The sequence below is a fragment of the Puia sp. genome (assembly GCF_035546395.1).
Taxonomy (GTDB): Bacteria; Bacteroidota; Bacteroidia; order Chitinophagales; family Chitinophagaceae; genus Puia.
In genome coordinates this window covers 56,416-284,942 of record NZ_DASZXR010000019.1, presented here as the reverse complement: position 1 = coordinate 284,942, position 228,527 = coordinate 56,416, and the positions used below count along the sequence as shown (strand labels likewise).

The following is a 228,527-nucleotide window of genomic DNA, read 5'->3' as shown; positions in this document are numbered from 1 at the left end:
GTATCCTCTTTTTTGCCGGGAGAGAATTGATCACGCCTTCGGCTCATTCCGTCGTTGTCCGTAAGCCTACCTTTACGACGGCTGCCGAGGCCCCAAAACCCTGGCTTGCCGCTCACATCCCTCACACTGCGTTGTCGACCTATCGTTCTTCCAATTCTTCTTCGGGCGCGAAGCATAACAATATTGCGGAGAACGATGCCGAAGACGGGCAGGACCCTGAATATAAAGAGATATCCATCACGCTCAGTCATCCGGTGATCGATCCTTCCGATCTGTCCGGGTGGTTAAGCCGTGTCCAGCTGCCCGATCATGCTCCGGAGATCGCCGTCATTGCCGCGCGGACCGTTGCGGGGGAAGGCGGCCGGCCGGCGGAAGACGGACTCAGGACCGGTGTCAGACCGGGACCGGAGAATGCTTTGCTGCGTGAGGCGGGCGATCTTGCCGATGCCGATGGGCTTTCTGCGCGGCAGGTGCTGGAGAGTTTGAGTGGGAGAGAGGCCAATGATGGCGCTGATGGATCCCGGCATTTGCGGACAGGCGGCCGGCTTGCCAAGAGCCGATCCAACGGCAATGGCGTTGCTGGCGAGGGGCTGTTACCCGATTCCGTCTTTTACGGGAACAAGGCTTCGGCTGCCGCTATTGCAGAGGCACAGGACCGGCAGCGGATCAACTGGCTGCATGACTATGCGATGAACACTCTCCCGATGCCTTCCAGGCGGGGGCGGACCTTTTTCCAGCTGACCTTGTCGCCGACGGTCAATTACCGCAGCCTTAACAACGTCGACCCTTCGTATGAAAAATACGGAAACTTCTCCGTCAACCCGTCACTGCTTCTGAACCATTCCGCAGCCTTTGGATTCGAGTTCGGTGGCAGCATCCTCTACCGGCTGACGAGGAATCTCACCGTAAAGGGCGGGCTGCAGTTCAACTTCGCGCGGTATAAGATCACGGCCTTTGCCGATTCCAATGCCCCGCAGAATCCAGTCCTCGATTCCTATATCGGCTATATGCAGGGTTTAGCCAGTAATCAGGGATCGGGCACCCAACAGCGAAATAATGCCCCACCCCCTCCTCCCATGAACAAACTGACCCTGAACAACGACTACTACCAATTGTCCGCGCCGATCGGCTTCGAGCTGCGGGTACTGGGTAACGAGCGTTTGCAGTTCAACCTGGGGGCGACGGTACAACCCAGCTATCTTCTTGGCGCCAACTGGTATATGCTATCGCAGGACCTGACACAGGTAGGCAAGGAGCCGGCGGGGTACCGGAAATGGAATGTCAGCGGCGGACTCGAAGCCTTCCTCTCCTATCGCGTTGGAGGTGTCCGCTGGCAGATCGGTCCTGAGTTCCGCTACCAGTTCCTGTCCACCTATACTTCCCAGTCGGTCTACAGCGAGAATCTGAAGACTTACGGGCTGAAGATCGGGCTTGTCAAGTCGCTGCCCTAGGGCGAGGGGCCCGGCCGAAGGCCAATTTCAGACGTTCGCGCCAAGTTCCGATTTTGGCTAAGACGGGCCTCAGGCGCGAAACTAGCTGTATCTTTGCGGAATGAAGTTTTTCATTGTCCTTTGTCTTGCCGGCGCCGCACTGCTCGGCGCCTGTTCCAATCATCAACAACCCGCTACTGCTGCAAGCGACACCCCGGCCAGGGCCGACTCCGGCGCCACCAGGAACGCCTTCTTCCCCGTCGCCGACTACCTGGAGGCGGAGATCCGTTCGGTGGACTCCGCCCCGTTGGCGAAGAAGATGTTCACCGTCCGCAACGGTCATACCGACTCCGTCTTTCTCGAGCTTCCGGAGTTCAACCAACTGGCTTTTCAGTTCGTGCCGCGAGAGCTGGCCGATAGCGAATTCGAAAAGAATTTTACCGAGACTTCTTTCGAGGATAAGGCAACCCGATCGATCACCTTTACCTACTCCCCTATCGGCGCCAATACCGAGCTGCAACGCGTGGATGTGCTAACCGTTCCGGGGACGCGGTCCATGGAGGTGAAAAGTGTGTACCTGGAAAAACTCCGTAAGAGCGGGGACAGCGTGATCCTGCAGAAAATGTTCTGGCGGGCGCAGCGCAATTTCAGCATCGCGACCCTTGTCCATGTGAAAGGAATTCAGGCCGGCGAAGACCAGATACGGGTAGTGTGGGACGATTCGCCGGAAGAGGAATAACCAGTTTATGACAGCCGAACAATTCAGCCAGATCGCTTCGACGATACCCCTGAATCCGGGTATCTATAAATATTTTGACGCACAGGACGAGCTTATTTATGTTGGCAAGGCGAAGAGCCTGCGTAAGCGCGTGAGTTCGTACTTTACCAAGACCTTCACCACCTATAAGACGCATGAGCTGGTGCAGCGTATCCGCCGGATCGAATTCACCATCGTCGGCTCCGAGCAGGATGCGTTCCTGCTCGAGAATTCGCTGATCAAGCAATTTCAGCCAAAGTTCAATATCAACCTCAAGGACGATAAAAGCTATCCTTATATCGTCATCAAGAACGAGCCTTTTCCACGGGTGTTTCTTACAAGGCGGAAGATAAACGACGGATCGGAATATCTTGGGCCCTTCACGTCGGTAGGCCGGGTGCGCGAGCTGCTCGACTTTGTCAAGAGCAATGTCCAGCTGCGCACCTGCCAGCTGAATCTTGCGGAATCACAGATCAAGAAGGGAAAGTATAAGGTTTGTCTCGAGTATCACCTGGGGAATTGCAAGGGTCCCTGTGAGGGACTGCAGACCGCCGAAGACTATGCCGAAGGGCTGGTGCAGCTGCGCAACATCCTGAAGGGTAACCTCGGGCCACTGATGCAGCAGTTCAAAAAAGAGATGCGGGAGCGCGCGGCGAACATGGAGTTCGAGAAGGCCGAGATGATCCGCAAGAAGATCGAGCACCTCGAGAACTATGAGGCGCGATCGGTGATCGTCAGCAAGCATCTGAGCAATGCCGATGTGTTCTCGATCGCCCGCGACGGCGATCTTGCCTATATCAATTACCTGATGGTGGAGACGGGCACGATCGTCCAGACGCATACTGCCGAGGTGGAAACGCACCTCGAAGAATCCGACGAGGAGGTGCTGGCCTTCACTGCGGCGCAGCTGCGGCAAACATTCAACAGCGCGGCGAAGGAACTGATCCTTCCTTTCCCCATCGAATTTCCGGAGGAGGGGGTCACGCAGACCATTCCGAAGGGCGGCGATAAGAAGCAGCTGCTGGAGCTTTCGGAGAAGAACGTACACTATTTCCGCGAAGAGCTGCGGCGCAAACAGATGTTGCAGCTGCAGGGTAAGACGGCCGATCAGCGCCGGCAGGTGCTGGTACAGCTGATGGAAGATCTGCAGCTGCCCGCACTACCGGTGCATATCGAGTGCTTCGACAACTCCAACTTCCAGGGAAGCTATCCCGTGTCTGCGATGGTCTGCTTCCGCGATGGAGTAGAAAGCAAGAAGGACTACCGGCATTTCAATGTCAAGACGGTGCAGGGGATCAACGATTTTGCGACGATGAAGGAGGTGGTCCACCGGCGCTATAAGCGGCTGATGGATGAACAACAGTCTTTGCCGCAGCTGGTCATCATTGACGGCGGCAAGGGGCAGCTTGGGGCTGCGATGGAGAGCATTGCCGAGCTGGGGCTTTCGGGGATGATGACGGTTGTGGGGTTGGCGAAGAATGAGGAAGAGATCTTCTTTCCGGGGGATACCGAATCGGTCAAACTTCCTTATAATAGCGATAGCCTGCACCTGGTGCGGCGCATTCGGGATGAAGTGCATCGGTTTGGCATAACTTTCCACCGCAAGCAGCGGAGCCGGGGGACGTTTACGAACGAGCTGGAGCATATCGAGGGGATCGGGAAGAAAACAGCAGATCTGTTGTTGAAGCGGTTCCGGAGTGTCAATAAGGTACGGCAGGCGCCGGAGGGTGAGTTGGCGGAGGTGGTGGGGGCGGCGAAGGCCAAACTCATTCGCGCCCATTTTGGGGGGACCGGGCCGGGGGATGGGGCTGAGACGGGAAATGGGGGATGAGGCGCTAAAACCGGCCTGAAATGGCTGTAAGGGGGCAGTGTAATGACGGTAGGGGATAAAAAAAGGGGCCCGGATAGACATCCAGCCCCGTTTTTAAAATCCAATATCCTATGAAAAACCGTTGTAAAAGTAGTAAAAGGAATTGATTCGACAATACCCGATATTGGGTATTTTTAAAAAAAAGTTATTGAATTAACTAATTAATTTATAGTTATTTAACAAGGTGATGCAAGACTGTTGCAGGCCTGTTGCAGAGCTAAAACGATTGAGGCCCCACCATCAGGTAGGGCCTCAATTTTTTGAATATTTTGAGCTTTTAATACGACCAGAGGTCCTGTTCGTAGTTGAAGATCTTCTCTTTGATGTTGTCTCCTTCGAGCAGACGGAGGATGGGGTCCTTGATATAGTTCTCGATGTACTGGTCGCCGGGGTTGTCGATGGTCGACTTTACGATCCGGGGAGCGAACATGCGGGCCTCGAACAGCTCTTCCCAGCTCATGCGGGCGCCATAGTTCTTGCCGTTGTAGGCTTCGTATTTGGCGAGCAGGGGGCGGCAGTCGGGGTAATACACCCAGAAAATGGGGAGAACGGCGCGGAAGGAACCGTCGGGGTTCTTGATGGTCTTTTCGGGGGCGATGCCGAGGATGCGAACGTGCAGGCGGCTGGACTCCTTATCGAAAACCCATTCTTCCTTTATCTGGTAGCGTTCGATGTCTTCGGGGTTGAACTCTTCCTGTATCATGGAGTCCTTCATGAGGCCTTTGGAACCGTCCGGGTCATTGACATAGTCAGGAATCTGCACGGAGTGGGGCTTTCCGACGACATTGTTGGCGATGTCCTTAAATGTGGTGGGAGTAGAGAACCGGTCGTCGGCGAAGGCCGTGACCTGCCCGTTTTTGATGGCCTGGAGCAGGATTTTGATAAACATCTGGCTTCCATTGTCTTCCACCGCTTTGTAAACAAACGGAAGGTTCATTTTTTCGTGAACGTCGATCTCTTCCCAAACCCGTTGGCGGTAGACGGCATCGTCCTCGCGGATGTGCTCGTAGGGCAGGGGATTACGATCTTTTACCAGATTGCGCTCGATGATCGCGTCGTTGCGGAGCGACCGGCGGGGAGTATCCAGTTTAATATCCGCGTCCAATACGGCAACGGGCTTCGCTGTGGTGTCCTTGACGGGAGCCACGGTAGCGTCGGCCGGCTTGTTCCTGGCGACGTTGGTCTTTTTTGCGGGCGCCTTCTTCTTTACGACACGCTTCCTGGTTTGAGCGTCCACACTACCAGCCAGGAGGAAGATCGCCAGGGCCAGCATACTAAATCTGATAAGATACTTTTTCATCGCTCTGTATTTGTGTTCATTTAGAAAGACCTGTCTGCTGAGCAGACAGGTCTGGAAAGTTTATTTCAGGCTGAATACCATGGCGGGCAGCTCGCGGATGCGACCGTCCTTACCCTGTACCCGAACATTATCAAAGAATACGTTGGTCCCGGGTCCGGCCTGGTTGATCAGCGCCGCGGCGGCACCCGTCCAACGGTTGCCTTCGTTCTGGGCTTCGCGGTACTGGGAGACCGGGCCACCGACGGCGGCTACCTTATATCCTACAACCTTGAAGGAGGAGGCGAATTCGGAGTTTTCCAGCTTGGCGATGACACCGCCCATGGCCTTGAACTCGGCGGAGGGCATAGCGCCACCCATCTTGGTTCCTACGAAACCGGTGGGGTTCGGCAGGTATTTAACGCGCATTTCGAATTCGGTCTTTTTGCCGTCGGCGTCGACAATGATCTTGCCCATGCCGGGGGTCTTGGGGATCGCTACCCAGGAGTCGCCGTCGGTGTGGTTGATCTCGCCGTTGGTGAAGGTAACGTGAACTTTTTCACGGCCTACGCTACCGCCGGAGATCTTGATCGGGTTTTCTTCCGCAACGTACAGTACGTTCATCTTCTCGAGGAAGACGGAGGCGCCGGAGGGCTGACCAACGGTGTATTTTACGTCCTTTTCAACGGGAACGATGGTGCCATCGGGTTTTGCGTATTCGATCTTGACGTGGACATTACCGGTAGAGGAGACCTTACTTTTCCATTCTGCAACGCCATCCGCATTCACGGGGACTTCGGCGCCGTTGATCGAGATCCTGGGCTTGGCAGCGGAGCTAAAGGCGCCGATACCTGCCTTAACCGAAAGCTCGTCGCCGGGCATCAGATAGGTAGCGCTGGGGGATACGATGGCGTCGAACTTATCGAATACGATCTTCACTTCGCCGATCTGTTTGTGCAGGTAGTCTACAACCTGCGACTCGGAGTTCTTCACATCGCTCTGGAATTTGCTGAGGATGGTAAGAGCGGCGACGGTGGGAGTCATGTGGAAATAGCGGACGGTCCAGTTCTTGGCGCTGTCGCTGCCGATGGTCGTGTTGCCGGACTCGGACGGCGGGATGCGCGTATCGAGGGGCAGGCTATGGGAAAACTCTTTCTGTTGTTTTACGAGGTCTTCCTTGACTTTATCGCCTTCTTCCGGGTATTTAGCCGGGTCGAGCAGCGCGAGCAGGTCGAGGCGGTATTGTTTCAACTTTGCGTACAGCTTGGGGCCTTCGCCGCCTTTGTCCATGATCCGCGTAGCGGCGTCAAGGTTTCCTTCGGTGTATTCTCTGCGGCCTTCCTTGTTCACCTTGGGATTAGACTCGGTGATGAGCTTTTCCTTGAGTTGATCCAGGTAAGCCGAGAGGTCTTTCGACAGCTTTTGGACCTGTTGTGCGGGGGGCGCCCAGACCTTGGCCTTGGCCATGGTTTGCGGGTCGGTTATCTCCTTCGCAAATGCTGCGTAGGTGAGATTGTTCTTCTCGTCGATGACCTGATTGGATTTTTCAATACTGTGATTGACGGTCTTGAAGGCGTTCAACACCTCTACCGATACGTTCAGCGCCAGCAGCGCGGTGAGTACCAGGTACATCATGTTGATCATCTTCTGCCTCGGTTCTTTAGGTAGAGACATGGGTCAGTAATTATTTTGTGTGTGCTGGATGTTTAGTTTTTCATAAAGATTTCATGCGGGCCGGAAAAAACGGGCTCAGGCACAATGGCTTTTATGCCTGGCGGCCTTGCATGGCACTCAGCATGTTACCATATACATGGTTGAGGTTACCCAGGTTCTTGGCCAGCAGTGCGATCTGCTCTTGCGTTTTCTTCGCATCGGCGACGCTACCCTGCATGGTTTCGGAAGCCTTCACCAGGTTACCATAGAAGTTGTTCATGGCTTTCAGGTGGTTGTTGGTATCCTGCAGTTCCAGTTCGTAGATGGCGTTCAGAGAACCGAGGTTCTTGGTGAGCACCTGTACCTGCGAATGGAATTGTTTGGTGCTGTCGGCAGCGGCGTTGAAGCTGGTGATGGTGTTGGTAGCACTCTGGTAGGCGCCTTTCATGCTATCCAGGGCCAGAGCGGCTTCCTTCGTCTTGTTCGTGTAATCCGTAGTGGCAGACAGGGCGCCGGAGACGTCGCTGATCTTTTCCACGGTGGTGCCGAACTTCTTGAAGCCTTCGCTCAGCTTGGTGAGGTTAGCCGGGGTGATGTCGGCTTCCTGCAGCATTTTGTCCATCTTTTCCAGGGCCGGGTTACCGGGGGTACCGCCGCTGGCCAGTTTGGGGAGCGCTTCGACCAGGGCATGCATTTCACCTCCGGGAGGCGGCAGGAATGCGTACACGAGGAAGATAAGGGCTTCCGTCAACAGGCCGGCAGTCAGGAAGAAGTCGGCCAATGCGGTGTGCAGGATCTTCTGAAGGGCGCCGAAGATAACGACGGCCGCGCCAACGCACACGATGATATTGATAAGTCTTTCGGTAGATTTTGATACTCCAGCGCTCATAGTGATTAATTTTTAATTGTTTGTAAAGGATTTTAAAGGGTTTTGGAAAAAGAGTTCCGAATTGATTTTTGGTTAGTTTTTACAAAATCAAAAACGAGTTTTCTACGTGAATATTTTAGTGCCCTCGAAAGATAATCCAAGGATTATCGACGGTTACCCGTGACGGTCGGAGACAGGTCGATCACACAACGGAAGCCGATGTATGACTTGGCCGTATCCTGGTATTCGTAGGATCTGGCGCTGGTTTGCAGGTAGAGGCCTACGTCCTTCCAGCTGCCGCCGCGAACGACCTTACGTTTCATACGGGGGGGATCGGAGTCATTGGCATTCCAGCGGATGTCGGGGTTCATATCGTGCTGGAAGTTATAGGCACCTTCATAATAGAAGGAGGAAGTCCATTCCGCCACGTTCCCGGCCATGCAATACAGGCCGAAATCGTTGGGCCAGTAGGCGTCAGCGCGGACGGTGTAGAAGCCGCCGTCCTCGGGGTAGTTACCGCGGCCGGGTTTGAAGTTGGCGAGCAGACAGCCGCGTTTGTTCCGCAGGTAGTAGTTACCCCAGGGATACATCGACTGGGAGCGGCCGCCGCGGGCTGCGTATTCCCATTCCGCTTCGGTGGGCAGGCGGAAGCTGGACTCGGTGGCCATTTTCTTGGCTTCGAGGTGAGCGTTGAGGTAGTTGGTGCGCCATTCGCAGAACACGGTAGCCTGGTTCCAGTTGACCCCTACGACCGGGTAGTTACCGAAGGCGGGGTGGGAATAGTACCGTTTGGTCATCGGTTCGTTGTAGGCGTAGGAGAAGTCGCGGATCCACACCAGGGTGTCGGGGTAGACCTTGACGTTCTTCTTCCGGATATAGAGGCTGCGGGGCTTGCCTTCGTTGCCTTTGGCAGCCGCCTCTTTGAGGTCGAAAGTTTCGGAGTGATATTCCAGCTTGGCGGGATCGATCTCTTTCCTGCCGAAAACGCGGTTCTCGGGAGTGACGATCATGGCATTCAGCTTTTCGACGGTGGCCTTGTCGCCCCACTTGATCGTGGCGGCCCTTTTCCAGTCGATCTGGAAGCGACCGTCTACGTCTTTGCCATACTGCAGCTGGGTGGCGGCGATGGAGTCGCGTACCCAGTTTGTAAACTGCCGGTATTCGTTGTTGGTAATCTCAGTTGCATCCATCCAGAAACCGCTGATCGAGATCTGCCTGTTACGGGCAGTGTAGGAATAGTTCATATCCTCGTCGCTGGGACCCATGTGGAAGGTGCCCGGTGGGATATAGACCATGCCTGGGGGTTTGGAGAGATTGTAAGCACTTGCGGGAGCTACGCCATGTAGCTGTCCGTCGTCTGCGATGCCTTTTCCGGATTTTCCACCTAGTTTACAGCCTGCCATCGTAAAGAGGGCGAAAAAGGCCGTTAAAACGGATAGGTTTTTCATTTTCATAATTTTGAAGGGTATTGGGCAAAAAAAGTCTTTTGACAACATCTCGCTACAAGTTTAAAATTATTTTTTCGAAAGTCAAAGCATCGCTCCGACCATTTCCCTTGTCTGATCGGGTGACGACGCGCTTTGAACTGGTTTCCAGATGCTAAAGTCATAAACGCCACCCAGGCCGGATTATTGTACATTCGGAACGCTAATCTTATACACATTTTCCACGAGACGGATTGCCGTAGCAACTTCATTAACAGGGAGTTGGCATGCGTAGTTTTGGCACACGAAGATCAGGGGATCCTGCCCTGCCGGCTTGTCCCTCAGCAAGGGAAATTGGGTATTTTCCTCCTGTGAAGACTGGAAAACCCGGTAAGGAATCAAGTGCGATAAGAACTCCTTCCGGGCATTTTCCGGCCGGTGGCCGGTGATAACTACCTCCGGTATAGTATACGCAAGGGCTTGAAATATGGTTGCCCAAACGCCAAAAGAGCCGGGGTAGCTGATGACGGGCCGATGCAGCGCTGCTGCCATCCGGCTGGCGCGCTTGGTCCACTCCCTTTCATCGAAGACTATTCCCAGGTATAACAAATTGCTTGCCATCATGGAATTTCCAGAGGGCGTAGCTCCGTCGTAAATCTCTCTTTTTCGCAGAAGGATGTCTTTCTGTCCTTCGTGGGTATACAGGAAGAACCCGGTGTCCGGCTCGCTGAAGTGCCGGATCACGAACTGGAGGAGGTGTTTTGCCTCGATGAGGTAGTCCCCGTTGCCCGTTATTTCCTGCAGGTGGAGGAGGGCGCTGATGAGTGCGGCGTAGTCGTCGAGAAAGGCCGGCACGCGGGCTTCTCCTTTGAACGCGTGATGGTAGTGATAGACGCCTTCACCCTTGAACCGGCTGCGGAGGAAGTCCATGTTGGCGATGGCCATCTGCCGGTAGCGGTCGTTGCCCAGTGCGGCATAAGCCTTTGAAAGGCCGATGTTAAGGAGGGCGTTCCACCCCAGAAGGATCTTGTCGTCCAGGGCGGGGCGGACCCGGGTGTTCCGGCGCTCGAGCAGCCGTTGCCGGGCGGTTTGGAGGATCCCCCGCGCGACCGGCTCGGAGGGAGTCTCCGCGGTCCGGGTAAGGATATTCTTTCCTTCCCAGTTGCCTTCGGATGTGACTCCATAATATGTATTGAAGAGAGCCGCATCCTGGCCCAGAAGCAGGTCGATCTCGGCTTTATCCCATACATAATATTTTCCTTCAATTCCTTCGCTGTCGGCGTCCAGCGAGGAATAATAGCCATGTTCTTTATTACCCAATTCCCTTTCGATGAACTCAATGCTACGTTCAATCGCCTCCCTGTACACCAGCTTGCGGGTCAACTGGTAGGCCTCGCTAAGCGTAGTGATCAGCAAGGCATTGTCATATAGCATTTTCTCGAAATGGGGAACCAGCCACTCCCGGTCGGTCGAGTAGCGGGCGAATCCGCCGCCGAGCTGGTCGTAGAGGCCGCCGCGGATGATTTTATCCAGGCTGAGGCAGGCCTGGTCGAGGACCGACTTGTCCCGGGTGAAATAATACTGATTGAGGAGGAAGCGGATGGAGAAGGTCTGGGGGAATTTGGGTGCTGCGCCAAAGCCGCCTTCTTCTTTGTCGGCGGCGGCCATCAGCTGGTCGGTGGCTTGTTGCAGGGTGGCGGGCTGGAAGATGTTGCCGGGGTCCTCGCCGGGGCCTGGCTCTTTTCCGGAGCCGGCCTTTTTGCCGGAACCGGGTTCTTCCTTGCCGGCGCCGATATCGAAGCTGCCGAGGGTTGCGACGTGCCGGGTGAGGTTTTCGGCCTGTTGTTCCACCTCCTTGCGGCGGTCGCGAAAGGCGTTGGAGACCCCTGCAAGGACTTCGCGCCAGCTGTTGCGGTGGTGTACGGGGCGGGGTGGGAAATAGGTCCCGCCGTAAAAAGGTTTGCCTTCGGGAGTCAAAAAGACGTTGAGCGGCCAGCCTCCGCTGCCGGTCATCGCCTGGACGGCATCCATATAAATATGGTCGAGATCGGGGCGTTCTTCGCGGTCGATCTTGATGTTGACGAAATGCTCATTCATGAATTGGGCCGTCTCTGTGTCCTCGAAGCTTTCCCGTTCCATAACGTGGCACCAGTGGCAGGCGGCGTAGCCGATGCTGACCAGGATGGGCTTATCCTCCCGGCGTGCGGTGTCGAGGGCTTCATCGCCCCAGGCATACCAGTCGACCGGGTTATGCGCGTGTTGTAATAAATACGGACTTGTCTCCTTTGCGAGACGGTTCGGACGATTCATATTTTTGGGCCTTCGCCTTCTTTGAAAATTTAGCCTTCGGCCAGCGAACCTGTGGTCCGCCAGATGATTGTTGCAAACTTCAGGCCCGTCCGATCCGGAGGTGAGTCAGCAGGGCTATTTTTTCTTGACGGTAACGGAAAGATACTTCTCCAGCGCCGAGACCATGGAGGGGGCCTGCGGCAGCGGGGCTTTGATGTCGAGGGTCAGACCGGCTTCTTCGACGGCGCGGGAGGTATTGCTACCGAAGGCGCCGATCTTGGTGCCGTTTTGTTTGAATTTGGGAAGATTATCAAAAAGGCTCCTGACCCCGCTAGGAGTAAAGAAGCAGATGATATCGTATTCGCTTTCGTTGAGAAGGTCCTTCACATCATTGCTGATGGTGCGGTACATGAACGGAGTGGCGAAACCACAATTGTTGTGTTTCAGCCAGTTGATGATCTCGTTATCTTGTTGGTTCTCGCTGCAGGGGTAGAGGAACTTCTCGTTCTCCTTATGCTTGTTGATCACGTCGAACATGCTCTTGTTCAGGCCGTCCGCGCCGTAGAAGACCTTCCGCTTGCGATAGAGGATGAATTTTTGAAGATAGAGGGCTACGGCTTCCGTGATACAAAAGTATTTTGTGTCCTGCGAAACACTGACCTTCATTTCTTCACAAATCCTGAAGAAATGGTCGATGGCGTTCCGGCTGGTGAAGATGACGGCGGTGAATTGGGCAATATCTATCTTCTGCTTGCGGAATTCTTTTGCAGAGATAGGTTCCAGGCGGATGAAAGGATGAAACGCAAGTTCGACCTCGTATTTTTTGGCAAGCTCAAAATACGGCGACTTGTCTGTTTCAGGTCTGGGTTGTGTGATTAAAATTCTCTTTTTTTCCCCGTTTTTAACCATGAATGCCCCCTCTGGATTAGCAAAGTTAATACACTTTTGGATATGGTCGGCTAGAACACTTTTTCCAAATATGTCAACAACACCTTGTAAATCAATAAAAGTGGTGCTATTTCGAAGGCGCAAAGATACAAAAAAAAGTAAAATGGCGTTAGTTTTATTTCGTTCCGGACGGGGCGATACCCTGCCAGTGCCCGATATGCCCAAAGCATGAACACCATTGCCAATGAAATAGTTATGAGAATTTCACGAAGCTGCGGGCCGGAAAAAGTGATCAAGATCAAGAAGGGCAGCAAAAAAATCCCCAGCATTTTATTCACTAAAAAGACGACAAAGATATAGATGTCGGTCGCGCGGGAAATGGAGAATACCCAGCCCACGAATTTCAGGACGACGAATTTGACCAGGTAGATGGTGGCGATCGCTGCCATGCAATAGAGATAAAGGACCCAGAAGGGAACAGCCTCGCCGAACCGCGAATAATGCAACAGATAGCAGGCGAAGAGTCCGCCGCTGATGACGAAAAGGATGTTCAGTAGCAGGGAGGGCAGCGGAGTTTGCAGGACTTGTTCGCGGATCTGTTGTTGGCGGAGGGAGACGCGGAAGAAAAGCGTCATCAGGTTGTTGAAATATTTTTCGAAGAAGATGCGGGTCAGGGCAAAATAGAAGAGGATGGCGACCAGCAGGTAGAAGAGGCTGTCTTTGGAGTTGGCGTGATGGATCTCGTAGATCTCGACGACGGGTGTACCGGTGAAGTTGATATAGGGGTTGATGATCAGTACGTGTTGCCAGAAGGCCAGGGCGGGCAGGCCTTCTTTGACCGCGGGCGGAGGAGGGGTGGGTCTGGCCGCGACGGGGGATGTGACAGCAGAATCTTTTTTTGGAGCGGCGGCGTTCGCCGGGTTGGGGGCATTACCGGCGAGGCGGGCGATGGAATCCTTTTGGGCGGCGGCACTGGAATCCCTTTGTGCGGCGAGGCGGATCTGCCGGAGGGAGTCGCGGCGGGCCCTGCGGATGCGGGCCAGGGAATCGCGGCGAACCGAGTCGGCGTGGCTGAGCCGGACGACGACCGGGGAGTCCGCTTGCGTGGAAGGGTTTTTAGCCGTATCCGTTTGCGCCGAAGCGCGGGTAAGCATCAACAAACAGAAGACCAGATAGAGGATTCTATGCATAGGCGCGACAAAAATAGAGGATATGCGCTTAAAAGATGCTGACATACCCCAGGTGAATTTTCGCGTCGTGGAAATTGAAATTCGTGTCGTCCCGCTTTCCCAACGCGTATGAAATATTGAAGATCCCCGCCTTTGTCTCGAAGGCCATGCCCAACCCGGCGCCGATAAAGGTGTTGTTCAGATGGTACCCCGGCACGTCGTTCTTTGCCCACCCGGCGTCGACGAAGGTGAACAGAAAGGAGTTGAGGCCGACCAGGTACCGGTATTCCAGGGTACCGACGGTGTATTGCGATGCGAGGATGCTTTGCTCGTCGAATCCTCTCAGCAGCCGGTAGCCGCCGATAAGGAACAGTTCGTTGCGATAGGTCTTGGGGCTGCTGAAAACGCCGCCGTTGAATCCCAGCTTCAGGGTAGACGCGTGGCTCAGGGGGAAATAGTGGGCGGCGGCGAGCTTCGCGAGAAATTCATAGGAATGCCGTTGTACGGTGTCGTAGAGCGAGCCGAAGTTAAAGCCCGAGTCGTTGGGGTCCTTTAGCTGGGCGATCAAGGCATTTTCCTTGATGGTCTTTGTCCCGACCGAGCCGAGGAAGCTCAGCTCACTGCCTTTTAGCGGGTTGAACCGGTAGTTCGTGTTGTTGAGATCATAGGTGACGCCGAGGCTTACGGCATTGATATCCGCGGTGGCGGGAAGGGTATGAGAAGCGATGATCTCGAGGGTATCTACGTTCAGCAGGCTCGAGCTGGCTTCCTGGATGAACACCGAGCCGCTTTGATTGGCCGACAGCGAATACTGGGCGCCGACCACGAGGTTGACGTTGATATAGGAGGAATCCTGTTTATACAGATCGAAGGTGGTGTTCAATCCAAAGGGTGAATGGAAAAGATAGGGCTGGTTGAAAAGGAGGTTGAGTCTTGGCGAACCGGCCTGGAGCTGTTGCCAGTTGAGCCCGATCGATTCCCCGTTGCCGAGGGCGTTCTTCAATGCGACGGTCGCTTCGCCGGTGACGAGGATCTTGTTACCAAGGATAGGATCGCTGCTGGGGAGGAAGCCCACGAGGGCGTTGATCTCGCTGCTCTTCTTCGGCTTCAGGTAAAGGTTGACGATGGAGCCGGCACCCAGCATGGTGAGGTTCCAGGGCTGCTGTTCCTGCACATAGGGCAGCTCCAGGATCTTTTTACTGATGGCCTGCAGCCTGTCCTTCCGGTAGATGCTTCCGTTGGGGATATTGAGATAGCGCTGGAGAAAGGCATTCGAGATCTTTGCGTTGCCGTATATCCGGATGCTATCGATCTTATAGATCGGTCCCTTGTCCACTTTGAGGACGGCCGATACCTCACCCGAGTCGCGGAGCGAGACGCTGTCGAGGCTGATCCGCGCGAAGGGATAGCCGTTGTTCTCGAGGTAGTCGAGCATTCCCTGCTGACGGGCCTGGAACTGGCGGTAGTCGAGCGGCCGGTGTGCAAAGTTCCGGGGATTCCAGTTGACGGCCGCCAGCAGGGCGGGGTCTACGTGCCGGGTATCGATCGACGCCCAGCGCCAGGCGCGGCCCAGGTAGAGGCGGAGCCTGGCGGCGGTCGAGTCATAGCTGACGGTGTCCACCGAAGCCGTGAAATAGCCCTTTGCCTGGAGCATCGGGATGAGGTTGTAGACGTATTCGGTACAGGCTTCGCGGTTGCGGAAGCTGGTAATGAGGCCGAGTTTCTTTTTTAGAAAGGTGGAGTCCTGGTCGACAGATTCGATCCGCAGGGCATATTGCGCCCAGCCGCTGAGCGGCAGAGTCAACAATACCCATAAGATCATTCGCCGTACCTTTGTCATTTTTTATGGCAGGTATCTATCTTCATATTCCGTTTTGCAGGCAGGCCTGTCACTACTGCAATTTCCACTTTTCCACCTCTCTAGCCCGTAAAAACGATTTTATTTCCGCTTTATTGAAAGAGATCCCGCTTAGAAGGGATTATCTCGCAGGCGAATCCGTGGAAACGGTGTATCTCGGCGGCGGCACTCCTTCCCTGCTGGCGGCGGAGGAGATCGAGAGTATCCTGGATGCGTTGCGATCCCAATTTCCCCTTTCAGACGGGGCGGAGATAACCCTGGAGGCGAATCCGGATGATATCACGACGATGCGGCTGGGAGCCTGGCGGCAGGCGGGGGTCAACCGCCTGAGCATTGGGGTCCAGTCCTTTTTTGAAGAGGATCTCCGGTGGATGAACCGCGCGCATACTGCCCCCCAGGCGTTGGACTGCATCCGGCAGGCGAGAGAAGCGGGTTTCGACAATCTCAGCATCGATCTGATCTATGGCGGCCCTACCCTTCCGGACGCGCGCTGGCAGGAGAATGTGGAGCGGGCGATCGGGCTTGGGATCCCGCATCTGTCCTGCTATGCGTTGACGGTGGAGCCGAAAACCGCGCTCGATACGCTGATCCGGCGGCATGCGATGGCCGATGTGAGCCCCGAGGACCAGGCGCGGCAGTTTCTGTTGCTGATGGACTGGATGGCAGGGGCAGGATACGATCACTATGAGATCTCCAATTTCGCGCTACCGGGCCACCGGAGCCGGCATAATTCCGCCTACTGGCAGGGTAAGAAGTACCTGGGGCTTGGGCCCTCGGCACATTCTTACGACGGCGTATCGCGCGAATGGAATATTGCGAATAATGCGCGGTATATCGCGGAGCCGGGCTTGATCGGCGAGAAGGAGGTGTTGACGGCGGAGCAGCGGTTGAATGAGTATATTATGATCGCGCTGCGGACGGTTGAGGGGATCGATCTGCGGGTGATGGCGGAGCGGTTTGGGGTGCAGCGGGCGGAGGAGTTGCGGCGGCGCGCGGAGAAGTATGTTCAGGGCGGGGCGATCCGGGTTGAGGCCGGGCGGTTGCGGTTGACAAGAGAAGGGAAGTTGTTGGCGGATGGAATAGCGAGCGATCTATTCGTTTAGTGGTGATGCCGCCGGGACTTTAAATACTCGATCCCCTGGGCCGCCGCCAGTATGAGCACCATCGCAATGATGGCCATAGCACCGAAACCTTGGAACGAGAAAGGCATATATTTAAATTTTATCCGACCTTATTATGCGCCTTTGGCGCATCGTTTATGAAGCTTTAATATCGGGCCTTCGGCCGGAAGGCCTGTGGCCTTCCTTCCTTAGACAAGATACGGCTCAATTTGTTTAAATCCACTACCGGCCTTAACATTTTCCCATAATATCCGGTAAACCATCTCAGCTATTGGCATTTCCGCTTTTACATCCTTGTTTATCAAGAAGATACATTTACTTGCGTTATATCCTTCGGCAACCATATTCAGCTCCAGCTGGGCTGCCTTAACGGAGTATCCCTTACCGATCATATTCCCGAAGGTGCGGTTCCGGCTATACAGCGAATAGCAGGTGACCAGCAGGTCGCCGAGGTAGACGGATGCGGCGTAATTCGCCTGCCGCCGGTGCGAGACCGGGTCTTCCGGCCCCTCATGGACCCCTACCACCCCCGCATGGCGGATACCCACTTTTTGCAGGAACCCGGCCATTTCATCGGCACAATTGGCGATCAGCACGCTGAGGAAGTTATCCCCGTATTCGAGCCCGTGCGCGATCCCCGCGCCGAGGGCGTAGATGTTCTTGAGGATCGCCGCGTATTGCACTCCGTACACATCCTGGTTGATGATGGTATTGAGGTAATCCGTCGTAAAATAAGACGCGAGCTCGCGGGTGGAGGTTTCATCCTGACCCGAAAAAGTAAGGTAGGAGAGCTTTTCCGCGGCCACTTCTTCGGCATGGCAGGGGCCCATCACCGTATAGTAGTCCGCGAGGGGGAAGCCGAATTCGCGGGCCAGCCATTCGTTCAGCAGGAGATTGGACTCGGGAAGGATCCCTTTGATGGCCGAGAGGACTTTCTTGCCCGCGAGCGCCTTGCGGTCGAGTCCTTCCAGCGTAGCGGCGGTGTAGGCCGAGGGCACGGCCATGACGATACAGTCGGCGGCGGCGATGATGTCGGCGGGTTGGCCGCTCATCGTCAGCAGGCTGGTATCGAAGTAGACCGACGGAAGATATTGCGGGTTATGATGTCTTGCCTGGATATGGCGGATACTCGCCTCATTCCGGACCCACCAGCCGACCGGCTGGCGGTTGTCCGTCAAAATCTTGGTCAGCGCCGTTGCCCAGCTGCCGCTGCCTATCACTCCAAAACGCATTCCTATAAATTAGTTTTTCTTTGCTTCGAACAATTTATCCTTGGGAACCACCTTTATGCGCGTCCCGGTCTTCAATGACTTGCTGACGAGGCTGTAAGGGCCGGTGATGACTTCATCGCCTTCTTTGACCCCGTCCACCACTTCGATATAGTTGATGTCCTGGATATCCGTACGGACCTTCACCTTGCGGACGGTATCGCCCGGCTGGCGAAGGAATACGACCTCGTCGAGGTCCTGCGAGTTCCCGGTGTTGACACGGGTCTCGTTCTTGTTGTCGCTGCCTGCATCATCGGAATTGCCCAGCACGGCGTTGTCGGTACCCTTTTCCCGAACCGCGACGGCGTTGATAGGAACGGCCAGCACATTGCTATGCGTGTTCGTCTGGATATCCGCGCTGGCGCTCATCCCTGGCCGGAAGGGGAAATTCCTGGGATGGGCGGGGTCGATGAGGTCCTTATAGGAGTCTGGCGAGAGGCGGATATGCACTTTATAATTGGTCACGTCGTTGGTGGACACGGTCGTGGTGGCGGTGCCGGCGGCCGTGGTCACACTGCTGGCGATCTGGGTAACGAGGCCTTTGAACTTCCGGTTGTTGTAGGCATCCACCGTGATCAGGGCGGTGTCCCCGAGACGCACCTTGGGGATATCGTTCTCGCCGACGTCGACGATCGCTTCTATCCTGCTCATATCGGCGACCCGCATCATTTCGGTGCCGGCCATCATCGAGTTGCCGACGACCCTTTCGCCCTTCTTGATGCTCAGCAAGGAGACGACGCCATCGATGGGGGATACGACGGTGCTGCGGCTGAGGTTTTTGGCGGCGACGTCGAGGTTATACCGGGCGCTGGTCTCGCCGGCGGCATTCCCGCGAACGCTTTGCTGTGCGGCCATATAGCTCGCCTGCGCCGTCCGGTAGTTATTTTCCGCGGTTTCATATTCCTGCTGGGAAACCACTTTCTCATCGAGCAGCTGCTTGGTACGGTCGAGGGTCCGTTTTGCGGTCTCCATCGAGGCTTTCAGGCCCGGCAGCTGTTCCTGCATATTGGAGACGAGGGCAGCCTGCTGGTTCACCAGTGCGGCGGCTTGGTCGCGCTGGTTGGTGAGAATGTCTGCGTATACCCTCGCCAGCATCTGTCCCTTGTGGACGCTGTCGCCTTCCTGCACCACTCCCAGCTCCACCACTTCTCCCGATACATCGGGGCTGATCTTCACCTCTTTCTCGGGATAGATCTTTCCGCTGGCCGGGACGATCTCCGTGATATTCCGGCGAATGATCTTCTCTGAGGAGACCTTTGTTCCTTCGTCCTTCCCGAAGGCGCCTGTGGCCTTCAGCACGACGATCAGCAGGATTATCGCGACGAGGATTATAATGATGCGCAGCAGTTGTTTATTCATCGGTTATCTTGTTTTGAGAGTTTTATTCCCAGTCCCTTGTAAAATTCCAGCACCTTCATTTTGAAGACGTAGTCAAACTGACTGCTGAGAAGGTTGATCTGGGCGTTGAAATAGTTATTTTGATTGGTGAGGAGGTCGATGGGATTGAGCATGCCGACATGATAGCGCTTATCCGCAAAATCGGCGCTCTTTTGGGTGGCGGTGACCGTGATCTTATTGGCCTCGAATTTCTGCAGGGCCGTGACCGCGGCGGTATAGGCCTGGTAAATATTTTGTTTGAGCGTGAGATTATCCTGGTCCCGCTGCAATTCCTGGTTGCGGAGGTTGAGCTTCGACTTATCGTACGCCGTGCGCAGCGTTCGGTTGTTTAGGATAGGGATGTTGACGTTGAGGCCAATGAACTGGTTAAAGGTGGTGTTCAATTGCCGGAAGTACCCGATGTTCTTGAGTGGGATATTGAACATATCCTGGGTAATCAAGCTGTTCGATCCGGTGATGTGGAGGGTGGGGAGGGTATCCCTCCCGGTATAGGTGGGCTGCTTCGAGAAGTCCTGTTGCTGGAAGGTGCTGATCCAGCTGGCGCCCAGCTGTCCGACGATCGAAAACGTGGGATACATGGCCCCTTTGTTGGCATCGACGGTCTTGCGCAGCGAGGCGATGTTAAGGGCATCCATTTTTTGCAGGGGTTGGTTGACCAGCGCCAGGGAATAGACCGACTCAGGCTGGAGATCCGCGATATTTTCGATGGGGATGTCTTCCACCGGCGGCGTATAGATATCAAAAGGGGAAGAGGCGTCGAGGTCCATATAGGCCTTCAGCTGCAGGAGGTTCTGGGTGACCGTCCCGTTGGCGCTGATGTAGGTCGCGCTGTCCTGGGCCACCTGGGATTCCAGCTCGGCGGCATTCAACTCGGGTAAGGTGCCGGCCCGAACCTGCTTTTGGGTGACCTCGAGCTGGTTTTGGGACAGCTGCAGCTTCGCCTTTGCGATGGCCGTCTGTTGGATAGACAGCAGGGCCTGCAGATAGGCATTGGCGACATTGAGCGAGATATCGTTCTTTGTTTTTTCCGTATTGGCGAGGGCCGCCTGCCAGGCCAGGCGGTTGGCAACGATGGCATTGCGAATGCTGAAGAAATTGAAGGCGGTGACGCTGGATTGGGCCTGAAAGTTATTGAGGGTATAGGTTTGCGTGCTAAGCGCATAGGTGTTTGGGTTCTGGGTATTCCCTGACTTGACACCCAGCTGGGTTCCCAATCCGAGAGTCGGCACCTGGTTCCATTGGCTTTGTTCGAGGGTGAGCCTGGCCAGCCGCGCCTGGACGTCCGCCTGCTTTACGGAGATGTTGTTGGCTATCGCGTAGTCTACGCACCGCCGCAGGTCCCATTTATCCTGGGCAAGGCCGGCAAGGGGCGGGTAGAGGGCGGACAGGGTTAAGGTCAGCAGCAGTAGTTTTTTCATGCTCATAGCCCCAAATTTATGGATTGCGCCAAAAATTCTTCCAAATATAATTTTTGGACGCAATTCCGCATAATGTCTGTCCACTGTGTGGACGAACCGGGCTCCGCCACGGTTCCGCGAATTTTCTTGTCGGGCTTTGCCGCTTGTCACCACGCCGTCAGGAAAGCCTGTTCGAGGTCGCGAATCAGGTAGTCCGGGTCTTCCAGCCCGGTGTATAGCCGGAGCATGCGGTGTTCCTTCACCGAGGCGTCGAACTCCGAATCCCTGATGGAGGCGCATTTCGGCATGATCAGGGATTCGTGACCGCCCCAGCTCACGGCCATCATAATATGTTTCAGGGACTCGCAAAATGTTACGATCTCGCTTCTTTCCCGGGCATGGACATAGAAGCTGAGCAGTCCACAGGCCCCCTGCATCTGTTGCCGGGCGAGCGCATATTGGGGGAAGGATTCGTCGAAGGGGAAGAGGATGGCCTCTACCCGGGGATGGGCTTTCAGCCAGGCGGCTACTTTCCGGGTCGTCCGGGAGATCTGGTCCAGCCGGGCGGGGAGGGTCCGCAGGCCCCGGAGGAGCAGCCAGGCGTTGAAGGGCATGACTCCGCTGCCGGTATTGAGGAATTCGCTGCGGAAGATCCTGCCGATCATTTCTTCGGAGCCGGAGAGGACCCCGCCGACGGTATCGCTATGGCCGCCGATGTATTTTGTTGCGGTCTGCATGGCCAGGTCGATGCCCATGGCGATGGGCCGTTGGTACAGCGGGGTGCAATAGCTGTTATCGATCATCGTTACGATCCCTTCGCTTCGGGCCAATTCGGCCACTGCTTTTATATCCTGCAGCTTGTAATCCCAGGAATTGGGGGATTCCAGGTAAATGAGGGAGGTATTGGGGAGAATGGCCCGTTCGAAGTTCTCGATCTGCGTGCCATCGATATAGGTTGTCGTTACGCCGAACCTTGGAAGGATCACCTCGAACATCCGCTGGGCCCAGGTGTAGGGTTTGTCAACGGACACGATATGGTCGCCCGCCTTGACATTGGCGAGGATGCCGGAGAAGATGGCCGAGGCGCCGCTGTTGAAGACGAGGGTTTCTTCGGCGCCGTCGAGGGCGGCCAACTTTTTCCGGAGGATGTCGACGGTGGGGTTGATGCCACGGGTGTACAGGTAGCCGCTGTGCTCGTCCTCGAAGAGGTCCCTCAGTTCGTCGACTTTATCGACCTTGAAATTGCTGGTCTGAATGATCGGCGGCGCGACTGCGTTAAAATAGAGGTCACGGTGTTCGCCTAGTTCGTTGATGATGTACGAGATGTCCATTTTAAGATAAAATATAAAACAAAAAAGCAGAGGAAGATCAGGAGACAGTACCCGGCGGCCGCCGGATCGTTGACGGCGATGCTGACCGTCACGCAGCTATAGGCCAGCATAAAAAATGCGGGCATCCAGGGATAGCCTTTCATTTTGTAGATGTCCCGATCCTCCCCCATGCGCCGGCGGCGCAGGATGAAGATGGTCGCCGATGAAAAGACGAAGGCGATGCTATCGAGGAAGATGGTATAGTTGATCATCTTTTCGACGGCCGTGGTGAAGACCAGGCTAAGGATAATCGTCGCCGAAAAGGCGGTCAGGCTCCAGATGATGACCCCGTGCTTTGGCGTTGTTTTTTTGAAGACGGCCGGGAGGATACCCTCGGTGCTCATAGCATACATCACCCGGGGGTTGCTCATCACGCTCACGTTGACATAGGCGAGGACCGAGAGGAACATGAGACAGCGAAGGATCGTGTCGCCGATGGGACCGAAGAGATGCCACATCAGCTGGGCGGCAATGGAGTCGGCTCCCCTTAAGTTCTCAAACCCGATCACTTTCACATAGACGAAATTGAGTGAGAGGTAGACCGTAATGATGATGAAGATGCCGATGCCGATACCCCGGGGAATGATCCGGCCGGGCCGTTCCACCTCGCCGCCGAAGTTGATGGTCTGCTGATAGCCGCCGTAGCTAAAGGATACGGCAACGAGAGCATAGCCGAGCAATTTCCAGAATCCGACGGAGGGATCGGGGGCTGCCGCCATTTTTGCGGGGGCAGGTATCGGGTGCGATCCAAAGACGGAAGCCAATAGCGTCAGGATAAGGAGGAGCTTGATCATGGTCAGCACATTCTGTACGCGGCTGCTCATCTTGAGGCCGAGCAGATTGACAATATAGAAGACGACGACCGCGGCGGCGGTGATCCCGCCTCGGAACAGGGGCGGCACGGCGCCGGAGTAGAAGAAATGCCCGATGTATTCCGCGCCGACGACGCCGACCGCAGCGATGGAACCGGCGTTGGAAACCAGTTCGATACAATTGATGGAAAAAGCGAGGGACGGGTGATAGCCGAGGGAGAAAATTTTGTAATAGCCGCCGGTGACGGGGTAACGGGAACCGATCTCCGCGTAGGTCAGCGCACCGCACAAGGCGACGACACCGCCGATGATCCAGGCCAGGAAGAACACCGACGGCGTACCGGCCCTTTCGGCGGCGACTGCGGGAGTACGGAAGATGCCCATGCCGATGACCAGGCTTACGACGATCATACTGAGATCGAAGAGATTCAGCTGCTTTTTACTCATAAACCATTTGAAGATAGCTTAATTTTGGGCCAGATGAAAAAAAACTACGCGCTGCTGCTTATCCTTTCCTGCTGCTATTTGGCCTTATCAGCGCAGGGAATCCATCCACCTGGATTCCTGGCCGATTCGTCCGATACCCGTCCGCTGGCGGAGATCATGGTAAAGGCCTATGAGCAACACCGGAAGCTGGCCGAGGTGGGCGCACCGGTCCATATCATCAATAAATCCAGCCTCAACCGGTTTGGGAATGTGAACATCCTGCCGGCGCTGAACATGGCCCCGGGTGTCCGAATGGAAGAACGGTCGCCGGGCAGCTATCGGCTGAATATCCGGGGCAGCAGTCTTCGGTCGCCGTTTGGGGTCCGGGACGTCAAAATCTACTGGAACGAGATCCCGCTCACCGATCCCGGCGGCAACACCTATCTTAACCAACTGGGCTTTTACGATATCCAGTCGCTGGAGATAATTAAGGGGACGGCGGGAAGTCTCTATGGAGCGGGGATCGGCGGGGCGGTGTTGATCAGCGGCATGCCCGCGGTTTGGGAGAAGGGGGTGAGCGCGGATTATACGGCGGGCAATTATGCCAACGACTTCAAGCATCTTGCGACCAACAGCTTCAACGTGGATGTCCGCGTGGGGGATGCCGATCACCGGAATCATTTTTCCTACTCCCATCAAACCAACGACGGCTATCGCCAGCAGACCCGGATGCGGCGGGACATCGCGACCTGGGAGACCCTGATCAAATCGAGTGAGAGGCAAACGATCCATGCATACCTGTTGTATGGAGATTTGCATTACCAGACGCCGGGGGGGCTGAACAAGGCGGAATACGATTCGAACGCCCGGATGGCGCGGCCGGCTGCGGGTACGTCGCCCAGTGCGATCCAGGCGCAGGCGGCGATATATCAAAAGAATTTCACGGCGGGGTTCGCCAATGAATACCGATTCAACGCGCACTGGCAGAACACCAGCTCGGTCTATGGCGCCTATACGGATTTCACCAACCCGGGCATCCGGGTCTATGAATACCGGCAGGAGCCGCATTTCGGCGGGAGGACCGCGTTCCAGTATAAGACTGCGCTGGGATTCGGGACCCTGCAGTTGAACTTCGGCGCGGAAGCGCAGAAGGGGTTCTTCGAAACGAGAGACTATGCGAACAAGCTGGGTGTGCAAGGTGCGCTGCAAACCGACGACAAGCTTAATAATTGGACCTGGTTCAGTTTTGTGCAGGCGGATCTCCGGATGCAAAACGGGTGGACGATAACGGCGGGGGGCAGCTTCAATAAGTCGGCGCTGGATATCACCCGCGTTTCGGTCCTTCCGCCGGCGATGGTTCCCGTTCGGTTTGACAGCAAGTTGGCTCCGCGTATCGCAGTGCTGAAGCGGATCACGCCGGATATTTCCGCCTATGCCAGCGCTTCGCGCGGTTTCTCTACGCCGACGGTGTCCGAGATAGAAAAAAGCAACGGCGTCGTCGGGCCGCCCCTGCAGCCGGAGGATGGCGTGGACTATGAGCTTGGGGCCCGCGGCAGTCTGCTTCATGGCCGGCTGTTCTTCGATGTCGACGCCTTCCTCTTTCATATCCACAATGCCATCGTGCAGCGGATCGACTCGGGCGGCGTGGCGTATTCCATCAATGCCGGCAGCACCGATCAACACGGGTTGGAAACCTTTGTCTCTTACCGCGTCATCGACGCGCCGCAGGCCTTCGTAAGCGATATGCGCATCTTTGTCAGCGATACCTGGCATGACTTCCACTATAACAGCTTTATCCAGGACACGTCCAATTTCAACGGGCACCGACTGCCGAGCGTACCGCAGCAGCTGTTCGTAACGGGGATTGACCTTGTGCAGCGGGACGGTTTCTATCTGAACATGACGTATACCTATTCCGACAAGGTGGCCCTGAACGACGCGAATACCGCTTATGCCGGGTCCTATAACTTGTTGGGCGGGAGATTGGGTTATCGGCGGATGATCCGGAAATTACGCTTCGATATCTATACTTCCGTCGACAATGCCGGCAATGTGAAGTACAGCCTGGGGAACGATTTCAATGCGGCTGCCGGCCGGTATTACAATGTCGCGCCGGGGAGGAATTATTTTGCCGGGGCGTCCCTCAACTATGCACTATAGATCAGGTGTTTGAACTGCTCGCGCCGGGCAGGAGGAATAAAGTAATTGTTTTGCGAGATGACATTGCCTTCGGCATAGGCGTCCACCGGATGCCAATTCCCGCCTTCGAGCTTGAACAGTTGGTAGCCCATCGGCTGGAGAAGTTCGAGTAGCCGGATGCGTTCGGCCCGGTCGAAGAATTCGTTGAGCAGGATCGGCTGATGGGTCCGGATGATACCGATCATCGAGGACATGACCTTGAACTCGAGGCCTTCGACATCGCATTTTACAAAATCCAACCGCCTGACGTCTTTGAACAGCTCGTCGCCCCGCCAGTTCTTCACTTTTTCCGATTCTACATATTGCAGGCCCGGACTCGATTCCATCACGCGGGCATAGGCGAATTTCTTGTTCTGGCTCACTTCGGGGATGCCCATCTCCACATATTCGGAATCTCCGCCGAGTGCGACGGGATAGAGGGTTACGTTGTTGGCTTTGTGTGCAACGATGAGCTTGCCGAGAACGCGGTTGAATTTGCTCATGGGCTCTACGGCGTAGACCTTTCCTTGCGGTCCTACGAGCCGGCTCAGCTGGATGGTGAAATAGCCGAGATGGGCGCCGATGTCGATGCAGCCATCGCCGGGCCGGATGAATTTTTTGAGGAAGTACACGTCCTGATAGTCCTTTCCGAGCATTCCCGTGGGGTACAGCCATTGGAAGGTGTTGGACAGAAGGGAGAGGTATCTTTTTTCACCCAGGGTCGACAGCAATATTTTTCGGATACTCATTTTATTCGATCAGGCTTGCAAGCTACGCAAAAATTGGCGCTTGTCGCGAGTTAGTCTTACCTTCACCGCGGGTTTTGGTGCCGCCTGCGGCGGCTTAAAAGGGAAGACCGGTGGAAGACCGGCGCTATACCCGTAGCTGTAAGTGCCATTATAATGATCTCGTCAACTTCTGACCACTATCTCAGGTTTTTGAGATGGGAAGGTATAACGGATCGGGCACGAGCCAGAAGACCTGCCAGGATCATCCATCAGCCGGCTTTCGGGTAAGAGGCGGGCTGGGTATCTGTAACAAAAGCAACGATATTTATGTACAAGATTTTAGTCGTGAGCCTATTCGCGCTGGCCTGCGGCCAATCGCGAAAAAGCGATGTGTCAGGAGCCCCGACCGGCGGATCGGGCATTGTGAAATTTGCGCATGGATTTCGCATCGACCATCGGGCAGGCTATCGCGAGCTCAGCATTTTGAATCGCGCCGCGGGCCGGAGCGACACCCTGCACTATCTGTTGGTGGACTCGGGGCAGGCGCCGCCGACAGACCGGCCGGGAGTACCGGTGATCCATACCCCAATAAGGACGATGGTGGTACTGGCGTCGTCCCATATCGGGCTGGCGGAATTTGCCGGCGTGGCCGACAGGATCGCGGGGCTGGGCAACTTTCAATATGTCAGTTCGCCGACGGTTCGCGAGGGGATCCGCTCGGGCAGGGTTAAACAGGTAGGCATCGACGGCAGCACGAATAACGAGCTGGTGATCGCGATGCATCCCGGCGTGATGATCACTTCGACGAATCCCGATGCGGCCTTTGGCCAGTACAAAACGATCAGTGACGCCGGTATTCCCGTCGTACCGGATGCGGAGTGGCTGGAGACGACCCCACTGGGCCGTGCCGAATGGGTAAAACTCATTGGCGCGCTGACGGACAAGGAAGACGAGGTCGGTAAAAAATTCGACAGTGTAGCGAGGGCCTACCAGGCCCTGGCGGCTATCGGCAGCGGCGCCGCGACAAAGCCTTCTGTTGTCGTCGACATGCCGTGGAAGGGGACCTGGTATACGCCTGCGGGGGAGAGTTACAGGGCGCAGTTGCTTCGTGATGCGGGGGCCAGCTACCAATGGTCGGATACCAAGGGCATCGGAAGTCTGGCGTTGAATATTGAAGCCGTCATCCCGGTGGCCTTAAAGGCCGACTTTTGGCTCGACGCCGGATCCGTGAACAGCCGTAAGGATATCGAGGCCAGTGATGCGCGGTTCGCGGGATTCCGAGCGTTCCAAACGGATTCCGTCTATAACTTCAACAAGCGGGTGAATGATATCGGGTCGAATGATTATTGGGAGTCGGGACTGGTGAATCCGCAGCTGGTCCTTGCCGATCTTATCCGCATTCTGCATCCCGGCCTGTTACCGGCCGACACCTTGTACTATTATAAACAACTTAAATGAGTTTTGCATCTCAATGGCGTTGGACCGGGCTTTTCCTGTTGCTGGTGGGGGCCTTGTTGCTCGATCTGTCGGCCGGCGCCGTGCGTATTCCTTTGCGCGAGGTGTTCCATATCCTCTTCACTTCTTCGGCCGGAGATGAGACCTGGCTTTTCATCGTGGAGAAGATCCGCATTCCCAAGGCCTGTGTGGCTGTGCTGGCGGGTTGTGGGCTTTCGATCGGCGGGCTGCAGATGCAGACCCTGTTCCGGAACCCGCTCGCGGAACCCGGTGTTCTCGGTATCACGGCCGGGGCGAGCCTGGGGGTTGCTGCGGTGATGCTGGCGGGGGGGAGCATGGCTACCCTTTACGCGATAAAAGAGCTGGGGGGCGGCGGAAGCTGGCTGGTCACGGGAGCCGCGTGCATCGGCGCTGCAGGAGTGATGTTCTTTGTATTGATGCTCTCGCGCCGCGTACGGGACAACGTTACGATGCTGATCATCGGGCTTATGATCAGCAGTATCACCATTGCCATCACCAGTATCTGGCAATACTTCAGCGATCCCGAGGAGGTAAAGGAATACCTGCTTTGGACCTTCGGTTCGTTGGGGGGCGTGTCGGGCGGTCAGCTGCTGATACTCGCCATTACCGTCGTTGCCGGGCTGGTCGTCGCCTTTTTCTCTTCCAAGATGCTCGATGCGCTGCTGTTGGGCGAGAACTATGCGCGAAGCATGGGCCTGACGGTAGAACGCGCCCGGCTCGTCATTATCTGCAGCACCAGTCTGCTGGTGGGCAGCATCACCGCGTTCTGCGGGCCGATCGGGTTCCTCGGTATCGCTGTCCCCCACCTGGCCAGGGGCGCGTTCAACACCGCTAATCATCGCATTCTGATACCCGCCTGTTGTGTGATCGGATCGATCCTGTTGTTACTATGTGACAGTATCGCTCAATGGCCTGGGAGCCAGACGGTACTGCCGATCAATATCGTGACGTCGCTGGTCGGCGCGCCGATGGTCATCTTCCTTTTGCTTCGGACCCGAAAATTAAAACCCTTCTGATGAACAGCACGCCACTACTCGTCACCAGGGGCCTTCAAACGGGTTATAGAAGCGGGGGGAAAAAGATCCTCGTCTCGGGGCAGCTGCCGGAGCTGACGATCAAGGCCGGGCGGCTGATCTGCCTGTTGGGGCCGAATGGATCGGGGAAGTCGACCTTGCTGAGAACGCTTGCGGGGCTTCAGCCGGCGCTGGGTGGCGAGGTTGCCATCGGCGGGAAGACCGGGCTATCCCCTGCCGAGCGCGCCCGGCAGATCAGTCTTGTGCTGACGGACCGCGTGGGCGGCAGCAATCTCAACGTATCGTCGCTGGTGGCGCTCGGGCGGTATCCCTGGTCGGGTTGGCTTGGCGGACTCAACGATGCGGACCGGGACATCATCCGGCGAGGGGTCGCTGCCGCGGATATCGGTGAGCTGCTGGAGCGGAAGGTGCACACCCTGAGCGACGGCGAGAGTCAGAAGGTGATGCTTGCGCGGGCGCTGATACAGGACACGCCGATACTCCTGCTCGACGAGCCGACGGCGCATCTCGATCTCCCCAGCCGTATCCGGCTGATGCGCCTGCTGCACCAGCTGGCGCGGGAGATGAACAAGGGCATCCTGCTTTCTACGCATGAGCTGGACCTGGCCTTGCAGGTAGCCGACGAGGTTTGGCTGTTGCAAAATGCGGGGCCGCTGCATAAGGGGGCGCCGGAAGACCTTGTCCTCGGTGGTGTTTTTGAAGCGGCATTTGAGAAGGAAGATGTCGATTTCGACCGTGCGACCGGTGTTTTTCGCATCCATCGGGAAGGGAGCCGGCGGATCCGGCTGATCGTGACCGCAACAGCGGGCGGCGCTTTGGCGGCATTTTGGACCCGCCGCGCTTTGCAACGCGAAGGGTTTGCCGTGGAGGAGGAGGAAGGAGCGAATACGATCGTCATCGGGGAACAGGGTGGCCGGGCTATCTGGGTGCTGGATGCCGGCGGCGGGGGAAGGCAATATCATTCCGTTGCGGACTTAATAGAAGCGCTGAACCATCTCCGCCTCGCGTAATTTTTGGACGTGAGTGTGGTAATAATTCAACATATACCACGCCGAAATCTCATCGCTTGTGGTAAACCAGACGTCTTTTTGGCGGCTGAGATAGGTCAGGGCCTGCTCGAAGTACTTGAAGCGGTAGGGCTGGCCGATGATAAAAGGATTGATGCCGATGGCCATGACCCGGGAGATGCGGCGTGCATCCCGCTGGAGGACGTCGAACTGGTCGGTGATCATCTGCCCAAATTCAGGGCCGGTGACGCCGCGGTTTAGAAAAAGCGAAAGATCATTGATCTCCAATGAATAAGGAACCGAGATGATCTCCCCGTGAAAGGTCTTAAGGGGAAAGGGCTGATCGTCGGCCGACCAGTCCAGCACGTAGGTGACGCCTTCTTCGGCCAGCAGATCGATGGTATCGTAGGTCTGATTCAGGCCCAGTGGGCTGAGCCAGCCTTTGCAGGCCTTGCCTGTGGCCGCCTGGATCGTCGCAAGGACGTCGTGAATATAGTGGCGTTCCTCTTCCATTCTCAGCTGGGGAGCCTTGCTTCCCGGCATCACGTTGTTGCGGCCGTGGGCCACCCAGGACCAGTTGCGGCGGACGCCTTCTTCGATGATCCGCGGGTAGTATTTACAGACGTCGGAGTTGAGGAGGACGGAGGGCCGGATGCCGAAACGGTCGAACAGCTCGGTGATGCGCCAGAGCCCTACCCGGTTGCCATAGTCCCGCCAGCCTTCGTTTATGGGGTCGGGGTCCCTGCCCGCGGCCTTGTCCAGGATGCCGACTGAAGGTTTGCCGGTCTCGTAGTGTTCGATATTCAGGCCAATGTAGACGGCGAGGCGTTTCCCGCCCGGCCATTCGACGTCGGGCCGGTCGATGATTGGCCAGTATTCATAAAAGTGATCGATCCTCATACGTTTTTCGGGTTGCAATTTTTATACCCCGCCGGTGCGGGTATCAAAAAAGCCCGTACTTTCGCGCCGATTCGTGGTTGGCGCGTTTGCGCCATTAAAAGGGAAGACCGGTGAAAATCCGGCGCTATCCCCGTAGCTGTAAATGTCTTTCCGTCCCGGCGGCTGCCGGCGGCGGAGAATCACCCGATCCTCTTCACACCACTGTCCGCAGGCCTGCGGACGGGAAGGTAAGCCGGTGAGGACATAAGCCAGAAGACCTGCCAGGGATCATTCTATTATTCACGGCTTTCGGCGGAAAAGCACAAACACAAATCAATGAGCCAAAAACATCTTTTCGTTTTGGCGCTGCTGGCTGGCAGCCAGGCGGCGTTTGCACAGAATTCCCAGGACACTATTGGAAAATCGCTTGACCAGGTGGTAGTCACCGCCACTAAATTTCCGGTGAAACAATCGCAGTTAGGAAAAGTACTCGACGTCATTACCCATGACCAGATCGAGAAAAGCGGCGGTAAGCAATTGACGGAGGTTTTAAACACCCAGGCCGGCATCGTCGTCGCGGGCGCCCAGAACAACCTGGGTACCGGGCAAAGCATCTACATCCAGGGCGCCGAGGCGGGCAAGACCCTGATCCTGATCGATGGCATCCCGGCCTACGATCCATCGGGAACCAGCACCAATTTCGACATCAACCTGATCAATCCCGACGAGGTCGAACGCATCGAGATCCTAAAGGGCAGTCAGTCGACGTTGTATGGCAGCGATGCGGTTGCCGGCGTCATCAATATCATCACCAAAAAAGGCAATGGCAGCCCCTTCAATGCGTCGGCTGCCGTTGCCGGCGGCAGCTTTGGGACGTTCAAGGGATCGGCCGGCATCGATGGGGTCATCGGCGGTACGGCGTACAATGTCCAGTATACGCATCTGCAAAGCGATGGCCGAAGTTCCGCGTACGACACGACGGGGAAGGGCAATTTCGATAATGACGGGTTCAACGAGAACCTGGTCATGGCCAATGTCAGTCAGAAAGTGACGGACAGGTTCGGGCTTCGCGGCAATTTTATGTACAGCCGTTATTCGACCGATCTGGACGCCGGCACTTATACCGATGACAAGCGGTACACCACCTGGAACAAGAACATCCAGGCGGGTATCGGCGGCGACTACAAGCTTGGCCCGGCCCTGCTGCACTTCAACTATAATTACAACGATGTAAAGCGGCACTATCTCGACGACACGTTGAAGACAGCCTCGCAGGGAGCATCCTATTACCGGGCCGACTATACCGGCCGATCGCATTATGCCGATCTCTACAGCAGCATCGCCGTCGATCCCCATGTTGATATCCTTGCGGGCGTCGACTATCGCAACCAGCAGATCAACCAGAACGATATCAGCGTTTACCCGGGTTATGGCAGCTTTACCGACACGCTCAACTCCGACAGCGCCCGCGTCCGCCAGTTCGCCGCTTATGCTTCGGTATTGGTGAAGAACCTCGGCGGTTTCAACATCGGTTTTGGCGGCCGGTACAACAGCTTCAACCACTATGGCAATGTCTTTACGTATTCCGTGAATCCTTCCTTTGTGGTCAACGATCGCCTCAAGCTGTTTGCCGATCTTTCCTCGGGTTTTTCGGCGCCGACCCTTTATCAGCTGTATTCCCCTTATCGCAATCCCGACGGTCTCGTTCCCGAACGTTCGCTTACGGGCGAAGGCGGCATCCAGTACAATGAGTCGGGTTTGAACCTGCGGGCTTTGTATTTCCGCCGGCATACGAAGAACGAGATCGTCTTTGCGAGCAACAACTTTGTCAACCTCGACAAAGAAGACGCCCATGGTTTTGAGGTGGAGGCCGCCTATAAGTATGATAACTGGAGCTTTGTGGGTAACTACACCTACACCAGCGGGACGGTGACGACGGCGGGTAGCGGAGCCAAGGACACGACCTATAACAATTTGTACCAGCGGCCGAAGAACCTTGTCAATGCGTCGATTGGAGTGCAGGCGACGAAGGGGCTTTTTCTGAGTATTGCTTTGAGGACCGTTGGTCAGCGGATCTCTTCGATCTATGGCGGAACGAGCGCTCAGGCCGACGGGTTTGCGTATTACACGCTGAACGGGTATGCGGAGTATCGGTTTGGGAAGCGGCTGAAGCTATTTGCCGACTTCAAGAATATTACCGATCAGAAGTTTTTCGATCTACCTGGTTATACCAGCTTTGGGTTCAACTTCATGACGGGAATCAGCGTAAATTTATAATATGGCCAAAATGACTTTTATTACCGGTGGCGCGCGTAGCGGCAAGAGCCGCTACGCGCAGCAACTGGCTTTGAGCCGGAACCGGAACCCGGTGTATGTCGCCACAGCGCGCATCTGGGATGCTGAATTCGGCCAGCGGGTGGACCGTCACCGGAAGGACCGGGATGAACGATGGACCGTTTTAGAGGAGGAGAAATGGCTTTCGCGGTTGTCGTTGGAGGGGCGGGTTGCGGTCATCGACTGCGTAACCCTTTGGATCACTAACTTTTTTGCGGATCTGAAATACGATGTGGAGGCCTGCCTGGAGGCTTGCGACCGCGAGATCGAGAGTCTGCTGCGGCAGGATGCGGAGCTGATCGTGATCAGCAATGAGATTGGGATGGGCCTGCATGCGGATACCGAATCCGGCAGGAAGTTCACCGATCTGCAGGGTTGGATCAATCAATCGCTTGCCGCAAAGGCCGATGAAGCTATCTTTATGGTCAGCGGGCTGCCGCTCCACGTAAAATAAATCAACATGAAAACGAGCACACAATCTACCTCCACGCTGCGGGCAGCGCTGAAACAGCTGATCGACAATAAGACCAAGCCGCTTGGTGCGCTTGGCCGGCTGGAAGAGATCGCGATGCAGATCGGGCTTACCCAGGGCACGACGCATCCCCAGCTGAACCGGCCCTATATCGTCGTCTTTGCCGGCGACCATGGCATCGCCGCAACAGGGCTTGTCAATCCCTATCCCCAGGCCGTGACGGCACAGATGGTGCTCAACTTTATCACCGGCGGTGCGGCGATCAACGTCTTCTGCCGGCAACATCACCTGGGGCTGGCTGTCGTCGACGCCGGCGTGAAATTCGATTTCGAGCCCGGGCTCTTCCCCGGAAAGCTGATCACCCGGAAGATCGGCTATGGCACCCGCAATTACCTCGAGACGGAGGCCATGACCGCCGAAGAAGTGCAGCAGGCGATGGAGGCGGGAAAACAGGTGGTCACCGAGTTGTATGCCGGCGGTACGAACTGCATGGGGTTTGGCGAGATGGGCATCGGGAATACTTCCTCCGCTGCCCTGATCATGAGCTGTATCACCGGTATTCCCGTGGAGGAGTGCGTGGGGCGGGGAACGGGTGTGAATGACGAGCAGCTGCTTTTGAAAAAAGAGACCCTGCGTAAGGTTTACGAACTCCACTTGCCGGCTATAGCGGCCCAGCGCGATGCTTTCACTCTGCTGCGCTGTGTCGGCGGTTTTGAGATCGCGATGATGGCCGGCGCGTATCTGCGGGCCGCAGAACTGAAAATGATCGTGCTGGTCGACGGTTTTATCACCACGGCGGCGTTGTTGGTCGCGCGGCAGCTGGATCCTTCTGTCGCCGATAATTGTTTCTTCTCCCATGCCAGCGGCGAGAGCGGGCATGCCGCGATGCTCGAATATCTTGGCGCCCGTCCGCTGTTGAACCTGGGGATGCGGCTTGGCGAAGGCACGGGTGCGGCCATGGCCTATCCCCTGCTGCAGTCGGCCATCCATTTCCTCCGCGAGATGGCTTCTTTCCAATCGGCGGGGGTCAGCAAAGCGGTGTCGGATGAATAAGGAATGGCGGGTGTTTTTGACGGCGGTCCAGTTCCTGACGAGGATACGGGTCCCTGCGAGTATTCACCATGAGCCATCGTTGATGCAACAGGCGCCAAGGTACTTTCCGTTGGTGGGTTGGATCGTGGCGGCCTTCAGCATGCTTTTCTTTCTTGTTTTTGCGCGGTTCATTTCTTCCGATCTCGGTATTCTCGCCGCGATGGTTACAGGGGTATTGATCACCGGCGCCTTTCATGAGGACGGCTTTGCCGATGTCTGCGATGGTTTTGGGGGCGGATGGACGAAGGAGAAGATCCTGCTGATCATGAAGGATAGCCGGATCGGCGCTTTTGGTGCAATTGGCCTGATCTTGCTATTTGGTGCGAAGTATTTGGTATTGCGGGAATTACCGGATCACCGGCACCTTATCCTCGCGCTTTTTGCGGCGCATGGCGTCAGCCGGCTGATGGCCGTGCTGGTGCTGCAGGCGGGAGTGTATGCGGGCGCCGCCGATCAAAGCAAATCGATCTCTATGACCGGCGGCCGGCTTTCGGTGGGTGCGCTGATCATTGCGGTCCTTTTTGCGCTGGCGCCTTTTGCGCTGCTGCCGTGGCCGTTCGTGCTGACGGTGTTGCCGGCGCTTTATGCGACCTATGAGTTGTACCGATACTTTGCGAAATGGATCGGCGGTTATACGGGGGATTGCCTTGGGGCGATCCAACAGGTGGCGGAAATCGTTATTTACCTCGGATTTGTGGTGGTTTGGAGGTATTTTTAGAGTGTTTTATGCTTATGCTTTATGGCGGATATCTTTCTTATACGACATACTACGCCGGCGGTTGACAAGGGAATTTGCTACGGTCAGACCGATCTCGACGTTACGGAAAGCTTCGAAGAAGAAGCGGCTGTGATTGCGGGGTGTCTGCCTGCGGCCTTTGGCGCGGTGTACAGCAGTCCGCTGCGGCGATGTTCGATGCTGGCCGGGCGGCTGTTCCCGGCTGCGCCGGTATTGCTTCGGGGGGAGTTGATGGAGGTGCATTGCGGGGAGTGGGAGATGCGGAAATGGGATGAATTGCCGAGGGAGGAGATGGATCCGTGGATGGCCGATTTTGTGAATATCCGGATACCCGGAGGGGAGAGCTATATTGATCTGCATGAGCGGGTGAATAGGTGTTGGGGGGAGATTGTTTCCGCTGCGGGAGATGACCCCGTCGCGGTTGTTGCGCACGGCGGGGTGATCCGCAGCATCCTGGCGGAGCTGACGGGAACGCCGCTGATCGACAGTTTTAAAGCCTTTTCGCTGCACTATGGCTGTGTGATCCGTTTGCAGGTTACGGCCGATGGCTGGGAGCGGACGGTGCTGAGCAACCGGGCGCCGGCCGAAAAGGAACAGCACAAGCCCAGCAGCTTCTATAAAACAAGTCAGCCATGAAGTTCGATCTTAACCAGCTGCTCACGGTGACCTTTACCCTCTTTGCCGTCATCGATATCGTCGGGAGCATCCCGCTATTGCATGCGTTGAAGAAGAAGATCGGCGGATTGCATGAGGGGAAGGCGACCCTTATCTCGGGTGCGCTGATGGTCCTCTTCCTCTTTGGCGGCGAGCAGTTCCTCCACATCCTTGGGGTCGATCAGCGATCCTTTGCCGTCGGCGGCTCTATCGTCATCTTTATCCTGGGGCTGGAGATGGTATTGGGCGTGGAGTTCTTCAAGAGCGAGCCGGACGCGAAGGCCAGCGTTGTCGTGCCGATCGCGTTCCCGCTGATCGCGGGATCGGGCACCCTGACGACCATCATGTCGCTGAAGGCCAACTATGAGACCACGACGGTGTTGCTGGGCATCCTGGTCAACCTGATCTTTATCTTCATTGTCCTTAAATCCATGGACTTCATCGAACGCATCCTGGGGCAGGCGGGGATGATCGCCATCCGCAAGTTCTTTGGGGTCGTGCTGCTGGCGATCGCGGTCAAAATATTCAGTACTAACCTGCGGGGATTGTTAAAATAGTTCCTTAGCTTTGCCGTCCCAAAAGAGGGCGCTTTTGCCTTTGTTGGCGGGGTGCGACTTTTTTCTAAGGTCCTGTAGTACAATGGATAGTATAAGGGTCTCCGAAGCCCTGGATTCAGGTTCGATTCCTGACGGGACCACATCTTCGGGCGATACGGGCGGGGTTTTATCCCGCCCTTTATTTTTGCATCTCTTTTATTTTTGCATCGGACCGATCAGTTGAGCACCGAGCGAAGTTCTTTTTCGAGGTCGTCTCCGCGGAGGCCCTGTGCGATGATCTTGCCCTGGGGATCGATCAGTACATTGAAGGGGATTCCATTGAATTTAAAGGTCTCGACGGCCTTGCTGCTCCAGAACTTCAGGTCGCTGACATGCGTCCAGTCGAGGTGATCGGCGCGGATGGCCTCCTGCCAGGCGTCGCGTTCGCGGTCGAGGGAGACGCCGAGGATTGCGAAGTTCTTTCCTTTGAATTGATTGTATATGCTGACGACGTTGGGGTTTTCGGCGCGGCAGGGTCCGCACCAGCTGGCCCAGAAGTCGACGAGCAGGTATTTGCCTTTGTAGGAGTCGAGCGATACGGGCTTGCCGTTGACGTCGGGGAGGGAGAGCTCGGGTGCCTGTTTGCCGACCCAGCTGTTCATCTCGTTATCCTGGCCTTGCATGGCTGCGATCTGTTTGTCGTAGCTTTTCTTAATGCCCGCCAGCAGGGTGTTGTCCGGGAATTTGCTCACCATGTCGTTCAGCGATGTTTCGAATTCCGACCGGCTGAAGGAACGGGACGCCCAGCTCAGGGCCAGGCCGCTGATGGTGCCATTGGTATTGGTGTTGAGGAATTGCTTCAGGTAGCTGTTGAGATCGCGGATGGCATCATTCTTTCTATTGGTGCCGGCGATGAGCAGGCTGTCGGCGGCGTTGGCCCCTTTGAGGCTGTCCAGGTCGGCCATCGTTTTTTCCACCTCGTAATTCTTCTTTCCGAAGGCGGTGATGAGATCTTTCAGCTGGCTGCTGGCGTCCGAGCCTTTCACCTCGTAGAAATCATCCTTTTTGCCCAGGTCGACATTGACGCGCACGTCCGATACGTCGTTGATCAGCGGGACCGTGATGATGTTCTCGCCAAATACCAGCTCATACAGGGCTTCGCCACGGGTGAGACCGGAAACGCTGAAGGTGCCGCTGCCGTGAGGAAGCTTTGCGGAGTCGAGTACGACCGGGTTCTGATCTTTGCTGCTTACTTCGATCAGGTAAACTTTGGAGATCGGTCCTTCTACGGAAGCGAGCTTATCCCCATTTTTGAAGGTGCCGGATACGGAGAAGGCTCCTTTCTTTTTTTGCTGGCAGCCCCAGGTGAGGATCAGGCAGGCGACACATACGGAGCCTGCAATTTTTTTGATCATATCCTATTTTCAGTTTTTCGAGTTCTTAATTTTCGAGTTTTTCGAGTAACAATTGATTGGTCAGCTTGGGATCGGCCTTTCCCCTGGACAGCTTCTTCACTTCTCCCACGAAGAGCCCGATGAGTCCTTTCTTCCCTTTTTTATACTCCTTTACTTTATCCGGCATACCGGCCAGCGCCTGTTCGATCCAGGCGTTGATCTCCGAGGTGTCGGAGCTCTGGATGAGATTGAGGGCCGTAGCGATCTCCAGGGGATCGCGTTGCGGCTCGTCCATTAGCGCAGGGTAGACCCGTTCGGCGGCGATGGAAAAGCTCAGCTTTCCTTCTTCCACGAGGCGGATCAGGGCGGCCAGGGATGCGGGTGTGAATGGGAGGTCTTTCCAGTCGAGGCTTTTCTCATTGAGACTGGAGCGGACCGGCCCGAGCAACCAGTTGGCGGCGGCCTTGTAGTTGGTTGTAAAGTGGATCAGCCGTTCGAACCAGGTGGCGCTGTCGCGGTCGTCGCAGAGGATGCGGGCATCGTATTCCGGCAGCTGCAGCTCCTGGGTATACTTCTGGACCAGCTGTTCCGGCAGGGCCGGTATCGAGGTCTTTATCGAATTTAAAAATTCGTCCGTTACCAGGAAGGGCGGGAGATCGGGGTCGGTGAAATACCGGTAGTCGTTCGCCTCCTCCTTTGTACGGAGCGCAAAAGTGGCGCCTTTGTCCGCGTCGAAACTTCGGGTCTGCTGGATGATCGGCTCGCCGGCCTCGAGCAGGTCGATGAGCCGACGGGATTCGAATTCGATCGCCCGTTTTACGTTGCGGATAGAGTTCAGGTTCTTCACTTCCACCTTGGTGCCCAGTTTTGTCTCCCCTTTTAGCCGGACGGAGATGTTGGCGTCGCAGCGCATGCTGCCTTCTTCCATGTTGCCGTCGCAGATCTCGAGATAGCGGAGCATCTTCCGAAGTTCCGTAAGATAGGCATAGGCTTCGTCACCGCTGCGAAGGTCGGGTTCGGTCACGATCTCGATGAGCGGGACGCCTGCGCGGTTGAAATCCAGCGCCGTCGCGTCGGGGCGGATGTCATGCAGGCTTTTGCCCGCATCTTCTTCGAGATGGATGCGGTTAAGCTGGATATCGCGTTCGCCTGCGGCGGTCCGAATGTGGACCCGGCCGCCTATGCAGACGGGGGTGGTATGTTGGGAGGTTTGGTAGCCTTTTGGCAGGTCGGGGTAGAAATAGTTCTTGCGGGCGAAATAGTTGGTGCGTTGGATCCCGGAATGGCAGGCCAGTCCCATGCGGATGGCATACTCAACTGCTTTCCGGTTTATCTTCGGCAGGGTGCCGGGAAGCGCCAGGGTGATGGGGCTGATATGCGTGTTGGGGTCACCGCCGAAGGCGGCGGAGTCGCCGCAAAACAGTTTGGTCTGGGTAAGCAGCTGTGCATGCACTTCCAGCCCGATCACTGTCTCGTATGAATCATAATTGATATTCATTAAAATACACTGGCCCCAGGCGTTGCCAGGGGCCAGTGAAGGTACGATAAAAATCAGAGATCGGCAGTCCGGAGCTTCCGGGGGATCTTTACTTCGACCTCCATGGGTTTGCCATTGCGGAGGAGATTGATCTTGATGGTGGATTTTGTCTTATCCTCGCGTCTTGTGCGGGCCAGCTCGGCCAGTTGGGTGGCGCTGTTGACTTCCTGCCCGTCGAACCGGGTGATGATATCGCCTTCCTTGATGCCGGCCTTGTCTGCGGCTGTCTCATCATCGACATCGAGGACCTTAACGCCCTTGCCGTCCTCGGTATCCTGTGCGTGGATGCCCAGGCGGAGGGAGTTATCGCCGAAGGAGAAGCCATAACCGCCACGGGGCATGGTAAAGGCCTTGGGCGCATTGTATTTGAAATCGCGGAGAATATCCTCACTGTTCCCATCCCAGCTCCAGTTGCCGTCGTTGTTGAAACCGTAGACGCGGGTGCTGCTTTTGGATTTGCCCAGCTCGGCAGTGGCCTTTTGCTCTTTGCCTGCCCGTTTGAAGGTGATGGTCACCTTGTCGCCGGGTTTGTAGCTGCGAACGACCCTGGCCAGTGATTCGGGGCCGTCGATGGGTTTATCGTCGATCTTTGTGATGAGATCGCCTTCTTTCAGTCCGGCTTTTTCGGCTGCGCTGTTCCCCGACACTTCGCCAACCTTGGCTCCTTCGGGACCATTCTCTTCCCGCACCGAGGTCACGCCCAGGAACGCGCCTGTGGTCGTTGCTTTGCGCGGTCTTACTTCATAATTCCAGGCGCCGCCATTGTAGTTGCGGAAAGGGGTGAGGACCATCGCGTCCCCGTCGGCGTACATGCCGCCGTTGAGGCTTTTGAACCTTCGTTTGGAAATGGAGAGGTTGTCGTCCTTGTATTCCGAAGCCGGTTTGCCGTTGACGAAGATCTCGCCATTCTTGATCTCGATGGTCACTTTGGCGTCCTTATCCCCCTTGTGCCGGATAATGATCTCGTCCATGGAATGGGTTTTTACGGGGCCGGTGGTGTCGTCGTCCGGACCGGCGGTTACGGCGTCCTGGGCGCGGCCAGAGGTATGAAGGCAGAGGACCAGGGAGGCGAGTCCCGCCATTTTCAGGAGTGGATGGTTCATCACGTCAGTTTTTGAATTAAATGAATTTATGATCTACGTTGGTTTTCGTAGATCAAATATAGGGGGAATTTCCGGATTACGAAAGATTTCGGATGTTTTCTGAAATGTTAAAATTTCCGGTGGGTTCTCAGGATCTTTTCAGGGGGTCCAGCAGTTTTTCGAGCCCGTTGATCTTGATCTCGTAGATGGTGGCGAGCAGCATGCCGAGCTTGCCTTTCGGCCAGCCCTCGCGGTGAAACCATTCGAGGTAGGATACGGGGAGGTTGCAGAGGAGGGTGTCCTTGTATTTGCCGAAGGGCATTTTCATGGTCACGAGGGTTGTCAGCAGTTCGGGGTCGGGTTGTTGGGATTCCACTGATAATTGATTAGGGCAAAGCTACGAACAATGGTGCCAAAGTCTTATCTTGTCCGGGAATTCAATATTCCGAGATGTCAAAAAAGGCGTTTAACCTAAATCTGGAAGGCTTACGGGGTTTCGCAGCGATTGGAGTCATGGTGGGTCATATATTCTATCATGATAAATATTTCGACGACAGATATTGTCCAACCATTCTAAAATCCCTTGTGCCCAACGCTCATCTGGAAGTATTGATCTTCTTTGTACTGTCAGGTTTTGTAATAGGCATCAGCCACCCTACCCGGATGCAGGGAGCCAGTATCCGGGAATATCTTAAAAAGCGGCTGCTGAGGATCTATCCAATCTACCTCATAGGAATGCTCCTCAGCCTTTTCGTGGCCGGGTTCCACTATGATGCGAGAACGATAGCAGCGAATCTTACTATTACCCAGAATATTTCCAGGCCTGTTATTTGGGAGGATAACCCAGCATGGTCTATCAACTATGAAATGCTATATTATCTCCTTTTTATTCCGATCTCTTTTTTCCGGATACGGCCGGTAATCGCCTTTGTCGTCGCTTTGGCATTAGGGATAATAAGCATTTATATCACCCCGGTACCGCAGCTGATTACCGGCTACTTTATCGGCTTTAGCTTTTGGTTGATAGGGCTCATATTGGCTAAGAATCTGCAAGGCAACCTTCAGGTCCGCCTCCTGCCGCTTCTCTTTTATATCCTTGCGATCCAAAATCTTTTTGTCCATTACAGAATAACCTCATTTTTCAACCGGATCCGGCCCATTCCGGACAAACCTGGCTTTTGGTATCAGACGATCGTCAACATCAATGACCTTGCGCTCATGCCATTCTGTTTTATGATTGTTCTTTACTTTTCCGGGAGGACCTTCAAAGGCAAAAACCTGGTCTTCATTTTGCTGACCTTACTCCCCCTCCGACTCATGCGTGGATCGTGGCTCCTTCATGAGAGGGATAGTGTGTTAATTTTTGGCATTGTTTATTTTGCCTTGTTCCTGGTCACATCCGCAATACCCTTCTTCAACAAGACCGTCGGCATGGGATTGGCCAAAATTGGAGGTATCTCATATGCCATTTATATACTTCACTTTCCGTTGCTTTGTCTTTTTGGCAAGATTGTGCTCCTTGACCAGCCCGTCGTGAACTATTGGGTTAAACTTGCACTATATGTGCCCTTGGTCGGTATAGTAAGTTGGGCGCTTGAAAAGAAATTTCAACCCTTGTTGAAGCATCGGATCCTGGCAAAAAAACTAGCCGTCCCTGAAGGCTTGTGACCCAAATGGATGGCTGCAGGCTGCGTTTGTAACTTGCGTGAATTCCTTTAGTTTACCAATGAATCAATAGCCTTTTTCCAGATTTCATACCCCTTGTCCGTGAGATGTAATCCATCATAGGTCAGGGTAGAATCCAGGTAACCTTTGTTGGCTAAAAGAGGAAAGATGTTGAGGTATCGAATCTTTCCTTCATTACAATAGGCTGCAAGCCATATATTAAAGGAATCAACCTGAGGACCCAATTCATTAAAGGGATCGCCAACCGGAAACACGGATTGAACGTAGAGGGTGGTTTGGGGTGAAGTGGTACGGATTTCGGCTACGATCTTCTTGTAGTTCGCCTTGAGAGTGTCGAGTGACGCATGATCCCAAATATCGTTAACGCCGGCTTCCAGGAATAACTTACGGGGATGCATCTGGACTATTTCCCTTAACCGGCCGAGGATATGTTTCGTTCTATTGCCGCCGATACCCCGGTTCTTGACATGAAGACCGGGGAACATTTCCTGAAGGGGAAATCCTTCCGTTATACTATTGCCCACGAAGACGATATCCGTGCTGTCTACCGGTAATAAGTCAAGACACTTTCCCGGTATTTGTTCCAGACATCCACCGAAGAAGGGGGATTGGAAGAAGGTTTCCCGGCGGGGTTGGTGTAATAAATTCGTTTGCCGACAAAGGCTGAAACAAATATCACATTGAGGGCCAAAGAAAGGATTGCTAGTTTTCTACTGGTCATTAACATTGTGTTAAGCTAACAATTAATTCCTGGTCAACAAGGCTCGTACGGTAACTATCACCTGGTGTAATTGGCTTGCATCCTGGCCGCCGGCCGTCGCGAGGGTCTTCTGGCCACCGCCGCCGCCTTTGACGAGCGGGGCAACATGCTCCTTGATGATCGCGGGGGCCTGGAGATTCTTTTCTTCAACGAGCTTCTCGTCGACCAGTACGGCCACGGCAGGCTTGCCGTCGATTTTGGCTGCCAGCACGGCGAGGTAAGGTGCTGCAAGTGCTGTGAGTCCTGCCTTGAGATCGAACGTTAATTTCTTCACCGCATCGGCGCTGCCAACCTCGACGATCTCGCCGATGAAAGCGATGCCGCCGATGGTCTGTACCTTCTGCAACAACTGTTGTCTCAGATCAGCCAACTGTTTGGCTTCGGTCTTTTCCAGTTTCTTTTTCAGCTCGCTGTTCTCTATGACCATGGTCTCGGCGGCCTTTGCCAGCTGGGGTGGGTGCTTCAGGGCTTCGCGGACGGCGCGCAGCTCGGCGAGTTGCCCGGCGAGGAAGGCGTCGGCGGCGGGTCCGCTAACGGCTTCGATCCGCCGAACGCCGGCGGCGACGGCGGTCTCATGTTTGATCTTGAAGAAGCCCAGCTCGCCGGTGGCGCCGACATGGGTGCCGCCGCAGAGTTCCACCGAATAAGCGGGGTCGATCATGACCACGCGTACCACATCTCCGTATTTTTCGCCGAAGAGGGCCATGGCGCCGAGCTTCAGCGCCTCGTCCTTCGGCATTTGCCGGATGATGACGGGGATATTCTCCCTGATCTTTTCGTTGACGAGGGCTTCGACGGCGGTTATCTCTTCGTCGGTCATTTTGGCAAAATGGGAGAAATCGAAGCGGAGCTGGCCGTCGTTGACGAGCGATCCCTTCTGGGCCACATGGGTACCCAGCACCTTGCGGAGCGCTGCGTGCAGCAGGTGGGTGGCCGAGTGATGCACCTCCGTGGCCTTCCGCTTTGGCCGGTTGACCGTGGCGATCACCGGGGCTTCGACATCCGCGGGCAGCTTATCGGTAAAATGGACGATCAGGTCATTCTCCTTTTTTGTATCGAGCACGGCGATCTCCTCGCCTTTGGAGAGCAGGGTACCGGTGTCGCCCACCTGCCCGCCGCTTTCGGCATAGAAAGGCGTGGCTTCCAGCACCAGCTGCCAGGACTCTTTGCCCCTGGCCTTTATCTTCCGGTATTTGACGATCTGGGTATTCGTCTCGAGCGAGTCATAGCCTACGAACTCCACCAGCGGGTTGTCGACGAGCACCACCCAGTCTTCGGTGTCGATGGCGGTAGCTGCGCGGGAGCGGCTCTTTTGCTGCTGCATCTCGGTTTCGAAACCTTTTTTGTCCACGTCCAGGCCGTTCTCCCGGCCGATGAGGGCCGTCAGATCTTCCGGGAAGCCATAGGTGTCGTAGAGCTCGAAGGCCGCCGAGCCGTCGATGACTGTCGAGCCTGCTTTTTTGCGGTTCTGAACGATATCGTCGATCTTCTTCAGTCCTTTCTCGAGGGTCCTGAGGAATCCTTCTTCCTCTTCCTTTACGACCTTCGACAACAATTCGGTTTGTTGCTTCAGTTCGGGGAAGACGCCGGCGAACTGGTCGGCCAGCACCGGCACCAGTTGGAAGAGCAGGGGCTGCTTATAATCCAGATAAGAATAATAATAACGGACGGCCCGGCGCAGGATGCGGCGAATGACATAGCCGGATTCGGTGTTGGAAGGCAATTGCCCGTCGGCAATTGCAAAGCAGATGGCCCGGATGTGGTCGGCAATAACGCGGAAAGCGATATCGGCTTTGCTGTCACCGAAGGTGTAGGTCTTTTTAACGATAACTTCCACCTTGTGGATGGTGCCGGTGAACAGATCGGTATCGTAGTTGGAATGTTTGCCCTGCAGTACCCGGACCAGGCGTTCGAGGCCCATCCCGGTGTCGACATGCTTTGCCGGCAAGGGTTGGAGACTGCCGTCCTTCAGCTGGTTGAACTGCATGAATACGTTGTTCCAGATCTCGATCACCTGGGGATGATCGTTATTGACGAGGGTCGCCCCGTCGACTTTTGCGCGTTCGTCGTCGGTGCGGCAATCAACATGGATCTCGGTACAGGGTCCGCAGGGACCCGTATCGCCCATCTGCCAGAAATTGTCCTTTTTGCTGCCGAGCAGGATGCGTTCGGGGGCGATCCATTTTTCCCATTCCCCGGCGGCTTCCGTGTCCTGGGGAAGATTGTCGGCCGGGGCGCCTTCGAAGACGGTGACGTATAACCGGTCCTTCGGGATGCCATAGACCTCCGTCAGGAGTTCCCAACTCCAGGCGATGGCCTCTTTTTTAAAATAGCCCGCGGTGGGATCGGCGGGATCGCCAAAGCTCCAGTTACCGAGCATTTCGAACATGGTATGATGATAGGTATCGACGCCCACCTCTTCGAGGTCGTTGTGCTTGCCGCTTACCCGAAGGCATTTCTGCGTATCGGCTACCCGGGAGTAAGGGGATCTGCGGTTACCGAGAAAGTAGTCTTTGAATTGATTCATTCCCGCATTCGTGAATTTTAATGTCGGGTCATTCTTCACGACAATGGGGGCGGAAGGCACGATCGTATGCCCTTTCGACACGAAAAAGTCCAGGAATTTCCTTCTTATTTCGGCACTGGTCATCATAAACGGAACAATCTTTGGTTGTTATTTGGCTTGCACCTATTATATTTGTGCGCACGGCTTTCCTTGAAAAGCCGTGCAAAGGTACACCAAATCAGGCTGTTTTACCGTTCTACCGTTTTGAACGGTTGGACCTTGTTGCCCGATGAAGAAGATCAAGTACTATTATAATACCAATACCCTCCGCTATGAAAAGCTGGAGACTCCCCTGCGGGTGACCCTGTTGCGCGTCCTGGGATTCCTTTCTGCCGCCGTCGTAACCGCCCTGATCCTCGTTTCCATCGCCTATAAATATTTTCCTTCGGCCAATGAAAAAAGGCTGATGCAGCGGAATGAAGCCTTGCAGGACAATTATTATACCCTTAACGATAAGGTGAAGAAGCTGCAGGAGCAGATGACGGAGCTGGAGAAAAGGGACAACAATGTCTACCGCGCCATATTCGAGGCGGCGCCCATCCCCGACAGTGCGCGGGCGCGGCAAAACCAGCAGGAGCAGGAGCTGAAGCTGGTACAGGGCATGGACCAGGAGAATCTTTACCTGTCGGTGGCCGCCACGCTGAACCAGCTCACAGCCCGGATCGCCAACCAGGCCAGGTCCTATGTCCAGATCGACGGTTTTATCAAGAACAAGGAGCAGCTGTTGTCGTGTACCCCGGCCATTCAGCCGGTGAGCAACCATGATCTGAGCCGGATCGCCTCCGGGTTTGGATATAGGATCGACCCGGTCTATAAGACGACGAAGTTCCACGCCGGGCTCGATTTCGCCGCGCCGCAGGGTACGCCCATTTATGCCACGGCCAACGGAACGGTTGAAGTGGCGGGTAATACGGGCAATGGATATGGCAACCATGTCGTTATCAACCATGGGTATGGATACGGCACCCTTTATGGGCACATGTTCCGGGTGAAGGTCAAGCCGGGACAAAAAGTCAAACGCGGGGAGATCATCGGTTGGGTGGGGAGCACGGGTAAGAGTACCGGGCCACACTGTCATTATGAGGTGCATCGAAACGGCGATCCCGTGGACCCGGTCTTCTACTTTTATAATGATATCACTCCCGAGCAATATGACCGGCTGCTGAAGCTGGCTGCGTCGAGCAACCAAAGTTTTGATTAATCCTGTGTATCTTAGGGCAAATTCGCCGGGCAACGGTCCTCCGGACGTTAGGCTCGATTTTTGAGCCGACTTTTGTTTTTCGCGTATGAGCAGCAACCTGACCCAAATAGCGCTGGATTTCGGTTCCGAGCCGCAGCCTGTGCCGCCTTCGGCGGAGGAGGCGGCGCGCCCGTATCTGGCGGCGGATGGGGTTGGGGTGCGGGTCAAGTCGTTTAAGCAGCCGGCTGTGCCGGCGGTAGCGCCGGAGATCGCCGTTCGACCGATCGAGAAGGTGGTCAATGGCGATCTTTTTGCGGTGGAAGAGGCTGCGCCGGTGGTGGTCAAAGAGCCCGTGGCGGTCAGAGAGCCGGTGGTGGTCGAAGCGCCGGTGGCGGCGGTGGAAGAACCCGTTGCGCAGGTCCCGGAGGTCCTGCCGAAGACCCGGCGCAGGACCCCTGCAGGGCGGACGAGCGCCGCCAAGCCGGGAACCTCGAAGCGCGGCCGGAAATCACTTAAGGAAGTGGCGGCGGAGGCCCAGCTGATCGAGATCCCTGCCGACGAGGTGCTGTTCAGCAAACAATATTATACCATGGGGGAGGTTTCGGAGATGTTCCGGGTGAATCAATCCTTGCTGCGATTCTGGGAGACGGAGTTCGATATCCTTCAGCCGAAGAAGAATAAGAAGGGGGACCGGTATTTCCGCCCGGTAGATATCAAGAATCTCCATCTCATCTATCACCTGCTGCGCCAAAAGAAATACACTATCGAGGGTGCGAAGGAATTCCTGAAAAAGAATAAAAAGGCGGAAGATGGTTTCGAGGTAATCCAGCGACTGCAGAAAATCAAGGCCTTTCTCGTGGAATGGAAGGCGCAACTCTGACCTAATTTCCCCTTATATGAAGCATCTCCTTCTCGTCGTCCTCATCATCGGTGTCGGCATTTTCACTTACGCTCAATCGGATTATATGGTCGGAACGGATGGCGGCACCTGGTGCGGCGATACCCAGGCCTTGTTGCCTAAGTTCTACCTGCTGATGGATGCGGCAGGCATTGGCGGCGATCAACTGACCTTTGTCGCGGTCGACCGGCAGAAGCATGCGCTCAACCCACTGCCCGAGGAAATGCACCTCGCGCATACCCCAACGTTTATCATCCTGAAGGGTGGGAAAGAGGTCGGGCGGGTGGTGGAATGGGGGAAGAATGGGCAGTGGGAGACCGAGCTCGGGGATATCGTCTCTAAGAATTTTTAGTTGCGGCTATCGAGGCTTCGCAGGCCTACTCTAAAGGGACATCTTTATACAACTACCTTGGCAACCTGCCGTTTCTTCTCGTAGGCGAAGAATCTTTTTAAATCGTTAAACGGCAGCTCGAATGAATACCAGGAGATGGTTGCAATAAGGATCGTTGCCGGTAAATAATAAATTTGGGGGTGCTCGAGGTGAAAATGACCGAAGGCCCAGGGCATGAAGTAATGGTAAACATAAAGGCCATAGGATATTTTCCCAAGGTAAACGACCGGCTTCCATTGAATAAACCTTCCAAAACCGGCTTTGAACTTCCCCAGGCCGGCCATTCCAACCAGCCAAAAGAAGAAAATTGCCATCATAGTTCGCCCGAAAACCATAGTCAGCAGATTATTGGGACGATAAGCCACCAGAACATATAAAGCGATCGACGTCAGGGCTGCAACATAGACGATCAACCGCTGCCCTAAAAGCCGCTGTAGTTTCGCGGGATCGTTCAATTTATAATAGGCCAGAATAGCCCCTAAAGCAAAACAGTCAAAGCATCCAGGTGTGAATGAATAAGAAACCCATTGGGCAACCCCAGGATGTTCGAACATTAGGGAGCAAAGAACTCTGAAAGCCATGGATATAAGGATCAGGAGATAGAAGAAACGCAACTGCAGTTTTTCCGGAATAAGCAATATGACGAAGGGAAAAAAGATATAAAATTGCTCCTCAACGGAAAGAGACCATAGATGAGCCATGTTCCCCGTTGCCGCGCGTAAGAGACCGGTGGGATAGTTGAACGTATACTTTACCAGGTATGGAAAGAAAAGGCGTGCTTTAGGGATATGCAATAGCGCCGACAGTCCAATTACAAGGTAATAAAGAGGGAAAATTCTCAGAAATCTCCGGGCATAGAAATTTTTCAGCACTTCGCCCAGGCTGCGGTTCTCGCTTTTGTTAACCATTAGTATCTGAGAAATAAGGAACCCGCTAAGAACAAAAAAAAGGTTGACTCCCGCGGTTCCAGCAATAAAATCCAGACCTGCAAGGGCGGGGACGTCTCCCGTCCAATGACCGAACATAACGGCAACTACGGCAAGGAATCGCAGGCCATCCAGTTGGATCATGTACTTTTCGTTGGTTCCCATAACCTAAAGGCAGTTATTACCTGCCAATATAACGGAAAATGGAACGATTTATTTTCGGGTCATCGTGCGGTTTAAACTCTAAGGCTTAAGGGGTTCAGGCGGCCCAGGATTCGACACGGTGATCGTCGTACTCGACCCGGCAATGCTGAGGCCCATCATCTGCATCAACTGCAACACTTCGAGATTGACCTGCTGTTTGACGGTATTGAACTCTTCGATGGCCACCGGCGCGGTGAAATAATCCACGTTTACGAGGAAGGCGCTGCCGGTGACGTTGTCCAGGAAGACGGTGCTGTTCTGAACCTTGTCGCGGACGAGGATCCGGCGGATACCGGTGATGAAGGCGTCCAGCTGAGCGGCGGGGGTGGACAGGCTTAGTTCCAACCGGAGTTCGCCTTTTCGCTGGGTCCTTAGCGTGAGATTGTCGACGACGCTGTCGACCATCTGCTTGTTGGGGACGGTGACGAATGTTTTCTGATCGGTCCGGATACGGGTACTCCGGAGACCGATCTTTTCCACGGTACCGGAGATATTGTTTACTTTCAGGACATCGCCGGCCTTGAAGGGCTTGTCGAAGAAGATGACGAAGGAGGCGATCAGGTTCTCGATGCTCTCCTTGGCGGCCAGGGCGATGGCGGCGCCGGCCAGACCGAGGCCGCCGACGACGTTCGAGACGTCCACTTCGAAGGCCTTGTGCAGGATCACGAGGATGCCGATGATGCCCAGCACCGCCTTCAGGAAGTCGCGGATGAACACGATCATCTGCATATCGCGGGGACCGCCGCCGCTTTTCGCCTTGCTGCGGAGCACCAGCGCGATAAAATCCACCAGACGACCCAGGAGCCAGAAAAAGCTGCCGATGAGGATGATCACGGCAACGGCCTGGGTGATGGCCTTTGACCGGACCTCGTAGATATCGAATTCGAGCTCGCCGGGGAAATGCAGCTTTTCGATGGAGGTGATCGAAACGAACAGGACAAGGAAGATGCCGATAGGGCCGACAACCAGGTCGAGAAAAGCGCTCTTATCGAGCCCCGAGCCCATCCGCCGGACGAACCGGAAGATCAGCCGGGCGATGAGGCGGGAGATGACCCGTTTGAGGAGGATGACGAAGAGGATCGTTGCGGCAACGATAATGTAGGCTTTCAGCGGGTTGCCGAAGACGATGCTATTCCAGAAAGAGTGCATGGTGCAAAGATAAGGACCTGCGGGGTGTGATTATTTTCGGCTATAGATCTCGAGCCCTGTCTTCTTCAGGACATAGATGACCGAGGGGGTTATCCGGATGCGGCTGGCCCCGGCATAGGCCGCGGGAATGGGCTCTTCCTGCATATTCAGCGTACCGGGCTGATAGCGGAAGAAGCTGTGGTCGTCGCGGCCGAGGAGGGATCTATCGATGACGTCGAAGTCGCGCCAACCGCGCAGATCGAGATGCGTTTTCAGGGTACCGTAGTGGTCGAAGATATAAACGCCTTTTGCGGGATCGTAGAGGTAGACGAAGCCGGCCTGGTCGCGGATGACGATGGGATCAGGGACGGTGTCGAACAACTGCCGGAAGTCGGTGGTCCGATCCACGAGGGACCCGTCATCGCCGACCCGCTTGAGGATGGCATCCAGCTCATCGAAGACCCATACATTGTTATCATATGCGAGCCCGATGGCCTTTACCTGCAGGATATTCAGCTTGCGGAGATCGATGGTGTTGACGATGTTGAGGAACCGATCCAACTCGAGGATGGTGGAGAATTCGCGGTAGAAGACGAGGATCTTCAGGGGGTTGGTGACGTCGATGGAGGCGATGTTTCCAAAGCGGCGGACGTCGTTGAAGACGGCCAGTGAGTCGCCCTGGGGACTGAGCTTGCGGAGCTGATTGTCCTTCCGCAGGATATAGATGTTTCCGAGGTTGTCGACGGTGAAGTCGGCAATGTCGGGACCGATCGTCCGGGTGAGGCGGAAGAGCGCGCCTGTATCCGCCGGGTTTTGTTGTGACCGGGCGGCTGTGCAGGCCACAATTGCCAGCGGCAGCAGAAAGAAAAGGCGGAAGCGGCGGTTCATTTTCGGACGATTTTATCGGCCGTTTCGGGGGTCTCGCTTTGAAGGGTCAGCTGTTGCCCGTCGAGCACGGCATACGTATAATAACGGATCCAGTCCCCCAGATTGATATACCGGCTGCCGGTATCGTTCAATAAAAAGTCGATGGGCAGGTGACGATGGCCGAAGATGAAATAATCAAAATGCCCGCGTTTGAGCACATCCCGGCAGAAAAGGATCAGCCATTCCTTGTCCTCGCCGAGGAAGATGGCGTCGTCGGCGCCGGTGACGGCCCGGCTGCGGCGGCTGAGCCAGCCCGCCAGCCCCACCCCGACGGCCGGAGGCAGAATGCCGAAAAGGGCCTGGCAGACGGGATTGCGGAATATCTTTTTCATCAACTTATACCCGCGGTCACCGGGTCCCAGGCCGTCGCCATGCCCGATGAGGAATTTCAGTCCGTTGAACTCGAATTCCTTTGGTTCGTGATAGACGGGGATATTCAGCTCGGTCTCGAAATATCCCTTCATCCACATATCGTGGTTGCCGATAAAGAAGTGGATGGGGATGCCCGAGTCCGTAATTTCCGCCATCTTGCCGAGGATGCGAACATAGCCCTTGGGCACGACCGTCCGGTATTCGTACCAGAAGTCGAAGAGATCGCCGACGATAAAGATCACCGCGGCGTCCTTGCGGATGCGTTCGAGGAAATCGACGATCCGTCGTTCGCGCACCAGGCTGGTGGCGTGGTCGGGCGCGCCTAAATGAAAATCCGAGAGGAAATATATTTTTTTTCCGGGAGGAACTTGCATTTTGCAAAAGTAATCTGTGCCTTCGGCACTTATCGCTAATGTTTGGCCTTCGGCCGACGGGCTTCCAGCCCGTCAGGAATCTACGAGAAACAAGTATACTTCTTTGGGACCATGAACTCCGACTACGAGGGTCTTTTCGATATCGGCGGTCCGGCTGGGTCCTGTGGCGAAGCTGATCAGCGACGGGAGCTGTTGCGGGTACTTCTCCTTCATGCCGACGAGCCCGTCGCGGACATCGTAAACCAGCTGGTCGGTATACGCGACGCAGATGTGGACCGGGGCATAGACGCTGACGGTGCGGCCGCTGCGGCCGGCACTGCTGAGGATGATGCTGCCGGTGCGCGCCACCAGCCCTTCGCAGGTAGTGACGGCGGCGTCGCAGTCTGCCAGCCCGACATCGGCGAATCCGTCAAAGGCCTGGGCCTTTAGCGTTTCGCGCAGCTTTTCTTCGCGACAGTACAGCTTTTTCAGGCCCTGCGTGGCGATCAGCGCATTCAGCTGGCTCACCAGTTCGGCATGATCGACGCAAAAGATGAACTTGCCCTGTAGTTTGGCAAACTGCTCGGCGAATTCCACTTCGAGGTCTTGCCGCGAAGGATGGAAGACGGAGGCGTTGCCTTCGCTTTGTGGAAAAGGAATAGGCGTTGATTCACTCAACGCCTGCCTTATCTTTTTCAGAATATTCTCTTTTGCGGAGGATACCTTCACTTCCTATTTTATTTTACTTCTTCAGTGGCCGGGGGAACGATGACGGCCGGCGGCACTCCATTGTCGGAGACATCCAGCAGTCTTTTCTCTTCATAAGGACGTTTGCCGATGAGGGTCTCCACGTCGCTTTGGAAGAGGACTTCCCGCTCGAGCAGGGCTTCCGCCAGCGTCCGCACTTCCCTCGATTTTTCGGTCAGCAGCTGCTTGGTGGCTTCATAGGCCCGGTCGATCAGCTTGCGGACTTCCTCATCGATGATCCGCGAGGTCTCTTCGGAATACGGTTTGGTGAACGAATTCTCCACCTGGGGATCGTAGAAGCTGATATTACCCACTTTGTCGTTCATCCCATAGACCGTAACCATCGAATAGGCGATCTTGGTGATCTGCTGCAGATCGTTCTGCGCGCCTGTCGATATCTTGCCGAAATTCAGCTCTTCACTGGCGCGGCCGCCGAGGGTCATGCAGATCTGGTCGAACAGCTGGTCCGTATTGTAGAGATACTGTTCCTTCGGGGTGTATTGCGCGTAACCGAGCGCTGCCGTTCCGCGGGGAACGATGGTTACCTTCAGGAGAGGGTAGGCATGTTCCAGGAACCAGCCGCAGATGGCGTGACCGGCTTCGTGGTAGGCGATGATCTTCTTCTCGTCGGGGGAGATGATCTTGTTCTTTTTCTCGAGACCGCCGATGACCCGGTCCACGGCATCCTGGAAGTCTTCCATTTCCACGGTCTCTTTCCCTTTACGGGCGGCGATCAATGCGGCTTCGTTACAAACGTTGGCGATGTCGGCGCCGGCAAAACCGGGCGTTTGTTCTGCCAGTTTATGGATATCCAGCTTGCTGGAGATCTTTATCGGTTTGAGGTGGACCTTGAAGATCGCCTCGCGGCCCTTCAGGTCGGGCTTGTCGATGGAGATCTGCCGGTCGAAGCGGCCGGGGCGCAGCAGGGCGCTGTCGAGTACGTCGGGCCGGTTGGTGGCTGCCAGCACGATGATGCCGCTGTCGCCGCCGAAGCCGTCCATTTCCACGAGGAGCTGGTTGAGCGTGCTCTCGCGCTCGTCGTTGGACATGATAGCGTTCTTCCCGCGGGCGCGGCCGATGGCATCGATCTCATCGATAAAGATGACGCAGGGAGCTTTTTCGCGGGCTTGTTTGAACAGGTCGCGGACACGGCTGGCGCCAACGCCTACGAACAGTTCGACGAAGTCGGAACCGCTCATCGAGAAGAAGGGGACCTGGGCCTCGCCGGCCATGGCCTTTGCGAGCAGCGTCTTGCCGGTCCCGGGAGGGCCTACCAGCAGGGCGCCCTTGGGGATCTTGCCTCCCAGTGCCGTATATTTTTTGGGGTTCTTCAGGAAATCGACGATTTCCATCACTTCGACCTTGGCTTCGTCCAATCCTGCGACGTCGCTGAAGGTGATGGACACCTTTGTACCCTTATCGAAGAGGGTGGCCTTGGACTTTCCGATGTTGAAGATGCCGCCCGGACCGCCGGTGCCGGCCTGTCCGCCCATCTTTCGCATCAGCATGACCCAGATGAGCACGATGATCAGCAGGGGCAGCAGGAAGTTCAGCAAGGGGCCGAACCATTCGCCTTCCTGCTTGGAGTTGATCGCCACTTCCTGGTTGGGATGGGCAGCAAAATATTCCCGGAGCATCTTCTCATAGTCCTTCACATCGGTGACCCTGAATTCGAACTGCGGGCCATCCTTGCTCATTCCGCCGGACCAGGAATTCTGCTTGTTGTATTTGGAATAAAAAGGCTTGTTCAGGCTGTCCTTCTTGATATAGACCCGGACAATGTTCTTGTTGGAGATAAGGTCTATCTTTTCGACGTCGCCGTTGGCCAGCATGGTCTTGCGGAAATCCAGCTCGTCGGCGGGGTGAGCGTCCGGCGAGAAGGAGCCGAATAAGTTAAAACCGATGAGCACGGCGGCGATGATCCCCCAGATCCAGTAGATGCTGAACTTCGGTCCTTTTCTCTGACCATTGTCATCATCTCCCCTTGGGCGGAACCTTGGAAAGTTGTTTTTATCGTTTTGTTTCAGATCGTCTTGTGGCATTTTTGTATGTATCCGTGTTGTTTAGCGGTATTAATAATAAAAACTATACGGTGAAAAGGTTCAAAAAAAACCATGAAACGGCAAAATAACCTGTTAAATTGTCGGTCCCAACCGGTTTCTGTCCCTGGGTCATCCTCATTGGTGCTTCTCCTGGGGAGCATCACTCCACATGTCCTCCAATTTATAAAAACGGCGATTTTCCGGCAGCATCACGTGGACCACGACATTCACATAATCGATCAAAACCCACTGATAGGTTTGTCTGCCTTCGTGTTTATAGGGGAGTTCATCGCAATTCTTCTTCACTTCTTCTTCCACCGAATCGGCTATGGCCTTCACCTGGGTGGTGCTGGCGGCCTCGCAAATGATAAAAAAATCGGCTACCGCTTCGGGGATCTTGCGTAAATCAAGGGAAATGATCTCTTCACCCTTTTTCTCCTGTATTGCTTTTATGATGGATTTGAAAATCTTTGAATTCCTCGTCAATCTCGCCGCGCTACTGCGCTTACGGGTAGCTAGTATAGAAAGCTGTTCCAATAATCAATACTTTTTTTATGATACTTTTGAATCCGAGCCGCCCCCGGCGGCTCATCCAAAAATAGGAATCTTTTGGCGATCGGTCACGCTTTTATTGAATTAGAGTCGGTGGACAGCACCAACAACTATGCCATGGCCGGGGCCGTTTCAGGCGCCCTTCCGCACGGCACCCTTGTTTTCGCGCATGATCAGTGGGCGGGCAAAGGTCAGCGGGGTCGCCAATGGACGAGCCAGCCTGGTGAGAACATCATCCTCAGCGCTGTCTTAGAGCCAGTTGTGCTGCCCTTTACGGCCGGTTTCGCCCTCAGTGTGGCAGTGGCTCTTGCCTGCCATGATCTGTACAGTCATTATGCCGGCTCCGAGGCGACGTCGATCAAATGGCCCAACGATCTGTATTGGAATGACAGAAAGGCAGGGGGCATCCTCATCGAGAATCATTTCAAGGGAGATCAGTGGCTTTATGCGATCGCGGGGATGGGGATCAATATCAACCAGGTCGAGTTTCCGCCGACGGCCAGGAATCCCGTTTCCCTGCGTCAAATAACGGGCAAGACCTTCAATTCGTTGCAGCTGGCGCGGGAGCTGGGCGCGTTTTTGGACAAGCGGTATGCTGAGCTGGTCGCCGGCGAAGCCGGGTTGCAGCTGCGGCAATACAACGAGCGGCTGTATGGCCGCGGGCGGGAGGTGCGGCTGAAGAAGGAGAATGCCGTGTTCCGGACGGTGGTGGAGGGGGTTTCGGCGCGGGGCGAACTATTGACGAAAGACGTATTGGAACGGCGATTCACCTTTGGGGAGGTGGAGTGGATCATTGAAGGGCCGACCAGGCCTTGACAATTTCTTCTGCATGCTGTTTACTCCTCGGCTTTAAGAATATTTTGCGGATCACGCCTTTTTCGTCGATCACGAAGGTAGTCCGATGGAGTCCCATATACCGGCGGCCATAGAGCTGCTTCTCGCCCCACACGCCGTACTTGTCGATGATCTTATGATCGGGGTCGGCGACCAGCGGGAACGGAAGCCCGAACTTCTTTTCGAATTTCCCATGGCTCTTCTCATCATCCGGACTCACGCCGATGACTGAAAACCCTTCCTTCTTCAGCAGGGAATAATTGTCCCGGAGGTTACAGGCTTGCACCGTGCAGGTGGGGGTGTCATCCTGCGGATAGAAATACAGGACTACTTTTTTTCCTTTATAGTCGGCCAGCGAAACCTTGTTGCCTGCTGCGTCCCTTCCCGTAAATGCGGGGGCCTTGTCGCCTTCCTGCAGATGAGTCATGTGTCGTAGGTTATCTTGTAAAATGAAGTTCTTTTACCGATCGGTTCCCGGCCATGTCCTCGACGCTTATTCGAAGCGTATGGCGGCCGGGAGGACAATGTTCGTCGAACTTGTAAATATAGGCCAGTCCCTTGTCATTGGTGAAACAGAGCCACTGGCCGCCTGCCGGGCCCTCGGGATCGAGTACGGCGCTGAATCCTTTTGTCGCGCCGAGATTATCTTTTACGGTCACCGCGATGCGGCCGGCTTTGGACAGATAAGCGCCTTCGGCGATGCCGGGGATGGAGATCACCGGCGGTTCGAGATCTTCCACTAACTGAAAGTTACCGAATTCCCGGAAGCGGGCGGAGGCCCAGCCGTTCTGCCATTCGGGCCGCTGTACGTCTTTGGATGGACCGTTGAAACAGACCAGCACAACTTTACCGGGAGTTGGGGCGGGTGTCACCGGGCGCAGCCGGACGAGGACCGGATCGAGCAGCGGGATGCCTTTGTCGCCGATGGCTTGCACTGCCGAAACCCCGCCGGGCAGGGAGAGGCCGGCGCCGGGATTGCCTACCGTGCCGAAGTGGATGGTCACCGAATCATACAGGCTTTTCTCACCGAGGAAGAAGGCATAGTCGGGGGCTTCGACGCCGTCGACCATTCCCGCATAGAATTTCTTCCCCGGTTGCAGCGCCTCGAGCGGCGGAAGAGCGGGATCCGGCCGGTATTGAACGCGGAACCGCAGGTCGGATGCATTTCCGTACGTATCCTTTACGACGATGCGGACCGCATGGACGAGACCGTCTTCGAGTCGGATCACGCCATCGCTTTGCCGGCCGACCGGCCAGGTATAGATGGAAGGGGAAGGATTACCCGATAAAAAAAACAGCTGCTGGAGAAACGGTCCGCCTGTTTCTCTTGTCTTATAGTCGATGTGTGCGTTTATGTTGCGGGTATCGTTGTAGCTGATGTTGTTCATCTGGAAGCCGAGCACCGGCGCATCGTCGACGTAGAGGGCGGCTTCATAGATGCCGTTGGGATTGGCTGAACCGTCTTGTGTATCGAAGGCCGAGAGGGCAAAGCTGATGCGGGTGGTGGGAACCAGCAAGAGAGAGGGTGCGGGCGACCAGGCGGCTGGGCCGGAGGAGGAGGGGCTGCGGCGAATGGGTAGAATGTGGGGCTTCTGTTCGTAGATGCCGAGGTTGCGATCGTACCACGCGAGGCGCTGGAGAGTTGGCGGCGTATTGTCGGGCACCGGCAGTCCGAAGAGCAATGGGTTTTGGTTGACGTCGTCGGCGGTTCGACGGATCTCGAAATGCAGGTGAGGGCCCTGTGAGCCGCCGGTGTTGCCGCTGTAGGCGATGAAGTCGCCTTTCTTCACGGGGAACTGGCCGGGTTGAGGGGACAGGTGAACGGACCAGGACTGCCGGCGGTATTGCTGGTCGTGTACGTAGGCTGCCAATGCGGGGAAGAACCGGTTGAGATGCCCGTATACCGTGGTGTATCCGTTGGGATGGTTGATGTAGATCGCCTGGCCAAAACCGCCGGGCTCGACGGAGACCCGCGCCACGTATCCATCCGCCGCAGCGTAGACGGGGAGGTTCTCCCGGTGCTGCGTCCGGATATCGAGGCCCATGTGGTAGTGGTTGGGGCGCAGCTCGCCGAAGTTGGCGGCGAGGTGGATCGGGATGGCCAGTGGGTCGCGGAAGTAGCCGTGCGGAACTTCTGCGGAGGGGAAGAGCTGGGAGAATGCCTGGGACGTACAACAACAAATGAGCGCGAGAACGAGATATCTCATGATCGGATTAATGCAGGATTAAAAATACAAGAGGAAACAAAGATACCCAATCACCGGTTAGTTATTCCCATTGTGAGCCTCAAACCTCCGAAATTGACACGTCAAAAAGCGATATATCGGCATCTGTTGGGGCATTTTTCCCGTATATACTGTGGCGAAAAGTGAAGTGATTGTTAATAAGCCCCTACCAATCAACCTTGAAACGGGACGCCAAAAAAATACTACGATCAGGGTACGTTTTTTTTAAAGTTTGGTACAGCTTTTGGCTAACGAAAGTTGTCTATAATAGAAGAAGGCTTCACCATCAAATTGGAAGAGTATGAAAGGATTTAAACACAGAATGGTCGTTTTTCTGGCAGTGACTGTCGGAGGCATGATTGGCGTTATCAAAGGCGAAGAAGCGAAGCAGAAGTATGTATTCCGCTTGAGAAGTAAATTCGAGAACCGGAGGCTGATGGCCGAGCGGAAATCGATTGCCCGCAGGGGCGGGGTGCTGCTCGACGACATCGAGCTCGCAGCGTATCACAACAATTGATGCTTCGCGTCGATTGCATGGTAATAACTGAAACTGAAAGTTAGTAGCGCACCTTGTAAATTGTTAGTTATACGAGGCCCGGCGAATCTGATGATGATGCCGGGCCTTTTTCGTCTTCAGGTGTAGCATTTTTTGGAGGGGACCCTTCGCTGACGTACCTTTGCGCAATTTATTTTTTCTAAGACATGCCCAAAGACACCTCCATCAAATCCGTCCTGATCATTGGATCGGGTCCCATTATCATCGGTCAAGCCTGCGAATTCGACTATTCCGGCACCCAGGCTGCCCGCAGCCTGCGGGAAGAGGGGGTCGAAGTGATCCTCATCAACAGCAATCCGGCCACTATTATGACGGACCCCATGATGGCGGACAAGGTGTACCTGTTACCGCTGACGGTGGAGAGTATCGAACAGATATTGGAAGAGAACAAAATAGATGCCGTGTTGCCGACCATGGGCGGTCAGACGGCATTGAATCTGGCAAAGGAAGCCGAGGATCTCGGCATCTGGGAAAAATATGGAGTCCGCCTGATCGGCGTGGACATCAAGGCTATCGACAAAGCCGAGGACCGCGAGAAGTTCCGGAAGTGGATGATCGAGTTGGGTGTGCCCGTCGCGACGGCCAAGACCGCCAATTCCTTCCTCGAAGGGAAGGAATTCGCCCAGGAGATCGGCTTCCCGCTGGTGATCCGGCCCTCTTTTACCCTTGGCGGTACGGGGGGCGGATTCGTGCACGACAAAGAAGACCTGGACGAAGCGTTAAATCGTGGTCTGCAGGCCTCCCCCATTCACGAGGTGCTGGTCGAAAAAGCGGTCCTGGGTTGGAAGGAATTCGAGCTGGAGCTGTTGCGGGACGCCAATAACAATGTCGTCATCATCTGTACCGTGGAGAATTTCGATCCGATGGGCGTCCACACGGGGGATTCCATCACGGTGGCTCCGGCGATGACCCTCAGCGACACGGCTTTTCAGCTGATGCGGAACACGGCGATCCGGATGATGCGCGACCTGGGGAATTTCGCCGGCGGCTGTAATGTGCAATTCGCGCTTAATCCCAAGACGGAAGAGATCATCGCCATCGAGATAAACCCGCGCGTGAGCCGGAGTTCGGCTTTGGCATCCAAAGCGACCGGGTACCCGATCGCAAAGATCGCGGCCAAGCTGGCCATCGGGTATTCCCTCGACGAGCTCAAGAACCAGATCACAAAAACGACGTCGGCCTACTTCGAGCCGGTGCAGGATTATGTCATCGTCAAGATCCCGCGGTGGAATTTCGACAAGTTCAAGGGCGCCAACGACACCCTTGGCCTTCAGATGAAGAGTGTGGGTGAGGTGATGGCCATCGGGCGCAGCTTTACCGAAGCCGTTCAGAAGGCCTGTCAGAGCCTCGAGAACAATGCGGTTGGTTTGGGATATTATGGGAAGAGCCTCATGCATGCCGAAGAGCTGCTGGAATATATCAAAACCCCGAAGTGGGATCGCATCTTCCGCATCAAGGATGCGCTGATGGCGGGCATTTCGGTGGGCACGATCTCCAAGGCTACGAACGGCATCGACCGGTGGTTCCTTTATGAGATCCAGAAGATCTGCAACATGGAGAAGGACATTGCGAAATACAGCAAGGTCGAGACGTTGCCGCTGGAGCTGCTGCGCGAAGCCAAGAAGCTCGGGTTCAGCGATGCGCAGATCGTCAAGATCATGGGTTCCGGCAACGAAGAGGCGCTGTATGAGCGGCGGAAGGCGGCCGGCATCACCCGCGTCTATAAAATGGTGGACACCTGCTCGGCCGAGTTCGAGGCAAAGACCCCTTATTTCTACTCCACGTTCGAGGGCGGCCATGCCAATGAGAGCAAGGTCAGCGAACGGAAGAAGATCATCGTGCTCGGCAGCGGTCCCAACCGCATCGGGCAGGGTATCGAATTCGACTATTGCTGCGTCCACGGCCTGATGGCCATCCGGGAATGCGGTTATGAGGCCATTATGGTCAACTGTAACCCCGAGACGGTATCGACGGATTTCGACATCGCCGACAAGCTGTACTTCGAGCCGGTATACTGGGAACATCTCTGGGAGATCATCGAACACGAGAAGCCTTCGGGCGTCATCGTGCAGCTGGGCGGCCAGACGGCCCTCAAGCTTGCCGAGAAGCTGAATGAGAAGGGCATTCCCATCATCGGGACGTCCTTCGACAGCATGGACATCGCGGAAGACCGGGGCCGGTTCAGCGATATGCTAAAAGAACTGAACATCCCCTACCCCGACTACGGCACGGCCTATGACGTCGACGAGGCGATCCAGGTGGCCAACCGGGTGGGATATCCCGTGCTGGTGCGGCCGAGCTATGTATTGGGGGGGCAGCGGATGCGGATAGTGATCAACGATGAAGAAGTGGAAAAGGCCGTCGTCAGCCTGCTGAAGCATATCCCGGGCAACAAGATCCTGGTCGACCATTTCCTCGATCGCTGCCAGGAGGCCGAGGTTGACGCCATCTTCGACGGCGAGACCTTCCATGTGATGGGAGTGATGGAACATATCGAGCCCGCGGGCATCCACAGCGGCGACAGCCATGCGGTGCTGCCGGCCTTCAACCTCAGTCCCATGGAGGTCACGACGATGGAGTACTATGCGGAAAAGATCGCCCGCGCCCTCAATATCAAGGGGCTTATCAATATCCAGTTCGCCATCAAGAGCGGGAAGGTGTATGTTATCGAAGCCAACCCGCGGGCCTCGCGTACGACGCCTTTTATTGCGAAGGCCTACCAGATACCTTACCTGAATATCGCCACCAAGATCATGCTCGGCGATCACAAACTGGGTGATTTTACCTTTGAGAAGAAGTTGAGCGGCTTTGCGATCAAGGAACCGGTATTCAGCTTCAACAAGTTCCCGGGCGTCAACAAGGAGCTGGGGCCGGAAATGAAGTCCACCGGGGAGGCGATCCGCTTCATCAAGGACCTGCGCGATCCCAATTTCCGGCAGCTGTATAAGGACCGGAGCATGTACCTGAGCAAGTAGGGGCGCCGATGGGAAAAATTCCCGGGAAGAGAAAAAATTAGCAAGGAATTTGCAATAGAAGATTGTTACCTAAAATCTCTATAGCTTATGAAGCGACTCTTTTCCCTACTATTGTGCATGGGCCTTGTGACCGTAGGCATGGGACAATTAAAGGCCAAGGTGGCATGCCCCGATTTCTATGTGGATGTGCTCGACGGGACCGTCAATGGGCTCAAGCCATCCAATACGCAAAATGAGATCAAGGAAAAATTCCCGTGTTTTACCAGCGCCGTGGAGGAATCCCAGGAAGCAAAATGCGGTGGCGGCATCTTCTTCAAGACGAAGGACCTTTACTTTTACACCAAACGGAAATACGTGGAGGTAGGGCCGAAGTTCATCGGTAAGACGAGCATCCCGATACTGGGGACCAGGCGTGGCAGTCATTTCAGCCGCCTGGGGAACCCGACGATCAAGGATGACACCTGGGAAGCGTATGAGATGCAGTATGGCACGCTTGTCCTGCATTTCGACGTGGCCGGGCCGAATGGGAAAGTGAAGTATTTCCAGTTCAGCACGCTGGGTTCGGACGGTCTTAACCTTTGCGAGTAGCGTCGCCATCGACGCCGGTTGCCATCCGTTGCGTCACTAACGGGAAGGCCAGGTGGAACCAGCTGGTAAATCGATCCGGCCGGGCCTCCAGGCCTTCTTTTATTTTATCCAGGGATTGATAGCAATAGTCGCTGACTTCGGCGGCATTGGGCCTGATCTCCCGATCATAGTGCCCGACGAACACATGATCGAATTCGAATTCGGTCAGTCCGTTGTCAAATTCGGACCGGTAGGTAAAGTCGAAAAGCTTTTCCAGCCCGGTGGTGAATCCCAGCTCTTCTTCGAGCCGGCGGCCGGCAGCCGCCATCGTGTCCTCGCCGGGCCGGGGATGACTGCAGCAGGCATTGGTCCATAGGCCGGGGGAGTGGTATTTGCCCGGGGCGCGCCGCTGCAGGAGCATCTCCCCTTTCGAGTTGAATATGAAAACGCTAAAAGCCCTGTGTAAGAGGGCTTTGCGATGAGCTTCTATCTTTTCCATGGTCCCCTGCGGGACATCTTCTTCATTCACCAGGATCACTTCTTCCCTTTCTTGCATAGTTATGTGCCGAACTAAAATCGCTCGATCTGATTTTTTAACAGCTTGCGGGCAAAGTGGATGCGGCTCTTGATGGTACCCAGCGGTTCCTGCAGCATCTCGGCGATCTCGTGGTACTTGAACCCGTCGAAGTAGAGCAGGAAGGGGTTGCGGAAGATCTCCGGCAGCTTGTGGATGGCGGCCTGGATATCCTTCACCCGAAGATTGCTCTCGACCGTTCCTGCCACCGCCACCTGGGAGGAGTTCAGGAGAAACTCGTTTGGTGTGCTGTCAAAAATGGTATTCTGCTTGGCTTTACGGCGGTAATTATTGATAAAGATATTCCGCATGATCGTGTAAAGCCATGCTTTGATATTCGTACCTACGTTGTATTTATCCTTATTTGCTAAGGCGCGGAACAGGGTTTCCTGGAAAAGGTCTTTGGCTGCTTCAGAATCACGGGTAAGCGTGATAGCGAACGGCTTTAAGAACTCTGCATTGTTGACCAAAAGCTGGTTGAATTCTACTGTAGCCATGAGTTAAAATTGTTTAATGATCTTCTGTTCAAAATTAGACATTAAAGAACGGCGGAGTTTAGTTTTGTGACCTATGGTCTTGTTAAAAGACAATAAGCTGACAATCATTCCGCCGGGTCTTTGGTTTTGTTGATTCGTGTGCCATGCTATTGTTTCGTTTCCATATATTATGCAAAAAAGGGGCCTGTGTGCCAGAGGTGCCAGAAAGACAGCAAAAAGTACAAGAGAATTGGCAGTTGGGGCGGGAATTTTGGCAGGAAGGGGGGTGTTTTGGCGGGAAAATGGTGCTACGGAGGCAGCGGGGAGATGAGGAAGAGTCGAAGATCGGCGAGATGACACGTCATTCAGCGAAATATCGCCACTATTTGTGAGGAGCTTGTGTCTGAGCCGTTTACAACTCCACATTGCGGATCATCCCGCTGTCAAGGAGCTTTGCCACGGTGTCATGGATCACCGGTGAGCCCGCGAGGAGGCGCAGGTGGTTCTCATGATGGAGGTCGGTCCCCAGCAGGTCCACGTATCTTTTCTTGATCAGGTAGCCGGCCAGCTGATGGGCGAGCTTCCCGTAATGTCCTTTCAGGGACAACAGGTTGAGCTGGAAGAGGCAGCCGGCTTCCTTTAACCGGTCGTACCAACCCCTTTCGGCTCCGAAGTAAAGGTACCGTTCGGGGTGCGCCAGGACGGGCTGATAGCCTTTCATCTGGAGGCTGAAAAGGGTCTCCATGGCATTCATAGCGGGTACGACGAAAGAGAATTCCACCAACACCCAGTTGCGCCGGAAGGTCAGCAGGGGCTGGCCGCTGTCGAGGGTGTTGCTGAACCGTTCGTCCAGGAGGTATTCCGCGGCTGCGTCGATCTCGATATCGATCTGCCGCTCTTTTACGGCGGCCTGAACGGCGGCCAGGCCGGAACGGATGATCTCGGGGGTATTCGGAAAATAGTCCCCGTTGCTGTGGGGCGTGGTGATGAGCTTTCTGTAACCCAGGTCCCGCAGTCCGGTGATCAGGCGCAGGGACATGTCCATGTCCCTGGAACCGTCATCGATGCCGGGGATAAGGTGCGAATGCATGTCGCATCGCAGACCGGCCAGGCAATCCGTCGCCGGCTTCTGTTTAAAAAGATTGAACAAATTCATTATATACACCGCGAAGGCCTGCTTCGAGGGAGATTCTTGCTTTCCATCCGAGGGCGTGGAGCTTGCTCACGTCCATGAGCTTCCGGGGCGTTCCGTCGGGTTTTGTCAGGTCGTGTTCGATGTCGCCTTCGTAGCCGACGATCTTTTTTATCAGCAAGGCCAGCTCGCCGATCTCCAGGTCCTCCCCTACGCCTACGTTGACCAGTCCCGGCTCGCTATAGTTCTGCATCAGGAAGAAGCAGGCGTCGGCGAGGTCGTCGGCATGCAGGAATTCACGCCGGGGTTTGCCGGTACCCCAGAGAACGACGCTGGGCGCATTGGCCTTTTTCGCTTCGTGAAATTTCCGGATCAGCGCCGGCAGCACGTGGCTGGTATCGAGGTCGTAGTTGTCGTTGGGGCCGTAGAGATTGGTGGGCATCACCGAAATATAGTTTGCCCCGTATTGGGCCCGATAGGCGTCGCAGAGCTTTATCCCGGCGATCTTGGCGATCGCATAAGGCTCGTTGGTTTCTTCGAGCGGTCCTGTCAGCAGGTAATCTTCTTTCAGCGGCTGCGGAGCCAGCTTGGGATAGATGCAGGACGACCCGAGGAACATCAGCTTTTTGACGCCGTTCCGCCAGGCGGAATCGATGACATTGGACTGGATCATGAGATTGTCGTAGAGGAATTCTCCCCGGTAGGTATTGTTGGCCAGGATGCCGCCGACCTTTGCAGCGGCCAGGAAGACGTGATCCGGCTTTTCCTTTTCGAAGAAAGCGCGGGTGGCTGCCTGGTCGCGGAGGTCCAGCTCGGAGGAAGTGCCGGTGAGCAACCGGGTGAATCCTTCTTTTTTGAGCTTGCGGACGATCGCCGAGCCTACCATTCCACGGTGGCCGGCCACATAGATCTTGTCTGTAGGGAGCATATCCTTTCTGTTATTCGTATTGATTCTTCACCTGAAATCCCGAGTCCTTCAAAACACGTTCCTTGCGGAAGAGCTGGACGTCGGCGTCCACCATTTCCTTTACCAGCATGGGGAGAGTATAGGTCGGTTTCCAGCCGAGCTTTTGGTGGGCTTTCGATGCGTCGCCGATCAGCAGGTCCACTTCCGTTGGCCGGTAGTAGCGGGCGTCTACGGCGATGACCTCTTTGCCGACGGGAACGAGGAAGTCGGGGTTGGTGCTGGCGGCGACAATGCCGACCTCATTTTCCGCCTTGCCTTTGAATTCGAGCTCGACGCCGATCTCCGCAAAGGCCATGCGGACGAATTCGCGGACGGGGGTGGTGATACCGGTGGCGATGACATAATCTTCGGCTACCGGCTGCTGAAGGATGCGCCACATGGCTTCGACATAATCCTTTGCATGGCCCCAGTCGCGCTGTGCGTCGAGGTTGCCCAGCCAGATCTTATCCTGCAGGCCGAGACCGATCTTGGCGACGCCGCGGGTGATCTTGCGGGTGACGAATGTCTCGCCGCGCAGTGGAGACTCGTGGTTGAAGAGGATGCCGTTGCAGGCGAACATCCGGTAGGCCTCCCGGTAGTTGACGGTAATCCAGTAGGCATATAGTTTTGCCACGGCATAGGGGCTACGGGGATAGAATGGCGTCGATTCGGATTGCGGCACGGCCTGTACGAGACCGTAGAGTTCCGAGGTAGAGGCCTGGTAGACGCGGGTCTTTTTTGTCAGGCCGAGCAGCCGGACGGCTTCGAGGATGCGGAGGGTGCCGATGCCGTCGGCGTTGGCGGTATATTCCGGAGTTTCGAAACTGACATGAACATGGCTCATAGCGGCCAGGTTGTAAATCTCGTCGGGCTGAGTCTCCTGGATGATCCGGATCAGGTTGGTCGAGTCCGTCAGGTCGCCGTAGTGCAGGGTCAGATGCACATTGGATTCATGGGGGTCCTGGTAAAGATGATCGATCCGGTCGGTATTGAACAGTGAGCTTCTTCTTTTGATCCCATGCACTATATATCCTTTCTTCAACAACAGTTCGCAAAGATAGGCGCCGTCCTGTCCTGTAACGCCTGTGACTAGAGCAACTTTTGGCATGTTATGGTATGATATAATTTATTACGAATTATTGTTGGCATCGATAATTCCGCTGCAATTTACTGAATGTAGCCGGAATCCTATTTTATAAAGAACTGCGCGATCTTTCTCACAGGTTTCAGATAGAGCGTAAAAAAATAGGGTCGTAATCCGTTGATCTTCCATGCCATCCGGTCCTCTTTATTCGCCCGCAGGCGGTTCAGGAGGGAGGCGTTGCTCATGCCCCCGGCGCGCATCTTTACGATGACTTTCGGAATGTATCGAGCCGTCATTTCCAATTTGAGCAGGACACGAAGCATCAGCTCGTAGTCGGCGGCGGAGCGCAGATCAAGATTGAAGAGCCCGGCCCGGTCATAGACTTCCCTTCTAACGAAGAATGTAGGGTGCGGTGGCATCCAGCCGTAGTAGAAATTCCTCTTTTTGAACCCGCCCGTCTTCCAGGTGCGCTGGATGCGGTTGAGATCATCCGGATAGACGTACTGGAGGTCGGCGTAAACGGTCATCACCGAGTGGTCGGCGAAGGCATTGGCGACGAGTGACAGGACAGTATCGTCGGTATAGATATCATCGGAATTGAGGATGCCGATGATATCGCCGGTCGCCAGCCCGATGCCTTTGTTCATGGCATCGTAGATGCCCTTGTCTTTTCCGCTGACCATCCTGGCCACGTGGGGAAAACGCCGTACGATGTCGAGGGTGTCATCCTTCGATCCGCCGTCCACGATGATGTGTTCGATATCGGGGTGGTCCTGGCGACGAATGCATTCGAGGGTATCGGCCACGGTTGCCGCGCTGTTATAGGTTGCTGTAACGATCGAGATCTTCATTTCGCGTGCCAGAGTGAGAGAATTAGTGCTGCGGTGGCCAGTAGGAGGGCGAGCCAGACGATGGCCCGGCCGGTCTTTGCCTTTGCCGGGGGTTCGGTGAGGGTCACCGGGGCCGGGGTCCCGTTGGTGGCCGCCCGGGCGGCGACGGCTACCGCCGTCCCGTTGCTATGGGCGATGGATAGGGTGAAACCCGGGTATAGCGGCTTGCCCTGTGGGGAGCGGCCGATGGCGATCTGGTTGAATGGTATTTCCCTCAGAGAGTTGTCGGCCTTTATGAGAGCTTCTTTTGCGGCGAAGAGGCCGGCGAAGGATTCGACCGGTTCCGGTTGCAGGATGCACCAGGCCATTTCCTGGGGGGTGAAGTTTTGTTTATAGAACTCGTCGCGGCGGAAATCCGCCGTTTGGGGCAGGGAACTGACCGATTCGATATCGATTCCCATGGTGAGGGGTTCGTCGCCGGCTTCGGCAGCGGCCGGCTCCCGTGCATATTCGATATCCGGAGTGGATAGGGCAGCTGCGCTGCCATTGCCCAGATCGCTGAATATCCTGATGGAGGCATAATCCGTTATGACCAGTCCCGCCTCCGCCAGCCTGGCGTACATCCGGTGCAGCATGATCGAGCTTTTTACCGCGCGGCGGTCGATGGGGGTGGCGGGTCCGATCTGCTCCGCAGGGACCTTGATGAATGCGGCGATTATCTGCTTTATTTCTTCCATGTTTATTCGGGAGATGCGCTTTTTAAAAAATTAGCGCATCTCCCTCAAGCGCTAACGTCTGTCCTTACGGACGAACCGCCTCCAGCGGTTCAATAGCCTTTTAGACAGCTCTGGCAGACATATCCTTCTTTCCCTTCCGGGGTGATACAGCGGACGAAGCCGGTTCCGCCAAGATCTTCTCCCAGTGTCTTATAACATTTGAAGCAACTGATATCCTTATAGCGGCTTCCGGCGTCTCCCTTGTACGACTCCAGCCGCTGCTGCAGCTCCCGGAGGAAGCCCGCGGCGTATTTACCTTCGGTGACGCGGTGATCGAAGGTCAGGCTGAGGGTACAGCGCTGTAATTTTTCATCGATGGCCGAGACGCCGAGGATTGAGCTGTTCATCCTGTTGATGAGGGGCCGGAAGGAGGCGACGCCTTCGGCGGAAAGATCGGTGATGGTGAAAGTGATATCGGTGAGGTCTGCTACCTGTACTGCGTCGTCGAGATAGGCGCCGGAGAGTTGGAGGATATCTTTTTCGATATCGCGAATGCTTTTTATCCCGGCGTCTTTCACTTTCAGCACCTTCAGGCCTTTATCGATGTCGATGGCGAAACCCGGGTTGACTTCCTTGTATATGGCTACCGCGTCACCGGTGAAATAAGCATTTAGCAAGGGATAGTCTACGAGCAAGCGTGCGGACTCGTACAGGATTACCGGCAAGAGTGAGTCTTTCAGATAGGCCAGCGCTGTGTTGAGATGGATGAAGATACCTTCGGTATCTACGTTTGTGTTGATGGTGCTTGTGAGGCCGGTAGACTGGATATCACTGAGATATTCTATTTCGCGGCGTTTAGCAGATTGGAGTCTTTGTATGACGGCGTTGGGGGGGGCTTGGGGGATGGTGGTTTTGGGCGCAGGCTTCGCTGTCGGTTCGAGCAATTCCCGGACGTCGGCGCCCGTAACGAGGTCGTGGCCCGCGAATGCTTCGGGGCCGATGCCTGCTGCGGTCATCAGGCGATGCGCCTCGTGGGAGAAGACGGGTTCGCCTGCCCAGGAGCCTTGCGCCTGGCGGCGAGATGATGAAATTGGTCTGGGTGCGACAGGTTTGTGACCGTTGGTGGGGGGTATAACCTGCGGCTGCGATGCTCGCGGTGCGGCGGCGACGGGGGAGACAGCCTCGGATGCTTCGCTGAATATCTTCGCGATGATATCGCCGACGGCGTAGTCTCGGCCGGCCTCGCAGTGGTATTGAATATATCCTTCGGTCTCCGCCTCTACGTCATAGCTGGTCTTCGAGGTCTCGAGGACCAGGATGACGTCGCCCTTCTTCACCTTCGTGCCGGCGCCAAAGGGCAGCTCGACCACGGAAAGCGTCGTATCATTCACCGCGAGCAGCGGAACGGGTATTTCCTGTAATAGGGCCATTAGCTGAAATATGCTTTTATCTCCGCCAGGATGCGATTCCTGTCGGGTAGAACGAAATTCTCAAGGGACCGCACCGAGGGTATCGGCACGGGGTGGGCAGTGACCCGCCGGGCGGCAAAGGGTGCGGCGCCGGTTTCGAGAAGGGCGGCGATGAGTTCGCTGCCGATGCCGGCAAACCCCGATCCTTCTTCGATGACCAGCAGGCGGCCCGTGTCGGCGACCGACTCCGCGATCACGTCGACGGGAAGATGGGAGATGAGCGAAGGGACGATCAGTTCGGGTTTGTGATCGGTCTCGAGGAAGATGGACTCGAGCATGCCCGCGACGAGCTCCGCCATGCCGCCATAGGCGACGACGGTGAGCGTCGGAACGGAAACGGCAGGCCGGATGCGGACGATTGGGTATGCATCGTTATTGCGTTGGGCGACAAAGCCGGGCGCCTGCTGCTGGGCTATTTTTTTACCATAGTCGGTCTTGTTCTCGATGACGATGACCGGGTGTTCCTCGGCACTGATGGACCGATAGAGGAGGGCCGGGTCAAAGAACGTATTAAGAGCCACCGTTTTCACATTGTCGATGCCGACGAGGAATTTATCCAGTGTCTGGGAGTGGGTGGGTCCATAACCGCGTCTGCCGCCCATCGGCGTGCGGATGACAACGGGGCAGCTGACCTTTTTGTTGAACATGTGGTGGAACTTCGAGGCGTGGTTGACGATCTGGTCAAAGGCCAGGGTCATGAAGTCTCCGAACATGATCTCCATATACGGTTTGAATCCGTTCAGGGCAAGTCCGTTGGAGATGCCGGTGATGGCCGATTCGGAGATGGGGGTCGAGAACACTCTTTCGGGTTTCAAAAAGGACAATTCGCGGGTGACCTTGAAGGCGCCGCCATAGGGGGAAAGGATGTCTTCGCCGAGGAAGACGCTGCGGTCGTCCGCGACGATCTGTTCGCGGAAGAAGGCGTTGAGCAATTCCACCTGCCGTTTGTTGATGGGTTCCAGCGGCGTCCACTCGCGGCTGCTGACGTTTTCCGTCGGCACGTAGTATTCCTCCGGAGCGAGGTCGCCCTCCTGCAGGATCTCGGCCACGAGGGTATTGATCTCCTCGTCCAGCGCGTCGTTGTACATCTGGTAATACGAGGGTGATTCTTTCTGAAAGACGTTGAGAAAATCCTTTTCCCGCTGTGTCTGCACTTCGGCGGGGTCGCGGTCGTCGTCGCCTTTTGAGTGGGCGTTGAGCCGGTACGTCTCCACAAGGAAGAAGAAGGGCCGACCGGACTCGCGAACATAATCGATGGCCTCGCGGGCGGCCGTCATCAGCTCGTCCGGCGACTCGGTCTTGCCGCGGCCGGTATGGATGCCGAAGGCCTTTGCGCGGGCGAGGATATCGCCTGCCAGGTTGATCTGCTGGGGGGTGGACTGGGCGTAGAAATTATTCTCGCAAACGATCAGCAGGGGGATGTCCCATTTGCTGATGATATTCATGGTCTCGTAGAGCGTTCCCTCGCCCAGCGTGCCGTCGCCGATGAAGACCGTGCCGATGGCGCCGTTGCCTTTGAGCTTATTGCCCAGGGCATAGCCGGCGGCGACGGGGACGATGCCCCCCTGGATGCCGTTGGAGAAGAAATTATTGTGACAAAGGTGCTGACTGCTGCCGATGCCGCCGCAGGTGCCCGAACCTTTGCCGAGCAGCTCGGCGATGAGGCCGCGGGTGTCACCGGTGAAGGCGATATAGTGTCCGTGGCAGCGGTGATTGGAAAAGACAAAATCCTTTTTCTTCAGTTGCCCCGCGAAGGCGAGGGCTGAAAATTCCTGCCCCACGCAGGTATGGACAGTGCCGTTAAGCTTTCCCTGTGAAAAGAGTTCCAGGAACTTCTCCTCTACCTTTCGGATGCGAAGCGCCTCACGAAGGGTCCGATGATGTATCGCTGTCTGATTCATTCCTGAATTTTATGCAATGATAGCGCAATTTAGATTTAATTGATGATCCTGCGGAGCACGGGGATGGCAGGGTTTCCCTTATAGATCGTATAGGGTTCGAGGTCACCTTCCGCCACCGAGTTGATGCCCAGTATGCTGTGTGTCCCACAGCGGCTGCCGCCTGCGACGACGGCCTTTGCGCCGATCCATACCCCGTCTTCCAGCACGATGGGCTGGGACAGGAAATCGAAGGTCTCGCGTGCCGCATCATGGCTGCCCGTCAGGAGCAGGCAACCCTGGGATAGGGTCACGTTGCTGCCGATGGTCACGTCGGAGAGATTGTCGATCCAGACATTCTCGCCGATCCAGGAATGATCGCCGACCTGCAATTTCCAGGGATATTTGATATTGACGGAGGGTTTGACGACCACTCCTTTGCCCATCCGGGCGCCGAATCCTTTCAACAGCGACAGTTTCAGCGAGGAAAGGACGTTGAGGGGATTCTGGAAGAAGAGGATATTCGTAAAATACCAGGCCAGTTGCTTCCACCGGGGGGCGCCGATCGCGATGGAGGTCCGGTAGGCGGCATTGTTCACCTTTTTTTGAATGGTCGTGTTCATGCAAACAGCTTGAGATATTGGTCGTGAAGTTCCGGATTTTTAATAAATCGTGCGGCATGTTCCCAGGCGCCTTTTGCCCATTTGTCAAAAGCCGGCTGATCCCAGCGGGCGGCTTCCTCCAGGGCCCGGGTGAACCCTACAGGGTCGCCGAGCGGCAGGTCCCAGCCTGATCCGGTGGCGGCGAGGCTCAGCCAGGGCGTCTGGTCGCTGATGAGGACGGGGCGTCCTGCCAGTAAGGCTTCGAAGATCGCATGGCCGAAGTTCTCGCCGGTGGTCGGGAGGGTGAAAAGATGGTGTTGCGCCAGCAAGGCGGGCAATTCGTCATTGCGTTTCGGGCCGAGATAGTTGACGCTGACATTGCCCGGCAGGGCGGCGATCTTCCGGCTGCATTCCTCCCAATATCCTTTGTCTTCGACCGGGCCGATAACGGTGAGCTCCACCCGAACATCCTTTGTTTTCTCCATTGCCGTGAGAAGGAACAGCAAATTCTTTATCGGGACGATCCGGGCAATGAAGATGCATTTCAGGGTTCCCGGTTGTTTTGCCAGGCCGGCGAAGGGCAGCTGGCGCATATTGGGGAGGTTGTCGGCGATGAGGACCTTGCTGCCGGGGAAATGCTGCAACACGGCTTCCTTTTCCCGTTGGTTGGTCGCGTGAAAGAGGATGCGGCGGGGCATGCCCATCCAGCGGAAGAGGTTGAGGAAGGGCGTCTTCTTCCAGCGTTTTACCGAGAGGGCGCTTTCATATAGGGCGCCGCGGGGGCAGAGGACGATTTCGCCTTTCAGGCGGCCGCGGAACTTCAGCCAGAGCGGGTAGACGACGAACATGGGCGAGAAGAGGTGGTTGAGATAGACGTAGTCCGGCTGTACCGCGTCGATCTGTTCTTTCAGGCTGCGGGCCGATAGCGATGCCTTTGGCGAGTAGAAGACCTGGATGTCGGGGTGCAGGTGGTTTGTCCAGCGGCCTGACTCGATGCCTTCATAAGGCCTGGACTCGCCGTGGTCGGTGTCGGTAGTCAATACATAGACGGAATAGTCGTCCTTCATGGCGAAGACGAAGTTCACGCAGGACTGTATCGGTCCGCCGGCCTTATAGCCTGGGACGAACCAATCGACCATTACCAATATCTTCTTTTTGCTCATGGTTTTGATGTGAATTCAATACCCTTTCCGGCAAGGGCAGGCAGGCTTACCCGGGTGATGTAAATATTGCTTACGCCGGGCGGAAGGGTTTTCATTAATACGGGTTTGCTCTCGCGGTCGAAGGCGGTGCCATGTTCGAGGGCGGCGAGGGTATCCTTTTCATTCAGCAGCTGGTCGGGCAGGGAGATGATGAATTTACAGGCCGGGTCGCCGGGGCGGAAGCATTGGGCGGTGAGGCCGACGAAAGCGGCTTTGCTCTTCCCGCCTTTCCGCAGGAAATCCAGCACGTCCATTTTATGATAAAAGTGCGTGTTCCAAACCAGCAGGTCGAGATTCGGGTTGTCCAGCCGTGGGGTTATCGCCCCCTGGATATACATATTCAGGAGGCTTATATGGCCGTTGAACCTGTCGATCGCGATGGTCGTGCTGCTGTCCTGGTGATTGGGAGCGATCATGGCGCCGTCGATGCAAACGGTGCCGGAACCTTTCAGATCGATGGGTAGGGAATCAGTGCCTTCCCACCAGCAGTCGCGGGCCAGGAAGCGGGCGTTATCCTGTACCGACAAGCGGGCGAACTGGCCGCCATAACAGGAGAGCCGGGCGGTTCCGCCGCCTTTTTTGACCAGGTCGCCGCCCGATATAAAATTGCCGTCCGAGAAGAAGGAGTTGTTCTTCTCGACATAGAGATAGTTGAGGCCGGTGAGGCAAAGGGAGGTGTCCGCATGAGAGTAGAGCTGATCGATATGGGCCTGGGCTCCGGGCTGGTCGATGTTTTCGAAGACGATGCCCGTGGGGTGGTTTCGTTCGCCATCCCAGCCGATCTGCAGATCGCGGATATCGACGGTAGCAGGGCCTTTTACGAGGATCATCGCATTACCCTTGAAGGGGCCGGGTTTTTTGCGGAGGATGGTAGCGAATAGCAGGCCATCGCCGACCAGCTGCATGTCCGAGCCGGGGGGGATCACCAGGGTCCGGTCGAGGAACCAGATGCCGGTGGCAAAATGGACGATGGGCCGTTGGCCCTTTGCTGCGGCGGCTTTGTCGATGAGGATCTGGATCGCGGCGGCGTCTGCGTTGGCCGGCACTTCGAAAAGCGGTCGTTGCTGCCGGGCGGGGATGACGTCCATGGCGCCGAGGAAGGCCCTGTTGGAAGGTTCTGCATTATTCTCGTGCTTGTCCCCAAAGGAATAGATACAACTGGGTTTGACGGCGATATGGATCGGGTCTTTGTAGGCGTAGGTATTATGCAGCGAGAGGACCTCATACATGCCGTTGGCAAAGCTCTTGTAATTAACGGTGACCTTGACGGCGGTGTCGACGTTGGCGGTAAAGATGTTGTTCCAGAAGGTGAGCTTCCCAAAATGATAGTATTCTACCGGCAGGCGTTTGGGCCGGACGACGATATTGTCCTGGAAGATTCGTTTGAAGGGATTGGTGCTGGTGCCTCCATCGATGGAGAAGGCGCCGGAATTATCCGAAAAGCAGCCCCGGACGGAGGTGTAGTATCCGTGGGTGGTATTGAGATCGCAGCAGACCGAGCCCGTGAAGTAGCAGCGATAGGCATGATAGCTGCCGAAGCGGCTTCGGATGCCTATCTGGCAATTGAGGAACTTACAGTCCCAGACCCAGTAATCGAGCGCATTGTATCCGCGGATGGCGATGGCGGCCTGTGTGCAGTTGGAGAAGGAGCAGCGGCGAATTGTCACCTCGGAGTCGTTCCATCCCGTGCCGTCCTTTCCGCCGCCTGCGGCGCCCAGCGATCCACCGCCAATGCCGACGTCGAGGCCGAAGAAAAAGCAGTCGGAGACCTCGATATTCAATGCGGCGAAGCTGCGGCTTCGGGGTGTGTTCCATTTATCCAGCCAATGGATGCCGATGCCTTCCATGCCTTTTTTCCCGGTGGCGTCCCAGGTGAGACGGCTTATCTTGAAATAGGCGGAGCCGTCGGCCCAGAACATTGTGTTGGCATCCTTACCGATCCATTTAATAACGGTTCGTTCGGGGTCTTCGCCGATAAGGGTCACGCCGATCTGTCCCTGGAAGCGGAGCGGGGCGGAGATGCAATAGGCGCCGGCGGGAAGATAGACGACGGAAAATCTCCGGGGACCGATGTTGCGGTCGGTAGCATAGCAGGACAGGCTGTCGATCGCCCGTTGGAGCGCCCGCGTGTCGTCAGTGATACCGTCGCCATGGACATGGAAGCGGGTGCGGACGTCGGCCCAGCTACTATAAGGTCCCGTAAACTCCTCCCTTCCCTGGGATCGTCCCGGCAGAACGGCGAGTGTGAAGAGGGCTGCCCACAAGACCAGGATCGGGGGACGGTTCATGCTATCCCATTTTTTCCCATCCAGTGATCCAATACCACGAACAGCCAGATCTCGCCCCAGCGGATATCACCTTTTCCGGCGAGGAACTCCTTCCAGAACCGCAGCAGGTTGTCCCCGTTGACAAAACTGCGACCGGCCATATTTTGGACATGCGCTTCGCAGAACGAACGCAGCTCGTTCTTCATCCAGGTATTCCACGGGAAGAGGAAGCCCTGTTTGCGCCGGTGGACGATCTCGTCCGGCAGGAGCGGCTTCAGGGATTCGACCAGGAGGCTCTTGGGGTACACGGGCCTTTTGATCGCGTCGGGTACGCTCATGACGAATTCCACGAGATCGTGATCGAAGAAGGGTTCGCGTACTTCGAGGGCCACGGCCATACTCATCTGATCGGTGTCCTTCAGCAGGGTATGCTGGGTATAGCCGAGGTATTCGGCGGCCGACACCTGGCTGAGCAGGGGGAGCTTGCGGAGAGAGTCTTTGCGGTCCGTCAGCCCGGGGGCCATATCATCCAGCAGGGCCGCGTGGCCGTTCAGCGCGATCAACTCGCGCAGTTTTCCCGGCGTGATCATCTGGCGGAAGACGGGGTAGACGCGATCGATGGAGCAGGAGTCGGCCGACAGGAGCTGGCGTAGGCGTTCGCGCCTGGGCCCGCTTTCGACCAGCGCTGCCTGCCGCCGGATAAAGGCCGGCCATTTCCAGAGCCAGCTCCGCGCCTGCAGCTTGGTATATTGACTGAAGTAGGGATAACCGGCAAACAGCTCGTCACCGCCTACACCCGAGAGGGCCACCGTCACGCCTTTCCCGCGGATGGCCTTCGACACGACATAGGTGTTGATACCGTCGCCGCTCGGCGTATCCATGGCATCGAGGGCGTTTGTCATCTCATCGAGGAAGACGGTGGGTTGCAGCAGGATGCGGGTGTGATCGGCCTTGAACTTCTTTGCGATCATCTCAGCATAGGCCGATTCGTCGTATTCTTTTTCTTCGAAGCAGATATTGAACGTGGCGGGTGGGCGGGCCGACGCTTCGGCCATGAGGCCGACGACGGCGCTCGAGTCGATGCCGCCCGAGAGAAAGGCGCCGACGGGTACGTCGCTCACCAGGCGCCGGGTGACAGATTGAAGCATGAGGTCCCTGATGCGGGCCTTGACAGCGGGCACGTCGTCAAAGTCGAAGTCCGTGCGGGGACGGGTGACGTCCCAGTAGCGTTCGCGGGTGATCTTATTGCCGGCGAGCTTCATCCAGCATCCCGCTTCGAGCTGCCGGATGTCTTTGATGATGGAATCGACTCCGCCGACCGACTGATAGCTAAAGAGAGAGACCAGGGCCTCTTCGTTGATCTCTTTCTTCACTTCTCCGCCGGCAAGGATCGCCCGGATCTCGGAGGCAAACAGCAGCTTGGTGTCGTCGTGGTAATAGTACAGCGGTTTGACCCCCATGCGGTCGCGGGCGATGAAGAGGGAATGTTCAGCCCGGTCCCAAAGGGCGAAGGCAAACATGCCGCGCAATTGGGTGAGGCAATCCGGTCCCCATTTGGCATAGGCGGCCACCAGCACTTCGGTATCGCTGGTCGTCTGAAAGGGATAGTCGGGGATGCCGGCCTTTACCTGCTGGTAGTTGTATATCTCGCCGTTGAAGACGATCACGTAGCGGCCCGAGACGTCATGAAAGGGTTGGTTGGCTGCCGAGGACAGGTCGATAATAGAAAGTCTTCGATGGCCGAAGGCCAATGGACCTTCCACCCAGGTTGCGCCGGCGTCGGGGCCGCGGTGACGGATCGCATCGTTCATCTTTGCGATGACGGCGGGGTCGGCGTTACGACCGTTCAAATATAGGATACCTGCAATGCCACACATTATGCTGAAAGTAGTTGTTTATAACAAGTAAGATATTGGTTGGCCACCACGGAGGTAGCGAATCGTTGGACATTGGCGAATCCATCCCGGACCAGCTGTTCGCGATACCCCGTGTCTTCGATGACCCTTATTACGCCCGCCCGGATGGAAGCGGGGTCATGGGGATCCACGAGGCAGGCGCCCGATGCGGCGACCTCTTTCATCGGGCTCAGGTTGCTGGTGATCACGGGCCGGCCCGCTTTCTGGCCTTCGACGATCGGCAGGCCGAATCCTTCGAAGGTTGACGGGAAGAGAACGATATCGGCGGCGATATATTTTTCGGCGATGGCTTCGCTGCTGAGGCCAGCGCTGACCGTATAGGTTATTTTCGCGGCTTCGAGCAGCCGGAGTGTTTCTTCGGGCGGGTTGCCGACGATGTCGAGCCGGCAGCGGATGTCTTTCAAGGCTTCCGCCACGCGGGGGAGATTTTTGTTGGGGGTGGACCCGATGAACAGGATGGCCGGGTTTGTGCCGTTAAAAGTCGTGGGTTCATAGCGGATCAGTCCGTCCACGGGGTTGGGGATCACCACGATCTTGTCCGGGTCGCAGCCTGTATGGGCGATGATATCGTCCTTTGTCGCCTGGGAGATGGCGGTGATAAGCCGGCAATGCCGTACCGGCAGGGTCAGGAAGAGCCATTTGAGGACCCTGCGTTTCATACCGGTCGTGCTATACAAAAAAATACAGTCGTGGATGGTCAGCATCGTCCGGCGCCGTGGGAGGGCGAGGGTGACGTAATGGATATCGCCTGTGACGTGGTAGACGTCGGCCCGGCATTTCCTTGCGGCGCGCCAGTTGGCGAGGATCGTCATGGGGGAACCGCCGGCCCGGGGCGCCACCCAGTTCTGGAGGTCGAAAGCCGCGCGCATATCGGGTTCGAGCTGCCGGAACACCCGTTCGAGGCTAAAAAAGCGGACCGGCCTGCGAAACAGGAGGGCGGCGGAATGCCTTTGCGGTGCGGTCGGTTTGAATCGCGGCGCTTGTTGGGGTGCGATCATGATCCTTCCTTATAAAGCCAGCTTTGCAGCCGGGGAAATACAGTTTTTGCAAGGACGAAATACACCAGCGTCAACAGGACCAGCCGGCCAAAGAGGTATAGTCCATCCGCCTCGAAAACAGAGAACTCGTAAAAGACGACGTTGACGATGGTATATCGAAAGAGAATGCTGACTTTTTTCATTCTCATGAACAGGCGATAGATGCCTCCCAGGGCCAGTCCAATGATGGCGAGAGGGATGAACATGCCCGTGAATCCGAAATCGATATAGGAGTCGGCGAAGTAGCCCAGGCTGAAGGAGGATCCCGCCTTCCGGCCGGAGTAGCGAATGCCGGTGTATTTGACCGTTTTTATCGTCGCGTCATAGATCGGTTTATTGGGGAACAGGAGCCTGGGTTCCAGCACAAAGGTGATATTTTCCCACCAAAGATGGCCGTCTTCATGGGGTATGACATCCGGCACCCGGTCCATCGACTTGGCGAGGTGGAGGATATACTGAAGCCGGTACATCAGCATATAGGAGGCAAACTGGAGGTCGTCCCAAGAAAGGGTACTTACCTTTTCGGTGATCTTACTAAAGGCTTCGGACCGGGATACTTCCACCACCTGCTGGCCTTTACCCTGGTTGAGGTAGTTCCGATAGTCGGATTTGATGGCGGTCCAGCCGATGAAGATGAAGAGGAGGAATGCGCCGGCCAGCAACCCGAGCACCACCTGTTTGAAGGAGATGGTCCGAACGAGGCTGATGCCCATCGCGATAGCCATGAGGATCACCTCTTTAAAATTGGAGAAATACGAGTAAAGGGAGGTCGTGAACTCGAACAATACCATTATCGCGAAGATCGGCCAGTTCTTTTTATTCGCCCAGCAGGTGTAGCCGTATATCATAAAGAAGATCCACTTCAAAGAAGCCAGGGTTCCGAGAATCTGGGCAAAGCCGGAGTTTTCGCCCAGGGCATACTGAAGGCCGCCGAGGAACAGAGTGGCGGTCGCGTAGACGATCAATAGTTTTTTTTCATTGAAAGCCCTTGCTTCCCTCGCGAATTCCTTGTGGTCCGGGAGGGGTATCCTGCTGACGGTGAGGTTGAAGACGAGCGCGATCACGACAAGGCCGATGCAGGCGCAGATGATCGCTACGTCCGCATGATGGGTGTAAAAGTTGATGTCCCGGTTAAAAGAGTTCATCCAGATGACATAGGTGATCACCTGTACCCATTGAAGCGCAAACGCAAAGACGATCATTCCCGGACGGTTATTGCGGAACAGCAGTGCCACCATCAGATATAGCGCTGCAAGGCAGATGAACAGGTAGAGGCCGTTCTTGAACTCGAGGACTACCAGCAGGAAGAACGCGCCCAATGCGCCGATCGTCGGCGAAAGTTTCAGTTTATTTAGGCTTTGAGCCTGAATGCTAGATGATCCCATTACATAGTTCCTCCACAGACCGAACGACCCCCTGGAATGAGAAGCGCTGATATACATGCTCCCGGGACGCAGCTTTTATCTTGTCCAGCCGGCCGGGTTCTGCCAGCAAATCCCGCACGAAATTCGTACATTTTTCGTAATCGCCAATGGGGAAGACGATGCCATTGACCCCTTCCACGACCAGGTCGACAGCGCCGCCCACCCGGGAGGAGAGCATCAGTCCGCAGCCGCAGGCCATGGCCTCGTTGGCGCCGAGGCCCCAGGTCTCGCTGCGGGAGCTTAGGATGAATATATCCGCCAGGCGATAGACCACCGGCATCCTGCTCTGGTTTTGAAAATCGAGGAAGAGGATATTGGTTAGTCCTTTTGCCTTTTCCTTCAGCTCCGCTTCGAGATGGCCGTTACCGACCAGGACGATCTTTATAGGCAGGGCTGCCCATCTTTCTGCCAGGCCCACAATGAAAGCAGGGTCTTTAACGGTCTCGAGCTTGCCCGCATAAAGAACGACCAGCTCATCGTCCTTTATCCCCAGCTTCCGTTTCCATTCGGCGGCATCCTGCCGTCGTTCGGAATCCTGGCCGGCAAACCGGTCGTTGTCCACGGCATGCGGCGCGAGTACCAATTGCCGTTCTTTCATGCCGTGTTTCAGGTAATACGCTTTATTATTCGTCCCGACATACAGGGCATAGTCCACATGCCGGTAGACCCAGGTCAGGAAAAGCCTGCGCATGATCCTTCGAAGGCCGGGCTCTTCGTTGAGCAGGGTAGAGTCCCCGCGGAAAAGAACGGGAATCCGGCCGTGGAAGTGGCGGATAGCCTTCAGATGACTATCATAGCTCCATCCGTAGACGAGGAGGGCGTCGGGTTTCCAGGCTTCGATGATTTTATTGAGGCCGGGATTGATGATCCCTTTAAAATGCTGCGTGCCCGGATCTTCGGCGGTATTCTTTACGAATTCGAATTCATATCCATCCAGAAGCGGGATATCCCATTCAATCTTCTTTCCGAAACCCGGGTCATATTTGGCGCCTTTACCGGACTGCTCCCAGGTATAGAAGACCCGGGGATGGATAGAGTCGCTTTGCGCCAGCAGCCTGAATAAGGGAGCGTTGTATTGGATGGGGTGGGTACTGATGATAGCCAGCTTCTTCATGATTGGGCTTGAACGATCAGGTTAAAAAATTCCGTCTGAGCTTTTGTGAGATTGGCTGCGCTATGCTGCGCCAGCAGTTGCCGGTGAGGACCTGTGGGTTGCAGGTGCAGGGAGCCGAAGGCAGCCATTTTTTCGCCGATGCGGCTGACGAGCTCCGCTGCCGTTTCGTTACCGGTGATGCCTACGACAAGGCCTGCTCCGCAATCTTCGATGGTCTTTTTGACGAGACTCCGTTCATTGAAGATCGAGAAGATGGGGCGGCCGGCGAGGATATTGTTATAGACTTTGGAAGCGTTGTAATCGGGATCAGTCGATCCGGGAATAAAGAGGATATCCGCATGCATCAGGGTTGCCAGCGCGGAGAAGTAGGGAATTCGGCCGGGCACTTCGGTGACGATGTCTCCAAGACCCAGGCGTGCCGCTATTTCCTCCACCGGCCTGGCTTCTGCGCCGGGGGTATAGTTGGTGCCGATGAAATAAAAATGATAGCGGTGCTTATCCGGTCCCCTTTCGGCGAAGGCCTGGAAAAAGGCTTCGAGCAGGGGGAGAAAGAACTTCGTCATCGCGCCGACGTAGACGACATTGATCTTCCCGTCGCCCGGTTTTATCACCTGCGGCGGGAGGTTCTTCGTCTTTACCACATCGAAATCCCGTTCGGAGGTGCCGAAGGGCAGCACGACGGCCGGCCGGTGTTTCATCTGCGGGTAGCGTTCCTGCAGCATTTCGATATAATTTCTTGAAACGGAGACGATCCCGTCCACGGAGGGGATTGTTGCCGCCTCGAGGCGCTTGTCGATGGTATAGGCGATGCGGAATTTCGGCGGGCGCTGGTCGCGGGGTTTTGAAAGATAGTAATCGTTGCGCCAGGGGTCCTGCATATCGATGACGAAGGGCACCCCGAATTTTCTTTTCCAATAGGGCCCGAGGGCACAGACATGGAACATGCTGGTAGAGAAGAACACCAGATCGAAGTCGCTGGAGCGGAGAAGCTCATTTCCTTTCTTCTTGAAATGATAATAGCTGCGCATCGAAAGGCTTCCCAGTCCGAACTTACGGGTGATGGAGGCCGGCCAGGCGCCTACCTTATGAATCTCAAGTCCGGCGGGCAGCGTTTCGACGAGCAAGGGATCACGAAATCCTTCCACGAGACGATCGTCGACGCAAAGGACGACAGGTTCCCAGCCCATTTCCCGGTAGTAGGGAAGGCTCATCCGGACCCTTTGAGTGTCGGGTGCGTTGATGGGTGGGAAATGGGGGGATATGATCAATACTTTCTTCATGTGGATCAGTACTTCTTCAGGGGGTCGGTCAGGAGGCGATAGACTTTGTAGACGAAGGACAGTTTTCTTTCCAGCGTCGAATCGGTATCGCCGTCATGGTAGATGAAGCGGCGGAGCGCCTGGCGGGTCTCGAAAGGCTGGTAGATGCTGAGTCCATATTTAAAGCCGGCGTCGGTCAGGAGGTGACGGTGGTTCGCGGGGACGGAGCCAAAGGGCCATGCAAAGGAAAGGAGGGGGCCGCTGACGATGCGTTCGAGGATCTTACGGCATTGTTGCACTTCCTCGGCGGCATTGTTTGCGTCCTTCAATCTTATATGGTGCCAGGAGTGACCGCCGATCTCCATGCCGAGCTTTTCCAACTGTTGCAGGTCGGCGGCATCCATCAGGTCGACGCGTGCTCTCCCCTCTTCCACGTCCCAACTGTTATAGCCGCCCAGGTGGGCGGCAGGCATATAGAACACGCCTTTCATCCCGCGGCGGAGGAGTTCGGGAACCGCGAAATCGAGCAGGTGTTTGGGACAGTCGTCGAAAGAGAGAATGACCTGTTTTTTTCCGGGCTTTTTCAGCTCGGCGAAGGTGACGGTATTGTAGTCGTGGCGTTGGAGATAATCCAGCAAACGGGTAAAGGATCGCCTGGTGATGGAATAGGGTTTGAGCGACTCGTGGGCGGGGTCGTCACTGACGTGATGCAGCATGGCGATGGGTGGCAACATTATCGGGACTGGTTTAAGGCTTTTTCAACGAGTCCGAGCAATTTCTTTTCCTGCGCTTCCCAGGAGAATTCCATATCGAAGGTGCGGCGGGTGGATTCGCGGTCGACCTTTCGGGTCAGCAATGATTCGAGGCCGGCGGCCCAGGCGGCGGGATCGTCCTGGGGCACCAGCTGTACGGCGCCGGGAAATTGGGCGGCAACCTCCTTTTGACCGTCGGTAATGGTGGCCAGGACCTGTATGCCTGCCTGGAGATATTGTAAGAGCTTGTTTGTGATCGTTTTGTTCCGGCTTTCGGGTTGGCTTTGTTCGATTGCCAGGCCGATTCGATGCTTTGCTATCAGGTCAGGCAGCTGGGTGTGTTTTACGGCGGGGTGGATGATCAATTGGTGTCCTTTGTCTTCCGGGAATGCGGCTTGGAGCTGTTTGTCGTAGCCGGTTACACATTCGCCGACGAAGTGTATCTCCAGGGGTGTGCGCGTGAGCTTCAGGGCTTCGAGCAGGGTTTCGAGACCACGTCCCGGGCCGATCGTCTGGGAGAACCAGATGAGGGAGGGTGCTGCCGGGCCGGACTGCGGGGCCCTCGCGCTTTCGGCCAGGGGAAACCCATTGTAGATCACTTCGGCGGCACTGGTCCCTTTGTAGATGGCCTGCATGGCCGCCGACATGGCGCGAGACGGACAGGTCACGTAAACCCCGTGGGTTAGCGCTTTTTGTTCCGCCGATTCGAGCAGCTTTACCGGCCGCGAGGCAACGAGGTAGTCGCGCGAATACCAGTCTTCGACGTCGAAGGCGACGCGGCGGCCTTTTTCCAGCAGCCGGTTGCCGATGATGATACCGTATTCCGTGTGAGCGATGTAGAGGTCGGCGTGTTCCTTGAGGGCCAATGCCGTCAAGCGGCCGGGCGCATAGCCCAGGGTCCAGGGCGTGTTGGTTTTGAAGAGCCGGTGGGCTTCTCTTTCGAGTCGTCCTCTTAGCCGGTAGCAGAGGCGGCGCCAGGGTGCGATCTCGCCGGGGATCAGGTTCAGGCCAGCCTTGTATTTTATCGCAGGGTGATGAAGAAGGGTCTTGTCGCTGTCCCGTTTGGCCGCGGAGGTCCACATCGTCAGGATCGTAACGTCGTAGCCGGCGGCCGCCAGGGTATTGGCTTCTTTCCATACCCTGGGATTGGAGGACAGGTGAAGATCGGAAACGATGCAGATCTTTTTCATTTTTGGGCCTCGATGAATTCCCGGATGCGGACGACCTGCCGCCGGTAGGTGTTGTCCAGCGCGAACCGGATGCGTTGTTGTTGTCTTTCGGGGGAGTTATAGACTTCCATGTTCTCCGTCACTTCTTTGAATAGCGACGGCAGCAGGTGTTCTTCGGTGCGGGCGCCCATTTCGAGGAGGTTGGTTCCCGCATAATTCGATACATAGGTAGAGATGACGGGCTTGCCGGTGCTGAGATATTCCAGCAGCTTATGTGAGTTGGAAGCCCCGTTGAGGTCTTTTGCCGCCGAATACAGGAAAAGAAAGGCGTCCATGCCGGCCAGGGCGGCGGCCAGGGCGGATTGTTCTTTCACGCCGTGCAGCCGCACGTTGGGTTGGTTTTTCAGGAATTCGACAAATTCCAGCAGATCGGCCGGGGCTTCGCCGGTGGAGACGTTGTTACCGTCCAGCGAGTGGGGGCCCCAGAAATGGAATTCGATCTCCGGATGACCGCTGATGATCGCTCTGCCCAGCTGCGTGTCCATGCCGACGCGGAGCAGGTTGCCCGTGTACCCGATCTTCATCTTCTGTCCTTGCTGTGGCGGGAACTGTTGCCGGTGAAGTCTTTCCTCGGCCAGCACGGCAAAATGTTTGCCGAGGCCGTGCTGCATCAGCAGCTTTGGCGGAGTCGTCTTCTTATAGTGGTCGAGGATCACGCTGGATACCGAAACGATGGTATCGGCTGTTTCGGCCGCACGAAATACATGGCGGCCGGTATAGAAGTCATAGATGAGCAGCACGGCACGCTTTGCCCCGAATGCGGATAGGTCGACATAGGTGTGAGGATCGAAACACCAAACCTCGTCGATAGGTTTTGCGACGAGGCGGCGGATCGCTTTTGCATAGCGGCCGGTTACCCAGTGGCGGTAGAGTGCGAACAGCTTATGGCGAAGGAAGAGCGCCTGCGCCACCGGGGTGGTATCGATGACGGTGACTCCCGGCGCCGGTTTGACGGTGGCGATGGCGGCCAGCCCGGATGCGCCGGTGTCTCTTGGCGGATTGACAAAAAACACGTCGTTACCCAGTTCGGCGAGCTCGATGGCATAATGCATCTTGGACAGCAGCATCCTGCCCCAGGGTTCGGTCGATAGGATGACGATGGTTTTCCGGCCTTGCTCGGTATCAGGCATGTGAATCTTTTAAGACGGAAGCCACGTGGTCGATCTGTTGTCGGGTTAATTCGGCGAACATGGGGATGGAGAGGATGGTATGCTGGCAGGCGGTGGCAACGGGGAAGTCTTCCGGCTTGTGCCTATAGTGTGCATAGCAGGGCAGAAAGGGCAGCGGAGTCGGGTAATGGACGGCGGTTTCGACACCGGCTTTTTCGAGTTTTGCCTGGATGGCGGTGCGGTGCTTTGTCCGGATCACATAGAGATGGAAGACGTGGCGGCTGCCGGGGCGGGTCTTTGGAATGCAGACGTCGCTACCCTTGAGCGCCTCATCATAGAGCGCCGCGTTGGCGATGCGGCGGTCGGTCCAGTTGTTGAGATGGGGAAGCTTAGCCAGCAGGATAGCGGCCTGGAGGCCATCGAGGCGGCTGTTGCGGCCTTCGATGAGGTGGTTATGTTTGCCTTTCTGGCCGTGCTGTGCGATCATGCGGGCCTGTTCGGCAATGGCCGCGTCGTTGGTAGCCATGCAGCCGGCGTCGCCATAGGCGCCAAGGTTCTTGCCCGGGTAGAAGCTGAAGCTGGCGGCATGCCCGAAGGTGCCGGCGGGTTTACCGTTTACCTGGGCGCCATGGGACTGGGCGCAGTCTTCGATGACCACGAGTTTGTGTTTGGCGGCGATGGCCATGATCGCGGGCATATCGGCGGGATGTCCATACAGGTGGACGGGGATGATGGCCTTTGTATTTTTTGTGATGGCCGCTTCGATGCGGGTCGGATCGATGGCGAAATAGTCTTCTTCGATGTCGACGAAGACGGGTGTGGCGCCTGCGGAGCCAACCGCCTCGGAGGTGGATATCCAGGAGATGGCCGGGACGATGACCTCGTCGCCCGCCCCTATCCCATAGGCTTTGAGGAGGATCTCGATGGAGTCGGTACCGTTGCCGCAGGCGACGACGTGGTCGACGCCTGCCCAGGCGGCAAATTGCTTTTCAAATTCTCTTACCGCGGGGCCGCCGATATAGGCGGAGTTGCGGATGGTGGTCTCGATGGCCGAATCGATGTCCTTTTTGATGTCGAGGTATTGTGCGTACAGGTCTACGAATGGGACTTTCATGACAATGTTTATAGATCACGTAAACGGGTCGCCGGGTTTCCGGCGTATATACCCGGTGTGGAAATATCTTTTGTGACGACGGCGCCGGCGCCGATGACGACATTCGAGCAGATGTTAACCGGCAGGATCGTGGCATTGGAGCCGATGGATACGTTATTGCCTATATAGGTTTTTTTCCATTTCGCCTTATCGCCGCGGGCGGGTCCGCCGGAGGAGAAGAGGTCGTTGATGAACATGACCCCGTGACCGATAAAACAGTCGTTTCCGATGGTCACCAGCTCGCAGATGAAGGCATGGGACTGTACTTTGGTGCGGTCGCCGATGGCTACGTCCTTCTGGATCTCGACAAAGGGGCCGATGAAACAGTCATCGCCGATGGAGCAACCATAGATATTTACGGGTTCGACGACCTTGACGTTCGTGCCGAAGGAGACGTCCTTGATACCTGCGGAGAGAAGTGTCGGCTTGTTCATATGCGGGTTGCTGCTTTATAGATCTTCTCGATGATCTCGACGGTTTTGAGGCCTTCGAAGGAACTGGTAGAGATGGAGGCATTGTTCCGGAGCACTTCGACGAGGTTGTCATAGACCTTGTCGTGGTTGCTCATCGAGCCCTGGTAGTTGCCATAGTTGTTGGCTTTGGCGCCTTCCGGCAGGTTCTCGATGCGATAGCCTTCGATGTTCTGGTATTCGAGCTCGTTGAGGTATTGACCGCCGATCTTCACGGTGCCTTTCTCGCCAAAGATGGTCAGGGAGCCTTCCATATTCTTGCCGTAGCTGTTGACGGTATAGTTGATGGCGCCGATGGCGCCGCCCGTGAACTTCAGGATGACGACGCCGGTGTCTTCGAATTCGATGATCCCCTGGTGGTGGAAATTGCCGAGGTAGGCCTGGACGGTGTCAACGTCGCCGATGAGCCAGTAAAGGAGATCGACAAAATGACTGAACTGGGTGAAGAGGGTGCCGCCGTCCAGTTTCAGCGTTCCTTTCCAGGAGTTGTGGTAATAGTCTGGGTTCCGGTTCCAGAAGCAGTTGAGCTGGACGCTGTATATCCTGCCCAGGCGGTCTTCGTCGAGCAGCTGCTTTACGGCGGCCACGGGGGGGTTGTAGCGGTTTTGCTTGATGGCGAAGAGCCTTTTATTCGCCCGTTCCGCCGCCTGGATCATCCGGCCGCAGTCCGCTACAGTCAGCGCCATCGGCTTTTCGCAGAGAGCATGGAAACCGGCCGTGAGCGCCTTTATCGCGTGTTCAGCGTGCAGGCCGTTGGGGGAACAGATGCTCATGACATCGATATTCTTTTCGGCGGCGAACATTTCTTCCGGGCTACAATAGGCTTTAACTCCATATTTCTTTGCCATTTCATCCGCCTTCTCCTTTACCACATCGCATACGGCTACCAGCTCACCCTTGTTATGAATATGTTCTGCGTGACGTTGTGCGATGCGGCCGCAGCCGACAATACCAAATCTTACTTTATCCATTTCTTTAAACCTTTAGTGATTGCGCCGGGAAGCTAATGAGTACCCCCATGCCTTTCTTCTGGTAAACAAACATACTGCCAGCTGCTACGGCGGAGGCGCCGCCTTCGGTGATCGCTTTCCGGAAATCGTCCATACCGGCGGCCCCGCCGCAGGCGATGACGGGTATCGAAACGGCCTTGCTGACCATCTTTACCAGGGCGAGATCATAGCCTTCCCAGGTTCCGTCGCGATCGATGGAGTTGATGAGTATCTCCCCGGCGCCTGCCGCTTCCATTTCCTGTGCATATACATCCGGGGACTTGCCGGCGCTCCGGCTCCCATTGGCGGTATAGACCTTATAGCGTCCCAGCCAGTCCTTTTTTCCATCGATGGAGACGACGACGCTCTGGCTGCCATAGACCCTTGCTATTTCCCCGACCAACGCCGGATTTTCAGCGGCTGCCGAATTGAGGATCACCTTCTCATAGCCCGCATTGAACACTTTCTGAGCTTCCTCGAAGGTCTTTATTCCCCCGCCATACGCCATCGGCATGAAGGCCTCGCCGGCGATCTCCGCTATCTTCCGGTAGTTGATGGGCTTCTTGTCGCGGGTGGCGGTGATATCGAGGACCACTACTTCATCGGCGCCTTTCTCGTTGAATATCTTCACCGTGTTGATCGGGTCGCCGACATAGCCCGGGTTCTTGAATTGAACGGTCTTATACAGTCCGTCATTGATCAGCAGCAGGGCGGGGATGATCCGGATTCTCTTCATGTCACAAAGCTGCGAAATTTGTCAATATGCTCATGCCGAACCTGTGGCTTTTTTCCGGGTGGAACTGTACGCCGAAAAGGTTTCCCTTTTGGAACGCGCAGGTGAAGGAATAGCCATAGTCGCAGGTTGCGGTGCTGAGGTCTTCGCCATAGAAGCGGAAATGATAGGAGTGCGCGAAATAAAAGCGCGGCTCTTCGGGAATATTTTTAAAAAGGGGCGAAGCCGGCTGGGCCGCCGATACATCGGTCCAGCCCATATGGGGAACCTTTAGTCCCAGCGAAGGGTCCAGCTGGAAGCGGACGGTGTCGGCTTCCACCCAGCCAAGGCCGTTCTCAACGCCTTCCTCGCTGCGGCGGGTCATCATCTGTGCACCGACACAGATGCCGAGGATGGGCGTATTCCCTTCTGCTTTTATCTCCTCGATGGCCGGCCGGAGTCCGCTGGCATTGAAGTTCTGCATGCACTTATCAAAGTGGCCCACCCCGGGGATCATCAGCTTGCCGGCCTTGCGGATCGTCGCCAAATCCGAGGTTATAGAGGCCTCCACTCCCAATCGTTTGAACATATTGAGAATGGAAGTCAGATTGCCTACGCCATAGTCGATTATTGCCAGCATAATATTTACACTTTTCTGATCATCCGGGCCAGGGGCTTCAATGGCCGGAGGACGGGAAAGCGATCGAATACCCCCCGCTCGATCGGATAGTCCGTATGTTTTTTTGGGGGCAGCTTCATGATCGCTTCGAATGCTGAAGTGCTAAGTCCCAGCTTCTTCAACACATATTCATAGTCGAGCTTCAGCGCTTCGGGCGTATATAGCGGCTGTGCAAGCTCTTTCAGGGCCTCTTCCTTGGTCATCTGGCCCGAGCAGATGAGGGTGGAGAGGTGCGCTTTCCGTTTGTCGATATGGAACTTCTCCGGCAGGATATACGCCTGGTAGAACTTCGTAAAGAGGGACTCATAGTGTTTGCCGCCATAGTCCCTCCAGTCCAGCTCTTTGGCGATGAGTTCCTTTACGGCTTTTTTATTATACGGCATATAGTCGAGCATCGTCACGGTCCGGATCTGCAGGATATCGTGGCAATACTTTTTCAACGCGGTGTCGTACACCGGGTAGGTCTTTAGCGGCACGGTGCCGAACCGTTTGTGGATGGCCCGGAGGTTGACATGATCCATCTTGTTGAACAGCCAGCTGCGGGGCATGATATATTCCGTGGCGACGTTGTTGCCGCTAAGAACATACTTTATCTTGTATTTTTTGGCCAGCTTATATAGGGTAGTGAAGATGCCATGGTCCGAAACGACTTCGATGTCCACGACCGAGGCCTTCATATAGGACAGTTGGATATCCCTGAACTCTTCCCAGTCGACGACGAGAGTGTAAAGGTCGAGCCCCAGCCGGCTGACGATGTTCTCGATGTTCTTGACGGCCAGTTCGGAATTCCAGCTGTTGTCGAAGTGGACAGCAAGGGGCCGCAGGCCCAGCTGTTTTGCCTGGTAGGCGACATAGGTGCTGTCGACGCCGCCGCTGAGACCCATGATGCAATCGTAGGGTTTGTTCCGGCCTTCCGCCTTGATCTTGTCCACAAGGTCTTTCAATCTGCGGTCCCCTTCTGCGCCGGTAAATACGAATTCCCGCTCCGCCTTTTTAAAGGCGTGATAGTAATTACTAATCCCGTTCTCATCAAATGTGATGTCGGGATCGGCGATAGTATCCATGACTGTCAACGCGCATTGCTGGTAGGGTCGTTCCATCTTTTTTCTTTTAAATGAAAGTTTTTTTCCCGTCTCTGAGTTGTCTTACCGCCATTCTGAACTCGCCATAGGAGGCCTTAAGGAACCATTTATACATCATTTTCGGTAAGACTACCGCCGCGGTCAGGAACCCATCCGGCTGTGCCCGGCATATCTGCCAGGCCGAGACGGTCACGAGGTTGAATTTCCGGAGAGTAAATGCAAGGAATCCCCTGAGAAAATGCCCGTGGTACGGGATCTTGTGATTCACATTTTTCTCCTCCTTCAGCCTATTATACCACATCACCTCCTTATTGACAATATAGCCTCCTTTCGCCAGATAGAAGCACAAGGTCGGATAGATGTTGTTATAGGCGCATTTTTTGTTGATCCACCACCAAACGGGGAATTTGACTCCGGCGATCTTCTCTTTGACGAACAGGCCGTAGCCAAAACCGTCACTAAAACCATCGATCAGCTTGGAAAGCCGTTTCCGCCGGCGGGGATCTGCATAGTCTTCCAGAAAATAGTCATGGCCAGGGATAACGGTGTCGTGTTCGTCGACCTGGCAATAGGCGCAGAAAGAAGTTACGGCGGACGGGTCTCCGTCAAGGCCTGCTTTCAGGGTCAGGATGAAATCCTTATGCCAATAGTCGTCATTGGCAGCCCACATGAAGTATTTTCCTTTTGCCTGTTTCAAAAGGAATTCCATATTCCTGGAAATTCCGATATTCTTGGTCTGGCGAATGTACACTATCCTTGGATCCCGCTTTGCGTATTCCTCGCAAAGGGCGCCGCTGCCGTCCGTCGAACAGTCGTCGGAAATGATTAATTCGAAATCCCTGAAACTTTGGGACAATAGGGAATCCAAAGCCTTTATTAAGAAAAGCTTGTCATTAAATACCGGCATTCCTATGCTCACCGACACATTCAAGGTATAATTTTTTTTATTGCCCAGTATATCGGGACAAGTTTCATTTTAATTTTTTGCTTCTTCCTTTCTTCTTCGGGCATGGGGCAATCAGGATGATCGAGCGCTTCACGCAGGACTGCCGACCTCAAGGCAGGATAATTCTTTGCATAGGCGGACTTGGATTCTTGTTCGTCGTGTATCCTGTTCCAATACAAGTCGAATGGGAATTTGACCATTTTGAAATACCTGGCTATTTTAAACCAGAACTCGTAATCCCCGATCATTCGTGCACCTGAAAACCCGCCGACTTTATTGAATGCGTCCAGTCTGATAATAGAAGAGCCCGGCGCCCTGTTAAAATGTGCCTGGCCGGAAAAATTTTCCCTGTAAGCAGTCAAAGGGTCTATGCAGACGGGAAAAGGCTGGTGAGCGTCAACATTGGCGGATAGTCCGAAGCCGGCTTCGGGGTATTGCAACATGCTTCTGACCATCACTTCAAGCCCATAAGAATATATAAGATCGTCTGCATCGAGGAATTTTATATATTTCCCCCGTGCATAGGATGCGGCCTTATTCCTGTTGGGATAATCTCCGAGATTTTGCTCGTTGACGAATAATCTTACCCGGGGATCTTTGGCGGAAAAGCCGGCCGCGATCTCCACCGTCCTGTCCTGGGACCGATCATCCACTATGATGAGCTCTAAATTCTCATAGGAGCTTGCAAGGACGCTGCCGATCGCCTCAGCGATATATTTTTCCTTATTATAAGAAGTCATCAAAACGCTCACCAGGGGTACTTCTGCGGTATTCATTTATTGATAGGTTTTGGCGCTTCGGGAGGGACGATTGGTTTAGGAGCTTGCGGGGCGACCCCGCATATCTGCGAATGCCGGCTGTCGAGAAAGCTTTCTCCAATGGCCAGGCAGGAGTTGAATTCCCGGACAGCCCGGCGATAGGCCGAATTTAATCCATAGTTGTATCGCAGCCAGCGAAATTTTTTTTTGAGACCCCGATGCAATTCTCCTTCAACAGGATCTTCACCGCGGAAGAGCTTTTCCAGCCAGGGGGCCCCGTTCTTCACGGGGATAACGATCGATATCAGCGGGGAGCTCATGCGCCGTTCACTTTGATCTCGTAAAAGGCCTTGTACCAACCCACAAATTCGGAAAGCCCTTTTCGCACGCTGGTATTCGGGGAGAACCCGAGCAGCTGTTTAAGCGGCTCTATGTCGGCATAGGTTTCCGGCACGTCACCGTCCTGCATCGGGTATAGCTCGATGATCGCCTTCCGGCCGATCAGCTCTTCGAGAATGTGCACGAAATCGAGCAGCTCGACCGGCGCGTGGTTGCCGATGTTGAAGACGCGGAGGGACTCGCCGGATGCGGGCCAGCGGTAGTCGTTGGCGCCGAGATGCGTAATCAGCCCGCTTATACACTGCACCATGTCGTCGATGTAGGTGAAGTCGCGGCGCATCTTGCCATGGTTGAAGAGCTTTATCGGCTTTCCCTCTATGATATTCCGCGTGAAGCTGAAATAGGCCATATCGGGTCGGCCCCAGGGGCCGTACGCGGTGAAGAAGCGCAGACCTGTCGTGGGGATATCATAGAGATGGGAGTAGGTGTAGGCCATCAGTTCGTTGGCCTTTTTCGTGGCGGCATAGAGGGAAACCGGCCGGTCCGTCGGGTCGTCCGTCGAAAAAGGGATCTTTTTGTTCTCGCCATAGACCGAGCTGGAGGACGCGAAGACGAGGTGCCGGATGGGGAAATGGCGGCAGGCTTCGAGGATGTTGATGAAGCCGATGAGGTTGCTGTCGATGTATTTATAGGGTTTGTCGATGCTATACCGGACGCCGGCCTGGGCGGCCAGGTTGATGACGATATCGAAATTCCCTTCGATGAACAGCTTATCGAGGGCAGGTTTATCGCAAATGTCGACCGATTCGAAGCGGAATTGAGGATGCTCGAGCAGCAGCTCGAGCCGGGCGCGTTTGAGGTTCGGATCATAATAATCATTGAGGCTGTCGATCCCCATTACCCGGTGACCTTCGCCACAGAAATAGCGGGAGAGATGGAAACCGATGAAGCCCGCGGCCCCGGTGATGAGTAAATTCAGTCTATCCTTCATGTATTGGATTTAGTTTGGCCAGAAATTCGTCTACGCGATTATTCCATGACGAGCGTTGCAGGAAGGCTGCCGTCCTTTCGTCTTGTTGCCGGCCTTCGCCCTTCTGCAACCCTTGCAGGAGCCTTTGGATGGTATCGAGATCGTCTCCCAGCAGGAGGAGATTATCGAAGTCCTGGTGCAGGAAGTTGTGATAGTTCGTGCTTACGACGGGGACGCCTGCGGCAATGTATTCGTATAATTTCATGCTGTCGACGTCGAGGGCCGGATGTTTGCGGTAGAGATTCAAAGCGGCGTCAAAAGTGGGCAGCAGCTTTGCTACTTCGGCGGCCGGCTTTTCGCCCAGCAGTTGGACGTTGGGTAATCCTTCCAGCACGCGCCAGTCTTCGGTGAGCCAGGGCTTGCCGATAATGAGGAACTTCCATTGCGGGTTCCTGCGGGCGAGTGCGGCGAAGAGATCGTAGTCGATCCACCGGGAAAGGGTGCCGCAGTAGCCGATCGTAAATTCTTGTTTCGGGCCGTTTTCGGGTGGGGCCTGGAAGCGTGTGGCGTCTACGCCATTACGAAGCAGCACGCCTTTGTCGAATCCGCGGTCGCGGAACCAGTCGAGCATCGACCGGGTGGAGGAAAGGATATAGCGTGCGCCGGCGCCGATGCGAAGCAGGTCCTGGTGGCGTTGGGGGCGATCGGCGCCAGCGATGGAGGGATCATCGATGATATTGTGATCGGCGTCGAAAACGATCGTTCCGCGCAGGCCCGAGCTTTCCGCCGCGAAATAGCCATTTGGCCAATAGGCCCAGAGGATATCCGTGTGTTGGGCTTTTTCGCAGAGCCGGTGTAGGAGGAAGGCGTTGAGCCGCCGGCCCAGGGGTCCGAACCATTTCTCCGGCAGCAGGGAGGCGAAGACAACGTCCTGTACTTTTCCTTTGCCGGCTTTTCTTTTTGACTGTTGCCTGAGAAAATCCTTTCGGGTCGTTTTTCTGACGACGTAGACCTTGTCGACCTGCTTGCTTTCGACAAGCGCTTTCAGGATGCAGGTGTTCCGTCGTCTGAACCCGATGCCCTTCAGTTCTTCCCAGGATCTATCGGCCCCGAAATAATATATGTTCATGGATTGGGGCTATTCTATTTGAGCCATTTTTTTATCCTGACGCCGGTGGCGACTGCTTTTTTCCCGATCAGCGGGAAGAGGATGCCTCGCCAGGTGCGTTTCAACTTCCATCCGTCCCGGAGGGAGAATCGAATTATCTCCATCATTCCTTTCCAGTCCTTTGCGTCGAGATGGAGTGGATAGTAGTACAACAGGACATCGGGGAGGAAGAGCCGGCCGGCGGCCGGCTTACCGGTTTGTGTTTCCGGCGTCGCGGGCGCGGGAGGCAGGACGGGCGGATGGCCGGTCTCGAGCTCGTCTTTCCCTTCGCGGCAGCGCTGTTCGTAATATTTGAAGGACAGTTCGCGGAAGAATTGATTCTTCCAGCCATGTTTCTTTGTCGCTGAGTTCCCGCTCAGGCGATGCAGGGAGAGGCAGGCGTTCAGCACGACTGCTTTATGACCCTGGATCAGCCGTAACCACATGTCCACGTCCTCTCCGGTGATGAATTCGGTACGGTAGCCAAGCTGCAGCATCACTTCCCGTCTCGCCAGTACGGTCCCGTGGGTTATCGGCGAATAGGGTGCGAAATCTTCCCGGCTTACTTCCTTATATGGGGTATTGCCGAACCAGGAGGAGTGGGGCTGCCGGTAGTTCCAGGCCACCTTTCCGCGTTCGGTCATAAAGGCCACCTGGCAGGCGCAAAGCGCGAAGTCCGGGTGTTGTTCGAGTATCTTCAGCTGTTCCTCCAGTTTGGTGGGCAAGGAGATATCGTCCGCATCGTGGCGCCAGATGTAGGCGCCTTTCGCCAGCGAGAGGCCGCGGTTGAGCGTCCTGGCGACGCCGGCATTGGGTTGCGAGAAATACCGTATCCGGGGGTCTGAATAGGAGCGGATGATAAGTTCCGAGCGGTCCGTTGACCCGTCATTGATGAGGATCAACTCGAGATCTGCAACCGACTGGGCGAGCACGCTGTCGATGGCCTCTTTTAGAAAGGGCTCGCTGTTGTAAACGGGCATGACGACCGAGACAAGGACATCTTTCATTGCTAAAAGAGGTTTAGGATGTCTTTTGCGTAGGCCTGGATATGTTGCGGGTAGTCGAAAGGCACCACCGCCGGCGTGCTTTTGAAAAAGGCTTCCATCTTGTCGGCCAGGTCGGCCGGGGAGGCGGGATCAAAGAATGAAACGTTCCGGTCCATCTGTTCCCGGTGGACGGGAAGATCGGAGAGCAGGACGAATTTGTTCAGCGCCTTGCATTCTTCGACCAGGGTGCTCCATCCTTCGAAAAAGGAGGGCTGGATCACTCCGGCGGCATTCTTCATCAGCAGCACCTGTTCTTCCCGTTGCAGGAAGCCCAGGAACCGAAGGTTATCCTGGAGGCCATATTCCTGCACCTTTGCGGTCAATTCGTTGAAGATAGTTGGGTTCCGGTGGGAGGACGGTTTGCCGGTGATCAGGACGTCGAAAGGAAGTTGCTCGCCAAGACGTTGCTTCAGGATGTTCAGGGCCTCGATTACCCCTGCATGATTTTTGTGGGGCCAGAACTGGTTGGAAATTATAAAATAAGGCTTTGTGACGGTGAACTTCTCCTTCACGGCCGGCCAGTTCGCATCGTCGACCTCGGGCAGGATGGAGACGAAACGCAGAAGCGTGATCGGGTTATTGTTCCCGGGGTAAAATTTGTTGTAGTCCGAGAGGGCTGCCTTGCTGCTCAGCACCAGCTTTACACCTGAAGTGGAGATCCTGGCGAGATTGGCCTGGATGCGTTCGAGGTCGTCTTTCGGAAAAAAATTCGGGTAGTAGTTCGGTTGAAAATCGGTGATCCATGCCACAGTCTGTTTCCGGACCGCATTGTCGATGGGACCGAAGTGGGGGAATATCCGATCGATCTTGTATTTCGGAACTCCATAGAAATAGAGATAGTTCTCTTTATCGAAGAGCCGGTAGATCTTATTGACGAGCTTTTGCCAGAGGGTTCCGAAGTAGTCGGGGTCCATCACCACGAGATAGGGGTAGCCGATGGTCAGAACATCCTCTATTGGCGAATCCTTTGTCGCGAATAAGTATACGGTGGGTTTATCGGCATCAGGAAGTATATTCAGCGCTTTGATAAAGTTCTGTAGATAAATCGGGATCGCGGTTGTGAGGTCATAGCTAAAAATATACTTTATCAGAATGCTTTTTCTCCTAGCCATCGTGTGTAGTTTTTTAATCCATCCTCCAGGCCGTGCCTGGGGGCAAATCCATAGCTTTTCAGCAGGCCGATGTCCGCTTTCCAGCGGAGTGGGTCTCCTTGCTTGGCGGCCCCGGAGAATCTCGGTTCCAGGCCGGAGCCCAGACATCGGAGAAAAACGGTCGCGGCATCGGCGATGGTCGTCTCCTGTCCACTGGCGATATTGATCGTCTGGCCGTTGAAGGCGGCATTTCGAATGACACAGTGAATGGCCTCCAGGATATCGCGGACATAGATGAAGTCCCGTGTTTCCTCACCGGTGCCGAACAATTCTATCCGTCCGTCTTTGGCGGCCTTTGTCTTTTGATACAGGTCCCAGAACAGCTGCTTCTTCAGTCCCTCCCCATAGGCCGAGAAGATGCGAAGGCTGGCCGTGGGAATCTGGTAGAACCGGTGAAACTCCCCGCAGACCTCTTCGCTATATATCTTATGGAACCCATAAGGGGAGAGCGGTTGCAGGGGAGCCGATTCGGGCACCGGGCAGTGGGTGGGGTTTCCGTAGACGGCCGCGCTTGAGAGGTTCATGAATTTGCAGCCAGGGGCATGTTCCCGGATCGCGTCGAGCATAGCGTAGACGTTGGCCACGTTCAGCATGAAGTCGATGCCGGGGTGGCCGAAGGAGAACTGGACATTTGCCGCGCCTGTGGCGTTCAGGCAGACATCGAACCGTTGCGTGGCAAAAAGGGAGGCGAAGTCCGGACGCACCGAGTCGAGCACCGTGTAAGCCGGTTCGTCCTTCAGCACGATATCTGCCTTCCAGACCTCGTACTGCTTTTCTGAAAAATAAGAGACGGCATTGCTTCCGATGAAACCTTCGGAGCCGATGATCAGGATCTTGCCGTTGGACATCAGGTGGTCGTTTTTATGAAGGCGGCCGGGTTGCCGCCGATGACGGAATAGGGTTCAAAATTTTTTGTCACAACCGAGCCTGCGGCGACAACACAACCGTCGCCGAGAACTACTCCTTTCATGATGATGCTCCTGAATCCTATCCAGCAGAGGTTACCGATGACAACCGGCTTGTTCCGGACGACCGACCAGTCCTTGTATTGCGGGCCTCTTTTCCAGTCCAGCACATCGTTCTTTCTTTCTTCCGATCGCAGGGAGTGGGCATTGCTGTCGATGATGGTGCAATCCCAGGAGAACTGGACATCGTCGCCGATCTCGATGGAATCATAACAGAAGATCATGGCGTTCGAGCCGATGAAGGTCCGGTTGCCGATTTTCAGACGGGCCTTGTTGGAATGAAGCACGATCTTGCCTTCGATCGAACAGTCCTCCCCGATGACGATATTCTCGAAACCCGGTTGGGCATCGTGGATGGAGATCGAGCATTTGTCGAGCCAGGTGTTCTTTCCCGTTTTCAGGTTGCCGTTCTCCTGCATGATCCTGCGCCTGACTGCGTCCCGTTCCGCCGGGGTCTGGGGCGGCAGCAGCCTTCTTAATATCCTTTTGATCATTGAGGTTCCAGTATTTTAAAATCCAGGATCACCTGGCCGTAGTTGACCCCTTCCATTTTCGCCATGGGACTGCCGGTGTCCGACACCCTTATCGGGCAGATATTCTCCTGCAGATCGTAAATATCGACCCCGATCTTGTAAATGGCGATCCGGAAGGAGTAGATGTTCGGGGCGATGATTGACGCCGGGAGCCTGACGAGGAATTTTTTGCGAAGGGAGTCACCCGGAAGATCGGACATATCCTGCACGGTAGTGGATATAAAATACCCGAATTTATCCTGTAATGTGATCGATACCTGGATCCCGCTGTCCTTTTCCGGCATCTCGAGCTGACAGGAAAGATAGATGCTTTCGTCGAATCCGAAGTTATCGGTGGGAATTCCCCGGCTGTTCAAGGGAACGACCTCCGAGATGTAGATCTTCTTGTCAACTGAAGTTTTGGAATAGGTGAATTCGTTGGATTCCTTCCGGCTAACCAGATAGCTTTCGATGATCTTCCCGGTCACTCCGACATCGGCGACCTTACCCTGGACAAGGAGGACGGAATGGGTGCAGAGCTGCGCGATGGTCCCCATCTGGTGGCTGACGAACAGAACCGTCCTGCCCTGGTTGGCCGTGACGTCCTTCATCTTGCCGAGGCATTTCTTCTGGAAGTCGGCATCTCCGACGGCCAGGACTTCGTCCACGATGAGTATCTCCGGTTCCAGGTGCGCTGCGACGGCAAAGGCGAGACGGACATACATGCCGCTACTGTACCGCTTTACGGGGGTATCGATGTAGCGTTCGACGCCGGCGAAATCCACGATCTCGTCGAACTTCCGCCGGATCTCGTTGCGTGTCATCCCGAGGATGGCCCCATTGAGGAAGATATTGTCCCGTCCGCTCAGCTCCGGATGGAAACCGGTGCCGACTTCGAGGAGACTGGCGACGCGGCCTTTTATTTTTACGCGGCCAAGGGTCGGAGCGGTCGTTCTGCTGAGTATCTTGAGAAGGGTGCTTTTGCCCGCTCCATTCTTGCCGATGATACCGAGCACTTCACCCTGGTTCACGCTAAAGTTGATGTCCCGGAGGGCCCAGACATAATTACTCACTCCCTTTGTTGTACGATCATTCTTCTCTCCCACGCTCAGGTAAGGGTCTTCTTTGCCTCTGACAAGATGCCACCAGCGATTTACATCATGGGCGAGCGAACCGGTCCCGGTGAGGCCCAGTCGGTATTGTTTGGAAAGATTGTCAATTTCAATGATGGTTTGACTCATGTTCAGGGTCTTTATACGGTGTCCATGAAGGTTTTTTCGACTTTATTGAAGATCAATATGCCGAGGAACAGGCAGACGAACATAAATGCCGTGCTGTAAGCCAAGCCGTGCGGGTCCAGGGTGCCTTTTCCGAATATGGCGTACCGGAAGGCTTCGACGACAGAGGTCAACGGGTTGATATCGATCAGCCACTTGTAGCTCTTATTTTGCAGGTAGGAAAGCGGATAGGCGATAGGAGTGGCATACATCGCCAGCTGTACGGCGAAGGTCATTAATATATTGAGGTCGCGGTATTTTGTCGTAAGAGCCGAAATGATGATTCCCAGCCCAAGGCCGATGCCCCCCATCAGCAGGACCAGCACCGGGATCAGCAGCCAGTATCCTGTGACATGGATCGGATAGCCTTTGAAGGAGTACCAGATCATGAAGAGCAGCAGCAGCCCGAACTGGATGCCGAACTTGACGATATTGGAGACGGTGACTGAAAGCGGCAGGACCAGGCGTGGGAAATAAACCTTGCCGAAGATGGGGGCATTGGTGATAAAGGTGGTGGAGATGGCTGTCAGGACGAACGAAAAATAGTTCCAGACAGTAATCCCGGCCATGTAGAACAGGAAGGACGGCTTTATATCGTCCGTCGAGATATTGGCGATCCTTCCAAAGACGAGAAGGAACATGAGGGTAGTGAGGATCGGCTGGATAACATGCCAGAGGAATCCCAGTATGGTCTGGCGATACTGGGCTACGAAGTCCCGTCGGACGAAGAGCCACATCAGGTCGCGGTAGCGCCAGACTTCGGCGAGTTGGAGGTCCAGCAGACCGGATTTGGGTTTGATGATCATGTCCCAGTGTTCCGTCCTGGGAGCCTCCGGGAAGGTCGGGGCGCTGTCGTTTTGCAAGGTAATATTCTTCAAGGTTCAACTATTTGGGAAGATGTTTCTGATGCCTTTATGTAGTTTTTTGAACACACTTACCCGCTTGCCGTTCGGTTCTCTTTCGAAGTATCCGCTATCGAGACCATAGCCGTAGCTGCCGTAACCGTAGCCATAGCCATCGTAGTAGCCGCCGAAGTAGCCGGTCTTGACTTTGACGTCGTTGAGTAGCAAGGATATACGGGGGATGCGCTTTTCGCGGTAAAGATCGTCGATCATCGCCAGCAGCTTGCGGGGAGTATAGCCGCGACGGACGATGTAGAGCGTACAGTCGGCATATTGGCCCAGGTGTACCGCATCGCTGACCAGGCCGATCGGCGCAGTGTCGAGGATCACCACGTCGAATTCCTGCTTGACGGCCCGCATTAGCTCGCTGAGTCGCGGATCGAGCAGGAGTTCCGCCGGGTTAGGCGGGATGGGTCCGCAGGGAATGACGAAGAAATTGTCGAAACCTTCTACGGGAACGAGCATTTCGTTGAGGTCGGCCATGCCGATGATATAGTTGGTGATACCCATTTTCCGTTTGAGATCGAGGGCCGAAAGGATCTTGGGTTTCCGGATGTCGAATTCCATGACGACGGTGCGTTTTCCGCTCAGCGCCATGACGGCCCCGATATTGGTGCTGATAAAGGATTTACCCTCGCCGCTGAACGAGGAGGTGATCATGATCACGCTCTTATCGCTTTTGTTCAGAACGTATTGCAGGTTGGTGCGGATAATGCGGAACTGTTCGGCGATGAACCGCCGGCTGTTGGCCGTCACCACGAGGGTGTTGGAATCTTCGGAATGAGAAACTTCACCAAGGATGGGGGCGCTGACGGCCTTTTCGAGCTCCGACTTGGTGTTCACTTTATCATTGAACATCTCGAAAATGGCGATGATGATCGCTACGAGGAAAATGCCCAGGGAGATGTAGGAACCGTAGATGGATTTGTTGTTCGGGCTGATGGGTTTTTCGTTTCCGACTGCCGTCTCGAGGACCTTGATGTTGGAAATGGATGATGCGGAGGAAATGGATGTTTCCAACTTCTTCTGAAGCAGGAAGGAGTAGAGGTCTTCCAGTACTTTCTGTTGTCTTTCGATGTCGACGCTTTTCATCGATTTTGCAGGCAGGGACTGCAGCTGCGACATCTGCTGGCGTTGCCTGGCTTCCAGGCTATTGGCGGCAATGGTATAGGCCTGGCGGACGTTTTCCAGCGTCTGGATGATGTCCCGCCGCAAATGGGCGAGGGACACTTCCATGGTGACGATCATGGGGTTCTTTGCCGGGGTCGATTTCAGGGCCGCTTCGCGCTGCAGCTGGAGCTGGTTGTACTGGATGATCAGCTGGAGAAGCGAGGGCTCCTGGGTGCCCAGGTTATTGGGGACCAGGGAATACTCATGATCGGTATTCTTCATGTAGTCGATGAGCCATTTGTTCACCTCGATCTGCACCTGCAGTTCAGCCTCCTTGTTCAGTTGGTCCGACAGATCGCCCTGATAGGCCTTGGAGAGATCCTTGAGATCGAGGGTCATGTTCTGTCCCATCATATCGCTCATTCCCCGTTCGACCCTGCCCAGGTCGTTCTTTAGGGCTTCGAGCCTGTCGTCGATAAAACGGAGGGTGATAACCGACACCCGGTTCTTATCTTCTACGATCGTACTGTCGTAGACGGCCATCAGCGTATTGAGTACATTCCTGCCGAGGGAGATATTCTCGGTGACCATCGAGAAGGAGAGGATGGTCGCCATCTCATTGAGTTGGGTGACCTTCATGGAACTGATGATATCCGATGCGGCGTCGAATGCGGGCTGCCAGGTGACGATGAAGTCCCGGGTCGGATATTCCTGCAGCAGCACGGTGGTGTTGCGATCGATGATGCAACGGGCACTGCCGTAGGTGAACGGCTGGCCGAACTGATAGGTCGTTTTACCGCCGTTCAGAAGGAACTGCTTATCATTGAGGACATTGACGATGAGGTTGATACCCCGGGCGGAGTCTCCATTGTAAAGAATGTTCAGGGTGATAGGACAGTCGCCGTAGATCATGGTAGACCGGATATTGCCCTTGTTGTAGTACAGGGTTTGGAGGTGCAGGTCGTGCACCACCCGCTGAATGATGGAGTGTGATTTCAGGATCTCTATCTCATTGGCGAGGTTAACGGTGGGGGCGAACATGAAGAGCTGGCCCATTTTTCCGTTCTTATCCTGGTCCGAGGTCTCGTTCCGTTCGTTGTTGACGAGCAGGGACGCCTGTACGAGGTAGGACGGGGAGCTATAGCGGATCTTGAGATAGGCCATGACGACGAACAGGGTCACGACGAGGATAACGAGCGGCAGGTATTTCAGATACCGGAGCACGAAATCCCGTATCGTGACTGCCCCTTTCTGGCGCATCAGCAAGCCCGGAGAGCCATTCCCATCAGTTTGTTCCAACATGCGAGTTGATGATTATTTTCTAAAAATACTGTAAATAACGGCCGCCACGGTAACGATGCTGGTGGCAATAGAGATATTGCGGAGCGTGACCACATCGTTGGCAACCGACTTCTTCCTGTTTTGTTCGACGATGACGAGGTCGTTCTGTTGCAAATAGAAGAAAGGGGACTTCATGATATCGGGTTTGGTCAGGTCCATGCGCCCAAAAATGCGATGGCCGCTGTCCTCCCGGATGATAAGGACATTATCCCGCCGGCCGTATTGCGTAAGGTCGCCGGCCATGGCGATGGCTTCCAGGATATTGATCTTTTCGTCCGGTACACTGAACTCCCCGGGTTTTGCGAATTCGCCCAGCAGTCTGAATTTATAGTTGATAAAGCGAACGTTGCAATAGGGGTGGTTGAGGTAGTCCGTCAGTCGGGTGTTCAGGGTATCGGTCAGCTGACCGCGGGTCAATCCGGCAACGTGAAGGACGCCCAGGTCGCGGAAGGTGATGTTTCCTTTTTCGTCGACGAGATAGCCCTGGGGCGTTGCTCCCGATGCGCCGCCGGAGGAGGTCCCGGAGGAAACGGAGCTCGTAGCGGCGGCGCCGGGTGTGGTCGGCAACTGCAAGGCCGTCGCTCCCCCCCGGTTATAGATCGACGAGGCTTCGGGATTGTCGCTGAAGACAATGATGCTCAGCAGGTCGCCCATCTTTATCTTGGGGTCGAAGGTAGGTATCTTGCTGTAGCTGGTGGTATCGAAGCCCCCCTGCATATAGGTATAGGGACGGGTTGTTCCGCAGGAAGTGATGATAACCATTAAAATAATGGCCATTCCCCACAGTCGGGCATGACTTTTCCCGGTCACCTTTTCAATGTTCATATTTGTATTTGGGTTTTCCTGGTTATGGCTTCTCTTCGGAATCCACGGGTTTGCTCACGCGGCGAAGATTTGACCGGTCCACGATGGCCACCAGGGTATACCGGAGGCTTTCGATCACGATCTGCACCCGTTTCCCTCTTACCCGAAGGATCTTTGCCTCTTCGTCCATCAGAAGGCCGCTTTGTATCCTCACTTTTTCATTCGGGCGGAGATCGATAGGCTCCAGCCGGACATTGGTGTATTCATTGAGGAATTTCCTTATCGCGCGAATCTCACTATCTCTGACGATGGCGGGCTTTCCCAGCCAGTAAACATAGTTGACGACGCCGTGCACCAGCCGGACTTTCGGCATCTCTTCTTCGGTCACTCTCACGAAGAGGTAGGATTTGAAGAGCGGCTCTTCGACCCATTTCAGGCGATCGCTCCATTTCTTCTGGACCTTGTTCAGCGGGCAGTACGTTTCCACTTCTTTTTCGACGAGCAGGGCGTATACCTTCTTCTCCCAGCGGGGGCGGGTATAAATTGCGTACCAATGTCTTGTGCTATTGGGCATGGCTTCGCCTCCTCAATCCCAAAATCGGGATTTAACATATTGATTAACAATTTTTTACAAAAATCCTCAAATCCTTTAAAGGGAAAGGGTACAAGCGAGTATTTCGATGAGAAATACCACTTATACCCTTATACATAATTTAAATGACGATCAAAAACCCTAAACGTATTCTCCACAGGACGTTGCAAAATTTTAAATGCTTGGATTCAAAAAACTTCCAATGGCACGATTTATTGTATTCGGCAATCACGATTCCCTTCATAATCCCAATATCCCCGGTAACAGTGCGCAAATATAAGAGATTTTAACATTCGTTGACGTTGATTGTGAATTGAAAAAGAGCAATTTATGTCAAAATCGATCATTGTTCCTTTTCCGGCGCATCCATATTCGCAAAAAGAGTGCCCTACTTTTTCTCTCCCGCGAGTTCGCCAATTCCCCAGTAGAGCAGACAGGCCAGCATGAACAGCAGGCAAACGATAACGATGGAGAATTTTACTCTCGCCAGATCGTAGGCCAGGGTTACGTTCCATTGAGAGACAGGGCCGCGGAGGGTGCGGGAGAGGGCGATGTTCTCTGCTACGTCGCAGATGGTGGCTGCGACGATCAGCCAGGAAAATCCTTTTCCGCCTTTGATCATGATCTCATTACCAGTGCAAATGGAGATGAACCGACAGCCCAGACCGATGGCCAGGGTATACAAGACCATGAATAGATAGGCAAGATACGTGCTTTTTACTCCTTGTTCATATTTTCCGGTCAATTTCCAGTCGCCGATGATCGCCTGGGCGCGGTCGACGGTTTTTGCTATCTCGAACTGGACGATCTCGTCGGAGCTGAGGGGGGCGAGGTAATTTCTTACCCAGATCATATAGCCAATGGTAAGGAGGAAAAACAACCAAAATAATTGTCGCAGACGGCCAAACCGGATAGTCGCCGAAGGAGGTTCCATTACACTGGTGATTTAAGCGGACGTAAATTACGCAAAATTCTAAAACTCTGCGTGCCAGTCCCAGCGTCGTTGGTCCTCGCCGGTCTTTTCCAGGGCGATGCATTCGGCATTGAGGCCCATTTCGTAGTCGGATACCAGGATCTCGGGCCGGAGGAGCTTTTTCATTCCCGGGATGCCCTTCAGGACTCCTGCCGCTTTCCGTAGCCCGGTGATAGGGGCATTTACAGGGTATTGGGAATGAATCCGGTAATCCGGGAACTGAGAAAGATAGCGGAGCAATTTCCGGATGCCGGGGAAGCTGACGTCGTCGAAGACGATCATGCCGCCGGGGTCCAGCATCTTATCGATGTAGAAAAAATCCACCAGCAGCCAGTCCAGCTGCTTGGTGCTGTCGATATAGGCGAAATCAAATCGCCGGCCGGCCGACATCAGTTCCGGGAGACTGGCATAACAGAATTTACCGATGAATTCGAGGCTGTCGCCGTATCCTGCCTGCCTGACCAGATCCAGGCCATTGCCGCCCCATCCTTCGAGTTGGAATTTGTCGATGACCGTATGGCGGCCGTTTTTCTTCGCCACTTCTTCAACGATGGCAAGGGTGGATGTGCCATAGGCAAAACCTATTTCGAGGGATCGGTTGTATCCTTTGTCGCGGATGATCGCCTGCAGGTATTCACATTGGCCTTTGGAGGTTTCCGAGCTGATCTTTACGATTTCGTTCTTTGAGTTGCGGAATTGTCTTGTAGCAAAAATTCCTTCCAGAAGAGGATGCATGGTATTTCAGTTGGATGAATTGTGGCCGTCCTTTTTTGGACGGCCACGTGAAAGTACCATTTTCTTTCGAACTACAGTATTAAAGCGTCCCGGTCGTCTTGCGTCCTTCGATCGCGGCGAGGACATCGAGGATGGGCTCTTTCCAGCCTGCGATGAGGAAGACCTCGTCACCGGCGATCTCGAGGGGGCGGGCTCCATAGCCGGCGAGGTCGAAGAGATAGAGCTTCGCGTCGGGGGCGAGCTCGCCCCGGTATTGCCGCCAGGATTCCATGAGAGCGGCGCCCGATGGCTGGTTGAAGCCGCGGCTGCCCCACAGGCGGGTGTCGGTGAAGACCAGGATGCGGTCGACGGCCTGTCTTCTGCGAAGCAGATCCTGCATGATCAGGTGGGCGTTGATGCCATAGCCGGTCTCCCCTTCCTGGAATCGATCGGTGGCCAGCAGCACGGGCCGGTCGGTTATTTCTATCGGCTTCCAGTTATTCCCGATGATGCCGGCGGTGACGGAGTATCCTTCACTCTTCCACAGCCAGGCCAGCAAGGGGGCGATATCGAATCGTCTTGCCTTTCCGCCGGGGTGAACGGGGAGTTTCATACTGTTGCTGACATCCATCGCGATCAGGGAGGTGCCATCGCTGCCCAGCCGGCTCCAGCCGGTATGCAGTACGCCTTTTTCGAGTGCTTCGGAAAGCATGCCGGCGCCGCCCTGATCCATGCGGCGAAGCTGTTGATATACTTCCAGCAGGCGGAGCGGCGACACGCCGCTTCTGCGGACGGCCGCGGAGTTGCCGAGGTATTCTGCGGCGAGCTTCAGCACTTTGCCGCTGACGCCTGCGCAGAGCATGGGGCGAAGATTGTCCAACAGGGCGGTATAGCCGATGCGGAAGGAGGAGATACCTTCTTTCCATTTGTCCCGGAGGACGACCTGGCGTTGTTCGGGGCTGTCGTAGAGTTGCTGATGGAGGGCATGCCATTCCTGTTCCCAGTTGCTGCGTGCGGGGACCCTGTCCTGCAGTATGCGGGTAAAAAGGTTCTTCTTTGTGCGATCCGCGGCTTTTGGCCGCAGGAAGCGCAGGGCTTCCTTTAGAGCGACCTGGGTCTCGCGGGGGCTGCGGGCAAAGGTGAATTCATCGAGCCGGTTGAAGAGCTGGTCGATGGGCCTGCGGATGATCCGGCCGGGGGCTTTGTTCTCCGGGCCTGCGGCCCGGGTGTAAAAATTCTGCCAAATCGGGATATCGGAGGGTTGCCGGAGGATCTCCTCCATCAGGCGGGCGATGTTCTCGTCTTTGCCATAGGCGGCAGCCAGTTCCGCCGTCAGCCACAGCGCTGCTTCGTGGGAATTCGCTTCGGTGTCGAGCCGGATCGCCATGCGGGCGATGGATTCCGGGTCGGCGGCGAGGATGTTTGCGCGGGCCGTCAGTCCTGATTCGACCAGGGGGGCCGATGGATCGTCGGCGAATGAGACGGCCAGCACGCTGCGGTAGAGGTCCTCGTGGGCCGGGACATCAGTGGTCCCGGCGGCTTTGACAAAAGCGTAGCGGGTGTCGGCGGATTGTCTGCCTCTCAGGCTAAAATTGATCTTCATATTATATCCTCCATTTCTACCTTGTTGATGCACTTCGCGCATCCGTTTGTGAAGCATTAATGTTTGTCCTTCGGACTTTTTCATTCCATGAAAAAAGAACCCCGGTCGAATAGTGACCGGGGCTTTTTTAGACACTACGGGGTAGCGCCTATCGAATACCATTCGGTCGATGGACAATACAAGAGCTAATATGTTTACGATTCGTGGTCCCCATACGAAAAAGCCCCGCGTTTCGGCGGGGCTTTTATATGCTGGCTTTTTTTGTTTGAGTTTACAGCACTTTATGCCCCGCGCAGGTACACACCTTAATCTGGTTATACCAGGAACTAAGTTGTGTATTTGCTGATTGTCGTAGCATATTGCGTGCGCGTTTTGTTGCGATGGACAAAAATAAAATTCTTTTTCTTCTTTTTTCACAAAAAAAAGAAAAAAATTTTCGGCGGCCCTGTGGTCCGACCTGCTTAAGCGCGATTTAGGATCAACTTCTGGATCTTGTTGTGGAGGTCTTCGGGGCGGAAGGGTTTGGGCACGACCTCCATGAACCCTTTCTTCATGAGGTCGACCCGCATGTCTTCGTAGACGGCCGCGGTAAAGGCGATCGCCGGCACGGAAGGGTGTACCTTGCGAATCTCGGCGAGTGCGGTGATGCCGTCCATCTCGGGCATTTCCAGGTCGATCAATACGAGGTCGAAATTGCCGCGGCGGAACTTTTCAACGGCTTCGAGGCCGTTGACGGCCTCATGCACCTCGATGCCCCATTTGGTGAGGAATTTCCGCGCTACGCGCATATTGACAATATTATCTTCCGCGATGAGGACTCGCAGTTGGTTAAAGACGGGGAGGTGCTTCACCTTCTCGTCGTTGATATACATCTTGGCGTTCTCGTTGATCTCGAGTTCGATGGTGAAATAGAAGGTGCTGCCTTTCCCTTCCTCGCTGCGTACCTGCAGATCGCCGGAGAAAAGGCTCACCAGCTTCTTACTGATCGCCAGGCCCAGGCCCGTGCCGCCGTATTTCCGCGTCGTGTCTGTATCGGCCTGTGTAAAGCTGTCGAACACCTCCTGCTGCTTGTGCGCCGGGATTCCGATACCGGTATCCTGGACCATGAACTGGATCATGGACTTCTTGCTTGTAGAAGATATCTTTCTGGCGCCCAGCGTTATACCGCCGGTATGCGTGAACTTGATGGCGTTTGACAGAAGGTTGCTCAGCACCTGGTTGAGTCTTGTTTCGTCGGTCAGGTACTCCGCTTCGAGGTTCTCGTCGATGTCGACGAGGAACAACAGCCCCTTGCTATGCGCCTGCACCGAGAATTGGGTCTCGAGTTTGCGGAGGAAGGCCCGCATGTTGACGGGTACGTTCTCCAGCTCGAACCGGCCGGACTCTATCTTGTTGAAATCGAGAATCTCGTTGATCAGCACCATCATGTGCTCGGAGGAGATCTTGAGTATCTCGAGATGGGAGACCTGTTCGGGCAGATATTGTTCCTGCAGCAGCAGGTTGGATGCGCCGATGATGCCGTTCAGCGGGGTCCGCAGCTCGTGGCTCATATTGGACAGAAATCGGGACTTGGCCTTCGACGCCGTTTCGGCCTTTTGCTTGGCCTTCATCAGCTCGAACTGCGTCATCTTGATCTCCGAGATGTCGAGAATGCTGATCTTCCAGAAATGGCGGTTGTCATCAAAGAACGAGACCACATTCACGAATGCGAAGACGGTATTGTCCTTTTTGGAGGTGAGGGCCAGCTCACCCTGCCAGCTGTTTGCGCTTTCGCCGGCGGGCTTTTTCTCGATGTTACGGAACAGCTGTATATGTTCTTTTGTAAAGAGGCTGTCCATTGGTGCGCCGACGATGTTCCGTTTATCCTCGATCTCGAGCAGCTCGACCGCGCGATTATTGCAATCGGTGATGACCAGCGCCTCGGCGTCGAGAATGAATACGCCGTCGAGAGAGGTGTTATAGATGGTATCGACGAATTGCTTTTCCTTCATGATCGCTTCTTCGTTGTTGCGGTTGATCTTTACGATCGCAAAGGAGAAGAAAGTGGTCAGCAGGAGGGAAAGGCCCAGGTTGCTGTCGAAGAGCCGGTCGAACATGCCGGCGATATGTACCTGGTAGTGGTTCTCCGCCGGGCATATATAGTAGCAGAACGCCATGCAGGCGAGGGTGAGCGAGTAGGCAAAGACGAGTTCCCAGATGCTGCGGGTGAAGCTGATGATGAAGGTCATGATCAGGAAGTAAGGGAAGAAGAAAAGGTATTCCCCGGCCCGAAGACCTTCCATATAGTTCATTATTGCGAGGTAGAAGTTGAGATTCAGCACGGACAGGATCCGGGCCAGCTTGAACTGCCGTCGCAGGTTGAGGTGATAGGCAACGATAAAGAAATAGGCCGCCGTGAGATTGATCAGGGCGCTGATAAAGAGACCGAAACAGAAATAGGAGATGACGCAGACGAAGTGCGCGATGAGAATGAGGAGGATGAATTGGTTGAACCGGATCGTCTTTTTCCTTTTGGCAGGAGTATAGTCATCCCGTAGTCCGGAATAGACTATGTCTTCATAGAAGGATGAAAATACCGATACGATTGGGTTGCTCACAGGATGTCGCTTGCGCGAATAAGTGTTTCTCGCTAGCTCTTCTGTGAACGTCCGGAGGCAATATTTTATTATAGGCCTCGTTATTTATCCGACTCATACGTATGGAGAAGCCTTTATCCAATACAACTTTTACGTTTAGCGATGCTATCGACGGCAAGTATATAACCGATTTATATGCAGGAGATTATGTCATGATCGAAGAGACCTTCAACGATGTCCTCCGGGAGTATGACGAATTTGTCGATAGAATTATCACCACTTACCATGAGAGCGATATTGCCGGGCTGAAAAGTGCGGTGCATAAGATCAAACCCTTATTTGGGTTTGTCGGTTTGACGGCGCAGCAGGGTCAATGTCTGCAGTTTGAGAATGGATGCCTGGCGATGACGGTAGAGCAGCGGGCGGATGCTTTTGTTGCGCTGGAAAAGATGTTACGCGTGACGAAACCCATTATCGAAAGTGAGGGACGGCGGCTTGCGGAGTTCAATGCTTCGCAGCCTTGACGTGCCCGGGTTCGCTCTGCTGCCTTGGTTTCGGCATGCTGCGTTAGCGGCGGGATGCCTTTACGGCGGCGGTAAGCGCATTGAGGCCTTCGGCCAACTGTTGGCGCGTGGGCCAGCCGAAGCCCAACCGAATATAGTGGCGTGGCATCGCGAACCAGTGACCGGGCCCGACATAGGTCCCGTAGTCGGCCAGCAGGGACTTATAGAAGCGATCGATATCCACGGTCTGCGGAGCCTTCAGCCGTGGGAAGCCCACACAACCACCCCGGGGTTCCACCCATTCCCAATCTCCTTGTTGTTGCATCCAATGTTTCACCTGTTCGAATTTTGCCTGGATATCTGCGGCAATTCGGGGGAAATGGCGGTCGCGATGAAGGAGGAACCGCCAGGCCAGCTCTTCGTCGATGATTGGCCCGCAGATATGCATTTGTTCCTTTGCGGCGAGGAAGGTGCTATAAAGGGAACGATCGCGGCAGATGATCCAGCCAGTGCGGAGGCCGGGCAGGCCGTATGTTTTTGAGAGAGATGAGACGCTGATCATCCTTGGCGAGTATTCCGCCGCAAGTGGGAGTTGGGGACCGAAGACCATATCGCGATAGGTTTCATCGACCAGTACATAGAGGTTATGGGTTTCGGCGATGCCGGCCAGTTGTTTTAATTGTGTCTCTTCGAGGCAGGCGCCGGTGGGGTTATGCGGATGCGTCACCGAGATATAGCGAGTTTTTGGGGTGATCGCGCTTTTGACCTGGTCGATATCGAGGGCCCAGTTGTTTTCGAATTGCAGATCGATAAAGCGCATTGTGGCGCCGATGGCGCGGGGGGTCTCGATATTGGTGGCGTAGTTGGGGCGGACGACGATCAGCTCGTCGTCTTTTTCGAGGAGGCTGGTGGCGATGATGAAGAGGGCGCCGGCGGCGCCGATGGTGAGAAGGACGTCGGCGGGCTTTAGGTTCGCCGCATCTTTTACGATCAGGTGGCGAAGGCCTTCATGGCCTTCGTGCGATGCATAGCAAAGCAGGAGGCGACCGAGGTCGGCGCCTTCGGCGAATTCGTTCAGAAGGGCGTCGGTGTAGCTGCTTTCGGAGAGGTTATTGCGGATGGTGTCATACCCCATTTGCTCGGGGGATTCGACTTCGATGGGCATTCGCTTATATCGCATGAAAATTGTTTGTATTTTCAAGTTTATGAAAAATCCTCTACTTCTTGCCATTCTTTTGTTCTTTGCTGCCGGCGGCGCGCTGGCGCAGGCTGGTTCTGCGGCCCAGGCCGCGGCTGAAAAAGAGATCTTTGCGGCGATGAATGCCGCGACGGAGCAATGGAACAAGGGCGACCTGGACGCTTATATGACCTTATATGATCCTTCCGCGACCATGATGCTTTCGTCCGGCCGGGTGGGGCTTGACAGCATCCGCGGGATGTATATCAGATACTATTTCCCCGAAGGTCATCCCAAGCAGCAACTTGCCTATGACACCTATCAGCTGACGCTGCTGGGAAAGGACTATGCGCTGCTTACGGGCAGGTTCATTCTCAAGGCCAATGACAAGTATCCCGAGCGGAAGGGGACGTTCTCACTGACGATGGTGCGCCGGAGGGATGGGTGGAAGATATTGCATGATCATTCGGGTTAGAACAATCTCATCTGCTCTCCCGGGCGGCGAAACTGCGAGCAGTCCAGCTCCCAGCGTTCGGCGTTGAGGCCGTATTTTTCGGCGTAACGGGCGTATTGCTGGGCTACGAGCTGGGCATAGTTGCCTTCGCCGCGCATGCGGACGCCGAAGCGGCTGTCATTTACTTTGCCGTCATGGCTGGCTTCGATAAAGTGCCAAACTTTGTCGGCTCGGTCGGGGAAGCATTTGTAGAGCCAGTCGCGGAAGATGAGCTTGATGGCGCCGTTGAGCCGGATGAAGGTATAGGCCGAGAAGGTGGCTCCGGCTTCCGAGGCGGCCTTCATGATCCTTTGCATTTCGTGCTCGTTGAGACCGGGGATCATGGGGCCGAGCATGACGCCCGTGCGGACACCGGCCTCGCTGAGTTCGCGGATGGTGCGGAGGCGTTGTCGCGCTGTGGTGGTGCGGGGCTCCATCAGCTGGCGGAGTGACTCGTCGAGGGAGGTGATCGACACCAGCACCGACACGAGGTTCTTTGCGGCCATGTCGCGCAGGATGTCTTTATCCCGCAGGATTCCCGCGTTCTTGGTGATGATGCCGACGGGCTGGTTGAATTCGCGGCAGACCTCGATCAGCTGCCGGGTGATCCGGAACTTGCGTTCGGCAGGTTGATAGCAGTCGGTATTGCCGCTCAGCGAGATGGGGAGGCATTCCCATTTGGGATTCATCAGGAATTTGCGCAGCAGCTCCGGGGCGTTCTTTTTGACGATGATCTTCCGTTCGAAGTCGAGACCGGCGCTGTAGCCCCAGTATTCATGCGCGTTGCGTGCGTAACAGTAGGTGCAGCCGTGTTCGCAGCCCTGGTAGGGATTCATGCTGTACCACATTCCCACATCGGGGCTGTCGACCTTGTTGACGATGCCTTTGGCCTGATCTTCCAGATATTGGGTCTCGATATTCGGTTCGACCCAGTCGTCGATGCCCTCGATATGTTCTTTTACCCGTTCGTTCTTGAGGAACCGGTTCTTTGGATTGAACTGTGCGCCCCTTCCTTTCAGATAGGATAGGGGTTGTTGGATGTTTTCTTCTTCGTGATCCATGCTCTTCAGTTTGTAGCAGCCCCTTGCGGGCTTGTAGGGAAAATAGCCCGCGGGGTTGCTACGGTTTATGATGGGAGCCCTTCGTCGGACCTGCTTCGACACGGTCCTCCTCGGGCGCAACCTTCGCCCAGGGGCTCGGTTGTGGCCGTTGGCCCGTGGCCGTCCCTGCGATGTGCCTAGGCGAACAATTCTCCCTGCCTGGTCGAGACAGGCAGGTTTTGAAAGGCGAACCGTTCGGCGATCTGCCAGTTGCGGTCGCCCTGCCGCCGTTTCAACAGCAGCATACTGTCTGCGATGAACTTGCCTGCAAAGCTCTTATTGGAATACTCCAGCCAGCCTTTCTCGTATTGCCAGGGCAGCAGCTTTCGGGCGATGAGCATATTGGGCTCGTCGAGGAAATGCGGCTTGTTCTCTTTGTCCAGCTTCATCAGCCGTTGCACGTCTTTTATCTCCGTGACCAGTCCACGCACCGGCAACTTGCTGGTGACGTTGATAAAAATGCTGTGGGTGGGCAGGCTGCCGAAGTCTTTTAGCTCTACCTTGAAGGGGCAATAGCCCATGGCGATGGTCCGGAGACGCTGCAGGATGCGATCTTCCATCAGGGCCAGCTGCGTGAAGCGTACCAGGGTCACATGCGGCTTTCCCGTGAGTATCGGCGCCTGGTAGGTCTCCGAGAAGGCGTTCCGCAGCTGGAGGATGCGGGTTCGAAGCTCTTCGTGCGGATTGAGGATGAGCTGGTATTCGTTGATGGCGAGTTGCTTCTTATAGGTCTCATTGAGCGTTGCTGCAATGGGTTTGATGGCTTGTTTCATGATTGCTATTTAAAATTGTGGAGCGTTGCCTTCCGGCAGGAGCCGGAAGATGTTTACTGTTTTGCAGGCGTCGAAGGCATGTTCTCTTTTCAGGAGCACGAGCTGATCGACATGGAAGCTTTCGTGAAAATCGCGCCGAGAATATTCGGGCATCGCCTTGTTATATACCTGCTCGGTCAGGCCGCCGGCGATGGACAGGTAGGGGCGATCGATCAGGTTCGCCGGCGGACAGCCGCAGCTGCGGATGAAGTCGTCGATGGACCGCAGCTGCCGCATCAGTTCCTGGAAGGGTTCCGGATCCTGGACCCTCAAATAGATAGTTCCGGTGAATCGCTGAACGGACTCCGGCGGCCTGGTGGTGTGCGGGGGAAAGCCGCTGTAATTGTTGAGAGTGAGGTCGAAGCTGCTGTAGCGGTTGCAGATGCGCTGGATCCAGCGGATCAGGGTTTCCTCCATCGGCTCGCTCGCCTGGAAGGCCGCCACGGTGATGTGGGGGCGGTTGCGGACCGTCATCTGCAGACCATAGTCGGCGGAGAATTGCTGCTGCGCCTCCAGCAGCTTGTCCTGCAGGTCTCCGTAGGGATAAATAACCAACAGATATTCAGCTCTTCGCGATGCTTCGAGCTTGGGGGGTGAAGATGATTGTTTTACTAACCCGGTTTCCATAAAAAAGATTTTATACGATCAATAATTTAGCATAAATTTACTAAATTAGTTAGCATATATCAAAACATTTTTTTGTGGAATTAGAACAATATATGGAACGGGGCATCGATCTCAATGAACAACTGATGAGGAACAAGCCGGCCACTTTTTTGATGCGGGTGTGCGGCGATGCCATGACGGGGGCGGGTATTTTCAGCGGCGACGTGGTGATCGTCGACCGGAGTGCGAAAGCCGTGAACGGGAAGGTCGTCATCGCCAATCTCAACGGCGAGATGCTGATCCGCCGGCTCGAGAAGACCTTCAACAAGATCCGGCTGGTGCCGGAGACGCCCAGGCTCTCCCCTATCGATGTCGATCTTTCGGGCGCCGAATTTGCCATCTGGGGGGTGGTGACTTATGTAATTCACGCATTGTGACCGCCTTCGGCGGTCAAATACAAGGGGTGCGATAATTTTTTTTATATTTTAAAATATTGGCAGGGTTGGCTCGTCATCAATGATAGATGGAAGAATCACTGCCGATATCACCGGCTATGTCCTCACCGCCAGGAAAAAATATCGCGTCGGTCATTGGCCGTTTCGGCAAACGACTGATGGGCTTTATCCGCCAACGTGTCGGCAGTCAGGCCGATGCGGAGGATATTTTACAGGATGTGTGGTACCAGCTGACGACGACGGTAGATACGGAACCCATCGAACAGATCAGCGGCTGGCTGTTTGCCGTTGCCCGGAACAAAATCATCGACCGATACCGGAAGAAAAAGCCGGAATCGCTCGACCAGCTGTTCTCCGGCGATGGCGATGGAATGGACCTGAGCGGTATCCTGCTGGACAACAGCAAGAACGCGGAGACCGCCAACCTCAGGGCCTTGTTCTGGAGGACCCTGCAGGAGGCGCTCGACGAGTTGCCCGAAGAGCAGAAGGCCGTCTTTGTCTGGAACGAACTGGAAGATCTCTCCTTCAAAGACATTGCGAAACTGACAGGAGAGAACGTGAATACGCTGATCTCGCGAAAACGGTATGCCGTCCTTCATCTGCGGAACCGATTGCAAACACTGTACAACGAAATAATAGAACATTAAATGAGAAATATGAAACGTTTTCGAGCACGCAAGATCGCCGGCGTCATTTGCCTGGTGATCGCAGGCGTGATAGCATTTGGCATCATCGTGATGCTGCTTTGGAATGCACTGATGCCGGAGATATTCCATCTCCCGACGATCAGCTTCTGGCAAGCCCTGGGTCTCTTCCTGCTGGCCAAGATCCTTTTCAGCGGCTTTCGCGGCGGCGGTCCCAGGGGACGGATGAAGGACAAGCTCCGGGAGAAATGGATGACCATGACGCCGGAAGAAAGAGAAAAGTTCAAGCAGGACTGGGGTGGCCGCTGCGGGAGGGAGAGAGTATGATCACCGGCGTTCTTGATAGTGGAACGAGGCAGCTGAACGGCTGGATCGTCGACCAGCTGCGGCTGCAGCCTTATCAACACGTCCTGGAGATCGGGTTTGGGACGGGACGGCTGCTGGAAGAGGCCGCCGGCGTCCTGCGGATCGGATTTCTTGCCGGCGTGGAATCGTCGGCCTCCCTTTATCAGCAAGCCTACCGGCGGAACAGGAGATTTATCGCCCGCCAGCTGGTGCAGCTCCATCTTGGCGAGCTGGCCGATCTTCCCTATCCACCTCATTATTTTCATACGGTCTATAGCCATGCGGCGATGCCTTCCGGCAAGGATCGCATGATAGAGCTGCTTCGCCTGACCCGTTTGCTCCGAAGCGGGGGAAGACTGGTGCTTGTCTCCCGCCTCGCGCCCCATCGCAGGCCGATGGTCCAACGCCCGCAAAATGTCAATGACGAGCCGATGGCCGAACGAATGCAACAGGACTATATAGCCGCCGGGCTGCATCGCATTCATCTGGAGTATCGAGAAACCGCCTTTGGCGCCGCCATTGCGGCTATTGGCCTTACCGCCTGATTATCAACAAGATGCCCTTTATGCTATTTTTAACAAGCTGGGATTAAATCTTCCCACCCCATTCATATCTATATATACATGGATGTAAACAGCAACAAAACATCCGCCAACTAAAAATCTACAGATATGAAAAAGGTAATGATCTTCACCGCTGTCGCAGCCGCCAGTCTCCTCGCTACCAAAAGCTATTCACAGGTATATGTAAACGCGCACATCGGCTTTCGTATCCCCGGTCCGCGGGTGTATGTTGCACCGGCTCCTGTTTACACCGCTCCTGCTCCCGTATATGAGCAACCGGCCCCGGTCTATGACCAACCGGCTCCGGGTTATGACCAGGCCCCCGGCTATGGTGGCTACTATGCCGCTCCCGATGTTTGCGAGTCCGAGTATCCCGGCTATGTCTATTACGACTACCCGGCCTGGTACGGCCACTATCGTGACCGGGTCTACTTCCAGCACTATCGTCCCTGGTTCGAAAGAGATCACCGCGCCTATTTCCACGGCGGCCGGTTTGACCACACACGCTGGCAGCACGATCGTGGTTGGGGCAACGGACGGGGTCACTACGCTCGTCCCGGATATGGTCACGGCAGGTGGTAATACGCCCTAATGTATTGAAGGAAAGGGCCCTGAGGCCCTTTCCTTTTAGCAGGCATTCTTATTGCATTTCCAAACTTAAAATATGATTGTATGAAAACGAAACTCTTACTTATCGCTATGATCATCGCCGGTTCCATGGCCGTTCAATCGGCCAGCGCCCAGGTGCATGTAAGTGTCAACTTTGAAAGAAGCTACCCTGGTTATACCTACTATACTTACCCCAAATGGCATGGCCACTACCGGGACCGGGTATACTACGAACACTATCATCATCGCTTCGAAAGAGAACATCGCGCTTACTTCCGTGGCCGTCAGTTCGACCATGATCGGTACGAACGCGAGAACCACTGGCATGGTCGCTAGTCGCAGCCATTGACGACACTAGTCACTATCCTTAACAGGAGAGATCTTAACAAAAGCCGCACGACTGGGTGCGGGTAAGGGCGCATCAGCGCCCTTTATTGCTTTCCAGAGGATCTCATTGAACAGCGCATCGGGAACGCGGTCTTCGCGGGTAAGATCGATGTTGGACGATTTCCTCGACCACTCGTTCGACGCCGTATTCTTTTCCTCCAGATTGACATTGGCCGGCAAGGATTGGAACGGAGTCCCATCAGCCGTATTGGTAAAGCAGCGCCACATCGGCGTGGCTGCCGCATCATACTGGGACATCGGCGCAATGCCAAGGATCAGCTCCATCGTCCGAAGGACCGAAGTTGTCGAATAGGCCGTGTGATCGACGAAATGACGCCGGACCATTCCACCGGCCACATATACGGGACTCCGGTGTGCATCCACATGGTCCGGTCCGTTCTGCGCGTCGTCTTCGAGGATAAATACCACGCTCTCTTTCCAAACGGGGCTCTTGCTCAGATGTTCCAGGAACAGACCGACCGCGAGGTCATTGTCCGCGACATGCGCAAACGGAGTAAGTTTTCCTTTTTTCAATCCTTCGGTATGATCGTTGCCCAGTCTCACGGTGTTGAGACGAGGCAACGCCCCCGCCGCGACCAGCGAATCGAAATCCTGTTTCCACTGGGTTACCCGCGCGGTGTCGTAGAAGCCCAGGTCCCAACCTTTGTAATAGGGGCAGGTATGGCCAATCAGCACCGGGATATTGGGCTTCAGGGCATCGTCCGCAAACTCGCCATAGGTACGATAGGAGACCCCTGCGCGCTGGCAATGATCCCAGATATAACCGCCCTTGTTGTTGGCGATCGCCCGGTTGCCTTCCCCATCGTAGGATCCGCCACGGCCGCCGTAGCTGGTCACCCAATTCTTCTCCAGGTAGTCGTTCGCATAGCCGCCCATGGTCCAGCTATGCCCGTCCATACTGACTTCTGCGTCGACATAAAAGTTATCCAACAGGACAAATTCCCGTGCGATGGAATGCAGATTGGGCGTGATATGCTCGCCGAACAACACGAGGCTCGTGTCGCCGTTGCCTTCTTTCATGTCGCCCAACACCTGGTCATAGGTGCGATTCTCCTTAATGATATAAAAGACATATTTTATCGGGGAACTGTCGCCGACCTTCATGGGAATAGGATTGCCGGTTTCGCCTTTGGCCATCAGCTCACCGTCCTTTGTATAGGGTGTGTTCCGATATACCTGCGCCGAATAGTCACCGAGCGTCTTCTCATCCGGTTCGGGAATAATGCTCATGGCGCCTTTGAACAGACCCGCAATGTATTGTACGGGTTGGACCTTCTTCAGGTCGCCTTGCTGGTAATTCACTTCCTGGCGGCGGCCGACGGGGCTCGGACCGTTGGGATTGGCCAGGGAGGTCAACCCCTTTCCATTTGCGACCCAGATCTTTTTACCGATGACTTTTACGGCTGTCGGGTACCAGCCGACGGGGATAAATCCTTTGGAATGCGCCGAGCCGGGTTCGTGAACATCGAAAACGGCGACGCAGTTGTTGTCCGCATTGGCAACATACAGGGTCTTATCGTCTCCCGACAGGGCCAGCGCATTGGTGGTAGACCCGGGAGGCGCGTCCGGATAAAGGGCTGCATTCAAGGTTTCCACCACTTTGCGATTGCGGATATCGATCACCGACACGGAATTGTCGTTTGCATTGGCCACAAAGAGCCAGCGATCGTCCTTCGACGCGCAGATATCATTGGGATTATCGCCAACCGGGATCCCGGCGGTAATGGTGCGCTTTTCGGTATCGAAGACGAGCAGCTTGTCACATCCCCAGCAAGTGATGTAGAGCTCCTTGCGACTTTTCGAAAGCCGGCAGGTATAGCCTTCGCCGCCGAGGTCGAACCGCTGAACTACCGCGCGGGTCGCGAGATCGGCGATATAAAGGGAGTTATTCTCCTTGGTCACTACATACAGCAGGCCCCGTTTGTCGTCGATGTCGAGGCCCGCGGGAGATATCTTTTCGGGCCATTTCTTACCCAAAACGATACTGTCTTTCAATATGAGGCCCGGATGACCGGCCGAGGGGTGCGGGTTGACGGCATAGCGGAGGATCATATTGTCGTTACCGCCCGAGGCGTAGATCCATTTATCGTCCGCGCTGAACCGGAGACCCAGCCAGGATTTTTGAATGATCACGGTGTCCAGCACTTTCTCATTGACGACATCGATCAACTGAAGCGTTTGGGTGCTTTGCCCGTTGTTGGTCACCGCCAGATATTTGCCACTGGCCGACACGGCGATATTGAGCGGAAGATCGCCCAATGGCAGGCTGTGACCCGCGGGTGTGAGGGACCAGCCGTTGGGCAATACGACTTTTTTTACATCTGTCTGGGCAAAGGCGGAAATGGAGAGACTAAGTGCCAATAGGCCGGCGGCGAGTTTTTTCATACGGAATAAAATTATCGTGTTATCGGGATCGGGCGAGGGCGCCCGCCAAAATTAATGTTTTTATAATGGGAACAGCCTTTCCGCCGCTTCCACTGCTTCGGGTTTTCCGACGTCGATGAATTTCGAATCGCTGTGATCGAAGCCACGAATGATGTGGGCAGCAGCCAGATCGAGGTACATATCGACCGTCGAGAATTTCCCTTCCCGGGTGATCAGCGGAAAGATCGCCGGATCGATAACGTGAATGCCGCTGAAAGCCTTCTGGATCAGGGGGCCATTGGCGGGTCGCGCAGGCCGTTCCTGTCCCGTCTGGACGTTACGCCAGCCACAAAGTTCGTCCTTGTCGTTGAAGAGAAAATACCGCGAGGTGCTGCGACCGGTGACCGCCAGGGTGACCAGGGGGCGGTGTTGGAGATGATCTTCGATCATAGCGGACAGAGGCATATCTGTCAGGATGTCCACATTGAGCAGCACAAAGGCGCCGTCCTCCAGCAGGGGCCGGGCCTTTTTCAGTCCGCCGCCGGTCTCGAGGACCTGCGAGGTCTCATCGCTGATGACATAACGGCTGCCCCAGCCTTTGTTGTCCTTCAAGGCGCCGATGATCTGGTCTGCGAAATGATGGACGTTGATAACGAGATCGGAGATGCCATGATGCTGGAGGTATTCGATATTGCGTTGCAGCAGCGACTTGCCGTTGACGGTAGCCAGGGCCTTGGGATGGTGGTCTGTCCAGGGCTTGAACCGGGTACCGAGGCCTGCGGCCAGGATCATGGCTTTGCGGACCGGGGCTGATGCGGTGATATTCATGCCTCAAAGATAGCAGTCTGTGCGAAGGTTAAAGCACGATGTTCTGCAAGATGGGGCTTTTTTGCGGGTAATCCGTATTGTAATGCAGGCCCCGGCTCTCCCGCCGGAACGAGGCTTCTTTTACGATCAGGTAGCCGACCGTTATCAGGTTGCGTACTTCGCAGAGCTGCGGCGACACGGTGGTCGACTCGTACAGCGTCTCTATTTCTTCATGCAGCAGATCGAGCCGTTTCATCGCCCGTTGCAAGCGGGTGTGGGTGCGGACGATACCGACATAGTCGCTCATCAGCTGCTGCAATTCCTTGCCGCTCTGTGTGATGAGGATCATTTCTTCGGGTTCCGTGGTTCCCTCGGCGTTCCAATCCGGGATGCCTTCCTTGAAATCGAGGACGTCGATCAGCTCGACGCTATCCAGGTAGCAGCGATGCGCAAAGACCAGCGCCTCCAGCAGTGAGTTGCTGGCCAGGCGATTGGCCCCGTGGAGTCCCGTCGAGGAACATTCGCCGCAGGCGTACAGGTGATTGATCGAGGTGCGGCCCCATTCATCGACCTTAATTCCGCCGCAGCTGTAGTGGGCGGCCGGCGCCACGGGGATCATCTGCGTTGCCACGTCGATGCCGATCGATTTGCATTTGGCATAGATGTTCGGGAAGTGTTCGATGAATTTTTCGATATCCATATGCCGGCAATCGAGATAGACGTGTTCGGTGCCGGTCCGTTTCATTTCGCTGTCGATGGCCCGGGCCACGATATCGCGGGGGGCGAGGTCTCTCCGTTCATCATACCGTTCCATAAAGGCTTCTTCCTTTGCGTTGCGCAGGATGCCGCCGTCACCGCGAACGGCCTCGGTGATGAGGAAGGAAGGGCTGACGCCGGCTTCGAAAAGGGCGGTGGGATGGAACTGGATGAACTCCATGTTCTCGATGCGGCCCTTGGCGCGGTAGACCATCGCCACGCCGTCACCGGTGGCGATCTTCGGATTGGTCGTCGTCCGGTAAGCCTGGCCGTTACCCCCGGTTGCCAACAAAGTGATCTTCGAGAGGATGCGGACGATCTTATTGGTATGCTGATCGAGTGCGTATACGCCGTAACATTCGATGTCGGGTGTCGACTTGGTGACGAGATAGCCCAGGTGGTGTTGGGTGATGAGGTCGAGAACGAACCAGTGTTTATGGACCTCGATGTTCTTTTGTTTGCCGATGGTCTCGAGCAGGGCCCTTTCTATTTCCTTACCGGTGACGTCCTTGTGATGGAGGATGCGAAACTCCGAGTGCCCGCCTTCGCGGCCCAGTTTATAGTCTCCTTCCGAGTCTTTGTCAAACCGGGTCCCCCAGTCGACGATCTCCTGTATCCTTGCCGGCCCTTCCTTTACGACGATCTCTACCGTTACGGGGTTGCAGAGCCCGTCGCCGGCCACAAGGGTATCCTGAATATGCTTTTCGTAGCTGTCGTGTTCGAAGTCGGTCACGCCGGCGATGCCGCCCTGCGCGTATTTGGTATTGGTCTCGTCGATCCGGGTCTTTGTGATGACAAGGACCCGCTTGTCGGGGAAGCGTTGGGCCACTTTCAGCGCATAGCTGAGGCCGGCGATACCGGAGCCGATAACCAGGAAATCTGTTTGTTCCATACTGGTGAAATGTGCCTTTTAGACGGACTGCTTATCCGCCGAATTTGCAAAGTTAGGACGGTTTCCGCTTTCACCGGCAACAAATATTTTCTAATATTCTATCGTATATTCAAACTGCTCGGGGTGATCCAGCGCGTCGATGATATTATATTTCAACGAGACGGTCTTCTTATCCTCCGACAATTTTGCCGTGGGGTTGGAGACTTTCTTTACCGGGCGGGGCAGGGTGATGTTCGTCGTATAGTTGATCTCCATTCCCATCTGCGAAGCCTGCTTCATCTGGGCCATCTGGGGATTGTCGGTCAGGGCCTTCCATTTTTCGCGGTCTACCTTCCTGGACATCAGCCCGTCTTTGGCGACGTAGGTATAGATGCCCGTGAACTGGCTTAGATCGGGGCTTGCGCCGCCGCCTTCCTCGCCTCCACCCAGATTGCCGAAGAGCTTTGCGTTTCCCAGCGAGGAGCCATCCCCGATCACGGTGTACAGCTTCTGAAGATTCTCCTGGCTGGTGTAGGGAAAGATCATGCGGGTCTTGAGGATCTTCTTATCCATGTCCAATTGGATATGGACCTTGCCCGGCCGCAATAGGGCCTTCTTTTCGGCGGTGAGGGCGCTGCTGGTGTCGACGACATCTTTCAGGTTGACCGTAGTATCCATCGTCACGATCCCTTTCTTGGCCATCTCTTCCTTGCCCATATAGGTTTGCAGGATATCGACCATCTGGCTTGCGTCCATGTCTTCAACCAGCTGCCCGCTGCCGTCGTTTCGGACCTCTACATTCTCATCGATATCGAGACAGCCTGTGAAACAAAAGGCCAGGGCCAGGGGCAGGAGTATCTTTACCATCTTCATTGTTATCGCTGTTTGTTGTTAAAGCAGGCAAATTAGGTGAATTACCCGACGCTGACGGTATAGCGAACGGTAAAAATTTGCGAATGTGCGGGCTCCAGGAGAACCAGGCCCATCTTGTTGTTGAAGCAGTCGGGCGCTCCGCTGAGATTCTCCACGGCAATGCTGTCCCGGCTCGGGGGAGTATAAATCTGCAAATAGGGATAGCTGGCGTCCGGGAAAAAGGCGACACGCAGGCCGGTGGCGGGATTGTACAGCTCGCAGGCAGCGCTCACCAGTTCGGGTTTCAGAACGAAACAATTGTCAAGAAAGGTGTCGCCGAGCGGTCGGGCTGTTCCAAACCGGCCATATTCGGTCAGGCCGCCGGTGGGGACGAGCCGCTCGTCGAAATCGACGATCGCCTCGGAATGAAACTGCAGCTGCCAGTCGTTGGCGTTGCCGCCCAGCCGCCAGTATGGGTGCCAGCCGTCGGCGATGGGGATCGTGGTATCCCCGGTATTGGTGACGGTCGTCGTGACCTCGAGGTCGTTATCGGGACGCAGTTGGTATCGGACGAGACAACTGTACCGGAAGGGATAGCCCGGATCGATGTTGTTGTAATCATACTCCATGGCTACCATTGCGGCGCCGTCGGCGTTCTCCGCGGTAACGGTGAACGGCTTATCATAAAGCAGGCCGTGTATGGCGGTGCCGTCGGAAAAAAGATGCCGGAAATGATATTCCCGGCTATCGTATCGGTAGGCGCCGTCGGGGATGCGGCAGGGAAAGGGTGACAGCTTTGCGCCTTTAAACGTCCGGGTCATGTCCTTTTTCAATTCGGCGGCGCTAGGATAGTTATCGATAACATTGAAAAGGGCGCCGTCCCTTTGCCGGACGAGGAATTCATGCAAGGTGGCGCCGTATCCCGGCAACAGGCCAATGGTCGTTCCACTGTTCTCATCGGTAAGTCTCACCAGGTCGAGGCCGTCGTAGTCAACATGCCGGATCGTGAAGTTCATGATCGTTGAAGGTAATTTCCTGCAATGTATCGAAAAGACTCAATATAGTACTGGTTGGTCCCGTGAGAGCATTGCTGTCGACAGTGATCTCGAGATTATAGCCGCCTGACTGGTTGAGCACCGCCATTTTTCAGCGGAGTTATGCGTCGGCTAAGCCTCGTGTCATAAAAAAGTTTTAGCATAACCCGATCTGGATCTCCGTGATATGATTGTCGGGGTGATCGATGTCGATATGCAAAAAAGATTCCGCATAAATACCGCTCATTTTCAGCTGATTTTCCTTTATATACTGCATCATCTGCTCGTAGTGACGTCCGATGCCTTCCCAGGGACCTTCATAACGTGAGGATAGACAGCGAAATGCGGGGATTTGTTTAAAATAAGGGAGCAGGGCCGTGGGAATCTTGCCCTGGACGGGAAGGGCCACTTCCAGGGTGAAACGAGTATCTGGTTTGCCGTCGACTCCGTAGTAAAACCAGTATTGGGGACCACAGACCATCAGATCGAGATCGGCCACGTAGCGGTACAATTCACGGGCCACAGACCCCGAGGCTGGGCCTTCGTGCTCTAATTCAAGGTAGCCCTTTGGCCCCAGCCGGGCCTGACGGGAAGTATAGAGGACGGTCATAAAGGGATGCGTACGAATAAGCATGGAGCGTTGGTTTCCTCAAAGGAACACCCCAGGAGTGACAGCATTATGTCAGTAGGACCGGTGATGTGCCAAACATTTTTCCACATGCTCCAGCAAGAAGGTCTTTAGTTCCACCGGCGACTCGACGCGGACCCCATCGGAAAACATCAACAGCCAGCGGGCAAAATAGCGGAGGTTGGTGGTCAGGAATTTCATCCGGACGCAGGTCTCGTTCTCTTCCTCGGACACGAACCCATTGAGATATTTCTGTTCCTGCAGATATTTTACGACCCGCTTTTCAAAGAGAACGATCGCTTCCAGCAGATCCGAGCCGCTCCTGATCTGTTCGATGTACTCCTTTATCGACGGGTGGGCGGTGGGGTCGAACAATTCCTCTTCGACGATGAGTCCAAGCATCCGGCTCAGGCGGAAGTCCCGGTAGTCGTTGCGCAGGTGGCACCACCCGATGAGATGCCAGGCGGAGCCGTAGTAAAGCAACCCGATGGGTTCCACCTTGCGCCGGGTGACCTCTTCCTTCATATTGGACCGGTAGTGCAGCTGTACCCGCTTCTTATGGACGATAGCCTGCTGGAGGGTCGAGAGATATTGTTGGGGTGAATCGCTATCCGGGGTATACCGGGATACGATCTCGATGTGTTCGGTCAGGCTTTCTACATATTCCTTGTCGGGGGAGCGGAGCACCGCCTTTATTTTGAAGAGGGCCCCGTGGAAATGTTTTTTGACCGAGCCGTCGGTGAACTGTTCGGCCAGTTTTGCGCCGAGAAGGAGGGCGCTGGCCTCTTCCTGGGTGAACATGACGGGCGGCAGCCGGTATCCTTCCATGATGGTATAGCCGGATCCGGCTTCGCCGATGACGGGCACGCCGGATTCGTCCAGGGCTTTGACGTCCCTGTAGACCGTCCGCAGGCTAATGTTGAAGCGATCGGCCATTTCCTGCGCCGTCACTCGCTTCTTGCTTTGCAGATGGGTAAGGATGGCATGCAGTCTGTCGATGCGGTTCATTCCGGTGTTTTAGGATTTGTCGACCCAGGCTCCATTCTCCTTCAGCAGGCCGATGAGTTCTTCAAGGGCGATGGCGCTGTCCACCGATCGTTTTACGATCTCTTTTCCTCTATAAAGTGTCACCTTACCCGGTCCGCTGCCCACATAACCGAAGTCTGCGTCGGCCATTTCGCCGGGGCCGTTGACGATACAGCCCATGATGGCGATCTTTACTCCTTTCAGGTGATGCGTCACCGAGCGGATGCGGGCGGTAGTATCCTGCAGATCGAACAGGGTCCGGCCACAGGAGGGACAAGAGATATATTCAGTTTTGGAGATGCGGGTCCTTGCGGCCTGCAGGATGGAGAAGGAGATGTTGTTGAGGAACTGATGATTGTTCTTTGTCTCGAGATACGTGCGGCCGCTGACGCGGGTGTTGGCAAGCTTGGCCGGGTCGTTCATCAGCCATAATCCGTCACCCATTCCATCGAGAAGCAGGGCGCCTGTTTCAGTGGAGAAATGGATCAACTGTTCATCGATCGAGGTATCCTCGCTTTCGACGGCGAGGATAACGGGAAAGCGGATATCGCGAACCATGAGCTCCATGATGAAACGCCGTACGGAAAGCAGGGCCTGCGGATGAGAGCTGTAGCAACAGAGCACGACGGTGGCGTCGTCCCTTAATTTTTCGGCCAGCTGTACCGATTCGTCATTGGCGGCATTGACCGCGATGAAGTTCAGGCTATCGGAACGCTCGCCGGCGGGGTCATATTCGTCCCCCTGGAAGAGTGGGAAATAGTTGTCCCGCTGATCGAGCTTGAGCCATTGCTCGTGGTCGCATATGGGCCGCAGGGTGCCGGGCAGATCGAAGGCGATCGGCTTGCTTCCGGTATAGATATAATCGGCGGCCGCGTCACCGATGGTCCATTTGTCGCTGGGGGCGTCGTAAGTATAGCCGATGGCTTTGAGGTCTTCGCGTTGTATCGTCTTTGCCTTCATGAAGTCCGCGAATACGACGGGGACGTGAGTTCCGCCGATATTGGCTAAGGAGCGGGATACGCGGCGGCGGTATTCGAAGGGGGAATAGGGGATCTTTTGGATGTCGGGGATCGGGGCGGGGGCTTCGTCCGGGCTTTTTTCGCCGGCTTTGTCCGGGCCTGCTGTTACAGTTCGTTGTTGGTATCGTTTTACGAGGTCCCTGCAGACGGGGATCTCGAATTCGGGGTCTTCGGTGAGCGAAACGCGGATGGTGTCGCCGATGCCGTCCTCCAGCAGGGTGCCGATGCCGATGGCCGATTTGATGCGGCCGTCCTCGCCGTCGCCCGCTTCGGTGACGCCGAGGTGAAGGGGGTAGCACACGCCGAACTCAGCATCCATCTGCCGGATCAGGAGGCGATAGGCCTGGACCATCACCTGCGGGTTGCTGGACTTCATGCTGAGGACGATGTTATGATAGGATTCATCGCGGGCCACGCGGAGAAATTCCATGGCGCTCTCCACCATCCCGATAGGGGTGTCGCCATAGCGGCTCATGATTCGGTCGCTGAGGGACCCGTGGTTGGTCCCGATGCGCATGGCCGTACCATATTCCTTGCAGATGTTTACCAGGGGAGTAAAGCGCTGGCGGATGCGGTCGATCTCTTCGTTGTATTCCGCGTCCGTATATTCGATATGTTCGAACTTCTTTTTATCGATGTAATTTCCGGGGTTGATGCGCACTTTTTCGACGATGCGGGCAGCGATCTCGGCGGCGTTGGGAGTGAAATGGATATCCGCCACGAGCGGGGTGGTATAGCCCCTGCGGCGCAATTCTTTCTTGATATTCAACAGGTTCTCTGCTTCCTTCTTACTGGGCGCCGTTATGCGGACCAGTTCGGCTCCGGCTTCGATGCAACGGATGGACTGCTCTACGGTCGCCAGGGTGTCCATCGTATCGGTCGTGGTCATGGTCTGGACGCGGATGGGATGAAAGTTGCCGAGCCGCAGGTCCCCGATGTTTACTTCAAGGGTAGGCAGCCGGGAGTATCGCGTCAGGGAAGGACAGTAGGTTTGCATACGGGGTAAAATTACGAATAAAAGCGGAGTGGTGTGTGGCGCCTGTGGCGGAGGGTCGGCGAACGTACAACTGAGCCCATGCGTCGAGAAATCGCCCTTCTTTCACTTTAACAAACTCCGAGTCGACCTTCTTACGGGTCGCCGAATCAAGCCATTTCCCCGGGTCTCCGGCGGAATGCGCATCCATCAGCCAAAACCCGTTTGATTGGCCGGCAGGGAGGGGGTCTTTCGCGATGCTATCGATCACCGACGCCCTTGGCCCTTCCAAAAGCGGTCCCGGGTAGTGCATTTTGTGCAGGTAATAGGCTTCGGGTCCGCCAACCCGTTCACAGAGGATGGGGTAATGGTTGGCGTTCGGGTCTGCGGCCATAAATGCCGTCACCTCTCTGAACTGCGTCTTGTGCGGTTTCGACCAGGTTTCCGAGATAAAAAGCTCTCCCGCCAGCGATGTGCCAATAAGAAGGCCCAGTACGATCCCGCGTGCCCGGACCCAGGGAATCAGCTGTATCCCGTAGGCGACAAAGATCAGCAGGCAGGGCAGAACGACGATGGTATATCGTTCAGTCAGCATCGGGGTGACGATCAGGCCACGGAAATAGGGAATAGTGTAGCAGAGCAGGGTTGGCACGCCCAATGCCACGAGGCTCCTGGTCAGGGCGGACCGGTCTGCATGTGGCCAGCCGGTCCTGCGGCGGAGAAGCACGCCGGTCAGATATACCGCCAGCAATGCCGCCATACACCAGGCAAGGCCGGGGAAATCACCGAAATAATGACCGAAATATCGTATCGGCCAGTCCCCCGGCAGCGGATTTATCCAGAAGGCGCGGATCGCACCCAGGGACAAAAAAACAGGCAACCATGGCCAATAGCCGGCGGTAATCAGCAAGGCACTCAACGCGAAACGCCTAACAAACAGCGGCTTTTCATTTTCCCTGGCGAACAGGAGCATCGCCGCGCAGAATTCGCCGAGGACCAGCAACACCCCGAAGTAGTGCGAATACATGGTCAGCAGACCAAACAGCGAGAAGAGCCAGACATCCTGCAGACGAAGGTGTTTGAGGAGCCGCAAAAGATACACCAGGGACAGCGTGCCGAATAGAAACGCAAACGCATACCCTCGCGCCTCACGGGAATAATGGATGTGAAAGTGATTGACGACCGTCAGCGCGGCCGCGGTCCATCCAAGCCGATCACTGGCGACCTCCCTACCCAGGAGATAGATGGCAAATATACTTGCTGCCCCGGCCGCGGCGGGCAATACCCGGGCCGAAAACTCCGACTCGCCGAAAAAATAAAAGAAGCAGCGCTCTGCGAGATAGAACAGGGGAGGATGTTGATCGTAAGACTTCAGGGCAAGAAAAAGCTGTGTTAGCGAATGGTGAGGATCGGCTTCGTTTGCTACGTACAGTTCATCCAACCAGAAGCTGTCCAGGTCAAGTTTATAAATTCTGAGAACAACCGCAAGGATCAAAAAGATCAGCAACCAGGCCGACCTTTTCCGGTCTATTTTAAACATAGGTTAGTTTACCAATCCTTTTCCGGCTGATTGGGGGCTTTCACTTTGTTCTGCTTCATCTTATTCTGAAGATCGTTCTCTTTTTGTTCCAGTGCCTTCAGCAGCTGTTCCACCTGCTGTTTGTTGAGCCGGCTGGGTTGTGGTTTTGGCTGCTGCTGTTCCTGCTGTTGCTGGTCTTTTTTCTCCTCCTTCTTTTCCTTCTGCTCTTTCTTCTGATCGTTCTTGTTCTGTTGTTGCTGCTGCTGCTGCTGCTTTTGCTGCATCAGCGCTTTTTCCAGGTTCTCGCGGGCATCGGCATCGTTCGCATCCAGCTTCAGCGCCTCTTTCCAGGCATCGATGCTTTCCTGTAATTTCTTTTGCTTGATCATCGACACGCCCTTGTTGTAATAGCCTTTTTCCTGCATCCCCTTGTCGTTTGCGCTATTTTTTATCGTCGCGTCATAGGAGTGGCCCGCCTCGTCATAATTGTTCTTCCGGAACTGGGCGTTCCCGAGGTTGTAATTGGCGGTGGGGTTATCGGGGGCTTTCTGTACGGCCGACTGGTATTGCCGCAGGGATTGATCGATTTGTTTTTTCTTATAATACCGGTTCCCGCTGCGGAGCTCGGCATTCCCGGACTGTGCCGCCGCGGGCAGGGCGGCAGTCAGGATCGCGAGTACCAGCATGGCCGCCTTTGCCGGCGTAAGGGAGACGGCGGCCTTCTTTTTCTTCCGGCGTTCGGAGAGGAAGAATTCGACCAGCAAGAGGAGTAGGGCGGCGCCGGCAAGCCATTGGAAATAGCTGACGTAGTCGATGAATTCCGAGTCGCTCATGGATTTCTTTTCGGCGCTGTCGATGCGCTGGCTCATGGTGATCAATGCGTCGTCGACATTGTCGAGCCGGATGTACTCGCCGTTGGTAGCGTTGGAAAGCTGCTGGAGCTCGGCCTCGTTCAGCTTGGAGATGACTGTATTGCCCTGTTCGTCCTTCTTCAATTCGTTGGTGGCTGGATCGATGATGGGCGAGCCTTCCGGCGAGCCGATGCCGACGGTATTGATCATTACGCCGCTTTGCGCCAGCTGCTGGGCTTGCTTGAGGGCTTCCGGATCGTGGTCTTCGCCATCGGAGATCAGGACAATGGATTTATACTTCCGTTCCTTGCTGTTGAATGCGGTGTTGGCCATTTTCAATGCTTCGCCAATGACGGTTCCCTGGGTAGGCACGGCGTCAGGGCCGGCGTCCTGGATATACATCCGCGCGGCGCCATGGTCGGTGGTCAGCGGCATCTGGAGATAGGCGCGGCCGGCGAAGAGAATGAGCCCGATACGATCGTTGTTCAGTTTTTCGGTCAGCAGCATCATGAACTGTTTGGCCTTATCCAGCCGGCTGGGCTTTATATCTTTGGCGAGCATGCTCTTGCTGACATCCAGCACCAGCATTACGTCCACTCCTTTCCGCTGGACATTCTCCATGGCCCCGGGCTTCTGGGGGTTGGCGGCGGCGAGGATGATCACGCCAAAGGCGAGGATCGCGACTATGGCTTTGATCATGAACCTTGACGGCGAAAAGTTATCGATCAGTTGGCGGACGAGTCCCGGATCACCCATGCGGGCGGCCGTCCTTTTCTTCCAGCCGATGAGCAGGTATAGCGCGGCCACGAGGAGCGGGAGCGCTCCCAGGCCGATGAGATATTCACTATGTTGGAGACGATACACTGTCTTGCAAGATACGGTTCCTATTTCTTTCCGGCAAAGAACCCCATGGGTCCTAAGATATTTTTAACAAGTTGAAGGCCAAGGGTTGAGACGTTGGACTGCGCGTTGGCCGAATCCATATTGAGAACGAAGAAATAGGGGTGTTTATTCTCTTCCTCCCAGCCGATGATCCAGGCGGTGGGCTGTCCCGCGGCATTTTTTCCCTCGCCGGTTTTATAGACAATGCGGTAATTGGAATTCTCTTCTTTTTGAAAGAGGCCGCGGACGATCTTCTGGGTACGCTGAAAGAAGGGCAGCTGGTCGAAATAGAGTTTTTTTACGAGTCCGAGCTGTTCGTCGGCGGTGATGGCCAGGCGGCCGGCGGGGTGGGTCGAGTCGGTATATTCGCTGATATCCTTGTTTCCATAGCGAAGGGAGTCGACCCATTTTTTCAAGGAGTCTTTGCCGATAGCGGCGGCCAGGCGGATCGATCCGGCCTCGGCGCCTGCCGAATCCGGTTGGAGCAAGGGTGAGTTCTCATTTGCGGCCACTCCGGTTTGCACCGCAATAAGGGCTTGTAAAACATCGAAGGTGGCGCCGGGCGGATAAGCGCTGTCCCGAAAGCGGTTGAGGTTATAAATGGTGAAGTGGCCCTGGCCATTGTCATAGAGGCCGAAAGTCCCTTTGACACCGGCGCTGTCGAAATATTTTTGCAGGCTGTTGTCGACGGTCACGTTATTGGTCGAGCAGGACGTCAGGAGGATCGGCGCGGCGGCGGTCAGCAGGATAGCAAAAAAGCTCTTGGGCATGATGGGTCGAAATTTCGCGCAAGGTACGGGATAAGCATCATTCCTTTGGCAGATGATATTTTTCGATGAGCTTCAACGTGACTCCATTGGTCCAGCCGAAGCCGTCCTGGCCGGGATACTCGCCGCCCCCGGCCTCCTTGTTGATGTCGACGACATTGTATTTCTCATTCAGTTTGCCCGTCTCCTTATACACTTTCTCCACCAGCTTTACCCAGCGTCCGGCAATATCGGCGGCGAGGTCTTTCTGGCCGCAGCGGTCGAGTCCCCAGATGGTCATCCATTCAAGCGGGGCCCAGCCGTTTGGCGAGTCCCATTGCTCCCCGGTATTGAAGGCTGTCGTGGCGACACCCCCGGGCTGCAGCAGCTTTTCCCGGATCACGGCGGCCACTTTCTGGCCGAGAAAGCTCATATAATCCGACCTTTCGTTGATAAAGCAAAAGGGGTACATGCCTCCGGGGGTGATATGGGTGCTTTGTTTCGCCCTCTTGAAATCATAGTCCGTATAAAAATTCACGGTCTTATTCCAGCAGTATTTGTCGATGAGTTCGCCGCGGTGGATCGCCTTGCGGCGGAAGTTCGCGGCCGTGCTATCGTCCTTGTTCATCAGCCTGGCCTTAGCAATGGCCCATTCCAGGTGATAGAGGAGGGCATTGAGATCGGGCGGAACAAAATCGGTCGTGCGGATGGTGACGAGGTTCCTGCTGTCGGCAAACCAGCGGCTGCTGAAGTCGATGCCGCTTTCCGCCGCCGCCCGGAGATGCTTGTACATTTCCCCCTTATCGCGGCCCGAGCGTTGGGCGGTGAGGATGTCTTCGCGCCAGCTCTCCTGGCGGGGCACCGTCGCGTCGTCCCAGTAACGGTTGAGGATATCTCCGCCTTTGAGCCGGACTACCCGGCGATAGGCCTGTCCCGGTTTCAGCTTATCGGCGCCGTCCATCCAGAAGGCATATTCCTTCTCCATGGCCGGGAGAAAGGTCTGGAAGACACTGTCGCCTTTGGCTTCGGCCAGCAACTCGACCATGACGGAAAAGAAGGGAGGCTGGCTGCGGCCAAGATAGTAAGTTCGGGTGCCGTTGGGGATATGGCCATAGTTGTCGATGAGATAGGCAAAATCCTTTACCATGTTGTCGATCATCTCGATCTCGCCGCTTTCCTTCAGGCCGAGCATGGTAAAGTAGGAATCCCAGTAGTAGACTTCGCGGAAGCGGCCGCCGGGGACGATATAGGGATAGGGCAGTGGGAGGAGAGAGCTGCCTTCGACGACCTTGTCGGGCGTGCGTTTCAATACGGACCAGAGATTTTTGATGTGGGTGACGACATCTTCGGTGGTATTTGTCTTATAGTTGTCGGTGGGACCTGCGGGAATTTCGAAGTTGTCGGCCACGAACTTTTTCAGATCGAATCCGGCGGTCTCTTTCTGGGCGTCGTAGTCGGCCAGTATCTCGGCCGGCTTGCGTTTTGGGATGCAATCGACGAAGGTCTTGCCGTCGGGGAAGACGCGGTTCATTTGTACGTCGACGAATAATTTCCCGTAGATCTTGTCGGGTGGGGTGGTGACGAGAGGTTGTCCAAAAGAAAGCAGGGAGGTGGCTACAAGCAGTAAGAAGCCGGCCAGTCTTTTCATATATGCGTTATATAGGATAAAAATAGTGAAAAAATGGCCACGGGCCATTCAAATGAAACGCCACGAAGAATCGTGGCGTTTTGCTTGCTTTTGCTTTGTTCTTCGCTCGGTGGCTGGAGGAAATTTGCCGCCTCGCTCCGACCAATATGTTGTTTGGCCTTCGGCCGACGGGCCCGTGGCCCGCATTGAACCAAAATATTTACCATATTTATTCGGCGCCGTCGATCTGGGCGCGTTTGACGGCATAGTTGCCGACATTTTGCGCCACCTGCAAGCCAACCGTACAGTCGAGAGTATAGTGGATCCCCGCATAAATCCGGGAATTGGCCGCCTCCTGCGCCATGGCCTCGTAGGCCGATGCTCTTGAAGGCAGGATATGGCCGAGGATGGTTGCCGCAGCGCCGCTGAACATCGAGTGACCGGAGACATAGGATGGGAAATTGGGTATCCCGGTCAGCGTCTTGATGCTCGGGTCCAACTGGGTGGGACGCGGGTTGAAATAGAAGTATTTGATATCCCAGCAGCTAATGGCGGCATCCATCTCCGTCATATTGAGCAGGGCCATGTTCCGGGCCCAACGCACTTCGCTCCAGTTTTGCTTGACGAAGTCTTCTGCGGCGATCGCATTCCAGTGACCTGGCGGAGTGTAGGTCCCGATCCCGTCGGCCCAAAACTGCACGATCTTCATCTGTTCCCTGGTTGCATTTTGGATCGTCTTGAGCGCCGCGGATGTTTGGGACTTCATCTCATCGCTGCTGGTCGAAGGCGGCGGCCCCGGACGCAGAGAGACAATGGCTGCCGAATCGCACAGGAAGCCCTTTACCTTGCCGAACAGCGGGAGCATGGGTGGTCTTGCCGGGGCTTCGAGGCTTAGCCAGGGCACCTGGTTGGCGGCTTGCGCCGTCGTCACAAATTTTGCCCAGTCGGCCGGCGTCCCCACTGCCTTGCCGGCATTGTCGCCACGGGCGCGGGCAATGAACATTTCGGCCACCTGTCGACCCAAGGCTTCCCCGGCGGTGATATCGCTGCGCGTGGCGGCGCCGGATGCCATCAACGCCATCTCCTGCTGTTGCAGTTTCTGCTGGACGTTGCCAATCTCGTCGGGGAAGAGCAATTGCATCATTTCCGCCGAGACGCCAGCGAGCACAGCGCCTTCGGAAGGATAGGAAGCCAGACCCGTTTTGCCGGCCATCGCCTTGATCGTGGGATCGACCGTATACGGCGCGGGGCGGTTGAATTTTGCCTTGTAGTACCAGCAGGCTACCAGTGCATCATACTGGGCGGCGCTGATGTAAGCAAAGGCGCGGGCGGCATAGGGCGGGTTGGAGAAGGGGAAGAAGGGATAGGCGAAGGGATTGGCCGAACTAGGGGTGGGATAGGAGCCATCGGTGTTCTGATAGGGGGCCAGGTTGTATTTCGCCACCAGTTCCCGCATCACCTCGTTCCAGCGGAGTACGCCACCGGCGCTCCAGTAGGCGATCTGGCCTTGCTGGTCGCTGGTAAGATGCGTCTGGTAGCCTTTTATTTCGTTGAGGTCGGCCACATACAGCGGGCTGTTGGTGGCCGCGGGTGTAGCAACGGCGAAAGTGTCGGGACGGGACAGCAGGATGGGCCTCCAGGAGCCGGCATTGAGGTCCTCGTTGGCGGGCGCCAAAGGCGGCAGGCCGGCCGTGCGGTCGGAGACATTCTTGTTACAGGCGGCGATCATTAGAATCGAGCCAAGGGCGAGAAGAAAGATATGGCGGTTCATAATTTCATTTTTTGATGGCGAGATTATTTCTTTTCGGATGCGGAAGTATGGGCCTTGGATCTCTTATGCGAGAAATCGAGGACATAAAACGCCCCGAGATCCCAGGAAGTAGACTGACCGACATTCCGGCCGGCGAGCGTGTACATCCCGCCGCCTACGATCGACAGTGCATTCCATTTCTTCGGCAGGGTGTATTTGAAGTCGATCCCCGCCATCGTCGAATTCATCTTATTGCTTGGGAAGGGCATATCGTTCTTCCGGATATCGAATCCGCCGACGGTGAACGCTTGGGTAAAGACCGCTTCGGCGATCAGCCAGTTGCTGCGATAGCCGGCCCGCACATTATAGCTGGCCATATCGGGCATATCCACCTTATCGGTGAGGTGGAGGGAGGTGGTGTAATACGAGTTGCGATCGATGATGATATTGCTTCTCCCCGTATAGGTCCCCGATGCGGTGGCAAAGAAGTTCCCCGCCTGGTAGTCAACGAGCAGCCGACCGGAGAGGGTTTTGCTTTGAAGACCGATCGAGAGTGGCAGGAAGTCCGCGATATAGTTGGTGAGCGGCAGGGAACCGCCGCCCAGAAAGTAGATGGACAGAACCCCTTTGCCGACGTTCAGGTCGAGGGCGTCCCATTTGAGCCAGGCCGACAGATCCTGCACGCCATGCTGGCCATGCAGGGTTCCCGCTGTGGCATGGGTCCATACATAGGGCGCCCCGGCGATGAAGTTCAGCTTCCGCGTGATCCCATAGGTACCCATTACCATCACCGATTGGGTGGAAACCGTCCCGAGATTTTGGTTGTTGCGTTTGAAAGTCCCTTCCCAATAATGGTCCCAGCTGCCGTGCATATACGTGGCGCCGATACAAAGGTTCTTCTTGTCCATCATGATGCCATCTTCATCCGTTTGAGCTTTCAGCACCGCCGGCGCTGCGACCAGCAGGGCCAGGGCGACGGAAAAAGCTACTTTTTTACTGTTCAACATAAGCCTTGTTTTGGTTTTATAAGTTATAAGGCGATTTGTGCCTGGCGTACGGAATAGCCATAGCCGTGTTCGGCGATGTTACGGCCCATTTCCAGGTAGGCCTCGTTATCTTTCGGCGCCCAGGTCCCGAGCCCGTCGACATATCGGTTGTACATGCAAAAGGCGGCCGCGATCAGGACGGTGTCATGGATCTCTTTGTCGGTGGCGCCGTTCTCCCGCGCCAGCCAGATATCCTCGGCCGTCACCTGCCTGCCGCCCTGCTGAACGTGGTGGGCAATGGCGAGCAAGGCGCGGAGCTTGTCCGACACTTTTGTATCGATGAGTCCCTGCTTGATGTCGTCGATCATCGTGATATCCGCGCCGGCGTTGGCAACGGCTGCCGCGGCATGGCTCGTATGGCAGAAATGACATTCATTGCGATAGGATACCGACGCCGCGATGATCTCCCTTTCGGTACGGGTGAGCGTCGAATCGTCCCGCAACAGGACATTGGCCAACTCGAGCAGCGGCTTTGCCGTCGCCGGGCTATAGTCCAGCAGCCCGACGATGCCGGGGAGCTGTTCGTTATTAAGTTTTATGTGTGCCATGGAGCTCGTGTTTTTTTGATTGCGGATGGTCCAGCCGGGTTTTAGAATCTGAAATTCGCGCCGATGTTGATCACATAGTCGGCAAAAGCCGCATCGCCCTGGGTGTATTTTCCCGTCAATGCCGTCGTGATCTTATCCGGTACGCTTTGGGTGCGGTTGCGTACCAGCGCGATGGGCACATAGGAGTAGATGGACACTTTCGACGAGGCGACATAGGTCAGGCCGGGCTCGGCGGAGAGGATATAACCGGGTCTGCGGAAGCCGTTGCTCTGACCGATGAGATCGTGGACGGGCAGGCAGTCATCGCGGAAGCCGGCGGAAGCCGTCAGGCGATTGAACTGGGCGCTGATACCGGCGCGGATCAACATTTGATCGGGAACGCTCATGACACTGCTACCGTTGGCGAGGGAAGTGGCGGAAGGCGTGCCGCGGTAGTTGGGTACGGCATTCTGATCACGGGGGTTGGCGAGATAGAAAAAGTTGCCGTAGACGCCGATCGTATGTGAGAAGTTATAGAAACCGTTCAGCTCGAAGGTGATGCCGGTGCCGCCGTCGCCCAGCTGAATGGACTGGTCGACAGGTCCGAGGACCTTGGTGCTGTCGCTGGTCCTGAAATAGTCCTGGTAGTTGTCTTCACCGGTCGGCAGCTTGATACCGAGGCCTATCTGGATATTGCCCTTGGGCATTTTGACGGGGTCCAGCAACCAGCTGTAGACGGCCAACCGGATATCGCCGGCGCCAAAATCATGGGTGCTGAAGCGGTGGAGAACGCCGCTCTGCGTATAGGTCTGCGACCGGGCGTTGGCGGACACCGGGAGGTCGAGCATGATCGACCAGCGGGGATTGATGATGCGGTAGATCGCCATATCCAGGGTATAGGCGTGATTGATCACCTCATTCCCCAGGGTCTGCCGCTGTTTTTGTTCCGCGGTGCCAACATAGTGGCGAAAGGATTTATAGTACCGATTGTTGACGGTGAATTGCCATTTGCTGGCGGAGTCTACATGGGTCTTGCCGTCATAGGTGCAGAAACCTCCGGTGCTGCGGATGGCGACGCAGCCTTGTGAATATGCGTGATTGAAAGAGACGAAAGCAGTCAGAAGCAGGATGGTAAAAAATACCTTTTTCATTTTTTGAGGAATTAAACAGCTAAATTGGTTTTGACAGAATTGATATTTTGCACCGGGATGCGTCCCAGGGCGATCCATAAGGCGAGGATACAGCCGTAGCTGCCGGCGCGTTCCACCCATTCAAAGAGCTCCCATTTTGGATAGAACAGCTCGGTTCCCATCTTCCATACAAAAAAGACGAGGAGCAGCGGCCGGACGGGCCGGACCAACACCGCCAGGGCGGCCAGCATTTCGAACATCCCCACCATCCGGGCCAGTTGCGCGGGGTTGGCGAAGCCGAGTGCGGTATATTGTTGGAGGAGACCTTTCTTTTCGATGAGGTTGAGCCAGCCATGGCCCAGCAGCAGGAGAAAGACAGCCATGCGCAGGGAGAACAGGACAAGCCGGTAATGCCGGGCATCGGTTTGAGTATGCGGGTCCAATCTTGACACAAGCCAGCCCTTCCGCAGGCGGGTGCCGGTCGCTGAGAGGAGCAGTAGTGCGAGGGGGGCACAGTAGTTGCCCGCGCGTTCGATCATTTCTGCGAAGGGTTCGCCCGATAACGGCCGGCAGCAGGCCGTCATCAGTCCCCAGACAACCAGCCAGCCCGCGACGGCACGGATCGGGTAGATCAATAAGGAAAGACCCATAAGGATGTCGATGGCCCCTACGAACGGCATGAGCCGGTAGGCGAGGTCGTGGCCGATGCCAAAGACAGCGAAATAGTTACACCAGATGGGTTTGGTGATGATCCCAAAGGCGCCATGGCCGATAAAGCACATGGCCGAAGCGATACGGAGCGTATAATGTATACTTTGTGCCGGGCTGTGAAGCCCTTCACCAGAGAGATTCTTCATTGTGCATCGTTGTGCTTACCGCGTTCGGATCATGCCGGCGCGATAATGCATATTGGAGAGAAAACAGGGTGATGACAGAGACTTAGGATAAGGCTGGCGCCTGATCGGGGGGCATCTCTGCGGTGGGGGAGTAAGAAGATGGAAGATGAGGATAAATGTACTCCGCCGGCGTCAGGGACAGTGCGGCCCATGCGCCGGGGACGGCAATCTGCATTGCCGTGGGTTGATAATCTTTTGAAATATTCTTTACCGGGGAGGAAGGGGCCTTTTTGCCCTGGGTTTGCTGCTGGAGGTCGTTGACCTGGCGGAAGAAATCGTTCTTCACCTGCTGCAGCTTCATCGTTGTTTCGTTGGGGATGCAGAGCAACTCCAATGAATCTTTGACGAACCGGCGTTTGACATATTGATAGCGGACGCCGTGGATGTCGATATTGCCGTCTACGCGCTCAAAATTGCTGGAAGAGTAGTTGTAGTAGGAAAGCGTGGTGATGGGGACCTTTACGGTAAGCAGTTGGGATTCATCGTATTCGTTGCGGTCGAGGCGGGCTTGCAGCTTGCTCTCGGCCTGTTGTTGCCAATATTGCGTCAGCAACTGGTAACCGTACCAGTTGAAGAAGAGGATTCCCATGAGCAGTATGGCAGCAAGACGCTTCAAAGCGGTACAAATTAGTAATTTTTTGGATTATGGGGGATTTTTTTTGGTTACCGCCATATCAACGCCCGGAGGATTGGACGACGACACCTCGCTGTATATACCACAAATTCACCTACATTTACCCTGCCCCCCTCAATCATTAGTCGCGATACGTACCTTTTTCCATTCAGCCATTTGGTAATCTTATAAACCGAGACAAATGCGTAATGCTATCGCACTAAGCGTCGGCCTGTTTATCGGGCCTTTCGCCGTACTGGCCCAATTGCCTGCCGGCAGTGTCGCCCAATTCCCTTTCAACAATTCAGCCGCCGATATCAGCGGCAATGGTTTCAACGGAACGCTGGTTTCAACGGCCGACGACGTTAACCGTTTTGGTACGGCAAGCAGTGCGACTGCTTTTATTGCCGGAACATCGACGGGCACGCTTCCATCCGGTCTCGTGACGGCGCTGGCCGATGATTTCACCGTCGGATACTGGGTTAAGACGACGATGTCCGCGGCCTCGAGCACCCAGTGGTATGGCGGCGCGGCGCTGGTGGATGCGGAAGTATGTGGGGGAACCAGCGATTGGGGTACGGCGCTTATCAACGGGGGACATATCGCGTTTGGCATCGGCAATCCTGATATTACCATTATCTCGCCCCTATCCTACAACGACGGCTCGTGGCATTTTGTCACGGCAACCAGGGCTGAAGCTGCTGGTGTGATCACCTTATATGTCGACGGGAGCCAGGTGGCGACCACTTCGGGTGCCAGCACGGCCGCGAGGACCGCCCCGCCCTTAATTGGTCTGGGGAGAAATCCATGTGTTGCCACCGGCGTTTTTACCGGGAGTTTGGACGACGCCATCGCTTATAGCAGTGCGCTGACACCCACCCAGGTGTCTGACTTATATACTTATTTCAGTGGTGTCGCCCTTCCCATCCATTGGGGATCTTTTACCGGCCAGGTCGAAGCAGGGCTGGTTTACCTTAAATGGACAACCGAAAATTCGTCGGACGACGGCCGTTTCGAGATCCAACGATCGGCTCCCGGCGGTGCATTTTCTCCTATCGGCGAGGTTGTGGCCGGTGAGGGTACCCCTGGAGCAGGAAGCAACGCCACGTATGGGTTTGTCGATATTCATCCGGCGGCCGGCGACAATTACTACCGCATCGAGGGGACGGACAACGAAGGCAGCCGTTCCTGGACATCTATTCTGAAGCTGACGGTGGCCGGCAGATCCGCCGGGATCCACCTGGGGCAAAATCCCGTTGCTGATGAGTTGACGTTGATCAACGACGGCGGATTGCCCATCCATCGGCTGCAGGTGTTGGACATGGCCGGGAGAGTTTTGATCGATCAGGCTCCTGCTTCCGGCAATTCGCCGGTGGGGCTACGCACTTCCGGCCTGAGAGCAGGCTATTATTTTCTCCGGATCGGGGAATCGGGCAACTGGGTCACTATCGCGTTCGTCAAACTTTGAGTTGGGGGGCGGTATTTCGGCCCAGGATGTGTACGGTTGCCATCGGTTTAAACACGTTATCGTTGACCGCTCATTAGGTCAATACGTTAATATTGGATTCCACACCAACGGCATAGAAAACTTTTGGAGCCTGTTGAAAAGGGGAATCATCGGCGTCTTTCACCAAGTCAGCCCGCAGCACTTACAACGATATTGCGATGAGTTTGTGGCCCGGTGGAACACCCGGAAGATAAAGATCATGAGCGGTTTGAGCTCTCAGTGCGGAACTGCAGTGGGCGACTGAAATACAATGAATTAATAGGTAAATAAAATAAGGCAACCAAAGTATTTGCCGCCTTATTTTGACAAATAGGTGTTTTAACGGTTGCCAAAAATAATTCACCGGAGTATCTTTACTCATTAGTTATGATAAGATTGCATTTTTTTATTTAGTAAATTTTGGCATGCGCTTGCTATTTATCCACATTTTTGCTAAATAATTAAGCAATAAAAACGCAATTAACTGTAAACAAATTCATTGTGTTTTGTATTATGCACAATAAATTTAACCCCTATTGGTTCCTTTACTAAAAAACTGGTACTAACTTTGCAAAATCAATCAACAATTAATCCACAAGCTGGGTAAAAATGGCTAAGCCAATTAAAGAAACTCCAATTCTCACAGGTAAAGACGCTTGCAATTTCGTTAATCAAATAAGCAATGCGCCCAAGGAGTCTATTAGCCAAACAGAATTGGAGCGCATCAAAGCCAATTTTGAGAAAATAAAAGCCATCGTTAAGAAATAATGGACCTTTCAGGTTTCACGTATGTACGACTTTCCCCCGAGAAGGAGATTTTGTCATTTGATTGTGGCGATACGGACTTAAACGAATTTATCGTTGTCGATGCCCAGAATTATTTGCAAGAATTGCTTGCGGTAACGTACCTCTTTGAGAACGACAATGATGTTGTTGCGTTCTTTAGCGTGCTGAATGACAAAATCTTATACGAGCAAGTCGGGAGAAATAATCTTTGGAATAAGATTAGAAAGAATATTCCTCATAAAAAACACTTCAAAAGCTACCCTGCAGTTAAACTTGGCCGCTTAGCCGTTAATAAGCCTTACCAAAAACAACATTTAGGCACAAGCATTCTGGATTATATAAAAGTCTTTTTCATCGATCGAAATAAAACAGGATGTAGATTCATAACCGTGGACGCTTACCGAGAATCATTAGCTTTTTATGAAAAAAATGGATTCAAGTACATGACAGAGGACGATAAAAATTCGGATACTCGGTTGATGTACTATGACCTAGCCTCACTCAAAGGATTACTCAAGATTTAACGCTCCAAAGGGAGAGGGCTTTTTGTCTTCCCCTTTTTTTGTCCCAACTCGTATATAGTTGCCCACTCATCTAACTAACAAATGTTAGTTTTATTCCGTAATTTAGCATGTCTGCCAAACAATTAGACCATGAGCTATACCCCGGTTCATAAAGTCCGGCTCGTTACGGCGGCGGCCCTCTTCGACGGGCATGACGCCGCCATCAATATCATGCGCCGCCTTCTTCAATCCAAGGGCGCGGAGATCATCCATCTTGGACATAATCGCTCGGTGGCCGAGATCGTGGAATGCGCCATCGAGGAAGACGTACAAGGCGTGGCGATCACCTCTTACCAGGGCGGGCATCTGGAATTCTTCAAATACATGAAGGACCTGCTCGTCGAGAACGGCTGCGGCCATATCAAACTCTTTGGCGGCGGCGGCGGCACCATCCTGCCGCAGGAGATCGAAGAGCTGCATCGATATGGGATCACCCGGATCTATTCACCGGACGACGGCCGCCGGATGGGGCTGGAGGGAATGATCGAAGACGTGATCCGGCAATGCGATTTTGCGTTGAACGGCGATCCCCGGAATTTCATCGGGGAGATGAAGCTGGGAGAATGGAAGGATATCCGCAAGATCGCCCGATCAATCTCCAATGCGGAGAATGGTTCCGGCCCAGTTGCGAGCCACGACCCGCAACCGGGGAATGTCCCCGTGGTCGGCATTACGGGCACGGGTGGTGCGGGTAAGTCTTCCGTCACCGACGAGTTGGTCCGCCGATACCTCAATAGCTTTTCCGACAAGACCATTGCCGTGATCTCGGTCGATCCGTCGAAGAAAAAGACCGGCGGCGCGTTGCTCGGCGATCGTATCCGGATGAACGCAATCTCAAGCCCCAGGGCCTATATGCGGAGCCTGGCGACCCGGGACAGCGACAAGGCCCTCAGCAGCCATGTGCAGGAAGCCATCGATATCTGCAAGGCAGCGGGGTATGATGTCATCATCCTTGAATCGGCGGGGGTTGGGCAAAGCGACGCTTCTATCCTCGACCATGCCGATATCAGCCTCTATGTGATGACGCCGGAATATGGGGCGGCTTCCCAACTGGAAAAGATCAACATGCTCGACTATGCAGACCTGGTCGTGCTGAATAAATTCGACAAGGCCGGCGCCCTGGACGCGCTGCACGATATCCGTAAACAATACAAGCGAAACCACCAGCTGTGGAATGCGAAGGATGGCGATCTGCCCGTCGTCGGTACGATCGCGGCCCAGTTCAATGACCTTGGAGTAAACGAGCTGTTCGAAAAGCTGATGGTCGTCATCGAGAAAAAGACGGGCGTCCGGTTTGGCGAGCTGGTGCTGCATGCCCATACCCAGGAAACCTCTACCCAATCGCAGATACTTCCGCCAAGGCGGGTGCGCTATCTCTCGGAGATAAGTTCGGCCATCCGGGAGTACAATCGCCGGACGGAGGAACAGGCGGCTATCGCCAGCCGCCTTTACCGGCTTAACGGCGTTCTTGGTGAGGTTTCAGAGGATTTCCCCGGAAGGGAGCAGCTTTTGGCCCAAAAGGCAAAATATGAGTCTCAACTCTTCCCGCTGTGCAAAAAGTTGATCGACGAGTGGCCGGCGACGGCGGCCCTTTATAAGAAGGAGACTTTTGACTATGATGTCCGCGGGAAGATCATCCGCCAGCCTTTGTTCACCGAATCGCTTAGCGGTACGGCCATTCCGCGGATCGCCGTACCCCGGTTCCGGGACTGGGGAGATATCCTGCGGTGGCGGTTGCAGGAGAATCTCCCGGGTAAATTCCCCTATACCGCCGGGGTCTTCCCCTTGAAGCGGGCTGAAGAAGACCCGACCCGGATGTTCGCCGGCGAAGGCGGCCCGGAACGAACGAACAGGAGGTTTCACTACGTGTCAGCCGGTCAGCCCGCGAAGCGGCTGAGCACGGCATTTGACTCGGTGACGTTGTATGGCGAAGATCCCGATCACCGGCCCGATATCTACGGCAAGATCGGTAACTCGGGGGTGAGCGTCGCGACCGTGGACGACGCCAAAAAACTGTACAGCGGTTTTGATCTATGCGATCCGAAAACGTCGGTGAGCATGACGATCAACGGGCCGGCGCCGATCCTGCTGGCCTTCTTCATGAATGCCGCCATCGACCAGCAATGCGAGAAATGGCTGGCCGCGAATGGCCGTTCGGGCACGGAAGAGCCGGCGCGTGTCGGGCAACTACCGGCGGTCGCCGAAGCATTGCGTCAAAAATATCCCGATGGCGGTCGTCCCGGCTATCGCAATCCATCGAGTCCCGATCAGCTGCCGGAGGGCAACGAGGGTCTTGGCCTGGGATTGCTGGGGCTGAGCGGCGACGAGGTGTTGCCCGCCGATGTGTATCAGCAGATAAAGGCTTCCGCGCTGTCGCAGGTGCGGGGGACCGTGCAGGCCGATATCCTGAAAGAGGACCAGGCGCAGAACACCTGTATCTTCAGTACGGAGTTTGCTTTGCGGCTGATGGGCGACGTGCAGGCTTATTTTATCGAGCAGCAGGTACGGAATTTCTATAGCGTATCCATCAGCGGGTATCATATCGCCGAAGCGGGGGCCAACCCTATTACCCAGCTGGCTTTCACGCTGGCCAACGGGTTTACCTATGTGGAATACTATCTCAGCCGGGGGATGGCGATCGACGACTTTGCGCCGAATCTTTCCTTCTTTTTCAGCAATGGGATGGATGCCGAATACAGTGTCATCGGGCGGGTGGCGCGGCGTATCTGGGCGAAGGCCATCAAGCACGTCTATAAAGGGAATGGCCGCAGCCAGAAATTGAAGTACCATATTCAAACCAGCGGCCGAAGCCTGCATGCGCAGGAGATCGATTTCAACGATATCCGGACCACGCTGCAGGCCCTGTATGCCATCTACGACAACTGCAATTCTCTTCACACAAACGCCTATGACGAAGCTATCACCACGCCGACGGAAGAGAGTGTCCGCAGGGCAATGGCGATCCAGCTGATCATCAACCGCGAGCTGGGCAGTGCGCGGACCGAGAACTATCTGCAGGGCAGCTTTGCGGTGGAGGAGTTGACCGACCTGGTGGAAGAGGCCGTGCTGATCGAGTTCGATCGCCTCAACGAGCGCGGCGGCGTCCTTGGCGCGATGGAGCGGATGTACCAGCGCAACAAGATCCAGGAGGAGAGCCTGTATTACGAGAGCCTGAAGCACAGCGGCGAGCTACCGATCGTAGGCGTCAACACCTTCCTCAACAGCAAGGGCTCCCCCACCGTATTACCGGGCGAGGTGATCCGGAGCACCGCCGAAGAAAAGGATCAGCAGATAGATAACCTTGTGGCTTTCCGGAAGCGCAATGCCGGCCGCCGGGACGAGATGCTAAGGCGCCTGAAGGAGGTGGCCGTTAACAATGGCAACCTGTTCGGGGAGCTGATGGAGACCGTAAAGGTGTGCAGCCTGGGGGAAATAACGAATGCTTTATATGCCGTGGGCGGACAATACCGGCGGAACATGTAACTTTGAGTAGTACCGTTTAAACCTACTACTCGCATGGCGTTAAATCCGTTAGTACCGATCGCTTTCCGCAGGGAGTTAAAGAAGGGCCAGGAACCCGTCAGCTTACTCGCCGCCGATATTGGCGGCACCAAGACCAATGTCGCCCTTTGCCGCGCCGACCATGCCGGTGTCACCATTCTCGATCAACGGCGATATGTCTCCAAAGACCATCCTTCGCTTACGGATATCGTTCATGATTACTGCAAGGGGAAGCTTCCGGGCCGGATCTCCGCGGCGGTGGCCGGACCGGTCGTCGATGGAAAGAGCAAGCTTACCAATCTTCCGTGGGTGCTGGACAGCGCCGTCATGAAGACGGAGCTGGGTATTCCCGTGAGTTTTATCAACGATCTTGAAGCGACGGCGTATGGACTGGCGGGCCTGGGCCCCGATGAGCTGGCCACGTTACAGGCCGGCGTTCCGGCGGCGAAGGGCAATATGGCCATTATTGCCCCCGGCACGGGGCTTGGCGAGGCGGGGCTGTTTTGGGACGGAGCGCGTTTTCATCCGTTTGCCACGGAGGGCGGGCATACCGATTTCGCTCCGCGGACGGCGAAGGATGTAGAGTTGTTCTATGCCTTGCAGCAGCAGTTCGGGCATGTTAGCTGGGAACGGCTTGTTTCGGGAATGGGGATCAAGAATATTTTTCATTGCCTGGCTTCGAAGCATCGGGACGGGGTCCCGGAGTGGCTGGCGCAGCGGATGAAGGAGGAGGACCCGGCGGCGGTGATCAGCCAGGCGGCGTTGAAACATGAAGACCTTATCTGTGCGGAGACGATGGAGTTGTTCGTGCGGTACTTTGCGACGGAGGCGTCTTGTCTTGTTTTGAAACTGATGGCGACGGGGGGATTGTTTTTGGCCGGGGGGATACCGCCGAAGATCCTGCCTTTGTTACAGACGGATAATTGGACGAAGAATTTTGATAATAACGGGCGGATGCATGATCTGTCGGATAAGGTGCCGGTGCATGTCGTGTTGAACGACAAGATGGCGTTGTTGGGGGCGGCGTATTACGGGGCGTATAACATGTGACCGGGTTGGGTTCACTTTAATGTTACCAGAAGCGAGCGGTAGGCTATTCATACCGCTTCTGGCAATTCTCGCAGTAAAATGCCCTTCGCTTTCGTTTGCCTAGGTGGGGGGCTTTTACCAGCGGGATCACGCAACGGGGACAGATGCTTTTTGCATGGACCAGCCAATTCTTTCGTAATTCATAGGCCTTCTTCCATTCGAGAAAGTCGAAACTGTAGTTCCGCGCTTCGCGGATCATTTCCGCCAGCTTGCGCGGAGGCAGGGCGCCGACCCGGCTTTCGGGGTGGACGCGGATACGGAACAAGACCTCATTTTTGATGATATTGCCGACGCCGGCGAAGACGTCCTGGTCCAGCAGGGCATCGGCGACGAGTTCGTCCGGCATTTCTTTGAGCTTCTTTCGGGCTTTGCGGGGGTTCCACTGGTCGTTCATGACATCCGCGCTCCAATCGTACCATTCGTCGAGGTCGCCGGTGAGGATCTTTACCGAGCAGGCGTAGAAATAGATGTCGCCGGTTTTGAAATTTAGGTGCAGGCGGGGATGGGGTTTGGTTCGCTCATTGATGCTATAGGAGCCGAAAAGCGTGACGGCAACGATCTGCTTTCCCTGGAATAGGGAGGCTTGCTCTTTCAGAATTACTATGGAAGGGCCTTCGGGCATGCTTCAGTGCGATGCAAAAGACAAACCAAGGCAACGGTCTACAGCGCCTCTAAACTTCTTCTAAGCGGAGCCGATAAGAAAAACCCTTATTCAACCGAATCCGTCGCTTTTGTGGATATGCGATCAGAGTACGCACTGTAAATTTAAGCTGTGCAACCTCGCTAAATACGTGCAATATCTCTATCAAAGGTTAAGGAATTCGGTATGAACCACTACTCAAAAGAAAACGTCGACAAGGCAAAGGCTTTGAAAAAGCTGATGCGCAAATGGCTTACCACGCAGGAAACAGAAAAGAAGGCGGCTGTACTGATAGCCAAGAACCCCGAACTGCAACGAAAACGGGGGGCAGCCTCAAAATGATCGCGGCGGGCGACGGCGCCTTAGAATAGCCGCAACTGTTTCGATCGGACCGCCGCTTCGGGCGGCTTCGCCTTTCCAAAGACGGTACGTCCTCCATATTTCCAGCTATCGGCCTGTTCCCGGGCGATCCACTCGTCGAGGCCGCGGCCGGTGGGCGCGAAGGAATCTTCGGCGCGTTGCGCGAGAGCGGAGAGCTTCTTCATCGCGTCGAGCTTGTCGCTCTCGCCGACCTTTGCCTTGTGGACGGCGCCCTGCAGGATGGCGATGGTCTCGTCGTAGACGTCGATGGGAACGGGGAAGGGATGGCCATCCTTTCCGCCATGGGCAAAGGCGAAACGCGCGGGATCGCGGAACCGCGCCGGCGTCCCATGGATGACCTCGCTGACCAGGGCCAGCGACTGCAGGGTCCGCGGCCCCACCCCTTCGAGCAGGACCAGCTCTTCGAAATCGGCGGGCCGGCGGTCGTGCGCGAGCCAGAGGACGGCGCCGAGGCGCCGGAGATCGACATCCTCCGCGCGGACGTCGTGATGTGCGGGAAGGGTCAGGAACTGCTGCGCGTCCTGCGTCCTGGGCGGCGGCTGAGTCAACAACTGCTGCGCGTCCTGCATCATCAATTCGGGCTTCTCGCGCGTCAGGGAAAGGACGCCCTTCCGCGCGGGATCGGCCTGGTGATCCGCCAGGTTGAGGATCTCACCCTGGTTGGGACCGCAGATGGCGGTATGCGGGTCGTCGACGAAAGACCGCAGCCCGGCGGAATGCCAGTGATACCGGCGGGCGGTCGAATTTCCCGTGCTCATCCCCTGCTGGATGACGGTCCACTGTCCTTCGCGGCTGAGGACAAAACAATGCATATAGAGCTGAAAGCCGTCCTGGACGACAGTATTGTCCACCTTCGCACTCAGCTTGCTGCTTCGCACCAGCTCCACGCCGTCGAGACCGGTGCTCTCGCAGACCTTCAGGATCTCGGCGGGCGCCTGCCGGGAAGCGCTGCCCTTGCCTCCGCAGATATAGATGCCCAACTCCTTCGAATGAGGATTGATGGCACGCTTCAACGCGCCCATCACCGAAGTGGTGATGCCCGAAGAGTGCCAGTCCATCCCCATCACTGCACCAAAGCTTTGGAACCAGAAGGGATCGGACAGGCGGCGCAACACCTCGTCGCGGCCATAGTCGGCCAACAGCGCCTCGGTCACCGCCAGCCCCAGCCGGGCCATCCGGTCTGCGAGCCACTGGGGGACATAGCCATAATGTAAGGGAAGATCAGCCGCACCCGAACGTTTCATACGCCTCGTTTTGCCAACAAATTTAGTAGATATTTCCCGGATTTTGTCCTATTTGATGGGCGGCTCCTGTTATGGCCGGACAACGGCTATCTTTCCCGTCATAAACCGCCGCACATGAAGCAACTTGCCGCAATGCTGGTCCTCGCCGCCACCCTGACGATGTCCGCCAACGCCCAGGAAAATCTTCCGAACGACTACCTAACCCCCGCCTTTCATGCCGCCCGGAGAGAAGCGCTACGGGCCCTGATGCCGCCGCACTCGGTAGCCGTGATCTTTTCCTACCCCACGCGGACGTTTTCCAACGATATCAGCTATCCCTATCACCCCAACCCCGACCTGTATTATTTCTCGGGGTATAAAGAACCCCAGGCCGTCCTGCTTATCTTCAAAGAGCCCCAAAAGGGCGCCGATGGATCGACCTACCGTGAGCTGTTCTTTGTTCAGCAACGCGACCCGCAACAGGAACAATGGACCGGCCGGCGCCTGGGTGTCGAAAAGACAAAGAGCGAGCTGGGCTTCGACCACGTTTATAATGGCAGCGAATTCGCCGGCTACCCGATCGATCTGGCGGCCTTCGACCACATCCTCTTTTCGGGATTGCCGGACGACGTTCATGACGATCTCCAGGATCCGGCAGACCTCTATGACCTGATGCAGGCGTTCCGGAAAAAAGCGGCGCTGCCGGCCGACTTCGACCCGGCCACCAACGGGCTTCTTGGCAATCTCGCAGAACGGGCGACAGTGGCGACCCTTCCCAGCATCAAGGCCTATATCGGCAAGCAACGGGAAGCGAGCGAGAAGCTGCGCAACAATGAACTCATCACCCGCCTTCTCAACTGCAAGAGTGCCGAAGACCTCGAAGCCTTCCGGAAGAAGGTCGCGGATTTCAAATGGAATACTTTTCTCTATGACCAATCTATCGCGTCGCTGCGCGTGATCAAGACGCCCGAAGAGATGGCGCTGATGCACAAGACCGTCTCCATCTCCGCGATCGCCCATGCGGAAGTAATGAAGGCCATCCGCCCGGGCATGTCGGAGTTGGAACTGCAGGGTCTGCAGGAATATGTCCATAAAAAGCTGGGCGCGGAATATGTCGGCTATCCTTCCATCGTCGGCGGGGGCGCCAACGGTTGTATCCTGCATTATGAAGAGAACGCCCGCACCAATGTCGGTAAGGACATGGTCCTGATGGATATCGGCTCCGAATACCACGGCTACTCAGCGGATGTGACCCGCACCGTTCCCACCACGGGTAAATTCTCCCCCGAACAAAAAGCCATCTACGATCTCGTCTACGAAGCACAGGAAGCGGTCTTCCCGCTGTGCCATGAAGGGACGCCATTCCCGGAGCTGAATGAAAAAGCCACCGAAGTGCTGGCGGCGGGACTCGTCCGGCTGGGCATCATCAAAGACAAATCCCAGGTATCCCTTTACTATCCGCACGGTTGCTCACACTATCTCGGGCTGGATGTTCACGATGTCGGGACCTATGGGCAACCGCTGAAGGAGAATATGGTCATTACCGTCGAACCGGGGATCTATATTCCCGCCGGCAGCCCCTGTGATAAGAAATGGTGGGACATCGGCGTACGGATCGAGGATGATGTGCGGATCGGTAAGGACAAGGAGGAACTGCTTTCCTGGCAGGCACCCCGCAAGGCAGAAGACGTAGAAAAAATGCGGACCCAGAAAAGCGCCATCAACGATTGGGTCCTTCCCGCCATACGCTGAATGGCGGGACGCATTCGGGCACATAACGGCACAATATTGGATTACCTTGTACAAATTCCATTTATGAAAAATTTAATGTTCACAGCCCTGCTCGGAACCGCCCTTTCCCTGGCCGCCCTTAGCGCCAGCGCTCAACATGAGTATGTAAAAGAAAGACCACATGAACATGTGGTCAAACGCCCGGCCCGGCCTGACGCTCATCACGTATGGATCGGCACGGAATGGCATTTCAACAACGGACATTATGAAGAGGTTCCGGGTCACTGGGATGCGCCGCCCCATGGCCGTCATAGCTGGATCCCCGGACACTGGGTCAAGCAACGCCGGGGTTCGTACTGGGTTCCGGGTCACTGGAGCTAACCGGAACCGGCTTTCGTCTTAGCGTACTGCGCCGGCAGCAAAAGTCGCTTTCGAAGTTTGATGAACGGCGCTTCAACGAACCGGTAACTGGCATAAGCCAAAACGAACATGACGGGGATGTTTATCGGGAAATTCGTTATTTTTTGTTGTCCCAAAATGGATGGAGGGAAAAACAATTGCTGCCACAGATACAAACTGTAACTGATCAATCCTATCCGAACCAATCCTTTTGTATTCAATATCCTGTACAGGACCGATCCTTGTTTAAACGATTCAAAAATAAGGCAAATGATAGCCCCGGAAAACAGCGTACGGGCGAATGGAACGGTAATAAACCCGGAATAGGGAATTATTTCCTTTTCACAAAAAAGGGAAATTGCAGCAGCTCCCACTATTATGTACTTGTATTTACCAATCCATTCCCTCTTTCCCATCGCGAAGAACGCGCCGATAAAAATGGCATCGCAATGAAGCAAGAATGCAGCGTCGCCGAAAAGTTGATACCTGTGATGTATGATTCTGAACAGGGGGGCCATACAGATGAAAAAGACGGGCACGATCTTTCTCAATTTCGGAATGCAAAAAACAGCGGGCCATAACAAATAGAATTGCTCTTCCACAGACAAGGACCATGAATGGCCGAGGGTCCATGAACTCCGATCGAAGTCAAAATCCGAAACAAAAAACAAGCTTTTCAAAAAGTCTTTTGCAGTTAAAATCTCACCCCCATTGTTGACCTTATTTAAAAGGAAAACGACAAAAAGCAGCAGGTAGTAAGTTGGAAGGATCCTGAATATCCGGCGGATATAAAAATCCCGCAAGCTAATTCGCTTTGTCTTCTCAAGCTCCTTCATTAGCAGGCTTGTTATAAGAAAGCCGCTGATCACAAAAAAAACCTCGACCCCGTAAATATGCCAGGTCAGCCATTTGAAGTAGCTGCTGAAGGGCGACGGACTCATTAAACTGGAACCGTCGACCACCTGGTGTCCCAATATGACGAGAAGAATCGAGACGCCGCGCCAACCATCAAGGCTTGGGATCCGATCCGGTTGCAGTTTAAGATCTTTATTTTTTACCTCCATATTGACGGTAATTAGCTATTAAGAAGCTGCAATTATACATCTAATTCCGGAAAATCGCGGCCGGCCGGAGAACAAGACGTATCCTTCTGCGCCTGCGAGCTCAAAGATGGATACCGGTGAAAATGCCCTATATTTACACCAATGGGCGAATAAGAGCGCAGAATGGCCTAGCCTTTGTAAACACCTTCCTAACGTATAACCTAAACCAGGAAAGGTATGTTCGTACGTCATCTCTTGCTCCTTATCTTTAGTGTACAGTGGTTTGCCGCGTTCCGGGCCGATGCCCGGAACAACCCGGCTACCTATCGCATCGCCCAGGATAGCACTCCTTTGCCGGCCCGCTGGAATCTCCAGGCCTGCCTGGACTATGCGAATCGAAACAATATCACGCTGAACAGCCTGCGGCTGAGTCAGAAGACCGCCGAACAGAACTATCTTCTTTCCAGGGCCCAGCAGCAACCCAATCTCTCGGGCAACGGCAGTCTTTCCTATACGCATAGCAAGGCGGCCACCGCCGTGATCGGCGGGGTGCAGACAACCTCGTCCTGGAGCAACAGCTGGGGCGCCAGCAGTTCGATCACGATCTACAATGGGGGGTATCTGCGCAACGACATCCTGCAAAAGAACCTCGAGATCGAGTCGGCCAATCTGAATATCCTTCAGTCGACCAACGACATCACCCTGCAGATCACCCGGGCCTATCTCGCTATCCTGCTCGCCAAGGAGAACGTCGTCTATGAGCAGGACCTGATCAATACCACCACCGCGGCCGTGGATCAGGGCCGCAAGCAATACGAGGCGGGAAGCATCGCCCGGAATGCCTTTATCGAACTGCAGGCCCAGCTGGCCACCGACAAGTACAATTTCGTCACCGCGCAGAGCCTCGTCCGGCAAAACAAGCTCAACCTGAAGGTCATCCTCCAGCTGCCTTACCAGGACAGCTTCGATATCATCGACCCGGATACGGTTATCTCCAGGGAGGCCATCTCCGCGCTGGACAGCGTCGTTTCCGTTGCCATGAACAACCGACCGGAGATCAAGAACGGACAGCTGAGCATCGATATCGCCCATTACGATCTGCTCAAGGCGCGTGCGGGCTATCTGCCCATCCTGACGGCCACGGGGCAGCTCTCTTCCAGCTATTACAGCCGCAGCACGGACGCCTATTTCAAACAGCTGGATAACAACTTCTTCCAACAGGTGGGCGTCAATCTCTCGATCCCCATCTTCACCCGGCGGACGGTGAAGACGCAGGTAGAGATCGCGAAGATCAATATCGACCAGGCGAAGCTGAACCTCCAGAACACGCGAACCGTTCTCGCCCAGGAAATCGAGCAGGCTTATATCAACGTCATCAATGCGCAGGGACAGTATGACGCCGCCGTCGAAGGGCTGACGGCCAGCCAGGAGGCCTTCCGGATCGCCGGCGAACAATTGAAAGTGGGGGCCTCCAACCTGGTCGACTACCTGCAGCAGAAGACCTTGTATACACAGGCCTTCCAGGTGTATATCCAGGCCAAATACAATGCGGCCCTAAGTATCAAGATCTATGATTTCTATATGGGAATAGCAGTTAAACTATAAATAAATAATGAAGCGAGCCATCATCATCATTGTTATCCTCCTGCTGGCCGGGGCCGCCGCCTGGTATTTCTTTTTTCGCAAGGAAGAGAAACCCGTCCTCCTGACAACGGAAAGACCCAGGTATGGTTATATCTCGAAGAGCGTAACGGCAACGGGGACAGTGCAACCCGTGGATACGGTTGCGGTCGGCTCGCAGGTCTCCGGGACGATCAAGGTCCTCAATGCCGACTTCAATGCCAAGGTAAAAAAGGGGCAGCTGCTGGCCGAACTCGACAAATCCCTTTTCGTCGCACAGGTGGATCAATACACGGCCAATCTCGCCCTTGCGAAGGCGAATCTGACCTTTCAGAAGAGTACCTTTGACCGGCAATCGCAACTGTATAGTGTCGGCGCTATCAGCAAGGCCGACTATGAGAACGCCCAGAGCCAGTACCAGACCGCACAGGCGCAGGTTCAGAGCGTACAGGCGCAGCTCAACGGGGCGCAGAAGAACCTCGATTATGCCAGCATCTACTCGCCCGTCGACGGCGTCGTCATGACCCGGAACGTCAGCGTCGGGCAAACGGTTGCGGCCAGCTTCAACACTCCTACGTTATTCATCATCGCTAAGGACATCAGCAAGATGCAGGTGCAGGCCGCGGTCTCCGAAGCCGATATCGGCGATGTAAAGGTCGGTCTGCGGGTAACCTTCACCGTTGATGCGTATCCGGACATCACCTTTACGGGCACCGTCAACCAGGTTCGGCTGGAGCCTGTCGTCTCGGCCAATGTGGTCACCTATTCGACGATCATCACCGCGCCGAACCAGGACCTCAAGCTGAGGCCCGGCATGACGGCCAATATCTTCATCTTTACCCGGGAGGTCGACAGTGCGATGCTGATCACGGCGAAAGCGCTGAAATATAAGCCGGACGATGCTCTTGGCAAACAATACAAGATCTTCCCCGACACCGTCGACGAACGGGAAGTGGCTGTGGAGGCGAAGCGATCGTCCGCCAATCCGCTCAGCCCGCCCCGTCACCGACACGATTCCACTTCGCGGCAGGTGGATACCGCACCCCGTACGGGAACCCCGGCCTTTGTCTGGGTGAAGGTTGGCGACAGCCTGATCGAGAAGAAGATCACTACGGGGCTCAACAACGACACCAGGGTACAGGTGCTGAGCGGGCTTGACCTCGACGACGAGGTGGTGAATGGCGAAGAAGCGGCAGCTGCGGCCGGCGCCAGGTCGGGCGCGGTAAGGAGCCCCTTCATGCCGGCCCGCCGGGGCGGCGGGACCCGTAGCGGCGGAGGAAGTGGTGGCGGCCGTGGAGGCGGCGGCGGCAGATGAGGCTAAAATTGTCCTTCGGACAAGATGCCTCCGGCATCTTAAAAGCAATCCCATGAGCAATCAGAAGATATTGGAATTACATGATATCAAGCGGGAGTTCCGGATGGGCTCGGAGGTGGTTCGCGCCCTCAAGGGCGTCTCCTTCGACGTCGTTGCCGGGGAGTTCCTGACCATCATGGGCAGTAGCGGATCGGGCAAAACGACATTGCTGAACACCCTTGGGTGTCTTGACAAACCCACCGACGGCGCCTATCTGCTGGATGGGGTGGATGTCCGCAAACTGGGCCGTAACGAACTGGCGAAACTGCGCAACAACAAGATCGGCTTTGTCTTCCAGGCCTATAACCTCCTGCCCCGAACTTCGGCGCTGGAGAATGTCGAGCTGCCGCTGCTGTACAACCCGGCGCTGACCGCAAAGGAGCGGAAGGAGCGGGCGATAAAATGCCTTGAAGCGGTCAACCTCGGAGACCGGCTGGATCACACGCCTAGCCAGCTTTCGGGTGGTCAGCAACAACGGGTGGCCATCGCGCGGGCCCTGGTGAACGAACCGGTGATGATCCTTGCCGACGAGGCGACCGGCAACCTCGACTCGCGAACCTCGTACAGCATTATGGCGTTATTGCAGGAGCTGAACTCCCAGGGCAAGACGATCGTATTCGTGACGCATGAGCCGGACATCGCGTCCTTCAGCAGCCGGACCATCATGCTTCGGGACGGGAAGGTGATGAAGGACAGCCCGAACGAAAGCCGCAAGAGCGCGAGACAAATGCTTGAATCCCTGCCCAAAACGGAAGACTATTAAACGTTTGCAGTATGAGTCTCTTCAATCTCCTCCGCATTGCCCTTAGGGCCCTGCAACGCAACAAGCTGCGGGCCTTTCTCACCATGCTGGGCATCATCATCGGCGTCGCCTCGGTCATTGCCATGGTGGCCATCGGCCAGGGTTCCAAGCAGTCGATCCAAAGCCAGCTCTCGGGCATGGGCTCCAATATGATCATTATCCGGCCCAACAGTAATATCTCGGCGGGTGCAAGGCTGGACGCCACCAACGTGCAGACACTCACCCTCGACGACGTAAAGGCCCTGCAAAAGCAGGCTCCGGATCTCAGCGCGGTCTCCCCGATGGCCAATGCCAAGGGACAGGCCATCTATGGCAATAACAACTGGCCGACCACTATCCAGGGGGTTCAGCCCAACTACCTGACAATCATCCGCCAGTGGCCCGTACAGGATGGGGTGGCCTTTACCGACCGGGATGTCCAGACACAGTCCAAGGTCTGCCTGCTGGGGCAGACGGTGATCACGAATCTTTTTCCAACCGGCGGAAGCCCGATCGGAAAATATATCCGTTTCGGCAATGTGCCCCTGCTGGTGATCGGCACCCTGGCCCCGAAAGGGGAAAGCGCTTTCGGTCAGGACCAGGACGATGTCATCATCGCGCCGTTCACGACCGTACAGCGCCGCATCCTGGCCTCGGCCCATTCCACCATTTTCGTTCAGAATATCTATGCCTCCGCCATTGACGAGACAAAAACCACGGCCGCCTCGGACGAGATCTCCAATATCCTCCGGACGACGCACCGGCTGAAACCTTCCGACGAGGACGATTTCGCGGTGCGCACCATGCAGGAGCTGATCAACACCTTCAGCAGCACCAGCCAGCTGCTGACCGTCCTGCTGGCCGTCATCGCCGGTATCTCACTGCTGGTGGGCGGCATTGGGATCATGAATATCATGTATGTATCAGTTACCGAGCGCACGCGCGAGATCGGGCTCCGGATGTCCATCGGGGCGCGGGGCGTCGATATCCTGCTGCAATTCCTCACCGAGGCGATCCTCATCAGCCTTACCGGCGGCGTGCTGGGGGTCATCCTGGGCGTCAGCTCGGCCTGGCTGGTCACCTTCTTTTTGAAATGGCCGACTTTGGTGACGGAGCCGTCTATTGTCCTTTCCTTCCTTGTTTGCGCCATTACGGGCGTCTTTTTCGGGTATTATCCGGCGCAGAAGGCGAGCCGGCTGGATCCTATCGAGGCGTTGCGGTATGAGTAGGGATTTTGCTTATATTTATCTCTGTCTAATCGTAACTTTGCCTTCAATATGAAACGAAAAGAGGAAGTCCTACACGACGTCGTCATAAAATTCGCCGGCGACTCCGGCGACGGCATGCAGCTTACCGGAAGCCAGTTCACCAACAACACCGCCTTACTTGGGATCGATCTCGCGACGTTCCCCGATTTCCCTGCCGAGATCCGCGCCCCCCAGGGTACGCTTCCGGGCGTCAGCGGTTTCCAGCTTCGCTTTTCCAGCGACGCCATCTTTACGCCCGGGGATGAATCCGATGTTCTCGTGGCCATGAATGCGGCGGCCCTGAAAGCCAATCTGAAGAGTCTGAAAAAGGGCGGGACGATCATTGCCAACACGGAAGGATTCGACCAGAAGAACCTCCGGCTGGCCAACTACCCGGACGGGGTCAACCCGCTGGAGGATCATTCGCTGGACGGCTATACCGTGTGCAAAATGGACGTCACCAAAATGACCCGGGAGGCGTTGAAGGACATTACCATGGGCACCAAGGAAAAGGACCGCGCCAAGAACATGTTCGTCCTGGGTTTCCTGTATTGGATGTACAACCGGAATATGGAGACCACCACCCGATTCCTGAAAGATAAATTCGGCAAGAAGCCGGAGATTCTCGAGAGCAATCTCCGGGCTCTGCAAGCCGGCTATAATTTCGGCGATACTACCGAGACCTTCACCACCACCTATCGCGTGGAAAAGGCGAAGATGCCGGCGGGAGTGTATCGCAGCATCATGGGTAACCAGGCCCTTGCATTCGGGTTGGTCGCCGCCTCGGAGAAAAGCGGCCTGCCCCTGTTCCTGGGCTCCTACCCCATTACCCCCGCCAGCGATATCCTGCACGATCTTAGCCGGCATAAGTCTTTTGGCGTTCGCACCTTCCAGGCGGAAGACGAGATCGCCGCGATCACCTCGGCGATTGGCGCATCGTACGGCGGTTCACTGGGCGTAACGACCACCTCGGGCCCCGGGATGGCGTTGAAGGCCGAAGCCATGGGTCTTGCTGTGATGATGGAGATCCCGCTGGTCATCTGCGATATCCAGCGAGGAGGGCCCTCCACGGGTCTGCCGACAAAAACCGAACAAAGCGATTTGCTGCAGGCTTACTATGGCCGCAACGGCGAATGCCCCATGCCGGTCATCTCCGCCTCGACTCCCAGCGATTGTTTTGAGGCCGTCTATGAGGCCGTCCGGATAGCGGTCCAGCATATGACCCCCGTGATCTTTCTCAGCGACGGATATATCGCCAACGGCGCCGAGCCCTGGCGTTTCCCGAAGAGCGCCGATCTTCCGCCCATCGAGGTCAAGTTCAAAAAGGAACTCGCCGAAGGCGAAGAGATATTCCAGCCCTATCTGCGCGATGAAAAGCTGGTCCGTCCCTGGGCCATCCCGGGCACGCGCGGGCTCGAGCACCGCATCGGCGGATTGGAAAAACAGAATGTCACGGGCAATGTCAGCTATGACCCCGAGAACCACCAGAACATGGTCAAGATCCGCGAAGAAAAAATAAACCGGATAGCCGATCATATCCCCGCCCAAAAGCTTGACAGCGGTCCCGAGAACGGCGACTTGCTTGTCCTTGGCTGGGGCAGCACCTATGGCGCGATCAAGAGTGCGGTGGCCGAGCTGCAGCGTGACGGCTATGCGGTATCCCATGCTCATTTGCGCTATCTGCGTCCTTTCCCCGCCAATCTTGGGGAGATCATCCGCAATTTCCGGCATGTGCTGATCCCCGAGATCAACAATGGGCAGCTGATCAAGATCATCCGCGACCAGTTCCTGGTCGATGCCAAGGGCTATAACAAGATCATGGGCGTGCCGATCACGAAGTCGGAGCTGGTGGTGAAGGTGAGGGAGCTTCTCGGCGGCCATAACTAAGGGCTAATGCCGGACTGATCTTCGCGAGGTCCGCTGTCACCTTCGAGATGAAGTTGAACTGATCGACGACGGGCTTGAAGTCTTTTGAAGCCTGCGCCTTCTGATTCAATGCCAATAACAATTCCTTCGCCGGCGGCCTGGGCATCGCGGTATTCTTATCTTCCAGCACGTCGACCGACCGCTCCAACCGGAAGACGATATCCTCCACCACGGGCTCGTAGGCTTTATCCGCATATTGTGCGGCATAAGGATCCATATAATAGGCCAGGGTAGCGATATGCGAAGTAAGCATGTGGTTGGAAACGACGAATTGGTGCATTTCGGTGATACTCTTCTGCTGGCGGCGGGGCTCCGACAACATCCGCGAAAGCGCATCGGAAAGGTTGGCCAGCGCGACGAAGGCGTTCTTGCGGGAAAGCTTGTATTGATGAACGGTGGCCGGCCGGCCGAGGAAAGAACCCGCCACATCCCTGAAATAGGCGATATTGGCCTCCAATGCGGCGCTCATAAAATCCGAGATGCGTTCGTGTTCCCACCTGGGGATGATCAGCAGGCTTGCCACGAAGGATATCCCCGATCCGATGACGGTGTCGATCACCCGGTCGGCGAGAATGGTCCGGAAATCCGTTGGATAAAGCAGGTGGAAGAGCAGCAGCACATACGGCGTGGTCATGATCACCGCGATGAGGTAGTTAGTACGGAGGAAGACATAGGTCATGATCATGAACCCAAACATCAATAAGAACAGCACCGTCGTGTCCTTGATGAAATACAGGATCAGCAGACCGACAAAGGCCCCGCCCAGGGTCCCCAGCAGCCGCTGGACATTCCGCTGCTTTGTCAGGCTGTACACCGGTTTCATGATCACGATGATCGTCAGCAGGATCCAGTAGCCATGTCCGAAGGGCAGGAAACCCGAGATGATATAGCCGGCCAGGGTCGCGATGCTGACGCGAACCGCGTGCCGGAAGATATCCGAACTGAAATTGAGGTTGTCGACGATCAGCTTCCGGTCCACCTCGGTGTGGGCGACGAATTCCCCGACGTCCACTTCCGCGGTGACATTCCGGCTCAGCCGGCGATCGTATGTCGTATATCCATGCAGCGTATGCAGGCGCAGGGCCAGGTCTTCGATGCTGTCCAGGATATCGTCCATGCTGGAAAACGCATCCGCGTTCTCCACGGCGCCGTGCCTGTCGCGGTATTGCGCCAGTTGCCCGCGCACTTCGCGGATGCGGGCGGCAAGGTCGCCACTCTCGGCGGATGGTTTCCCGCTCATGATCGCTATGCCGATCTCATCGAGCTCCGCGGCCAGCTGCAGGATCAGCCGGCGGCAATCCTGCATCAATTCCGTACCGTCAAAGGCCCGGTGCAGCATCCGGTAATCCTGTTGTGAGGTCATGATCCTTTCGAAAAAGTCAATAATATCGAGAAAGATCATCATCAGCACGCGGCCTACATGGGTCGATTCCTGCACGATATTGCGGCTTTTGAAAAGGAGCTCCCGAACGAGATCCTGTTTGGTATGGTTATCGACCTGGCTTTCCACGAGCTGGCGGTAGTCCTCGTCGTAGTCCGTATCGCGGGCATAGAAGGCAGCCTTGACCCGCAGGTATCCCGCTGTAGCCTGGATGCAGTCGCCGATCGCCTGCTGAACCAGGCGGTAGGGCCGGAAGCTGTACAGCAACAGGCTGAGAACGGTGTACCACATACCACCGGCAAGCACGTACGCCGCAGTGATCAGGCTGTCGAGGGGTGTGTGCGGACGATCGATATTCAGCACCATCACCAGCAACGCATTGACGCCGATGGAGCTTGCCCGTGCGCCATATACGCCAATGAAGGAAAAGAGAAAGCAGAAGATGAGCACCAACAACCCTGTCCAAATATGGGAACCGGAGGCCAGGTCGACGAGCAAGGTCACGAGGAATATTATTAACATGCAGGCTATCATACCATTACGGCGATGGTGGATCGGCCCCGGATTATCGGTGTTCCCAACGCACATTGCACCGAGAGAAAGTGATATCCCGGCGCCCAGGTTGTTGAACTGACTGAGCAGTATCGCAGGTAATGTGATGCCTACGGTAATACGTATAGCTCCATTTAGATAATGACTGTTGATAAAACTCTTATATTGCTTTATATAATCCATGCTCTTCGTATATTGTACGCGTATTGTTACGCGTATCGATACTAACCATTAGCCAGCTGCCGATAAAACCTACAACGCCTATAACATGAGACTGCCTGCTTTGATCCTTGGGATCATCCTATCCTATGGAAGCCTAAACGCTCAGCAGGTAAAGGGCTTGGCAAGAGACGACAAGGGTAAACCATTATCAGACGCTTCGGTTGCTCTAAAAAGGGATAAGGATTCTTCCCTGGTAAAACTAAGCATTTCAGGTGCATCCGGCGAATACGAATTTTCTTCCATCACGCCCGGCCGTTATTTTATCACCGCCTCACATATCGGCTTCGTTTCACAAAATTCCGCATCTTTTGTGATAACAGCGGAGGGGTTGACAACCGCACCGCAGCTTACGCTCGTCCGCGCGTCAAAAGAATTGACGCAGGCCAAGGTGTCGGCCCGGAGACCGCTGGTGGAGGTAAAGCCCGACAAGCTTATTCTCAACGTCGAAGGCAGTGTCAACGAGGTGGGCTCCGATGCGCTGGAGTTGCTGCGGAAGTCGCCGGGCGTAACGGTCGACAACGACAATAATCTGAGTCTCAGTGGGAAGAATGGAGTGCAAGTATACATCGACGGTCGGCCCACCTATCTTTCCGCGACCAATCTTGCCGACTATCTGCGGACCCTGTCCTCCTCGTCGATCGAGTCCATCGAGATCATCAGCAACCCATCCGCCAAATACGAGGCGGCGGGTAACGCGGGCATCATCAATATCCGCCTGAAGAAGAACGGGGCATATGGAACGAACCTGTCGGTAACGGCGGGTTATAGTATCGGCACCTACTCCAAGTACAATGGCGCCTTCTCCTTCAATCACCGGGACCGCAACATCAACCTGTTCGGTGAATACTCTTACAACCACACCCTTTACGAGGGATATTCCACCCAGTACAGGACGCAGCTGGATACGTTCTTCCTTCAAAAGACAGTGTTGGTGACCACGACCAATGCACACAACTATAAATTCGGGGCCGATTATTTTATCAATCCGAAGAACACCCTTGGATTTATAGTCAATGGACTGAGCTCGGCGTACGGCATCTCCAGCAATGCCGGCACTTCTATCGTCTATGTCCCAACGAATCAAACGGCGCGGCTGCTGCAGGCGGATAACCGGACGAGCGGCACCCGCGACCATGTCAACTTCGACGTCAATTACCGTTTTGCCGACAGCAGCGGCCATGAGCTGAATTTCGACGCCGATTATGGTGTTTATCATTTTCGCAGCAACCAGTACCAGCCCAATGACTACTTCGACTCCACCGGCAAGATCCCGTTGTACAGCCACAATTATGATATGATCGCGCCCTCGGACATCCATATCTACACGTTCAAGGCCGACTATGAGACCAACCTCGCCGGGGGAAAGCTGAGCCTGGGGATGAAGTCCTCTTATGTCAGCACCCGTAACGATTTCGAAGAATACGATGTCAGCTACGGCGGAGGCGTCAGTCATTCGGTAATGGATACCCTAAGCAGCAACGATTTCGACTACAAGGAAAACATCAATGCCGGGTATGCCAACTACACCCGGACGCTGAAGGGCTGGGTCATCACCGGCGGGCTCCGTGCCGAGAACACCAACAGCAAGGGGGTCTCGGCGGGTTACAAGGAAAATCCGGCCGGACCGGCGGGGGAACCCTTTGTTCCTTATGATTCCACGTTCAACCGGCATTATACCGATCTCTTTTCCAGTGCTTCGGTGACCTTTAACAAGGACCCGATGAAACAATGGACGCTGAACTACAGCCGGCGGATAGACCGGCCAAGCTATCAGTACCTGAACCCTTTCCAATTCAAGCTCGACGACTATACCCTTTCGCGGGGCAATACCCAGCTGCGTCCACAGTACACCAATAGCGTGGGACTCACGTTCAGCTGGCGTCACAGGCTCACCGTGACCGCCAACTACAGCCATACAAAGGACCTGGCGACTTCGATCTTCGATACGATCGACGGATCGAAGTCGCTCTATGAGCGGCAGAACCTCGCCAGCCAGGATGTTGGCAGCCTGGCGATCAATTATCCTTTCGAGTTCAAATGGTACAGCGGGTTCGTCAATGTCACCGGCTTTTACCAGTTGAACAAGGCTAATTTCGGGGTGGGCCGTACGATAGATCTGAATGTCTTCAATACGACTATCTATTCGCAACACATGGTCCGGTTCGGCAAGGGGTGGACGGGGGAGATCGATCAATATTATACTTCGCCCAATGTCTGGATGGCGACGCTCCGCGTGGCGTCGCAGTGGAGTCTTGACGCGGGTTTGCAAAAGACCGTCTTTGGCGGCAGCGGATCGTTGAAGGTCTCTGTGTCCGATATCTTTCACAGTTTCACCTGGACGGGCAACAGCGTTTTCGCCGGTCAGAACACGCATATCGTGGGGGGGTCGGAGACCCGTCAGCTGAAACTTTTCTTTACCTACCGGTTCGGCAACAAACAGTTAAAGGGGGCGCGGCGGCGCAATACGGGCTCCGAAGAGGAGAGCAAGCGGGCGGCCCAATAGATGGCTCCGGCTGCGTTCAATCGGGTTGGTTTTCTTATCTTTACCGGCTATGCAAGTCATCACCGACGACATCAGGACCCTCTTTGCCGGCTTTTCCGACGCGCCGGTCACCGGGTTGGAGAAAATACCCCAGTCAGGCAGTAACCGCATGTATTTCCGCCTTCGCACGGCCGCTGGATCGTTTATCGCCACCTACAATGATAATGTCCGGGAGAACGAGACCTTTATTCATTACAGCCGCCATTTCCGCGCGAAGGGCAGTCCTGTACCGGAGATCTTTGCCGTCAATGCCGCTTATACCATTTATTTACAGGAAGACTTTGGCGATCTTTCGCTGCTGGGCGAACTCGAGAAGCAGGGGCACAACGACCGGGTCTATTCTTTTTTTCAAAAAAGCCTCGCGCAGCTGGCGCGGTTGCAGATACTCGGGGATGCCGGGCTGGATTACAGCTGGGCGATAACTTCGAAGGAGTTCGGCAAACAGGCGATCCTGAGCGATCTGCTCTATTTCAAATATTATTTCCTCGACACCCTGCAGATCCCTTATGACAAGGAACTGCTGATCGATGATTTCGAGGCACTGAGCACCTATCTTACGCACGTCGATCACAAATACTTTATGTTCCGCGACTTTCAAAGCCGCAACATCATGCTCCGCGACGAGGCCGTACACTTTATCGATTTCCAGGGCGGCATGAAAGGGGCCCTGCAGTATGATGTGGCCTCGCTGCTCTGGCAAGCCAAGGCCGAGCTGCCCGACAGTTGGAAGGACGGTCTGCTGGAATACTATATGGACTGTGTGGAAGGGATCCTGGACAAGACCATCGATCGTAACCGGTTCGTGAGTCAATACAATGGCTATGTGCTGATCCGGCTATTGCAGGTGCTGGGCGCCTACGGTTTCCGGGGGCTCTTCGAACGCAAGGCTCATTTCCTCATCAGCATTCCGCTGGCCCTGCGCAACTTCAAGTGGTTCCTGGGGAACAAGCAGGTCGGGATCGTTCTGCCGGAGTTTGAAAGATTGCTTGGATTGATGGTGCAGGATGAGGTGATCGGGCGTTTTGAACCCGTACAGGCGACAGCGGCAACGCCGCTGGTGGTGCATATCAACAGCTTTTCCTACAAGAAGCAGCATCCGACCGACGACAGCGGGAATGGAGGCGGGTTTATGTTCGACTGTCGCGGCATCCATAACCCGGGGCGGATCCCTGAGTTTAAGACCCAGACGGGTCGTGACAAGCCGGTGAAGGATTTCCTCGAGCAGCAGACCCGGATGCCTGAATTCCTCAACAGTGTTTATAATATCGTCGACATCTCGGTCGAGGACTATATCAAGAGAGGGTTCGACAGTCTGCTGGTGAACTTTGGCTGTACGGGCGGGCAGCATCGCAGCGTTTATGCGGCCGACGCCCTTGCCCGTCATTTGCGGAATAAATTCCATGTGAAGATCGATCTGCACCATATCGAGCAGGAAGCGAAAAACTGGGTCAACCCGTGATGTACTATCTTGTCTATGGCGTTCTATACGGGCTATCCCTGTTGCCGATGTGGCTGTTGTACGGGTTCTCGGACGGCATCGCCTTCCTGCTCTATGCGGTGATCCGTTACCGGCGAGGTGTTGTGTTGTCCAACCTTGTCATCGCGTTCCCGGAAAAGACCGATGCGGAGCGGTTGCGAATTGCCAAGCGGTTCTACCGCAATTTCACGGATAATTTCATCGAGACCCTCAAGCTGCTTTCCGCGGGGCCGGACTTTTTGGAGCGGCGTCTGGTCATCGACAATCCCGAACTGCTGGACTATTATTATGACCAGGGGCGTAAGCTTCATGCCCACCTCGGGCATCTCTTTAACTGGGAGATCGGCAATGCCGCCATTCCCCGGCTCACACGCTATCCGTTCCTGGTGGCCTATATGCCCGTCGAGAATAAGGTATTCGAGCGCCTGTTCCTGCATTTGCGGAGCCGCACCGGCTCCATTCCCTTGCCTGCCACGCGCCTGCAACGCGCGATCCTGCCCTACCGGAACCAACAATATATTCTCGCGCTGGTAGCCGACCAGGCGCCGGGGGGACCGGAGAACTCTTACTGGCTCAACTTCTTTGGCCGGCCAACCCCCTTTGTCCGGGGACCCGAGAGAGGTGCGCGCATCGCCGATATTCCGGCGATATTCGTTCGTTTTTACAAGGTCCGCCGTGGCCACTATCGCGCCGAGCTGATCACCATTGCCGAACACCCTGGGGTCCTCCCCGAGGGCGAGCTGACCCGGCGCTATTGCCGGTTACTGGAAGACGCTATTCGCCGGCAACCCGATAGCTGGCTATGGAGTCATAAAAGATGGAAATTTGGCTGGAACCCGGAATTGCAACCCTTCTGGATCGACGACGAAAAAAATACCCCTACTACGTGAGTAAATAGTTTCACTGAGCTATGGCATATCAGGAAATTATAATACATTTACTACAAGTGATCCTTAGTAGCACATCTCCGTGCCCGACTCCAAAGGTTTTAGGACATCCTGATCAGTAGCAAGACGACCGGCTCTGTCGTCAGCCGTATCCATCCACCACAAGTCTACCTAAACCTAAACCTTCACCGGATAATGACAACTGATAACCCGGGAGTCGTACTTGTCGACGATCATGTACTACTTCGCAACGGATTGGCCAGTCTTATTCGCAGCTTTGGCCGGTTCGATGTTCTATTTGAAGCCTCCGACGGCAAAGATCTCATCAGGCAATTGAAAACCTCCCGCCGTCCCGACATCATCTTACTGGACATAGGCATGCCGGAAATGGACGGCTATGAGACCGCCTGCTATTTAAGGGAACATTTCCCCGAAATCCGGGTGCTGGCATTGACCATGACCGATACCGACAGCTCCGTTGCACGGATGCTGAAGAACGGCGCCAAGGGTTATGTCTTAAAGGACATCGATGCCCACGGGTTGGAGCAGGCCCTTGATTCCATTGCCGGCAAAGGTTCCTATTATACGGAAACGATAACGGAGAAGCTGATCGATACCGTCAGCCGGTTGCAGCAACCCGAACAGCGGCATTTTCGCAATATGCTCACGTTAAACGACCGGGAGCTGGAATTCATGAAGCTTGTTTGTACCGAATGGACCTATAAGGAGATTGCCGACCGGATGTATCTCAGCCCGCGCACCATCGATGGCTACCGGGATGCCTTATTCGAAAAGCTGAACGTCCGCACGAGAGTGGGATTGGCGATGTTTGCGGTGAAGAACGGGATCGTGCAACTGGACTGATCGATCGACGGCTGTATCTTCTTAGTTCAACACACTCTTTTCCTTCACCACTTCGATCCCTTTCTGATCCTTGATCTTTCCCCAGCCGCCGGTAACGTTCCGGAGGTTGTGGATCCCCTGACGTTTAAGAAGAGAAGCCGCGATGATGCTGCGGTAGCCGCCGCCGCAATGGACATACAGATTGTATTTCTCGTCCAGGTTGGCCATATTGCCGGGATCGGTCAGGTCCTGTAACGGGATATTGATCGCATCCTTCACATGTCCATCCGCGAATTCGGTCTCCCGCCTTACGTCGACGACGAGCAAGTTGGGGTCGAAGGGTATATCCATGGCCAGCTCGTCGGGTTCGATATCGATGATGAGGTCGATGGGTTCGCCGGCATCCCGCCAGGCCGGAAATCCCCCGTCGAGGACTCCCTTCATCTTGTCGAAACCGACCCTTGCCAAACGGATAACGCTTTCCTTTTCTTCGCCGGGCGAGGTCACCAGGACGATGGGTTTGTCAAAAGGGAGGAGGCTGCCCGCCCATTCCGCGAACCGGCCGTCGAGCCCGATGCTGATGGAGCCGGGAACGAATCCGCTCACGAAGAGATCCGACCGGCGCGTGTCCAGCACGATGGCTTCCTGCCCGATCCAGTCCTTGAAGGCGGCGAGGTCGAGCGGCTTCAGTCCGGCTTCCAGCACTTCATCCAGCGGATCGTATCCTTCTTTATTGATCCTTGCGTTGATGGAGAAATATTGCGGCGGGGCCATGAGGCCATCGGTGACGGCCTTGATGAATTCTTCTTTTGTTTGTTCCCGCAAAGCGTAGTTGGTCTCCTTTTCGTCCTTCAACGTGCTGAAGGTGTGCGGACCGAGGTTCTTGCCGCAGCTGCTGCCGGGACCATGCGCGGGATAGATGATAACGCTTTGGGGCAGTGGAAGGATCTTTGTGCGCAGAGATTCGTATAACATTCCCGCGAGTTCTTCCTGGCTGAGATTGCCGCTGCTCAGATCGGGGCGGCCGACATCGCCTACAAACAGCGTGTCGCCTGTGAACAGGGCATGAGGAGTTCCGTCGGCGTTGCGAACCAGGTAGCAGGAAGACTCGACCGTATGGCCGGGCGTATGCAGGACTTCGATGTTCGTGGCGCCGAGGGAGAATGTTTCGCCGTCGACGGCCCGGTGGATCGGGAAATTCGCTTCCGTCCGCGGCCCGTAAATGATAGGGGCGCCGGTAGCCTTTGCCAGGTCGAGGTGACCCGATACAAAGTCGGCGTGAAAATGGGTTTCGAAGATGTATTTGATGGTCGCGCCCCGTTCCCGGGCAAGCCTCAGGTAGGAGTCGATGTCGCGTAAGGGGTCGATGATGGCCGCTTCTCCTTCACTATCAATATAGTAAGCCGCTTCGCTAAGACAACCTGTATACAATTGCTGAATATACATAACGGGGCAATTTTTGCAAATTTACCCTTTTTGTCTCGAATTCGATGTCAGCCAGCTTGCAGTACGAGGGGACTAGTCGATCAGTTCGTCCACACATTTCATGATCTCGCTAAGCCGATCATGGTTGATGATGTAGTAAATGAATTTACCGTCGCGTTGCGTCTTTACGATTCCTGCGCGTCGAAGGATAGCAAGGTGTTGGGAGGCAACAGATTGTTCGAGGCGAAGGTGAACGTAGATCTCGGTGACGGTGAGTTTTTTATTTTCATCCAGCAGACGGATGATCTGTTGACGGAGTTTGTGATTGAGTGCTCTTAAGATCAGTGCGCCCTTCTTTAGATTCAAAAAATCAACTTTTACAGGAGCTCCGTCAGAGCCCTCTGCATTTACTACCATCCAATAGCTATTATTGTTCATCGTTAAGCTCATGAGCGATTACCGTTTTAAGGATTTCAAGAAGATACGAGAAAGGTCCGGCAAATTTATGATCAACTCTTTGAAAAAAAATGGGCAAAATTTCTTAATATGATGATATAGTCATTTTCTTGTATGAGTGTAGAATTCTTTGGTATAAGCGGGCTCACTGTACGCCAGGCCGGTGAATTCCTTGTGCAAATATCGTAAAAAAGCCATATTGCCCAGATACCCGGCATGATAGTTGACATTCCTGAAATGCGCTCGCGGATTGATTATTATAGGTTTACACTTACCACTGCCATCACCGAAAAACGACACTGTATGATCCTGCAGCCAGGGATCGAAGCTATTTGGCTCGACTATCATGGCTGTCGAGGGTAGCAGGGCTGTGCCATCGTTTTGATATACGGCGGTGAATACTTCCATGCGCCGGGCGTCGATCATCGGGCATAGCAGGTCTATATCGGGAAGCTGTTCTTTTGCTGCAAAAGCCATGATCCGCAGGGTATCTTCGGCGATCAGCGGAATGTCAAGAGCGAAGCAAAACCCTTTGGCGGCGGCCATTCCCACGCGCAGCCCCGTGTATGATCCGGGTCCCGCGCTGACGGCAACGGCCTGCAGGTCACGCAGCCGGTAACCGGTCTGCCGCATCATTTGTTCAATAGCCGGATGCAGCCAGGCTGCATGCTCTTTCTGGGTCAAATTCTCTGCAAGCGCCAGTGCTTTCCCTTCTTGTGAAAGACAGATGCCGGCCTTCCCTGTGGCCGTATCGATATTTAGGATTAACGCCATCTTTTAATCATATTTTAATTTTTCCGACTGCCTCGAGGAGGGCAGCGGAAGGTACATATGCCGGGTTTGTTCTGCTCAATGCCCCGAGCAGACCGGCTATCTGACCCGGGCCGATGCGGTCGCTCCATTCGAATGGACCGAGTGGATAGTTGGTGCCCAGCCGCATGGCGGTGTCGATCTCTTCCTTTGTGCTTACCCCGGCTTCCCAGGTGAAGAACGCTTCGTTGATCATCGCCGCAAGGATACGGGCGCTGATCATCCCGGGTTCATCCGGTACGATGCGATAGTCGCGGTCCAGCTGCCGATACAGCGTTGCGACGCGGCTTGCCGCCGTCTCGTCTGCGACGGCCAGCTCGTGGATGTTTCGCTCGAGGAAGCCCGGCCATGCATTGATGCGTACGAAGGGATAGCCGATGTCTTTGGTTGTCGGCGTCACTGCGTTGACGATGATCAGCGCGGGTTGCAGCTTGCTCAACTCCTCACAGCGTTTCTTTTCGTTGACGAAATCGAGATCGATGTAAATGCCCGCGCCATCGACGGGCTGGATGGCAGGCGAGAGGCGCCAATCGATCCCTTCGCCCGGGAAGAACTTCGTCAACTGTTCTTTTGAATATTTTTCGGTGATGGCGGCAATGATCATGGCGCGAAGTTACCGAAAAACAAGCCACAGGAGGACTTCGCCGGAGCCGCTTCGACACGCTCCAGCTCGTTCGTAGCCTTCGCTATGCTCGGCTATAGCCGAAGGCCCGTCTTTAGCCATCGCGCCCGAGGCCTAAAATTTTGCCAAAAGGCCGAAGGGCGCGATCTTTGGAACCATGGAAAACAAGATCATCAATACCCCCAATGCCCCGGCCCCGATCGGGCCTTATAGCCAGGCCGTACAGGCCGGTAACCTGCTTTTTATCTCCGGTCAGATCGCCATCGATCCCGCCACGGGGAACGTCGAAGCGAAGGACATTATGGACGAAGCGCACCAGGTGATGCACAATCTCCGCGGGATCCTCACCGCCGCGGGCACAACTTTTGACAATGTGGTAAAGACGACGATCCTGCTCAGCGACATGTCGCTGTTCGGTGAGATCAATACCGTCTATGGCAAATATTTCACCGGCAATTTCCCCGCGCGTGAGACCTATGCGGTGAAAGGACTGCCCAAGAATGTGAATGTGGAGATCAGCATGGTGGCGAGCCTTTAGCTATCCGAGCATCCCGATGATCGCCCTGGGAAGGAAGACGGCCACCGCGATACCATACAGGGCATTGGCACAAGGGTGTCCGGAGGTTTCGGGTTGTTCGAGGGTGTCTTCCATGAGGAGCCTGGTTAGGGCTCCACAAGATGATATTAATTCTTCAGAACTGCAAGCTCCTTTCCAACTTTTATAAAGGCAGCGATCGCCTTGTCGAGGTGGTGCTGTTCGTGTCCGGCGCTGAGCTGGACGCGGATGCGGGCCTGGCCTTTTGCCACTACCGGGAAGAAGAAGCCGATGACGTATATATCTTCATGTAAGAGGCGGGAGGCGAAGTTCTGGGCTACGACGGCATCATAAAGCATGATCGGCACGATGGGATGCGAGCCGGGTTTGATATCGAAACCGGCTTCCGTCATTTTCTTCCGGAAATAGGTGGTGTTGTATTCGAGCTTGTCGCGCAGCGCGGTCGTTTCGCTGAGCATGTCCAGTACGGCGATGGAAGCGCCGGTGATGGAGGGGGCGAGGCTGTTGGAGAAGAGATAGGGCCGGCTCCGCTGCCGCAGCATCTCGATGATCTCTTTCTTTCCGCTGGTGAAGCCGCCGCTGGCGCCGCCGAGCGCCTTGCCCAGGGTTCCGGTAATAATATCTATCCTTCCCATGACCCCGCAGTGCTCGTGGGTCCCGCGGCCTGTCTTGCCGAGGAAGCCGGAGGAGTGGCTCTCGTCGATCATGACGATGGCGTCATAGCGGTCGGCGAGGTCGCATATCTTGTCCAGCTGGGCGATGGTGCCGTCCATGCTGAAGGAGCCGTCGGTGACGATGATCCGGCTGCGGGAATCCTGCGAAGCCTTCAGCTGTTCTTCGAGATCGGCCATCGTATTATGCTTATAGCGGAACCTTTTTGCCTTGCAAAGCCGCACGCCGTCGATGATGGAGGCATGGTTCAGCTCGTCGGAGATGATCGCATCCTGTTCGCCGAAGAGGGGTTCGAAGATGCCGCCGTTGGCGTCAAAGGCGGCGGCATACAAGATCGTGTCCTCGGTACCGAGGAATGCTGCGATCTTGCGTTCCAGCTCGCGATGAATATCCTGCGTGCCGCAGATGAAACGAACGCTGCTCATGCCATAGCCGCGCCGGTCGATGGCCTTGTGTGCGGCCTCGATAACGGCGGGGTGGGAAGAAAGACCCAGGTAGTTGTTGGCGCAGAAATTCAGCACTTTCCGGCCGCCTACGACGATCTCGGCGCCCTGGGGGCTTTCGATAATGCGTTCTGTTTTGAACAGGCCGGAAGCTTTTATCTCTTCCAGCTCGGTTGCGATGCGTTTTACGAAGGAGGAGTTCATGGAGTCTTTTGTTTTATGAATTGCTACAAAAAACCGCGCGAAAATATAATTTTTTGTAGCAATTCCGCTTATGTCGGTATGCTTCGGCTTGCGCCTCGCATACGAACCGGGTTCTACCCGGTTCCGCCAAAGGTAAGTAGTTGACTGTTCATCTATTAGGTTGGATAGCTAAATTTTTGCCCACCTGTAACATTTTTGATATATCTTCGTCTGATCATTTGGACTCCTGTCCGACTTTTTTATGACTCGAAATAAGTACATCCGGTTGTTCGTCCTTTGTCTGGTGGTTTCCGTCAGCCTGGTGCTCTTTTCCTATGTTCGCGGCCGTGCTTCGAATACCGAGGACTCGAACTGCGAGGGTAGTAAATGTCCTTCCGGCAAGACTAAAACGGAGGTGATCCTCTGGGAATCCCTGACGCACAACTTATTGGTCTCCAACCATTAGCAGCTCAATCGAGCCTGTCATCCACCTTTTTCCAAAAAATGGGTTTAGGGCTGTAACTTTCTTTTGTCTATCATCGTATTACCAATGGCTTATGACAGAGAAAGACTACAATGAATGCGTAAGGCTTTATGCGGACAACGTCTACCGCTTCATCCTGAAGAATCTTCGCCAGGAAGAAGATGCCCGGGACGTGGTCCAATCGGCATTTGAGAAGCTCTGGAAGAACCGGGAAGGCGTAGAGGTGGAAAAAAGCAAATCCTATCTCTTCACGATCGCCTATCACCAGATGATCGATCATCTGCGGAAGGCGAAGCGGGTTCAGCTCCGGGAAGAATTCCGGGAGGAAGCCAAGGTCAGCTCTGCGCCGGTGCATCATCTGAAGAAGGCATTGGAAGAGGCTCTGTCGAGGCTCAACGAGACGCAACGCTCGCTGGTGTTGTTGAAAGATTACGAAGGGTATTCCTATAGCGAGATCGGGCAGATCACCGGGCTGAATGAGAGCCAGGTAAAGGTCTATCTGCATCGCGCGCGAATCCAGTTGAAGAACTACCTGGTTAAATTGGAAAACTTAATCTAAGGAGCCATGATCACGAGAGAGAATTACGAAGAATACTTCCTGCTGTATGTCGACAACGAGTTGTCGGCATCGGCGAAGTCGGCTGTGGAGCGGTTTGTGGCCGGAAATCCCGATGTGCAGGAAGAATGGGAGACCCTTCTCCAATGCCGGGTCGATGCCGATCCCCACGAAACATTCCCGGGCAAGGAGACGCTTTTGCAGGCGGACCTCCTTTCCTATGTCGACGGGGAGCTTGATGCTCCCGGCCGTCTGTCGGTGGAAGAGTTCGTCGGGCGCTATCCTTCGAAGGCGCTTGAGCTGGAGCAGTTGTCGATGACCGTTAGTCAGCCCGATCTCACGATCGTCTTTCCTCATAAAGAAAGCCTTTATCGTTCCGGGCGGCGGAGGGTGGTGTATCTTCCGTGGATGCGTGCGGGTGTTGCTGCCGCGGCGTTGGGACTCGTGGCGCTGCTGTTGTTGATGGGACAGCATACCGACCAGCGCCGGGTAGCGGCAGCGCCGCCGCCACCGGTCAAGAAAAATGTACCGGCCGTTGTAACTCCCCGGAAGCCTGCGCCGTTATATTCTACAGGAAGCGATGATCAGGGCCGGGATAAAGTGATCGCGAAGAACGATCCGGCCGGGCGGAACCCACAGCGTAAGGCACCCGTTCCGGCGTCCGTGGAAAAGACTCCCGAGGTCGCCGTGCAACGGCAGGAGGTTGCGCAGGTGACGACGGTCTCCACGAATACGAACGGCCTTATCACCAATCACGCCGGCGATCCCGCGCTTGTCGCGGAGGTAAAGCCGGACCTGGCCGAAAGGACCTTGATAAAGCCGGCAACGACTGTTGCCGCCGTCAATATTCCAAAGGAACAATCCTCCTTCGCCACCCAGGCGCTGCTTGAAGAGCAGCAGGAGGAAGAGACAAAGGACATGGTTGCTGCCGCTCCTGCCGGCAAGAGCAAACTACGGGGCCTTCTCCGGAAGGTATCCCGCACCTTGGGAAAGACGGCCGATCGTGATGACGACGGGCAGAAGGAGGTTTTGATCAGCGCCTTCCAGGTGGCATTAAAATAACTCATTGCAAAAAAAAGGAATGTATGAACCGGGTATTATTACTTACGGCGGGAATTTGTTTTGCCCTTACCTGCCGGGCACAGAACGATACGACAGGCGTCGAAAAGCTCAAAGGCCCCGAAGGCGACACCATTCGCGTCGGCAACCTGCTGATCATCCGCAACGGAGCAAGGGATTTCACCGGTAACGTGCCGTCGCTGCGCATCAAGACCCGCCGGCATCACAACTACTATCACCCTTCGAACGTCAGCACCAACTGGGGCATCGTCGATCTCGGATTGGCGAGCATGAATGACAAAACGATGTATTCCAGTCCCGCCGCGCAACAGTTTGCACCGGGCGCGAACAAGGATTGGTTCAAGAACCGCTATGGCATTCTGCCGAAGACGGTCGACGTCAATATCTGGATCTTCATGCAGCGCTTCAACCTGATCCATCACTGGCTGAATCTGAAGTATGGCGTCGGTATCGAGCTCAACAACTACCGTTACGAATACAATATCCGCTATCTCACCAATCCGACGAAGGTGATCATGGATACGATCCAGTACAGCAAGAATAAGCTTGCGACGGATTATGCCACGATCCCGGTAATGCTCAATTTCAATTTCACGCCTCACCGGCGGCATCCGTTCGGGTTCAGCGCGGGGGCCAGCTTTGGCTATCTTTATTCTTCCCGGCAGAAGCTGATCAGTCATGAGCATGGGAAGGAGAAGATCTTCAACGATTTCGACATCAACTCCTGGAAGATATCCTATATCGGCGAGCTCCAGCTGGGATGGGTCAATTTTTACGGAAGCTATGCGACCAAGAGTATTTTTGGCCGGGGGCTGGACCAGGTGCCGTATAACTTCGGAGTGCGGATCGGAAATTGGTAAAATCCGGGAGTTTATTGTGGTCCGTGCCGGACCACAATAAACCGGCGTCCTTTTCGTTGGGTAAGAAAAGCCGAGTTATGAGGTCCCGAAAAATGCTTCTTGGAAGCCTGTTGGTAATCACCCTTTTTTCTTTCCGCGACGCGCATCACCGCACTGCCAGCCATCGGTGGTTCCATCCGCACCTGGATGGGGAAGTGTACCTGGTGGTGGTGAAATCCAGCTACGAACTGCAGGTGTATGACAAAGACGGCTGGTATGCAACGTATCCCGCGGTCTTTGGCAGCAAGTCCCTCGATGATAAGATGGTGCAGGGAGACCGGAAAACGCCGGAAGGCACTTTTCATATCCGGTCCAAGCGCCCGCATGAGAAATGGTCGAAGATAATGGACCTGGACTATCCGACGGCGGCCGACGTCGCCAAGTTCAATGAGCGGAAGGCCAAGGGGCTGATCCCAAGGAGTGCGAAGATGGGCGACGGGATCGCGATCCATGGGACATGGCCGCATGATGAGAATGCGGTCGATGCGTACCAGATGTGGACGAATGGGTGCGTGTCGCTAAAGAATGAGGATATGGATGAGGTGTATAATATCACTCCTGTAGGAGCGAAAGTGATCATTCAGCATTGAGTGCCGGCCTTCGGCCGGCGATTGTACATTAAAGTCTTCCATTCTTGATCTCTTCGACCACGGCGGGGTCCAGCAGCGTGGTCGTATCCCCCAGATTTTGCATTTCGCCTTCGGCGATCTTGCGCAGGATCCGCCGCATGATCTTTCCGCTGCGGGTCTTGGGCAGTCCGCTGACCAGCTGGATCTTGTCCGGCTTGGCGATGGGTCCGATGATACGTGCGACGGTCTGGACGATATCTTTCCGGATGGATTCGTCGTCGGTCTTGCTACCGTTGAAGATCACATAAGCATAGATCCCCTGCCCTTTTATATCGTGGGGATAGCCTACGACCGCACTTTCCACGACTCCGGTGTGCATATTGATGGCGTTCTCCACTTCGGCGGTTCCAATGCGGTGACCGCTGACGTTGAGGACGTCGTCCACGCGGCCGGTGATGCGGTAGTTCCCGTCGGCGTCGCGAAGGGCGCCGTCGCCGGTGAAATACAGATTGGGATAGGTGGCGAAGTAGGTAGTGCGGCAGCGTTCATGGTCGCCATAGGTGGTGCGGATGATGGACGGCCAGGGGAATTTGATACAAAGATTCCCGCTGATATTGTTGCCGTGCAGCTCCTCGCCTTTTTCGTCGACGAGGATGGGCTGAACGCCGGGGAGGGGCAGGGTGGCATGTGCCGGCTTTTCGGGCGTGATGCCGGCCATGTTGGAAATGAGGATACCGCCCGTCTCGGTCTGCCACCAGGTGTCCACGATGGGGCAGCGGCCCTTGCCGATATTCTCGTGGTACCAATGCCAGGCCTCTTCGTTGATCGGCTCGCCGACCGTGCCCAACACCCGCAGGCTGCCGAGATCCTTCCCTTTCACGTAGTCGAGCCCGAAGCCCATCAGGCTCCGGATAGCCGTCGGCGCGGTATAGATGATATTCACCTTGAACTTATCGACGATGTCCCAGAACCGGCCGGCATCGGGCCAGGTCGGGATGCCTTCGAACATCAGCGTGGTGGCGCCGGCGCTTAGGGGTCCGTATACGATATAACTGTGGCCGGTGATCCAGCCGATATCCGCCGTACAGAAGTAGACATCCCCCGGCTGATATTGGAAGACATTGACGAAGCTGTAATTCGTAAAGACCATATAGCCGCCGCAGGTATGTACGACGCCTTTTGGCTTACCCGTGGAGCCGGAAGTATATAGGATAAAGAGCAGATCCTCCGCATCCATCGTCTCGACCGGGCAGGGGGGATTGCCCTGGGTCTCGACCTTGCGGATCTCATCTTCCCACCATACGTCGCGGCCTTTGATCATGCTTACGGGAACCCGTGTACGCGTCAGGACGATGACCTTTTTCACCGAGGGGCATTGTACCAGCGCGTCGTCGATGACCGATTTCAGCGGGATCTGCTTATTGCCGCGGTGGGCGCCATCGGAGGTGATCACCAGGCTGCACTGCGCGTCCTGGATACGGTCGGCGATGCTCTGAGCGGAGAAGCCGCCGAATACGACCGAGTGGATGACGCCGATGCGGGCGCAGGCCAGCACGGCGATGGCCAGCTCGGGCACCATCGGCATATAGATACAGACCCGGTCGCCCTTCTTCAGCCCGTTGTTCTTCAATACATTGCCGAACTGGCATACCTTACTGTGCAGCTCTTTATAAGACAGGATGCGATAATGTTCTTCCGGTTCGTTGGGTTCCCAGATAATGGCGGGCTGGTCGCCTTTCTCTGCCAGGTGGCGATCGAGGCAATTTTCGGTTATATTCAACTGTGCCCCGGAGAACCAGCGAACGTTGGGCTCCTTAAAATTCCATTCCAACACCTTATCCCAGGGGCGGCGCCACTGGAAATTGTCAGCGATGTCTCCCCAGAAACCTTCCGGATCTTCCACACTTTTTTTATATTCGGACCGATATTGCTCGAGGGACCGGATCTGATAGGGATAACTGCTCATATTGCGCAAAATAGATTTGGGCGTGAGGCGCCACGGGCGCCTCGGCCGAAGGCCAATAATTAGATTCAATTCGATGCGTTTACGCATCGTAACAAATGTAGATCAAAAAATTTTAACTTTAGCCGCATGGCACAAACAATCGACTCGACCCGGGACATCCGCAAGATCATCACCGCCTCCTCTGTAGGGACCCTTATCGAGTGGTATGATTTTTACATTTTCGCGAGTCTTTCCACCCAGATCGCGAACCATTTCTTCCCGAAGGGGAATCCCACCGCGGCCACCCTTTCCACTCTTGCCACATTTGCGGCAGGCTTTGTAGTGCGGCCTTTCGGCGCCCTGGTATTTGGGCGGCTCGGCGATCTTATCGGCCGGAAATATACGTTCCTGCTGACCCTCGTCATCATGGGCGGCTCCACCTTTGCCATCGGTCTAATTCCGGATTACGCCCGTATCGGCGTTGCGGCGCCGTTGCTCATCCTGCTGCTCCGCTTGCTGCAAGGATTAGCCCTGGGTGGAGAATATGGCGGTGCGGCGACCTATGTGGCGGAACATTCGCCCGATCACCGGCGCGGCTTCTTCACCTCGTGGATACAGGCTACCGCAACGGTCGGGCTGCTCCTCAGCCTGGGGATCACCCTGGTCACCCGTCATTTCCTGGATGCAGACACGGCCCGGAGCATCGAGAAATTCGATGACTGGGGCTGGCGCATTCCCTTCCTGATCTCCATCTTCCTCGTAGCCATTTCGATCTATATCCGGCTTAAGATGCAGGAGTCGCCCCTTTTCCAGCAGCTGAAGTCCGAGGGCCGGCTGTCCGTAAATCCGCTGAAAGAAAGTTTTGGCCACAAGACCAACCTGAAGATGGTGTTGCTGGCGCTTTTTGGCGCGACGATGGGGCAGGGCGTCGTGTTCTATACCGGTCAGTTCTATGCCCAGACGTTTATGGAAAAAACCTGCCTCCTCGATTTCGATCAATCAAAAACGACGCTCTTGCTCGCGATCATCTTTGCATCGCCGTTCTTTGTCATCTTTGCGGGCTGGAGCGACCGGGTGGGCCGAAAATGGATCATGATGGCGGGGATGCTGCTGGCCGTGCTTACTTATCCCTATCTTTTCAAACAGCTGCTGGTCATCTCCGATGCCAGGACCAGGACGGAATATGCCGAACAGAAAGAAATTAAGACCAGCGTATCCTTTGTCAGTCCCAAAAGCAAGGATATGATCCGGACGTCTACCACACTATCACATTTTGACGGGGGGCTGGTGGTGGCTGAGACCCGAAAGGACACGGCCTATGCCGACGGTCACCCTACCGTGAAGCCGGTCGTTACGGTCTCCCGGACGCTCGGTACCGGGGATTACTGGAAGATCGTTCTCATCCTTTTTGTGATGGTCATTTATGTCACGATGGTGTATGGACCGATCGCCGCATTCCTGGTGGAACTATTCCCCACGCGGATCAGGTATACATCGATGTCGCTGCCCTATCATATCGGGAACGGCATTTTCGGCGGGATGACGCCGTTCATCGGCCTGCTGCTGACTACGATCTATACCGGCGACAAATTGGTTGGGCTTTGGTACCCGGTCATCGTGACGGGGGTGTGCCTGGTTATCGGCGTGCTGTATATTCCGAATAAGAAAAACATAACCTCTTTATAATTATGAACCTGCTCAAAAAAGCTCTTGGTTTTGTTTGGATCGCGCTGGGTCCGTTGATCCTTATTTACCTGATAAAGACCGGCGTTGCGGAGATCGCGAAGAAGCCGGGTATCGACGCCAAGATCCAGTGGGGTGTCTTTATTGTCATCTTTATTCCCATTGCGGTGGGGATCGTGCTGTTCGGGTATTATGCGTTGAAAGGGGAATATGACAAATAGGGCGGCCGGTGGCGCAAATGCCCTAATTTCGCGTCATGTCTATTGAAATCAGCAACCTGGTGAAGATCTACGGCGAGCAAAAGGCCGTGGACAATATATCCTTCCAGGTAGGCAAGGGGGAGATCGTGGGATTCCTGGGACCCAATGGAGCCGGTAAATCCACCACGATGAAGATCCTGACCGGTTACCTGGGGCAGGATGAGGGCGAGGCGAAGGTGTGTGGCATCCCGGTCAGGGAAAGCCCGCTGGAGACCAAGAAAAAGATCGGCTATCTGCCCGAAGCCAACCCGCTCTATCCCGACATGTATGTCCGGGAATATCTCGATTTTATCGCCGATGTGCATCATGTCGCCGACAAGAAGGCGCGGATCGAAGCCGTCATTGTCCTTGTCGGGCTGACGGTGGAGAGCAACAAACGGCTTGGACAGCTCTCGAAGGGTTACAAGCAGCGTGTCGGTCTCGCGGCGGCGTTGATCCACGATCCCGAAGTGCTGATCCTCGACGAGCCGACCAGCGGTCTCGATCCCAACCAGATCATCGAGATCCGTGACGTCATCAAACGCCTGGGAAAGGACAAGACCGTCCTCTTCTCCTCTCATATCCTGCAGGAAGTGGAAGCCCTTTGCGACCGCGTTGTGATCATCAACCGGGGCAAGCTCGTAGCCGACAGCCCGATCAGCCGGCTGAGAATGGAAGCAAGCGGATCCGGCGCCATCCGGGTAGCCTTCCGGGAAACGCTGGAACCTGCTAAACTGCAGGCGCTAAAAGGAGTAGAGGCGATGCAGGCGATCACCGACAAGGAATGGGAGTTGCAGACGAAAGAGCCCGACGAGGTGAAAAAACAATTGCTGGAACTGGCTTTGCAGAACAATTGGAACATTGTTTCTTTGCAAAGCGAAAACAGAAGCCTGGAGGCGATCTTCCGGAGCCTGACCCAATGAGAGGCCGCTGGTCATTTTCAGAAAAATTCAAGATTAAAAATTCGAAATCATCATGAGCTACATTGCCGACATTCACGCAAGACAGATCTTAGACAGCCGGGGAAATCCTACCGTCGAGGTAGACGTTGTTACTGAAAACAATCATCGCGGCCGGGCGGCGGTGCCCAGCGGGGCTTCCACGGGGATCCACGAGGCCGTTGAGCTCCGGGATGGGGACAAATCGATGTACAGTGGGAAGGGCGTATTGAAAGCGGTGGCGAATGTGAACGATATCATCGCCGATCAGCTGATCGGTTTCCCGGTGAACGAGCAGGCCAGCCTGGATGCCCGGCTGCTGGACCTGGACGGGACCGACAACAAGGGCAAGCTTGGCGCCAACGCGCTGCTGGCCGTCAGCATGGCCGTTGCAAAGGCCGCCGCGAAGGAGAGCAAGCTCCCGTTGTATCGCTATCTTGGCGGTGTCAACAGCACCGTGCTTCCCATGCCGCTGATGAACATCCTGAACGGCGGGGTACATGCAGATAATAAGATCGATTACCAGGAATACATGATCGTGCCGGTAGGCGCCGAGACTTTCAGCGACGGGCTTCGCTGGGGTGTGGAGATCTTCCACCAGTTGAAATCGGTGCTGAAGAAAAAGGGCTACAGCACCAATGTGGGTGATGAAGGGGGTTTTGCGCCGGATATCCAAAGCAATGAAGAGGCGATCGAGACGGTCCTGCAGGCCATCGAGGCCGCGGGGTATAAGGTAGGCAGCCAGATCGGTATTGCTCTCGATGCCGCCAGCAGCGAAATGTTCAAAGACGGCAAATACAAATTCTACAAGAGTAGCGGCAAGGAGCTGACGAGTGACCAGATGGTGGAGTACTGGACCTCCTGGGTCAATAAATATCCGATCATTTCGATCGAAGACGGGATGGCCGAAGAAGATTGGGATGGCTGGAAAAAGCTGACGGACGCCATCGGGAACAAGGTGCAGCTGGTGGGGGACGATCTTTTCGTGACCAATACCAGGATCCTGCAGAAGGGCATCGACAAGGGGGTGGCCAATAGCATCCTGATCAAGGTCAACCAGATCGGGACCGTCACGGAAACGATCAACGCCGTGCAACTGGCTCAGACTCATGGCTATACTACCATCATGAGCCATCGCAGCGGGGAGACCGAGGATACGACCATCGCCGATCTGGCCGTGGCGTTGAATTGTGGGCAGATCAAGACCGGGAGCGCTTCCCGTACGGACCGGCTGGCCAAGTACAACCAGCTGTTGCGTATCGAGGAAGAGCTGGGCGATGCGGGCATTTATCCCAAGGGAAGGATCAAATTCAAAAAATAAGTTGTAGATTGGGTCTCCGGGCCGGCTGGCGCCGGCCCGGAGCTTTTTGCCGATTGGACGGAGTCCAATCTTGTTTTTTTTGATGCTATGAGGTTAATGAACAAATATCTGCTGACGGGTGTAGGATTTACGGTATGGATCCTGTTCTTCGATAACAGGGACTTCGTTACCAGCCACTTCCGTGAGAAAGGGGAGCTGCAAAAACTGGAGGAAAGTAAGAAGTACTACGAGCAGCAGATCGCCGCCACCAGGCAGGAGCTGGAGCAGCTGAAGAGCAACCCGGCCGTCCTTGAAAAGTATGCGCGGGAGCGGTATCTGATGAAGAGAGACAACGAGGACCTCTTTGTGATCCGCGACGAAGGCACGCCTGCCAAACATTGATTCTCACTTTCTTATATACTCATCGCCCCTTTTCTGCTAATCCCCGGCCGGGTACGGCCCCGTTAAAAGTTAATAATTCCTATAACGGACAATAACAGTACCCAAATCCCGTTTTCATAACGGACGTTTCACTTTTACTGCTTCGGAATTTATTAGGACATTAAATGGTTTTGCCTATGACACTCTTTACACCGGAGGATCTTTTGCGGTATTTGTATAAAGAGTCTTCCCCCGAGTTGACGGTAGCGATAGAGGCTGCCCTGAAGGAAGACTGGATGCTTCGTGAAAAGCTGGAGGTACTACGATCTTCAGCGGGCGAATTGGACACACTGGTCGTATCTCCCCGAATGGAAGTTATTCAGCGCGTGATGAACTATGCCAGGAAAACGGCGGTGCAGGATGCAGTGCCGCACTAAGTACGAGAGGCCCATCTATGACAAGAAGGGAACGCTTTCAGTTCGTTCTGGATTATTTCAGTAAGCACAACCCGGACGCAGAGACAGAGCTTTTATACGATAGCCCCTACCAATTGCTGGTAGCGGTGATCCTTTCGGCACAATGCACGGACAAACGGGTCAACATGACCACTCCGGCTCTCTTCCAGCGCTACCCGGATCCCGCCACCCTGGCAAAGGCCAGCTTCGAGGAGTTGTTCCCCTACATCAAGAGTATTTCCTATCCCAACAACAAGACCAGGCATTTGATCGGCATGGCGCAGATGCTTATGGCGCAATTTAACGGCGAGGTTCCGCTCACGGTCGAAGAGCTCGTACAGTTGCCGGGCGTTGGGCGTAAGACCGCTAATGTCATTACTTCTGTTGTCGACAATCAGCCCAATATGGCAGTGGACACGCATGTCTTTCGCGTATCGGCGCGCATCGGGCTTACGGTAAATGCGAAGACGCCCCTGGCGGCGGAGAAGCAGTTGCTGGAATTCATTCCGCGCGAGATGGTTCATGTGGCGCATCATTGGTTGATCCTGCATGGGCGGTATGTTTGTGTTGCGCGGACGCCGAAGTGTGCGGAGTGCGGGTTGCAGCAGGCGTGTAAGTGGTTCAGCAAGCATTATCTTACGGCGGGCCGCTAGACGCCGCAACATTTCTTTCTCCGCTTCTTTTTCTTCACGGGCGGCGCGGGCTCTTTCGTCGATGCGTTGACGTCGACGCCCATCGCCTGATAGACGGTCTCCTGGATGCGGCCGCGGATGCTCAGGCTGGAAAGCCGGGGATTGTTCTCGATCGGGTTGACGCGATTGGACAAGAAGATAAAGATGAGGTTGTACTTGGGATCGACCCAAACGCAGGTGCCGGTGAAGCCGGTATGCCCGAAGGTTTCGGGCGACGCGGACAGACAGGGATAGGGCTCCTTGCGCGTTGCGTTGTCCTTCTCGGGTTTGTCGAAACCGAGGCCGCGGCGGCTGATGGCGCTGTGATAGGCGGTGAAGAACTGGATCGTCGACGGCTTCAGGAAGGTGATGCCGTTCATCTTGCCGCCGTTGAGCAGCATCTGCTCCAGCAGGGCCAGGTCATAGGCATCGCTGAAGAGGCCGGCATGGCCGGCGACGCCGCCATACATTGCCGAACCGGGGTCGTGGACGTCGCCGCGGATCAGCTGATGCCGGAAAATGGGCTCATCGGCCGTCGGGGCGATGCGGCCCAGGGAAAACCGCTCCCGCGGTTTGAAACCCGCGACGGTCATGCCGAGGGGATCGTAGAAGGTCTTCTTTACATATTGGTCGAGGGACATCCCCGAGATGGCTTCGACGATCTTTCCGAGAAAGATAAAATCATTGTCGCTGTAGATATACTTCCTTGGCAACAGCTTGCTTTGGACGATACGCAGGTTCATGGTGTCAAGCCAGTCGCTGCGCAGGAACATCTTATCCGCTACGCGTACGCTGTGCAGGCTGTCGGGGGCGGGCGTAAAGTACCCGGGAAATGGATTTTGCGCCGGGGTGCTGTCGACGATCTCCTTGTAGAAGACCACATCGGGAACCAGGCCTGCCTGGTGCAAGAGGATATCCCAGAGCCGGAGGGTGTCCTTGTCGCTGCCTCTTACCCAGGGCAGGTAATCGCCGAGGGTCTTCTGGACGTCGAGGCGGCCTTCGTCGTAGAGTTTCATCACCGCCATGGTTGTGGCGCAGATCTTTGTACAGGAAGCCATATCATAGATGGTCTCGGTATAGACGGGTTCGGCGCGATCGTAGCTCATATAGCCAAAGGCCTTTTCGTACGCGATCTTCCCATCCTTTGCCACGAGCACCACGCAGCCGGGGGCCGCGCGTTTTTCGATGGCTTCATTGGCGATGGCGTCGATGCGCTGCAGTCTTGCCGAATCGAATCCCAAGGTGGACGGCGACACGGCGGGTAGGAGGCGGACGGGTGCGATCCCGGCGCCGGCCTTCCATTCATCGCATACCGATACGGGCAGATGGCCATGTGCGACGAATTTCCCGTTGAGCAGATCGGCGGCAACGGCCTGCGTTACCGAGTCGTCCTCGTAACAGGCGACCAGTGTCCGTGCATCGCAGCTGTTCTTTATCGCATAGGGGTTGCCAAAGAAGAAGGTAACCGCCCTTTCTTTCTGCTGGAGCTCGTGAAGCAGCCAGGCGGCAGGCCGGCTGATGGCGAAGTTGTGAGCCGGAAAGCGTGCGTAATTGTGCATGCCGATCACGATGGCCTCGTAGCGGCCGCTTAGCAGCTCCAGCGCCGCGGCGGCTTTTGCGCTGTCGAGATCGTAGTCGAAGAAATAGACATGGGCGCTATAATCACTCCGCATCCGGCGGCTGAACGCGTTGTCTTCGGTCAGCCCCATCCCGATATAGGCGATCTTCTTCTCCTTTTTCTTCACGGCCGACAAACCGGTTCCTACCAGGTCCATCCCGGACCGCGCGTCGATCGCCTCCCTGCTGACGCGCAGGGGAAATACGTCCGCATCTTCGCGCAGGACGGTCAATGCATCCACCGCTACGTCGTGCCGTATATCGGCAATACCGGCATTGAGGTCGGCGGTGAGGTGCGCCTTGTTTACCGGCTGCCAGTCCGCCAGGCCGAGCTGGTATTTTGCCCGAAGCACCTTTTTGACCCGGGCGTTGATATCTTTCCAGCGGAGTTTTCTTTCTTTTATCGCCGCGTTGATCTTCTCCAATGCCTGGGCGACATCGCCGGGGAGGCAAAGCATGTCATTGCCGGCGATCAGCGATTGCACCGAGGCATCCCCTTCGGGGAAATATTTCGCCACCCCTTTCATTTCCAGCGCATCGGTAAAGCTGATTCCCTGGTAGTGCAGTTGCTTGCGGAGCAGCTTTGTGACGTTGTTATAAGAGAGCGAGGTGGCCCTGTTGGGTTCGTTGTCGATGGCGGGGATATAGAGGTGGGCGATCATTACACTGCCCACGCCGGCCTGGAACATTGCCCGGAAAGGGTATAGCTCCAGGGAGTCCAACTGCTTCTTGTCCTTGCCGATGACGGGCAGATCGAAATGAGAATCCACCGACACGTCGCCGTGGCCGGGGAAATGTTTGGCGCAGGCCATTACGTTTTCCGCCTGCAATCCCTTCATATATTGGATGCCATAATTCGCCACCTTGTATTTGTCTTCGCCGAAGGAGCGGTCATTGATGACGGGGTTGTCGGGATTGTTATTGATGTCCACCACGGGCGCATAGTTTACCTGGATGCCGATCCGCCGGCATTGCTGACCGACCAGCCGGCCATAGCGATAGATGAGCGCCGGGTCCCCTGTAGCGCCCAGCATCATCTGCCGGGGGAGACCTTCCACGCTGTCCATGCGCATGCCGAGCCCGTTCTCCGCGTCGATGCAGAAGAGGATGGGCGTACGCGCGACACTCTGATAGTGGTTGATATGATCGGCCTGGCTAAGGGGATCTCCCTGGAACATACAGATGCCGCCAACATTATACTTGCGCACGGCCTCGTCCAGCTGCTGGTCGTAGAATACCGGGCGATGAGTCGTGGCGTCGATGCCCGAGCCGCGGACGACCATCAGCTGCGCGAGCTTCTCGTCGGGGGAAAGGGTCTTGAATACGCTGTCGACCCAGGCATCGGCGGACAGTTTCGTTGTGGACTGCGAACGGCCGCAGATCATGGCCGCCATAAAGGGTAGCAGGAGGATGTATTTTCTCATATCTGAAGCGTAAATTGCACTTAAAATCAGGCTTGCAAGAAAGTAGAGCCGCTAAAATAAGATAGAATTGCCAGACATCATTCAATTATTGCCCGATAATATCGCCAACCAGATCGCAGCAGGGGAAGTGATCCAGCGGCCGTCCAGTGCCGTGAAGGAATTGTTGGAGAATGCGGTGGATGCCGACGCCACGGATATCCGCCTCTATGTGCAGGATGCGGGCAAGGCTTTGGTACAGGTGGTCGACAACGGCAAAGGGATGAGCGAGACCGATGCGCGGATGGCGTTCGAGCGGCACGCCACCTCCAAGATCCGGGTCATCGACGATCTTTTTCATATCAAGACGATGGGTTTCCGGGGCGAGGCCCTCGCATCGATCGCGGCGGTTGCCCAGGTAGAACTGAAGACCCGGCGATCGGAGGACGAAACGGGGACGGTCATCGACGTCGAAAACAGCCGGGTGGTGCGGCAGGAGCCAGCCGCGCTCGCCACCGGCACGAGCATCGCGATGAAGAATCTCTTTTTCAGCGTGCCCGCCCGCCGGAATTTTCTGAAGAGCAATCCCGTCGAGATGAGGCATATCGTCGATGAGTTCACCCGCGTCGCGCTGGCCTTTCCTTCCATTTTCTTTTCGCTCACCGGGAACGGTCACCAGCTGATGCATCTCGAGAAGGGAAGCCTGAAGCAGCGGGTAGTCCAGATATTGGGTAGCAGCTATACCTCGAAACTGGTATCCGTGCAGGAGAATACCGACTATTTGAACATTTACGGCTTCGTCGGCAAACCGGAAACGGCCAAGAAGACGAGAGGCGATCAATATTTCTTTGTCAACTGCCGGTTTATCCGCAGCGCCTACCTGCATCATGCGGTCAACAGCGCTTTTGCGGAAATGATCCCGCGCGAAAGCTTCCCGCTGTATGTTTTGTTCATCGATCTGGATCCGGCCCAGGTGGATATCAACGTTCATCCCACCAAGCAGGAGATCAAGTTCGAGGATGAGAAGATCGTCTATGCTTTTGTGCAGGCGGCGGTGAAACACGCGCTTGCCCAGTTCAGTATTACGCCGACGCTGGATTTCGATCTGGATCCGAATATACAGGGGCTGGATGCGGTGAGCAAGCCGTTGAGTGAGGAGAAGAAGGCGGCAGTTGCTTCATCCTCTTTATACCAGACTTTTACCCAAAAGAACCAGGCGCATTTTATCGAGCCGACCAATAGGAGTGAGCTGCGCCATTGGAAAGATTTTTATGAGGCGCCGGCAAAACCGGGGACACCCAGGGAAGAGCCCAAAGAAACTGTTGCGATCCCAGTCCCGGCGGCCGGCGCCAGTGGGGGCATCGGTGATTGGACCGGCGCTGCCACACCTGCGCGCATCATGCCGCTCGAGAACGCCCCGCTGCAACAGCTGCTCAGCACCTATATCGTCACTCCCACCAATCGCAGCTTCATCCTTGTTCATCAGCAGGCGGCCCATGAGCGGGTGCTATACGAGCGCTATAAAGCGGCCGCTGCCGGCCAGCAGATCCCCAGCCAGAAAAGCCTGTTCCCCGCATCCCTGACCCTTTCGCCCGCGGATTCGATCCTCCTTACGGAACTTTTGCCCGATCTACAGCAGCTGGGATATGCCATCGAACCCTTCGGGAAAGACAGCTTTGTCATCCAGGGAACACCCGCGGACACGGGGCAGGGTAATGAAACGGGTGCGCTGGAGCACCTGTTGGAACAGTACAAGAACTTTGTCAGCGAGATCCGATTCTCCAAACGTGAAAAGCTGATCCGCACGCTCGCCCGTCAGAACGCGGTGCGTCCCGGGACCGCGCTGACCGAAAAAGAAATGCGCGTGCTTGTGGACGATCTTTTCGCCTGTGCCCAGCACAATGTTACCCCCGGCGGCGATCCCACCTATATCGAGTTCAAGAAGGACTATGTGGAAAAGCTATTTGGCCGATACTAGCTTCTAGTAGGTATCGCGGATATGATGGATCCACTGCTCCATCTGCCGGCGGACGGTGACCCCGCTGCCGGTATAGTTGTTGATCAGGATGGAGAACAGCAGCAGACGATCCTTTTTTGTGATCAGGTACCCGCTAAGCGCAACGACGCCGGAAAGGCTGCCTGTCTTTGCGAAAATATAGCCGCTGTCGGTTTTATAATAAGACGACAGGGTCCCTTTACCGCCCGTCGGAAGGATGCCTTTCAGGCGGGCCAGGCCAAAGTCCTGGTTCATCTTGTTCAGTAGCCAGACGAAGTCCTGCGGGGTGAAGAGATCATTGCGGCTGAGGCCGCTGCCGTCCACCCAAAAAGGACGCTGCGGCAGTCCTTTCAGGTCGCTGTTCAGCAGGGTGTCGATGATCGTGCGGTCATTCATTTTTCCCAACCATTCATTTCCCACCATCAGCAGGGTCTGTTCGGCGAAGAAGTTGTCGCTGTTGTACATCATCGGGCGGAACAGGGAGTCGATGGGCCGGGAATGGATCACGCCAAGACCCGTGATGGATGCGACGGCGCCGGCGGGGTTGGCCCCGGGCCGGCCGAAGGGCGGCAGGGAATTCCGGATGCCGACGGCCCGGCCAACGGTATCTTTCAATAGCGCCGCCGCCGAGGCGACGCCTTGCGTTATAAAAGGAACGTCCTGCTCATGCACCCGACCTTTTCCTTCGGTGATGACGAAGACATTGTCATGAACGTCGCGATGGACTGAAAAGCCCTGATTGGAGGAATCGGGCGAGAACCGGACCCGCCAGTCGACCTCGGGGATGGAATAGAAGGAGCCGGAGTTGGTGTCCTGGGCCCAGCGGATGAGATTGCCATAGACCGGAAAGGCGCTGCGCTCGGGCATATAGTCGTCGTTATAATCATCCCAGGCCCATCCGCGGCCAAAGGGGCGGTCCTGCCAGTTGCCTTCGGTAAGATAGAGGTTTCGATGAGTGTTTTGGAGAAAACGGATCACCGGCTGGTCGGCAAAAGAAGGATGCAGCAGGGTGGGGTCACCGGAAGGTTGAATGAAGAGCGCGGTGTCTGTGATCATGTACCGCATACCCACCAGCGAATCGCCGAGGTGCTTCAACCCTGCGTACAGGGAGAACAATTTTGTATTGCTCGCGGGAATGAAATATTTATCGCCCTGCCAGTTGTAGAGATATTTTGACGTGCCCGGGTCGAAGAGGCAGAGGCCAACCTGTGCGGGCAGAAGACCGGGCTGCTGCAAGAGGTTCTCTTCAGTAAATTGCTGTAGTGGCTCTTTTGCGGTCTTTGCGGCGGCGGTGCTTGCTGCGCCCGTGCTTCCTGCGGTGGTTGTCGTGGCGGTACGGGATGTGGTGCAGGCCTGCCAGCTGCAGGCGGCGAACAGGAGGAACGTGATGGCGAATCTGTGGTTCATGGTATGCAATATAGGCAAAACGCGGGTTCTACCCCCTCTCCTGCGCCCGCAGCCAGCGTTCTGGGATCTCGTTGCTGCTGGCCAGCAGGTAATCCTGGTAGGAGCAGGCGATGTATTTGTTATCGGGCAGCTGCATCCACCAGCGCTGGGTCTTTTTGCTCTGAAGAAATGTGGTCTCTACTTCCGAAAAAGCCGTCCGGTATTCGATAAAGAAATCCCGGTCGGAAAGCGATGCTTCCCGCCGGCCGCGGCTCTTGCCGTCGATGAGATACCAAAGCATATGGCTGATCTGGCGTGCAGTCAGGCCGGCATGATCCCGGCCGGCCATGTATCCATAGATGCCGACGGTGTTGACGTTATGGCTCAGACCCGCGTACCGCATCAGGATGCAGGCTTCTTCCCCGTTGAAGCCGTTCGGGGAGAGCATATTGGCCGGTGCGAATGCGTGGGCGATGGCCGAGATATCGAAGGTGAACAGGTGGGAATTGCGGATCACCGGCTCCATTTCCTCGATATTATCCTTTACGCTGCCGAGGCGGAAGCAGTCGAATCGAAGCTTGTCCATCGTCTCGAGCATGTGCGGATGAACGTAGTAGCTCTGAAAGCCGATATGGTTGTAATGATGGATATAGTTGGGTTCGCCCGTCAGCATTTCCATGAGGAAATTCTCGCTCCGGTTGCGGGAGTGGATGTCCAGGTCGATCAGGGCGTCCACGCCCGTGGCTTCGATGATGTGCTTTTTGTCCGAATAGGTATAGTACTGACCCAGGGTGAGGTCATGGGAGCCGCCCAGGACCACGGCCGTCTTCCCGATCGCGGTGATCTCGCGCAATACGGTCTTCAGGGCGGCATAGGTATCGTTCAGCGTGGCGCCGGTGCGGATATTCCCGACATCCGCCAGCCGGATATCGGGATGCCAGTAGTACAGCTGGTAGAACTGTTCCCGGATGGTGTCGGGTCCGCCGGACTCCCGCTGATCGCGGCCGATGCCCCGTTGTTCTTCACAGCCGACGAGTACAAGATCGGCGTTATAAACGTCCGGGAAGGTCTCGTCGTAGACATCGATCAGCTTCCCGATCTGGCCGTCCCTATAACCCTGGTCCTGCGACAGTTGAGCCAGGCTTAGCGGTTCGAGGAAATCGCTGATATGGAGGTTGGGCGACATGAGTGACGTTTTGGGGGCAAGCTACATTAAAACATTAAATAAATTATCTTTGCGGCATGGAGCAATTGTTACAGCAGATCGAGCAATACAAGCAGGAGATCGCCGCCATCGTGCCGAACGGAGCGGACTCGCTGGAGGCTTACCGTATCCGGTTCCTGGGGACCAAGGGCATCGTGAAGAACCTGTTCACCGAGATGAAAAACGTCCCTGCCGACAAAAAGAAAGAGTTTGGCCAGATCCTCAATGAGTTCAAACAATTGGCCGAGTCCACCTACGAGAACTGGAAGAGCGGCATCGATTCGGGCGTAGCCGGTCCTGCTCATTCCATCGACCTCAGCCTTCCCGGTGACGCGCTGCCCCTGGGCACGCATCATCCGATCACGCTGGTGCGCAACCGCATCGTGCATATCTTTGGCCGTTTGGGGTTCTCTGTGGCGGAAGGCCCGGAGATCGAGGACGACTGGCATAATTTCACTGCCCTCAACCTTCCCGAGAACCATCCTGCGCGGGACATGCAGGACACATTCTACATCCACCAGAATCCCGACTGGCTGTTACGGACGCATACCAGCAGCGTCCAGGCCCGGGTGATGGAGCGGCAAAAGCCCCCGATCCGGATCATCTGCCCGGGACGGGTCTACCGGAATGAAACGATCAGCGCCCGCGCCCACTGCTTCTTTCATCAGACCGAGGGTCTTTATGTGGATGAGAATGTCTCTTTTGCCGATCTGAAGCAAACCTTGTACTTCTTCGTCCAGGAGCTGTTCGGCAAGGACGTGCGCATCCGTTTCAGGCCTTCTTATTTTCCCTTCACGGAGCCCAGCGCCGAGATGGACATCAACTGCCGCATCTGCGGCGGAGTCGGCTGTTCCGTTTGCAAGCACACCGGCTGGGTGGAGATCCTCGGAAGCGGAATGGTCCATCCGAAAATGCTCGACAATTTCGGAATCGACAGCAGCAAATACACCGGTTTTGCGTTTGGCATGGGTATCGAACGCATTTGCCAGCTGCTCTACCGGGTCAACGATCTGCGCCTCTATTCGCAGAATGATGTCCGATTCCTGAAACAGTTTACGGGGGCGGTTTAGCCGATGCCTACGGCAAGTAAAATCAATCTATGATCAAAAAAATCGGCGTTTGCGGGGCGGGCACCATGGGCAGCGGGATTGCGCAGGTCGCTGCGATGGGGGGGTTCCAAACCCTATTATTCGACGTCGATCCGGGAATGGTACAAAAGGGGCAGGCGGCGATCGAAAAGAGCCTGCAGGCGCTTGTGGAAAAGCAGAAGCTGAGCGCCGAAGAGCAGGCCGCTATCCTTCGGCGGATCTCGGCGATCCACCGGATCGAAGATTGTGTGGCCGACCTGATCATCGAGGCGATCGTCGAACAGCCCGAAGCCAAGAGCCAGCTATTCCACCGGCTGGCGGCGCAGAACTCCGGCGAGACGATCCTTGCGTCCAATACTTCTTCCTTATCGCTGGACGCGCTGGCTGCGACGATCTCCGGGCCGGAGCGGTTTATCGGCATGCACTTCTTCAATCCAGCGCCGCTGATGCGGCTGGTGGAGATCATCAATACGAAACGTACGACGGCAGCAACGACGCAAACAGCATTGGCCGTGGCCCGGCAGATGGGGAAGACGCCGGTGATCTGCAAAGACTCCCCGGGGTTTATCGTCAATCATGTCGCCCGTCCCTATTATCTCGAGGCTATGCGTCTCGTGGAAGCGGGAATCGGCGATTTTGAGACGATCGATTCGCTGATGGAGGCAACGGGCTTCCGGATGGGCCCCTTCCGGCTGATGGACCTTATCGGCAACGACATCAACTATGCCGTCAGTTGTTCCGTCTTCGAAGCTATGGGCAAGCCGCTCCGGCTGCGCCCTTCTCCGTTGCAAGAGGAAAAGGTTCAGAACGGCGAGCTGGGCAGAAAGACCCGTAAAGGATATTACCGGTATGCATAATCAAAAAGATAAGGGTCGGGTATTGGTCACCGGTGGGACGGGATTCCTCGGCGCCTATATTATCCGGGAGTTGGTCGCGGGGGGATGGGCCGTACGGGCTATTCGACGCGCCAACACACAGCCGGCCTTTATCCCTGCGACGGTGTGGGAAAACGTGGAATGGGTCAATGGCGATGTGCTCGATCCCGTCGGGCTGGAAGAAGCCATGGAAGGGGTGGATGCGGTCGTTCATTCAGCGGCGAAGCTTTCTTTTTCCCGGGGTGACCGCCGGGAGATGGTTCACACGAATATCGAGGGCACGGCCAATGTCGTCAATATGGCGCTTGAACAGAACATCCGGCGGCTGGTGCATGTCAGCTCGGTAGCGGCATTGGGCCGGACGGGCAATGGGGAGACGGTGAACGAAAAGAAGTCGTGGGAAGAAAGCAAATGGAATACGCGGTATGCCGCCAGCAAATTCCGCGGCGAGATAGAGGTCTGGCGGGGTATCGGCGAAGGACTTCCCGCCGTTATTGTCAATCCCAGCACCATACTGGGCTTTGGCGACTGGAACCATTCCAGCTGTACGCTTTTTCGCAGCGCATGGCAGGAATTCCCCTGGTATACCGAGGGTGTAAACGGATTCGTCGACGTCAGGGATGTGGCGTGCGCGATCGTTGCGCTGCTGGATTGCGATGTTGTCGGGGAGCGCTATATTCTCAATGGGGACAACTGGAGCTTTCGCAGGTTGTTTGAGACCATGGCATCGGCCTTTGGAAAGAGGCCGCCCTCCCGGGAAGCGACCCCACTGCTGGCAGGTATCGCCTGGCGGCGGGAAAGCCTGAAGAGTCTCTTTTCGGGCAGGCCCTCCATCCTTACCCGGGAAAGCGCGCGAATAGCGCAGAGCCTGACCTATTTCGACAACAGTAAGATCCTCGCTGCGCTACCCGAATTTCAATTTACCCCCCTCGAAAGGACGATAAAGCTGGCATGTGCCGATTATTTGAGCTATCTTAACGGCACAAAACAATATCCATGAAGACGGCATTGACGCTCGTTCTCTTCACTTTTACACTCTCCCTTACCGCTATTTCCCAGGAAAAGACCTTCCCCATCGACGGGATCGTGCTCGACAAATCCGGTCAGCCACTGGTCGGCGCATCGGTGTTTTGTCAGAATACAACGGTTGGAACGCTTTCAAAGAGCGACGGAAGTTTCCATCTTCGTCTTGCCAATGGGGGATATGACCTCGTCATCTCCTACACCGGTTACGAGACGCAGGTGATGCGTATCGGCAAGGATCATAAGGCCGACGATACCTTGCGGGTGCAGTTAAAAGAGCTGGATAAGAGCCTGGAGCAGGCAGTGGTTACCGGTAGCGCCGAAGTTGCCGACGGTTGGGAAAAATATGGGCAGTTCTTTTTTGACAATTTTATCGGGACCACGCCCAATGCGGCTCAGTGCACCCTGGACAATAAGGAAGTGCTTAAGTTCTATTTTTATAAAAAACGGAATAAGCTGCGGGTGAAGGCCACCGAACCGCTGACAGTGACCAACAATGCCCTTGGTTACCGGATCAGGTACCAGCTGGACTCCTTCGTCTATGATTACACCGGCAATGTCGGGAGCTATACGGGATATCCCCTTTTCGAAAACCTGGACGGCAGTCCCGATCAGCAGCAGACCTGGAAGCAAAACAGGCTCTTCTCTTATTCCGGCTCGCGTTTGCATTTTATCCGCAGCTGGTATGACAGCACGTTGAACGACGAAGGATTCATCCTCGAGCTGGCCGATAGCGGGAGCAATAGGATGCGGCGGGTGGAGGATCCCTATGACCCGAAATTGTATTCCAGGGACAGTGGAGATGTTGAGATCAATATCCAGGGCAGGCTACGGATCAGCTATACCAGCCAGGCGCCCGATAAAAAATACCTTACGCTGAATAAATACCCGTTGACTACGGCGGCCCAGATCTCGGCGCTGGACATTGCCAATGGCTTTGTTATCGAGGAAAATGGGTACTTCTATGACCAGGGGGACGTGAGTAACCTGGGGTATTGGGCATGGAAGAAGCTGGCGGAATTGCTGCCATATGATTACCTGCCGGAGTGAGACCGCCGGTTGGGCGGTCAGCCCATAACTTTTTTCCACAACTCGGGAATGCGCTTTATCCACACCAGTTCTCTTTTTTTCAGGCTTGCATCTTCTGCCGGATAGCCAAAATAGGTCTTTCCGCCTTCAAGGGAAGCGGGCACCCCGCTTTGTGCAAGTACGACGGCATTGTCTCCGATCGTCAGGGTCTTGCTTACGCCGACCTGTCCCCAGAGAATAACCCCGTTGCCGATCTCCACCGCACCCGCAATGCCGACCTGGGCGGCGAAGAGGCAGTTTTTACCGGTGACCGTATCGTGCCCGATATGGATCATATTGTCCAGCTTCGATCCGTCGCCGATGACCGTATCGTGGCTTACCCCCCGGTCGATGGTACATCCCGCCCCGATCTCCACGAAGTCCCCGATGACGACCCGACCGCAGCTTTCCATCTTCCGGTACCAGATCTCCCGATCTTTTTTCCCGTTATAGTAAAAAGCGTCGGAGCCGATGACCGCGCCGGCCTGGATGATCACATTGTCCCCGACAACGCAGTGGTCGAGGATGGTGACATTGGGGTGGATGATACAGTCGTTGCCGATGGTCGTATGATGACCGATAAAGACGCCGGGGGCGATATAGGTATTCTTTCCGATGACGGCGGTGTCGCTGATCATCTTCGTCGCGGGTTCGAAAGGCCGGAAGTGGCGGACAATCTTCAAGTAGGCGTCGAAGGGTTTTTCGACTACGAGCAAAGCCTTGCCGGGCGGGACTTCCACGGGTGTATTGATGATGATGTAAGTGGCGGCGCTGCGGATGCAGGTATCGTAGTATTTGGGGTGATCGACGAAAACCAGGTCGCCTTTTTCCACTTTGTGGATCTCGTTGATGCCGGTGGCCTGACCATTTTTATCGCCGATGATCCCGGCGCCCAGGAACTCAGCCAGCCATTGAATGGATACGGGAGATGGGAATTGCATGGTAAAGAATTTGTGTGCAAAGGTAGCGCGGAATTTGTGTAAGGCTGTTGGGAAATCGCGCAAAGCCCGGTTGAGGAGGTGTTCGAGCGTGACCATTTTCCACAGGTCAAAAAAAAATGTGAATAAAATTTATGGGAAAATTTTTTTAGATAGAAAAAATTATTTTTAATATTGTGTAGGGAAATTTATTTCCCGGTACTTACTAACCCATCCATATATTGAAAGCCCGGTTTCGCACCGGGCTTTTTCTTTTGGTGAGTCGGGTCTGACAAAAACAGCCCTGAGATGGAAAAACAGCCAGGCACAGCAATAAAAACTATCTTTTCGAATCGCTGAAACGTGCACCGGTACTACGTTATATACAAACCCTTCCAGGTTCTCTCGCAATTTACATCGGCCGAAGGCAAGGTGACATTAAAGGATTTCTTTCCCGTTCCTGCGGATTGTTATCCCGTGGGCCGGCTGGATTTTGACAGTGAAGGGCTGCTTATCCTGACCAATGACGCTGCGCTGAACAACCGGTTATTGAACCCCCGGTTTGCGCACGACCGGGAATATTGGGTGCAGGTGGAGGGTGCGATCACGTCTGCGGCCCTCCACCAGCTGAGGACCGGTGTGACGATCGCCGTCGACGGCAGATCCTATCGAACGCTTCCGGCGGTCGCCAGCGTGTTCGAGACCCCGCCGCCGGTGCCCGACCGGAATCCACCCATCCGGTTTCGCGCCTCGATCCCGACGACATGGATTCGATTGGTGCTCCGGGAAGGGAAGAACAGACAGGTGCGTAAGATGACGGCTCAGACAGGATTTCCCACGCTTCGGTTGATCCGTTACCGGATCGAAAGGCTCGATCTGGATGGACTGTCGCCGGGAGAAATGCGACAGATGACCCGGCTTGAGCTGTATTCCTTGTTGTTTGCCGAAAGGAATCAGTAACTTGAGACCCAAACGGGCCGGTGGCCCGTCGGCCAAAATAAAAAAGGAATCATATGCTCAAATCGATGACCGGCTTCGGTCGTGCAGAACAGGCGGTAGGAGACAAGACTTTCCAGGTAGATGTAAAATCCCTGAATGGAAAACAGTTCGAGCTGCAATTGAAATTACCCGGGTTTTTGAAACCCTTCGAATTCTCCATCCGCAAGCTGCTTTCGGAGAAGCTGGGCCGGGGGTCGCTGGACTGCACCATCAGCCTTAAGCAAACCGGGAATGCCAAGCCGGTCAGCATCAATACCGACCTCGCCAAGGCCTATTACCGGGCTCTTGCCGATCTTTCCAACGAGCTGAAGCTCGACCCTTCCAATATCCTCAGCACCCTCGTCAAGCTGCCGGAGGTGATCACGCCAACGAGCGATACCCTTACCGATGAAGAATGGCAGCAATTCGAGAAGGTGATCCTGCTGGCCATCGACGACCTCAACGCGCATCGCCTGAATGAAGGCGCCTCGCTGGAGGACGATCTTCAGCTGCGGATCAGCAATATCCTTCGCCACCAGGATGAGATCGTCAAGCTCGAGCCGCTGCGCCAGACAAAGATCAAGGATGGGTTGAAAAAGTTGCTGGAGGAGCATGTCGGCAAGGAAAATTACGATCCGAACCGGCTGGAACAGGAACTGATCTATTACATCGAAAAGATCGATATCAGCGAGGAGCAGGTGAGATTAAAGAACCATTGCGACTATTTCCGGGCCATTCTGCAGGAGTCCGACGAGAGCAAGGGGAAGAAACTGTCCTTTATCCTGCAGGAGATAGGCCGGGAGATCAATACGACGGGTTCCAAGGCCTATGATTCGACGATCCAGCAGTGCGTGGTGTTGATGAAGGATGAGCTGGAAAAGGCAAAAGAACAGGTTTTGAATGTATTATAGTATTATAATGATCCTATTTTTGCTTCGATGAAGAACCGCTTTGTATCCCTGCTCGTTGTATTTTCTGTTTTCTGGACGGCCTGTACGCGGCCCGACGGCATGTATGAAAAGGATATTGCCCTTCCCGGCCAGCAATGGGCCAGTTCTTTCCATCCTGCCTTCAACTTTACCATCAGCGAGCAGGATACCGCTTATCGCTATAATGTGTATATCGTGATCCGGCATACCGACGCCTACAACTACAATAACATCTGGATCAGGGGTTCCATCCGGCAGCCGGGGGATTCCGTCGTCCGGACAGACCGCTACGACCTGTTGCTGGCCACCAACGATAAAGGTTGGCTGGGCACGGGGATGGAAGACGTCTATGAGCAGCGGGTGTTGATCCAGCAATCGACAAAATTCAGCCGGCCGGGGGAATATGCGCTTACCCTGGAGCAGGTGATGCGGGAAGACCCGCTGAAGCATGTCCTGAACATCGGGGTGCGCGTCGAGCGGGTGCCGTAGCCGCTCCTATGGCTCAAACTGGCGAAATGAGCGAAATTCGCTTTTGGAAAAATAGCGAATTTCGCTTCAACGGCTAAAGTCTGTCCTTCGGACGAAAAGGCTTCCAGCCTTTTAAATATGTTCAAAAAGAAACGCCTTGCGGTGGCCATCACCGTGTTCTGGATCCTCCTGATCTATATCATCACCGGGCTGGCCTGGTGGTTCATCGCCTTGCAGGACGCCAACCGCGAGATCACCGCCCATCAGCTGGAACAGCTGAAGCCGGATGATGCCCAATATGCGCTTCGCCGGCAGGCAATCCTTTCGGAAGAAAAAAAGAAGACGGCCCGCAATATCGGGGAAGGAAGCACCTACCTGGGGCTGATCCTGCTCGGCGCCATCTTCGTTTACCGGGAGGTGCGCCGGACGATACGATTGCAATTGCAGCAGCAGAATTTTATGATGGCGGTCACGCACGAGCTGAAAACCCCGATCGCGGTCACGAAGCTCAACCTGGAAACGATGCTCAAGCACAGACTGGACGAAACCAGGCAACAAAAGATGATCCAGGCGGCTTTGCAGGAGACGAACCGCCTCGACACCCTGGCTACGAATATCCTGGTCGCCTCGCAGCTGGAGGGAGAATATGTACAGTCAAAGGAATCCCTCGATCTTTCCGCGATCGTCAGCCATTCAATGCAGGATTTCCGGCACCGGTTCCCGGAGCGCCATTGGGAGCAGCGGATAGAACCCGAAGTCGTGATCCTCGGCGATGCGCTGTTGCTGCAGCTGCTGATCAACAACCTGATCGAGAACGCACTAAAATATTCCCCGAAAGAGGGCGTGGTAACCGTGAGCCTGGAGCGGCGGGGCCGTTCGATATCGCTGGCCGTTGCCGACCAGGGGCAGGGCATTCCCGACGACGAGAAAAAGAAGATCTTCGACAAGTTCTACCGCACCGGGCAGGAGGCCACGCGCCGGACCAAGGGGACGGGCCTGGGGCTGTATCTCTGCCGGAAGATAGCGGAGGACCATGATGCGACCCTGAAAGTCGCCGATAATTCGCCGGTTGGAAGTATTTTTACGGTTATATTTTAGCGTATACCATGAGCTCAAAAATTTCCATCCTGCTGGTGGAGGACGAGGAGAATCTCCACGAAGCCCTGAAGCTGAATCTCGAGCTGGAAGGGTACGAGATCACGTCGGCCTTTGACGGCCAACAGGCCCTGAAGGCCATCCAGTCGGAGTATTTCGACCTGATCATCCTCGACGTCATGCTGCCCGGCGTCGACGGCATCGGCGTCACTGAGACCGTCCGGGTGCAGAACAACGATGTCCCCATCCTGATCCTCAGCGCGAAGAACGCCAGCGCCGACCGGGTGCTGGGGTTGAAGAAGGGAGCGGACGACTATCTTACCAAGCCTTTCAATCTCGAAGAGCTGCTGCTGCGCATCCAAAAACTGATCGAGAAGAACAAGAAGATGCAGGAGAAAGGGGATTTCATCGGCGACGTTTACAACTTTGGAAAGAATATCATCGACTTCAAGGCGCAGGAGGCCACGACAAAGGACGGCGAGCGGATCCAGCTCAGTAAGAAGGAGGCGATGTTGTTAAAGCTGTTGATCGAAAATAAGAACGAGGTGGTGACGAGGGAGAAGATATTGCAGGCGGTATGGGGATACAATGTGTATCCGACGACGCGGACCATCGATAACTTTGTGTTGAACTTCCGGAAATATTTTGAGGACGACAGCCGGCATCCGAAGTATTTTCATTCGGTGCGGGGGGTTGGATACAAGTATACGGAGTAACCTTAGGCCAGTCGTTCGAGCACGCGCTCCGTCTGCCGAAGCAGCTGTTCCATATTGAAGCGGTCATAGGCCGGCGTGTACAGGTTCATTTCACATTCATTGAGGATATTCTCCAGCGAGAGCAGGGCAGTTTCGTCCCAGCCGCGTTGGCGCAGGCGCCGGGTCGTATTGGATTTATTCAACTCGCTGGCCGGCAGCTCGAGCTTTCTGCCTATCGCCTTCCAGATGGCTCGGTTGACCTCGCGATAGAAGGCCTTTGAATCCCCATTCTCAAAAAATTGTCTGGCCTCGGACAGCGGATCGGCAACCGGGGTCTCCGGAACATAGGCGCCCGAAGGGAAAGCGGCCATTGCCTGCCGGTCCCTTGCGTCGGGCTGTTGCGCCGGGGTTGCAGGCCGATCCGGCAACTGCGGGGCATTTGTCCGGTTGGTGGTAATGGGGGTTTGGGGCAGTGCATCCGGCCTGGGCTGTGCTGCGGTCGTTTCGGCTTTTGCCAGCTTGCCGGCCTTGCGAAGGCGGTTGTTCTGACGCCAGAACCAGGCCGTGACCCCCGCCACGAGCAGTGCGGCGAATATCCATTCCAGGTGGTCGCTTACGTAGTTGCCGAAGCTGCCGGAGGCCGATGGCTCTGTCTGCACAAGACCAGGAGCCGGTGAAGGGGTTCCCTTTCTGACCGTAGGAGAAACCTGCAGGTCCAGGGGCTTTGATTCGGCGGTTTTATAGGTTTGTGCGGCCGGATCGAAGTAGGAGAAATTGACGGCAGGGATGGTAAAATGGCCTGCCGCCCTGGGAGTAAAGACAAAGTCGAAGGACTTGGTTCCCGTCATCGGCGATACCGTCTTGTTCACGTCTTCTTTTGAGGTTGGGTCAAAGGCCCTGATGCTATCCGGCCAGGCGATCGGTGGCGCGGCAAAGACCGGGAGGTTCCCCTTACCCTTTACCACGACATGCAGGGTATTCTCATCCTGTGTGGAGATGGTATTGCTGGCCAGGGAGGCCTCTACGGAGAAATCGCCGACGGCCCCGCTGAAGCCAGCGGGTTTGTTCTCCTCGGGCAACGGCTTGACGGTAATGGTGACGGGCTTTGTATCGAGGGTTACATTTTCGTCCACTTCGGGACCCAGGTTGGCCTCGTCGGTCATCTGATCCAGCAGATCGCGCAGGGAATTACCACTGCGACGGGTCTCGCGGTATCCGGAACCCTTTACAAAGTGAACGGTGTTCTCGACCTCCACCGGGTCCAGGTCAATGGATCCTGCCTGAAGGGGGATCAATTGGGTCTTGCGGATGATATGCACGGTGAAGTCCTTTCCATTCAGCCGTTCGACGGACACGGGGTCGGAACTGGGGTCCACCATATCATATACGCTGAATCCATTGAGGGAAGGCCGTTTGGTCACGCGGGATTCCGAGCTGAGCCGGGAATACAATTTATAAGTCGCAACGATGGGCTCGCCGACATAGCAGGTGTTCTTATCTACCTGGACTTTTACAAAAAGGTTCTTGCGGATCTTTTCCTTTACATTCTCGCCGGGGCGCAGCACATAGTCTTTCTCTACTTCGCCGGGTTCGCGGCCGAAAGGATCGGGCATGGATGGCTGAAAGAAAGGATTGCTGAATGGAGTGTTGCCGCCGGATGGGGGTTGTGCGCCTTTGGAAGCCGATCCCCCGTTGCCGGGATGGACGGTGATGACTACGGTATTGCTTTGCATGCGCTTGCCGTCAACTGTAGCCGATGCGCCGCCGATGGTGAATTTTCCGGGCTTTTCCGGTTCGAGGACGAAGGAGAGTCCCTTGTATTGGGACATGTTACCGTTTACGATACTCATACCGCTGGACTGGATCGGTCCCTGGGCGATGCGGAATCCGCGGAAATCGGGCGGCGTCATATCGTCGATCTGTTTTGCATTCTCGACGACGAACTCCACCTGCAGGTATTCTCCTTTGCTGATGTCCTGACTACTGACGACGGTGGAAAATTTCACCTGGCCGGAGGCATAGAGTCCCGGGAGTGCGGTTATCAGCAGGAAGAACGATAAGCGTAGAATATGTCCGATAACGGGTGAATTTATTGAGCTGGCGACTTTCATAGCGCCTTACAAATATAAGTCGCGTAAGGGTTAAAAGTCAGTTAAATCCCTGTCAGAGGTCACCTGCCTGCGGGCGCATCAGGATCTCTTCCACGGTGGCCTGCGGCGAAAGCCGGCTGGCCGAGAACACCATTTCGGCCACATCGGCCGCGGTCATAAAGCGTTGGGGATCTATGCCACTCGCGGCCCAGGAGTCGGTATAGGCCGCGCCGGGATATATGGCCGTGACCTTGATCCCATAGGGCTTCATCTCTTCCCGCAGGTTGGCGGAGAATCCCGCCAGCGCATACTTGGTAATGCTGTAGGCCCCGCCGTTGGGATAGGCCTTTATCGAAGCAACCGAGCCAATGTTGAAGATATGCCCGCTACGGCGGGCGATCATCGCCGGCAGCAGGCGCCGGGTCAGATGATATGCACTATAAAGATTGACGGCCATCAACGTCTCCAGCGCGCCTTCCGGTTCATTGTGCACGCTCCCGGGGATGAACTGACCTGCGTTGTTGATCAGGACATCCGCGCTCACCCCGGCCTCCCCTATCCAATGGGCAAAGGCCTCTACCTGTGCCTTTTCGCCGATGTCGGCGGGGTAGTGATGTACGGTACTGGCGGGATAGCGCGCTGAGAGCTCCGCCGCGGCGGCGGCCAGCTTCGCTTTGTCGCGGGAAGTGAGGTAGAGATCATAGCCTGCTGCGGCGAAGCGTTCCGCCATTGCCCTTCCCAGGCCTCTCGATGCGCCGGTGATGATACAGTTCATATTTGTGTAAATTGCGGCTGGTATGCAATATAAACACCTTTTCTTCGACCTTGACCATACGCTCTGGGATTTTGAGGCCAACAGCCGGCAGACCCTGCAGCAACTCTATCATTCCCTTGGCCTTGCCGACAGGGGAGTAACGAATTTCGACCTCTTTCACAAGCAATATATCGTTCATAACGACAAATTATGGGACCGCTATCGCAATGGCTTTATCAAAGTCGATGAGCTGCGCTGGAAACGCATGTGGCTGACCCTGCTGGATTTTAAGATCGGCGACGAACCACTTGCCCGCCAGATGGGCGAGGAATTCCTCGATGCCCTGCCCACCCGCAATATCCTGTTCCCCTATACGATCGAGATCCTCACCTATCTCCGGGGTAAAGGTTATCGGCTGCATTTGATCACCAACGGGTTTCAAAAGACACAGCATAGCAAGCTGGAAAATTCGGGGCTGACCGGATTTTTTGGGGAGGTGATCACCTCCGAGGGCTCCAACAGCCTGAAGCCTCACAAGGAGATCTTCGAATATGCTTTCCGGGTGACGGGAGCGGAGCCGGAGGAAAGCATAATGCTTGGGGATAGTATCGAAGCGGATATCCAGGGGGCCATCAACGCGGGGATCGACCAGGTCTATATCAATCACCTGGGCGTCGAGCCGGCAATAAAGCCGACCTATACGGTTTCGTCCTTAAAAGAATTGGAGACTATCTTTTAGCTCTTCTTGCCGCAGACCTTTCCGGGACAGGATTTCGGCATCGGCTTCTTCGTGGCTGCCGTGGAGTCCTTCTTTGCCTTCTGAGCGCCCTTGCCGGTCTGCGCAAAAGCGGCGCCGGAAAACAAAAAGGCGGTTATCGCAAGCAGGAGTAAATTCTTCTTCATATCCGCAATTTAGGCAATCATTTCCATTTCGCCAATACGGTCACCCCGCCCTGCACTACCTGGTTGAGCTTCACTTCGACCGGTGTTCCCGGGGGTAGCAGGACATCCACCCGCGAACCGAATTTGATAAAACCCATTTCCGCGCTCTGTTCCACCTTTTGACCGACATGGAGGTAGTTGACGATGCGGCGCGCCAGGGCGCCCGCGATCTGTTTAACCAATAGTTCGCCCTGTGGATGGCGGATGACGACGCTGTGCCGTTCGTTCTCAGTGGATGATTTTGGATGCCAGGCTACGAGGTATTTGCCCCGGTGATACTGATTGTAGACCACTTCGCCGGCCGTGGGATTGCGATTCTGGTGTACGTTGGCGGGGCTCATGAAAATGGAGATCTGCAGTCTTTTATCCTTGAAATATTCTTCGTCCACGACCTCTTCGATGACAACCACCTTTCCGTCGGCGGGGCAGATGATCAGGTTGTCTCCCTTTGTCAGTTTGCGTCCCGGAACCCGGAAAAAGGAGATCAGGAAAAGGAGCAAGCCGAGGGTCAGGAGGAAGATGAGGGCGCTGAGCCAGGCGGCGTGAGCGCTGATGAAATAGAATGAGATGAGATTGATGACGGCAAAGGCCAGGGCGCCGATGGCGATGGACTTATAACCTTCCCGATGTATTGTCATTGTATGCGTTGATCGTCAAAAATAAGCAATTTGTTGATTACGATTACCCAATCACCCACGCCAGATAGCACCAGGCGAACGGCGTGGCCACGAGCAGGGAATCGAAACGATCCAGGAAGCCGCCGTGACCGGGCATGATGCTCCCGCTGTCCTTGATGCCCGCCATCCGTTTCATTTTACTTTCCAGCAGATCGCCGAGCGTGCCGGTGACGGCGCAGATAGCGGCGACGGCCATCCAGTGGCCGGCAGAGAACGGATTCGCATCGGGCCCGATCCAGGCGCCGATACCGCCCATGACCCCGATGGCCAGCAGGATACCGCCGATGGTCCCCTCCCAGGTCTTTTTCGGGGATATCGCCGACAGCGGTGTTCTGCCGATGAGCGAACCGACGATATAGGCCATGGTGTCGTTGATCCAGATGGAGCCGATGATCATCAGTACGGGAATGCGATCGGTAAAGGGCAGGGGGCTGCCGTAGAATTTCGTCCGCAGCCAGGTGAGCAGGGCCAGCGGCAGCGAGATGTACAACAGGCCCAGGGCGCTACGGCCGATGTTCTTTATGCTCGCCGTCCGGTACTGGATGATCTCTCCCGCCACCAGCAGGCAAAGGAATCCGAAACAGCCCCACCAGCCGATCGTTCGCAGGGCGATCCCGGCCAGGTGGAGATTGCCATTTACCAGGTAGAGCATGAAACACCAGCCGGCGATCATCACGCTATACCGGTGAAGGGCGGACGCGCCGGAGTATTCCTTGTCGATCAGGACCATGATCTTCCGGTATTCGACCCAGCAGCCGAAATGAATAATGCTGAAGAGGATGAGGAAGCTCCAGGGGTTCCAGAGGAGCCCTGCCAGCATGACCACCACGAATACGGCGGCTGTCAGGCTACGGGTTTTGAATATGGTGGGATTTAGTGCCATAGATTGATTTGCCGGAAATGCGCGTTCCGAAAATAACGCATTTCCGGCAAACGGCTAATGTCGGTCCTTCGGACGAGAGGCCTCCGGCCTCCTAAGCAGGATCCGAATTTGAAGATTGTCTCCGCATGACGCCAAGCAACACTCCAACGAAGGCTGCGCTTACCAGTACGCTATAGACCGGGATCGAAGGATTTGCATCGTTCATTGTCGCGGGTATGTAGTTCAACAGTACAACCTGTATCCCATTGAACAGGGCATGGGCCAGGATGGCGGTCCAGAGACTGCCGCTGTACCAGTAGGCGGCCCCCAGCAGGACACCGAGAAAAAACCTCGGTAAAAAGCCGAGAAACTCGAAATGCATGAATGAAAAGATTGCGGCGCCGATACAGATACCAAACCAGGGTTTGTTCGTCACCTGGATCAATAGCCGTTGTACGACTCCCCGGAAGAACATCTCCTCAAAGATACCCGGAATGACGGCGACGACCAACAGGTCGAACAGCAGTTCGAAGCCGTTCTTTGCCGTCAACAGGGTTTTCAACTGTCGCTCGGCGGCCTCTTCCGCCCGGATCGCCCAGGCCGGCAGCGGGATCAGCCGATTCAGGATGCCTAGCCAGATCTCGAAAGGAAAGGCCAGCAACAGCAGCAGAACGGCCAGAAAATAAAAGCTCGGCCGAACGGCGGGGCGTAAGCCCAGCTGCAAACCGGGGTGCCGGGGATTGCTGACACGGGCGTAGATCAAGGCCGGCAAGCCGAAAATGACGATGGTGTCCATCACCTGCAACAGTTTGGCGGCTGTTGGGGATGCCGATTTGGGCAGGGCGCCGCCGATGAATGCCATTACGAACATCGCCAGAAAAGCGATCCCGATCATTCTGAACAAAAGCCCTAAGGGCCCCCAGGGGGAGTGATTCTTAACGTTATCCGTCATAGTTGCAGGTCCCACGATAAGTGCGTAAATTTGCACCCCAATCATGGTAAACATCGGCAAGATACAAATTTCGGCTTTCCCGCTCCTTCTGGCACCCATGGAAGACGTGAGCGACCCGCCATTCCGGTATGTGTGCAAGCATAACGGCGCCGATGTGATGTACAGTGAGTTTATTTCCAGCGAGGGGTTGATCCGGGACGCGATGAAGAGCCGGCAGAAGCTCGACTTCTTCGAATACGAGCGGCCCTTCGGTATCCAGATCTTCGGCGGTGACGAGGAGGCCATGGCCATGAGCGCCCGGATCGTCGATACCGTCCAGCCCGACTTCGTGGATATCAATTTCGGTTGCCCGGTGAAAAAGGTGGTGTGCAAAGGCGCGGGGGCGGCCGTATTGAAAGATGTTCCCGCAATGACGCGGCTCACCGCCGCCGTTGTCAGGGGCACGAGCCTCCCGGTGACCGTCAAGACCCGCCTGGGTTGGGATGACGCCTCCAAGAACATCGAAGAGGTGGCCGAACGCCTGCAGGACGCCGGCATCCAGGCGCTGACCATCCATGGCCGTACCAGGGCCCAATTGTACAAGGGAGAGGCAGACTGGACGCTGATCGCAAAAGTGAAAGAGAATCCCCGCATCCATATCCCCATCTTCGGCAACGGCGATATCGACTCTCCCGAAAAGGCGCGGCTCTACCGGGACCGCTACGGCGTGGATGGATTGATGATCGGCCGCGCGGCCATCGGTTATCCGTGGATCTTCAATGAGATCAAACATTTCCTGCAGACCGGCGAACATTTGCCCCCGCCGACGATCGAACAGCGGATCGGGGCTATCCGGGATCATTTGTTGCGTTCGGTAGAGTGGAAGGGGCCGGTCGTTGGCATCCTCGAAATGCGGCGGCACTATACGAACTACCTCAAGGGCTTTCCGCATATCAAGGAATACCGCAACCAGCTGGTGCAGAAAAAGACGGTCGAAGAGATCGAGGAGGTGTTGCAGCAGGTGCAGCTGCGGTATTCGGGTTTTGTTCCGGAACGGATGACTGTTGGGTTCTCGCAGGGGCAGCTAGAAGATTGTGCTTACTGAGCTTGATGGATCCCCTGATTCCTGCACCGACTGCTTCGCAGTCTGGTAGGGCCTATAGAACTTCGTCGACGCTGCTTCGCCACGCGTCTCCTCGTTCGGGCCCATCGCTTACGCTCGTGCCTCCATTCGGACGCCGGCGCTGTGCGCCGTCCCGGCCTTAGCGAATAAACCGTTTAAACCATTTCATTTTCCCTTTAAAAGGCGGGTATTTTATCGATGGGTCGATCATCGTCGGCGTTTTCATCACGGCCTTCGCATGGGTGAACCGCTCGAAGGAATATTTTCCATGATAGGCGCCGATGCCGCTTTGCCCGATGCCGCCGAAAGGCAGATGGAGGTTGGCAAAATGCCAGTCGGTATTGTTGATGCAGCCGCCGCCGAAGCGCAATCCTTCGATCCAGGTGCGTTGAAGGGAGGTATCGGCCGTAAAAAGATAAAAAGCCAGTGGGTCGGGGTATTTTCGGACAAAGGCGAGGGCTTCTTCGGTCGTCGAATAGGTGAATACCGGTAACAGGGGGCCGAAGATCTCTTCCTGCATGATCGCGGCATTTGGATCGACATCGGTCAGCAGCGTTGGGGCGAGATATCTTTTCTCGCGGTCGGCGCCACCGCCTTCGGCAACTTTGCCGTCCTTTAGGAAATTGACGAGTGTATCGAAGCGCTTTTCGCTGATGATCTTTCCATAGTCATAGCTGTCGGCGGGTTCGGGTCCATAGAATTCCCTTATGGTCTCGCGCAGGTGCTGTAACAAGCGGTCTTTGACGGCGGCGTGGACGAGGAGATAGTCGGGTGCGATGCAGGTCTGGCCGGCGTTGAGGAATTTCCCGATGACGATCCGTCGCGCCGCCACGCGCAGGTTGGCATCTTTTTCTACGATAACGGGGCTTTTCCCCCCCAGCTCGAGCGTCACGGGGATCAGCTGTTCCGCCGCGAGACGGTAGATGGCCCGACCGACGGGATTGCTGCCGGTGAAGAAAATATGATCGAACCGGAATTTCCGGATCAGCGCAGGGACGATCTCCGCGCCATCGCCCAGGACGACCGTGACCACTTCGGGTGGGAAAATGCGGGTGAGGAGTCGTTCGACTATTGCGGCGGTAGCGGGCGCCCATTCGGACGGCTTGAGGACGACGGTGTTGCCAGCGGCCAGCGCCGCCGCCAGAGGGATGAGGGAGAGTTGGAAAGGATAATTCCAGGGGGCGATGATCAAGACGACACCCAGTGGATCCCGGTAGACCCGCGAGGCGGCGGGAATGTTGACAAGGTTGGTCCCTGCTTTTTGGGGTCGCATCCATTTTGCGAGATGCTTCAGGGCATGGCGGATCTCGGCCAGCGTCAGCCCCGTCTCCGTCGCATAGGCCTCTTCGGGGCTTTTTTTGAGATCGGCGTACAGAGCGGCGTGGATCGCCGCCTCTTCTTCACGAATGGCCTGTTGCAGAAGCAGTAGTTGCTGCTGCCGCCATCCGAAGGAGCGTGTCGCTCCGGATTGAAAGAACCGGCGGAGCGGTTCGGGATCGATGGAAACGGCGGGGCCATTCATAGGACCAATTTCCCGATTTTTCATGATCTTGCAGCCGATGAACGACGAATATTTTATGCAGCAGGCGCTGAAAGAGGCGCGGCTGGCCTATGAGGAGGATGAGGTGCCGATCGGCGCGGTGGTGGTCATGGGCGCCCGGGTGATTGCGCGGGGGCACAACCAGACCGAACGGCTTACCGACTGTACCGCGCATGCGGAGATCATCGCGTTGACCTCCGCCTTCAACCATCTCGGGAGCAAGTACCTTCCCGAGGCAACCCTTTATGTCACCGTGGAACCCTGTCTGATGTGTGCGGGGGCCTTGTATTGGAGTAAGATCGGCAGGGTGGTCTTTGGCGCCGAAGACGACAAGAACGGCTACCGGCGGGGCATCGGGGATCAGCCGGCCCCGTGGCCTTTTCATCCCAAAACCCAATTGACAAAGGGTGTCCTCCGCGAGGAATGCGCCGGGCTGATGCGGGATTTTTTCCGGTCCAAACGGTGATATAACCTTTTTCGTGTAGATTTGTTCTCCCTTCAGGTACTGACACGAGTTTAGTCGTTTTTTATATCATTAAATCATTCGTTATGGCATTTACACTTCCCGCGCTCCCTTATGCATTTGAAGCATTGGAGCCCAACATCGACGCAACGACCATGCAGATCCATCATGGCAAACATCACCAGGCTTACATCGACAATCTAAATAAGGCCATCGCCGGAACACCCAACGAGGGTAAATCGCTCGAAGAGCTGGTTCAAAAGGCGGGGTCCATCAGCCCGGCCGTGCGGAACAACGCCGGCGGTCACTGGAATCACAGCTTCTTCTGGGAGATCCTGAGTCCCAAATCTTCCGGCGCGCCTTCGGGAAAGCTGGCCGACGACATCCACACAACGTTCGGAAGCTTTGACGCGTTCAAGGAAAAGTTCAACGCGGCCGGCCTTGCCCGTTTCGGAAGCGGCTGGGCATGGTTGATCGTGAAGGATGGGAAGCTGGAGATCAGCTCCACGCCCAACCAGGACAACCCACTGATGGATGTAGCCGAGGTAAAAGGCACGCCGATCCTGGGCGTCGATGTTTGGGAACATGCGTATTATCTGAAATATCAGAACAAACGCGCCGACTATCTCGGGGCATTCTGGAAGGTGGTGAATTGGGACAAGGTAGCCGAGCATTACGCCAAGGCAAAATAAATTTTGGATAATAAACGGCTCATCCTTGCGTAGCATTTGGCGGAGCCGTTTATTAAATTTTAAATATGAGAAAAGCTCCTCTTCTGTTTGCCATCGTCCTTTTTGCGGCCTGCAAAGGACACGAGAAAAGAGTATTGATCTATGCGAGCGACAAGATCGCAGTAGACGAAACCCAAAAGAACATCACCATTGCTAACGGTGATGGTACCACGCATCATGAACAGGAGCTGGACTTCACCGGCGGCGATCCAGTCACTCTCAATGTGGAGTCGCCACAGGGCAAATACACCGTCACCATCCCCGATGACGGGTTGTGGATCGCCAACCTCAAGAGCGACACGGTGGTCGGCAGCCGCCAGCATGTCGGTGAAGGCGGCGAAGGCCGCATCACGCAGGATGTGCTGAAGCAAAAGGTGGACAGCCTGGAAAAGCTGATGCAGGATCGGAACGTCAGCGAGGCCAATCAGAATTATTTTATCCCGCCGACGAAAGCGGTGAGGATCACTACGGAAACGAAGGCTAAGGTCTTTGGGCCGTTCACTACGGTCTCCAGCTCGTTCGATGCCGGTTCGGTGCCTGCGATCTATAAATTTTATAGTATGAAGGAAATGCGGGAGATCGTCGGGAAACTGGAAAAAATGGTTGGGCCTTCGGACTCCACCGGAAAAAAATAGGTCCTCGGCCCAATCGCATTCACGGAACGGGATCGATCCCGTGTCCGCCCCAGGGATGGCAGCGGGCGATGCGCCGGATGCTCAACCAGGCGCCTTTGAATAATCCATGTTTTTTCAGGGCTTCTACGGCATAGTGGGAGCAGCTGGGGGTAAACCGGCAGCGGGGTCCCAGGGCCGGGGAGATGACCCATTGGTAGACTTTGATCAGGGCGATCAGGGGAAGTCCCAATAGTTGTAAAACCTTCTTCATGCCGTTTCTTTCTGTAATTTCTGCAAAGCTACGCCGATCTTCGCGGTTACGGTCGGGTAATCGGGCAGCTCCTTGCCGATGAAGACGAAGAAGACCGCCAGGGAATGACCTTTTTGGGTCAATTGCTCCAGCAGCGGCCCTTTCTGGAGGCGATAGGCTTCACGGCCCAGGCGTTTGATGCGGTTGCGGTCGACGGCTTTTTTGAAGTTGCGGCTGCTGGCGCCGAAGCCGGCCTGGAGAGGGGCGGCGCCCGGAACAGGGGTTCCGGCGAGCAAAAACACGATCTTATAGGGGAAGACCGAGAAGCTCTTCCCTTCCCGGAATACGCGCTCGATGCGTTTCCGGCTTTTTAGTTTTTCTGGTTTGCGCCAAGTGGCCATAATGTGCTTGAAATGCGCCTTCGGAAATGTAGCGCATTTCCAGCAAAGCGCTGATGTCTGTCCTTCGGACGGGACGCCTGGGCGTCCTAAGCAAAAATAGCTTCGGAAATTCCGAAGCTATTGACTTATAATAGGTTAAATTCTTTCTATTTCAGCTTGGACTCGTCGGAAACGGTCAGCTTATGACGACCCTTTGCACGCCGGCTGGCCAGAACCTTACGACCATTGGCGGTTTGCATCCGCTTGCGGAAGCCATGAACCGTCTTGCGGCGACGTCTGTGTGGTTGAAATGTGCGCTTCATTTAAAAGATTTTTTGCGTTTTTGTCAGCGAATTATGATTGACCTTCGGTTTGAGCTTCGATGGAACTTCGTCCCTCGTTCCATCTTGCTCATTCAATGGAACTGGGGGCTTTCGCGTCTCTTGTTTTTACCGCCACGGGTCACCATCCCCGCCGCTGGTGAAAGGGATTGCAAAACTAGGAAAAATTCGGGAAAAAGGTGGAAAATTCCTGCAAAAAATGGGGGTGGCGGGCCGCCTATTGCCCATAATAGACTGAAAAGACCCCGCTGGCGATGGCATGGGTCGTGGTGGTCGAACCGGTTGGGTCGACCGCGGTAAATTGGAAGCTTCCTTTGATGCGGCTGGCGCCGGTATTGTTCGAAGTGATCGTGACCGAGCCGGCCGACGATACGAAGCCGGTCGAAGACGAGCCGCTGATGAGAGTATATGCTCCGAGGTAAGACGGGTTGGCCGCGCCAAGGTTGTAGGTACCGGGCGAGGCGTTTGCCGGCAGGAGCAGGCCAATGGACTGCGTTCCATCCGAGGTGGCGCCGATGATAGTCATCTGGCCCGAGGTGGTTGCGGCCTGGATATTGATGGCGGTAAAGGCCTTGCCGTCGATCGAAGCCACCAAGGTGTCCTTGGCGGAAGTGGGCGGCAGCGCGGTGACATAGGGGATCCTGGCAAAAACCCCGTTTGTGATCTTCTTTTGCCGGCCGTCGATATCGCGCCAGGCTTTGAACGAGAAGGTACCCGAGATGGTCCTGTCGACGGAATCGATCTCCGTCACGGTCACGGTACCGCCGGCCTGGCCCGTGTCGCTGCCCTGGTTGGTGGAAAAGGCATATACATTGGACGAGTCGAGATCGCCATAAGCCGCCAGCGAGGCCGAAGTCTGACTCAAGCTATAGGTGCCGGCGATGGAATCGGCAATGCTGAGGTTGATCTCCCTGTTATCGGCGCTGACCCCCGTGATCGTAATGATGCCGCCGAGGATGCTTGCCGCCTGCCTGGTCGGGGAAGCGGCCCATTTTGCCCCGTCAATTGTTGCGGTGAAATTGCCGGATGCGTTATCGTTGCTTTCGATGCTGGTCTCCTTTTTACAAGAGGCAGATCCAATCAGCAGCATTATCGAATAGAGAATTGCTTTTTTCATCCTGGGACTACTTTGGTTAATTACCGGCGTACGCCAATGATCGGCTCAAGCTAACAAAACATGATTCGACCGCAGGTTCTGCCCATAAAAGATACTGGCATGGCTGTCAAAATCCTCGGTCGAGTCGGTGGTGAAGAACCGGACGTTTGCGCTCTTGCTCAGGCGGCTCTCCATTTCCGGGTGACGTTGCAAATAATCCGCCAAACTCTCCGCAACGATCTCCCCCTGGGAAATAAGCGTATGGCCGGCGGGCAGCGCAGCGGCGATCTTGTCTTTCAGCAGCGGATAATGGGTGCAGGCCAGGACGACGGTGTCTATCTCCGCGCAGCGCGCCATCAGCTGATCGACGTATGTTTTGACAAAATAGTCGGCCCCGGGTTTATCGTGCTCGTTATTCTCTATTAACGGAACCCATAGAGGGCATGGTTGCTGAAAGACCTCGACATCGGGGAAGAATTTTGCGATCTCGATCGGGTAGGACTCGGACAGGACGGTGCCCCGGGTAGCGAGAACGCCGACCTTTCCCGAGACGCTGTATTGGCCGACCACCTCGGTCGTGGGCCGGATGACGCCGAGAACGCGATGATCGGGCGCGATCCGCGGAAGATCGAGTTGTTGGATCGTCCGCAGGGCTTTGGCCGAGGCCGTATTGCAGGCGAGGACCACCAGCGGGCAGCCCTGATCGAACAGCCATTGGACGGATTGCAGGGTGTACTGGTAGACGGTCTCGAAGGAACGGTTCCCATACGGCGCGCGGGCGTTGTCGCCAAGATAGATATAGTCATAGTCAGGCAGCCGGGCGGCCAGCTCCTTCAAAACGGTGAGACCGCCATAGCCCGAGTCAAATACGCCGATGGGATTCTTCATATCTTCTCTTCCTAAAAGTCGAACGCCGGGGTGTTGCCCCGGCGTTTATTTTGTTCTTACTTAATTCCTAATTTCTTCTTCACCAGGGGGAGCAGATCGTCCGCGGGGGGCGAGCTCAGGAGGGCTTCCTTGGTCAGGACGTAGGCATAGCCGTTCTCCTTGGCAACGGCCTGTACGGCTTCGACGGCCTTCTTTTGGATCGGCTGGATCAGCTCCTGCTGCTTTTGCTGGTACAGCTGCTGAGCCTGCTGATTCCAACCCTGGAGCTTGATTACCATGTCGCTGATCTCTCTTTTCTTCAGCTCGAGCTGAGCCTTGGTATATTTAAGCGTGTCCTTCGATTGCAAAAGGCTGTCCTTCTCCATATACTCCCGCTTCATATCTTCGAAATTCTGACCGAGTGCGTTCTGATAGTCATTCAGCGCGGTATCCGCCTTCTTGTATTCGGGCATCGAAGGGATCAGTTCCTGCAGGCTGATGTACCCGATCTTGCCCTGTGCTTTTGTCGAATTGCCCGCCAGAACCAGGCCCATAACCACCACTACGATTGTGACAATCTTTTTCATTGTGTTTTGAAGTTTGTTTTATTTTATTAGCGTTTTTAGTTATTTGATCCCCAGAGCCTTCAGGACATCTTCGCTTTTATCCAGTTTAGGGTCTGCGAAGATAACGGTAATTCCTTCACTTTTGTCCAAAATAAAGTCATACATTCTGTTAACGGCCAATTGTTGGATCGCGTTGTAAACCTTATCCTGTATGGGTTTCACGAGGTCCTGCCGAAGCTTGAACAGATCGCCTTCATAACCAAACCGTTTGCGTTGCAGGTCGCGAACCTCCTTCTCCATATTGAACAACTGGTCCTCCCTTTTGCGTTTCAGCGTGTCGCTAAGCATAACCCGCTCGGCATCATAATCTTTATACATCCGGTCAAGAGTGGCCTGCTTTGCATCGATCTCCTTCTGCCATTGCATGCTGGTCTGGTCGAGCTTCTTTTGCGCCTCTTTGTATTCGGGCATCTTGTCAAGGATGTATTTTGTGTCGACGACGGCATAGCTCTGCGCATGACCGGAAAGAAAGAAGGCCAATAGACAACAGGCAGCAAGGAGTATCTTTTTCATGGCTAGATAATTTTGGGCATGAAAATAATCAAATTAATCCGGTTCGTAGCCTAACATGAAGGTAAACCGGGTGGCATCGCGCAGTGAGCCATTCTGGATGCGATCGAGACCGACACCGTAGTCAAATCCGAGCAGACCGAACATCGGCAGGAAGAAACGCATCCCTACCCCAACGCTCCGACGCAGGCGGAAGGGGTTGTAATCCGTATAGTTATACCAGCCGTTGGCGGCCTCGAAGAAGGTCAGACCATAGATCGTGCTGCTCGGGTTGGTCGTGAACGGATAGCGTAGTTCGAGCGTGTATTTGTTGAAGATCGTAAAGAATTGCTGGGCCTGCTGCTGATCGGGATTGACCTTCGGATCGGAGTTCTCGTACACCGGATAGCCGCGTTGGGAAATGATATCATACCCCAGCAGACCGAAGTTGTTGGTCAGACCCGCATCCCCGAGCTGGAAGCGTTCGAACGGTGAGAACCCGAGGCCGGCATTGTAACGGCCCATAAAGCCGTATTTCGCCGAAGCCTTGAGCACGAACTGCCGGCTCTTGTCCGCCCCTGTGGCGTTGCCGATCGGCAGGTACCAGTCGCTGGTGAATCGCCATTTATGATACTCCGGCAGCTTAAAGGCGTCCGCCTGTGTAAGTCCCCTGTCGATAAGCGAATACGGTGGCGTAAACTGAACGCTTAGCAAGAGATTGGAGCCTCGGCGTGGATAGATCGGCTGGTCCAGATCATAGCGGCTAAGCGCGAGCTTGAAGCTGAAGTTGGTCGACCGGCCATTCCGGAAGGCGCTGGTGAACAATGGATAGTTGTTCAAGTCATACTGGGTATAGTTGACCGAATAAGTGAACGTGAAGAAGTCATCCGGCCATTTCAATTGTTTACCCAATGCGAGGGTCACGCCGAAGTTTTTCAAAGAGTTACTGTCGCTGAACGCGTAGGTATTGGTGCGGAAGTTATAGCCCCCCGTCCGGAATACGCTCCGGTACAGGCTTACGGTTAGCGAATTCCTTTTCTTACCGCCCAGCCAGGGTTCGGTGAACGAGAAGTTGTAGGACTGATAGGCCTTTCCGTTGGATTGGATGCGCAGGCTCAGCTTCTGGCCGTCGCCTTCGGGAAGCGGCTGCCAGGCGTCCTTATGGAAGATGTTCTTGATGGAGAAGTTCGCAAAGGTGATGCCCACGGTCCCGGTAAGACCGATGCCACCGCCCCAGCCGGCCGACAGCTCGAGCTGGTTACCGGATTTTTCTTCGACGGTCCAGTTGATATCCACCGTCCCGTCCTCCTGGTTGGGGTTGATGCCGGGCTGCACCTTCTCCTGGTTGAAGAAGCCGAGGTTGGCGATCTGCCGCTGGCTACGGATCAGATCGGTCCGGCTGAACTTATCCCCGGGGATGGTGAACAGCTCGCGCCGGATGACATATTCATTGGTCTTATCGTTACCGGCGATAGTGACGTTCTTGATCGTCGCCTGGGGACCTTCCACCATCCGGATCTCGAAGTCGATGGTGTCATTGTATACGGCGGTTTCTACCGGATCCACGTGGAAGAACAGGTATCCGTCATCCGTATAGAGGCCGCTGATGTCGCCGCCTTCCGCGGAGAGCTGCTTACCCAGCTTCTTGTTCAGGATGTCCAGGTTGTAGACATCGCCTTTATGGATGCCCAGTATCAGGCTGAGGATGCTGTCGGAGTATTTGGTATTCCCTTTCCAGCTGATATTCCCGAAATAATATTTGTGTCCTTCGTCCACTTTTATGTCAACGTGCAGACGGCTCTTCACCTTATTTTCTACATAATGCGTATCCTTGACGATCACGGCGTCGCGATAACCGAGCGAATTGTAGTAGCCGATGACCTTTTGTTTGTCGTCCTCGAATTTGTTCTGGCTGAATTTTGCGCCGTTGAACAGCTTGAAACGGAAATAGGGATCGAGGAATTCCTTTGTGGCATGGAAGGAGAGGAAGCCCCAATTGTTCAGGTACTGCCGCAGCGTGACCGAATCATGCGGACCGTAAGGGGTCTGGTTGTTGGGCGGATAGAGGGTCATCCGGCTTTGTTCCTTCGTATCCTTCAGCTGCTTCTTCAGTTTTTGTTCGCGGACGGCCTCGTTGCCGAAAAAGTCGATCTGGTAGATACGAACTTTTGGACCCTTGTCGATGTTGAAGGTAAGGATGACGGAGTTCTGAACGACGGGATCGCGGGCTTCGGAGACCTTTACTTCGGCATTTTCAAAGCCTTTGTCGGCGTAATATTTTTTGATGTATTGCGTAGCCGAGCGTTTCATGTCCTCCGTTACCACGCGGCCCTTGATCAGGCCGGTCTTTGTCGTCAGATCGTCGGCATCGCCTTTTTTCACGCCGGGGCCTTTGAAATAAAAATTCCCGAGGCGGGGGCGTTCGGTCACGTCGATCTCTACATAGATGCTATTGCCGACAAGCCGGGTAAAATAGATGGAGATATTGGCAAATAATTTTTGCTTCCAAAGGTTTGTGATGGCCTTGCTGAAATTGTCGCCGCCGGGTATCGTTACCTTATCGCCGACCGTCAGACCGGAGATGGAGGTGAGCAGGGATTCGTCGAGATATTTCGTTCCGGAGATCTTGATGCCAGCAATAACGTATTCGCGGGGTGGTGTTTTACCGGTTGCGAGATTGACGAGATCGGGATCGATGGAAACGCCGTGCGGGACTGTATCGGTTGATGGTTTTCGGAGGCTATCGGGAACGGCTTTTTTTGTGGAATCGGTCACCTGGGCTGATGCAGCGAACGAGTTGAGTAAGCAGTAAGTGGTAAATAAAAAAACGCAAATCAGCGATCTTCGTTGCATCCAGTCGATTTTGAGCGGCAAATTAAGGGGATTTATACAAAACGTTTGTTAAAATGTTCCAGCAAAGGCGCTTATAAAATTTAGCGCATTGCTGGAAAACGTTTAATGATGGTCCTCCGGACGCGACGCCTCCAGCGTCGTCAGGGCAGTACCCGGAGTCATCAAATCCTGTTGAATCTGAGCACTTGTTTTGCCAAATCTCCTTTCTCTTCCCTGAAAATCGAGTATCGCTTCATAGAGGTTCTTTTTCCGGAAATCAGGCCAGCGAACGCTGGTGAAGTACAATTCTGCATAAGCTAGTTGATAAAGCAGGAAATTACTAATACGATATTCGCCGCTTGTGCGGATCATCAGTTCGGGATCTGGAAAGTCCCGTGTAGACAGGTATTGCTGCAGGGTGTCTTGTGTAATGGCGTCGGGTTCGAGCTTACCTGCCTTCACCTCGCGCGCGAGGTTTCTTACGGCTTCGGTCAGCTCCCAGCGGCTGCTATAGCTGAGAGCCATCACGAGGTTAAGCCCCGTATTACCCGATGTGAATTCGAGCGCTTCTTTGAGCTCCTGGCTGGCATCGTCGGGAAGCATGCTCATGTCGCCGATGACGTGCAGGCGGATATTGTTCTTATTTAAGGTCTCTACTTCTTTGCGGATGGTGTCTACCAATAATTCCATGAGGCCGGTGACCTCATAGGCGGGGCGATCCCAGTTCTCGGTCGAAAAAGCGTAGAGGGTAAGATAGCCGATGCCCAGTTCCGCACAGCCTTCGACGATGTCGCGCACACTCTCAACTCCATGAAAATGACCGAAAAGCCTGTCCTGGCCTTTCTCTTGCGCCCAGCGCCCGTTCCCGTCCATAATAATGGCGATATGGCGGGGAAGCCTTTTCAGATCTATCTTTTCCTTCAGCTCGTCCATGGAGGATTTTGGGCCGTGCCCGGTTTTTGGGGCACAAAGATAGGGTTTTTGGACCTGAGACCACCCCATAATCGACCGATCGCTTGTTAAAGGCCGCTTTCGGCCGGCCGGATTCCATCCGCCCTAGTAACTAGGACACTTATAAGAAGTGAGATTAAAGGAGAGCGTGACCTGGGCGGTCAGGTAGCTGTCTTTCTGGTTGGAATACCCCCGTTGGCGGTCCTTGATCCCGATGGGTTCCCCGGTCTCGTAGGAGCGGTCCTGCAGGGCGTACCAGACAGTGGGCTGGCCATTGGGAAGGAACTGGGTCTGGGCGTCGGGTGCGTAGGTTTTGCTGACGTCGTCGATGTAGTCTGTGGTGGTGAAGCGGTAAAGCACCTCGAAGCCGAGGCTCATTTGCCGGTTGAGGCTGTATTTGACCCCGACGCCGAGCGGGAAGCAGATGGCCATGCTCCCATAGGGCTTTCTTTCGGGATATACGCCCGAACCCTGCCCTTCCGTTCCGAGGTTGCGCAAATACACCTTCTGGCCCTGGTAATAAGTGTAAGGGTTATAGTTAAGGGCCCCAATACCCAGGGACATATAGGGGGTAAACCGGTGATCTTCGCTGCCGGGGACGAACTTGAAGAAGTTGAAATCACCCATGAGCGCCAGTTCCCAGATGTTCGAGTTGAAGCTGAGGTTCCGGCGATACATGAACTCATTCGATTTATTGTACTTGTCCGAATAGGCCAGGAAGGCGTAGTTGGCCTGGATGCGCATGGCCACATAATTGCCGAACTGTTTCCTGAAAAAGGCTCCGAGCGCCATGTTCGGCGTATTGAACCGCGGATTGGGGTTCAGGTCGCCAAAATATTGGGCAGCGCCCGCCGAAAAGCCGAATTCGCCTTCGTGCACGATGGCTTGTTCCTGTCCAGAGGAGTGTAAGGCGGCCAGGATCACCAAAAGGGCACTGAATAGTAGCTTTTTCATATGTCGGTAACGTCAAGGGCTGCGCCCTTCGTTTATGTGATTTGTTAAAATTGTTCGCGCCTACAGCGTGTTGGGTTCCACATTCCGCGTGTCGAGGCCCCAGGAGAGCTTCCCGCGAAGGGTTTGCAGAAAATTGTTCTCGTTCAGCCGGATCAGGCTGACGGTGAAAGCCTCGCTCCGAACGGCGAGCTGGACCTGTTTATCCACGATCTCCTTTCTGGAATCCAATACGCAAATAAAGTTCTCGGCCCGGCCTTCGACCTCGAAGGAAATGATATTATTATCCGGAACTACGATCGGCCGGACATTTAGGTTGTGTGGGGCCACCGGGGTGATGACAAAGCTTGCCGAATCGGGAAAGACGACGGGCCCGCCGCAGCTAAGGGAATAGCCCGTGGAGCCGGTCGGGGTGGCCACGATGAGGCCGTCTGCCCAGTAGGTGTTGAGGAATTCCCCGTTGAGATAGGTGTGGATCTTGATCATCGGGGAGGTGTCGGTCTTATGGATCGCGAATTCGTTGAGTCCATAGGGTACGTCCCCGAACAAGGGCCGGTTGGCATCGAGATGGATCAGCGATCGTTTATCCACGACAAATGTGCGGTTGACCAGCGCAGTAACGGCGGTCGACAGCGCTTCCTTACCGATGCTGGCGAGAAAGCCCAGGCGGCCGAAATTGATGCCCAGGATGGGAATGTTCTTGTCGCGGACCAGGGCGACCGTATCCAGCAAGGTGCCGTCACCGCCCAGGCTGATGAGGAACTCGATGGAGTCGTCCAGGTCGGCAGACTCCCGGAAAGAGCCGATGCCGGAAGGGAGGACGAAGGACGAGCCCATTTTTTCGAGAAAGGGTTGGTGGATCACCGGCTCGAGTTTTTGGCGGACCAACTCGTCGAAGAGCCTTTGGACGCCGGCCTGCTGTTCGTATTCTACTGCCCTGCTATATATTGCTACTTTCATGTGGAGTTAATGGCTTTTCATTTGTCAAATGCAGTCGGCTACGCCTCGTGTCATTATGTCGTTTGTGTGCGCCGGTTTTGGCTAGCGAGCCGGTGGCTCGCTAAAAGTCGTTTCGGATGTGTAAAAATAGTCCGTTTTGGCCTAATTGATTGAAGCTATAATCAAACTTAAAGCTCAGATCATAGAAGGTAACAATATCAATGCCGAAGCCGGCGGTATAGAGCATCCGGTTGACCAGGGAATTTCCCCTGAAGTCGCGGTTATAGGCGTAGCCGCAGTCCGAAAAGGCGGTGGCATAAATCCGGAAGGGAATATGGTCATGTGCGCTGCCGCGGACGAGGGGGATATCGAAATTGACGAGTTGGCGATAGAGCGTATTCTTGAGAACGGCTGTGGCGGTGCCATCGATGACATAGCGGTCGAGCCCGCGCAGGTAGAGGTCACCGTATCCTATAAGCCCCTGGTTATAAAAGGGCTGGCTTAAGGGAAGTTTGAGGACATTGATATTTTGGATGCCGAACCACCATTTGCGGGCCAGGGGCCAGCTCCGGATCAGGCCGGTAGACAACTGCCAGAGGTTTATGTCGGGGTTGATCCCCTTGCGGGTCAGGGAGGATTCGAAGATAATCCCATTGAGGGGATAGGAGACATAGTCGACGTCCGTATAGTTGAATTTGTAGATCAGCTCCGGGTAGACCAGGCTTCGCCGGTTGTTGTTGAAATAATGCGGATTCAAGACGGTGACGGCACTGTCGACGGAAGTGGAGACGACGTTGAGATTCAGCGTGTGCCGGACCTTTAGTCCCGGACGATAGAAATACCGGGCGGAGAACGACAACAGGCGGCTGAGATATTTGCCTGCGTACGAAATAGTATCGGAGTTGATAAATCCCTGGCTGTTATTGACGGTAAAGGCATCCACCTCTCTACCCTGAGCGAAGTTGAACCCAAACCCGAAGCCATGCTTCAGGGCGTTGTCCGCATAGGGTTGATTGTAATAGAGCTCGAACTGCCGGGTATACCCGGTGATCAGCCAGGCGGTGAGCTGGTCGTTGCGGCCCGTGAAATTATAGTGTGTGAACTTCCCGCCATAATTGACGCGGCTGAGGCTGTAATCTTTTTGCGCCCAGGCGGTGAAATTGCGGTCGACGGGTTTGAAATAAGGAAGGGGGAAAATATACCATCGCTCTTTAACCTCGATCTCGACGTCGGCGACATAGCCGCGGAAGGTTTTCAGGTAGATGACCACGTCATTGAACAGATGAGTATTGACCAGCCGGTCATGGGCCGTCCGGAAGCCTTGTACGAGGCCGGCCAGCGTGATGGTGTCCCCGGAGTGGAAGGAGAGCTCACGCAGGACGATATAGGTTTTGGTCTTCTTGTTGCCTTTTACCGTAATGGCGCCGACGATGAGCGGGCGGGGACTCTGGGCGATGAGGCAGAAGGAAAAGAGAAGGAGTAGGGCGGCAAGAAAATATTTCCGACCGGGCGGCATCAGATGTTGAGGTAGTTCATCAGGTGGTCGTAGTTGCTACGCAATTCATTCTCGTACAATTCCTCGCCGAAATAATATTTCACCTGATATTCATAGCGTTGGAAGGTAGCGACGACGTCGGAGACTTCTGCCTTGTTGATCCGGAGCGTGACCAGGAAATTACCGGAGGCCGCATCGGCAAAGGTATTGAGCTGGATGATCTGGGCGTCGTTGGTCTCTACGAGCTTGCTGATCTCGGCAAAGGCGAAGCTGACCTTTTCCATTTCGAGGACGATGATCCCGCCCGGTTCGTTGACTCCGGCGACGCGGCCCAGCTGCTTCAGGAGATCGGTGGCGATGATGGAGCCGGTATATTCGGCTTCGCCGGCGATAACGGGGATCAGGGTGAGTCCATTTTCGTTGACCAGCTGTACGGCCTCATAGAAGAAGGCGTCGGCGTGTGCGGCAATGTGGGAGAAGCCAGCCTGCAGTTGGGATAAGAGGATACTGTCGTCTTCGACGTTGAGGAGATCGTCTTCACTAACGAGACCGGCCAGCTTGTCCTCCACGACCACGGGTAGGTGGGTGACGTGGAAGTCGGCCATCAGGTCCAGCGCCTGGGCGACGGGGTCGTTCAGGTGGAGGGAGGGAATGGCTGCTGATATGATCTCTTTGTTTAGCAAGGCTGTTTATTTAAAGCAATTCCGCCTATTCAAAGACGGTAAGTCGATGTCTTTTGCTGCGTGCTGCGCACGCCTTTTTGAAGCATTAATATCGGTCCTTCGGACGAAAACGCCGTGCGTTTTCCTAGGCTACGGCCGCCGGTTCGTTCAATTTTCTCAAAAATTTAAGTAAGATCGTATTGAACTCTTCCGGCCTTTCCATCATCGGCGCATGACCGCATTTGTCGATGAAATGCAGTTCGCTGTTGGGTATCAGCTTGTGGAACTCCTGGCCCACAAAGGGTGGGGTGATCGTGTCATTATTTCCCCAGATCAGCAGGGTAGGCTGTTTGATCTGGCTGACCTCTTCGCCGAGATTGTTCCGGATGGCGTTTTTTGCAAGCGCGATGATCTTTACGGCTTTTATCCTGACATTGACCGTTTCGTATAAAGTATCCACCAGCTCCTTGGTGGCCATTGCAGGATCATAGAAGGTAAGCTCCGTCTTTTTCCGGATGTATTCGTAGTCGCCGCGTTTGGGGTAGGTGTCCCCCATGCCGCTTTCGAACAGCCCGGAACTGCCGGTAAGGATCAGGGATTTGATCCGTTCGGGGTGGCGAAGTACGTGCATCAGGCCGACATGCCCCCCGAGGGAGTTGCCCAGGAGGTTGATCCCCTTATAGTCGCGATATTCTATGAATCTGTTAAGGAATTTTTCCAGGCCGCTGATGGTGGTGTGTAGCAGGTCCAGGTCCAGCAAAGGCAATATCGGCACCACGACCTTGTGGGTGTGGCGGAAAGTTTCGATCTGACCCGAGAAATTACTCAGCTCTCCAAACAAACCGTGCAGGAGCACCAACGGTTCGCCTTCCCCTTCTTCGATGAATCTGAACTTTTCTTCTTGTTTGATTTCGTATTGCATCAGCTAAGCCTAAATTCTAAATATTCTAATTATCCGTAAAAATAAACGTTTTAATCAAAAAAAAAACACGTTTACAGCCTGTCGCGAATCTGCCCAAAAAAATCTTCCAATTGGGTAAACATTCCCTTGAACCACGGGACGAATTTACCAAATTCATCGATAGTGACACGGCCCCAGGGACTGATATAAGGGTAGACCACCGAGGCAGACAGGGTTGCAGCCGAGATCAAATGCATCTGAACGGCATAAAATAGCAGCACGCTCAATGTTGTAATATAGAGGAAAGCGTACAGGAGCACTCCCATGAGCCTATTGAGCCAGCCCATCATGGCCAGATCGACGGCCTTTTCGATGAGCTTTGCGATGGCATGCAGGCCGACGACGACGACAATGAATACCAGCAGAAAGGCGAGCACCGGCAGCCATCGCGGCGGAACCTGCGTATGTGTCTTTCCATAGCCGGCCACTACGGCCGAAAGCTTGATGGCCGCGGCGATCCCGATGATCCATGCGGCTGCGGAGACGATGGCAATAATGAAGCCATGTCTCAGGCCCCTGAAAATGGCCAGGAGCAGAAAAACGATGAACAATACATCGATGACCATAGTTATTTGGACAAAAGCTCTCTTGCTACCGCGTTGATCATCTTGCCATCAGCCTGGCCGGCGAGCTGTTTGGTGGCCGCGCCCATTACCTTACCGATGTCCGCGGGGGACGTGGCGCCGGTTTCAGCGATGATCTTTGCAACGGCCGCCTTCAATGCCGCTTCGTCCATCTGTTTGGGGAGGAACCGTTCGATAACGGCGATCTCCTCTTGTTCTTTCCGGGCGAGGTCTGCGCGGCCCTGCTGCTGATAGATCTCGAGGGAATCCTTTCGGGACTTGACCAGCTTCTGGAGCAATTTGGTCTCATCGGCTTCCTTTAGCTCGCCGCCTGCGCCTTCGGAGGTTTTGGCCAGGATGATCGCTGCCTTGATCGCCCGAAGTCCCCGCAGGGATGCTTCGTCCTTTGCCAGCATAGCCGTTTTCAGCTGTGCCATTACGTTTTGCTCTAATGCCATTGGAGGTATACCCGAGGAATGGTTTTGGCGAAATTAACCATTCCTCGGTTTATGGCTAATATCGGTCCTTTGGACGGGCGATCCGTATTCGCCCCTGTTATAATTTATTCGTCTTTAATTGCTGGTCCCGGAATTTCTTATAGAAGTCACGGGCAAACTGTTTCATTTCGTTCATCAGCACCGGATCCTGCGTGGCCCGTTGATAGGTCTCCGCCATGGTCATCAGGGTCTGATAGAAAAAATCAGCCATTTCATCGATCATCATGTCCTTGGTCCAGAGATCGATCCGCAGCGCGGTCTTATCGGCGCCGTCCCAGAAGGCGAGCATCATCGCCTTGGCCTGGCGGGCATTTTCGGTTGCGGAATCCGTGGCATTCCAACGGATATCTTCGGGTACCCGATCGTTATCCAGGGATACATCGATATTAATAGAGGAAGTTGTCATAATCAAATTTAGCAAGCCGCAATTTAACTGATTTCCGGGGATTCTACCGAACGGCCGATGAGTGCGCGCACAGCATCGACCGTGCATTCCGGATCGAAAGCCTCCAGGCGTGCCTTTCCCCGGGCGATGAGCCGGCTCCGCAGTTGCTCATCCTTATAGACCGACATCAAGTGCGTCGCCAGGGACGCGGGGTCGGCGCCGTTGGCGGTCAGAACGGCGTCGCCGGCCAGGTCCTGCGCGACTCCCCCGGTTGCTGCGATCACCGGAACTCCGGACTTCCAGGCGTCGAGGAGCGGCTGACCCAGGGAATTTCCCTCGTATAGGAACAGGAAGGCATAGGCCCCGGACATCAGCCGGGCGTCGGCGGCCGGCGCCGGCGGACAGGCATGGACGTCCTCCCTATATTTATACGTATCCAGCTTTTTCCATTGATCGCCTTCCGGGATGCCTTTCACGAGCAATTGCAGGTTGGACTGCTGCCGTCGTTTGAAAAGCGAGAACGCCTTTAACAGGTTGATCAACCCTTCCTCCCCTGCGGCGGTGGCATCGGCCAGGAAATATTCCCGGCCCTGTGCAAATTCCGCCTTTGCCTGCTCCCGGCCTTCCAGGGAAAGAGGCGCCGCCGGGCCGGCGGGGAAAGGGTGCAGGACGAGTAGCTTGTTGGCGGCTTTTGGCCCCCGCTCTGTGAGCCAGGACCGGTCGCGGTCCGAGTAACAAATAACCGATCTTGCGCGGTGGAGGCTATCCGTCAGCCGGGCGGGATACAGCGGAGGCCAGGACCGGCTGTCCCGGGGATTAGCCCGTTCCGGCATCCAGAGGCATTGAGGGAGCGGCGTCCGGGCGGCCACTCCACCGGTGGTCATCACCAGGCCGGCCTTGTGCTTTTTTGCCAGGCGCGGGAGCTGGACATCATACCAGAGCCGCCAGCCCAGCTTCCCGGGCAGGACCCGCCGGCGGATCAGGCGGGCTCCCGGCAGCTCTGGAAGGGAATCCGCAGGGCCGGCCACCAGCAGCCATTGAACCCCGGGGTCCCGGGCGAGCGCGGCGGCGATGGTGAATAGAAGGCGGCCTTTTTCGGTATCCGGCCCGGATAATGAAAGGGGCCGGCAGTCCAGGAGGATGAGCATACGCAAAGGTAGGAGGTTTTTATGCACATGGACGCCGATATCAAATATTTGAATGTCAATCCATTGAACATATTAAAGGTTTTGCAGAAATGTGGTTTTTACGGTCCTGCAAAAACGAGTAGTACTGCTTTGGCCTCATTCTTGTTGATCTTTACCTTTGATTATTAATCCGTTTAATCCGATCATCGCTAAAATTCGTGCCTATGAACCGTGTGTACACTACTGTATTTGCTATTATTTTATTTATAGTAAATATGCCTGGGGCCGCCCTTGCACAGTGTAATTGCAGTCCCACCACAGCCGCCACTCCCGTCAGCTTTTACACCTCTTTTGCTCCGACGGATGCCGCCAGCACCACTATCAGTCTTCCCAAATTCGATCCTTCGATAGGGATATTGTCCTGTCTTAGCCTCGGCGATACCGTCACCGGGATTACGACGACCAACGTTACCAATTTGGGTTCGACAACGACTATCTTCAAGTTCCTTTTGTCCGTATCCGACGATCTGGAGGGCCCGGGTGGCATTTCCATTACCAATGACTATGCCCGAAACTATGGCCCAGACACGCTGACGGCGATCGGCAATGCGGGTGACACCATCACCCACGGGCCGGATGCGCTTATCAGCAATGAGATCGGGTTTGCCTCCACCAATTCGGGCCTGGCGCCTTACCTGGGCACGGGCAACGTCGATTTCACCTATTCGCTCAGCGGCGGCCTGGTGTCCCTGAAAGGGGGGTTGAACTTTGACCAGAACATCAAGACCCAGTACTGGGGCGCTTTCAGGATCACCTATTACTGGTGTCCGCTGATCGTGCTTTCCACGACCATTACGAATTTTTCGGCTACGCCTGCCAACGGGTCTATCCTGCTGCAATGGCTTGCCAATAATCAACAACCCAATACCCAATATGAGATCCAAATCAGCAAAGACGGCAAAAGCTACTATCCCGTCGGAGAAGCAGAAGGCGACGCTTCTGCAACAGGTACTTCTGCAAAATACCAATATCAATACAACCCTGATCCGGCTAATGTGGGCAAGCTCTATTTCCGGGTCGAAGAAAAGGATGCTGCCGGCAAAGTAAGCTTTTCGGAAGTGATCATCGTGGACCCTAACGGGTCCGGAAAGGATGCTTTTGTGAGCTGTCAGACCTTCCCCAACCCGGCCACGAACAGCCTGCAGGTGCTGTTCAACAGCAACCAGACGGGCCGCTTCCTGGTGGAGCTGGTAGCCACATCGGGCCAGGTGGTACAGAGGAAGGCCGTGACCCTGACGGGGAATAACCAGATCCGGCTGGATCTGAATCCCCAACCGGTGAAGGGTCTGTACTTCCTGCGGACTACAGACCAGACTCACGAGCATAGCTACATAAGCAAAGTCTTTATCAATTAGCTTTTCCTATTGGGATCGACGCGTCCTTGGCAGGCTGGCCTTTTTCCTGTAGATTTGTTTTCTAAACATCGAGTGTAATGGAATATAATACGACGCGGAACCACCTCATTATGCGTGAATATGGCCGGCATATCCAGAAGATGATCGAATATCTTCTGACGCTGGAAGACCCGGAGAAAAGGCAGCGTAATGCGCAGGTGGTGATCGAACTGATGGGCTTTCTCAACCCGCATCTGAAAAATGTAGAGGACTTTCGCCATAAATTATGGGATCATCTTTTCCTGATCTCCGATTTCAAGCTGGATGTGGCCTCCCCATATCCGATCCCCACGAGGGAGACCCTTCGGGCCCGGCCCAAGCCGCTGAAGTATCCGAAGCGGTATCCGCGGTTCTCCCATCTGGGCAAGAACCTGGAGGTCGTCATCGACAAGGC

At 55.3% G+C, this 228,527-nt stretch carries 213 protein-coding genes, 1 tRNA gene, 2 pseudogenes and 2 riboswitches (2 of these 218 only partly in view); of the genes and pseudogenes, 80 read left to right on the top strand and 136 right to left on the bottom strand.

Going from position 1 to position 228,527, the window contains the following annotated elements; all coding sequences use genetic code 11:
* The 3 genes from VHE34_RS27545 to uvrC all read left to right on the top strand — a co-directional run.
* Positions 1-1,451 carry the 3' portion of a hypothetical protein gene (locus tag VHE34_RS27545; RefSeq protein ID WP_325594066.1) on the top strand. It extends 163 nt beyond the left edge of the window, so 1,451 of the gene's 1,614 nt are visible here — the last part of the coding sequence; the start codon falls outside the window, past its left edge; its stop codon occupies positions 1,449-1,451.
* Between the two features lie 100 nt (positions 1,452-1,551).
* Positions 1,552-2,169, top strand: coding sequence for a hypothetical protein (locus VHE34_RS27540; protein WP_325594062.1), 618 nt, complete (start codon positions 1,552-1,554; stop codon positions 2,167-2,169).
* A gap of 7 nt (positions 2,170-2,176) precedes the next feature.
* Entirely contained in the window at positions 2,177-4,018 is a 1,842-nt protein-coding gene (gene uvrC, locus VHE34_RS27535) for an excinuclease ABC subunit UvrC (RefSeq protein ID WP_325594060.1), read from the top strand.
* Between the two features lie 316 nt (positions 4,019-4,334).
* Here uvrC and gldN read toward each other — a convergent pair whose 3' ends face one another.
* The 8 genes from gldN to VHE34_RS27495 all read right to left on the bottom strand — a co-directional run bounded on the left by gldN (position 4,335) and on the right by VHE34_RS27495 (position 15,464).
* Positions 4,335-5,357, bottom strand: a complete 1,023-nt coding sequence (gldN, locus tag VHE34_RS27530; protein ID WP_325594058.1) for a gliding motility protein GldN — start codon at positions 5,355-5,357, stop codon at positions 4,335-4,337.
* 60 nt (positions 5,358-5,417) lie between these two features.
* Positions 5,418-7,007, bottom strand: a complete 1,590-nt coding sequence (gldM, locus tag VHE34_RS27525; protein WP_325594056.1) for a gliding motility protein GldM — start codon at positions 7,005-7,007, stop codon at positions 5,418-5,420.
* Between the two features lie 91 nt (positions 7,008-7,098).
* Positions 7,099-7,875 (bottom strand): gliding motility protein GldL, encoded by a 777-nt coding sequence (gene gldL / locus VHE34_RS27520; protein ID WP_325594054.1) that lies wholly within the window; start codon positions 7,873-7,875, stop codon positions 7,099-7,101.
* Positions 7,876-8,018: 143 nt separating this feature from the next.
* Positions 8,019-9,302, bottom strand: a complete 1,284-nt coding sequence (locus tag VHE34_RS27515) for an SUMF1/EgtB/PvdO family nonheme iron enzyme (protein WP_325594052.1) — start codon at positions 9,300-9,302, stop codon at positions 8,019-8,021.
* Between the two features lie 180 nt (positions 9,303-9,482).
* Positions 9,483-11,588, bottom strand: coding sequence for a thioredoxin domain-containing protein (locus tag VHE34_RS27510; RefSeq protein ID WP_325594050.1), 2,106 nt, complete (start codon positions 11,586-11,588; stop codon positions 9,483-9,485).
* A 114-nt stretch (positions 11,589-11,702) separates the two neighbouring features.
* Positions 11,703-12,476: a uroporphyrinogen-III synthase gene (locus VHE34_RS27505; protein WP_325594048.1), complete on the bottom strand. Its 774-nt coding sequence runs from the start codon at positions 12,474-12,476 to the stop codon at positions 11,703-11,705.
* Between the two features lie 50 nt (positions 12,477-12,526).
* On the bottom strand, positions 12,527-13,645 hold the full coding sequence (locus tag VHE34_RS27500) for a DUF4271 domain-containing protein (protein ID WP_325594046.1): 1,119 nt from the start codon (positions 13,643-13,645) through the stop codon (positions 12,527-12,529).
* Between the two features lie 28 nt (positions 13,646-13,673).
* Complete coding sequence (locus tag VHE34_RS27495) at positions 13,674-15,464, bottom strand: BamA/TamA family outer membrane protein (protein ID WP_325594044.1); 1,791 nt, start codon at positions 15,462-15,464, stop codon at positions 13,674-13,676.
* A gap of 5 nt (positions 15,465-15,469) precedes the next feature.
* Between VHE34_RS27495 and hemW the strand changes: the two genes are divergently transcribed.
* A complete protein-coding gene (hemW, locus tag VHE34_RS27490) occupies positions 15,470-16,585 on the top strand; it encodes a radical SAM family heme chaperone HemW (RefSeq protein WP_325594042.1) in 1,116 nt (371 codons plus the stop codon).
* Between the two features lie 206 nt (positions 16,586-16,791).
* Here hemW and VHE34_RS27485 read toward each other — a convergent pair whose 3' ends face one another.
* From VHE34_RS27485 to VHE34_RS27465, 5 genes are all read right to left on the bottom strand, one after another.
* Positions 16,792-17,835, bottom strand: coding sequence for an NAD(P)H-dependent glycerol-3-phosphate dehydrogenase (locus VHE34_RS27485; RefSeq protein WP_325594038.1), 1,044 nt, complete (start codon positions 17,833-17,835; stop codon positions 16,792-16,794).
* Between the two features lie 9 nt (positions 17,836-17,844).
* Positions 17,845-19,230 (bottom strand): efflux RND transporter periplasmic adaptor subunit, encoded by a 1,386-nt coding sequence (locus VHE34_RS27480; RefSeq protein WP_325594036.1) that lies wholly within the window; start codon positions 19,228-19,230, stop codon positions 17,845-17,847.
* Positions 19,227-20,693: a TolC family protein gene (locus VHE34_RS27475; protein ID WP_325594034.1), complete on the bottom strand. Its 1,467-nt coding sequence runs from the start codon at positions 20,691-20,693 to the stop codon at positions 19,227-19,229. The genes VHE34_RS27480 and VHE34_RS27475 overlap by 4 nt, the downstream gene beginning before the upstream one ends.
* A 140-nt stretch (positions 20,694-20,833) precedes the next feature.
* Entirely contained in the window at positions 20,834-21,997 is a 1,164-nt protein-coding gene (locus tag VHE34_RS27470; protein WP_325594032.1) for an aminotransferase class I/II-fold pyridoxal phosphate-dependent enzyme, read from the bottom strand.
* Positions 21,967-23,295 (bottom strand): APC family permease, encoded by a 1,329-nt coding sequence (locus VHE34_RS27465; RefSeq protein ID WP_325594030.1) that lies wholly within the window; start codon positions 23,293-23,295, stop codon positions 21,967-21,969. The genes VHE34_RS27470 and VHE34_RS27465 overlap by 31 nt, the downstream gene beginning before the upstream one ends.
* Positions 23,296-23,328: 33 nt before the next feature.
* Here VHE34_RS27465 and VHE34_RS27460 point away from each other — a divergent pair, with 33 nt between their 5' ends.
* Positions 23,329-25,434 (top strand): TonB-dependent receptor, encoded by a 2,106-nt coding sequence (locus VHE34_RS27460; RefSeq protein WP_325594028.1) that lies wholly within the window; start codon positions 23,329-23,331, stop codon positions 25,432-25,434.
* Here VHE34_RS27460 and VHE34_RS27455 read toward each other — a convergent pair.
* Positions 25,422-26,201, bottom strand: a complete 780-nt coding sequence (locus VHE34_RS27455; protein ID WP_325594026.1) for an FkbM family methyltransferase — start codon at positions 26,199-26,201, stop codon at positions 25,422-25,424. The two genes, VHE34_RS27460 and VHE34_RS27455, sit on opposite strands and share 13 nt — an antisense overlap.
* A 58-nt stretch (positions 26,202-26,259) precedes the next feature.
* Positions 26,260-26,455: riboswitch (cobalamin riboswitch) on the top strand.
* A gap of 52 nt (positions 26,456-26,507) precedes the next feature.
* On the opposite strand from VHE34_RS27455, the gene VHE34_RS27450 reads away from it, so the two are divergent.
* The 3 genes from VHE34_RS27450 to VHE34_RS27440 are packed head-to-tail and all read left to right on the top strand — an operon-like array spanning position 26,508 to position 29,700.
* A complete protein-coding gene (locus VHE34_RS27450) occupies positions 26,508-27,638 on the top strand; it encodes an ABC transporter substrate-binding protein (RefSeq protein WP_325594024.1) in 1,131 nt (376 codons plus the stop codon).
* Positions 27,635-28,672, top strand: a complete 1,038-nt coding sequence (locus VHE34_RS27445) for an iron ABC transporter permease (protein ID WP_325594022.1) — start codon at positions 27,635-27,637, stop codon at positions 28,670-28,672. Before VHE34_RS27450 ends, VHE34_RS27445 begins: the two co-directional genes overlap by 4 nt.
* Positions 28,672-29,700 carry an ABC transporter ATP-binding protein gene (locus VHE34_RS27440; protein WP_325594020.1) on the top strand — a complete coding sequence of 343 codons (1,029 nt, stop codon included), beginning with the start codon at positions 28,672-28,674 and terminating at the stop codon, positions 29,698-29,700. The genes VHE34_RS27445 and VHE34_RS27440 overlap by 1 nt, the downstream gene beginning before the upstream one ends.
* On the opposite strand, the gene VHE34_RS27435 is transcribed toward VHE34_RS27440, so the two are convergent.
* Positions 29,665-30,597, bottom strand: coding sequence for a polysaccharide deacetylase family protein (locus VHE34_RS27435; RefSeq protein ID WP_325594018.1), 933 nt, complete (start codon positions 30,595-30,597; stop codon positions 29,665-29,667). The genes VHE34_RS27440 and VHE34_RS27435 overlap by 36 nt on opposite strands.
* Before the next feature lie 57 nt (positions 30,598-30,654).
* Positions 30,655-30,876: riboswitch (cobalamin riboswitch) on the top strand.
* A gap of 36 nt (positions 30,877-30,912) precedes the next feature.
* Here VHE34_RS27435 and VHE34_RS27430 point away from each other — a divergent pair.
* From VHE34_RS27430 to VHE34_RS27400, 7 genes are all read left to right on the top strand, one after another.
* Positions 30,913-32,853 carry a TonB-dependent receptor plug domain-containing protein gene (locus VHE34_RS27430; protein WP_325594016.1) on the top strand — a complete coding sequence of 647 codons (1,941 nt, stop codon included), beginning with the start codon at positions 30,913-30,915 and terminating at the stop codon, positions 32,851-32,853.
* A 1-nt stretch (position 32,854) separates the two neighbouring features.
* Entirely contained in the window at positions 32,855-33,364 is a 510-nt protein-coding gene (locus VHE34_RS27425) for a bifunctional adenosylcobinamide kinase/adenosylcobinamide-phosphate guanylyltransferase (protein ID WP_325594014.1), read from the top strand.
* A 6-nt stretch (positions 33,365-33,370) separates the two neighbouring features.
* Positions 33,371-34,435 (top strand): nicotinate-nucleotide--dimethylbenzimidazole phosphoribosyltransferase, encoded by a 1,065-nt coding sequence (cobT, locus tag VHE34_RS27420; protein ID WP_325594012.1) that lies wholly within the window; start codon positions 33,371-33,373, stop codon positions 34,433-34,435.
* Entirely contained in the window at positions 34,428-35,192 is a 765-nt protein-coding gene (locus VHE34_RS27415; protein ID WP_325594010.1) for an adenosylcobinamide-GDP ribazoletransferase, read from the top strand. Before cobT ends, VHE34_RS27415 begins: the two co-directional genes overlap by 8 nt.
* 21 nt (positions 35,193-35,213) lie before the next feature.
* Entirely contained in the window at positions 35,214-35,846 is a 633-nt protein-coding gene (gene cobC, locus VHE34_RS27410) for an alpha-ribazole phosphatase (protein ID WP_325594008.1), read from the top strand.
* Entirely contained in the window at positions 35,843-36,421 is a 579-nt protein-coding gene (locus tag VHE34_RS27405; protein WP_325594006.1) for a MarC family protein, read from the top strand. Before cobC ends, VHE34_RS27405 begins: the two co-directional genes overlap by 4 nt.
* Positions 36,422-36,489: 68 nt before the next feature.
* A tRNA-Arg gene (locus tag VHE34_RS27400) sits at positions 36,490-36,561 on the top strand.
* A 75-nt stretch (positions 36,562-36,636) separates the two neighbouring features.
* On the opposite strand, the gene VHE34_RS27395 is transcribed toward VHE34_RS27400, so the two are convergent.
* The 4 genes from VHE34_RS27395 to VHE34_RS27380 form a co-directional block, all read right to left on the bottom strand.
* Positions 36,637-37,815, bottom strand: coding sequence for a TlpA disulfide reductase family protein (locus VHE34_RS27395; protein WP_325594004.1), 1,179 nt, complete (start codon positions 37,813-37,815; stop codon positions 36,637-36,639).
* Positions 37,816-37,840: 25 nt separating this feature from the next.
* Complete coding sequence (gatB, locus tag VHE34_RS27390; protein WP_325594001.1) at positions 37,841-39,292, bottom strand: Asp-tRNA(Asn)/Glu-tRNA(Gln) amidotransferase subunit GatB; 1,452 nt, start codon at positions 39,290-39,292, stop codon at positions 37,841-37,843.
* Between the two features lie 53 nt (positions 39,293-39,345).
* Positions 39,346-40,434, bottom strand: coding sequence for a PDZ domain-containing protein (locus VHE34_RS27385; protein ID WP_325593999.1), 1,089 nt, complete (start codon positions 40,432-40,434; stop codon positions 39,346-39,348).
* A gap of 127 nt (positions 40,435-40,561) precedes the next feature.
* Positions 40,562-40,789: a DUF3820 family protein gene (locus tag VHE34_RS27380; protein WP_325593997.1), complete on the bottom strand. Its 228-nt coding sequence runs from the start codon at positions 40,787-40,789 to the stop codon at positions 40,562-40,564.
* A 74-nt stretch (positions 40,790-40,863) separates the two neighbouring features.
* Between VHE34_RS27380 and VHE34_RS27375 the strand changes: the two genes are divergently transcribed.
* On the top strand, positions 40,864-42,081 hold the full coding sequence (locus VHE34_RS27375; RefSeq protein WP_325593995.1) for an acyltransferase: 1,218 nt from the start codon (positions 40,864-40,866) through the stop codon (positions 42,079-42,081).
* Positions 42,082-42,128: 47 nt separating this feature from the next.
* On the opposite strand, the gene VHE34_RS27370 is transcribed toward VHE34_RS27375, so the two are convergent.
* On the bottom strand, positions 42,129-42,584 hold the full coding sequence (locus VHE34_RS27370) for a GDSL-type esterase/lipase family protein (protein ID WP_325595503.1): 456 nt from the start codon (positions 42,582-42,584) through the stop codon (positions 42,129-42,131).
* Here VHE34_RS27370 and VHE34_RS27365 point away from each other — a divergent pair.
* Complete coding sequence (locus VHE34_RS27365; protein WP_325595509.1) at positions 42,528-42,653, top strand: hypothetical protein; 126 nt, start codon at positions 42,528-42,530, stop codon at positions 42,651-42,653. The genes VHE34_RS27370 and VHE34_RS27365 overlap by 57 nt on opposite strands.
* 189 nt (positions 42,654-42,842) lie before the next feature.
* Here the strand turns inward: VHE34_RS27365 and alaS are convergent, their stop codons facing one another.
* Positions 42,843-45,512 (bottom strand): alanine--tRNA ligase, encoded by a 2,670-nt coding sequence (gene alaS, locus VHE34_RS27360; RefSeq protein ID WP_325593993.1) that lies wholly within the window; start codon positions 45,510-45,512, stop codon positions 42,843-42,845.
* Between the two features lie 142 nt (positions 45,513-45,654).
* Between alaS and VHE34_RS27355 the strand changes: the two genes are divergently transcribed.
* The 3 genes from VHE34_RS27355 (at position 45,655) to VHE34_RS27345 (ending at position 47,855) form a co-directional block, all read left to right on the top strand.
* Positions 45,655-46,626, top strand: coding sequence for a M23 family metallopeptidase (locus tag VHE34_RS27355; protein WP_325593991.1), 972 nt, complete (start codon positions 45,655-45,657; stop codon positions 46,624-46,626).
* Positions 46,627-46,711: 85 nt separating this feature from the next.
* Positions 46,712-47,485, top strand: coding sequence for a MerR family transcriptional regulator (locus tag VHE34_RS27350; protein ID WP_325593989.1), 774 nt, complete (start codon positions 46,712-46,714; stop codon positions 47,483-47,485).
* A 16-nt stretch (positions 47,486-47,501) separates the two neighbouring features.
* Complete coding sequence (locus VHE34_RS27345) at positions 47,502-47,855, top strand: thioredoxin family protein (RefSeq protein WP_325593987.1); 354 nt, start codon at positions 47,502-47,504, stop codon at positions 47,853-47,855.
* A gap of 44 nt (positions 47,856-47,899) precedes the next feature.
* Here the strand turns inward: VHE34_RS27345 and VHE34_RS27340 are convergent, their stop codons facing one another.
* From VHE34_RS27340 to rsfS, 7 genes are all read right to left on the bottom strand, one after another.
* Positions 47,900-48,985: an acyltransferase gene (locus VHE34_RS27340; RefSeq protein WP_325593984.1), complete on the bottom strand. Its 1,086-nt coding sequence runs from the start codon at positions 48,983-48,985 to the stop codon at positions 47,900-47,902.
* A gap of 78 nt (positions 48,986-49,063) precedes the next feature.
* The gene (locus VHE34_RS27335; protein ID WP_325593982.1) at positions 49,064-50,173 is read right to left on the bottom strand and encodes a mechanosensitive ion channel family protein; all 1,110 of its coding nucleotides are present in this window, start codon (positions 50,171-50,173) and stop codon (positions 49,064-49,066) included.
* A 30-nt stretch (positions 50,174-50,203) separates the two neighbouring features.
* On the bottom strand, positions 50,204-51,040 hold the full coding sequence (locus VHE34_RS27330; RefSeq protein ID WP_325593979.1) for a hypothetical protein: 837 nt from the start codon (positions 51,038-51,040) through the stop codon (positions 50,204-50,206).
* Entirely contained in the window at positions 51,037-51,825 is a 789-nt protein-coding gene (locus VHE34_RS27325; protein WP_325593977.1) for a UDP-2,3-diacylglucosamine diphosphatase, read from the bottom strand. Before VHE34_RS27325 ends, VHE34_RS27330 begins: the two co-directional genes overlap by 4 nt.
* A gap of 72 nt (positions 51,826-51,897) precedes the next feature.
* Positions 51,898-52,533 carry a LutC/YkgG family protein gene (locus tag VHE34_RS27320; protein WP_325593975.1) on the bottom strand — a complete coding sequence of 212 codons (636 nt, stop codon included), beginning with the start codon at positions 52,531-52,533 and terminating at the stop codon, positions 51,898-51,900.
* An 8-nt stretch (positions 52,534-52,541) separates the two neighbouring features.
* Positions 52,542-54,593, bottom strand: coding sequence for an ATP-dependent zinc metalloprotease FtsH (gene ftsH / locus VHE34_RS27315; protein ID WP_325593973.1), 2,052 nt, complete (start codon positions 54,591-54,593; stop codon positions 52,542-52,544).
* Positions 54,594-54,728: 135 nt separating this feature from the next.
* On the bottom strand, positions 54,729-55,130 hold the full coding sequence (rsfS, locus tag VHE34_RS27310; RefSeq protein ID WP_325593971.1) for a ribosome silencing factor: 402 nt from the start codon (positions 55,128-55,130) through the stop codon (positions 54,729-54,731).
* Between the two features lie 72 nt (positions 55,131-55,202).
* Between rsfS and VHE34_RS27305 the strand changes: the two genes are divergently transcribed.
* Positions 55,203-55,961: a biotin--[acetyl-CoA-carboxylase] ligase gene (locus tag VHE34_RS27305; protein WP_325593969.1), complete on the top strand. Its 759-nt coding sequence runs from the start codon at positions 55,203-55,205 to the stop codon at positions 55,959-55,961.
* On the opposite strand, the gene bcp is transcribed toward VHE34_RS27305, so the two are convergent.
* Together bcp and VHE34_RS27295 are read right to left on the bottom strand one after the other, a co-directional pair.
* Positions 55,936-56,406, bottom strand: coding sequence for a thioredoxin-dependent thiol peroxidase (bcp, locus tag VHE34_RS27300; RefSeq protein WP_325593967.1), 471 nt, complete (start codon positions 56,404-56,406; stop codon positions 55,936-55,938). The two genes, VHE34_RS27305 and bcp, sit on opposite strands and share 26 nt — an antisense overlap.
* Positions 56,407-56,416: 10 nt before the next feature.
* Positions 56,417-58,186, bottom strand: a complete 1,770-nt coding sequence (locus tag VHE34_RS27295; protein WP_325593965.1) for a M23 family metallopeptidase — start codon at positions 58,184-58,186, stop codon at positions 56,417-56,419.
* A 319-nt stretch (positions 58,187-58,505) separates the two neighbouring features.
* On the opposite strand from VHE34_RS27295, the gene VHE34_RS27290 reads away from it, so the two are divergent.
* The 3 genes from VHE34_RS27290 to VHE34_RS27280 all read left to right on the top strand — a co-directional run bounded on the left by VHE34_RS27290 (position 58,506) and on the right by VHE34_RS27280 (position 62,323).
* Positions 58,506-58,721, top strand: a complete 216-nt coding sequence (locus tag VHE34_RS27290) for a hypothetical protein (RefSeq protein ID WP_325593963.1) — start codon at positions 58,506-58,508, stop codon at positions 58,719-58,721.
* Between the two features lie 185 nt (positions 58,722-58,906).
* Entirely contained in the window at positions 58,907-61,735 is a 2,829-nt protein-coding gene (gene carB, locus VHE34_RS27285; protein WP_325593961.1) for a carbamoyl-phosphate synthase large subunit, read from the top strand.
* Between the two features lie 87 nt (positions 61,736-61,822).
* Positions 61,823-62,323, top strand: coding sequence for a hypothetical protein (locus VHE34_RS27280; RefSeq protein ID WP_325593959.1), 501 nt, complete (start codon positions 61,823-61,825; stop codon positions 62,321-62,323).
* Here VHE34_RS27280 and idi read toward each other — a convergent pair.
* From idi to VHE34_RS27060, 45 genes and pseudogenes are all read right to left on the bottom strand, one after another.
* Entirely contained in the window at positions 62,307-62,858 is a 552-nt protein-coding gene (idi, locus tag VHE34_RS27275) for an isopentenyl-diphosphate Delta-isomerase (RefSeq protein WP_325593957.1), read from the bottom strand. The genes VHE34_RS27280 and idi overlap by 17 nt on opposite strands.
* A gap of 14 nt (positions 62,859-62,872) precedes the next feature.
* On the bottom strand, positions 62,873-63,373 hold the full coding sequence (locus VHE34_RS27270) for an RNA polymerase sigma factor (protein ID WP_325593955.1): 501 nt from the start codon (positions 63,371-63,373) through the stop codon (positions 62,873-62,875).
* 391 nt (positions 63,374-63,764) lie between these two features.
* Entirely contained in the window at positions 63,765-64,502 is a 738-nt protein-coding gene (locus VHE34_RS27265) for a tyrosine-protein phosphatase (RefSeq protein ID WP_325593953.1), read from the bottom strand.
* Entirely contained in the window at positions 64,486-65,412 is a 927-nt protein-coding gene (gene fcl, locus VHE34_RS27260; protein ID WP_325593951.1) for a GDP-L-fucose synthase, read from the bottom strand. Before fcl ends, VHE34_RS27265 begins: the two co-directional genes overlap by 17 nt.
* 10 nt (positions 65,413-65,422) lie before the next feature.
* Positions 65,423-66,538, bottom strand: a complete 1,116-nt coding sequence (gmd, locus tag VHE34_RS27255; protein ID WP_325593949.1) for a GDP-mannose 4,6-dehydratase — start codon at positions 66,536-66,538, stop codon at positions 65,423-65,425.
* 80 nt (positions 66,539-66,618) lie between these two features.
* Positions 66,619-67,365, bottom strand: coding sequence for a glycosyltransferase family 2 protein (locus tag VHE34_RS27250; protein WP_325593947.1), 747 nt, complete (start codon positions 67,363-67,365; stop codon positions 66,619-66,621).
* The gene (locus VHE34_RS27245) at positions 67,362-68,081 is read right to left on the bottom strand and encodes a 4'-phosphopantetheinyl transferase superfamily protein (RefSeq protein WP_325593945.1); all 720 of its coding nucleotides are present in this window, start codon (positions 68,079-68,081) and stop codon (positions 67,362-67,364) included. The genes VHE34_RS27250 and VHE34_RS27245 overlap by 4 nt, the downstream gene beginning before the upstream one ends.
* 89 nt (positions 68,082-68,170) lie before the next feature.
* The gene (locus VHE34_RS27240; RefSeq protein WP_325593943.1) at positions 68,171-69,490 is read right to left on the bottom strand and encodes a 2-oxo acid dehydrogenase subunit E2; all 1,320 of its coding nucleotides are present in this window, start codon (positions 69,488-69,490) and stop codon (positions 68,171-68,173) included.
* A complete protein-coding gene (locus tag VHE34_RS27235) occupies positions 69,490-71,430 on the bottom strand; it encodes a dehydrogenase E1 component subunit alpha/beta (protein ID WP_325593941.1) in 1,941 nt (646 codons plus the stop codon). Before VHE34_RS27235 ends, VHE34_RS27240 begins: the two co-directional genes overlap by 1 nt.
* A gap of 35 nt (positions 71,431-71,465) precedes the next feature.
* The gene (locus tag VHE34_RS27230) at positions 71,466-72,029 is read right to left on the bottom strand and encodes a WcaF family extracellular polysaccharide biosynthesis acetyltransferase (RefSeq protein ID WP_325593939.1); all 564 of its coding nucleotides are present in this window, start codon (positions 72,027-72,029) and stop codon (positions 71,466-71,468) included.
* Positions 72,026-73,171 carry a glycosyltransferase family 4 protein gene (locus VHE34_RS27225; RefSeq protein ID WP_325593937.1) on the bottom strand — a complete coding sequence of 382 codons (1,146 nt, stop codon included), beginning with the start codon at positions 73,169-73,171 and terminating at the stop codon, positions 72,026-72,028. Before VHE34_RS27225 ends, VHE34_RS27230 begins: the two co-directional genes overlap by 4 nt.
* Positions 73,168-75,498: a right-handed parallel beta-helix repeat-containing protein gene (locus VHE34_RS27220; protein WP_325593935.1), complete on the bottom strand. Its 2,331-nt coding sequence runs from the start codon at positions 75,496-75,498 to the stop codon at positions 73,168-73,170. The genes VHE34_RS27225 and VHE34_RS27220 overlap by 4 nt, the downstream gene beginning before the upstream one ends.
* Positions 75,495-77,354, bottom strand: a complete 1,860-nt coding sequence (asnB, locus tag VHE34_RS27215; protein WP_325593933.1) for an asparagine synthase (glutamine-hydrolyzing) — start codon at positions 77,352-77,354, stop codon at positions 75,495-75,497. Before asnB ends, VHE34_RS27220 begins: the two co-directional genes overlap by 4 nt.
* Positions 77,354-78,391 (bottom strand): glycosyltransferase family 1 protein, encoded by a 1,038-nt coding sequence (locus VHE34_RS27210; protein ID WP_325593931.1) that lies wholly within the window; start codon positions 78,389-78,391, stop codon positions 77,354-77,356. The genes asnB and VHE34_RS27210 overlap by 1 nt, the downstream gene beginning before the upstream one ends.
* Complete coding sequence (locus tag VHE34_RS27205) at positions 78,388-79,815, bottom strand: hypothetical protein (RefSeq protein WP_325593929.1); 1,428 nt, start codon at positions 79,813-79,815, stop codon at positions 78,388-78,390. Before VHE34_RS27205 ends, VHE34_RS27210 begins: the two co-directional genes overlap by 4 nt.
* On the bottom strand, positions 79,802-80,968 hold the full coding sequence (locus tag VHE34_RS27200; RefSeq protein ID WP_325593927.1) for a glycosyltransferase family 4 protein: 1,167 nt from the start codon (positions 80,966-80,968) through the stop codon (positions 79,802-79,804). Before VHE34_RS27200 ends, VHE34_RS27205 begins: the two co-directional genes overlap by 14 nt.
* Positions 80,965-82,248 carry a glycosyltransferase gene (locus VHE34_RS27195; RefSeq protein ID WP_325593925.1) on the bottom strand — a complete coding sequence of 428 codons (1,284 nt, stop codon included), beginning with the start codon at positions 82,246-82,248 and terminating at the stop codon, positions 80,965-80,967. Before VHE34_RS27195 ends, VHE34_RS27200 begins: the two co-directional genes overlap by 4 nt.
* 5 nt (positions 82,249-82,253) lie before the next feature.
* Positions 82,254-82,961 carry a polysaccharide deacetylase family protein gene (locus VHE34_RS27190; protein WP_325593923.1) on the bottom strand — a complete coding sequence of 236 codons (708 nt, stop codon included), beginning with the start codon at positions 82,959-82,961 and terminating at the stop codon, positions 82,254-82,256.
* Positions 82,961-84,169 carry a glycosyltransferase gene (locus VHE34_RS27185; protein ID WP_325593921.1) on the bottom strand — a complete coding sequence of 403 codons (1,209 nt, stop codon included), beginning with the start codon at positions 84,167-84,169 and terminating at the stop codon, positions 82,961-82,963. The genes VHE34_RS27190 and VHE34_RS27185 overlap by 1 nt, the downstream gene beginning before the upstream one ends.
* Entirely contained in the window at positions 84,166-85,338 is a 1,173-nt protein-coding gene (locus tag VHE34_RS27180) for a hypothetical protein (protein ID WP_325593919.1), read from the bottom strand. Before VHE34_RS27180 ends, VHE34_RS27185 begins: the two co-directional genes overlap by 4 nt.
* Positions 85,331-86,431: a DegT/DnrJ/EryC1/StrS family aminotransferase gene (locus VHE34_RS27175; RefSeq protein WP_325593917.1), complete on the bottom strand. Its 1,101-nt coding sequence runs from the start codon at positions 86,429-86,431 to the stop codon at positions 85,331-85,333. The genes VHE34_RS27180 and VHE34_RS27175 overlap by 8 nt, the downstream gene beginning before the upstream one ends.
* 8 nt (positions 86,432-86,439) lie before the next feature.
* The gene (locus VHE34_RS27170) at positions 86,440-86,904 is read right to left on the bottom strand and encodes an acyltransferase (protein WP_325593915.1); all 465 of its coding nucleotides are present in this window, start codon (positions 86,902-86,904) and stop codon (positions 86,440-86,442) included.
* The gene (locus tag VHE34_RS27165; RefSeq protein WP_325593913.1) at positions 86,901-87,911 is read right to left on the bottom strand and encodes a Gfo/Idh/MocA family oxidoreductase; all 1,011 of its coding nucleotides are present in this window, start codon (positions 87,909-87,911) and stop codon (positions 86,901-86,903) included. The genes VHE34_RS27170 and VHE34_RS27165 overlap by 4 nt, the downstream gene beginning before the upstream one ends.
* Before the next feature lie 4 nt (positions 87,912-87,915).
* A complete protein-coding gene (locus VHE34_RS27160) occupies positions 87,916-88,665 on the bottom strand; it encodes an AglZ/HisF2 family acetamidino modification protein (RefSeq protein WP_325593911.1) in 750 nt (249 codons plus the stop codon).
* A gap of 1 nt (position 88,666) precedes the next feature.
* The gene (gene hisH, locus VHE34_RS27155; RefSeq protein ID WP_325593909.1) at positions 88,667-89,281 is read right to left on the bottom strand and encodes an imidazole glycerol phosphate synthase subunit HisH; all 615 of its coding nucleotides are present in this window, start codon (positions 89,279-89,281) and stop codon (positions 88,667-88,669) included.
* A gap of 5 nt (positions 89,282-89,286) precedes the next feature.
* Positions 89,287-90,420, bottom strand: a complete 1,134-nt coding sequence (locus VHE34_RS27150; RefSeq protein ID WP_325593907.1) for an N-acetyl sugar amidotransferase — start codon at positions 90,418-90,420, stop codon at positions 89,287-89,289.
* A 10-nt stretch (positions 90,421-90,430) separates the two neighbouring features.
* Positions 90,431-91,309, bottom strand: coding sequence for a glycosyltransferase family A protein (locus tag VHE34_RS27145; RefSeq protein ID WP_325595501.1), 879 nt, complete (start codon positions 91,307-91,309; stop codon positions 90,431-90,433).
* A gap of 20 nt (positions 91,310-91,329) precedes the next feature.
* Positions 91,330-92,124, bottom strand: a complete 795-nt coding sequence (locus VHE34_RS27140; protein WP_325593904.1) for a glycosyltransferase family A protein — start codon at positions 92,122-92,124, stop codon at positions 91,330-91,332.
* Positions 92,121-92,426, bottom strand: a complete 306-nt coding sequence (locus VHE34_RS27135; protein WP_325593901.1) for a hypothetical protein — start codon at positions 92,424-92,426, stop codon at positions 92,121-92,123. The genes VHE34_RS27140 and VHE34_RS27135 overlap by 4 nt, the downstream gene beginning before the upstream one ends.
* Positions 92,423-93,436 (bottom strand): NAD-dependent epimerase/dehydratase family protein, encoded by a 1,014-nt coding sequence (locus VHE34_RS27130; protein WP_325593899.1) that lies wholly within the window; start codon positions 93,434-93,436, stop codon positions 92,423-92,425. The genes VHE34_RS27135 and VHE34_RS27130 overlap by 4 nt, the downstream gene beginning before the upstream one ends.
* Positions 93,426-94,544: a glycosyltransferase family protein gene (locus VHE34_RS27125; protein WP_325593897.1), complete on the bottom strand. Its 1,119-nt coding sequence runs from the start codon at positions 94,542-94,544 to the stop codon at positions 93,426-93,428. Before VHE34_RS27125 ends, VHE34_RS27130 begins: the two co-directional genes overlap by 11 nt.
* Positions 94,545-94,558: 14 nt before the next feature.
* Positions 94,559-95,569 carry a glycosyltransferase family 2 protein gene (locus VHE34_RS27120; protein ID WP_325593895.1) on the bottom strand — a complete coding sequence of 337 codons (1,011 nt, stop codon included), beginning with the start codon at positions 95,567-95,569 and terminating at the stop codon, positions 94,559-94,561.
* Between the two features lie 2 nt (positions 95,570-95,571).
* Complete coding sequence (locus tag VHE34_RS27115) at positions 95,572-96,720, bottom strand: glycosyltransferase (protein ID WP_325593893.1); 1,149 nt, start codon at positions 96,718-96,720, stop codon at positions 95,572-95,574.
* Complete coding sequence (locus VHE34_RS27110; protein ID WP_325593891.1) at positions 96,696-97,607, bottom strand: NAD-dependent epimerase/dehydratase family protein; 912 nt, start codon at positions 97,605-97,607, stop codon at positions 96,696-96,698. Before VHE34_RS27110 ends, VHE34_RS27115 begins: the two co-directional genes overlap by 25 nt.
* Positions 97,608-97,618: 11 nt before the next feature.
* A pseudogene (locus VHE34_RS31250) lies at positions 97,619-97,768 on the bottom strand (DapH/DapD/GlmU-related protein); the annotation flags it as partial.
* Between the two features lie 144 nt (positions 97,769-97,912).
* Positions 97,913-98,143, bottom strand: a pseudogene (locus VHE34_RS31245) (hypothetical protein); the annotation flags it as partial.
* Positions 98,144-98,214: 71 nt separating this feature from the next.
* On the bottom strand, positions 98,215-99,477 hold the full coding sequence (locus tag VHE34_RS27100; protein ID WP_325593887.1) for an ABC transporter ATP-binding protein: 1,263 nt from the start codon (positions 99,475-99,477) through the stop codon (positions 98,215-98,217).
* Between the two features lie 11 nt (positions 99,478-99,488).
* Positions 99,489-100,391 carry an ABC transporter permease gene (locus VHE34_RS27095; protein ID WP_325593885.1) on the bottom strand — a complete coding sequence of 301 codons (903 nt, stop codon included), beginning with the start codon at positions 100,389-100,391 and terminating at the stop codon, positions 99,489-99,491.
* A gap of 3 nt (positions 100,392-100,394) precedes the next feature.
* Positions 100,395-102,827, bottom strand: coding sequence for an exopolysaccharide transport family protein (locus VHE34_RS27090; protein ID WP_325593883.1), 2,433 nt, complete (start codon positions 102,825-102,827; stop codon positions 100,395-100,397).
* Between the two features lie 12 nt (positions 102,828-102,839).
* A complete protein-coding gene (locus tag VHE34_RS27085; protein WP_325593881.1) occupies positions 102,840-103,691 on the bottom strand; it encodes a polysaccharide biosynthesis/export family protein in 852 nt (283 codons plus the stop codon).
* A 22-nt stretch (positions 103,692-103,713) separates the two neighbouring features.
* A complete protein-coding gene (locus tag VHE34_RS27080) occupies positions 103,714-104,244 on the bottom strand; it encodes a UpxY family transcription antiterminator (RefSeq protein WP_325593879.1) in 531 nt (176 codons plus the stop codon).
* Between the two features lie 406 nt (positions 104,245-104,650).
* Positions 104,651-105,196, bottom strand: coding sequence for a hypothetical protein (locus VHE34_RS27075; protein ID WP_325593877.1), 546 nt, complete (start codon positions 105,194-105,196; stop codon positions 104,651-104,653).
* Between the two features lie 39 nt (positions 105,197-105,235).
* Positions 105,236-105,970: a class I SAM-dependent methyltransferase gene (locus VHE34_RS27070; RefSeq protein ID WP_325593875.1), complete on the bottom strand. Its 735-nt coding sequence runs from the start codon at positions 105,968-105,970 to the stop codon at positions 105,236-105,238.
* Positions 105,971-106,049: 79 nt separating this feature from the next.
* The gene (locus tag VHE34_RS27065; RefSeq protein WP_325593873.1) at positions 106,050-107,552 is read right to left on the bottom strand and encodes a hypothetical protein; all 1,503 of its coding nucleotides are present in this window, start codon (positions 107,550-107,552) and stop codon (positions 106,050-106,052) included.
* A 461-nt stretch (positions 107,553-108,013) separates the two neighbouring features.
* Positions 108,014-110,149, bottom strand: a complete 2,136-nt coding sequence (locus VHE34_RS27060; RefSeq protein WP_325593871.1) for a hybrid sensor histidine kinase/response regulator — start codon at positions 110,147-110,149, stop codon at positions 108,014-108,016.
* Positions 110,150-110,250: 101 nt separating this feature from the next.
* On the opposite strand from VHE34_RS27060, the gene VHE34_RS27055 reads away from it, so the two are divergent.
* Complete coding sequence (locus VHE34_RS27055) at positions 110,251-110,652, top strand: Hpt domain-containing protein (RefSeq protein WP_325593869.1); 402 nt, start codon at positions 110,251-110,253, stop codon at positions 110,650-110,652.
* A gap of 43 nt (positions 110,653-110,695) precedes the next feature.
* Here VHE34_RS27055 and VHE34_RS27050 read toward each other — a convergent pair whose 3' ends face one another.
* A complete protein-coding gene (locus tag VHE34_RS27050) occupies positions 110,696-111,811 on the bottom strand; it encodes a pyridoxal phosphate-dependent aminotransferase (protein WP_325593867.1) in 1,116 nt (371 codons plus the stop codon).
* Between the two features lie 25 nt (positions 111,812-111,836).
* Between VHE34_RS27050 and VHE34_RS27045 the strand changes: the two genes are divergently transcribed.
* The gene (locus tag VHE34_RS27045; protein ID WP_325593865.1) at positions 111,837-112,283 is read left to right on the top strand and encodes a nuclear transport factor 2 family protein; all 447 of its coding nucleotides are present in this window, start codon (positions 111,837-111,839) and stop codon (positions 112,281-112,283) included.
* On the opposite strand, the gene VHE34_RS27040 is transcribed toward VHE34_RS27045, so the two are convergent.
* From VHE34_RS27040 to VHE34_RS27030, 3 genes are all read right to left on the bottom strand, one after another.
* Positions 112,280-113,362 carry a PA0069 family radical SAM protein gene (locus VHE34_RS27040; protein WP_325593862.1) on the bottom strand — a complete coding sequence of 361 codons (1,083 nt, stop codon included), beginning with the start codon at positions 113,360-113,362 and terminating at the stop codon, positions 112,280-112,282. The genes VHE34_RS27045 and VHE34_RS27040 overlap by 4 nt on opposite strands.
* 176 nt (positions 113,363-113,538) lie before the next feature.
* On the bottom strand, positions 113,539-114,174 hold the full coding sequence (locus VHE34_RS27035; protein ID WP_325593860.1) for a 2'-5' RNA ligase family protein: 636 nt from the start codon (positions 114,172-114,174) through the stop codon (positions 113,539-113,541).
* 9 nt (positions 114,175-114,183) lie between these two features.
* A complete protein-coding gene (locus VHE34_RS27030; RefSeq protein ID WP_325593858.1) occupies positions 114,184-114,840 on the bottom strand; it encodes a 2'-5' RNA ligase family protein in 657 nt (218 codons plus the stop codon).
* Positions 114,841-114,914: 74 nt separating this feature from the next.
* Between VHE34_RS27030 and VHE34_RS27025 the strand changes: the two genes are divergently transcribed.
* The 6 genes from VHE34_RS27025 (at position 114,915) to VHE34_RS27000 (ending at position 117,771) form a co-directional block, all read left to right on the top strand.
* Positions 114,915-115,256, top strand: coding sequence for a translesion error-prone DNA polymerase V autoproteolytic subunit (locus VHE34_RS27025; RefSeq protein WP_325593856.1), 342 nt, complete (start codon positions 114,915-114,917; stop codon positions 115,254-115,256).
* A gap of 116 nt (positions 115,257-115,372) precedes the next feature.
* Positions 115,373-115,921, top strand: a complete 549-nt coding sequence (locus VHE34_RS27020) for a sigma-70 family RNA polymerase sigma factor (RefSeq protein ID WP_325593854.1) — start codon at positions 115,373-115,375, stop codon at positions 115,919-115,921.
* Between the two features lie 9 nt (positions 115,922-115,930).
* Positions 115,931-116,245 (top strand): hypothetical protein, encoded by a 315-nt coding sequence (locus VHE34_RS27015; RefSeq protein WP_325593852.1) that lies wholly within the window; start codon positions 115,931-115,933, stop codon positions 116,243-116,245.
* On the top strand, positions 116,167-116,808 hold the full coding sequence (locus VHE34_RS27010; RefSeq protein ID WP_325593850.1) for a class I SAM-dependent methyltransferase: 642 nt from the start codon (positions 116,167-116,169) through the stop codon (positions 116,806-116,808). The genes VHE34_RS27015 and VHE34_RS27010 overlap by 79 nt, the downstream gene beginning before the upstream one ends.
* A gap of 126 nt (positions 116,809-116,934) precedes the next feature.
* Positions 116,935-117,408: a hypothetical protein gene (locus VHE34_RS27005; protein ID WP_325593848.1), complete on the top strand. Its 474-nt coding sequence runs from the start codon at positions 116,935-116,937 to the stop codon at positions 117,406-117,408.
* 90 nt (positions 117,409-117,498) lie between these two features.
* Positions 117,499-117,771, top strand: a complete 273-nt coding sequence (locus VHE34_RS27000; protein ID WP_325593846.1) for a hypothetical protein — start codon at positions 117,499-117,501, stop codon at positions 117,769-117,771.
* Between the two features lie 18 nt (positions 117,772-117,789).
* On the opposite strand, the gene VHE34_RS26995 is transcribed toward VHE34_RS27000, so the two are convergent.
* The 18 genes from VHE34_RS26995 to VHE34_RS26910 form a co-directional block, all read right to left on the bottom strand.
* On the bottom strand, positions 117,790-120,228 hold the full coding sequence (locus tag VHE34_RS26995; RefSeq protein ID WP_325593844.1) for an alkaline phosphatase family protein: 2,439 nt from the start codon (positions 120,226-120,228) through the stop codon (positions 117,790-117,792).
* Between the two features lie 60 nt (positions 120,229-120,288).
* A complete protein-coding gene (locus tag VHE34_RS26990) occupies positions 120,289-121,035 on the bottom strand; it encodes a nucleotidyltransferase family protein (RefSeq protein ID WP_325593842.1) in 747 nt (248 codons plus the stop codon).
* A 28-nt stretch (positions 121,036-121,063) separates the two neighbouring features.
* A complete protein-coding gene (nadB, locus tag VHE34_RS26985) occupies positions 121,064-122,662 on the bottom strand; it encodes an L-aspartate oxidase (RefSeq protein ID WP_325593840.1) in 1,599 nt (532 codons plus the stop codon).
* A gap of 90 nt (positions 122,663-122,752) precedes the next feature.
* Entirely contained in the window at positions 122,753-123,508 is a 756-nt protein-coding gene (locus VHE34_RS26980; RefSeq protein WP_325593838.1) for a hypothetical protein, read from the bottom strand.
* Between the two features lie 47 nt (positions 123,509-123,555).
* Positions 123,556-124,509, bottom strand: coding sequence for an aldose 1-epimerase (locus tag VHE34_RS26975; protein WP_325593836.1), 954 nt, complete (start codon positions 124,507-124,509; stop codon positions 123,556-123,558).
* A 175-nt stretch (positions 124,510-124,684) separates the two neighbouring features.
* Complete coding sequence (locus tag VHE34_RS26970) at positions 124,685-125,161, bottom strand: GyrI-like domain-containing protein (RefSeq protein WP_325593834.1); 477 nt, start codon at positions 125,159-125,161, stop codon at positions 124,685-124,687.
* 48 nt (positions 125,162-125,209) lie between these two features.
* Positions 125,210-126,163: a YafY family protein gene (locus VHE34_RS26965; protein ID WP_325593832.1), complete on the bottom strand. Its 954-nt coding sequence runs from the start codon at positions 126,161-126,163 to the stop codon at positions 125,210-125,212.
* Positions 126,164-126,172: 9 nt separating this feature from the next.
* Positions 126,173-128,197, bottom strand: coding sequence for a (E)-4-hydroxy-3-methylbut-2-enyl-diphosphate synthase (ispG, locus tag VHE34_RS26960; protein ID WP_325593830.1), 2,025 nt, complete (start codon positions 128,195-128,197; stop codon positions 126,173-126,175).
* Entirely contained in the window at positions 128,145-129,713 is a 1,569-nt protein-coding gene (locus VHE34_RS26955; protein WP_325593828.1) for a glycosyltransferase family 39 protein, read from the bottom strand. The genes ispG and VHE34_RS26955 overlap by 53 nt, the downstream gene beginning before the upstream one ends.
* A gap of 8 nt (positions 129,714-129,721) precedes the next feature.
* Positions 129,722-131,407, bottom strand: a complete 1,686-nt coding sequence (locus VHE34_RS26950; protein ID WP_325593826.1) for a VWA domain-containing protein — start codon at positions 131,405-131,407, stop codon at positions 129,722-129,724.
* 20 nt (positions 131,408-131,427) lie between these two features.
* Positions 131,428-132,195, bottom strand: a complete 768-nt coding sequence (locus VHE34_RS26945; protein WP_325593824.1) for a penicillin-binding transpeptidase domain-containing protein — start codon at positions 132,193-132,195, stop codon at positions 131,428-131,430.
* 37 nt (positions 132,196-132,232) lie between these two features.
* Positions 132,233-133,819 (bottom strand): alpha,alpha-trehalase TreF, encoded by a 1,587-nt coding sequence (treF, locus tag VHE34_RS26940; protein ID WP_325593822.1) that lies wholly within the window; start codon positions 133,817-133,819, stop codon positions 132,233-132,235.
* Positions 133,820-134,027: 208 nt separating this feature from the next.
* The gene (locus tag VHE34_RS26935; protein ID WP_325593820.1) at positions 134,028-135,569 is read right to left on the bottom strand and encodes a phosphatase PAP2 family protein; all 1,542 of its coding nucleotides are present in this window, start codon (positions 135,567-135,569) and stop codon (positions 134,028-134,030) included.
* 23 nt (positions 135,570-135,592) lie between these two features.
* Positions 135,593-136,555: a hypothetical protein gene (locus VHE34_RS26930; RefSeq protein WP_325593818.1), complete on the bottom strand. Its 963-nt coding sequence runs from the start codon at positions 136,553-136,555 to the stop codon at positions 135,593-135,595.
* Between the two features lie 23 nt (positions 136,556-136,578).
* Positions 136,579-137,142 (bottom strand): carboxymuconolactone decarboxylase family protein, encoded by a 564-nt coding sequence (locus VHE34_RS26925; RefSeq protein ID WP_325593816.1) that lies wholly within the window; start codon positions 137,140-137,142, stop codon positions 136,579-136,581.
* Positions 137,143-137,183: 41 nt separating this feature from the next.
* The gene (locus tag VHE34_RS26920) at positions 137,184-138,272 is read right to left on the bottom strand and encodes a hypothetical protein (protein WP_325593814.1); all 1,089 of its coding nucleotides are present in this window, start codon (positions 138,270-138,272) and stop codon (positions 137,184-137,186) included.
* Between the two features lie 11 nt (positions 138,273-138,283).
* Positions 138,284-139,108, bottom strand: coding sequence for a hypothetical protein (locus VHE34_RS26915; RefSeq protein ID WP_325593812.1), 825 nt, complete (start codon positions 139,106-139,108; stop codon positions 138,284-138,286).
* 82 nt (positions 139,109-139,190) lie between these two features.
* The gene (locus VHE34_RS26910) at positions 139,191-139,763 is read right to left on the bottom strand and encodes a hypothetical protein (protein WP_325593810.1); all 573 of its coding nucleotides are present in this window, start codon (positions 139,761-139,763) and stop codon (positions 139,191-139,193) included.
* A 199-nt stretch (positions 139,764-139,962) separates the two neighbouring features.
* Between VHE34_RS26910 and VHE34_RS26905 the strand changes: the two genes are divergently transcribed.
* The 6 genes from VHE34_RS26905 to glk all read left to right on the top strand — a co-directional run bounded on the left by VHE34_RS26905 (position 139,963) and on the right by glk (position 147,146).
* Positions 139,963-141,228, top strand: coding sequence for a LamG-like jellyroll fold domain-containing protein (locus tag VHE34_RS26905; RefSeq protein ID WP_325593808.1), 1,266 nt, complete (start codon positions 139,963-139,965; stop codon positions 141,226-141,228).
* A 28-nt stretch (positions 141,229-141,256) separates the two neighbouring features.
* Complete coding sequence (locus VHE34_RS26900; RefSeq protein ID WP_414709933.1) at positions 141,257-141,511, top strand: transposase; 255 nt, start codon at positions 141,257-141,259, stop codon at positions 141,509-141,511.
* Positions 141,512-141,855: 344 nt separating this feature from the next.
* Positions 141,856-142,014 (top strand): hypothetical protein, encoded by a 159-nt coding sequence (locus tag VHE34_RS26895; protein WP_325593806.1) that lies wholly within the window; start codon positions 141,856-141,858, stop codon positions 142,012-142,014.
* Positions 142,014-142,556, top strand: a complete 543-nt coding sequence (locus VHE34_RS26890) for a GNAT family N-acetyltransferase (protein ID WP_325593804.1) — start codon at positions 142,014-142,016, stop codon at positions 142,554-142,556. Before VHE34_RS26895 ends, VHE34_RS26890 begins: the two co-directional genes overlap by 1 nt.
* Positions 142,557-142,685: 129 nt before the next feature.
* On the top strand, positions 142,686-146,078 hold the full coding sequence (locus VHE34_RS26885; RefSeq protein WP_325593802.1) for a methylmalonyl-CoA mutase family protein: 3,393 nt from the start codon (positions 142,686-142,688) through the stop codon (positions 146,076-146,078).
* Between the two features lie 33 nt (positions 146,079-146,111).
* Positions 146,112-147,146, top strand: a complete 1,035-nt coding sequence (gene glk, locus VHE34_RS26880) for a glucokinase (protein WP_325593800.1) — start codon at positions 146,112-146,114, stop codon at positions 147,144-147,146.
* A gap of 43 nt (positions 147,147-147,189) precedes the next feature.
* Here glk and VHE34_RS26875 read toward each other — a convergent pair whose 3' ends face one another.
* A complete protein-coding gene (locus VHE34_RS26875) occupies positions 147,190-147,807 on the bottom strand; it encodes an endonuclease (RefSeq protein ID WP_325593798.1) in 618 nt (205 codons plus the stop codon).
* A gap of 204 nt (positions 147,808-148,011) precedes the next feature.
* Here VHE34_RS26875 and VHE34_RS26870 point away from each other — a divergent pair, with 204 nt between their 5' ends.
* On the top strand, positions 148,012-148,167 hold the full coding sequence (locus VHE34_RS26870) for a hypothetical protein (protein ID WP_325593796.1): 156 nt from the start codon (positions 148,012-148,014) through the stop codon (positions 148,165-148,167).
* A gap of 20 nt (positions 148,168-148,187) precedes the next feature.
* On the opposite strand, the gene VHE34_RS26865 is transcribed toward VHE34_RS26870, so the two are convergent.
* Positions 148,188-149,450 (bottom strand): DUF763 domain-containing protein, encoded by a 1,263-nt coding sequence (locus tag VHE34_RS26865; protein WP_325593794.1) that lies wholly within the window; start codon positions 149,448-149,450, stop codon positions 148,188-148,190.
* 114 nt (positions 149,451-149,564) lie between these two features.
* Here VHE34_RS26865 and VHE34_RS26860 point away from each other — a divergent pair, with 114 nt between their 5' ends.
* Entirely contained in the window at positions 149,565-151,181 is a 1,617-nt protein-coding gene (locus VHE34_RS26860; protein WP_325593792.1) for an aminopeptidase P family protein, read from the top strand.
* Between the two features lie 63 nt (positions 151,182-151,244).
* On the top strand, positions 151,245-151,541 hold the full coding sequence (locus tag VHE34_RS26855; protein WP_325593790.1) for a hypothetical protein: 297 nt from the start codon (positions 151,245-151,247) through the stop codon (positions 151,539-151,541).
* On the opposite strand, the gene VHE34_RS26850 is transcribed toward VHE34_RS26855, so the two are convergent.
* Positions 151,538-152,623, bottom strand: a complete 1,086-nt coding sequence (locus VHE34_RS26850) for an acyltransferase (RefSeq protein ID WP_325593788.1) — start codon at positions 152,621-152,623, stop codon at positions 151,538-151,540. The genes VHE34_RS26855 and VHE34_RS26850 overlap by 4 nt on opposite strands.
* Before the next feature lie 216 nt (positions 152,624-152,839).
* Between VHE34_RS26850 and VHE34_RS26845 the strand changes: the two genes are divergently transcribed.
* From VHE34_RS26845 to VHE34_RS26825, 5 genes are read left to right on the top strand one after another with little or no spacing between them, the layout of a single operon-like run.
* Complete coding sequence (locus VHE34_RS26845; RefSeq protein WP_325593786.1) at positions 152,840-154,207, top strand: TolC family protein; 1,368 nt, start codon at positions 152,840-152,842, stop codon at positions 154,205-154,207.
* Positions 154,208-154,214: 7 nt separating this feature from the next.
* Positions 154,215-155,537, top strand: coding sequence for an efflux RND transporter periplasmic adaptor subunit (locus VHE34_RS26840; protein WP_325593784.1), 1,323 nt, complete (start codon positions 154,215-154,217; stop codon positions 155,535-155,537).
* Positions 155,538-155,589: 52 nt separating this feature from the next.
* Positions 155,590-156,339 (top strand): ABC transporter ATP-binding protein, encoded by a 750-nt coding sequence (locus VHE34_RS26835; RefSeq protein ID WP_325593781.1) that lies wholly within the window; start codon positions 155,590-155,592, stop codon positions 156,337-156,339.
* Between the two features lie 11 nt (positions 156,340-156,350).
* Positions 156,351-157,586, top strand: coding sequence for an ABC transporter permease (locus tag VHE34_RS26830; RefSeq protein WP_325593779.1), 1,236 nt, complete (start codon positions 156,351-156,353; stop codon positions 157,584-157,586).
* 48 nt (positions 157,587-157,634) lie between these two features.
* Positions 157,635-159,491, top strand: a complete 1,857-nt coding sequence (locus tag VHE34_RS26825; RefSeq protein WP_325593777.1) for a 2-oxoacid:acceptor oxidoreductase subunit alpha — start codon at positions 157,635-157,637, stop codon at positions 159,489-159,491.
* Here VHE34_RS26825 and VHE34_RS26820 read toward each other — a convergent pair.
* Complete coding sequence (locus tag VHE34_RS26820; protein WP_325593775.1) at positions 159,436-161,433, bottom strand: FUSC family protein; 1,998 nt, start codon at positions 161,431-161,433, stop codon at positions 159,436-159,438. The genes VHE34_RS26825 and VHE34_RS26820 overlap by 56 nt on opposite strands.
* A gap of 298 nt (positions 161,434-161,731) precedes the next feature.
* Between VHE34_RS26820 and VHE34_RS26815 the strand changes: the two genes are divergently transcribed.
* The 4 genes from VHE34_RS26815 (at position 161,732) to VHE34_RS26800 (ending at position 167,455) form a co-directional block, all read left to right on the top strand.
* Positions 161,732-164,188, top strand: coding sequence for an outer membrane beta-barrel family protein (locus VHE34_RS26815; protein WP_325593773.1), 2,457 nt, complete (start codon positions 161,732-161,734; stop codon positions 164,186-164,188).
* A gap of 49 nt (positions 164,189-164,237) precedes the next feature.
* Complete coding sequence (locus VHE34_RS26810; RefSeq protein WP_325593771.1) at positions 164,238-165,686, top strand: RapZ C-terminal domain-containing protein; 1,449 nt, start codon at positions 164,238-164,240, stop codon at positions 165,684-165,686.
* Complete coding sequence (locus VHE34_RS26805; protein WP_325595499.1) at positions 165,686-166,594, top strand: lysophospholipid acyltransferase family protein; 909 nt, start codon at positions 165,686-165,688, stop codon at positions 166,592-166,594. The genes VHE34_RS26810 and VHE34_RS26805 overlap by 1 nt, the downstream gene beginning before the upstream one ends.
* A gap of 192 nt (positions 166,595-166,786) precedes the next feature.
* Positions 166,787-167,455 (top strand): response regulator transcription factor, encoded by a 669-nt coding sequence (locus tag VHE34_RS26800; RefSeq protein ID WP_325593769.1) that lies wholly within the window; start codon positions 166,787-166,789, stop codon positions 167,453-167,455.
* A gap of 21 nt (positions 167,456-167,476) precedes the next feature.
* On the opposite strand, the gene VHE34_RS26795 is transcribed toward VHE34_RS26800, so the two are convergent.
* The 4 genes from VHE34_RS26795 to VHE34_RS26780 form a co-directional block, all read right to left on the bottom strand.
* Complete coding sequence (locus VHE34_RS26795; protein WP_325593767.1) at positions 167,477-168,880, bottom strand: MBL fold metallo-hydrolase; 1,404 nt, start codon at positions 168,878-168,880, stop codon at positions 167,477-167,479.
* 72 nt (positions 168,881-168,952) lie between these two features.
* Positions 168,953-169,225 (bottom strand): metalloregulator ArsR/SmtB family transcription factor, encoded by a 273-nt coding sequence (locus VHE34_RS26790; RefSeq protein ID WP_325593765.1) that lies wholly within the window; start codon positions 169,223-169,225, stop codon positions 168,953-168,955.
* A 192-nt stretch (positions 169,226-169,417) separates the two neighbouring features.
* A complete protein-coding gene (gene tsaB / locus VHE34_RS26785; protein ID WP_325593763.1) occupies positions 169,418-170,089 on the bottom strand; it encodes a tRNA (adenosine(37)-N6)-threonylcarbamoyltransferase complex dimerization subunit type 1 TsaB in 672 nt (223 codons plus the stop codon).
* Between the two features lie 7 nt (positions 170,090-170,096).
* Positions 170,097-170,729, bottom strand: a complete 633-nt coding sequence (locus VHE34_RS26780) for a 3-hydroxyacyl-CoA dehydrogenase family protein (protein WP_325593761.1) — start codon at positions 170,727-170,729, stop codon at positions 170,097-170,099.
* A 175-nt stretch (positions 170,730-170,904) separates the two neighbouring features.
* Between VHE34_RS26780 and VHE34_RS26775 the strand changes: the two genes are divergently transcribed.
* Positions 170,905-171,285, top strand: coding sequence for a RidA family protein (locus tag VHE34_RS26775; protein WP_325593759.1), 381 nt, complete (start codon positions 170,905-170,907; stop codon positions 171,283-171,285).
* Between the two features lie 146 nt (positions 171,286-171,431).
* Here VHE34_RS26775 and kbl read toward each other — a convergent pair whose 3' ends face one another.
* A complete protein-coding gene (kbl, locus tag VHE34_RS26770) occupies positions 171,432-172,622 on the bottom strand; it encodes a glycine C-acetyltransferase (protein WP_325593757.1) in 1,191 nt (396 codons plus the stop codon).
* A gap of 241 nt (positions 172,623-172,863) precedes the next feature.
* Between kbl and VHE34_RS26765 the strand changes: the two genes are divergently transcribed.
* From VHE34_RS26765 to VHE34_RS26745, 5 genes are all read left to right on the top strand, one after another.
* Positions 172,864-173,067, top strand: coding sequence for a hypothetical protein (locus VHE34_RS26765; RefSeq protein WP_325593755.1), 204 nt, complete (start codon positions 172,864-172,866; stop codon positions 173,065-173,067).
* A gap of 91 nt (positions 173,068-173,158) precedes the next feature.
* Positions 173,159-173,644 carry an RNA polymerase sigma factor gene (locus VHE34_RS26760; RefSeq protein ID WP_325593753.1) on the top strand — a complete coding sequence of 162 codons (486 nt, stop codon included), beginning with the start codon at positions 173,159-173,161 and terminating at the stop codon, positions 173,642-173,644.
* A 6-nt stretch (positions 173,645-173,650) separates the two neighbouring features.
* Positions 173,651-174,703, top strand: coding sequence for a hypothetical protein (locus VHE34_RS26755; protein ID WP_325593751.1), 1,053 nt, complete (start codon positions 173,651-173,653; stop codon positions 174,701-174,703).
* Between the two features lie 23 nt (positions 174,704-174,726).
* Entirely contained in the window at positions 174,727-175,581 is an 855-nt protein-coding gene (locus VHE34_RS26750; RefSeq protein WP_325593749.1) for an outer membrane beta-barrel protein, read from the top strand.
* Positions 175,582-175,658: 77 nt separating this feature from the next.
* Positions 175,659-176,210: a L,D-transpeptidase gene (locus VHE34_RS26745; protein WP_325593747.1), complete on the top strand. Its 552-nt coding sequence runs from the start codon at positions 175,659-175,661 to the stop codon at positions 176,208-176,210.
* Between the two features lie 28 nt (positions 176,211-176,238).
* Here VHE34_RS26745 and acs read toward each other — a convergent pair whose 3' ends face one another.
* A complete protein-coding gene (acs, locus tag VHE34_RS26740) occupies positions 176,239-178,155 on the bottom strand; it encodes an acetate--CoA ligase (RefSeq protein WP_325593745.1) in 1,917 nt (638 codons plus the stop codon).
* Positions 178,156-178,281: 126 nt separating this feature from the next.
* On the opposite strand from acs, the gene VHE34_RS26735 reads away from it, so the two are divergent.
* From VHE34_RS26735 to nth, 7 genes are all read left to right on the top strand, one after another.
* Complete coding sequence (locus VHE34_RS26735) at positions 178,282-179,820, top strand: MFS transporter (RefSeq protein ID WP_325593743.1); 1,539 nt, start codon at positions 178,282-178,284, stop codon at positions 179,818-179,820.
* Between the two features lie 2 nt (positions 179,821-179,822).
* Complete coding sequence (locus VHE34_RS26730) at positions 179,823-180,038, top strand: DUF6814 family protein (RefSeq protein ID WP_325593741.1); 216 nt, start codon at positions 179,823-179,825, stop codon at positions 180,036-180,038.
* Between the two features lie 35 nt (positions 180,039-180,073).
* Positions 180,074-180,979 (top strand): gliding motility-associated ABC transporter ATP-binding subunit GldA, encoded by a 906-nt coding sequence (gene gldA / locus VHE34_RS26725; protein ID WP_325593739.1) that lies wholly within the window; start codon positions 180,074-180,076, stop codon positions 180,977-180,979.
* Positions 180,980-181,031: 52 nt separating this feature from the next.
* Entirely contained in the window at positions 181,032-182,315 is a 1,284-nt protein-coding gene (gene eno / locus VHE34_RS26720) for a phosphopyruvate hydratase (RefSeq protein WP_325593737.1), read from the top strand.
* 87 nt (positions 182,316-182,402) lie between these two features.
* Positions 182,403-182,696: an FtsB family cell division protein gene (locus VHE34_RS26715; protein WP_325593735.1), complete on the top strand. Its 294-nt coding sequence runs from the start codon at positions 182,403-182,405 to the stop codon at positions 182,694-182,696.
* Between the two features lie 176 nt (positions 182,697-182,872).
* Positions 182,873-183,112: a hypothetical protein gene (locus VHE34_RS26710; RefSeq protein ID WP_325593733.1), complete on the top strand. Its 240-nt coding sequence runs from the start codon at positions 182,873-182,875 to the stop codon at positions 183,110-183,112.
* A 17-nt stretch (positions 183,113-183,129) separates the two neighbouring features.
* A complete protein-coding gene (nth, locus tag VHE34_RS26705; RefSeq protein ID WP_325593731.1) occupies positions 183,130-183,783 on the top strand; it encodes an endonuclease III in 654 nt (217 codons plus the stop codon).
* On the opposite strand, the gene VHE34_RS26700 is transcribed toward nth, so the two are convergent.
* Positions 183,780-186,842, bottom strand: a complete 3,063-nt coding sequence (locus VHE34_RS26700; protein WP_325593729.1) for a glycoside hydrolase family 3 N-terminal domain-containing protein — start codon at positions 186,840-186,842, stop codon at positions 183,780-183,782. The two genes, nth and VHE34_RS26700, sit on opposite strands and share 4 nt — an antisense overlap.
* 67 nt (positions 186,843-186,909) lie before the next feature.
* Between VHE34_RS26700 and mutL the strand changes: the two genes are divergently transcribed.
* Positions 186,910-188,796: a DNA mismatch repair endonuclease MutL gene (mutL, locus tag VHE34_RS26695; protein ID WP_325593727.1), complete on the top strand. Its 1,887-nt coding sequence runs from the start codon at positions 186,910-186,912 to the stop codon at positions 188,794-188,796.
* Between the two features lie 3 nt (positions 188,797-188,799).
* On the opposite strand, the gene VHE34_RS26690 is transcribed toward mutL, so the two are convergent.
* Positions 188,800-190,221: a D-alanyl-D-alanine carboxypeptidase/D-alanyl-D-alanine-endopeptidase gene (locus tag VHE34_RS26690; protein ID WP_325593725.1), complete on the bottom strand. Its 1,422-nt coding sequence runs from the start codon at positions 190,219-190,221 to the stop codon at positions 188,800-188,802.
* Positions 190,222-190,249: 28 nt separating this feature from the next.
* Positions 190,250-191,386 carry a formimidoylglutamase gene (locus VHE34_RS26685; protein ID WP_325593723.1) on the bottom strand — a complete coding sequence of 379 codons (1,137 nt, stop codon included), beginning with the start codon at positions 191,384-191,386 and terminating at the stop codon, positions 190,250-190,252.
* Between the two features lie 56 nt (positions 191,387-191,442).
* On the opposite strand from VHE34_RS26685, the gene pheS reads away from it, so the two are divergent.
* The 4 genes from pheS to VHE34_RS26665 are packed head-to-tail and all read left to right on the top strand — an operon-like array spanning position 191,443 to position 195,440.
* Positions 191,443-192,474, top strand: coding sequence for a phenylalanine--tRNA ligase subunit alpha (gene pheS, locus VHE34_RS26680; protein WP_325593721.1), 1,032 nt, complete (start codon positions 191,443-191,445; stop codon positions 192,472-192,474).
* Between the two features lie 29 nt (positions 192,475-192,503).
* Positions 192,504-193,349, top strand: a complete 846-nt coding sequence (locus tag VHE34_RS26675) for a 3-hydroxyacyl-CoA dehydrogenase NAD-binding domain-containing protein (protein WP_325593719.1) — start codon at positions 192,504-192,506, stop codon at positions 193,347-193,349.
* Entirely contained in the window at positions 193,342-194,367 is a 1,026-nt protein-coding gene (locus VHE34_RS26670; RefSeq protein WP_325593717.1) for an NAD-dependent epimerase/dehydratase family protein, read from the top strand. Before VHE34_RS26675 ends, VHE34_RS26670 begins: the two co-directional genes overlap by 8 nt.
* A complete protein-coding gene (locus tag VHE34_RS26665) occupies positions 194,364-195,440 on the top strand; it encodes a carboxypeptidase-like regulatory domain-containing protein (protein ID WP_325593714.1) in 1,077 nt (358 codons plus the stop codon). Before VHE34_RS26670 ends, VHE34_RS26665 begins: the two co-directional genes overlap by 4 nt.
* Positions 195,441-195,457: 17 nt before the next feature.
* Here the strand turns inward: VHE34_RS26665 and VHE34_RS26660 are convergent, their stop codons facing one another.
* A complete protein-coding gene (locus VHE34_RS26660; RefSeq protein WP_325593712.1) occupies positions 195,458-196,399 on the bottom strand; it encodes a UDP-3-O-(3-hydroxymyristoyl)glucosamine N-acyltransferase in 942 nt (313 codons plus the stop codon).
* Positions 196,400-196,738: 339 nt separating this feature from the next.
* On the opposite strand from VHE34_RS26660, the gene VHE34_RS26655 reads away from it, so the two are divergent.
* The 5 genes from VHE34_RS26655 (at position 196,739) to VHE34_RS26635 (ending at position 200,561) form a co-directional block, all read left to right on the top strand.
* Positions 196,739-197,335, top strand: a complete 597-nt coding sequence (locus VHE34_RS26655) for a pseudouridine synthase (RefSeq protein ID WP_325593710.1) — start codon at positions 196,739-196,741, stop codon at positions 197,333-197,335.
* 53 nt (positions 197,336-197,388) lie between these two features.
* Positions 197,389-198,264: a YicC/YloC family endoribonuclease gene (locus VHE34_RS26650; RefSeq protein ID WP_325593708.1), complete on the top strand. Its 876-nt coding sequence runs from the start codon at positions 197,389-197,391 to the stop codon at positions 198,262-198,264.
* Between the two features lie 27 nt (positions 198,265-198,291).
* Positions 198,292-198,771: a gliding motility lipoprotein GldH gene (locus VHE34_RS26645; protein WP_325593706.1), complete on the top strand. Its 480-nt coding sequence runs from the start codon at positions 198,292-198,294 to the stop codon at positions 198,769-198,771.
* A gap of 117 nt (positions 198,772-198,888) precedes the next feature.
* Entirely contained in the window at positions 198,889-199,848 is a 960-nt protein-coding gene (locus VHE34_RS26640; protein ID WP_325593704.1) for a sensor histidine kinase, read from the top strand.
* An 8-nt stretch (positions 199,849-199,856) separates the two neighbouring features.
* Positions 199,857-200,561 carry a response regulator transcription factor gene (locus tag VHE34_RS26635; protein WP_325593702.1) on the top strand — a complete coding sequence of 235 codons (705 nt, stop codon included), beginning with the start codon at positions 199,857-199,859 and terminating at the stop codon, positions 200,559-200,561.
* A 2-nt stretch (positions 200,562-200,563) separates the two neighbouring features.
* Here the strand turns inward: VHE34_RS26635 and VHE34_RS26630 are convergent, their stop codons facing one another.
* A complete protein-coding gene (locus VHE34_RS26630; RefSeq protein WP_325593700.1) occupies positions 200,564-202,651 on the bottom strand; it encodes a BatD family protein in 2,088 nt (695 codons plus the stop codon).
* Between the two features lie 52 nt (positions 202,652-202,703).
* The gene (locus VHE34_RS26625) at positions 202,704-203,405 is read right to left on the bottom strand and encodes an SDR family oxidoreductase (protein WP_325593698.1); all 702 of its coding nucleotides are present in this window, start codon (positions 203,403-203,405) and stop codon (positions 202,704-202,706) included.
* Positions 203,406-203,427: 22 nt separating this feature from the next.
* On the opposite strand from VHE34_RS26625, the gene VHE34_RS26620 reads away from it, so the two are divergent.
* Entirely contained in the window at positions 203,428-204,123 is a 696-nt protein-coding gene (locus VHE34_RS26620) for a YjjG family noncanonical pyrimidine nucleotidase (RefSeq protein ID WP_325593696.1), read from the top strand.
* Here VHE34_RS26620 and VHE34_RS26615 read toward each other — a convergent pair.
* From VHE34_RS26615 to VHE34_RS26600, 4 genes are all read right to left on the bottom strand, one after another.
* Positions 204,120-204,287, bottom strand: coding sequence for a hypothetical protein (locus tag VHE34_RS26615; protein ID WP_325593694.1), 168 nt, complete (start codon positions 204,285-204,287; stop codon positions 204,120-204,122). The two genes, VHE34_RS26620 and VHE34_RS26615, sit on opposite strands and share 4 nt — an antisense overlap.
* A 17-nt stretch (positions 204,288-204,304) precedes the next feature.
* Entirely contained in the window at positions 204,305-204,964 is a 660-nt protein-coding gene (locus tag VHE34_RS26610) for a phosphatidylserine decarboxylase family protein (protein WP_325593692.1), read from the bottom strand.
* Between the two features lie 43 nt (positions 204,965-205,007).
* Positions 205,008-205,886, bottom strand: coding sequence for a phosphatidate cytidylyltransferase (locus tag VHE34_RS26605; protein WP_325593690.1), 879 nt, complete (start codon positions 205,884-205,886; stop codon positions 205,008-205,010).
* 91 nt (positions 205,887-205,977) lie between these two features.
* Positions 205,978-206,832 carry a CPBP family intramembrane glutamic endopeptidase gene (locus tag VHE34_RS26600; protein WP_325593689.1) on the bottom strand — a complete coding sequence of 285 codons (855 nt, stop codon included), beginning with the start codon at positions 206,830-206,832 and terminating at the stop codon, positions 205,978-205,980.
* Positions 206,833-206,860: 28 nt separating this feature from the next.
* Here VHE34_RS26600 and dusB point away from each other — a divergent pair, with 28 nt between their 5' ends.
* A complete protein-coding gene (gene dusB / locus VHE34_RS26595; RefSeq protein WP_325593687.1) occupies positions 206,861-207,901 on the top strand; it encodes a tRNA dihydrouridine synthase DusB in 1,041 nt (346 codons plus the stop codon).
* A 157-nt stretch (positions 207,902-208,058) separates the two neighbouring features.
* Here the strand turns inward: dusB and VHE34_RS26590 are convergent, their stop codons facing one another.
* Positions 208,059-209,441, bottom strand: coding sequence for an aldehyde dehydrogenase family protein (locus VHE34_RS26590; protein WP_325593685.1), 1,383 nt, complete (start codon positions 209,439-209,441; stop codon positions 208,059-208,061).
* 22 nt (positions 209,442-209,463) lie between these two features.
* On the opposite strand from VHE34_RS26590, the gene VHE34_RS26585 reads away from it, so the two are divergent.
* The 3 genes from VHE34_RS26585 (at position 209,464) to VHE34_RS26575 (ending at position 211,288) form a co-directional block, all read left to right on the top strand.
* Complete coding sequence (locus VHE34_RS26585) at positions 209,464-209,925, top strand: nucleoside deaminase (RefSeq protein WP_325593683.1); 462 nt, start codon at positions 209,464-209,466, stop codon at positions 209,923-209,925.
* A gap of 83 nt (positions 209,926-210,008) precedes the next feature.
* Positions 210,009-210,614 carry a superoxide dismutase gene (locus tag VHE34_RS26580; protein ID WP_325593681.1) on the top strand — a complete coding sequence of 202 codons (606 nt, stop codon included), beginning with the start codon at positions 210,009-210,011 and terminating at the stop codon, positions 210,612-210,614.
* Positions 210,615-210,679: 65 nt separating this feature from the next.
* Positions 210,680-211,288, top strand: a complete 609-nt coding sequence (locus tag VHE34_RS26575; RefSeq protein ID WP_325593679.1) for a hypothetical protein — start codon at positions 210,680-210,682, stop codon at positions 211,286-211,288.
* A 19-nt stretch (positions 211,289-211,307) separates the two neighbouring features.
* On the opposite strand, the gene yidD is transcribed toward VHE34_RS26575, so the two are convergent.
* From yidD to VHE34_RS26485, 18 genes are all read right to left on the bottom strand, one after another.
* Positions 211,308-211,538: a membrane protein insertion efficiency factor YidD gene (gene yidD, locus VHE34_RS26570; RefSeq protein ID WP_325593677.1), complete on the bottom strand. Its 231-nt coding sequence runs from the start codon at positions 211,536-211,538 to the stop codon at positions 211,308-211,310.
* A complete protein-coding gene (locus VHE34_RS26565; protein WP_325593675.1) occupies positions 211,535-211,918 on the bottom strand; it encodes a ribonuclease P protein component in 384 nt (127 codons plus the stop codon). The genes yidD and VHE34_RS26565 overlap by 4 nt, the downstream gene beginning before the upstream one ends.
* Positions 211,919-212,064: 146 nt before the next feature.
* A complete protein-coding gene (gene rpmH, locus VHE34_RS26560) occupies positions 212,065-212,220 on the bottom strand; it encodes a 50S ribosomal protein L34 (RefSeq protein ID WP_188934297.1) in 156 nt (51 codons plus the stop codon).
* A 235-nt stretch (positions 212,221-212,455) separates the two neighbouring features.
* Positions 212,456-213,355, bottom strand: coding sequence for a DUF6252 family protein (locus VHE34_RS26555; protein ID WP_325593671.1), 900 nt, complete (start codon positions 213,353-213,355; stop codon positions 212,456-212,458).
* A 45-nt stretch (positions 213,356-213,400) separates the two neighbouring features.
* On the bottom strand, positions 213,401-214,222 hold the full coding sequence (gene murI, locus VHE34_RS26550; RefSeq protein WP_325593669.1) for a glutamate racemase: 822 nt from the start codon (positions 214,220-214,222) through the stop codon (positions 213,401-213,403).
* Between the two features lie 56 nt (positions 214,223-214,278).
* Positions 214,279-214,788 carry an OmpH family outer membrane protein gene (locus tag VHE34_RS26545; RefSeq protein ID WP_325593667.1) on the bottom strand — a complete coding sequence of 170 codons (510 nt, stop codon included), beginning with the start codon at positions 214,786-214,788 and terminating at the stop codon, positions 214,279-214,281.
* 39 nt (positions 214,789-214,827) lie between these two features.
* On the bottom strand, positions 214,828-215,340 hold the full coding sequence (locus tag VHE34_RS26540; protein WP_325593665.1) for an OmpH family outer membrane protein: 513 nt from the start codon (positions 215,338-215,340) through the stop codon (positions 214,828-214,830).
* Between the two features lie 33 nt (positions 215,341-215,373).
* Positions 215,374-218,169: a BamA/OMP85 family outer membrane protein gene (locus VHE34_RS26535; protein WP_325593663.1), complete on the bottom strand. Its 2,796-nt coding sequence runs from the start codon at positions 218,167-218,169 to the stop codon at positions 215,374-215,376.
* Positions 218,170-218,271: 102 nt separating this feature from the next.
* On the bottom strand, positions 218,272-219,150 hold the full coding sequence (locus VHE34_RS26530) for an isoprenyl transferase (protein WP_325593661.1): 879 nt from the start codon (positions 219,148-219,150) through the stop codon (positions 218,272-218,274).
* A 54-nt stretch (positions 219,151-219,204) separates the two neighbouring features.
* Positions 219,205-220,053, bottom strand: coding sequence for a DUF6089 family protein (locus VHE34_RS26525; RefSeq protein ID WP_325593659.1), 849 nt, complete (start codon positions 220,051-220,053; stop codon positions 219,205-219,207).
* Between the two features lie 60 nt (positions 220,054-220,113).
* The gene (locus tag VHE34_RS26520; RefSeq protein ID WP_325593657.1) at positions 220,114-221,010 is read right to left on the bottom strand and encodes an NAD kinase; all 897 of its coding nucleotides are present in this window, start codon (positions 221,008-221,010) and stop codon (positions 220,114-220,116) included.
* Positions 221,011-221,110: 100 nt separating this feature from the next.
* Positions 221,111-222,505 carry a POTRA domain-containing protein gene (locus VHE34_RS26515; RefSeq protein ID WP_325593655.1) on the bottom strand — a complete coding sequence of 465 codons (1,395 nt, stop codon included), beginning with the start codon at positions 222,503-222,505 and terminating at the stop codon, positions 221,111-221,113.
* Entirely contained in the window at positions 222,505-223,167 is a 663-nt protein-coding gene (locus VHE34_RS26510; protein WP_325593653.1) for a CBS domain-containing protein, read from the bottom strand. Before VHE34_RS26510 ends, VHE34_RS26515 begins: the two co-directional genes overlap by 1 nt.
* A gap of 124 nt (positions 223,168-223,291) precedes the next feature.
* Positions 223,292-224,068, bottom strand: coding sequence for an alpha/beta hydrolase (locus VHE34_RS26505; RefSeq protein WP_325593651.1), 777 nt, complete (start codon positions 224,066-224,068; stop codon positions 223,292-223,294).
* A gap of 71 nt (positions 224,069-224,139) precedes the next feature.
* On the bottom strand, positions 224,140-224,673 hold the full coding sequence (locus VHE34_RS26500) for a CvpA family protein (RefSeq protein WP_325593649.1): 534 nt from the start codon (positions 224,671-224,673) through the stop codon (positions 224,140-224,142).
* Between the two features lie 2 nt (positions 224,674-224,675).
* Positions 224,676-225,107 carry a GatB/YqeY domain-containing protein gene (locus VHE34_RS26495; protein ID WP_325593647.1) on the bottom strand — a complete coding sequence of 144 codons (432 nt, stop codon included), beginning with the start codon at positions 225,105-225,107 and terminating at the stop codon, positions 224,676-224,678.
* Positions 225,108-225,225: 118 nt separating this feature from the next.
* Complete coding sequence (gene gldC / locus VHE34_RS26490) at positions 225,226-225,573, bottom strand: gliding motility protein GldC (protein ID WP_325593645.1); 348 nt, start codon at positions 225,571-225,573, stop codon at positions 225,226-225,228.
* Positions 225,574-225,596: 23 nt separating this feature from the next.
* Positions 225,597-226,700, bottom strand: a complete 1,104-nt coding sequence (locus VHE34_RS26485) for a glycosyltransferase (RefSeq protein WP_325593643.1) — start codon at positions 226,698-226,700, stop codon at positions 225,597-225,599.
* Between the two features lie 203 nt (positions 226,701-226,903).
* On the opposite strand from VHE34_RS26485, the gene VHE34_RS26480 reads away from it, so the two are divergent.
* A complete protein-coding gene (locus tag VHE34_RS26480) occupies positions 226,904-228,094 on the top strand; it encodes a choice-of-anchor E domain-containing protein (RefSeq protein ID WP_325593641.1) in 1,191 nt (396 codons plus the stop codon).
* A gap of 77 nt (positions 228,095-228,171) precedes the next feature.
* On the top strand, positions 228,172-228,527 hold the start of the coding sequence (locus VHE34_RS26475; RefSeq protein ID WP_325593639.1) for a DUF4290 domain-containing protein. Its footprint extends 358 nt past the window's final position; the window shows 356 of its 714 coding nt (coding positions 1-356); the start codon lies at positions 228,172-228,174; its stop codon lies beyond the right edge, outside the window.

Bases quoted from the DNA above. Each gene is read 5' to 3' on its own strand.
- VHE34_RS27540 (WP_325594062.1), top strand. From the start codon at position 1,552: ATGAAGTTTTTCATTGTCCTTTGTCTTGCCGGCGCCGCACTGCTCGGC.
- uvrC (WP_325594060.1), top strand. From the start codon at position 2,177: ATGACAGCCGAACAATTCAGCCAGATCGCTTCGACGATACCCCTGAAT.
- gldN (WP_325594058.1), bottom strand. From the start codon at position 5,357: ATGAAAAAGTATCTTATCAGATTTAGTATGCTGGCCCTGGCGATCTTC.
- gldM (WP_325594056.1), bottom strand. From the start codon at position 7,007: ATGTCTCTACCTAAAGAACCGAGGCAGAAGATGATCAACATGATGTAC.
- gldL (WP_325594054.1), bottom strand. From the start codon at position 7,875: ATGAGCGCTGGAGTATCAAAATCTACCGAAAGACTTATCAATATCATC.
- VHE34_RS27515 (WP_325594052.1), bottom strand. From the start codon at position 9,302: ATGAAAAACCTATCCGTTTTAACGGCCTTTTTCGCCCTCTTTACGATG.
- VHE34_RS27510 (WP_325594050.1), bottom strand. From the start codon at position 11,588: ATGAATCGTCCGAACCGTCTCGCAAAGGAGACAAGTCCGTATTTATTA.
- VHE34_RS27505 (WP_325594048.1), bottom strand. From the start codon at position 12,476: ATGGTTAAAAACGGGGAAAAAAAGAGAATTTTAATCACACAACCCAGA.
- VHE34_RS27500 (WP_325594046.1), bottom strand. From the start codon at position 13,645: ATGCATAGAATCCTCTATCTGGTCTTCTGTTTGTTGATGCTTACCCGC.
- VHE34_RS27495 (WP_325594044.1), bottom strand. From the start codon at position 15,464: ATGACAAAGGTACGGCGAATGATCTTATGGGTATTGTTGACTCTGCCG.
- hemW (WP_325594042.1), top strand. From the start codon at position 15,470: ATGGCAGGTATCTATCTTCATATTCCGTTTTGCAGGCAGGCCTGTCAC.
- VHE34_RS27485 (WP_325594038.1), bottom strand. From the start codon at position 17,835: ATGCGTTTTGGAGTGATAGGCAGCGGCAGCTGGGCAACGGCGCTGACC.
- VHE34_RS27480 (WP_325594036.1), bottom strand. From the start codon at position 19,230: ATGAATAAACAACTGCTGCGCATCATTATAATCCTCGTCGCGATAATC.
- VHE34_RS27475 (WP_325594034.1), bottom strand. From the start codon at position 20,693: ATGAGCATGAAAAAACTACTGCTGCTGACCTTAACCCTGTCCGCCCTC.
- VHE34_RS27470 (WP_325594032.1), bottom strand. From the start codon at position 21,997: ATGGACATCTCGTACATCATCAACGAACTAGGCGAACACCGTGACCTC.
- VHE34_RS27465 (WP_325594030.1), bottom strand. From the start codon at position 23,295: ATGAGTAAAAAGCAGCTGAATCTCTTCGATCTCAGTATGATCGTCGTA.
- VHE34_RS27460 (WP_325594028.1), top strand. From the start codon at position 23,329: ATGAAAAAAAACTACGCGCTGCTGCTTATCCTTTCCTGCTGCTATTTG.
- VHE34_RS27455 (WP_325594026.1), bottom strand. From the start codon at position 26,201: ATGAGTATCCGAAAAATATTGCTGTCGACCCTGGGTGAAAAAAGATAC.
- VHE34_RS27450 (WP_325594024.1), top strand. From the start codon at position 26,508: ATGTACAAGATTTTAGTCGTGAGCCTATTCGCGCTGGCCTGCGGCCAA.
- VHE34_RS27445 (WP_325594022.1), top strand. From the start codon at position 27,635: ATGAGTTTTGCATCTCAATGGCGTTGGACCGGGCTTTTCCTGTTGCTG.
- VHE34_RS27440 (WP_325594020.1), top strand. From the start codon at position 28,672: ATGAACAGCACGCCACTACTCGTCACCAGGGGCCTTCAAACGGGTTAT.
- VHE34_RS27435 (WP_325594018.1), bottom strand. From the start codon at position 30,597: ATGAGGATCGATCACTTTTATGAATACTGGCCAATCATCGACCGGCCC.
- VHE34_RS27430 (WP_325594016.1), top strand. From the start codon at position 30,913: ATGAGCCAAAAACATCTTTTCGTTTTGGCGCTGCTGGCTGGCAGCCAG.
- VHE34_RS27425 (WP_325594014.1), top strand. From the start codon at position 32,855: ATGGCCAAAATGACTTTTATTACCGGTGGCGCGCGTAGCGGCAAGAGC.
- cobT (WP_325594012.1), top strand. From the start codon at position 33,371: ATGAAAACGAGCACACAATCTACCTCCACGCTGCGGGCAGCGCTGAAA.
- VHE34_RS27415 (WP_325594010.1), top strand. From the start codon at position 34,428: ATGAATAAGGAATGGCGGGTGTTTTTGACGGCGGTCCAGTTCCTGACG.
- cobC (WP_325594008.1), top strand. From the start codon at position 35,214: ATGGCGGATATCTTTCTTATACGACATACTACGCCGGCGGTTGACAAG.
- VHE34_RS27405 (WP_325594006.1), top strand. From the start codon at position 35,843: ATGAAGTTCGATCTTAACCAGCTGCTCACGGTGACCTTTACCCTCTTT.
- VHE34_RS27395 (WP_325594004.1), bottom strand. From the start codon at position 37,815: ATGATCAAAAAAATTGCAGGCTCCGTATGTGTCGCCTGCCTGATCCTC.
- gatB (WP_325594001.1), bottom strand. From the start codon at position 39,292: ATGAATATCAATTATGATTCATACGAGACAGTGATCGGGCTGGAAGTG.
- VHE34_RS27385 (WP_325593999.1), bottom strand. From the start codon at position 40,434: ATGAACCATCCACTCCTGAAAATGGCGGGACTCGCCTCCCTGGTCCTC.
- VHE34_RS27375 (WP_325593995.1), top strand. From the start codon at position 40,864: ATGTCAAAAAAGGCGTTTAACCTAAATCTGGAAGGCTTACGGGGTTTC.
- VHE34_RS27365 (WP_325595509.1), top strand. From the start codon at position 42,528: ATGTTTCGTTCTATTGCCGCCGATACCCCGGTTCTTGACATGAAGACC.
- VHE34_RS27370 (WP_325595503.1), bottom strand. From the start codon at position 42,584: ATGTTCCCCGGTCTTCATGTCAAGAACCGGGGTATCGGCGGCAATAGA.
- alaS (WP_325593993.1), bottom strand. From the start codon at position 45,512: ATGATGACCAGTGCCGAAATAAGAAGGAAATTCCTGGACTTTTTCGTG.
- VHE34_RS27355 (WP_325593991.1), top strand. From the start codon at position 45,655: ATGAAGAAGATCAAGTACTATTATAATACCAATACCCTCCGCTATGAA.
- VHE34_RS27350 (WP_325593989.1), top strand. From the start codon at position 46,712: ATGAGCAGCAACCTGACCCAAATAGCGCTGGATTTCGGTTCCGAGCCG.
- VHE34_RS27345 (WP_325593987.1), top strand. From the start codon at position 47,502: ATGAAGCATCTCCTTCTCGTCGTCCTCATCATCGGTGTCGGCATTTTC.
- VHE34_RS27340 (WP_325593984.1), bottom strand. From the start codon at position 48,985: ATGGGAACCAACGAAAAGTACATGATCCAACTGGATGGCCTGCGATTC.
- VHE34_RS27335 (WP_325593982.1), bottom strand. From the start codon at position 50,173: ATGCACTCTTTCTGGAATAGCATCGTCTTCGGCAACCCGCTGAAAGCC.
- VHE34_RS27330 (WP_325593979.1), bottom strand. From the start codon at position 51,040: ATGAACCGCCGCTTCCGCCTTTTCTTTCTGCTGCCGCTGGCAATTGTG.
- VHE34_RS27325 (WP_325593977.1), bottom strand. From the start codon at position 51,825: ATGCAAGTTCCTCCCGGAAAAAAAATATATTTCCTCTCGGATTTTCAT.
- ftsH (WP_325593973.1), bottom strand. From the start codon at position 54,593: ATGCCACAAGACGATCTGAAACAAAACGATAAAAACAACTTTCCAAGG.
- bcp (WP_325593967.1), bottom strand. From the start codon at position 56,406: ATGACTCATCTGCAGGAAGGCGACAAGGCCCCCGCATTTACGGGAAGG.
- VHE34_RS27295 (WP_325593965.1), bottom strand. From the start codon at position 58,186: ATGAGATATCTCGTTCTCGCGCTCATTTGTTGTTGTACGTCCCAGGCA.
- VHE34_RS27290 (WP_325593963.1), top strand. From the start codon at position 58,506: ATGAAAGGATTTAAACACAGAATGGTCGTTTTTCTGGCAGTGACTGTC.
- carB (WP_325593961.1), top strand. From the start codon at position 58,907: ATGCCCAAAGACACCTCCATCAAATCCGTCCTGATCATTGGATCGGGT.
- VHE34_RS27280 (WP_325593959.1), top strand. From the start codon at position 61,823: ATGAAGCGACTCTTTTCCCTACTATTGTGCATGGGCCTTGTGACCGTA.
- idi (WP_325593957.1), bottom strand. From the start codon at position 62,858: ATGCAAGAAAGGGAAGAAGTGATCCTGGTGAATGAAGAAGATGTCCCG.
- VHE34_RS27270 (WP_325593955.1), bottom strand. From the start codon at position 63,373: ATGGCTACAGTAGAATTCAACCAGCTTTTGGTCAACAATGCAGAGTTC.
- fcl (WP_325593951.1), bottom strand. From the start codon at position 65,412: ATGCTCCCTACAGACAAGATCTATGTGGCCGGCCACCGTGGAATGGTA.
- gmd (WP_325593949.1), bottom strand. From the start codon at position 66,538: ATGCCAAAAGTTGCTCTAGTCACAGGCGTTACAGGACAGGACGGCGCC.
- VHE34_RS27250 (WP_325593947.1), bottom strand. From the start codon at position 67,365: ATGAAGATCTCGATCGTTACAGCAACCTATAACAGCGCGGCAACCGTG.
- VHE34_RS27245 (WP_325593945.1), bottom strand. From the start codon at position 68,081: ATGGAAGAAATAAAGCAGATAATCGCCGCATTCATCAAGGTCCCTGCG.
- VHE34_RS27240 (WP_325593943.1), bottom strand. From the start codon at position 69,490: ATGGCCCTATTACAGGAAATACCCGTTCCGCTGCTCGCGGTGAATGAT.
- VHE34_RS27235 (WP_325593941.1), bottom strand. From the start codon at position 71,430: ATGAATCAGACAGCGATACATCATCGGACCCTTCGTGAGGCGCTTCGC.
- VHE34_RS27230 (WP_325593939.1), bottom strand. From the start codon at position 72,029: ATGAACACGACCATTCAAAAAAAGGTGAACAATGCCGCCTACCGGACC.
- VHE34_RS27225 (WP_325593937.1), bottom strand. From the start codon at position 73,171: ATGAGCAAAAAGAAGATATTGGTAATGGTCGATTGGTTCGTCCCAGGC.
- VHE34_RS27220 (WP_325593935.1), bottom strand. From the start codon at position 75,498: ATGAACCGTCCCCCGATCCTGGTCTTGTGGGCAGCCCTCTTCACACTC.
- asnB (WP_325593933.1), bottom strand. From the start codon at position 77,354: ATGTGTGGCATTGCAGGTATCCTATATTTGAACGGTCGTAACGCCGAC.
- VHE34_RS27210 (WP_325593931.1), bottom strand. From the start codon at position 78,391: ATGATCGCACCCCAACAAGCGCCGCGATTCAAACCGACCGCACCGCAA.
- VHE34_RS27205 (WP_325593929.1), bottom strand. From the start codon at position 79,815: ATGGGATCATCTAGCATTCAGGCTCAAAGCCTAAATAAACTGAAACTT.
- VHE34_RS27200 (WP_325593927.1), bottom strand. From the start codon at position 80,968: ATGAAGAAGCTGGCTATCATCAGTACCCACCCCATCCAATACAACGCT.
- VHE34_RS27195 (WP_325593925.1), bottom strand. From the start codon at position 82,248: ATGAAGAAAGTATTGATCATATCCCCCCATTTCCCACCCATCAACGCA.
- VHE34_RS27190 (WP_325593923.1), bottom strand. From the start codon at position 82,961: ATGTTGCCACCCATCGCCATGCTGCATCACGTCAGTGACGACCCCGCC.
- VHE34_RS27185 (WP_325593921.1), bottom strand. From the start codon at position 84,169: ATGAAAAAGATCTGCATCGTTTCCGATCTTCACCTGTCCTCCAATCCC.
- VHE34_RS27180 (WP_325593919.1), bottom strand. From the start codon at position 85,338: ATGCCTGATACCGAGCAAGGCCGGAAAACCATCGTCATCCTATCGACC.
- VHE34_RS27175 (WP_325593917.1), bottom strand. From the start codon at position 86,431: ATGAAAGTCCCATTCGTAGACCTGTACGCACAATACCTCGACATCAAA.
- VHE34_RS27170 (WP_325593915.1), bottom strand. From the start codon at position 86,904: ATGAACAAGCCGACACTTCTCTCCGCAGGTATCAAGGACGTCTCCTTC.
- VHE34_RS27165 (WP_325593913.1), bottom strand. From the start codon at position 87,911: ATGGATAAAGTAAGATTTGGTATTGTCGGCTGCGGCCGCATCGCACAA.
- VHE34_RS27160 (WP_325593911.1), bottom strand. From the start codon at position 88,665: ATGAAGAGAATCCGGATCATCCCCGCCCTGCTGCTGATCAATGACGGA.
- hisH (WP_325593909.1), bottom strand. From the start codon at position 89,281: ATGCTGGCAATAATCGACTATGGCGTAGGCAATCTGACTTCCATTCTC.
- VHE34_RS27150 (WP_325593907.1), bottom strand. From the start codon at position 90,420: ATGGAACGACCCTACCAGCAATGCGCGTTGACAGTCATGGATACTATC.
- VHE34_RS27145 (WP_325595501.1), bottom strand. From the start codon at position 91,309: ATGCCGGTATTTAATGACAAGCTTTTCTTAATAAAGGCTTTGGATTCC.
- VHE34_RS27140 (WP_325593904.1), bottom strand. From the start codon at position 92,124: ATGAATACCGCAGAAGTACCCCTGGTGAGCGTTTTGATGACTTCTTAT.
- VHE34_RS27135 (WP_325593901.1), bottom strand. From the start codon at position 92,426: ATGAGCTCCCCGCTGATATCGATCGTTATCCCCGTGAAGAACGGGGCC.
- VHE34_RS27130 (WP_325593899.1), bottom strand. From the start codon at position 93,436: ATGAAGGATAGACTGAATTTACTCATCACCGGGGCCGCGGGCTTCATC.
- VHE34_RS27125 (WP_325593897.1), bottom strand. From the start codon at position 94,544: ATGAACATATATTATTTCGGGGCCGATAGATCCTGGGAAGAACTGAAG.
- VHE34_RS27120 (WP_325593895.1), bottom strand. From the start codon at position 95,569: ATGAAAGATGTCCTTGTCTCGGTCGTCATGCCCGTTTACAACAGCGAG.
- VHE34_RS27115 (WP_325593893.1), bottom strand. From the start codon at position 96,720: ATGGCTAGGAGAAAAAGCATTCTGATAAAGTATATTTTTAGCTATGAC.
- VHE34_RS27110 (WP_325593891.1), bottom strand. From the start codon at position 97,607: ATGTCCAACGGCAAGATCCTGATCATCGGCTCCGAAGGTTTCATCGGA.
- VHE34_RS27100 (WP_325593887.1), bottom strand. From the start codon at position 99,477: ATGAGTCAAACCATCATTGAAATTGACAATCTTTCCAAACAATACCGA.
- VHE34_RS27090 (WP_325593883.1), bottom strand. From the start codon at position 102,827: ATGTTGGAACAAACTGATGGGAATGGCTCTCCGGGCTTGCTGATGCGC.
- VHE34_RS27085 (WP_325593881.1), bottom strand. From the start codon at position 103,691: ATGAACATTGAAAAGGTGACCGGGAAAAGTCATGCCCGACTGTGGGGA.
- VHE34_RS27080 (WP_325593879.1), bottom strand. From the start codon at position 104,244: ATGCCCAATAGCACAAGACATTGGTACGCAATTTATACCCGCCCCCGC.
- VHE34_RS27075 (WP_325593877.1), bottom strand. From the start codon at position 105,196: ATGGAACCTCCTTCGGCGACTATCCGGTTTGGCCGTCTGCGACAATTA.
- VHE34_RS27070 (WP_325593875.1), bottom strand. From the start codon at position 105,970: ATGCATCCTCTTCTGGAAGGAATTTTTGCTACAAGACAATTCCGCAAC.
- VHE34_RS27065 (WP_325593873.1), bottom strand. From the start codon at position 107,552: ATGAAGATCAATTTTAGCCTGAGAGGCAGACAATCCGCCGACACCCGC.
- VHE34_RS27055 (WP_325593869.1), top strand. From the start codon at position 110,251: ATGGAGAAGCCTTTATCCAATACAACTTTTACGTTTAGCGATGCTATC.
- VHE34_RS27050 (WP_325593867.1), bottom strand. From the start codon at position 111,811: ATGCGATATAAGCGAATGCCCATCGAAGTCGAATCCCCCGAGCAAATG.
- VHE34_RS27045 (WP_325593865.1), top strand. From the start codon at position 111,837: ATGAAAAATCCTCTACTTCTTGCCATTCTTTTGTTCTTTGCTGCCGGC.
- VHE34_RS27040 (WP_325593862.1), bottom strand. From the start codon at position 113,362: ATGGATCACGAAGAAGAAAACATCCAACAACCCCTATCCTATCTGAAA.
- VHE34_RS27035 (WP_325593860.1), bottom strand. From the start codon at position 114,174: ATGAAACAAGCCATCAAACCCATTGCAGCAACGCTCAATGAGACCTAT.
- VHE34_RS27030 (WP_325593858.1), bottom strand. From the start codon at position 114,840: ATGGAAACCGGGTTAGTAAAACAATCATCTTCACCCCCCAAGCTCGAA.
- VHE34_RS27020 (WP_325593854.1), top strand. From the start codon at position 115,373: ATGTCCTCACCGCCAGGAAAAAATATCGCGTCGGTCATTGGCCGTTTC.
- VHE34_RS27015 (WP_325593852.1), top strand. From the start codon at position 115,931: ATGAAACGTTTTCGAGCACGCAAGATCGCCGGCGTCATTTGCCTGGTG.
- VHE34_RS27010 (WP_325593850.1), top strand. From the start codon at position 116,167: ATGGATGACCATGACGCCGGAAGAAAGAGAAAAGTTCAAGCAGGACTG.
- VHE34_RS27005 (WP_325593848.1), top strand. From the start codon at position 116,935: ATGAAAAAGGTAATGATCTTCACCGCTGTCGCAGCCGCCAGTCTCCTC.
- VHE34_RS27000 (WP_325593846.1), top strand. From the start codon at position 117,499: ATGAAAACGAAACTCTTACTTATCGCTATGATCATCGCCGGTTCCATG.
- VHE34_RS26995 (WP_325593844.1), bottom strand. From the start codon at position 120,228: ATGAAAAAACTCGCCGCCGGCCTATTGGCACTTAGTCTCTCCATTTCC.
- VHE34_RS26990 (WP_325593842.1), bottom strand. From the start codon at position 121,035: ATGAATATCACCGCATCAGCCCCGGTCCGCAAAGCCATGATCCTGGCC.
- nadB (WP_325593840.1), bottom strand. From the start codon at position 122,662: ATGGAACAAACAGATTTCCTGGTTATCGGCTCCGGTATCGCCGGCCTC.
- VHE34_RS26980 (WP_325593838.1), bottom strand. From the start codon at position 123,508: ATGGTAAAGATACTCCTGCCCCTGGCCCTGGCCTTTTGTTTCACAGGC.
- VHE34_RS26975 (WP_325593836.1), bottom strand. From the start codon at position 124,509: ATGAACTTCACGATCCGGCATGTTGACTACGACGGCCTCGACCTGGTG.
- VHE34_RS26970 (WP_325593834.1), bottom strand. From the start codon at position 125,161: ATGCTTATTCGTACGCATCCCTTTATGACCGTCCTCTATACTTCCCGT.
- VHE34_RS26965 (WP_325593832.1), bottom strand. From the start codon at position 126,163: ATGAACCGCATCGACAGACTGCATGCCATCCTTACCCATCTGCAAAGC.
- ispG (WP_325593830.1), bottom strand. From the start codon at position 128,197: ATGCAAACCTACTGTCCTTCCCTGACGCGATACTCCCGGCTGCCTACC.
- VHE34_RS26955 (WP_325593828.1), bottom strand. From the start codon at position 129,713: ATGTTTAAAATAGACCGGAAAAGGTCGGCCTGGTTGCTGATCTTTTTG.
- VHE34_RS26945 (WP_325593824.1), bottom strand. From the start codon at position 132,195: ATGCCCAAGAGCTTTTTTGCTATCCTGCTGACCGCCGCCGCGCCGATC.
- treF (WP_325593822.1), bottom strand. From the start codon at position 133,819: ATGAAAAGACTGGCCGGCTTCTTACTGCTTGTAGCCACCTCCCTGCTT.
- VHE34_RS26935 (WP_325593820.1), bottom strand. From the start codon at position 135,569: ATGAACCGCCATATCTTTCTTCTCGCCCTTGGCTCGATTCTAATGATC.
- VHE34_RS26930 (WP_325593818.1), bottom strand. From the start codon at position 136,555: ATGTTGAACAGTAAAAAAGTAGCTTTTTCCGTCGCCCTGGCCCTGCTG.
- VHE34_RS26925 (WP_325593816.1), bottom strand. From the start codon at position 137,142: ATGGCACACATAAAACTTAATAACGAACAGCTCCCCGGCATCGTCGGG.
- VHE34_RS26920 (WP_325593814.1), bottom strand. From the start codon at position 138,272: ATGAAAAAGGTATTTTTTACCATCCTGCTTCTGACTGCTTTCGTCTCT.
- VHE34_RS26915 (WP_325593812.1), bottom strand. From the start codon at position 139,108: ATGAAGAATCTCTCTGGTGAAGGGCTTCACAGCCCGGCACAAAGTATA.
- VHE34_RS26905 (WP_325593808.1), top strand. From the start codon at position 139,963: ATGCGTAATGCTATCGCACTAAGCGTCGGCCTGTTTATCGGGCCTTTC.
- VHE34_RS26895 (WP_325593806.1), top strand. From the start codon at position 141,856: ATGGCTAAGCCAATTAAAGAAACTCCAATTCTCACAGGTAAAGACGCT.
- VHE34_RS26890 (WP_325593804.1), top strand. From the start codon at position 142,014: ATGGACCTTTCAGGTTTCACGTATGTACGACTTTCCCCCGAGAAGGAG.
- VHE34_RS26885 (WP_325593802.1), top strand. From the start codon at position 142,686: ATGAGCTATACCCCGGTTCATAAAGTCCGGCTCGTTACGGCGGCGGCC.
- glk (WP_325593800.1), top strand. From the start codon at position 146,112: ATGGCGTTAAATCCGTTAGTACCGATCGCTTTCCGCAGGGAGTTAAAG.
- VHE34_RS26875 (WP_325593798.1), bottom strand. From the start codon at position 147,807: ATGCCCGAAGGCCCTTCCATAGTAATTCTGAAAGAGCAAGCCTCCCTA.
- VHE34_RS26870 (WP_325593796.1), top strand. From the start codon at position 148,012: ATGAACCACTACTCAAAAGAAAACGTCGACAAGGCAAAGGCTTTGAAA.
- VHE34_RS26865 (WP_325593794.1), bottom strand. From the start codon at position 149,450: ATGAAACGTTCGGGTGCGGCTGATCTTCCCTTACATTATGGCTATGTC.
- VHE34_RS26860 (WP_325593792.1), top strand. From the start codon at position 149,565: ATGAAGCAACTTGCCGCAATGCTGGTCCTCGCCGCCACCCTGACGATG.
- VHE34_RS26855 (WP_325593790.1), top strand. From the start codon at position 151,245: ATGAAAAATTTAATGTTCACAGCCCTGCTCGGAACCGCCCTTTCCCTG.
- VHE34_RS26850 (WP_325593788.1), bottom strand. From the start codon at position 152,623: ATGGAGGTAAAAAATAAAGATCTTAAACTGCAACCGGATCGGATCCCA.
- VHE34_RS26845 (WP_325593786.1), top strand. From the start codon at position 152,840: ATGTTCGTACGTCATCTCTTGCTCCTTATCTTTAGTGTACAGTGGTTT.
- VHE34_RS26840 (WP_325593784.1), top strand. From the start codon at position 154,215: ATGAAGCGAGCCATCATCATCATTGTTATCCTCCTGCTGGCCGGGGCC.
- VHE34_RS26835 (WP_325593781.1), top strand. From the start codon at position 155,590: ATGAGCAATCAGAAGATATTGGAATTACATGATATCAAGCGGGAGTTC.
- VHE34_RS26830 (WP_325593779.1), top strand. From the start codon at position 156,351: ATGAGTCTCTTCAATCTCCTCCGCATTGCCCTTAGGGCCCTGCAACGC.
- VHE34_RS26825 (WP_325593777.1), top strand. From the start codon at position 157,635: ATGAAACGAAAAGAGGAAGTCCTACACGACGTCGTCATAAAATTCGCC.
- VHE34_RS26820 (WP_325593775.1), bottom strand. From the start codon at position 161,433: ATGTTAATAATATTCCTCGTGACCTTGCTCGTCGACCTGGCCTCCGGT.
- VHE34_RS26815 (WP_325593773.1), top strand. From the start codon at position 161,732: ATGAGACTGCCTGCTTTGATCCTTGGGATCATCCTATCCTATGGAAGC.
- VHE34_RS26810 (WP_325593771.1), top strand. From the start codon at position 164,238: ATGCAAGTCATCACCGACGACATCAGGACCCTCTTTGCCGGCTTTTCC.
- VHE34_RS26805 (WP_325595499.1), top strand. From the start codon at position 165,686: ATGTACTATCTTGTCTATGGCGTTCTATACGGGCTATCCCTGTTGCCG.
- VHE34_RS26800 (WP_325593769.1), top strand. From the start codon at position 166,787: ATGACAACTGATAACCCGGGAGTCGTACTTGTCGACGATCATGTACTA.
- VHE34_RS26795 (WP_325593767.1), bottom strand. From the start codon at position 168,880: ATGTATATTCAGCAATTGTATACAGGTTGTCTTAGCGAAGCGGCTTAC.
- tsaB (WP_325593763.1), bottom strand. From the start codon at position 170,089: ATGGCGTTAATCCTAAATATCGATACGGCCACAGGGAAGGCCGGCATC.
- VHE34_RS26780 (WP_325593761.1), bottom strand. From the start codon at position 170,729: ATGATCATTGCCGCCATCACCGAAAAATATTCAAAAGAACAGTTGACG.
- VHE34_RS26775 (WP_325593759.1), top strand. From the start codon at position 170,905: ATGGAAAACAAGATCATCAATACCCCCAATGCCCCGGCCCCGATCGGG.
- kbl (WP_325593757.1), bottom strand. From the start codon at position 172,622: ATGAACTCCTCCTTCGTAAAACGCATCGCAACCGAGCTGGAAGAGATA.
- VHE34_RS26765 (WP_325593755.1), top strand. From the start codon at position 172,864: ATGACTCGAAATAAGTACATCCGGTTGTTCGTCCTTTGTCTGGTGGTT.
- VHE34_RS26760 (WP_325593753.1), top strand. From the start codon at position 173,159: ATGACAGAGAAAGACTACAATGAATGCGTAAGGCTTTATGCGGACAAC.
- VHE34_RS26755 (WP_325593751.1), top strand. From the start codon at position 173,651: ATGATCACGAGAGAGAATTACGAAGAATACTTCCTGCTGTATGTCGAC.
- VHE34_RS26750 (WP_325593749.1), top strand. From the start codon at position 174,727: ATGAACCGGGTATTATTACTTACGGCGGGAATTTGTTTTGCCCTTACC.
- VHE34_RS26745 (WP_325593747.1), top strand. From the start codon at position 175,659: ATGAGGTCCCGAAAAATGCTTCTTGGAAGCCTGTTGGTAATCACCCTT.
- acs (WP_325593745.1), bottom strand. From the start codon at position 178,155: ATGAGCAGTTATCCCTATCAGATCCGGTCCCTCGAGCAATATCGGTCC.
- VHE34_RS26735 (WP_325593743.1), top strand. From the start codon at position 178,282: ATGGCACAAACAATCGACTCGACCCGGGACATCCGCAAGATCATCACC.
- VHE34_RS26730 (WP_325593741.1), top strand. From the start codon at position 179,823: ATGAACCTGCTCAAAAAAGCTCTTGGTTTTGTTTGGATCGCGCTGGGT.
- gldA (WP_325593739.1), top strand. From the start codon at position 180,074: ATGTCTATTGAAATCAGCAACCTGGTGAAGATCTACGGCGAGCAAAAG.
- eno (WP_325593737.1), top strand. From the start codon at position 181,032: ATGAGCTACATTGCCGACATTCACGCAAGACAGATCTTAGACAGCCGG.
- VHE34_RS26715 (WP_325593735.1), top strand. From the start codon at position 182,403: ATGAGGTTAATGAACAAATATCTGCTGACGGGTGTAGGATTTACGGTA.
- VHE34_RS26710 (WP_325593733.1), top strand. From the start codon at position 182,873: ATGACACTCTTTACACCGGAGGATCTTTTGCGGTATTTGTATAAAGAG.
- nth (WP_325593731.1), top strand. From the start codon at position 183,130: ATGACAAGAAGGGAACGCTTTCAGTTCGTTCTGGATTATTTCAGTAAG.
- VHE34_RS26700 (WP_325593729.1), bottom strand. From the start codon at position 186,842: ATGAGAAAATACATCCTCCTGCTACCCTTTATGGCGGCCATGATCTGC.
- VHE34_RS26690 (WP_325593725.1), bottom strand. From the start codon at position 190,221: ATGAACCACAGATTCGCCATCACGTTCCTCCTGTTCGCCGCCTGCAGC.
- VHE34_RS26685 (WP_325593723.1), bottom strand. From the start codon at position 191,386: ATGTCGCCCAACCTCCATATCAGCGATTTCCTCGAACCGCTAAGCCTG.
- pheS (WP_325593721.1), top strand. From the start codon at position 191,443: ATGGAGCAATTGTTACAGCAGATCGAGCAATACAAGCAGGAGATCGCC.
- VHE34_RS26675 (WP_325593719.1), top strand. From the start codon at position 192,504: ATGATCAAAAAAATCGGCGTTTGCGGGGCGGGCACCATGGGCAGCGGG.
- VHE34_RS26670 (WP_325593717.1), top strand. From the start codon at position 193,342: ATGCATAATCAAAAAGATAAGGGTCGGGTATTGGTCACCGGTGGGACG.
- VHE34_RS26665 (WP_325593714.1), top strand. From the start codon at position 194,364: ATGAAGACGGCATTGACGCTCGTTCTCTTCACTTTTACACTCTCCCTT.
- VHE34_RS26660 (WP_325593712.1), bottom strand. From the start codon at position 196,399: ATGCAATTCCCATCTCCCGTATCCATTCAATGGCTGGCTGAGTTCCTG.
- VHE34_RS26650 (WP_325593708.1), top strand. From the start codon at position 197,389: ATGCTCAAATCGATGACCGGCTTCGGTCGTGCAGAACAGGCGGTAGGA.
- VHE34_RS26645 (WP_325593706.1), top strand. From the start codon at position 198,292: ATGAAGAACCGCTTTGTATCCCTGCTCGTTGTATTTTCTGTTTTCTGG.
- VHE34_RS26640 (WP_325593704.1), top strand. From the start codon at position 198,889: ATGTTCAAAAAGAAACGCCTTGCGGTGGCCATCACCGTGTTCTGGATC.
- VHE34_RS26635 (WP_325593702.1), top strand. From the start codon at position 199,857: ATGAGCTCAAAAATTTCCATCCTGCTGGTGGAGGACGAGGAGAATCTC.
- VHE34_RS26630 (WP_325593700.1), bottom strand. From the start codon at position 202,651: ATGAAAGTCGCCAGCTCAATAAATTCACCCGTTATCGGACATATTCTA.
- VHE34_RS26625 (WP_325593698.1), bottom strand. From the start codon at position 203,405: ATGAACTGTATCATCACCGGCGCATCGAGAGGCCTGGGAAGGGCAATG.
- VHE34_RS26620 (WP_325593696.1), top strand. From the start codon at position 203,428: ATGCAATATAAACACCTTTTCTTCGACCTTGACCATACGCTCTGGGAT.
- VHE34_RS26615 (WP_325593694.1), bottom strand. From the start codon at position 204,287: ATGAAGAAGAATTTACTCCTGCTTGCGATAACCGCCTTTTTGTTTTCC.
- VHE34_RS26610 (WP_325593692.1), bottom strand. From the start codon at position 204,964: ATGACAATACATCGGGAAGGTTATAAGTCCATCGCCATCGGCGCCCTG.
- VHE34_RS26605 (WP_325593690.1), bottom strand. From the start codon at position 205,886: ATGGCACTAAATCCCACCATATTCAAAACCCGTAGCCTGACAGCCGCC.
- dusB (WP_325593687.1), top strand. From the start codon at position 206,861: ATGGTAAACATCGGCAAGATACAAATTTCGGCTTTCCCGCTCCTTCTG.
- VHE34_RS26590 (WP_325593685.1), bottom strand. From the start codon at position 209,441: ATGAATGGCCCCGCCGTTTCCATCGATCCCGAACCGCTCCGCCGGTTC.
- VHE34_RS26585 (WP_325593683.1), top strand. From the start codon at position 209,464: ATGATCTTGCAGCCGATGAACGACGAATATTTTATGCAGCAGGCGCTG.
- VHE34_RS26580 (WP_325593681.1), top strand. From the start codon at position 210,009: ATGGCATTTACACTTCCCGCGCTCCCTTATGCATTTGAAGCATTGGAG.
- VHE34_RS26575 (WP_325593679.1), top strand. From the start codon at position 210,680: ATGAGAAAAGCTCCTCTTCTGTTTGCCATCGTCCTTTTTGCGGCCTGC.
- yidD (WP_325593677.1), bottom strand. From the start codon at position 211,538: ATGAAGAAGGTTTTACAACTATTGGGACTTCCCCTGATCGCCCTGATC.
- VHE34_RS26565 (WP_325593675.1), bottom strand. From the start codon at position 211,918: ATGGCCACTTGGCGCAAACCAGAAAAACTAAAAAGCCGGAAACGCATC.
- rpmH (WP_188934297.1), bottom strand. From the start codon at position 212,220: ATGAAGCGCACATTTCAACCACACAGACGTCGCCGCAAGACGGTTCAT.
- VHE34_RS26555 (WP_325593671.1), bottom strand. From the start codon at position 213,355: ATGAAAAAAGCAATTCTCTATTCGATAATGCTGCTGATTGGATCTGCC.
- murI (WP_325593669.1), bottom strand. From the start codon at position 214,222: ATGAAGAATCCCATCGGCGTATTTGACTCGGGCTATGGCGGTCTCACC.
- VHE34_RS26545 (WP_325593667.1), bottom strand. From the start codon at position 214,788: ATGAAAAAGATTGTCACAATCGTAGTGGTGGTTATGGGCCTGGTTCTG.
- VHE34_RS26540 (WP_325593665.1), bottom strand. From the start codon at position 215,340: ATGAAAAAGATACTCCTTGCTGCCTGTTGTCTATTGGCCTTCTTTCTT.
- VHE34_RS26535 (WP_325593663.1), bottom strand. From the start codon at position 218,169: ATGCAACGAAGATCGCTGATTTGCGTTTTTTTATTTACCACTTACTGC.
- VHE34_RS26530 (WP_325593661.1), bottom strand. From the start codon at position 219,150: ATGGGGTGGTCTCAGGTCCAAAAACCCTATCTTTGTGCCCCAAAAACC.
- VHE34_RS26525 (WP_325593659.1), bottom strand. From the start codon at position 220,053: ATGAAAAAGCTACTATTCAGTGCCCTTTTGGTGATCCTGGCCGCCTTA.
- VHE34_RS26520 (WP_325593657.1), bottom strand. From the start codon at position 221,010: ATGAAAGTAGCAATATATAGCAGGGCAGTAGAATACGAACAGCAGGCC.
- VHE34_RS26515 (WP_325593655.1), bottom strand. From the start codon at position 222,505: ATGCCGCCCGGTCGGAAATATTTTCTTGCCGCCCTACTCCTTCTCTTT.
- VHE34_RS26505 (WP_325593651.1), bottom strand. From the start codon at position 224,068: ATGCAATACGAAATCAAACAAGAAGAAAAGTTCAGATTCATCGAAGAA.
- VHE34_RS26500 (WP_325593649.1), bottom strand. From the start codon at position 224,673: ATGGTCATCGATGTATTGTTCATCGTTTTTCTGCTCCTGGCCATTTTC.
- VHE34_RS26495 (WP_325593647.1), bottom strand. From the start codon at position 225,107: ATGGCACAGCTGAAAACGGCTATGCTGGCAAAGGACGAAGCATCCCTG.
- gldC (WP_325593645.1), bottom strand. From the start codon at position 225,573: ATGACAACTTCCTCTATTAATATCGATGTATCCCTGGATAACGATCGG.
- VHE34_RS26485 (WP_325593643.1), bottom strand. From the start codon at position 226,700: ATGCTCATCCTCCTGGACTGCCGGCCCCTTTCATTATCCGGGCCGGAT.
- VHE34_RS26480 (WP_325593641.1), top strand. From the start codon at position 226,904: ATGAACCGTGTGTACACTACTGTATTTGCTATTATTTTATTTATAGTA.